Consider the following 223584-nt stretch of genomic DNA (forward strand, 5'->3'; position numbering starts at 1 on the left):
GCGGCGGCGCGGGCATGCGCAGCGGCGCGGCGCCGGCTCTGACACCGCCCTGCGCGGCATCGGCCCCACCGCGCCGGGGGTCGAAGCCGGCCCCCAAATGCTCGCGCGCCTGCGCCGAGATGCTGGCCTTGTCGGCCGGCATGGGCAGCGGGCTGGTGGGCGACGGAGGCGAGCCCGCGGTCGGAGGCGGCGCAGCCGGATCGGCCCCAGCCGGCGCATGCACGGCAGGTGCTTTGTCCAGGCCCAGCAGCGAGGTCTGCCGCTGCAGCGCCGCTTCGGCCAGGAACTGGGCCACGGGCGGGAGCGCGCTGCGGGAGGGGTCGATGGGAAGGGCCATGCCAAGGATGCGGGGGGATGGTGGATTCTGTAGCGATTCCTGCAGCCTGACCAGGGTGGGCGGCGATCCACGGCTGCCGCTCCACCCGCCACCACCGCATCCGATCGGCCAGCGTTCACGCTCTCAAGGCATACAGCTATTGGATTTATAGCAATTGGCGCTCAACCAGAGCGCAGTGCGGCACGTTCTTGCTTCAGAATCCGCTGTGCCTGCTCCGCACCACACGGTGTCGGTGACAGCCCTCCCATCCAACGGCCATGTCTTCACACCCCACCGCGCCACACACCCCTCAAGCCTTCAGCCCCGCGCCCCACCCGTGGGTTGCGCCAGCGCTGCTGGGCACGGTGCTGGCATTCCTGCTGCTCAGCGCCTGGGTCTTTGCGCCCGGCTGGGAGCGCGCCTTCCGCTCCGACAACTCTCCCGCATCGTGGCTGTCGAGCGCATTGCTGCTCACGCTGTGCATCACCGCACTGCGCCTGACCGCCGAACGCTGCCTGCCGTGGCGGCTGGGCGTGTGGCTCACGTTGGCCTTCGGCGCGCTGGCGCTGGACGAGCAGTTCATGCTGCACGAGCTGTGGAAGTTTCGCTGCCATGAATGGACCGACGCCTGCCGGTGGGCCGCAGTGCGCGAGGCGCCGATGCTCGCGGTGGCCTGGGTGGGCCTGGCCACGCTGGCGTGGCTGCACGGGGCGTTGTCGCACCGTAGTACCCGTGGCTGGCTGTGGACCGGCTTTGCGGCGGGGCTACTGGCGATTGCGGTGGACCAGTGGCCGAATGTGCAGCCGCAGGGGGCGTGGCTGCCGGAGTTGCCGGAGTTGATGGCTACTTTGGAAGAGCCACTGGAGGTCGTGGCGGAGGCGCTGGTACTGGCAGCTTTGTTGCGGCAGCCGCGGTTGCGGTGAGACGAAGTCCTGTGATACCCCAATCGCCAATGGCTTTGGACCCTGAGCTGTCAGCCCCCAGAATGACGCTAAGCAGTCTTTTAACCCGAAGGCAAGTTCAGTCCCCGGGCTTACTGGAGCAGCTAAACGCAATGGACATGTTGGAGGAAGAATGAGCTCCTCTTTGAAAGCCGCTCTTGCGATATACCCGATCCTGCTCCTCGGGGCATTGATGGCTTTCGGAAACGATCAAATACCCTCGTTTGAGGCAAGTGGAGCGCTGGGCCACGTTCTAGCGAAATGGTGGTGGCTGGTCTTGGTCACGCCAGTGTTCATTGGATCCTTTGTGTTTTCCGTGCAGGCCTGCCGTGATAAAAAGCTGCCGATTTGGGCCAGGTTTCTTTGGCTGACAGGCTTCTGGACAGTAGGTCCATTGCTCTTTCCGATCTATTGGTGGCGAAGCAGGCAGGAAATTTAGCTTGCACCCAGGCGGAGGCTCAATCTGCGTGTCGTTTACTTGGCCTGTGAGGGCGGCTTCTTTCTAGAGTCACGGGATGCGTGCTCCTGGCCGACAGCACCACCGCTCAGGTGCACTCCTGATCCACCCAATGACCCGCCCTGAACCACTGCCCGTTGATGTTCAGGTACCACCGCCATTCAAAGACAGGCTCGTAGCTCATGCTGCCCGGCGCGGGCACGTCGATGCGCAGGATGTCGGCCACACTGTCGCGGTCCACGTCGATCTCGTGCACCGTCACGGCGGTGTTCTTGCGCTGGGGCTTGTCGCGGATGGGTGGGTCGGCGGGCATCGTCCAGCTCGTGGCGTAGCGCGTGGAGCGCACCTTCACGGCATCCGGCGGCAGCTTGCCGGGGACGACCAGGCGGGCCAGCACGTCGGCGGTGTCGGAGAGTTTGGCGTAGCCGCGCACGGGCTGGGCTTCTTCGCCGGGGTCGTTGAACGCGCGGCCGGGGTAGTGGCCGCCGCAGTAGTGGGCATCGTTGCTGATGTCCCACATGCGCTGGCGCACGGCGTGCGCGCCCACCAGGCCCTGCTGGGCGATGGCGTACACGGTGAGCGGCGGGGCGAATGCCTGGTCTGCCGTGCCCACGTCCCAGAAGCCCGTGACGTACTCGATCTCGGGTCCGCTGTGGCGGGCAAATCGGCCCACGGGTGTGCCGGTGGGGATGACGCTGATGCGCGTGCCGGCGACGGCGGCCAGCCCGTCTGCATCGGTCTCGTGCAGCAGGGCCACGCTGTCGTGGCTGCGAAAGTACGACGGGGTGATGGCGGGCAGCACCGGCCGTGTGGCCAGGGGCGCCACGGCCGGCAGGTGGTCCACCGCGCGGGTGGCGAGCTGGACATCGGCGAGCGGGTTGACGGGTGCGCCCCGGTCGATCTCCTGCTCGGGCCGCAACAGCACACCGGCGCGCATCAGCTTCTTGGCAGCTTCCCATTCGGGGCGCTGGGGGTACACCACCGGTGCGTCCAGCGCATGGGTCTTGGCCAGCGCCGCGATCTGCAGCGATGCCGGCCGGGGCAAGGCGTTGCCGTAGGCCCGCAGGCGGTTGGGCGACGGTGCCACCCAGAAGGAGCGGGCGGCGTCTTTGCCCGCCCGGGCCAGTGTGAGGGGCTGGTCGGCCAGCAGCTGGCACGACACATGGGCTTGCACCGGCGCCGCCAGCGCGGGGCCCAGGCGCGGGTCGCCGCGGTAGAGCACGGCGCACCAGCCGTCGCGCTCGGTCAGTTGCTCCAGCACGGTGTTGGCGGGCACCTGGGCCACCACGCGGGCCTGGGGCTGGGCGGCGTCGCGCAGGTTGACCCAGGAGCCTTGTACGTAGCGTGTTTGGGCGGGCGCGACGGTGGGGGTTTGCGCGCCTGCGCTGCCACCAGCGAGCATGATCGCCGCCGTGGCCCAGAGAAGGCGTTGCAGGCCGTCAGAAATCGTCTTCATGTGTCCGCGCCCTCGTGACTGACTGATCCAACCGACTGATCAACATTGCTGCACTTGAAACATCCGTTCGGGCTGAGCTTGTTGAAGCCTCGCGCGGCGCTTCGACAGGCTCAGCGTGAACGGATGGGGTGGCTCGCCCCGCGTCAGACTGCCAATGCGGGTTCGGGCGCTGCAGCTGGCGGCTGCGCCTCGACCACCCGGGCCAGCAGCGCGCCTGCGTAGCGGGCGGGCAGCGGTATCCACACGCGCACCGGGTTGCCCTGCGCCACGGCGATGCTCTGGCCGTCCACGTTGCGCATCTGCGCGAGCCGCAGCGTGAGGTTGCCGCTCGGGTGCACCACTTCCAGCAGGTCACCCACGGCGAAATGGTTCTTGGTTTCGACCTGCACCCAGTCACCGCTCAGGCCCGCTGAAGCCAGGCCCTCGGCGCCCAGCACTTCGCCCACAAACTGGCTGCGCTGTGTGGTGGAGTGGCCGTTGATGTAGTTCTGGTAGTCGTTGCTGGGGCGCCGCTCCAGCAGGCCGCCGGTGTAGCCGCGGTTGGACAGGCCTTCGAGCTCGATGAGCAGCTCGGGGTTGAACGGGCGGCCGGCCACGGCGTCGTCGATGGCGCGGCGGTAGACCTGGGCGGTGCGGGCCACGTAGTACAGGCTCTTGGTGCGGCCTTCGATCTTGAGCGAATCGACGCCGATCTGCGCCAGGCGCGCCACGTGCTCCACCGCGCGCAGGTCCTTGCTGTTCATGATGTACGTGCCGTGCTCGTCTTCCATGATGGGCATCATCTGCCCGGGCCGGCCGGCTTCTTCGATCAGGTAGACCTTGTCGGCCTTGGGGTGGCGCTCGCCGCTGCCGGTGGTGGACGCAAAAGCCTGCTCTGCCTTGTGCTGCGCGGCCTCGAAGTTGAAGTCACCCTCCATCTTCCGGGCAATGGCTTCGCCGGTGGTCGGGTCGATGTCGGCGTCATGGGTGGCGTAGTTCCAGCGGCAGGCGTTGGTGCAGGTGCCCTGGTTGGGGTCGCGGTGGTTGAAGTAGCCGCTGAGCAGGCAGCGGCCCGAGTATGCGATGCACAGCGCGCCGTGCACGAAGACCTCCAGCTCCATGTCGGGGCATTCCTGGCGGATTTTCTCGATCTCGTCGAGGCTGAGTTCGCGCGAGAGGATGACGCGCTCCACGCCCATCTTCTGCCAGAACTTCACCGCCGCCCAGTTGGTGGTGTTGGCCTGCACCGAGAGGTGCACCACCTGCTCGGGCCACTTCTCCTTGACCATCATGATCAGGCCCGCGTCGGCCATGATGAGCGCGTCGGGCTGGCAGTCGATCACGGGCTCGATGTCGCGCAGGTAGGTGCGGATCTTGTCGTTGTGCGCAATGAGGTTGCTGGTGACGAAGAACTTCTTGCCGCGTGCGTGGGCCTCGCCGATGCCTTGGCGGATCTGCTCGAGCTTGAACTCGTTGTTGCGCGCGCGCAGGGAGTAGCGCGGCTGGCCGGCGTACACCGCGTCGGCGCCAAAGTCGTAGGCGGCGCGCATCTTGTCGAGCGAGCCAGCGGGCAAAAGAAGTTCGGGGGCTTTGAGCATGGTCATGGGGTGGCCCAATCTAAAAATCGTCAGGAGTCAGGTTCAACGCGGCATCAGGGGCAGGCCGCCGAGCATGCCCACGGCCTGCGCAGGAAACTCTTCGGCGTCAAAGGCCTTGTCGCCATCGGCGTCCTGCACGCCGTTGGGTACCAGGCCCTTGAAGTCAAACTGGCGCGGGTCCATGAAGTGCGAGGGCACCAGGTTGCGCAGCGCCACGGCCATGTTCTCGATGCGGCCGGGGTACAGCTGCTGCCAGTCGCGCAGCATCTGGCCGATCTGCTTGCGCTGCAGGTTCTCCTGGCTGCCGCACAGCGTGCACGGGATGATGGGGAAGGCGCGGATGTCCGCCCAGCGCGCGAGGTCGTCCTCGGCCACATAGGCCAGCGGGCGGATGATGAGGTGATCGCCCCGGTCGCTCTGCACCTTGGGCGGCATGCCCTTGAGCTTGCCGCCGAAGAACATGTTGAGGAAGAACGTCTGCAGCATGTCGTCGCGGTGGTGGCCCAGCGCGATCTTTGTGCAGCCCAGCTCGTCAGCCACGCGGTACAGGATGCCCCGGCGCAGGCGGCTGCACAGGCTGCACATGGTCTTGCCTTCGGGGATGTGCTCCTTGACGACGCTGTACGTGTCCTGCGTTTCGATGTGGAAGGGCACGCCCACCTTCGCCAGGTAGTCGGGCAGCACATGGGCCGGAAAGCCGGGCTGCTTCTGGTCGAGGTTGACGGCGATCAGCTCGAACTTGTGGCCGTTGCGCTGCTGCAGCATGCGCAGCACGTCCAGCATCGCGTAGCTGTCCTTGCCGCCGGAGACGCACACCATGACCCTGTCGCCATCCTCGATGAGGCCGAAGTCGGCGATCGCCTGGCTGACCTGGCGCACCAGGCGCTTTTCGAGCTTGAGCGCGGCGTAGGCAGCGGCTTTCTCGGCGGCTGCACTTTCTTGTGGGCTGTGGGCGTCAGCAGGCGTTTCAAGGAGGGTGGCGGGTTCGGACATGTAAAGAGCAGGCCGGGTTTTTGGGCAAAAGAAAAGCCGAAGGCGCAAGGGTGCCGCAGAGTCAGGCGCCCGGCAATGCGCCACCGCAAGGCAGTGGTTGTCAGTCGCTACTATTTTTATAGCTGCCGCCGGTGTACGGACAGGCGGTAGCCGCCGATTTCATTCGAACATCAGGCTTCGGCCGGGTAGAACATCTTGCGCGTGGGCACGGTCTCCACCGCCTTGGCAATGGCGCCGATGTGGTCCGGCGTGGTGCCGCAGCAGCCGCCCAGGATGTTGACCAGCCCCTCCGCCGCGAATTCGTGCACCAGTCGGCTCGTGATCTCGGGCGTTTCGTCGAAGCCGGTGTCGCTCATGGGGTTGGGCAGGCCGGCGTTGGGGTAGCAGCTGATGAAGGTGTCCTCGGCCACCCGGTTGAGCTCCTGGATGTACGGGCGCATCAGCGTGGCGCCCAGGGCGCAGTTCAGGCCGATGGCCAGCGGGCGCGAGTGGCGCACGCTGTGCCAGAAGGCGGTCACGGTCTGGCCGGATAGGATGCGGCCCGAGGCGTCGGTCACCGTGCCGCTGATGATCAGCGGCAGGCGCTGGCCGCTGTTCTCGAAGTACTCGTCGATGGCGAACAGCGCGGCCTTGGCGTTGAGCGTGTCGAAAATGGTCTCGACCAGCAGCACGTCGCAGCCGCCTTCGACCAGCGCCTCGGTCTGCTCGTAGTACGCGGCGCGCAGCTGCTCGAAGTCGACATTGCGCGCGCCCGGGTCGTTCACGTCAGGGCTGATGCTGGCCGTCTTGGGCGTGGGGCCCAGGGCGCCGGCCACGAAACGGGGCTTGCCCTGCGTGCTGTATTTGTCGCAGGCGGCGCGGGCGAGCTGGGCCGAGCGCAGGTTCATCTCGCGCGCCAGCTCGGCCATGTGGTAGTCCTCCTGCGCGATGGTGGTCGCGCCGAAGGTGTTGGTCTCGATCAGGTCGGCGCCGGCGGCGAGGTACCGCTCGTGGATGTCGCTGATCACGTCGGGCCGGGTGAGCGAGAGCAGCTCGTTGTTGCCCTTCACGTCGTACGCAAAGTCCTTGAAGCGCTCGCCTGCTGCGCCCGGGCCACTGTAGCCCTCGCCCCGGTACTGCGCCTCGCCCAGCTTGAAGCGCTGGATCATGGTGCCCATGGCGCCGTCGAGGATGACGATGCGTTGGGCAAGGATGTCGGGCAGCTGCGCGGCGCGGGTGTAGTGAAGGGCTTGCATAGGCTCCTATTGTAGAAAGCCGGGGCTTGCAGGGCGGAATGCAAGGGGTTTTTTAGAACCATCAAGAATATTGATCGACTTTTAAATTCCTGTGAGATATAATTTGCCTTGCTGCAGTCACGGCTTCCGAGCCGCGCCGCCGCAGCAACGCCTGCTCAAAGACCGCTAGCAACACGTCTTTGCCGCTGCAGGTGCGTTGTGCGACATGTGTCGCCCCAGTGGGTCTGCCAGAGCTGCAGCCCGCCGAGTCCCTTGATGCTCACGCAGGCCGATGTTCCGCCTGCGATCCCGAATGAACCAGATTTCAAAGACCGCCATTTCCATGGGCAAGTACGTCGTTTCGCCCGCGACACATCCGACCGACTGCGGCCGCTTTCGCGCCTCCTTCTCGGTCCATCGTTCAGAGAGCAAGGGCAGCTATTGCCGCGTGTTCCGTTTTGACAAGGTCTTTGCATCGCGCGAAGCCGCCCGGCTGTTTGCAGTCACCCAGGGCTGGCTGCAGGCGTGCATGCCGCACCCTCCGATGTGCTGATGGTCTGCACGCTGCAGATTCCATCCGCCTCCCCCGTGGTTGCGGGCTCCTTCCGGTCCGCACACCCGCCCCAACGGTACGCCCTTCGCTGCGCGCCATCCTTTAGAAAGACTCTCCCATGAGCACCAAGATCTATGTGGGCAACCTGCCCTACTCCGTGACCGATTCGAGCCTGCAGAGCAACTTCGCCGAGTACGGCGGCGTGTCCTCCGCCCGCGTCATGATGGACCGCGAAACCGGCCGCTCCAAGGGCTTCGGCTTTGTCGAAATGGCCAACGCCGAAGTGGCCCAGGCCGCCATCACCGCGCTGCACGGCATGTCGGTCGATGGCCGCTCCATCGTCGTGAACCTGGCCCGCCCCCGCGAAGACAACCGCAGCGCGGGTGGCTACAGCGAGGCAGGCTACACCGCCGGCAAGCGCTCGGACGTAGGCTACGGTAACGGCGGCTTCGGCGGCGGCCGCTACTGAGCACGGTCACCCCGTGCCCTGAAGACCGGCTCTATGGAGCCGGTTTTTTTTCGTCCCGTCCAGGGCGCCGCGCGAGCCGCTGCGCAGCGGCCGGGGGCCACGGGGTACCTGGCAGCGCTGATCCTGGCGCCCGCCGTTGGGGCGCGCACAGTGCCCGGCGCACAATAGCCCCTTCGCCGACAGGCGCGCCTGCCGCGAAGTATTGATTCAATTGGCCTCTCACGCTTGATACAAAAGCGCTGACAGCTATCAAATTCAGAGTATCCGTTGTCGTCCACACGCCCGTCCCCCGCCCTCTGCGAATCCCCTGCGCACACCGTCCTGCAGGACGTCTTTGGCTACGAGCAATTCCGCGGCCCGCAACAGGCCATCGTCGAGCATGTGATCGGCGGCGGCGACGCGCTGGTGCTGATGCCCACCGGGGGCGGCAAGAGCCTGTGCTACCAGGTGCCGGCCATCGTGCGCCAGCAGCAGGGGCGCGGGGTGACCATCGTGATATCGCCGCTGATCGCGCTGATGCATGACCAGGTGGGCGCTCTGCACGAAGCGGGCGTGGAGGCGGCCTTCCTCAACTCCACGCTGAGCTACGACGAAGCGCAGGACGTGGAATTGCGCCTGCAGACGGGCGCGATCACATTGCTGTATGCCGCGCCCGAACGGCTGAACACGCCGCGCTTCCTGGGCCTGCTGGACGACCTGTACCAGCAGGGCGTGCTGAGCCTCTTTGCCATCGACGAGGCGCACTGCGTGAGCCAATGGGGCCACGACTTCCGCCCCGAATACCGGGCGCTCACGGTGTTGCACCAGCGCTACGCGGGCGTGCCGCGCATTGCGCTCACGGCGACGGCCGACGATCTCACGCGCGCGGACATCATCGAGCGGCTGCAACTCGAAGACGCACGGCTGTTCATCAGCAGCTTTGACCGCCCGAACATCCGCTACCACATCGAAGAGAAAAAGGACGTCACCACGCAGCTGCTGCGCTTCATCGAACGCGAGCATGCGGGCGAAGCGGGCGTGGTCTACTGCCAGTCCCGAAAGCGCGTGGAGGAGCTTGCCGCCACGCTGTGCGATGCGGGCCTCACCGCACTGCCTTACCACGCGGGCCTCGATACCAAGGTGCGACAGCACAACCAGGACCGCTTCCTGCGCGAGGAAGGCATCGTGATGGTGGCCACCATCGCCTTCGGCATGGGCATCGACAAGCCCGACGTGCGCTTCGTGGCGCACGTGGACATGCCCAAGAACATCGAGGGCTACTACCAGGAGACCGGCCGCGCGGGCCGCGACGGGCTGAACGCCGACGCGTGGATGGCCTACGGCCTGAACGACGTCGTCAACCAGCGCCGCATGATCGACGAGAGCCCCGCGGGCGAGGAGTTCAAGCAGGCGCTGCGCGGCAAGCTCGACGCGCTGCTGGCACTGGCCGAGGCCACCGACTGCCGCCGCGTGCGGCTGCTGGCGTACTTCGGAGAGCGGTCCACACCCTGCGGCAATTGCGACAACTGCATCAGCCCACCGGCCGTGTGGGACGGCACGGACGCCGCACGCAAGCTGCTGTCCACCATCTACCGGGTGCACGCGGCCAGCGGCCTGACCTTCGGCACGGGCCACATCATGGACATCGTGCGCGGCAAGGACACCGAAAAGGTGCAGCAGTTCGGCCACGACAAGCTTTCGACCTTCGGCGTGGGCAGGGACTATTCCGAGGCGCAGCTGCGCGGCGTGCTGCGCCAGCTGCTGGCCACGGGCGCCGTGGGCCTGCACAAGGTCATGCTGGAGAGCGGCCATAGTTTTGACACCCTGAGCCTCACCGAAGGCTCGCGCCCCGTGCTCAAGGGCGAGATGCCGGTGCAGCTGCGCGAATCCACCGCTTCGACAACGCCCAAGCGCACACGCACCCGCAAGAGCACCGGCAGCGCCCCCCCCGCCGCTGCGGCCAACCTGGGACCGGATGCGCAGGCGCGCTTCATCAACCTCAAGTCCTGGCGCGCCGAGGTGGCGCGCGAGCACAACCTGCCGGCCTATGTGATCTTTCACGACGCGACGCTGGCTGCCATTGCCGAGCGCAATCCGGCCACGCTCGATGACCTGCAGGGCATCAGCGGCATGGGGGCCAAGAAGCTCGACGCCTATGGGGCCGAAGTGCTGCGGGTCTGCGCGCAGTAGCGTTGCGGCCAGGCCCCCCAGATCGGCGCAGCTCTAAGTCTTCAAAGCCCTGCACCCGGGCCTGCCTTGGCACGCCGCCGGTGGGCGGCGCGGTGTGTTCCGCGGATGAAACGTGATTCGCGTGTGCTACCCGGCGTTGAAGCACTATGGTTTTGATAGCTATTCGCGCTTGACGGGCGAGCGACAGGGGCTGCTCACGCATGCAACATGCGCACCTTTGCGGCTGCCCCCGCTTGCCACGGCCCTTTCTCGCGAGGGAAGAGGGTGAAACAGCCCTGCAGTGCCGTGTGCAACAAGTGCCGCAGGCAGGCAGACGCTCTTCTTCGCAGCGTGGGCAGAACGGGTTTTCGCATGCCGCACAAGGCCGCATGAGCGGCCGTGCGACGCTGCGCCACAATGGCGCATGCTCACCCTACAAGACATCCGAGACGCGGCCACCCGCCTGCAAGGCCAGGTGCTGGAAACCCCCTGTGTCGAATCCAAGACGCTCTCGCAGATCGTGGGCGCGCAGGTGTTCCTCAAGTTCGAGAACCTGCAGTTCACAGCCTCCTTCAAGGAGCGCGGCGCGTGCAACCGGCTCACGCTGCTGTCCGAAGAGGAACGCGCTCGCGGCGTGGTCGCCATGAGCGCCGGCAACCACGCGCAGGGCGTGGCCTACCACGCGCAGCGGCTGGGACTGCGGGCTGTGATCGTCATGCCCCGCTTCACTCCCGGGGTCAAGGTGGAGCGCACGCGCGGCTTCGGGGCCGAGGTCGTCCTGCACGGCGACACGCTGGAAGAGGCTCGGGCCCACGCCTACGCACTGGCCGATGCGCAGGGACTGACCTTCGTGCACCCCTACGACGACGAAGGCGTCGCCGCCGGGCAGGGCACGCTGGGGCTGGAGATGCTGCAGGCGGTGCCCGACCTCGACACCCTGGTGATCGCCGTGGGTGGCGGAGGGCTGATCTCGGGCGTGGCCACGGCAGCCAAGGCCGTCAAGCCGGGCATCGAGATCGTGGGTGTACAGACCACGCGCTTCCCGGCCATGGTGAATGCCGTCAAAGGCACCAGCCACCCGCAGGGCACATCCACCATCGCCGAAGGCATCGCCGTCGGCACGCCCGGCAAGATCACGCAGGAGATCATCAAGCGCCTGGTGGACGACCTGGTGCTGGTGGACGAAGGCGACATCGAGCAAGCCGTGCTGATGCTGCTCGAAATCGAGAAGACCCTGGTCGAAGGCGCTGGCGCTGCCGGCCTGGCCGCGCTGCTGCGCCACCCCGAGCGATTCAAGGGCAAGCGCGTAGGCCTGGTGCTGTGCGGCGGCAATATCGACCCGCTGCTGCTGGCCGCGATCATCGAGCGCGGCATGGTGCGCTCGGGGCGCCTCGCGCGCATCAAGGTCAGCGCGCGCGACGTGCCCGGCGTGCTGGCGCGCATCACGGCCACCGTGGCCGACGCTGGCGCCAACATCGAAGAAGTGCACCACCAGCGCGCCTTCACCATGCTGGCGGCGCAGAACGTGGAGATCGAGCTGGTGCTGCAGACCCGGGGCAAGACGCACATCGACGACGTGCTGGCGCGCCTGCGCCAGGCGGGCATGGAGGCTGCGCTGATCTGAGAGCCTGCCGGCGATGGGCAGGGGTTTGTGCAAGCGTGATCCTCTGCGGCACGGCGAAGCCGGTCCCGCGGTTTGGAGTGTGCGCCGCTCGCGGCTAGAATTGCGCAAGTTTTAAGCATCTGGAGCCGCCCCATGTCCGAACACAGCACAGCACACGCACCCGCAGAACCCCCCCCCCACGACCCCGTGGAGAACGTGGTCCACGTGGCCCCGATTGTGCTGCCCGTGGTGGGCGGCGTGCTGATCTTCCTGCTGGCCTTCATCGCCGTGTACATGGCCTGAGCCACACGGAACGCCGCCAAGAGCCCCGCGCTGCGGGGTTTTTTTTTGCCCTCGGCAGGCCCGTCCCCACCCCTATCGCCACACCCCACGCCAGGAGCCCTGCCATGCGACCCGGACACGCCCTCGTTCTTTTCTCCGGTGGCCAGGACTCCACCACCTGTCTGGCCTGGGCGCTCACGCAATTCGCCCATGTGGAGACCATCGGCTTTGACTACGGTCAGCGCCACCATGTGGAGCTGCAGGCGCGCCAGACGGTGCTGGCGCAGATGCGCGAGCGTTTTCCACAGTGGCGCGAGCGGCTGGGCGAAGACCACATGCTGGACCTGGCGGTGCTGGGCCACATCAGCGACACGGCGCTGACCAGCGATGCCGAGATCCAGATGACCGCCGCCGGGCTGCCCAACACCTTCGTGCCCGGGCGCAACCTGCTGTTCTTCAACCTGGCCGCTGCGGTGGGCTACCGGCGCGGCCTGCACTCCCTGGTGGGCGGCATGTGCGAAACCGATTTTTCGGGCTACCCCGACTGCCGCGACGACACGCTCAAAGCCCTGCAGGTGGCCGTGTCGCTGGGCATGGGGCAGCGCTTCACCTTCGACACGCCGCTCATGTGGCTGGACAAGGCCGACACCTGGGAGCTGGCCCGCACCCTGGGCGGCGACGCGCTGGTGGACCTCATCATCACCGAATCGCACACCTGCTACCACGGCGTGCGCGGCACGCTGCATGCCTGGGGGCATGGCTGCGGCACCTGCCCCGCCTGCGAATTGCGCAAGGCCGGGTATGAGCGCTGGAGTGGAGAGAAGACCCCCTGAGTCGCCTGCGGCGCCTCGGTAGCGCGCGCCAGAGGCGCGGCCTCTTCGGCCTGTCCAAGCCTGCGCAGGCAGGCTTGGAGCCGCAGGCCTCAGCCCCTGAAGGGGGACGCACCCCGTGGCCTGGCAGAGCCAGTTCCACGGGTGCACTGGCCTTGGGGGCGCCAGTTTCCAAGGGTGCTGCTTCTTGCCGGGACTCCCTGACAACGGCGCATTGACAACATAACCCCATGCATCTTTTGCATAATTTTGGGGCGAGTCTGACAGACAAGTGGGCGGCAGATTCATAAAATTGACATCCCAGCCGACCCGCGGACTCCGTGGAATAGCCGCCACGCCGTGGGGCTGAACACTGCGCCCGCCCGCCGACTGAGCACGAAAGCCGTTTTTTCAAAGGCAGCGCTCAGCATCGCAACTGCGCCAGGCCTAGCCGCGTTCCACCCGGTTCGCTTCCTTTGAAAAAACTGTTTTTTCAACTTAGGAAGCTCCCCGATGAACGCACCCACCATGCAGGGCCTGAATCTCAACGCCCCCACCTATGTCAAGAACGCCCGGCTTCTCGCCTGGGTGGCCGACATGGCCGCTCTGTGCAAGCCCGAGAACATCTACTGGTGCGACGGCACCAAGGAAGAGTACGACCGCCTGTGCCAGCAGCTGGTCGACGCAGGCACCTTCAAGAAGCTCAACCCCGCCAAGCGCCCCGGCAGCTTCCTGGCCTGGTCCGACCCCTCGGACGTGGCCCGCGTGGAAGACCGCACCTACATCTGCTCGGCCGCCAAGGAAGACGCCGGCCCCACGAACAACTGGATGGCCCCCGCCGAGATGCGCGCCACGCTGCAGCCCCTGTTCGACGGCTGCATGAAGGGCCGCACCATGTACGTGGTGCCCTTCAGCATGGGCCCGCTGGGCAGCCACATCGCCCACATCGGCGTGGAGCTCACCGACAGCGCCTACGTGGCTGTGAACCAGCGCCTGATGACCCGTATGGGCAAGGCCGTGTACGACGTGCTGGGCGTGGAAGGCGAGTTCGTGCCCTGCATGCACACCGTGGGAGCCCCACTGGCTGACGGCGAAAAAGACACCACCAGCTGGCCCTGCAACCCCAAGGTCAAGTACATCGTTCACTACCCCGAAACGCGCGAGATCTGGTCGTACGGCTCGGGCTACGGCGGCAACGCGCTGCTGGGCAAGAAGTGCCTGGCCCTGCGTATCGCCTCCACCATGGGCCGCGACCAGGGCTGGCTGGCCGAGCACATGCTCATCCTGGGCGTGACCAACCCCGCCGGCAAGAAGTACCACGTGGCTGCGGCCTTCCCCAGCGCCTGCGGCAAGACCAACTTCTCGATGCTGGTGCCGCCCGAGGCTGGCTTTGCCGGCTGGAAGGTCACCACCATCGGTGACGACATCGCCTGGATCAAGCCCAACGCCGACGGCAAGATGGTCGCCATCAACCCCGAAGCTGGCTACTTTGGCGTGGCTCCCGGCACCAACATGCACACCAACCCCAACTGCATGAAGAGCCTGGACAAGGACGTGATCTTCACCAACGTGGCCCTCACGGACGACGGCGACGTGTGGTGGGAAGGCATGGAAAAGGACACCGGCAAGCTGCCCGACCACCTGATCGACTGGCAAGGCAAGGACTGGACGCCCCAGATCGCCAAGGAAACCGGCGCCAAGGCCGCGCACCCCAACTCGCGCTTTACCGTGGCTGCAGGCAACAACCCCGCGCTGGATGCGCAGTGGGACGACGCCAATGGCGTGGCGATCGACGCGTTCATCTTCGGCGGCCGCCGCTCGACCACGGTGCCGCTGGTGACCGAAGCGCGCACCTGGACGGAAGGCGTGTACATGGCCGCGACCATGGGCTCGGAGACCACCGCCGCCGCCTTCGGCGCCCAGGGCGTGGTGCGCCGCGACCCGTTCGCCATGCTGCCGTTCTGCGGCTACAACATGAGCGACTACTTCCAGCACTGGCTCAGCATGGAAGGCAAGATCGCCGCCACCGGCAAGCCGCTGCCCAAGGTCTTCTGCGTGAACTGGTTCCGCAAGGACGAGGCCGGCAAGTTCGTCTGGCCCGGCTACGGCGACAACATGCGCGTGCTCAAGTGGATGATCGACCGCATCGAAGGCACGGCCCAGGGCACGGAGACCATGTTCGGCGTGGCGCCCCAGTACGCCGAGATCAACTGGACGGGCATCGACTTCAGCGCCCAGCAGTTCCAGGCCGTGACGCACATCGACAAGGCCGCCTGGGCTGAAGAGTTCAAGCTGCACGACGCGCACTTCGAACAGCTGGCCTACCACCTGCCCAAGGCGCTGCTGGATACCAAGGCCGCCCTGGAAAAGCGCCTGGCTGTCTGACGGGCCCCGGCCCCGCGGGGCCGTTGGCACTCAGGAGAACCGCCCCGTCGTCTGGCCGGGCGGTTTTTTTGCGCCCGCCGCGCAGCCCCGGCGCAAGGAACCGGCCGGGCGCAAAAAAAGCCGTGGCGCGATGAGCGCCACGGCTTTCAAGGGGTTCGCGCGCGGCCTGGCCGCGCCATCCTTCTCAGTAGTACTTGCGGATATCGTTCACCGTGGCAATGCCCATGGCGTGATTCAGTTCCGCCATGATGCGGGGGTCCTTCATGGCGACTTGCCAGGTGCGCTGGTCTTCGGCAGCGCGGCGGCGGTTTTCGGTGAAGGTCTGGCCAGCCACACGCAGGGCAGCGCTGGCACGGCGGGCAGGCGAGGTCAACAGCGCCAGGGCAGCAAAGGCCACCAGCCACAGCACCATCCAGGCAGCCAGCAGGTGGCCTTCGGTCCAGGTGTCGATCACCTGGTGGGCGACCACCAGCAGTGCGGACACCACGGCGGCGAGCAGGAGGGTGGCAGCGCCACGGGCGCTGTCGAAGCTGGAGGCAGCGCGCTTCAGAGCAGCGGCGGCATTTTCGGCGCGTACAACGCCAAGGTGTTCGGTGGGGTAGTCAACGTGTGCGAAGGTAGTCATTTCGGTTTCCCTTTTCTAACGCTTGTGGCGAGATTGCCGGGCGATGGGGTGATATTAGGGTTTACCCTTTGCGCATTCAAGTTTATATTTTGAATCATGGATATTCACAATGGTGATGTTTTCACCTTGGAGCAGCCGTGACCCCCCTGAACTTCCGCTCGCTGGACCTGAATTTGCTGCGTGTCTTCGACGAGGTGATGGCTGAGCGCAGCCTGACGCGCGCGGCGCACAAGCTGTCCATCACCCAGCCGGCCGTGAGCAATGCCATGCGCCGCCTGCGGGATGTCGTGGGCGACGAACTGTTGGTGCGCAGCGGCCAGGGCGTGGAGCCCACAGCGCGTGCGCTGGCTCTGTGGCCGCCCGTGCGCGAGGCGCTGGCGCAACTGCAGGAATCCTTCGCTCCCGGGCGGTTCGACCCTGCCACGGCCGAATCCACCTTCGTGCTGGCCATGGCAGACGCCACGGCCGCCACGCTGGTGCCCGCCCTGGTGGAGATCATCGAGCGCGAAGCCCCCGGCATCGCCATCCGCGTGCTGCCGCTGACCACGCGCGACCCTCGGCGCCTGCTTGACGACGAAGCCGCCGACATGGCCGTCGGCTACTTCCCGGCCGTGCTGGCCGACCTCACGGCCCGGGCGCAGTCGGGCGATGCGGTCGCCTTCGAGAGCCGGCGCCTATACGACGGGGAATACGTGTGCGTGATGCGCCAGGGCCACCCGCTGGCCAACGCGCCACTCACACTCGATGCCTACTGCGAGGCCCGCCACATGCTGGTGAGTTTCTCGGGCCGGCCCTTCGGCTTCATCGACGAGGCGCTGGCATCGCTCGGGCGCGAGCGCAAGGTCGTGATCACCGTGAACCAGTTCTTCACCGCCGGGCGGGTGGTGTCGGGCTCGGACCTGCTCACGGTGCTGCCGCGCCACTTCGTACCGGTGACCGGCATCGCCGATGCGCTGGTGCAGCGCACCCTGCCGCTGGACGTTCCCCCGGTGCACGTGGACGCCTTGTGGCGCCGACGCAGCGCACAGCAGACCGCCATGACGTGGCTGCTGCAGGCACTGGCACGGTCAGCGCGGCGGACCTTTCCTGAAGCCTGAGGATCGGAGCAAAGACGTAGACTGCCGGCTCCATGAAGATTCAACTGCTGTCCGACCTGCACCTGGAAGTCCACCCGCATTTCAAGCCCGAACCCGCGCCCGGCGCCGATGTCCTGGTGCTGGCTGGCGATGTGGGCTCCTACCAGGCAGGCTCCCAGCTCGTCGACGACGACTTCGGCCTGGCACGGTTCTCGCCACTGGCGCAGTACGCACAGTGGCCGACCCCGGTGATCTTCGTGCCGGGGAACCACGAGTACGACGCCCAGGATTTCGACGAGGCCCATGACCGACTGCGGCGCACTTGCGAGCGTCTGGGCATCCACTGGCTGGAGCGCGAAACACTGCGGTTGCAGGGCGTGCGCTTTGTCGGAGCCACCCTCTGGAGCGACTTCGATGCCCTGGCAGACCACGAGGGCACGACCGACATCACACGGCGCCTGAAGCAGCGCGACAAGGCGTTCCGAGCCGCCAACTTCTATCTGCGCAAGACCGGGGGGACGCGCCAGGGCGAGCTCTTCCTTGCCGAACCCATGCGCGAAGAGGCGCTGGCCAGCCAAGCCTGGCTCACCGCAGCGCTGGCCGCGCCGTTCGACGGCCCCACTGTGGTGGTCACACACTTTGCGCCCAGCCTCCGAAGCTCAGACCCCCGCTACGGGCTGGTGCCCGGCACTGCAGGCTTTTGCAATGCGCTCGATGCGCTGCTGCCCCAGGCCACGCTATGGCTGCACGGCCACCTTCACGCGCCCAGCGACTACGTGGCCGAGGGCGTGCGCGCCGACGGCACGCCATGGCAATGCCGCGTGGTGGCCAATCCGCTTGGCTATGCCCGCAAGGGAGAACAGGCCACCTTCCGCCCGCAGTTCTGTGTCACCGTATGATGGGTGGGCGGGGCTTCGGTGCCCCCCGCCGAGCAGCGCAGAAGAAAAAGCATGACCCAGGTCAAGACAACAGGAATCCGCGCACGGTAGTCTGGACCCATCATCTTTTCGGAGAACAAACCATGAACATCCTGCTTGCTGTCGATGGCAGTGCTTACACCAAGAAAATGCTGGCCTATCTCGCCACCCATGAGGAGTTGCTGAGCGGCAACCATCAGTACACGGTGCTCACCGTGCAGGCCCCGCTGCCGGCGCGTGCACGGTCCGCGCTGGGCAAGGAGGTTGTGGACAGCTACCACGCCGAAGAGGCCGACAAGATCCTCGCGCCAGTGTGCAAATTCCTTGGCCGCCATGGCATCGACGCCAAGCGCAGCGTCAAGGTGGGGGCAGTGGGTGAGTCCATCGCCAAGGTGGCGGATACTGGCAAGTTCGATCTGCTGGTAATGGGCTCCCACGGGCACGGCGCCCTCGCCACGTTGGTCATGGGCTCGGTGACCACCCAAGTGCTTGCTCACAGCAAGGTGCCAGTGCTGCTGGTACGCTGAGCAGCCACACCCGAACACAGCCCTGCCACGGCAGGGCTTTTTTTTGCCCAAAATCTACCGATCGGTTTCAGAATAACCAATTGGTTTACTTTAAGACCAATTGGTAATACATTCGCGCCACGCCCATCTTGGCGTGTCATTTCCATCGAAACCGAGAGGAACGACCCATGAAGAAGACCTTGATCGTGATCGCCCTGGCCGCTGGCGCCACCTTCAGCGCCATGGCGCAGGACATCGTTGATACCGCCGTGAAGGCCGGCAACTTCAAGACGCTGGTCGCAGCCGTGCAGGCAGCCGGGCTGGTGGACACCCTGAAGGGCCCGGGCCCGTTCACGGTGTTCGCGCCCACTGACGAAGCATTCGCCAAGATTCCCAAGGCCACCCTGGACGGCCTGCTGGCCGACAAGGCCGCATTGACCAAGGTACTGACCTACCACGTGGTGCCCGGCAAGGTCATGGCCAAGGATGTGAAGGCCGGCAAGGTCAAGACCGTGCAGGGCCAGGAACTCACCGTGTCCACCAGCATGGGCGTGATGGTGGACCAGTCCAAGGTCACCGCGACCGACGTGCCGGCCAGCAACGGCGTGATTCATGCGATCGATACCGTGCTGATGCCCAAGTAAGTGCGCCATGCACCCGCTCTTTTCATTGATCCATCCGTTCCATCACGAGGAGACGTCGCCATGAACACAGTATTCAATCGCCGCACCGTTCTGATGGCTGCCGCCCTGGGCGCCAGCACCACCCTGCTGCAGGCCTGCGGCGGAAGCGATGATGACGCCCAGCCCAACATCGTCGAGCTGGCGCAAAACACGCCCGAGCTGAGCATCCTGGTGGAAGCCGTGGTGGCTGCGGGCCTGGCGCCCACGCTGAGCACGGGCACACTCACCGTGTTCGCGCCCACCAACGCAGCATTTGCCGCGCTGCTGACCGAGCTGGGCACCACCAAGGAAGCACTTTTGGCCAACAAGCCGCTGCTCACGGCCGTGCTGACCTATCACGTGCTGAACAGCAAGGTGGCGCGGGCCGATGTACCGCTGGGCAAGGCCATTGCGCCCGTATCGGGCGGCTTCTTCAAGATTGAGGCGTCCAACGGCCTCAAGATCACGGATGGCCGAAACCGCGTGAGCACCATCACCAGCACCGACCTGCAAGCCAGCAACGGCGTGGTGCACCTGATCGACCGTGTGCTGCTGCCTGCCGACAAGGACATCGTGGCCACTGCGTCGGCGCTGCCGGACTTCAGCATCCTGGTCGAAGCGGTAGCTGCTGCCGGGCTGGTGGGCACGCTGCAGGCGGCAGGCCCGTTCACAGTCTTCGCCCCCACCAACGCGGCCTTCGCCAGTCTGCTGACGGAGCTGGGCGTGAGCAAGGCCGATCTGCTTGCCAACAAGACCCTCTTGACCCAGGTACTCACCTACCATGTGGTCCCTGCGCGGGTGCTCAAGGCCGAAGTGCCCTTCAACACCGCCATCACCACCGTGCAGGGCCAGACCTTCACGATCAACTCCAGCCTGGTCATCACCGACCAAAACATGCGCACCAGCCGCATCGTCGCGGCCGATGTGTTCACGAGCAACGGCGTGATCCACGCAGTGGACAAAGTCATTCTGCCCAAGTGACGGACGGGGCGCGGCGCAATTGGAGGGTGCGGCCCGCTCGCTGGGCCAGCACCCACAGCAAGAAAGCCCGGCATGCCGGGCTTTCTTGCGGGCGGGCCCATGGGAATCAGGCGCTAGCGAGCCGCAAGACCCTCGAAGCAGGTGCGCACCACCAGGTCAATGATCTCGGCGTCCGAGTATTGGCCGCCTTCCTTGAGAAAGCTCACCACCGGGTCACAGGCCCGCGCATACAACGTGTAGAGCACCACCAGCGGCGGCAGGCCGGGGTTGATCAACCCTTGCGATTGGGCCACGGTGATCCATTCGCCGATCTGGTCGCTCACGGTGACCAAGCCGTCCAGATAGTCCTTGTTGGCCATCAGCACCGCGCGCAGGGTGGAGTTGCGGCTGGGCAGCAGCGGCATTTCGTTCGTCAGCAGTCGCTCCAGCGACCAGCGCACCAGAGCCTGCAGCTTCTCCACAGGCGGCATTTCCACCGGCAGGCTGGCCAGGTAGGTCCTCACCCGCCCCAGGATCTGCACCATGGCGGCGCTGCACAGCTCTTCCTTGCTGCAGAAATGCTTGTACAGGCTGGCCTTGGCAATGCCCACGGCGTTGGCCACGTCGTCCATGGTCATGGCGTCGAAGGCCTTCTCGCCAAGCAGCTGACAGGTCGATCGCAGGATGGCTTCCTCGCGCGCCTGGTGCATCTGCTCCTTGAAGGACGGTTTGGTGGGCTGCGTTTGCATGGCGTCCATTTTATACATCGTGGTAGAAAAATAAATGACCAAGTTGCAATGCAACTACATCGTTCACGGTGATTGTGCGCGGGCAAAGCACCGGTGGCCGGTGCTCTTGCACCAGGGTATGGGCTTGTCGGCATCCGCCCGCCGCCCGTCAGGGCACCAGGGAATGCGCCGCGGCGCCGGTCAGTGCGGCCGTCAATGCGTCAAGCAATTCCGATTCCAGGTTCCAGCAGTGCCAGTAGAGCTGGATCGGCAATGATCGACCGGGCGACACGTTCACCAGGCTTCCATCGGCGATGGCGGGACGCGCCAGCAGCTCGGGGATCACACCGACGGCCCACCCGGCGGCGACGGCACGCAATTGCGCCTCGGAACCCGGTACGAAGAGATGGTTGAGCGCTACCCGCTTCAGGCCATACGCCCTTGCCACGAACTCTGCAGCCATGTCGTCCTTGCGGTTGAAGGACAGGAACGACACGTCGCGAAAGTTGTGGGGCGTGAGTCCTTGGGGCAGATGCTGCTGGGCATAGCGGGCCGAGGCCACCGCCACATAGGGCATGGCGCCCAGCGGCACCATCTTGCACCCACGCAGCGCCTGCTTGAGCGTCGTGACGCAGCCCAGCACCTGGCCCGAGCGCAGCCACTCCTGCGTGAAGTCCTGGTCGTCCACGATGATTTCGAGCGGCAGGCGCTGGCAGACCAGGTCGTGCAGCGCCCCCATGGCCCAGGTGGCAATGCTGTCGGCGTTGATGGCGATGGAGATGCGCTCGTCCTCGCGCGTGCCGCCCGGCGCACTCGGAGCCAGCTCGTGCAGGTCGCGCTCCAGGTCGGCGCGCAAGAGGCGCAGCTGCTTGGTGTGCTTGAGCAGAAGCTGCCCCGCCGACGTCGGCCGCAGCGGCCGGCTGCGCACGATGAGCACCGAGCCCACCTGCGCCTCCAGCGCGCGCAGGCGCTGGGAGACGGCGGACTGCGTGACATTCAGGCGCTGGGCCGCGCGCTCGAAGCCGCCCTCTTCGACGATGGCAGCAAGGCATTCCAGGGCAGCGGGGTCGTAGGTGCTCATGATGTGACGGCGTATGAACAGGGGTGCAGCGCGGACGTTTTATTAGGTCTGCTGATGTTTTTGGAGTAAGTTTAATTTTGCTTTTAGTAGAACGCAATGTGGATCACACTGGATGCGCCTGCCTACAGGGCCAACCCACAGGACAGCCGGGCACGTCAAAGCACACAACACGTTCTCTTATGAAAACCATCATTCTGGGCGCCGGCATCATCGGCATCAGCACCGCCTGGCACCTGCTCGAACGGGGCCACGAGGTCATCGTGGTCGACCGCCAGCCCGATGCCGCGCTGGAGACCAGTTTTGCCAACGCCGCCCAGATCTCGGTGAGCTACTGCGAACCCTGGGCCAACCGCGAAGCCCCGCTCAAGGCGCTCAAGTGGATGTTCGACAACGAGGCACCGCTGCTGTTTCGCCCGCACATGGACTGGCAGCAATGGCGCTGGGGCCTGCAGTTCCTGGCGCAGTGCAACGACGCGGCGTTCGAGCGCAATGTGCAGCAGATCGTGGCCCTGGGCGCTTACAGCCACGCCGCGCTCAAGGATGTGGTGAATGCCACGGGCATCGAATACAACCGCCTGGAGCGCGGCATTGCCCACTTCTACACCGACCAGAAGTCGTTTGACGCCGCAGGCCACGCCGTGGAGCTCATGCGCCGGCACGGCGTGCAGCGCCGCCTCGTCAGCCGCGAGGAGCTGCTGCGGATCGAGCCCGCTTTCAGGGCCTACGGAGACAGGATCACCGGCGGCACCTACACCAGCACCGACGAGAGCGGCGATGCCCGCGTGTTCACGCAGGAGCTGGCCCGCCGCTGCCTGGAGCGCGGCGCACAGTTCCTGTACGGCCACGACGTGCTGCGCCTCAACAAGATCGGCGATGCTATTGATTCCGTAGCTGTCATGGCACGCCAGACAAGCGGTGGCGGCAAAAAAGACTTCCTCCTCAAGGGCGATGCGGTGGTGGTGGCCTGCGGCTCGTACAGTGCCCCGCTGCTGCGCACGGTGGGCGTGGACCTGCCCATCTACCCCGGCAAGGGCTACAGCGCCACCTTCCCCCTGCTCAGGCCCGAAGGCGCGCCCATGGTCTCGACCATCGACGACGGCAAGAAGATCGCCATGAGCCGGCTGGGCAACCACCTGCGCGTGGCGGGCACCATCGAACTCAACGGCTGGGACCTGTCGCTCGACAGCACCCTGGCGCGCGCGCGCTGCCACATGCTGTCGCGCCGCATCGAGACCATCCTGCCCGGCGTGTGCGACACCCGTACGCCCGAGGAAGGCGGCAACCCGCAGTACTGGACGGGCCTGCGCCCCGCCACACCCACCAACATCCCGTTCATCGGCCGCACCCGCGTGGGCAAGCTCTGGGTCAACGCCGGACACGGCACGCTCGGCTGGACGCACGGTGCCGGCTCGGGCAAGGCGCTGGCGGAACTCCTCAGTGGCGAACAGCCCGCGATGAACTTCGGATTCCTGGGCACCGAGGCCGTGCGCGCACCCCGCGCAGTGGTCACCGCCTGAGCCTGGCGTCCCGGCAGGCAGCAAAGGGGGGCGGCTTTCGCTACGATGCCCGCCATGTCTTCAGCACCCCACTACCTCTTTCTCACCACCTCCACCCGCGAGCCAGGCCACACCGGCAACACCGAATGGCTGGCCCGCCAGGCGGCGGCTGCGCTGCCAGAAGGCACCGCGCAAACCTGGCACCACCTGGCCCGCATGAACCTGCCGCCCTTCGTGGACCAACGCCACACCTCTGGCACCTATGCGCCGCCCGAGGGCGACATGAAGACCTTGCTGGATGCCACGCTCGCGGCCACGCACATCGTCTTCGTGGCCCCGGTGTACTGGTACAGCATCCCGTCCCCGCTCAAGACCTATCTGGACCACTGGAGCGCCTGGATGCGCGTGCCGGGCCTGGCGTTCAAGGAGCCCATGGGCGCCAAGACCCTCGCGCTCATCACCACCAGCGGCGACCGGGCCAAGGCACAGCCCATGATCGACTCCGTCGAGCTGTGTGCGAAGTTCCTCGCGATGACCTGGGGCGGCGCGCTCTGGGGCAAGGGCGGCCCCCCGGGCGCGGTGCCGTCGGACGCACAGGCCGTGGCCGCAGCCGCCACGTTCCTGGCCGCGGCCTGAGCGAGGCTTTGGTGGCTCTCACGCTGCTGATGCTCCCGCCGTCAGGGCTGGCCCTTCAGCCTGCGGCGCAGCGGGTGTTCGACGCGCTGGGCGCGCGCGGCCTCCGTTTTGTCGAACGGCACGGCGCTAACCAGAGCTACGACTTCTACTGGCAGGCGCACTGCGGCGCCGGCCTGGGGCAGGCCACGTGCCGCGTGCGTGGCGATCTGTGGGAGCCCGATCAGCCGCAGAACAGCATCCACGTCGAACTGGAGGAGCATGCAGGCGCTGCCAATGCACTCGCAACGTTGCAGCAGCAACTGCTGGCCCGGGGCTGGCGCCTCCCGTCCGCGCCCTAGAGATCGTCTGCAGAAATCATAGCGCCGTGTGCATCTGCGGACTCGGGTGGTCTGCCGCGTTGCCAATACTCGCAATAGCTGCGGCCATTGCTGCGTTTTGCGCCTTGCAGCCCCTCCCGATCCGCAGCGCACCCTGGGCAACTCGATTCGTGCAGAGGATCCCTAGGCAGAACCGGCCACCCGGCGCACCCACGCACCGCCCCGCTGGGCCAGGATGCCCAGCCATTCGTGCAGAGCCAGGCTGCTGTCCGCCAGGGCCGATGCGCGCGGCAGCACGCGCTGAAGCCGATGCGGCGACAGGTAGCTGAAGCCCATCGGCGCAGGAATCACCTCCAGCCCCTGGCGCCGGAACAGGTCGGCCGCGCGCTCCATGTGCCAGCCGTGGGTCACCAGCGCCACACGCTCGATGCCCGCCGCCTTGAGCACGGGCGCGGAATTGGCCGCATTGCCTTGCGTGTCGAGCGAATGCACCTCGGTCCAGCGCACCCGGCCGCGCAACTCATGCTCCGCCACGTCCTTCATGACCAGCGCCTCGGCCCGCGTCCCGCCGAACGACCCGCCCGTTGCGAGCAAGGGCAGCCCGGTCTGCTGCTGAAGCGCCACGGCGTAGCGCAGGCGCTCGCGCGCTCCGCGGCCGAGCACATCGCTGCCGCTGTCCGGCGCGGTGGCATCGGCACCGCCGCCCAACACCACGATGGCCTGGGCGCGCGCCAGATCCTCCAGCGCGACAGGCGGATGCCGCTCCAGGCTGCGCACCAGGGCTGCCGACACCGGCGGCCAGGACAGCACCAGCACGGACAGCAGCGACAGCACCGCGATCAACAGGCCGGCGCGGCGGTGGCGGCGTGCAATCCACAGACCCACGAACGCCAGCAGGATGCTGAGCACGGGCGGCATCAGCACGGCAGACAGGATTTTCTTGAGAAGGAACCACATAGATAGGGAGGCAGCGATCATGCCCGCGCAACCCCTTGCACGCGGCAGGGGCGGGGAGGTCAGTGGGCGCGGGTCAATGCAGCACGCGCGGGCGCACCAGGAAATCCAGCAGCGCGCCGTCGAAACCCTCCGGATCTTCGAGCTGCGGCCAATGGCCCACATGCGGCAGGCTCAGGTGCATGGCGTCGGGCAGCACATGGGCCAGCGCCTGCAATGCCTCGGGCGGGATGCAGCGGTCATTGCCACCGCCCACCAGCAAGGTGGGCAGATGCAGTTGCTTCAGCGCGGCAGCGCCCCGGTCGAACGTGGCCAGCGCCTCCAGCGCACGCCGATAGGCCCCCGGGTAGACCTGCGAAAGCGCGTGGGTGGCCAGGCGCACACCCTCTGGCACGGCACCTGTGCCGATGAACTGAGGCACCAGGGTTTGCGCCAGCTGCTCCATGCCGGCGCCCGACTCCAGGGATTTGAGTGCACGCAGGCGCGGCGCCACCCAGTCCTCCTGCGACTGAGCGTCCAGGGCGGGCCCGCCGGCGCACAGCACCAGGCGCCGCACCATCGCCGGCTTGCGCACCGCAGCCTCCAGGGCCACCATGGCGCCCATGCCGTGCCCTACGAGCGACACCGGCCCGCATTGCAGTACCTCGATGAGCGACAGGCAGCTTTCCGCCAGGCCCTTGAAGGTATAGGGCTCGATCGGCGCGCTGCGTCCATACCCGGGCATGTCCCAGGCCACGGCGCGGTAGCCGGCGGTAGCCAGCCTCTCCACCTGCGGAGCGAAGGTCAGATGGTCGCCATCGGCGTCGTGCAGCATCAGCACGGTAGGCCCTGAGCCCAGGGTGGTAAAGGTGGGGAGAACAGCCATGCGGTCGGGGTCCAGACAGGAAGAAGGCAGCAGCCAAGGGCGCCAGGAAGATGCCGCGCCGATGGCGGAGTTCCCCCGATTATCGGCACTCGGCCCCGGCAGGCCCCGCTGCCCCCTGCCTGCGCCAGCGAGGCCCTCGCGACGACACGGTTACGGGGAGCGTTTCATAATGCCTGCTCCCGCCCTCGCACCCTTGCGCGCAGCCCGCGCTCCTGCTGTTGTGAACCTGCCCTTGCCCCGCCCCGCCCTCGCCCGCCCGCCCAGCTTTTCCACCCGCGAATTCCGCGATGCGCTGGGCATGTTCGCCACGGGCGTCACCATCGTCACTGCGCGCAATGACGACGGGGCGCTGGTGGGGCTGACCGCGAGTTCGTTCAACTCCGTCTCGCTGGACCCGCCGCTGGTGCTCTGGAGCCTGTCGCGCGCCGCGGCTTCCCTGCCCGCCTTCGCCAATGGGTCGCACTACGCCATCAACGTCCTGGCCGCCGACCAGAAGGCACTGGCCGAGCGCTTTGCCGCACGCGGCGTGGACCGCTGGAGCGGCGTGGAGCACAGCCCTGGCATCAGCCACGCACCGGTGCTCGCGGGCGCCGCAGCGACCTTCGAGTGCTTCAACCGCAGCCGCTACGAAGAAGGCGACCACGTGATCTTCGTGGGCGAGGTCGAGCGCTGCAGCCACCGCGCCGGCGTGCCGCCGCTGCTCTACCACGGCGGGCGGTTCTACACGGAGCACCCGCTGTAGCGCCGCACGCTGCGGCGCACCCTCTGCCGCGGCCCATCCCGCCCCGTTTTCCCTCATATGCACATCCGCAGCATCAACATCGGCTCCGCGCGGCGCTTGCGCGTGGGCGAACGCTCGCTGCTCACCGGCATCGGCAAGGTGCACGTGAACCAAGTCGTGCCCGTGGGGCGCCTGGGCCTTCAGGGCGACGAGCAGGTGGACCTGAGCATCCACGGTGGCCTGCAGAAAGCCGTCTACGCCTACCCCGCCGCGCACTACGCCTTTTGGCAAGCCAGGCGCCGCGAACACGGCGTGAGCCTGTTCGATGAAGCGCTGCCGCCGGGTTTCGTGGGCGAGAACCTCACTGTGGACGGCCCGCTGGAGCACGAGATATTCGTGGGAGACGAACTGCATTTCCCCGACTGCGTGCTGCGCGTGACGTCACCCCGCGAGCCCTGCCACAAGTTCAATGCCGTGATGGGTTTCGCCCAGGCCGGGCGCGCCATGGCGATCGCCGGCTGCTGCGGGTACTACCTGGCGGTGGACCGGCCCGGCACGCTCGCCGCCGGCCAGGTCGCCACGCTGGTGCCCGGGCAGCGCGGACTGAGCATTGCGCAGGCGTTCGCGGCCAAGTTCGCCAAGCACCTCCGCTGAGGGGTGCTCTGGCCGGCGGGCCGCCAGCGCCCTGCGCGCGTGAGCAATCAGCCCTGCCCCAGCGGCTGCGCTTCAGGCTCGACCAGCTTGCGCGCCTGCGCCTGCAACTGCGGGAACACCTTGCCCACCAGCAGCAGTTGCGCCGCCATCAGGCTATGGGACGATGCATGTGCAAGCTGCGGCTGCGGCGCACCGCCGAACTCGCGCAGCACCTGCTGGACCGCCGGGGCGGCCACGGCCACGGCCGCGCGGCGCCGCCGCATGCCCCGCTGTTGTTGTTGCTGCTGCGCACGCTCAAGCTCCTGCGCCAGCTCCTGAAGTGACGCCAGCAGCGAACCCGCCATGGCCTGCGCGGCGTCATCCACCGGCTGCACGCCTTGCGCGCCCCGCTGGGCCCCCAGTGCCGACAGGTAGTTGAGCTGCGTGTGCGACAGGCGCAGGAAGCTGGCCATCACCTGCACATTGCCGCGCACCCCGCGCGGCTCCTTGAGCATGGCGCTGTACGAGTTGGACAGCGCTGCGTCCGCGTTGTGGGCATTGCGCCGGGCCAGGCGGTAGGCAAGGTGGTCGCGCTTGCCGCTGGCGTACTGCGCCAGGATGGCGCGCAGGTACAGCGCCTGGGTCTGCAGCACCTGTGCCGCCAATTGCGGCCACTGGCGCGACTGCCAGTGGGGCCACACCAGCCATGAGGCAGCGGCCGCGATCAGGCAGCCCACGGCCGTATCGAGCAGGCGGGCGGCAATCACGCCCTGCGCGTTGCCCATCTGCTGGAAGCTCAGCAACAGCAGCATGGTGACCGCTGCGGTGGCCAGCGTGTAACGGGTGTGGCGGGCGCCGAAGAACACGGCGCCCGCAAACACCAGCAAGGCCGCCTGGACCAGCGCGCCGGGAAAGAGCTGTATTGCGGCCCAGCCCAGCGCCAGACCCATGGCGGTGCCCTTGGCGCGCTGCAGCAGCCGGGTCTGGGTGGCCGCGTACTGCGGCTGGCTCACGAACACGATGGTCAGCAGGATCCAGTAGCCGTGCGGGTCGGCCGTGGCCTGCATCACCGCAAATCCGACGGCCAGAGACAAGCTCAGGCGCACGCTGTGCCGCAGCCACGCAGAACGGGCACTGAGCTGCGCACGCAGCCGCGACCAGGCATCACCCAGACTGCGGGGCTCGCGGTCCAACAGAGTGTGGTCCACGGCGCCGTCGTCCTGGGAAGCAGTCGGCAGTTCAAGCGCACCCGCGAACACCCCGGCCATCGCCGTGAGGTTGTGTCCGAGTGCATGCAATGAACGCAAAGGGCGAAGCATGGCGGGCGGCGCGGTATCGCGAGAGTCGCCAGCTCCATCGCAAGTGCCTGCAGCACCCGCGCCGTCCTGGTGGGCAATGGCTGCCTGCATGTCTTCGATGGCGCGGCCGGTCGCGCCCCAGTGCTGCGGCCGCGATTGCTCCTGTATCGCCACCGACAGCTTGAGCGCCTGCTCGCCCAGCAGCGTGAGCACGCGCTGGCAGCGGTACAGCACGTCGCTGTGAAAGAACGCCTGGGCCAGTAGGTCGTAGTGCTCATGCGAAGAACTCACGCGTTCGTGCACGTCCTGAGCGGCCAGATACTGGTGCATGGCGGTCTGCAGCCACGGGGGCGGCGTGCCGCGTCCCATGCGGCTCATGAGGCTCTCCTTGGCAGCGTTGAGCGCATCGACCACCCGGCCGTTGTGCAGGGCCAGCGCCATGCGGCTGCGCTCCAGGTCGACGTCGCGCACGGGCTCGAGCAGCAGCGCCTTCAGGCGCAGGTACTCGCCCAGCACCGCGTAGAGCTTGGCCATCCTGAAACGCACCGGCGCGCGGGGCATGGCCAGGCTCCAGCCCACCGACACCGCACCGTACCACGCGGCCCCGGCCAGCATCAGAGGCGTGGCGTGCTCTGCCGCCGCGCGGCTCGCATGGGCTGCCAGCGCCGCATAGATGAACAGGATGAGCGAACCGAAAGCGATGGCGCGGTAGCGTTCGCTGAGCGCCCCCAGCAGCGTGAGCGCCCAGGCCGACAGCACCATTGCGCCCAGCAGCGCCCACGGCCACGACACCGTGGCCCACACGGCCAGCGCCATCAGGCCGAAACAGCCCAGCGCCAGCAGCTGTGCGCGCAACCGCCCCCGCCAGCTGTCATCGGTTTCGGTGAGGGCGCTGGCGATCACGCCCAGCAGCACCGGCATCAGCTCGGCCTGCCAATCGGCCCACCAGCCCCAGGCCAGCACCGCCGCCAAGGCACAGAACGCGCGCGCACCGCGCGTGACACCTTCATGGTTGCGGGCGCGCTGCCAGCTGAGTTTCCAGGATTCGTCCAAGGGAATGCCTCATATCAGGGATTACCCTGATGTTAAGCAATATCCCGGCCATGGCCCTGCGGGCGAAGGCGACGCGTTCAGCCCGCCCCGTGGCAACACACGCACAGCTTGTTGCCGTCCGGGTCACGGAAATACGCCCCGTAATAGTTCGCGTGGTATTGAGGACGCAGGCCCGGCGGCCCGTCGCAGGTGCCGCCATGGCGCAGCGCCAGCGCGTGGACTGCGTCCACTGCGGCCCGGTCGGCGGCCAGCAGCGCGTTCATGGCACCGTTGCCGGGTTGGGCAGGCTGTTCGTCGAAAGGCCGGCCAATGAGGAACAACGGGCGCGCCACTCCCGGCGTCTGCCAGCCGGCCCAGGGCCGTTCAGGCTCGGCAAAACGCAGCGCCAGGCCCAGGCGCTCCAGCACCGGGCTGTAGAACGCCATGGCGCGCTCGAAATCGTTCACGCCGATGAACACATGGGACAGCATGCGTCGAGACCTTTCCGAAATTGATGGCCTCGCGCGCAATCCATGCAACCGGCGCGACCAAAGCCAGCGCCCCGCGCAAGGGCCTCCCAGCCGTGGATATGGCGTTTTCCTTGAGTGCGCTGGGGGAAGGCGCGAAGGGACCCAGGGGGTGTTTACCTCACCGTATCCGGCAGCTCGATCTTGACTTCCAGCACTTCCAGGTTGTCCTGGCGTTCCAGGTGCACCTTGAGGTCTTCGGGGTTGATCTTCACGTACTTGGAGATCACGGCCACCAGCTCGCGCTGCAGCGCGGGCAGGTAGTCCGGCTCGGAGGCATTGCGGCCGTTGCGCTCATGCGCGAGGATGATCTGCAGGCGCTCCTTGGCGACGCTGGCCGTCTTCTTCTTTTCGCCGAGCAGAAAGGACAGGAAAGAAGCCATGGCTTATTTGCTCCCGAACAGGCGTTTGAAGAAGCCGGGCTTTTCAGCCTCGATGAAGCGCAGCGGCTTGTCGGTGGCGCCCAGGAAGCGGTCAATCACGTCCTTGTAGGCCTCGGACACATCGGTGCCCTGCGCGTGGATGGCCGGCGTGCCCTGGTTGGACGACTGCAGCACCACTTCGGACTCCGGGATCACGCCGATGAGCTTGATGCGCAGGATGTCCTGGATGTCTTCCAGGCTCAGCATCTGGCCGTCTTCGACGCGGCTCGGGTTGTACCGGGTGATGAGCAGGTGCTCCTTGATGGGTTCGCCGCCGTCGATGGCACGTTGGGTCTTGCTGCCCAGCATGCCCAGGATGCGGTCGGAGTCGCGCACCGAGGACACCTCGGGGTTGGTCACCAGCAGCGCCTCGTCGGCGAAGTGCATGGCCATGAGCGCGCCGCTCTCGATGCCGGCGGGCGAATCGCAGATGATGTACTCGAAGTCCATCGCGGCCAGGTCCTTGAGCACCTTCTCGACACCATCTTGGGTCAGCGCATCCTTGTCGCGCGTCTGGCTGGCGGCCAGCACGAACAGGTTGTCGCACTGCTTGTCCTTGATGAGCGCCTGGTTCAGGTTGGCCTCGCCCTGGATCACGTTGATGAGGTCATACACCACGCGGCGCTCGCAGCCCATGATCAGGTCCAGGTTGCGCAGGCCGACGTCAAAGTCGATCACGGCGGTCTTGTGGCCGCGCAGGGCGAGGCCGGATGCAAAGCTGGCACTGGTGGTGGTCTTGCCCACACCACCCTTGCCGGAAGTCACGACGACGATTTTGGCCATGGGTTTATTGAGTCTCTCTGGGGTTGATACGTACAGGGTTTCGCAGCGGCTCGATGAGGAGCTTTTCGCCTTCCAGGCGCACCTGGGCGGGACGGCCGGCGACCTCGTCGGGCAGCGCGGTCTCTGTGGTGCGGTAGATGCCTGCGATGGACACCAGCTGCGGCTCCATGCAGGTGGAAAAGATGCGGGCTTCGGTGTTGCCCCGCGCTCCGGCGATGGCGCGGCCACGCAGCGGTGCGTAGACGTGGATGTTGCCGTCGGCAATGACCTCGGCGCCAAAGCTCACCACGGCCATCACCACCAGGTCTGCGCCGCGGGCATACACCTGCTGGCCCGAGCGCAGGGGCTTGTCGATGACCACGGTACCGGGGCCCGCCACAGGCACTTCGACCTGCACCTCGCGCACCACCTCGACCTCGCGGATCACCTCGCGCACTTCGGGGCCGGCCACCGCAGCGGGCTCGGCGCGCACCGGGGCGGCATCGGGCGCGGCGGCCAGGCCGGCGGCGCGTGCAGACTCCATCTGGGCGGCGCTGCCGCCGCGCACGGCCACGGGCAGCGTGCTGTGGCTGCGCAAGGTGGCGACAAGCGCGGCGAAATCGATGGGGTCCTCGGCGTCCTTGACGGCAGCCAGATCGATCAGCACCGGGTCATGGTCGAAGAAGCCCGGTGCGTCGGCCACGCGGTCGGCCAGGTCGGCCGCGAACTGCGCGGCGTCGGTGGTCTTGAGCACCACGGCCACCACGGGCAGCGAGGCGCTTTTGAGATCAAAGCTGGTGCGGGACTGGGCCGCCGTCGTAAGGGCCATGAATGGACGTCGTGGAAAGGGGCGCGGGAACCTGTTGGGGAAGGCGCAAAGTGTACCGTGGGGCCATGCCAGCCCTGCCGCAAGGGGTTGGCGGCACGCACTGGCCCGCTCAAGACGATCATCCTGCAGGCCACCGGCCGGCGGCCACCGCCTGCGCCACGAGGACGAAAAAAGCCGGGCAAGCCCGGCTTTGTGCAGTGGCGGACAGAGCGTGCTCAGTTGCGGTCAGCGCGTGCTGGGCGGGCAGGCGCCGGGGCCATGCCGGAGCCCGACGAACTGGCGGCGTTGCCCGAACCCATGGTCGCGCCCGAAGAGCCGCTCATGCCCGCGCCTGCAGCGCCAGTGCCACCGGTAGCGCCCTGGGTGCCCGTGCTGCCCATGGGCGTGTTCTGCGAGCTCTGCTGGCCGGCGCCCGTGGCGGGGTTGGGGCTGGCGGGGGCCGGCGGGTTGCTTTGGGCGATGGCGGTACCCACCACGGCAACGGTGGCCAAACCTGCGAGCAATGCCTTGAGCGAATTCTTGGATGTGGACATGAGGGGACTCCTTGGATCTGTGGATGATGGAAATGGCCAGCACTGTCGCCAGCTGCGTTCAGGCTAAGAGGTCCTGGTGCGCGCAGCGTCATCCCCGGTCCGCAGCCTGTGTCGGACAGGGGCCTGCACGCAGCACCCGCTGTCCATCGCCCCCGTTCACCGGCGCGCGGGCGCTGCGCTGCCCGGCACCTCGTACGCGCCAAAAAGGTCGGCAGCCGGTCGCGTCTCGGGCAGCACGTACACCACTGCGCCGGTGCTGCGCACCGCAGGGCTCAGCACCTTCTCGTAGAAAGCCACCGGCAGATTGATGCAGCCGTAGGAAATGCGGTTGTCCTTGGGCGTGCTCGACGCCAGCCGTTCGAGCCGCCGCTCGGACTTCACGTTGGCACGCACGCGGTGCATGGACACCGCCGCGTCGTAGTCCACCCACACCACGTCTTCACCGCTGACGTTGGTGCCGGGCTCGGCCACGAAACGGCCTGCCGGCGTGGTGCGCTCGGCCGGCAGCACCTGGGCGATGGGCTTGTCGCCGATGCCGGGCACCGTGTGGTCGCCGATGGCTGACCCCATGAGCGCGGGCGTCGCACCCTGCAGCTGGCCGTCAGGGCTGAAGACATAGACCTTCGCGTCTTTCTTGTCGACCACGACCACGGCAAGCTGGCGATGGTCGCCCGAATGGAACGCCCAGCGGGCGATGCGCCGTGCGTCGGCCGAGGCGGTTTCGCGGCCGAAATGCGCGAGGCTCGGCGGTGCCTGAGTCGGCTGCTGCAGCGCAAACGTGCGCGGTGCCGGGCCGGGGGGTGCAGGCGGCGCGGACGGCTGCCCTTGCGCCGGCCCCCACGCCAGCGCCAGCACGGCCCCGCCGAGCAGCAGGCCTTGTTGCAGGGTTCGAAGGGCGGTACGACAGGGTGGCATGGGCGACGCAAACATTGGGCGGTGGCAGGGCACCACCGTGGACCTTCACCATATCCACACCCGTCCTCCTCGGGGCGTGCGCCAATGCCGCAGCGCGTGTAGGACGAGCACTGCGGTCATGATGACCTGCGGCACGAGGATGCACGCTGGCACGGGCGCGTCACGGCCCTTGCGCAGCCCCTTCCATAATCGCCCGATGCCCTCCACCCGCAAAACACACATCGACTCTCTGGCCATTGCCATCCTGCTGGCCTGCTGCATGTTCTGGGGCTTTCAGCAGGTGCTGGTCAAAGCCACCGTGGCCGAGGTGGCGCCCGTGTTCCAGGCCTTTGTGCGCTTTGCGCTGGCCACCCTGGCGGTGGTGGCCTGGTGCTTGTGGCGCGGCGTGCGCCTGTCCGCGGCGGCCGAGCCCGCCGGGGCGGCGCGCGCGGGGCTGCTGGCCGGCGCGCTGTTCGCGGGGGAGTTTGCGTGCATCTACCTGGGCCTGCAGTACACCAGCGCCTCGCGGCTGACGGTGTTCCTGTACGCATCGCCCTTCTGGGTGGCGCTGCTGCTGCCGCGCTTCATTCCTGGCGAGCGCCTGCAGGGCTGGCAATGGCTGGGCCTGGCGGCGGCGTTCATCGGCGTCGGGCTGGCATTGGGCGATGGGCTGATGGGCCCCGCCAACGCGGCCTTGCCCCGCGCCTGGCTGGGCGACCTGCTGGGTTTGGCCGCGGGCCTGATGTGGGCCCTGACCACGGTGGTCATCCGCACCACGCCCCTGGCCGCCGTGCCACCTGCCAAACAGCTGCTCTACCAGGTGGGTGTGAGCACGGCGGTGCTGCCGGTGATCTCGCTGGTGCTGGGGGAGCCCTGGGTCTGGCAGTTCAGCGCCTTTGCCTGGGGGTCGCTGCTGGCGCAGGCGCTGGTGGGGGCGTTTGCCAGCTACCTGGCCTGGATGTGGATGCTGGCGCACTACCCGGCGACCAAGATCTCGGTGTTCGTGTTCCTGACACCCGTGTTCGCGCTGCTGTTCGGCGCGCTGTGGCTGGGTGAACCCGTGACGCCGGGGCTGGTGGTGGCACTGGTGCTGGTGGCCGCGGGCATCGTGCTGGTCAACCGCAAGCCCAATACCACCTGATGCTGGTCTAGCCCCGAAGACCCAGGTACAGGTGGGCTGCTAGTGAAGATACCGCGAAAGCAACACCCAGCCACAAAACAAGCCACCGGAAGGACTCGTACTCCCTCGCGTTGGCATCCTGAAGCATGTTTTGCACTGCCCTCGATGCCAAAGCGAGAACACCACAAGCCAGGGCGCCCAGCATGAGCAACAGTGGGCCACCACTCAGCACGGCCAATGTGCGGCCTCGGCCCGAAGTAATTTTCAGGCTCCCGGTGCTGGCGGCCACCACCGCCACGCACGCCAGCGCGATGGCCCACCGAACGCTGGGCGCATGGGCCTTGGGGGCCGGGCCGGCCCGTTGCACGTGTCTTTGGCGAGCAGGCCTCACGTCAGAGTTTGGGGATGCGGATGCGGCTGATCATCAGCGAGCCCGACACCGCGAAGATCAGCACCAGCGGGTGCAGCGTGAAGCCGCCGATCAGCATCTTGCCGAACCACAGGTTCTCGCGCACCGCGCCCAGCCATGCGGCCAGGGCCATCAGGGCGACCAGCACGATGGAGGTGGGGATCGGTGTGCCTTCAAAGTACTTCACCTTGCCCGTGCCTTCGGACAGCGTCTCGGCCGTGACGTTGTAGCGCGCCAGGCGCGACACGCCGCAGGCCACGAAGTACGCCAGCACGATGCGGTCGAACAAACCCTGCATGCCGCAGGCATACGCGATGATGGCGGGCGCCACGCCGAACGAGATCACGTCGGCCAGAGAATCGAGCTCGCGGCCCATGGCCGAGCTCTTCTGGCGCCAGCGTGCGATGCGGCCGTCCAGCACGTCGAAGATGAGCGCGGCCAGCACCAGCGCGGCGGCGAAGTACACGTGGACGACGTCGCCGGTCTCCAGGTACGTCATGGACGAGAACAGCGCGCCCACGCCACAGACAGCGTTGCCCAGGGTGAACCAGTCGGCCAGGTGGAATTCGCGGATCATCGAGAAACGCTTGGGATGTTGAGGTGTGTTCATGTCGAGGTCTCCGGTCGCGCCATGGCGGGCAAGAACGCGGTGCTTGCAGCGTTCTCAGGACGCCGCATTATGAGCGGCTGTGCGCGGCGTTTTCTGTAGGCACAACGCCCGCCCGGCAGAGGGCAGACCCTGCCGCAGGTGCATGGCGCGGCATGGGTCCCCCTGGGAATGCCCCGAAGGTCCCCCGGGGGACGCCCCGAGATTGTCAGGACGGCCCGCCGGCCCAACAATGCCTGATCCGTCCACCGCCGACCCCATGACCTCCACCTCCGCTGCCCCGTCCCTCGTATCCGCACCGTCCCTGAACCCGCCTTTCGCCCGGGTGGCGAGCATCCGCAGCCTGGCCGACGTCGAGCGCCTGGAAGCCCGGCCCCTGGCCGAAGCGCTGCCGGTGCAAAGCACCTACGAAATTTTCCGCAATGCGGCCCACGCGTTCGGCGACAAGACCGCGCTGACCTTTCTGCCCACCGCCAACCCGCTCGACGCGCCATTGCGCTGGTCGTTCAACGACCTTCTGGCGGGCATCCACCAGACCGCCAATCTGCTGCACTCGCTGGGCGTGGGGCCGGGCGACGCGGTGGCCGTGCTGCTGCCCGGCTGCCTGGAATACCACCTGGCCCTGTGGGGTGGCGAGGCGGCGGGCATTGTGCAGCCGCTCAACCCCATGCTCACCGACGAGAAGATCGCCGCCATGATGACCCTGGCGCGTGCCAAGGTGCTGATCGCGTGGGGCGACGAGGCCACCGAAGGCGATGCGGGCCTGTGGGCCAAGGCCCTGCGCCTGCGCGGCCAGGTGCCGACGCTGACCACCGTGCTGCGCGTGGCGCCGCATGATGAGGTACAGAACGCAGCCCCTGCGCTGCCCCAGGGCGTGGTGGACATCGCGGCCCGCACCGCGCATCCTGCAGACCACCTGGTGAGCGGGCGGCGCATTGCGGCCACCGACATCGCCGCGTACTTTCACACCGGAGGCACCACGGGTGCACCCAAGCTGGCGCGCCACAGCCACGGCGCGCAGGTGTTCACCGCCTGGGGCAGCGTGCAGATGCAGGGCATCACGCCGGGCGACGTGGGCATCAACGGCTACCCGCTGTTCCATGTGGCGGGCGTCCTGCCGGGCTCCCTGGCCGCGCTGTCGGCGGGGGTGGAGACCATCATCCCCACCACCGGCCTGTTCCGCAATCGCGAGGTCATCGCCAACTACTGGCGCCTGGCCGAGCGCTACCGCTGCACCTACCTCTCGGCCGTGCCCACGGTGCTGGCGGCGCTGGCCAACGTGCCGCTGGATGGCGCCGACATCCGCTCGCTGCGCTACTGCCGCACGGGCGCGGCCATCCTGGCGCCCGAACTGGCGGCGCGCTTCGAGCGGCTGTTCGGCCTGCATGTGCACGAAAGCCTGGGCATGACGGAGATGGCGGGCATCTCCACCATCACGCCGCCGGGCGTGGATGCCCCCGCAGGCTGCGTGGGTTGGCGGCTTCCGTACACGCAGCTGCGCATCGTGGCGCTCGATGCGCACGGCAATGCGTCGGACCAGGACATGCCGCCCGGCGAGCCCGGCATGGTGCTGTTCAAGTCGCCCAACCTGTTCTCGGGCTTTCTCGATGCGGCCGACACGGCCCGCGCCTTCACGCACGACGGCTGGCTGGCCACGGGCGACCTGGGCTTTGTGGATGGCGAAGGGCGGCTGCACCTGAGCGGCCGCTCCAAGGACCTCATCATCCGCAGCGGCCACAACATCGACCCCAAGGTGATCGAGGACGCCCTGGGCGCGCACCCCGCCGTGCAGCTGTGCGCCGCCGTGGGCGCGCCCGACGCCTATGCGGGCGAACTGCCCGTGGCCTACGCCACGCTGGTGCCGGGCGCCGAGGCGACCGAGGCCGAGCTGCTCGCCTTCACCGCCGGGCGCGTGGACGAGGCCGTGGCCCGCCCGCGCTGGGTGCAGGTGCTGGACACCATGCCGGTGACCAACGTCGGCAAGATCTTCAAGCCCGAGCTGCGCCTGCGCGCGGCCTGCCACACGGTGGCGGCCCTGGTGGATGCGGCCTGCGCGGAGCTGGGCGCCGAAGGAGCGCGCGATGTGTGGCCCGACGGGGACAACGCCGTGCGCGTGGTGGTCGCCAGCGAAGGCAGCCCCGGCGCGGCAGAGGCCCTCAAGGCACGTCTGGACGCTGTGCTCGCGCCCCTGCCTGTGCGCACCACGGTGCAGGTGGTGCAGGCCAAGGCCTGATCCGGCCGACCCGCCGGGCTTCGCCCACCCGTTCTTTCTATCTATCTTTCTTTCTTGATCTGCCTGTTTTCGCTGCGTTCTGCTTTGCTGCTTTTCCGTCCATAACCATTCCAGGAGACACCGCATGACCACACCGGCCCCGAAGACGACGACGACAACGAAGAACATCCACGCGATGAACCGCCGCGCCTGGCTGGGCGCCGCGGCGCTGGCCCTGTCCGCCGGCAGCGGCACGGCCGCGTTCGCGCAGGCCGCGCCGTACCCGAGCAAGCCCATCAAGGTGGTCGTGCCCTTTGCCGCGGGCGGCGCCACCGACGTGCTGGCGCGCGTGCTGGCCGAGAAGATGGCCGTGGGCCTGGGCCAGCCCATGGTCATCGACAACAAGCCCGGCGCGGCCGGCATCATCGGCACCGACGCGGTGGCCAAGGCCGCGCCCGACGGCTACACGCTGCTGCTGGGCCTGAGCAATTCGATGCTCACCAACCAGTTCCTGTACACCAAGCTGCCTTACAGCCCCGAGCGGGACATCGCGCCCATCTACCAGATCGCGATCGCGCCGCTGGTGCTGGTGGCCCACCCCAGCGTGCCCGTGGCCACGGGCCCCGAGCTGCTGAAATACGTGGTGGCGAACAAGGGCAAGGTGGCCTACGGCTCGTACGGCACGGGCGCCTACCCGCATCTGGCCGGCGCGTACATGAGCCAGTCGCAGAACGCCGACATGAGCCACGTGGCCTACCGCGGCGAGGCGCCCATGGTGCAGGACCTGCTGGGCGGGCAGATCCAGATCGCGTTCGCCAGCGCGCTGCAGGTCAAGCCCCACCTGGAGGCCGGAAAGCTCAAGGCCATCGGCGTGAGCGGCGAACGCCGCATGGGCACCCTGCCCAACGTGCCCACGCTGGCCGAGCAGGGCCTGAACGACGAGGCTTACCGCGTGGCGGGCTGGCTGGCGTTTGGCGCACCGGCCGGCACGCCCCCCGCCATCCTGGAGCGCATCGCCGACGAGGTGCGCAAGGCCACGCAGCTGCCCGATGTGGCCCAGCGCATCGCGGCCATGGGCTTTGATGTGCAGAACAGCTCGCCCGCGCTGTTCTCCGCCGCGATTGCCAAGGAGCGGCCGGTGTGGGAGCGGCTGATCAAGGCATCCGGCGCAAGACTTGACTGACCCCCTGAGGCGCTGCGCGCCTTCCCCCTGAAGGGGGACGCCGCCAGCGCGGCGGGGCGGCCCTTGCGCGGCGGCACTGGCATGGCGCCGCGCCAACTCTTGCACAAAAACAGGCTGTAGCGCTTGTTTTACAAACGCCAACAGCTATCATTTTTGCAGCATTCTCACGCGCTGCGCCGCAAACGCCACATACCAGTCCAAACACCCGGGGTTGGCCATCGCGTCCTTGTTGACCACCTTCTCGATCGGCTGGCCCAGCAGCAGCTTCTTGATGGGCAGCTCCTGCTTCTTGCCGCTCAGCGTGCGCGGCACCTCGGCCACGGCAAAGATGTCGTCGGGCACAAAACGCGGGCTCAGGGCCGTGCGCACGGCGCCGTTGATGCGCGCGCGCAATGCGTCGTCGAGCGCGTAGCCAGGGCGCAGCACCACAAACAGCGGCATGTAGCTCTCGCGGCCGAGGTACTCCAGGTCCACCACCAGGCTGTCGAGCACTTCGGGCAGCGATTCGACCGCGCTGTAGATCTCGCTCGTGCCCATGCGCAGGCCGTGGCGGTTGATGGTGGCATCGGAGCGGCCGTAGATGATGCAGCCGCCATTGGCGCCGATCTTGAGCCAGTCGCCGTGGCGCCAGACCGCACCCATGTTCGCGGGGCCGTCGCCACCGCCGGGCTGGCGGCCGTGGCCTGCGGGGTACATGTCGAAGTAGCTCGACAGATACCTCGACCCGTCTTTGTCGCCCCACAGGTAGAGCGGCATCGACGGAATGGGCTGCGCGCAGACAAGCTCGCCCACCGCGTCCATCACGGGACGACCTTCGGCATCCCACGACTCCACCGCCGCACCCAGCATGCGGCACTGCATCTCGCCGGGCACCTGCGGCATCTCGCGGTTGCCGCCGATGAAAGCGCCGCAAAAGTCGGTGCCCCCGGAAATATTGTTCCACCAGATGTCGTGTGTGCCCAAGGCCTCGAACTGCGCCGTGCCCCACTCCTGCACCTCGGGCGACAGCGGCGATCCGGTGGTACCCAGCGCGCGGATGCGGCTCAGGTCGCCGTAGTCCGCGAGCGTGATGCCGGCCTTCATGCAGTTGGCAAAGAACGCCGCACCGGCGCCGAAGAAGGTCACGCCCGTCTCGGCCGCGAACCGCCACAGCACGCCCCAGTCCGGGTGCTCCTTGCTGCCGCCCGGATTGCCGTCGTAGATCACGCAGGTGGTGCCCGACAGCAGGCCCGACAGCTGCGCATTCCACATCACCCAGCCGGTGGAGCTGTACCAGTGGTAGCGCTCGCCGAAGCTGTTGGCCTCATAGCTGCAGCCGATGTCGTTGTGCAGCACCTTGAGCTGCAGCGCCACCAGCACCGTGCCGCCATGGCCGTGCACGATGGGCTTGGGCAGGCCGGTGGTGCCGCTGGAATAGACGATCCACAGCGGGTGGTCAAACGGCAGCCACATCGGCTCGAAGGCCGCAGTTTCAGCATCATTTTGGGCCGTTGCGGCCGTCCAGTCTGCCCAGCCAGCTATCGAAACAGAAGCATTCAGATTGCCCACCAGCAGCGCGTGCTGCACACTGGGCAGCGCTGCCCGCAGTTCGGCCAGGACCCCAATGCGGTCGTGGTCGCGCCCGCCGTAGCTCACGCCATCCACGCCGATCAGCACCCTGGGCTCGATCTGGCGAAAACGGTCCAGCACCGCATGCGTGCCCATGTCGGGCGCGCAGATACTCCACACGCCGCCGATGCTCACCGTGGCCAGGAAGGCGATCATCGCCTCGGGCACGTTGGGCAGGTAGGCCGCCACGCGGTCGCCGGGCTGGATGCCCTGGGCCTTGAGGTGCAACGCCAGCGACGCGACCTGGCGGCGCAGATCGGGCCAGCTCAGTTCGCGGTGCTGGCCTTTTTCGTTGCGGCTGATGATGGCCGGCAGGCCTGCGGCGTGGGCCGCTTCCACGTGCCGCAGCGCCTGGCGCGCGTAATTCACCTGAGCGCCAGGAAACCACTGGGCGCCGGGCATGGTGTTTTCGCCCAGCACGGCGGTGTGGGGCGTGGGCGATTCGATCCGGAAGTAGTCCCACACGCTTTGCCAGAACGCATCAAGCTCGGTGGTGGACCAGCGCCACAGCGTGTCGTAGCTGTCGAACTGCAGTCCGCGCTGGTCGCGCAGCCAGTTCTGGTACAGGCGGATCTGGGGGATATAGGGCGGGGTATTGTGTGTTGTCTCCATGGCGACGCAGCGTACCAGCGGCACGGTGCGCAGGCCAGCCACCCTCGTCACCCGGTTGACAGCAGGGTGGAATGCACATTTCGTACATTCGTGCTAAATTTCGCCCCATGGACGCCAAAACCCAGAAAGCCGAACTCACCCGCGCCGCCATCGTCGGCGCGGCGCTGGACCTGGCTGCGGCCGAGGGGTTGGAGTCGATCACGCTGCAGGCCGTGGCCGACCGCGTGGGGCTGTCCAAGAGCGGCGTGTTTTCGCGCGCCGGTTCGCGCGAGGCGCTGCAGAAGGCGGTCATCGACGAGTTCGGCCACCGCTTCCTGGCCGACGTTTTCGTGCCTGCCATGCAGCAGCCCAAGGGCCTGCCGCGGCTGAACGACATCGTGCGCCGCTGGATTGCCCGCACACGCGATGTGGAGGCCTTCACAGGCTGCATCTACACCGCCGGCGCCTTCGAGCTGCACGACCGCGATGGCGAATTGCGCGACCAGCTGCATGGCGAGATCACGCGCTGGCGCGCCGCGCTGCGAAGAACGGTGCTGCAGGCGATCGAATCGGGCCACCTGCCGCCCGACACGCCGGCCGACCAGTTGGTGGGTGAGATCTACTCGATGATCATGGGCCTGCTGCACGACGTGCGCTTCCTGCGCGACCCGCAGGCCGCGCAACGCACCGAGGCGTCCTGGGCGCGCCTCCTCAAGAGCTACCAGCCAGCGGCTGCCTGAAAGCCGGCCGCGCCATGGAACCTCATGCCCTGTCTTGCCCAAATTTCGCACAACCGTGCGAAGAAAGGAGAATGCCATGTTGATCATCCTCGGACTGGCGGCCGTCGTGGCTGCCGCGCGCGCCCTGAAGGCGCTGCGCGAAACCCTGGCCCGGCTGCCACGCAGCAACCGCGACTGGATCTTCTACTGAACACGTTCTGACACGCCGGGCGGGCTGTCCGGCAACCGACCCGCTTGTCCCTTGTTCCCGCCAAATTCCGGAGCACCACCATGAGCCACTCCAATGCACTGCAGGCGACCACACACTTCTACGGCGCACATGCCGGCATGCGACTGCTGCGCGCGGCGCTGGGCGCCGCCGAGCGGCTGTGGCCAGCCCTGGCCGTGCGCGCGGCCTACCGCCTCTTTGGCACTCCCCTTCCGCTGCGACGGCCGGGGCGCAGCGCCGCACCCGCAGGCGCCTGGCGCACCGAACACTGGCCTTTCGAAGACGCCGAAATCACGCTCTATCTGCCCCAGGCCCAGCCGCATGGCCCCACGGTGCTGCTGCTGCACGGCTGGGGCGGCCATGCGCGCCAGATGCTGCCGCTGGCCGACGCCCTGACCGCGCGCGGCCTGCGGCCAGTGCTGGTGGACCTGCCCGCGCACGGCGGCAGCCGGGGCCGCGTGAGCAACCTGCCGCAATTCGCCCGTGCCATCGAGTACACCACCGCCCGCCTGCACGCGCAGGACGCGGCGCCCCACGCCGTGGTGGCCCATTCGCTCGCGGCCAACGCAGCGGCCCACGCAGCCAGCCGGGGCCTGGCCACCGGGCGCCTGGTGCTGCTGGCGCCTCCTGCCTCGCCGCACGAATACACGCGCCTGTTCGCCCAGGTCTTTGGCCTGACCGAGCGCACGCGCGCCGCCATGCAGCGGCGCATCGAGGCACGCGAGGGCATCCTGATGCGCCAGTTCGAGCCCCCGGCCGTAGGCCCGCGCATCGCCATTCCCACGCTGGTGGTGCACGACCGGGGCGACCGTATCAACCGTTTTGCCGACGGCGAGGCCTACCGCGACCACATCGCGGGCGCCACGCTGATGGCCACCGATGGGCTGGGCCACCGCAAGATCCTGCAGCAGGCCGAGGTGCTGGCAGCCGTGGCGCACTTCGTGGCTGTGCCTGCACCAGCGTTGGCAACAACGCCCGCCTACGCAGGCCCGGCGCCCTCACCCAGCCCACAACCCCTGGCTTGACTGCGGTATTGCCGGCGCCGTAGCGCACCCATTGCCTACACTGGCGCCCTTTTTTCGTTTGCGCAAACCCCAGTCACTGTCCACGGACGGTGCGCGCAAATGCCCTGCCTTGCCGCGCCGCTGGTTCCCACGCGCGCATCGGCTACGGGCCGGGCCATCTCTTCAACCTTGGAGCCTGTTCGGATCTCCCTGGGGATCCTCAACGGGCTCTTGCGATGCGGCGTTCCGGCAAGCCACCCTTGCGGGTGTGCGTGCCATCCGCCAGGCCCGCCCGTCTTTCCCTCCGAGATGTGCAGCAGCCGCTGCGGTCGCCACCTGTATGCATGCATGCGCTTCATTCGTGCAAGGCGCGCAGGTGCCGCAGGTGCCTTGACCGCCCGGTGCGCACAGTGGCACGCTGCTTCTGCGCCGATGCGGCATGCCGCATCCCGCACGCCGCAAGCCAGGCAAAGCCCGGCGCACGGCCCGCGCATCTCCTTGTCGATTCAGCAGAAGAAAGGTGATCCATGGAACTTCTTATCTCGGCGGGGCTGATCCTCGCCATCGTGCTCTGGGGCGTGGCGGCGCCGGACTCGCTTGGAGCCGTGTTCGACACGGCCCTGGCGGCCATCACGCGCAACTTCGGCTGGTTCTACCTGTGGGTGGTGCTGGGCCTGGTGGTGATGGCGCTCATCCTGGCGTTCAGCCGCTACGGCGACCTGAAGCTGGGCCAGGAAGACGACGAACCCGAGTTCTCCATCGGCGCCTGGTTTGCCATGCTGTTTGCTGCGGGCATGGGTATCGGCCTGGTGTTCTGGGGTGTGGCCGAGCCCATCTCGCACTACGGCACGCCGCCGCCGGGTATCGCGCCGCACACGCCCGAAGCCGCCAACGCGGCCATGCGCTACAGCTTCTTCCACTGGGGGCTGCACCCCTGGGCGGTGTACAGCATCGTGGCGCTGGCGATTGCGTTCTTTCAGTTCCGCAAGGGCGGCTCGGCGTTGGTCAGCACGGCGGTAATGGCGCTGCCCTGGGCGCCGCTGCAGCGCATCGGCCCGGCGGTCAACGTGCTTGCGGTGATCGCCACGGCGTTCGGCGTGGCGGCGTCACTGGGCATGGGGGCGCTGCAGATCAACAGCGGCCTGCACGCCACGCTGGGTCTGCCCGTCAGCGAGGCCTGGCAGGTCGGCATCATCGGGGTGACCACGGTGCTGTTCCTCGCCTCGGCCGTGTCGGGCGTGGCGCGCGGCATCAAATGGCTGTCCACCTTCAACCTCATCATTGCGGCGCTGCTGGCGCTGGCGGTGTTCACGCTGGGGCCCACGGTGGTCATCATCGACACATTCACCAACACGCTGGGCAGCTACCTGAGCGAGTTCGTGCGCATGAGCCTGCGCATGACCCCCTTCCGCGACAGCGGCTGGGTGAGCGGCTGGACGGTGTTCTATTGGGCCTGGTGGGTGAGCTGGTCGCCGTTCGTGGGCCTGTTCATCGCGCGCGTCTCGCGCGGGCGCAGCATCCGCGAGTTCATCCTGGGCACGGTGCTGGCGCCCACTCTGGCGGCGTTTGTGTGGTTCTCGGTGTTTGGCGGCACGGCGCTGCACCTGCAGATCATGCAGGGCGTGCCTATTGCCGATGCGGTCAACGCCGATGTCTCCACCGCTCTGTTCTCGCTGTTCCACGCCCTGCCCTGGGGCGCGCTGATGTCGGGGGTGGCCACGGTGCTGGTGGTGGTGTTCTTCGTCACATCGGGCGACTCGGCCGTGCTGGTGCTGGGCATGATGAGCACCCGGGGCAATGAGAACCCGTCCGCGCGCGTCAAGGTGGTCTGGGGCCTGCTCATCTCAGGCATTGCCGTGAGCCTGCTGCTGGCCGGGGGCGTGAAGGCGGTGCAGACCGCCACCATCGTGTTCGCGCTGCCCTTCACCGCCGTGATCCTGCTCATGGCGATGGCGCTGTGGCGCGGCGTGAAGGCGGACTGGGAGGCCGAGGACCGCCGCGACCGCGCACTGCGCCGCCGTCTGCGCGAAATGGCGGGCGCGGCCACGGCGCCGCCGCCGTAAACCGGCGCCGGGGTAGCGAGGGGGGACGGGTGCATGGGTCTATCATCCGCAGCCACGCCCTCCTCCTGCGTCCCTCTGTCTCCTCTCCTCGTTTCGCGGCTGATACCAATACCGACACCCATGCCCCTGCTCATGTCCGCCTGGCCCGCCGTGGTCCTTCTGCTGCCAGCCCTGGTGCTGGTGTCGGCGATTGTTTTTCTGGCCAAGGGCAACCGCCGGGCCTTTGCGCAGCTGCTGGCGCTGGCGGCGTGTTTCCTGATCGGCGCGCTGCTGATGGAGTTCTTCGTCTTCATGGCGGCTCGCATGGCCCGCTCGGGCAGCCGCGAGGCCGTGCTGGGCATGGGCACGCGCCAGTTGCTGGAAACCATGGCCAACCCGCGCTCCATCGCGGCGCAGCCTCTGTCGCTGGCGGCGGTGGCCGCCTACAGCGTGCTGGCCGCTTACGTGTGGCTGCTGGTCACCTGGGCGCTGCACCTGCGTGGCAAGCCCGCTGGCGGCGCCAAAAAGAAGAAGTCCGCCAAGGCCTCCGCCCGCAAGCCGGCACGCGCCTGAGCTGTGGCTTGCAGGCCTTGGACGGCCTGACGCCGAGGTGGCGAGCGCTGCCAGCTATCGATTGGCCGGCGCCCTGCCCTCGGCTTGACCCAGGGCAAAACAGGGCGCCGGGGGGGCCTTCACAATGTCAGGCGGTCCGCACGCCCCCTTGCCATGACATCCTCCACCTCCTCTTCCCACAGCGACGTCCTCATCGTCGGCGCGGGGCCTGCCGGCCTGTCGCTGGCCATCGCCCTGGCCCAGGCAGGCCTCACGGCCACGGTGGTCGAGCAGCAGGCGGCGGCGGTGCTGGCCGACCCGGCGCCAGACGGCCGCGAGATCGCGCTCACCCACCCCAGCCGCGCCACGCTGCAGAAGCTGGGCACCTGGGGGCTGCTGGCGCCGCATGAGACAGGCGCCATCCACGAGGCGCAGGTGCACGACGGCCCGCTCGGCCAGCGCGGAGCGCTGCAGCTTGACGCACGGCACGGCGGGTACGAGGCGCTGGGCTTCATCGCGCCCAACCACGCGCTGCGCCGCACCGCCTACGCCGTGGCTGCACGCATGCCCGGAGTGCGCATCGTCACCGGCGCCCAGGTGACGCGCGTGTCCACGCTGGCGACGCACGCGCAGCTGGAGTACCGCCAGCTCGCGGATGCCGGGGCGGACGGCCCCGCCCAGCCACCGCAGCGGCTGCAGGCGCCCCTGCTGGTGGCGGCAGACAGCCGCTTCTCGGCCACCCGGCGCCAGCTGGGCATCGGTGCGCGCATGGCGGACTTCGGCCGCACCGTCATCGTCTGCCGCATGCGCCACGCACAGCCCCATGGCGGCGTGGCGCACGAGTGTTTCGGCTACGAGCGAACGCTGGCGATACTGCCGCTGCCGGACGCTCCTGCGGATGCGTCCTGTGCCGTGGACGCGCCGGGCAACCCGCACCTGTGCTCGGTCGTCGTCACCACAGGCGCGGCAGATGCCGCCACACTGCTGGCACTGCCCAGAGACGCCTTTGCTGCCCAGGTGCAGGCGCAGTTCAAGGACCGGCTGGGCCCCATGCAGCTCGATGGAGAACGCCACGCCTACCCGCTGGTGGCTGTGTACGCCGACCGGTTTGCCGCCCACCGCTGCGCCCTGCTGGGCGATGCCGCCGTGGGCATGCACCCGGTGACTGCCCATGGATACAACCTGGGCCTGGCCGGCGCGGAGCGGCTGGCTGCCGCCGTGCAGGCCGCCCGCAGCCAGGGCCGCGACATCGGCGACAGCCGCGTGCTGGCGGCCTACGCCCGCGCGCACCACCACCACGCCTGGCCGATCTACGAAGGCACCAACGCCATCGTGCGGCTGTACACCGACGCCCGCCCCCTGCCCCGCCTGCTGCGCCAGCTGGTGCTGCAGGGCGCGCGCCACCTGCCCCCGCTGCAGGCGGCCATCGTTGGCCAACTGACCGGCAAGCCGCCCGGCTGGATGCGGGCGCTGGCCCCCGCCCACTCCACAAGTCTGCAAAAACCATAGCGGCCGGCGCAACCCTGCCTTGGTTTGCAGCAGCATTTGTGCCACAACCCAATCCAAACAAGCACCGCCAGCTATCTTTCCAATAGCGAGCAACCCTCAAAACCGGCGCGCCCCAAAGCCAGCGCCACCGTGGAGCTGGCTTTGCCAGGCCACCGGTGGCGTCCCCCCTTGGGGGGGAAGGCGCCGCAGGCGGCTCAGGGGGGCTTCAGTCCCCCACCCCCAGCGTCACCATGCCGTACAGCGGTGCACCCAGCCACGGCCACCACAGCGTCTCCAGTGCCAGCCCCGCCCAGCCATAGCACTCCGCCACGCTGTGCTCGTGCAGCAGCGCCAGTCGCGGGTGTGCGGAGGGCAAGTCGGACAGGCGCGCCACGCCCCAGCGGAATTCGGCGCCCGTGGGGCCCACGCTCGCGTGCCGGTGCGCCGTGCCCACGGCGCGGTGGGTGAGCACATCCAGCACCAGGCGCGAGCCTGCCGGCGCACATTCGGCGAACTCGGCCAGAAACGCCTGGACCTGCGCGGGCTCCAGGTACATCAGCACGCCTTCGCACAGCACCAGCACGGGCTGCTGCGGCGCCCCGCGGGTGCCTGGGCCGCGCGGCGGCTGGCCCAGACGCTGCCACCAGCCGGGCCGGGTGATGTCGACCTCCGCCAGCCGGGTGCGCGGGCAGCCGGGCGGCAGCAGCTGACGGCGCAGCGCGATGACCTCGGGCAGGTCGGCGTCGAGCCAGTGGTTGGCGCCGGTGTCCAGCCACTGGAAGTGGTGCGACAGGCCGCAGCCCAGGTTCACGCCCCGGGCCTCCGGGTGCAGCAGGAAGAAGCCCTGTGCCGTGTCGCGGATGAAGCGCGTGCGCCACAGCACGTTGAGCACCGTGGGCAGGTCGTCGAGATAGCCCTCGACGTCGGCGCCCAGGCGCTCCAGCAGGCCGGCCGCCACCGCGTCGCCGCAGGCCAGCCACGGAAAATAACGGTCGCCGCGCGCCCGCGCCGCCAGAGGGATGAGCAAGGTGCTGGGCACGGCGGGCAGCGATGCATGCAGTTGCGACGGCTGCTGCGCGCCGGGCGCGGTGGCGCGCCGGGCTGGGGCCTGGAGCGACGCGGCGCCGGCAGAGGGCGCCGGGACGCGGCTACGGTGTCGGCTTCGGGTCGGCGGCTGCAGCGGCAAGATCGTCTCCTCCTGTGGCCGGCGGGCGCCACGGTTGGCGGGATACAGGGGCACAAGCGAACGGGCGAACAGGCGAACGGGCCAGCGAAGGTGCGGGTGCTCACGCAAAGGCCCCGCTCCGATGACGGGTGCGTGGGGATGGCCCTGAGAACGTGTCTGCGATCCTGCACATTGTGGCGCCAAGCCCGGCCTGGGCCCCCATTCCGCGCCGCCACGCAGGGGTATAAGAAAACTTGGAAAAAAACGCGCGTTGGTTCACACCCGCCTGGTGAGGACATCCCACACGAGCGACACGCCCGCCGCCAGCAGGTCGCCGGTGAAGGAGTCCGCATCGCGGTCCCGCGTGCCGCTGAAGGCGCTCTTTTGCCGCTCGCGCTCGGCGCGGCTGCGGTCGCGCTCCAGCGCCACCAGGGCGTCGCCGATGTCCACCGCAGGGGCCTGCGTGTTCTGCGCCGCCTGGACGGGGCGGGCGCCGGCCCGGGCGTAGCCTTCCATGGCCCGCACCACGGCGTCAGGGTCGATGAGCGAGAACGCTGCACGGCAGTACGGGCAGGCGTGGTCCTTGCGGATGTCCACCGGCGCACCGCAGCTGGTGCAGAAGATGGCGCCCACACGCCGGGCCAGGTTGTCGATCTCCGGGCGCGTCATGTGGCGCACGAAGCCTTTCTCGACCATGAAGGACGAGAAGGTGCTGAAGCGCCCGTGCTGGCGCGCGCAGCGGTAGGTCATGTAGCGGCCGCTGCGCACCACGTCAAAACCCTTGTCCAGCGAACAGTTGCAGCGCGGGCAGGCCATGCGCGATTCGAGCGGGCGGTGTTCATCGGTGCGGTGCTCGTGCAGCAGCCGGAACAGCTCCACCACGGCCTGGGGCGAGAGCTGCAGGTTTTCGTACCGGTCCAGCCAGATGCCCTGGCAGGCGTAGCAGATGTCCAGCTCCAGCGCGTGCCCGGTGTTGCTGGTGAACGGGTGGGCCTCCATGGGCTGGCGGCACGATGGGCAGGACGGTGCGCAGGTCTGCATGGTTCTGGCTGTGCTGGTGAAGGCAGGCCCCTCTAGTCCGCCGATATCCGCATCCTAACGCCGGGCCCGCGCACGCCCGACGCCCGGGTCTTCCCCGTAGTTCATGGGCTGCAGGCGGATTCATCCACTAGCATTCGCGCCTCGAACTACAAGGAACAACACATGGGATTCATGAACTGGCAAGAAAAGAGCGCTGCCGTGCTGCAGCAAGGCGGGGTGATCGCACCTGACGAACGGCTGCCCTGGCCGCAGACCGCAGCGATGGGCGTGCAGCACGTGATCGCCATGTTCGGCGCGACGGTGCTCGCACCCATCCTCATGGGGTTCGACCCCAACGTGGCCATCCTGATGAGCGGCGTGGGCACGCTGATCTTCTTTCTGGTGACGGGCGGGCGGGTGCCCAGCTACCTGGGTTCGAGCTTCGCGTTCATCGGCGTGGTGATCGCGGCCACGGGCTATGCTGGCAAGGGGCCCAATGCCAACATCGCCGTGGCGCTGGGCGGCATCATCGCGTGCGGCCTGGTCTACACCTTGATCGGTGCGCTGGTGCAGTCCATCGGCACGGGCTGGATCGAGCGCTTCATGCCGCCCGTCGTCACGGGCTCGGTGGTGGCGGTGATCGGCCTGAACCTGGCCGGCATTCCCATCAAGAACATGGCGGCGAGCAACTTCGACAGCTGGATGCAGGTGGTGACCTTCGTGAGCGTGGGCCTGGTGGCCGTGCTCACGCGCGGCATGGTGCAGCGCCTGCTGATCCTGGTGGGGCTGATCGTGGCGAGCATCATCTACACGGTGCTCACCAACGGCATGGGCCTGGGCAAGCCCATCGACTTCTCCATCCTGGCCAACGCCGCCTGGGTGGGAATGCCCAACTTCGCGGCGCCGGTGTTCGACGGCAACGCGATGCTGCTGATCGCCCCCGTGGCCATCATCCTCGTGGCCGAGAACCTGGGCCACATCAAGGCCGTGACGGCCATGACCGGCCGCGACCTGGACCGCTACATGGGCCGCGCGTTCATCGGCGATGGCGTGGCCACCATGGTCAGCGGCGGCGTGGGCGGCACGGGCGTGACCACCTATGCCGAGAACATCGGCGTGATGGCCGCGACCAAGATCTACTCCACGGCCGTGTTCTTCCTGGCGGGCGTGTTCGCGCTGGTTCTGGGCTTTTCCCCCAAGTTCGGCGCGCTGATCCAGACCATCCCGCTGCCGGTGATGGGTGGCGTCTCCATCGTGGTGTTCGGCCTGATCGCAGTGGCCGGCGCCAAGATCTGGGTGGACAACAAGGTGGACTTCTCGCAGAACAAGAACCTGATCGTCGCGGCCATCACCCTCATCCTGGGCACGGGCGACTTCACGCTCAAGTTCGGCCAGTTCGCGCTGGGCGGCATCGGCACGGCCACCTTCGGGGCCATCCTGCTGTATGCCTTGCTCAATCGCAAAGGCTGAAGCCTGGCAAAGGCCGAGCAAACTTGTAAGGGTTAACCCTGAATCTGTAAGTTGCAACCGCTAGGATTTCGGTTTTTGACCGGGGCTGCGCCCATGTGGCGCGGCCCTTTTTTCATTTCTGCGGAGCCTGTTTTCATGTCCCTGGCCGACCGGGTGCTCTACCCCGACTTTCTTTCCCGCACCATGTCCGCCGACGAAGCGGCCGCCCTGATACCGGCGGGCGCCCACGTGGGCATGAGCGGCTTCACCGGCGCGGGCTACCCCAAGGCCGTGCCCGGCGCGCTGGCGCGCCGCATCGAGAGCCTGAACGCGCAGGGCAAGGGGTTTCGCATCGGACTGTGGACGGGCGCATCGACCGCCCCGGAACTCGACGGTGCCCTGGCCCAGGTGGACGGCATCGAGATGCGCCTGCCCTACCAGTCCGACCCCACGGTGCGCCGGCAGATCAATGCGGGCCACATGCAGTACGTGGACATCCACCTGTCGCACGTGGCGCAGTTCGTGTGGTTCGGGTTCCTGGGCAAGCTGGACGTGGCCGTGGTCGAGGTGGCCGGCGTGCTGCCGGACGGACGGCTGATCCCCTCGTCCTCCGTGGGCAACAACAAGACCTGGCTGGACCAGGCCGACAAGGTCATCCTGGAGGTCAATGCCTGGCACAACCCGCAGCTCGAGGGCATGCACGACATCTACTACGGCACCGACGTGCCGCCGCAGCGCAGGCCCATCCCGATGACGCGGCCCGACGAGCGCATCGGCGAGCCCTACCTGCGCTGCGACCCCTCCAAGGTGATCGCCGTGGTGATGACCGACCAGCCCGACCGCAACAGCGTCTACGCCGCGCCCGACGACACGTCCAACCGCATCGCGGGCCACATCATCGAATTCCTGCAGCACGAGGTGAAGAAGGGCCGGCTGCCCCGGGACCTGCTGCCGCTGCAGTCGGGCGTGGGCAACATCGCCAACGCGGTGCTCGCGGGGCTGAACAACGGCCCTTTCGAGAACCTCACGGCCTACACCGAGGTGCTGCAGGACGGCATGCTGGACATGCTGCGCTCGGGCACGCTCGCCAGCGCCTCGGCCACGGCGCTGTCGCTCAGCCCGGCAGCGATGCAGGACTTCAATGAGCGCATCGAGTTCTACAAAGAGCGCATCGTGCTGCGCCCGCAGGAGATCAGCAACCACCCCGAACTGATCCGCCGCATGGGCCTGATCGCGATGAACGGCATGATCGAAGCCGACATCTACGGCAACGTCAACTCGACCCACATCATGGGCTCGGCCATCATGAACGGCATCGGCGGCTCGGGCGACTTCGCGCGCAACGCCTACCTGTCGATCTTCATGACGCCGTCGCTGGCCAAGAACGGCGCCATCTCGTGCATCGTTCCCATGGCCTCGCACGTGGACCATACGGAGCACGACGTGCAGATCCTCGTCACCGAGCAAGGCCTGGCCGACCTGCGCGGCCACTCGCCCTCGCAACGGGCCGAGCTCATCATCGAGCGCTGCGCGCACCCGGATTTCCGCCCCGCGCTGCACGACTACGTGGCCCGCGCCCGCAAGTCCGCGCTGGGGCAGCATACGCCGCACCTGCTGAACGAGGCGCTGTCATGGCACCAGCGGTACGTGGAGACGGGCAGCATGCGGCAGAACCCGGGCGCCTGAGCACCAGCCGGGAATGGCGCGGCGAATCCCCGGACAGGGCAAGGTCAACGCCGGGCCGTCACACACCCCTGGTTACAATCAGGGTTAACCCTAGGTCATTCGACCACCCACCCCCGTGTTTTTCTTCGACACCAGCCCCGCCGGGGCTGGTTGTCTTTTGCCCGTGAGTTTTCATTCCATGCAACGTCGCCAGTTCACCCAGTCCCTCGTCGCCGCCAGTACCGGCCTGCTGTTCGCCAACCCATCGCGCGCCGTGGGCGTGCAGGATCCCATGGATGCCAAGAGTGTGGCCATCGGCTGCTCCATCGGCCTCACCGGCGCGCTGGCCAGTCTGGGCAAGGAACTCAAACAGGGCCTGGATGCGGGCATCGCCCAGGCCAATGCGCGCGGCATCCATGGACGGGAGCTCAGGCTCGTGGCGCTGGACGACGGCTACGACGCCGCCCGGTCCGAGGACAACGCGCGCAAGCTGATCGCCGACGGCTCCGTGGTGGCCCTGATCTCGTGCATGGGCACGGCCAACAACCAGCGCATCCTGCCGCTGGTGGACGAAGCGCAGATCCCCTACGTGGCCCCGCAAAGCGGCGCCACCTCGCTGCGCAAGGCCGAGTACCGCTCGGTCTTCCACGTGCGTGCCAGCTACTCCGACGAAGCCCAGCGCCTCACGCAGAAGCTGGTGGCCATGGGCATCACCGATCTGGCCATCGTGTACCAGGACACGGCCTTCGGCCGCGAATTCCTGGCCGATGTGAACAATGCCATGAAGGCTGCCAAGCAGCCCGCGCCCAAGGCCTTCAAGCTGGACGCCCAGGGCGCGCAGGTGGCCGAGGTGGTCAAGCAGGCCGTGGCGGCCAAGCCCACCACGGTGCTGCTGGGCACGGCCGGCGACGTCTCGGCGTCGTTGATCAGCGAATTCAAGAAGGTATCGCCCAGCACCCCGCTGGCCGCGACCAGCGTGGCGCTTTCGGGCGACAACCTGCGCCAGCTTGGCGGCAAGGCCGCGGGCCTGGCGATGTCGATGGTGCTGCCCGATGCGGGCCGCACCAGCGTGGCACTGGTGCGCGACTACCAGCGCGCGATGAAGGCGGCAGGCTTCCAGGAATTTTCGGCCCGCAGCTTCGAAGGCTATGTGAACGCCCGCGTGCTCACCGAAGGCCTGGAGCGTGCCGGCCGCGAGCTCACGCGCGGCAAGCTGCGCAATGCGCTGGCCGGCATCCGCAGCAACGACATGGGCGGCCTGCTGATCGACTACGCGGGTGCCGCGCCCTATGTGGGCTCGCGCTTCCTGGAGCTGGGCGTGATGGGCGCCAACGGCAAGATGGTGGGCTGATCCACGGCCCGGGCCGGATGGGCACAATGGGTGGTTTACTTCTTCTTTCTTTCCTTCCCACTCACCGCTGACCTGAAAAGCAAGCCGCCATGCCCATCTGGAAAAAGCCTGTCGACCTCGCCCGGCTCAACGCCGACCACCACAACACCGCTGCATCGCACCTGGGCATCGAGATCATCGAGCTGGGCGACGACTTCCTGCGCGGACGCGTGCCCGTGGACCAGCGCACCAAGCAGCCCTTCGGACTGCTGCACGGCGGCGTGAGCGTGGTGCTGGCCGAGTCGCTGGGCTCCGTGGGCGCGTACTACGCCAGCCCCGAAGGCCACAATGCGGTAGGCCTTGATATCAACGCCAACCACCTGCGCTCTGCCACCAGCGGCTGGGTGACGGCCACTGCGCGCCCCATCCACATCGGGCGCACCACGCACGTGTGGCACATCGACATGGTCAACGACGCGGGAGAGCTGACGTGCGTGTCGCGGCTGACGATGGCGATCCTGCCTCCTAGATAAGGGGCATCCCCTTGAGGCGCTTCGCGCCTCGGTGTTGGTCGCCAGAGGCGACAGCTCTTCGGGCCGTCCAAGCCTGCACAGGCAGGCTCGGAGCCTCGGCCCTCAGCCCCGTCTCTCGAATCGCTGCGCTATTCGGGAAGGGGGACGACACCGGTGGCCTGGCGAAGCCAGTTCCACGGTGTCTCAGGCGTGGGCGGCTCGCCAGTTTCAACGGGCCGCGCATTGTGCCGGCCTTTGGATCAATCGGCCGTCAACGGTTGCGCACAAAGCGCCGGTAGCTATCTATTCAGTAGCATTCTGACGCGCCAGGCGTTCACTTTTCCAGTACACGTCGTCGCCGCCGTCCATGCGGTTGAGCACGCGGGCGAGAACGAACATCAGGTCTGAGAGGCGGTTGAGGTACTGGCGCGGGGCGTCGTTCAGAGGCTCGGCGTGGCCCAGGGCCACCACGGCCCTTTCGGCCCGGCGGGCCACGGTGCGGCACACGTGGGCCTGGGATGCGGCGCGGGTGCCGGCGGGCAGGATGAACTCCTGCAGGCGCGGCAGCGCAGCGTTGTGGTGCGCCAGGGCTTCGTCCAGCTCGAGCACGGCGGCGGGCTTGAGCAGCTCGAAGCCGGGGATCGACAACTCTCCCCCCAGGTTGAACAACTGGTGCTGTATGTCGACGAGCAGGGCGCGCACGCCGTCGGGCAGCGGCTCGCACAGCAACAGGCCGATGTGGGAGTTGAGTTCGTCCACATCGCCCAGCGCATGGATGCGCAGGCTGTCCTTGGAAACCCGTTCGTTGTTGCCCAGGCCGGTGGTGCCAGCGTCGCCAGTGCGCGTGGCGATTTGTGTGAGTCGGTTGCCCATTCGGTGCCTTCCACGAGAAAAAAGGGGCCACGTACCTGTTTCACACAGGCACTGCCCCGCCGATACAGGCTCGATTCTGCGCTACGCGGCCGGGCGCCGGGCGCTGCACAGCCGGCAGAACACACGGCAAAAAGCCCGTGCCGCTGGCCCACCATCCAGGTGGGCCAGCGGCACGGGCTTTGCAGGCAGCGGGCCTGGGCCGGCTGCCCGCCTGCGGCCACCCTCCGTCAGTGGGTGCTGGTGGCCGGCGTGCGATTCATGCGGTCCACGTCGGCCGTGGAGACGCCCGAGCCGGTGGGCTTCATGTTGTTCCAGGCGGCCGTGTGGTACGAGTCCCACTCCTGGCGGGACACCATGCCGTCGCCATTGGTGTCCATCAGGCGAGCACCCACGCGGGCTTCGGCCTTGGCGGCAGCCTTGCCGCCGGAGGCGCTGGGATTGATCTCGGCCACAGGAGCACCACGGCCGTCGCCAGCGGCGGGGTTCGCAGGCGCGGCCGTGCTGCGGGCGGCACGGTCATCGACCTTGTTCTGCGCATTGGCGGCGGCAGCGCCGCCGGACGCTGCGGGATTCACTTCAGACGGCGGACGGGGCGCGTTCGGTGCCTGGGCCAGGGCGGCGGTACAGGCGAGGGCGGCGAGAGCGGCGAGAACGGTTTGCTTTTGCATGGATGGCTCCTTGGTCGTGAACAGACAACGGGGTTGAATGAAGCACCGCACCGTTGCGGGCTTGAAGTCCATTGTTGGAAGCCAGCCGCTGCCGCGATGTAGGACTTGCGCGGGCACGCCGGTCAGCCTGCAAGGCGCATGGGTACCGGCGCCAGGCGCACCAGTGCGTCATTGCCTGGCCCGTGCGGCAGTGGCGAAACCCTTGAAACGACCCGCCCCGATGCCGCGCACTCGGTTCACGTTTGGGTACATCCACGACGCATTCCGACATGAACCGTGGCCTGGCCGTTACACCGCGCTGGCAAATGTTGGGCAACGCAACAGCAGGCAAGAGTGCTGGCTTCGCCGCGCATGCTGCGGTGCAATGGAGCCCTGTTCAACTTCGAAGGAATCAACTTCCATGAAGGCACTGCAACGACGCACCTATTCGTTCGACACGCGCAGCGTGATGCTTTTCGCGGCTCTCTCCCTGGGAGGCGTGGGCGCATTGCACGCACAGACAGCTCCGGCAGCCCCCGCCAAGAAATCGGCGGATGTGCCCTACACCTACGGGCCGGGCACCGGCAACCCTTCCGTCGCCGCCACCACGGCTTTCAACCGCGCTGACACCGACAAGGACGGCAAGCTGTCAGAGAAGGAAGCTGAGCACCTCCCCGCCATCAGCCAACGCTTCAAGGAACTGGACACCGACAAGAACGGCAGCCTGTCCACGAAGGAATTCGAGAAGGGAATGCATTCCTGACGCCCTGACACCGGGCGCGCACGCTGGAAAGCCCCCGGGAAGCAAACGCCCACCGGCCGGGCCTCTCTATCAACAGCCCCGCAAACAACGCTTGCGACCGGCTCCGGCAGCTTCCTGCACGGGCGCCGGTCGCGCTGCATCAGTCGTGCAGCGACGACAGGAATTGCTGCAGCTCCGGCGTCTGCGGGTTGCCGAAGATCTCTGCCGGCGCGCCCGTCTCGTGCACGCGGCCCTGGTGCATGAAGATCACCCGGTCGCTCACCTTGCGGGCAAACGCCATCTCGTGCGTGACCATCATCAGCGTCATGCCTTCGAGCGCCAGCGACTCCACCACGCGCAGCACCTCGCCCACCAGCTCCGGGTCCAGCGCCGAAGTGATCTCGTCGCACAGCAGCACCTGCGGCTCCATGGCCAGCGCGCGCGCAATGGCCACGCGCTGCTGCTGGCCGCCCGAGAGCTGCTCGGGCATGGCATCGAACTTCTCGGCCAGGCCCACGCGCTCAAGCAGCTTGCGCGCCTGCGCCTCGGCCGCCTTGGCATCGCGCGCCTTCACCAGCGTGGGCGCGAGCATGATGTTGCGGCCCACCGAGAGGTGCGGAAACAGGTTGAAGCTCTGAAAGATCATGCCTACCTGCTGGCGCAGTGCGCGCATGGCGGTGGGGCTCTCGTGCATCAGCTTTTGGCCGTCCACGCTGAGCGCACCTTCCTGGAACACTTCCAGGCCATTCACGCAGCGCAGCAGCGTGCTCTTGCCCGAGCCGCTCTTGCCGATGATGGCGATCACCTCGCCCTTGCGCACCTTGAGGTCGATGCCCTTCAAGACCTCGTTCGTGTCGTACGACTTGCGCAGCGCCGTGATCTCGACGATGGGGCGGCCCACGGGCGATGCGTCTGGTGCAGCCACGGGGGATGCGCTGGTGTCAGTGGCGGTGGCCATGGAGTTTCCTTTCGAGGGACTGTGCGACCAGGCTCACCGGGAAGCACAACACAAAGTACAGCAGGGCCACGCAGGCGTAGACCAGGAAGGGCTGGTAGGTGGCGTTGGAGATCATGCTGCCCGCCTTCGTCAACTCGACGAAGCCGATCACCGACGCCAGCGCCGTGCCCTTGATCACCTGCACCAGAAAACCCACCGTGGGCGGCACCGCAATGCGCAGCGCCTGGGGCAGCACCACGTGGCGCAGCTGCTCGCCGAAGTTGAGCGCCAGGCTCTGCGCGGCCTCCCACTGGCCCTTGGGGATGGACGCCACGCAGCCGCGCCAGATCTCGGTGAGGTAGGCGCTGGTGTAGAGCGTGAGCGCAAACGCAGCGGCCGTCCACGGCGATGTCTTGATGCCAAAGAGCGCGATGCCGAAGTACGCGAGGAACAGCTGCATGAGCAGCGGCGTGCCCTGGAACACCTGCACGTAGGCGCCGATGAGCCGCTCGGTGCCGCGCACCTTGGACAGACGCAGCACCAGCAGCACCAGGCCCACCAGGCCGCCGCCGATGAAGGCGATGAGCGAGAGCGTGACCGTCCAGCGCGCAGCCATCAGCAGATTGCGCAGGATGTCCCACAACGAAAAATCAACCATGGCGATCTACCTTCCTACGAGGAAACGCGCCCCCACCCACATCAGCAGGCGGCGGGTGAGCATGGACAGCACCAGGTACACCAGCGTGGCCAGGATGAAGGCCTCGAACGCGCGGAAGGTGTTGCTCGATATCAGATTGGCGGCATAGCTCAGCTCGGGCGTGGAGATCTGGCCGCACACGGCCGAGCCCAGCATCACGATGATGATCTGGCTGACCATCGCAGGCCACACCTTGAGCAGCGCTGGCGGCAGCACCACGCGCCGGAAGGTCTGGCCGGGCGTGAGCGCCAGGCTCTGCGCCGCCTCGATCTGGCCGCGCGGCGTGGCCTCGATGCCGGCGCGGATGATCTCGGCCGAGTACGCCCCCAGGTTGATCACCATGGCCAGCACCGACGCAACCTCGGGGGAGAGCTTGACGCCCAGCGCCGGCAGCCCGAAGAACAGGAAGAACAGCTGCACGATGAAGGGCGTGTTGCGCACCAGCTCCACATACGCCGCCACGGCCCAGCGCAGCGGCGCCGCACGCGGCCCGAGGTTGCGCGCACGGGCCCAGGCGCAGGCCGTGCCCAGCAACAGCCCCAGCACGGTGCCCACGATGGTGAGCGCGATGGTCCACGCCAGGCCGCGCACGAGCAGCGGCCAGGACGAGAGCACGGCAGAGAAGTCGAGTTGGATCAGCATGGTGCTTGCGGCTTGGGTTGTGGGTGCCTGCGCACCGCAGTGCGCGTCATGGAACGCAGGGTGGCACTTTCACGGCCACCGGCCCTCACAACCGTTCGGGCTGAGCCTGTCGAAGCCAGGGCGCGCGCACAGCGCGTCGGGAGCGGCTTGCACAGGCTCATCAACCCGAGCGGTGGGAAAGAGCCACGACGCGCCGTCGATCACAAAGGCAGTTCGCCCGCAGGCCGGCCCAGCCACTTGCTCGACAGCTTGTCGATGTCGCCCGACTTCTTCGCTTCGGCAATGATCTCGTTCACGCGCAGGCGCAGCTTGTCCTCGCCCTTGGCGACGCCGATGAAGTTGGGGCTGTCTTTCAGCAGCAGTTTGTATTCTGTCTGCAGGTTGGGGTTCTTCATCATGATGGTGCCGGCCGTGGACGCGCTGGTGGCAATGGCCTGCGTCTGGCCCGATACGAAGGCCGAGATGCTGGCGGCATGGTCCTCAAAGCGCTTGACGTCCACGCCGGCGGGCGCGACCTTGCCCAGCTCCTGGTCCTCCATCGCGCCGCGCGTCACGGCGACCGACTTGCCGGCGAGGTCGGCAAAGCTCTTGATCGACAGGCTCTTGCTCGCGAACACCGCCTGGAAGAAAGGCGCATAGGCGGCTGTGAAATCGATGACCTTCTCGCGCTCCGGGTTCTTGCCCAGCGTGGAGATCACGAGGTCGGCCTTCTGCGTCTGCAGGTAGGGGATGCGGTTGGCGCTGGTCACGGGGATCAGCTCGACCTTCACACCCAGTTTGGCACCGATGTACTGGGCCATCTCCACGTCCAGGCCCTGGGGCTTGAGGTCGGTGCCGACGAAGCCGTAGGGCGGGTAGTCGGTGGGGATGGCGATCTTGACTTCCTTGGCCTTGAGGATGTTGTCCAGCGCGTTCTGTGCGTGGGCTGCGGGTGCCATCAGGACCGCTGCGAGGCCGGTGGCGGCGAGCACTCCCAGGGTCAGGCGGCGGGAGGACGAGGTGAGGGTGCGGACGTTGGTCATAGCAGGGCTCCTAGGTAGGTGGATGCGTCGGCAGACGCGTCTGGGTCAGACGCAGGGGTGGTGGAACTCGGGACGGCGCGGGGCTTGCGCGAGCGGGCAGGTGCTGTGGTCGGCGCAGGGCTCTTGCGCACGGGCGCCAGCGCGTCGCGCAACCCGGCCAGCGGATCGCTGCTGGCCTGCAGGCGCAGGGCCGACTGCACGGTGCCTATGTGCTCGGACATCAAGGCCTCGGCGCGGACGATGTCGCCTGCCTCCAGCGCTTCGACGATGCGCACATGGTCGGCACAGCTCTGCGCTGCATCGTGCGAGGACTGGTAGAGCATGGCGATCAGCGTTGTGCGCGCCGTGAAGTCGCGCAGCGTGTCGGCCAGCAGGCCGTTGCCCAGGCATTCGGCCAGGCACACGTGGAAGTCGCCGAGCAGGAAACTGCGCACGCCCACGTCGCTGCCCGCCAGGGCCGCCTTCTCGCGCTGCAGGTGGGCCTTGAGCTGGCGCACGGCGGCCTTGTCCACTGACTTGAGCTGGTGCAGCAGGCCCAGTTCGATCACGCGGCGCGCCTCGAAGGCCTCGCGGGCCTCGTCTTCCGACGGCTCGATGACATACCAGCCGCGCCGTGCGCTCACCGTGACGATGCCGCGTGTGGACAGGCGCGTGAGCGCCTCACGCACGATGGTGCGGCTGCAGTCGAACAGCATCGCCAGCTGCTGCTCGCCCAGGCGCGACCCTGGCGCAAGCTTCTGGGCCATCACGGCTTCAATGATGCGGTTGCTGATGTCGTTGGCGGTGGTCATTGCCGTCCACCGATTGCAGGTTCCGTGCCAACTGGTATACAAGCTCTGCGCACCAGTCTGGCGCACCCGGGCAGTCCATCAGCGTGCCTGTTGTGCGCCTTCGCCCCGGCATGGGGCATCACCGCTTCAGGTCAGCGCATCCCAGAGGTGAAGCAGGGCATCCTCCGGCTGGTCAGTGCAGAAAGGCGGGGAGCCGAAGCGCATCGTCCAGGACTGGGTGTCGGTGAATGCCGGCCAGCCCGGGTCGCCCGACACGGCGAACTGCGCCCACGCCCGGTGCATGGTCTCGGACAAGGCCACCGGCGGCTGCGCAACGGTGAACTCCAGCCCCTGCGGCGTGTCGAGGTTGGCAAAGACAAAGGGCAGCTCCACCGCATGTGCAGCCCCCAGTCGGCCACGCGCCTGAGGCGACGGCCATTCGAAGCTGTATCGATGGGCCCCGCCCGCCCAGCGCGCCGCCAGGCGTGCGATGCCCAAGGCCGGCACCCGGTAGTAGTGATCGGCCTGCAACGCAGCCAGCAGCGCTCCCGGTGTCGCCCGACCGCCGTCCACGCTGGTGCGGTAGGCGGCCACCAGCGCGGCGGGCAGTTCGGCATCTTGTGCAAACGCATCGACGTGCGAGGGCGTGGCGTCGTCCCACAGCCCCGTGGGCACGTGGTACAGGCGCATCTCGTCGGCATTGCTTCCCACCAGCACCCGCAGCGCGCTCGCCTGCCCGGGGTGGGCGGCCCAGCACCGGTGCATGGCCTGCAACGGCGGCACGGACAGCACCTCGCCATCCACCACGGGCCGCAGCGGAAAGAACTGGCGCCCGCCCAGGCCCAAGCGGCGGCGCAGCGCCGGGTCGATGGCCAGGCGATGCACGGCCTGCAGCACCGCGGCAAGAGGTGCGTGCGCCAGCGCGTCAAGCTGGGGCGCCACTCCCGCCAGCGCTGCGACGGCTTCGCGGGCTGCTGCGGACTCCTGCAGTGTCTGGCAGGCCACGCTGGGGCTTTGCAGGATGGCCCGCTGGAACAAACCCAGCGTTTGCGGCATGCCCAGCAGGCAGGCCAGCGCACCTGCGCCGGCAGACTGGCCCATCACCGTAACTTGGCCCGCGTCGCCACCCCAGGCAGCGATGTGCTGCTGCACCCAGCGCAGGGCCGCCACGATGTCGAGCAGGCCGCGGTTGGCCGGCGCGCCAGGCATGTGCAGGAAGCCGTCGATGCCCAGGCGGTATTGCACCGACACGAACACCACGCCCTGCCGCGCCCATGCGGCGCCGTCATAGAGCGGGTCGCTGGCCGCGCCACGAAAGAAGCCACCGCCGTGGACCCACACCATCACGGGCAGCGGACCCGCCCTGTCTGCGGGCGCCCAGATATTGAGCGCCAGGCAGTCCGGCCCGCCCACCACGGGCGTGTGCGCGTGCGCCACGCGCGGCAATTGCGGTGCGGCGGGCGCGAATGCCAGCGCGTCGCGCACGCCCTGCCACGCCGGCTGCGGCACGGGCGCCTGGAAACGCAGCGGGCCGAACGGCGCCTGGGCATACCGAATGCCCTTGAACATATGCAGCCCCGCCTGCACACAGCCCCGCAGGCACCCGCCATGGGCCAGGGTGACTTCGTGGTGCCCGGCAATCCCGGTCATTCGGTGGCCAGACCCAGCTTGTCGATCAGCGGGCGCCACACGGCGGCGTCGCGCTCGGTCCATGTGCGCACTTCGCGCGGCGTGCTGCCCGTGAGGCTCACGTTCATGGCCTCGAAGCGGCTCTTGTACTGCGCGTCTCCACGGCATTTTTCGGTGGCGGCGTTCAGGCGGCCCAGCAACTCGGGCGGCGTGCCGGCGCGCGCCACCACGGCGATCCACGAAGGCCGCGCCAGGTCGGCTGCGGCGGGCAGCGCTTCGGCGATGGTGGGCACATCCGGCAGCAGCGGCGAGCGCTGCGCGCCGAACACGGCCAACGCCGTCAGCTTGCCGGCCTTGACCTGCGCAGCCGCCGTGCCCATCACCAGGGTCATCGCCTGGATCTGTTGGCCCATGAGCGCGGTGAGCCCCGCGCCTTCGCCGACGAAGGGCACGTGCGTGCCAGGCGCGCCCATTTTGTCCAGCAGCGCGGAAGTGAGCAGGTGCGCCGGGCTGCCCTTGCCCGGCGAGCCGAAGTTGACGCCGCCCGGCGTGGCGCGCGCCAGCCTGTCCAGTTCCTGCAGCCGCGCGATGCCGCTGCCCGCCGGAACGGCCAGCACCAGCGGCGAGGTGCCGAGCACGGCCACGCCATCGAAGTCCGCCAGCGGGTCGTACGGACGCTGGCGGTACACATAAGGCGTGATCGTCATCTGCGACATGCCGATGCTCATGAGCGTGTAGCCATCGGCCGGCTGGCCCTTGAGAAAGTTGACCGCCAGGATGCCGTTGGCGCCCGGCTTGTTCTGCACCACCACGGCCTGGCCCAGCTCGCGCGCCGCGCAGTCGGCCCAGACACGCGTCATCGCGTCCGACCCGCTGCCCGGCGGCTGCTGCGCCACAAGCTGGATGGGCTTGGCCGGGTAGGCGGCCGTCTGCGCATGGGCTGCGGGCGGCAGGATTGCGCAGGCCAGCAGCGCAGCGGCCGCAGCCTTGCTGCGGGTGCGGGGAGTGCGAAAGTGCGTCATGGAATGTCTCCTGTTGGTGGTATGCGGGACCGCGCAGACAGCGCAAGGCACGCCCCGCAGCGGCGGGGCCGTGAGAACGGGTTCAGGTCCGCGGTGCGCGCCGCCGCGTGGGGCGCGCCGCAGGCAGCGCGGCGGCGTTGCAGCGGCTCGCGATCAGGCCCGCCAGGCATTGCAGCTGGGCCTGCGGCCCGGCTGCAGGCGCATCGGGGAACAACTGCAGCAGACCCATGCCGCGCAGCGTGGAAAACACCAGCCCGAGGAAAGCCTCGCGATCCGGCGCCGCAGCCAGCTCGGGGAATGCATCGAAGAAGCCATCGCGCATCTGCGCGTTGATCTGCTGGCGAAGCTGCGCAATATGGCCCAGCACCTCGGGCTGATTGCGGCAGCCCAGGTAGATGTTCCAGGCGACGATGAAGCGGGGCTGCGCATAGATCAGGTCCCACGCCGTCTGCACGAACTGCATGGCCCGCTGCGCAGCGGGCAGCTCGCGCGGTGGCCAGAGCTGGCCCGCTTCGACGCGCTGCTCCACCAGCTCGCTGAGCACACGCATCATGAGCACGGCCTTGGACTCGAAGTGGTGCTGCACCGCGCCCGAGGTCATCCCCGCCGAGCGGGCCAGCTCGTGGATGGACATCTCCTCCAGACTGCGGTGCTGGATCACGTTGATGGCCGTGGCGATGAGGTGCTGTCGCGTGGCCGCGCTGCGCTCGGCGTGACTGCGGCGCTCAGGGATGTTCCGGGTGGTCATGTAGCACAAACAATATACATTTCAAACGTAATGTAAATGGGCCATTCAGGCAGGCCATACGGGGAATACCCGGTGGCCGACCCAGCCCGAACCATCGTCCGCCGCGCAGGGCCGGCCCGCGCACCTAGAATGATTTCCAACCGCCGACACAATGGAGACACCCCCATGAACGCCCCAACCGCCGCCGCCCACCTGGAGCCCGAGATCCACCTGCGCGATGTGCCGCAAGCCTTGATCGACGCATTGCAAAGCCGCTTCGGCGCGCAGTGCTCCACGGCCCAGGCCGTGCGCGAGCAGCACGGGCGCGACGAGGGTTCGCTGCAGGCGCCGCCGCCCTCGGCCGTGGTGTTCGCCCAGAGCACGCAGGACGTGGCCGATGCCGTAAAGCTCGCCAGCCAGTACGAGGTGCCCGTGATCCCCTACGGCGCGGGCTCGTCGCTCGAAGGTCACCTGCTGGCCGTGCAGGGCGGCATCAGCATCGACGTGAGCCGCATGAACCAGGTGCTGAGCATCAACGCCGAAGACCTCACCGTGACGGTGCAGCCGGGCATTACGCGCAAGCAGCTCAACGATGCGATCAAGGACACGGGCCTGTTCTTCCCCATCGACCCCGGCGCGGACGCCAGCATCGGCGGCATGAGCGCCACGCGCGCCAGCGGCACCAACGCCGTGCGCTACGGCACGATGCGCGAGAACGTGCTGGCGCTGGAGGTGGTCACGGCCAGCGGCGACATCATCCACACCGGCACGCGCGCCAAGAAGAGCAGCGCGGGCTACGACCTCACGCGCCTGCTGGTGGGCAGCGAGGGCACGCTGGGCATCATGACGCAGATCACCGTGCGCCTGTACCCGCTGCCCGAAGCAGTGAGCGCCGCGATCTGCTCGTTCCCGAGCATCGAGGCCGCCGTGCACACCGTGATCCAGACCATCCAGCTCGGCGTTCCGATCGCGCGCGTGGAGCTCATCGACCACCACACGGTGCGCATGGTGAACGCGCACAGCAAACTCTCGCTGCGCGAGGAGCCCATGCTGCTGATGGAGTTCCACGGCTCACCTGCGGGCGTGAAGGAGCAGGCAGAAACCGTGCAGGACATCGCCAGCGAGTTCGGCGGCCAGGCCTTCGAATGGGCGAGCACGCCCGAGGAACGCACCCGCCTGTGGACCGCGCGGCACAACGCCTACTTCGCCGCCGTGCAAAGCCGCCCCGGCTGCCGCGCCATCAGCACCGACACCTGCGTGCCCATCAGCCGCCTGGCCGACTGCCTGCTCGAATCGGTGGACGAGGTGGAAGCCAGCGGCATCCCCTACTTCCTCGTCGGCCATGTGGGCGACGGCAACTTCCACTTCGGCTACCTGATCGACCCCAACGACGCCGACGAGCGCACGCGCGCCGAACAGCTCAACCACCAGCTGGTCGCCCGCGCGCTCTCCATGGGCGGCACCTGCACCGGCGAACACGGCGTGGGCATCCACAAGATGGGTTTCCTGCTGGACGAAACGGGGGCGGGCGCGGTGGACATGATGCGGTCGATCAAGCGGGCGCTGGATCCGAAGAACATCCTGAATCCGGGCAAGATTTTCTCGATGTGAGCCCCTGGGCGGCACCCCTGGCCGAGGGTGCGCTTTCGACGCCCTGCACACGCCGGACGCCGTGACGGATGTCACGCAAAACGACGTGGCGGCTGTTTGCTCGACCGCCGCGCGTTGCCGCAGGCCCTATCGTGCCAAGCCTTGCCCCTGGGCTTTTCATGGACAGGCCGGCGTGCAGCCGGCCGCAATCACCGCATGACCTCGCTGGTTCGCCCTCTTGCGCTTCTCGCCGCCTTGCTGGGCAGCCTGTTCTTCGGCGGACTGCTGCTCGTGTCGCTGTTGCAACCCACCTGGGTCGAACACACCGCACGCGAGCGGATCCGCCAGCACATCGAAGAGAAAACTGGCGAGAAGCTGCAGGCGCTGGATGCGCGCTTTCTGGCCGGGCGGGCGCAGCTTCTGTGGCAGGGCAAGCAGCAAGAGATCGAAGCGGCGCGCAAATCGCTGTCGGAAGGCCTGCCGGCACGCGTGGCCACCATCGCCGCAGAGATGGGCATTCCCGCCTGCGAGTGCCGCAAGCGCCGCGAAGAGCGGCTGCTGCTGGAGATCGGCACCGCGCAGCAGATGCAGGCCCAGCTCGACGCCCTGATACGCACCGCCTACCTGGACACCGCAGACAGGCTGCTGCGCGAACTGCGTATCTTCAGCGGTGCGAATGCACTGGCGTTTGCCTTGCTGGGCCTGGCCGCACTGCGTCGCCGTGGCGCGCAGGCGCCCGCACTGGTGCCGGCCGCGGCTACGCTGCTGGCAGCCGCGCTGATCAGCAGCATGGTTTACCTGTGGGGCCAGAACTGGCTACACACCATCGTGTTCGGCAGCTATGTGGGCTGGGGCCAGTTTGCCTACATTGCGCTCGTCTACGCGTGGCTGTGCGACCTGCTGTTCAACCAGGCCCGCGTCAGCGGGCACATGTGCCACGGTGTCGGTAGCATCAGCGTTTCACCCTGCTGAAACCAGTCACCATGCGCATCGCCCTCGTCTCCGACATCCATGGCAACCTCGCGGCCCTTGAAGCCGTGGCGGCGGACATCCGCCAGCGCGGCGCCGACAGGGTGGTCAACCTGGGCGACAACCTTTCGGGCCCGCTGCTGCCACGCGAGACGGCCCAATGGCTCATGGCCTCGGACTGGCTGTCGCTGGCGGGAAACCACGAACGCCAAGTGCTGAATCTGCGGCCCGGAAAGGGTGGCCCCTCGGACCAGTATGCGCACGCGCAACTGACCGAGACCGAATTCGCGTGGATGCGCAGCCTGGCGCACTGCATGCACCTGGACGACAACGTGCTGCTGTGCCACGGCTCGCCGCGCAGCGACCATGAGTACCTGCTGGAAACGCTGGACGGCCATGCACTGCGGCTGGCAACGCCCGCAGAGATTGGCGAGCGCGTGGGCGCCCACGGCGCGGTGCCCGTCATCGCCTGCGGCCACACCCACGTGCCACGCGCCGTGCGGCGGGGGGTGCAGCTGCTGGTCAACCCCGGCAGCGTGGGCCTGCAGGCGTACAGCGACGACCACCCCGTTGACCACGCGGTGCAAGGCGGCTCGCCGGATGCGCGCTACGCACTCATCACGCTGCGCAACGGCCACTGGCAGGCAGAGCACATTGCGGTGCCCTACGGCCATGAGGCCATGGCCCTGCTGGCAGAACAGCGGGGGCGGCCTGAGTGGGCTCACGCCTTGCGCACCGGCTACATGCCTTGACGCAGCGCGCGCGGCAAGCCACCCGCACCGACGCCACTGCACAAACTCTCAGCCATGCACCCCGCGCGAATCCGCAGGCGCCTGTGCGCGGTCATGCAGGCCGTAGTCCCGCACCACGGCGGCCACGCGCAGCCGGTAGTCGGCAAAGATGCCGGCACGGCCGGCCTGCTGGGTGGCGCGGTGGGCCTCCATCTGGCGCCAGCGGGCCACGGCGTCTTCGTCGCGCCAGAACGAGAGCGACAGCAGCTTGCCTGGCTGGCTCAGGCTTTCAAAGCGTTCGATGGAGATGAAGCCGTCCACCTGCTCCAGCACAGGCCGCAGCGCTGCAGCCGCTGCGAGATAGGCATCCCGCTGGCCGGGCGCGGGCAGCACCTCGAAGATCACGGCCATCATGCGGCGGACTCCACAGAGTGCGCGGGCAGGCCCAGCGTGCCTTCGACCCCCTGGGTGAAGGTGCGCTCCTCGCGCAGGATGAAGCGCTTTTCCTGCGCCATCGCAAAGTTGGCGCGGCCTTCGGGATCGGTGCGCAGGCGGGCGCGGTAGGCCTCGTACGCGGCCAGCGAGTCGAAGCCGATCAGGCCCCAGGCCTCGTAGTTACTGCCCTCGTGCGGCAGGAAGTAGCCCAGCAGGTGGCCGCCGCAGCGCGGGATGATCTGGCCCCAGCGGCGCGCGTATTCGGCAAACAGGTCGCGCTGGAACGGGTCGATCTCATAGCGGATGAAGCAGGTGATCATGGTGTGAGGCTCCGGGTCATGGTGCGTGTGGTGTGTGAGGGCTTCACGATAGGCGCTTGACGGCCACAGATGGTTCGCCCAACATCGAACCATGAAAGACGGCCCTCACATCGCGCGCATCGCCGCGCTCATCGGCGACAGCGCGCGCGCCGAAGTCCTCACCGCCCTGATGGCCGACCGCGCGCTCACCGCCACCGAGCTGGCCGACGTCGCCGGCGTCACCAAGCAGACCATCAGCGCCCACCTGGCCAAGCTGCTTGACGCCGGCCTGGTGTCCGTGGAGAGCCAGGGCCGCCACCGCTATTTCCGTCTGGCCAACCGCGACGTGGCGCAGTTGCTGGAGTCGCTGATGAACGTGGCGTTTCGCGCGGGCGCAGTGCGGCTGCGCGCCAGCCCGCGCGAGCCCGCCCTGCGCCGTGCCCGCGTCTGCTACGACCACCTGGCCGGAGAAGTGGGCGTGCAACTGCACGAGGCGCTGCTGCGCCAGGGCTACCTGCACGCTGCCGACGACGGCCTGGCCGTGACGCCAGCGGGCGCCGAATGGTTCGCCCACCAGGGCATCGACACGGCAGTGGTGGCACGCCAGCGGCGCATGCTGTGCCGCCCCTGCCTGGACTGGAGCGAGCGGCGCCACCACCTGGGCGGCGCCCTGGGCGCGGCGCTGCTGCAGCGCCTGATGGAACGCGGCTGGGCCCGGCGCGACAAGGACTCGCGCGTGGTGCACTTCTCGGCCGAGGGCGAGCTGGCGTTGCGCGCATGGATGGCACCCGCCGCCGGCGAAGCCGCCAGCAATGACGTGGCGCATGGCACGCGGCACACGCCGGCACGGGCGGGCGCATGAAGACGTTTGCGCTTTTCATCGCTACGGCACTGGCCGAAATCGTGGGCTGCTACCTGCCCTGGCTGTGGCTGCGGCAGGGCAAGACCGCGTGGCTGCTGGTGCCGGCCGCGCTGAGCCTGGCACTCTTTGCGTGGCTGCTCACGCTGCACGACACCGCCGGTGCAGGCCGTGTCTACGCGGCCTACGGCGGCGTCTACATCGGCGTGGCGCTGGCCTGGCTGTGGGCCGTGGACGGCATCCGGCCCACGACGTGGGATGTGGCGGGGGTGCTGGTGGCGCTGGCAGGCATGGCGATCATCATGCTGCAGCCGGTGAAGTGACCGACGGGCGGGGGTGCAAGCGAATTGATCGCGCCGGCTGCCGCAGTGTGCAGGGTGGAGTTCAGGCATGAAGGCCCTGCTGCTCACGCACCCTCTCCCCAGCCCTCTCCCGCAACGGGAGAGGGAGTTTGGGGCGACATGAGCGGCGGCTGGGTGCGGCGAGTGCGAAAACCGATTGCTATACAAAACATAGCATTCAGCGCTCATTCATGAAGCGCCAGAGGCCATTTCCAGCACAACCGTGACCATCCCCGCCTGGACCCCCTCTCCCCTTGCGGGAGATGGCCGGGGAGAGGGGGCCGTCTTCAGCGCACGACTGCGAGTCCACCCCCCAGCGCCCTTCAAACCAACCGCCCTGCCAGCCCCCGCTCAATTCACCTTGATTAGCCGCCAGTCGATGCGGTTGTCCGGCCGTTGCACCAGGTCCACGTTCTTCTTCATCGCCCAGGCCAGCATCTGGTTGTGCAGCGGGATGTTGGCCACCGTGTCGTTCTGCAGCTGCAGGCCTTCGGTGAGCAAGCGGTTGCGCACGGGCTGGTCGATCTCGGTCTTGACCCGGTCCACGATGTAGTCCATGCGTTCGTTGCTGTAGCGCCCCAGGTTGTAGTTGCCGTCGCCACCCGTGGTCTTGGAGCGCGTGAGCGATTGCAGGGTGTACAGCGCGTCGAAGGTCGGCACGCCCCAGCTCAGCAACGCAATGCTGGCCTCGTGCCGCTGGGCCATGGGATAGTAGGTGATGGAGGGCATGGTGCGCAGCTTGGCCTTGATGCCTACGCGGGCCCACATCGAGGTGATGGCCTGGCAGAGGTTCTCGTCCTGGATGATGGAGTTGTTGCTGCACGCAAGGTCCACTTCAAAGCCGTCCTTGTAGCCCGCGTCGGCCAGCAATGCCTTGGCGGCATTGGGGTCGTAGGGCAGGCGCTTGTCCACGGCCTCCGTCCAGCCGTTGACCAGCGGCGAGACGATGGCGCCCGTGGGCTTGGACATGCCGCGCATGGTCACGCGCTGCAGCGCGGCCACGTCGATGGCCTGGTACAGCGCCTTGCGCACCCGCAGGTCCTTGAGCGGGTTCTTGCCCTTGATGCTGCTGCCCGGCAGTTCGTCGCGGAACTGGTCCAGGGCCAGGTAGACGGTGCGGTTCTCGACCATCTCCATCACCTTGAGGTTGGGATGGGCCTTGAGGCGCTCCAGGTCCTGCAGGTTGGCTTCGCGCACCATGTCCACCTCGCCCGAGAGCAGGGCCGCGATGCGCGTGGCCTCGGACTTGATGGGCGTGTAGACGATCTCGGTGACATTGCCTTCGGCCTTGCCCGCGTTCCACCACTGCGGGTTGGCGCTGAACACGATCTTCTGGTCGGGCACCCATTCCTTGAGCACGAAGGGGCCTGTGCCCATGGCATTGCGGTGCGAGAAGGTCTCGTCCTTGGACTTGATGTCCTTGGGCTCGACGGAGTTGTTCTTCTCGGACCAGGCCTTGCTCATCACGCGCAACTCGGTCAGCTGGTTGAGCAGCACCGGGTTGGGGTTCTTCAAAAAGATGTCGATGGTCTCGCCATCCACCTTGGCGATGCGGTCCATGCCCTGGGTGTAGATGGCATAGGTGGACGTCTTGCTCATCGCGCGCTGCAGCGAATAGACCACGTCATCGGCCGTCATCAACGAGCCGTCGCTGAACTTCACGCCCTGGCGCAGCTTCACGCGCAGTTGCGTGGGGGTCACCTGTTGCCACGAAGTGGCCAAGAGCGGCTCGACCTTGAGCGTGCGGCTGTTGAACATCACGAGCGACTCGTACACCGCCGCATGGACGCCATTGCCCAGCGCGCTGTTCTGCGAGTGGATGTCCATGGTCTGGATGTCGGTGGACCCGGCCCACTTGAACGGTTTTGCCGATACGGCCGGTGCGGCGGCTGCCAGGGCCAGGGTGGCGGCCGCGAGCAGGGAGTGCTTGAAGTGCATGGAAGATCTCCTTTGCAAGACAGGGACGTGTGAAGGAACCGGCAATATGCAGCAGGACGCCCGCGCGCCCAAGCCCCCTTCCGGGGGGTGTGGTTCGGGCGCTCAAGTGCGCGTCAGGGCCGATTGCGCAAACGCCGCAACTGCGGTATCTGGCACGGCCTATGGGGCCAGGGGGTAGCGCACCCCCTCGCGCGAGGTGCCCACCTGCAGTTCATTGACCACGCCCATCACGTCGTCCACCAGCTCCACGGCCTTCTCCAGCGCCCGCGCCTGCTCGGCCGACCGCACGCAGCCCTTGAGCGTGACCAGGCGGCGCTCGCCCAGCACCCACACGCTGGTGTCGTCAAAGCGCCCCTCCTCGCGGATGTAGCGCTGCACGCGCGGGATGATCTCGGCGTCGTAGAGGTAGGAATTGGGAAGCCGGCAACGCCCCACGCGGTGGCAGCTGCCGCCATGCTGCGAACGCACATGCGCCAGCTCGCGCACCTCGGCCTCGGTGTACAGCGGCCCCTCGGGCACCGGGCATCCGGGCATGGCGGAGGTGACCTGCACGAAGGGGTCGTTGAAGGCGTTGGTGCGGGCCGCAGGCGGCGTCGCAGCGCCCTGGCCCTGTGACATGCTGGACAGGCCCGCCACCAAGGCCAGTGCGAAGACCGTGCGCAGCGGGCGCCATGGCCGATCGAGTTGCATGCTCGTGTCCTTTCGGTGAAGGGGAACGGGCATGTTAAGGCAGCCCGGAGGCAGCGGGGGCGTGGCGCCGCGCGGGGCCTGCGGAGTCGGCATTCAGCGCATCAAGACGCGGTTTTGGCCTGCAGACACGAGCGTGCGCGCGGCGATGATGGAGCCTTGCCACTTGTTGTCGGCGCTCCTTGATTTGTAGCTGAAAGCGCTTACCTATCAAGCCATGGAGCACATTTTTTACATTATCTCGCCCCTACTCCGCTCGTCCTCGCGCCGCCATGCCCAGCGACCTCATCGTCCATCGCCCTGAAGGCCTGTACTGCCCGACCGGCGATTTCTACATCGACCCCTGGCGGCCGGTCGGCCGGGCGGTGATCACACATGCGCACTCGGACCACGCACGCATGGGCTCGGCGCACTACCTGGCGCACCGCGACAGCGAAGGCACGCTGCGCACCCGGCTGGGGGCGGACATCGACCTGCAGACTCTGGCCTACGGCGAGGCAATCAACCACCACGGCGTGCGCCTGTCCCTGCACCCGGCCGGGCATGTGCTGGGCTCGGCCCAGGTGCGCGTCGAACACGCAGGCCAGGTATGGGTGGCTTCGGGCGACTACAAGCTGGAGGACGACGGCACCTGCCCGCCCTTCGAGCCGGTGCGCTGCCACACCTTCATCACCGAATCGACCTTCGGCCTGCCCATCTACCGCTGGCCGTCGCAGCCGGCGCTGTTCGCCGACATCAATGCCTGGTGGGCTGCGAACGCCGCAGCGGGCAAGGCCAGCATCCTCTACGCCTATGCCTTCGGCAAGGCGCAGCGGCTGCTGCACGGGGTGGACCCGACCATCGGCCCCATCGTCGTGCACGGGGCGGTGGAGCCGCTCAATGCCGTGTACCGCGCAGCGGGCGTGGCACTGCCGCGCACCCTGCGCGTGACGGACCCGGGCGTCACCAAGGCCGAGCTGCGCCGCGCACTCGTGCTGGCCCCGCCCTCGGCTGCGGGCACGCCCTGGCTCAAGCGGTTTGGCGAGCATTCCGATGCCTTTGCCAGCGGCTGGATGCTCGTGCGCGGCGCACGGCGCCGGCGCGGCGTGGACCTGGGCTTCGTGATGAGCGACCATGCCGACTGGCCGAGCCTGCAGAAGGCCATCGGAGCGACGGGGGCCGAGCGCATCATCGTCACGCACGGCAGCACCGAGGTCATGGTGCGCTGGCTGTGCGAACAGGGGCTGGATGCCCAGGTCTTCAAGACCGAATACGGCGCCGACGACAACGAGGACGATGCGGCCGCCGCGCCCCCGGCACAGGGCAATGCACCGGAACCCGGGACAGCGCCATGAAGGCCTTTGCCGCGCTGTTCCAGGCGCTCGATTCCACCACCGCGCAGTCGGCCAAGCTGGCCGCGCTGGTGGACTACCTGCGTGCGGCAGCGCCCGCCGATGCGGCCTGGGCCACTTACTTCCTGGCGGGCGGCAAGCCGCGCCAGATGGTGCCCACCAAGCGCTTGAAGGCCCTGGCGCAAGAGGCCGCCGGCCTGCCCGAGTGGCTGTTCGAGGAAAGCTACCAGGCCGTGGGCGACCTGGCCGAAACGCTGGCCCTGCTGCTGCCGCCCCCGGTGCATCCGGTGGACCTGCCACTGGCAGAGTGGATGGCGCAGCTGCTGCCCCTGCGCGCGCTGCCACCCGACGAGGCCGATGCCCGCCTGCGCGCGCATTGGGACATGCTGGCGCCGGAGCAACGCTTTGTGTATTTCAAGCTCATCACCGGCAACTTCCGCGTGGGCGTGTCGCGCCTGCAGGTGACGCAGGCGCTGGCCACGGTGAGCGCGCTGGACCCCAAGCGCATCGCGCACCGGCTCATGGGCTACACGCAGATGGGCCGCCAGCCCCGGGCCGAGGACTACGCCGCGCTCGTGGCACCGGTGGACGCGGCCGCCGAGGACGGCCATGCCGTGGACGCGAGCCTGGCCGGCCAGCCCTACCCCTTCTTCCTGGCCCACCCGTTCAGCCAGCCCGTGGACGAGATGGCTGCGCTGCTGGGCGCGCCTGAAGACTGGCTGGTGGAGTGGAAGTGGGACGGCATCCGCGCGCAGATCGTGCGCCGCGCGGGCCAGGTGTGGGTCTGGTCGCGTGGCGAGGAGCTGGTGACCGAGCGCTTCCCCGAGCTGGGCGAGGTCGCGATGGCGGCCCTGCCCGACGGCACCGTGGTCGATGGCGAGATCCTGGTGTGGCTGCCCGACGAGCCCCTGCCCCGCCCGTTTGCCGACCTGCAAAAGCGCCTGGGCCGCAAGACCCTCACCCCCAAGCTGCTGCGCGAACTGCCAGTGGTGCTGGTCGCCTACGACCTGCTCGAACACGCGGGCCAGGACTTGCGCCAGCAGCCGCAGCAGGCACGCCGCGCGCTGCTGGAGACGGTGCTGCAGCCGCCGCCCGACGCCATCGCAGAGCCCGCAGCCCCGCCCGCCTTGCGGCTGAGCGTCCTGCTGCACGGCGCCGACTGGCGAGACCTTGCGGGCCAGCGCGAGGCCGCGCGCGGCATGGGCACCGAGGGCTTCATGCTCAAGCACCGCCAGGCACGCTATGGCGTGGGCCGCACCAAGGACGTGGGCGTGTGGTGGAAGTGGAAGATCGACCCCATGAGCGTGGACGCCGTGCTGATCTACGCCCAGCGCGGCCACGGTCGGCGAGCAAGCCTGTACACCGACTACACCTTCGCTGTGTGGACAGGCCCAGCGGACGATCCGGACCGGCAGCTCGTGCCCTTCGCCAAGGCCTATTCGGGCCTGACGGATGCCGAGATCGCGCAAGTGGACGCCATCATCCGCAGGACCACGCGCGAGAGCTTCGGGCCCGTGCGCAGCGTGGATGCGACGCAGGTGTTCGAGCTGGGCTTCGAGGGCATCGCCCGCAGCCCGCGCCACAAGAGCGGCATCGCCGTGCGGTTTCCGCGCATGCTGCGCTGGCGCCAGGACAAGCCGGTGGCCGAAGCCGACACGCTGCAGACCCTGGCAGCCCTGTTGCCTGACCCCAACCCATGAACACCGCACGGCGCCCCCGCAAACAGGTCTCGACCCAGGCTGCCGGCGCGGCAGCCGCGTGGATGGCCGCACGCGGCTGGCAAGCTTTCGCCTTCCAGCACGAGGTGTGGAAAGCCCTGGGCGAAGGCCGCTCGGGACTTCTGCACGCCACCACCGGCGCGGGCAAGACGTACGCCGTATGGCTGGGCGCGCTGCAGCACCTGGCGTTGCCACCGACCGTTCGGGCTGAGCCTGTCGAAGCCGGGACTCGCACGGATGCCAACCCTTCCATGCACTCCGCAAGCGCGGCTTCGGGCACATCGCCCGTCCTGCCGTCGAACGAAGCGGCGGGCACGCGCGCCCGCCGAGCATCCGCACCGCCCCTCGCCGTGCTGTGGATCACGCCCATGCGCGCTCTGGCTGCCGACACACTGCGCGCGCTGCAGGCGCCGCTGCCAGACCTGGCGCCCGACTGGACCAGCGGCCTGCGCACGGGAGACACCGCCAGCAGCGAGCGCGCCGCGCAGGACCGCCGCCTGCCCACGCTGCTGGTGACCACGCCCGAAAGCGTCTCGCTGCTGCTGGCACGCGCCGATGCGCGCGAGCGCCTGGAAAGAGTGCGCCTGGTGGTGGTGGACGAGTGGCACGAGCTGGTGGGCAACAAGCGCGGCGTGCAGGCGCAGCTGGCGCTGGCCCGTCTGTCGGGCTGGAACCCGGCACTGCAGGTGTGGGGCATGTCGGCCACGCTGGGCAACCTGCAGGAAGCGCTGCACACCCTGCTGCCCAGTCCGGTGCCGGATGCACCCGCAGCACCGCCCGCCGCACTGGTGCAGGGCCGCATCGACAAGGCACTGCGGGTGGACGTGATGCTGCCGCCCAAGGTGGACCGCTTTGCCTGGGCCGGCCACATGGGTCTGGCGCTGTTGCCGCAGGTGGTGAACTCCATCGAGGCCTGTGCCTCCACACTCGTATTCACGAACACGAGATCCCAGGCCGAGCGCTGGTACCAGGCCCTGCTGGAGGCGCGGCCCGACTGGGCCGGCACCATCGCACTGCACCACGGCTCGCTGAGCCAGGAAGTGCGCGCGTGGGTCGAGGCCGGGCTCAAGGCCGGCCAGCTCAAGGCCGTGGTCTGCACGTCGAGCCTGGACCTGGGCGTGGACTTCCTGCCCGTGGAGCAGGTGCTGCAGATCGGCTCTGCCAAGGGCGTGGGGCGGCTGGTGCAGCGCGCGGGCCGCTCGGGCCACGCACCGGGGCGTACCTCCAGCATCACCCTGGTGCCCACGCACAGCCTGGAGCTGGTGGAGGCCGCCGCCGCGCGCCACGCGCTGGCGCAAGGCCGCATCGAAGACCGGCACACGCCGCGCGCGCCGCTCGATGTGCTGGTGCAGCACCTGGTCACCATCGCCCTGGGCGGCGGCTTCGTGCCCGATGCGCTGCTGGCCGAGGTGCGCCGCGCCCCGGCCTATGCCACGCTGGCCGACAACGACTGGCAGTGGGCCCTGCAGTTCGTGCGCCAGGGCGGCGCGTCGCTGGCCACGTACCCCGACTTCCAGCGCGCGGTGCCCGACGAAGACGGCACATGGCGCGTGCCCGATGCGCGGCTGGCGCGCCGGCACCGCAGCAACATCGGCACCATCGTGAGCGATGCGAGCATGCAGGTGCAGTTCGTGAGCGGCGGGCGCCTGGGTTCGGTCGAAGAGAGCTTCATCGCGCGGCTGCGCAAGGGCGACGTGTTCATGTTCGCCGGCCGCCTGCTGGAGCTGGTACGCACCCAACAGATGACGGCCTACGTGCGCATTGCCCCCAAGGGCAGCGCCTCGCTGCCGCGCTGGAACGGCGGGCGCATGCCGCTGTCGAACACGCTGGCCGACGCCATGCTGGAGATGCTGGAGCAGGCCGAGCGCGGTATCTACGCATCGCCCGAGATGCAGTGCGCCCGCCCGCTGCTGGCCGTGCAGCATGCGTGGTCCGCCCTGCCCACGCCGGGCCGCCTCGTGGCCGAGACCCTGCACACGCGCGAGGGCTGGCACCTGTACCTGTACCCGCTGGCGGGCCGCCTGGTGCACCTGGGCCTGGCGGGGCTGCTGGCCTGGCGCGCGTCGCGCGAGGTGGCCAACACCTTCTCCATCGCGGTGAACGACTACGGGCTGGAGCTGCTATCGGCCAAGCCCATCGACTGGTCGGCACTGTTGCCGCGCATCCTGGGCGAGGGCACGCCCACCACCCTGGGCAGCGGGCTGGAGGACGAAGTGCTGGCCAGCCTGAACGCCACCGAGATGGCGCGCCGGCGCTTTCGCGAGATCGCGCGGATCGCGGGCCTCATCTTCCAGAGCCACCCCGGCGAGCAGCGCAGCAGCCGGCAGCTGCAAGCCTCGTCCTCGCTGTACTACGACGTGTTCGCGCAGTACGACCCCGGAAACCTGCTGCTGGCCCAGGCCCGTGCCGAGCTGCTCGCCAACGAGCTGGACATGGACCGCCTGGCGCGCACGCTGCGCGGCATGCAGGCGCAGACATTGTCCATCCACGCCATCGAGCGGCCCACGCCCTTCGCTCTGCCCTTGATGGTGGAGCGCTTTCGCGAGCGCCTGAGCACCGAGACGCTGGCCGACCGGCTGGCGCGCATGGTGCAGGCGCTGGAGAAAGCCGCCGATGACACCACCGGCACCCACGAAGCCGATAATCCGGTGCAGCCGGCCGACATGGCCTGGGATGTGCCCGATGGGGCCACCGCCGCCGCCCGGCGCCCCCGACGGAGCAACGGCGAGGGTGCAGCGCGCAGGCCCCGCAGGCGCCACGGTTTCTGAGCCCCCTCCATAGCCACGCCTTGAACGTACCCTCGCTGCCCCAGATCCCGCCCCCCGGCGCCCACGCCCTCACCCTGCCCGGCGGCACCGTGCTGTGGCTGCTGCCCCAGCGCGCGGTGGCCTGGCCCGCGGCGCGCATGGCCTTCGTGGCCGACGTGCACTTCGGCAAGGCCGCCACCTTCCGCCGTGCCGGCCAGCCCGTACCGCACGGCACCACGGCCGACAACCTGGCCAGACTCGACGCGGTGCTGTGCGCCACGGGCGCGCAGCACCTGGTCTTCCTGGGCGATTTCCTGCACGCGCGCAGCGGCGCGGACGAGCCCCTGTGGGCCCAGCTGCAGCCCTGGCGCGAACGCCATGCACACATTCACATGACCCTGGTGCGCGGCAACCACGACCTGCACGCAGGCGACCCCCCTCCTTCACTGTCCATCGACCTGGCCGATGAGCCCTGGCATCCCGTGCCAGGGGCCGAGGTCCTGGCGTGCCACCACCCGCAGGCCGCTGCCGATGGCACCGTGATGGCGGGCCACCTGCACCCCACGGTGATGCTCCAAGGCCTTGCACGCGACGCCCTGCGCGTGCCTTGCTTCGCGTGGGAACCGGGGCTGCTGGTGCTGCCGGCCTTCGGGGCCTTTACCGGCACGTCGAGCCAGTCAGTCGCACCGTCGGCGCAGCCATTTGCGGTGGCAGGGGACCGCATACTGCCCCTGCGGCGAGCAGCGGCACCCGCTTGAACCGAGCCCGCCCATGGCCCTGCCCGCCATGGGGATTTGCCGCTTCTTGCGGCCGCCGTATGCCCCGCAATGGACCGCGCCTGCAAGGGGGCGCGCGAAAAAAGTGCATTTACCCGGCGGTAAATTTTGCATAGTGGAATTCAATTGCAAAAACCGGGACCGACGAAAGCTCCAAGGAAGGAGAATGCGAGAGCATTCGCGTTTGGCCTCTGCCGTACCCTGGCGGAGGGCTCCTACCTACTCGTTTCGTGAGACAAGCCATGACGACCCAGCAACCCACCATCATCTACACCCTGACCGACGAGGCTCCTCGCCTGGCCACGGCCTCCTTCCTTCCCATCATCCGCACGTTCGCGGCGCCCGCGGGCATCAACGTGGCGGAGTCCGACATCTCTGTCGCTGCCCGCGTGCTGGGCGAGTTCCCCGAGTTCCTGAAGGAAGAGCAGCGCGTTCCGAACACGCTGGCCGAGCTGGGCAAGAAGACGCTGCAGGCCGACGCCAACATCATCAAGCTGCCCAACATCAGCGCGTCGGTGTCTCAGCTCAAGGCCGCGATCGCCGAGCTGCAAGGCAAGGGCTACGCCCTGCCCGACTACCCGGACCAGCCCAAGGACGACAAAGAGAAAGAGATCAAGGCCCGCTACGGCAAGTGCATCGGCTCGGCAGTGAACCCCGTGCTGCGCGAAGGCAACTCCGACCGCCGCGCCCCCGCCGCCGTGAAGAACTACGCGCGCAAGAACCCCCATTCGATGGGTGAATGGAGCCAGGCCTCGCGCAGCCATGTCTCGCACATGCACCATGGCGACTTCTACCACGGTGAAAAGTCCATGACGCTGGACCGCGCCCGCGAGGTCAAGATGGAGCTGATCACCAAGAGCGGCAAGACCATCATCCTCAAGCCCAAGGTTTCGCTGCTGGACCGCGAGGTCATCGACAGCATGTTCATGAGCAAGAAGGCGCTGCTGGAGTTCTACGAGAAGGAGATCGAAGACGCCCGCAAGACCGGCGTGATGTTCTCGCTGCACGTGAAGGCCACGATGATGAAGGTCTCGCACCCCATCGTGTTCGGCCACTGCGTGCGCATCTTCTACAAGGACGCGTTCGCCAAGCACGCCAAGACCTTCGATGAGCTGGGCGTGAACGTGAACAACGGCATGGTGGACCTGTACACCAAGATCGAGACGCTGCCGCAAAGCCAGCGCGACGAGATCAAGCGCGACCTGCACGCCTGCCACGAAAACCGCCCCGAGCTGGCCATGGTCGATTCGGCCAAGGGCATCACCAACTTCCACTCGCCCAACGACATCATCGTGGACGCCTCCATGCCCGCCATGATCCGCAACAGCGGCAAGATGTGGGACGCCAACGGTCGCCTGAAGGACGTGAAGGCCGTGATGCCCGAGTCGACCTTCGCCCGCATCTACCAGGAGATCATCAACTTCTGCAAGTGGCACGGCGCGTTCGACCCCAAGACCATGGGCACGGTGCCCAACGTGGGCCTGATGGCCCAGCAGGCCGAAGAGTACGGCTCGCACGACAAGACCTTCGAGATCGCCGAAGACGGCGTGGCCAACATCACCGACCTGGCGACCGGCGAAGTGCTGCTGTCCCAGAACGTGGAAGCCGGCGACATCTGGCGCATGTGCCAGGTCAAGGACGCCGCGATCCGCGACTGGGTGAAGCTGGCCGTGAACCGCGCCCGCAACTCCGGCATGCCCGTGGTGTTCTGGCTCGACTCGTACCGTCCGCACGAGGCGCAGCTGATCACCAAAGTCAAGATGTACCTGCACGAGCACAACACCACGGGCCTGGACATCCAGATCATGAGCCAGGTGCGTGCGATGCGCTACACCCTGGAGCGCGTGATCCGCGGCCTGGACACCATCAGCGCCACCGGCAACATCCTGCGAGACTACCTGACCGACCTGTTCCCCATCATGGAACTGGGCACCTCGGCCAAGATGCTGTCCATCGTGCCGCTGATGGCCGGTGGCGGCATGTACGAAACGGGTGCCGGCGGCTCCGCGCCCAAGCACGTGCAGCAGCTGGTGGAAGAAAACCACCTGCGCTGGGATTCGCTGGGCGAGTTCCTGGCCCTGGCCGTGTCGTTCGAAGACCTGGGCCTGAAGACCGGCAACGACAAGGCCAAGATACTGGCCAAGACGCTGGACGCCGCCACGGGCAAGCTGCTGGACAACAACAAGAACCCATCGCCCAAGACCGGCCAGCTGGACAACCGCGGCAGCCAGTTCTACCTGGCTCTGTACTGGGCGCAGGAGCTGGCCGCGCAGACCGGCGACGCCGCCCTGGCCGCCAAGTTCGCGCCCCTTGCCAAGCAACTGGCCGACAACGAGCAGAAGATCGTGGACGAGCTCAATGCCGTGCAGGGCCAGCCCACCGACATCGGCGGCTACTACCTGCCCGATACCGCCAAGCTCGACACCGTGATGCGCCCCAGCAAGACGCTGAACGACGCGCTGAAAAGCGTCGCAGCCTGAGAGCCACGCCCCTGAGCCGCTGTGCGCTGTCCCCGAAAGGGAACGCGCCAGTTATCCAGGGGGAGGGCGGATGGTGATTTATTGATGAAATAAGTCTCTACCGCGCTCCCAATAAGCGCTAGCAGCTATATTTTTCATAGCGCATTAAAACAAAGGCCCTGCTGACCAGCAGGGCCTTTGTGCTTTGCGGAGCCTGTTGCCGTCGTGGGCTCAGGGCCGTGTGCGGTCGTACACCCGGCTGACCAGGGGCGCCGGCACGTAGTCGGGCAAAAACGCGCAGCCCTTGCCGAAGGCAGCTTCGTTGGCAGGGCACTGCTGGGCGATGCTCTCGGGCGTGGGTTTGACGCCTTCATCCGCCCAGCGCAGCAGCGCGGTCAACAGCGTGGGGTAGGTCGGGTCGCTCAGGTAGCTGTGGGTGTTGTGGCGCGTGAAGGTCTGCACCAGCCGCGCGCCGCTGCCGCCCTGCTCCATCGTGGCCTTGAACTGCGCGTCCAGCTCGACGAACGCCGTGGGGTCGTCCACGCCTTTCACCGTCAGCACCGGCACGGGGATGCGGCCCGTGGGGTCGGTATCCTCGGCAAAGCGCGCCACGGCCTGGGGGTCGGCCTTGTAGCGCTGCACACCGGCGTTGAGCGCGGCGTCGTCCGGCGAGCCCTTGTAGACCACGCCCATGTTGCCGAACGGGCTGGCGCCGCCGGTGCGGTGCTGCACGACGTCGCGGAAGTGGAACGTGGCCCAGTTCATGTGGCCCTGGATGGAGCTGGCCGGGATGCGCAGCACATCCACCAGGGTTTGAACCTTGCGCTGCTGCTCGGGCGTGCGTTCGGCCGCCGGCTTGTTCAGCGCCAGGCATTCGTTCAGCCGGGCCTGCAGGTCGCCCTGCGCCATCGCCACGTCCCGCGGCAGGCCGATGTTGAGCGGGTAGGCTGCCTCGGTGGGGCGCGGGTGGTTGTTGCACAGGTACTGGTAGACCACGCGCAGGTCGGTGCGAAAGTCGTATGACCGCGTGCCGCCCGCCAGCACGCCGCTGGTCAGCAGCACCGCGTCGTAGGGACGCTGGCCGTCTGCAGTGCGCTGGAACATCTCCGCGCCTTTCGCTGCCACGCTGGCGCCCCACGACTGGCCGTGCAGGACGGTTCGCTGCGGCTTGGCCACGTGCTTCACGAAGATCTGGCGCAGTCGCTCGGTGTCCTCCGCCGCGGCCCGCACCTCCACCCCGCCCTGGCGGAAAGTGCTACCCGCCCAGGCATAGCCCGCGCGAACCATGATGGACCAGCGCTCCAGGTCCTCCACCGCCCGTTCGGGCTTGGGCGCGCCCAGGGCCGGGCCGCCGTGTGCATGCAGCACCAGGCGCTGGTTCCATGCGGTGGGCATGGCGATCAGGTAGTAAGCCCCGGCCGAGTCCTGACCCGCAAGGCACCTGGCGATCGCGCTCAGCTCTTTGGGACAGGCCGCCGCCGTGGGCGCGACCTCCTGGGTGGCCAGGGCCGGCACCGATTGCGATGCCGGCGTTGCACGGGGCTGCACCGGGGCGCAGGCGGCCGCCAGGCCGGCCAGTGCCACCAGCGTGAGGCGTACCGGCAGGGCCGTGCGGGTGATGAGGGCTGGGGGCTGCAGTGAAGTCATGCGGTATGTCTCCGTTGGAATGGTTGTATGAGTCGGCAAGTCGCTCGCTGCGCATCGTAGGAACGCCATCTCCATACGTCAAATATGCAGATTCTCACCATGCCATACGATCGGCGTATGAACCGTACCGCCATCCGCCTCCCGCATTGACACATGGACATCCGCCAACTGCGCTATTTCCTGGCCGTGGCCGAGACCGGCCACATGACCCGCGCGGCCGAGCTGTTGGGCATGGCGCAGCCGCCGCTGAGCCAGCAGATCAAGGCGCTCGAAGGCACGGTGGGTTTGCCTCTGTTCAAGCGCCATGCGAAGGGCGTCACGCTGACCGAAGCGGGCCGCGCGCTGCAGGCCGACGCCACGCGCCTGGTGCACGACTTCGATGCGCTGCACAGCCGCATGCAGCTCTTGGCCGAGGGCAAGACAGGACGCCTGTCCATCGCCTTCACCAGCTCGGCTGCTGCGCACGAGTTCACGCCCTTCGCACTGCGCGAATGCCGCGCACGGCATCCCGATCTGGTGCTGGAGATCGGCGAGAACAACGCCGCCGAAATCACCGAGGCGGTGGCCGACGGCCGCCTGCACTGCGGCCTGCTGCGCGTGCCCGTGGCCCGGCCCGCAGGCGTTGCCTTCGACACGCTGCAGCACGAGCCCGCCATGGTGGCCCTGCCCACTGATCATCCGCTCGCCCTGCGCCAGCGGCGCTCAAGGCCGCTGCCCGTGCGCGTCGCCGACCTGCACGGCGAGCCGATGATCCTGGTGCGCCGACCTGGTGCGCCGGGCCTGTACGCCAACCTGCTCGCGCTGTGCGCGGAACACGGCGTGCAACCCCGCGTGGTGGCCGAGGTGGAACGCATGCTAACCAACCTGAACCTGGTGGCCGCAGGCACGGGCATTTCGGTCGTGCCGTCGTCGATGCTCGGCGTGCACCGCCACGCGATCGCGTACCGGCCGCTGGTGGACCACGGCCGGCTCGAAGTGCCGCTGACGCTGGTCTACCGCAGCGACGACAACGTGGGGCCCACGGCGACCTTCACCGCGCTGCTCAAGACACTGGCGGGTGCACTGCCGGCGGCAGCGCCACGCCGGACAACGCCGCGCGGGTAATCCCGACAGCGCCGATAGTGCCGCGGCGCACAGTGCCGTTGCTATAGTCGTTCGATCATTCGACAGGAGGACGATGATGGCAGGACAGGGCTGGCGGCTGAGGGCCGTGATGGTCGCTACTGCAGCCTTATGGGCTGCCGCGGCCGCGGTGCACGCAGAACCCACGGCGTGGCCGGACTACATGCCGCGCCTGTCCGCTGGCGTGTCGGAAAGTCCCATCGACGCCGCACTGCCGGCCGATGTGGCGGTGGTCGCGCCCGACAGCACCGTGCCGCCCGGCATCGCACGCTGGAGCGGCCTGTGGCAGGGCTGGGCCTGTGTCGCCCAGGTGTGCGATGTGAAGCTGGCCGTCGAGAAACTGTCACCCACCGGCGCCACCCTGGTCTACGCAGCGGCCAGCAGCGGGCAACCGGCCTTCACCGAACGCACGGACGCCCGCTTTGTCGACGGGGAGCTCGTCGCGCAGCTCAAGACCGGCACGAAGCTGGTGCTGCGCCTGCGGGCCGACGGCGACATGGACATGTCGCTGTGGCGCCCGAATGCGCAGCTGCTGTCGGCGGGCGTGCTGACGCAAAAAGCGCAGGCCCGGCCCTACCGCCGCAGCACCGAGCGCGTGCCCACGCCCTGGACGGAGAACGGCCAGGCCCAGACGCTGGAGATGGTGGTGTACCGCCCGGTGGCAACGCCCGGACCCTGGCCCACGCTGGTCTTCAACCACGGCTCCACCGGCGAGGGCAACCAGCCCGCGTGGTTCAAGTTCACCTCGGCGAGCCCCGAGGTCGGCCGCTACTTTGCCGAGCGCGGCTGGCAGGTGGTGTTTCCGCAGCGTCGCGGGCGCGGCCAGTCCGACGGGCTGTACGACGAGGGTTTCGAAGCCGACCGCTCGCGCTATGCGTGCCGGCCCGAGCGGTCCCTGCCCGGCGTGGACCGTGCCATCGCGGACCTCGACGCCACCATGGCCTACCTGCGCCAGCGGCCGGATGTCGACACCACCCGCCTGCTCATCGGCGGCGTGTCGCGCGGCGGCATCCTGTCGGTGGCGTATGCGGGCAGCCAGCCGCAGATGTTCGCGGGCGTGATCAACTTCGTGGGCGGCTGGGTGGGAGACCTGTGCCCTGCGGCAGACCAGATCAACCCGGTGGCCTTTCGCCGGGGCGCGGCCTTTCGCAAGCCGACGCTGTGGCTCTATGGGGACAAGGACCCGTACTACTCGCTGCAACACAGCCGGCAGAATTTTGCGGCGTTCGAGGCGGCCGGCGGACAGGGCCAGTTCATCGCACTGCCCGCGCCCGCGGGCGGCAACGGGCACTTCATCCACACCGAAAGGCCCCTGTGGGAGGGTGCGGTCACGGACTATCTGCAACGGGTCGTCCCGCCGCGCTGAGCATGTGTCAGTGGGCCGATGGGACGGTAGGCCGGCCACAAAAAAAGGCCGCCGCGCCCCCTCGGAGCGCGGCGGCCTTTCGCACATCAACCGATCAGTTGTTGCCCTGCGCCGTGCCCTCGCGCCGTGGGTCTGCACCACCGGCAAAAGTGCCCGCGCCCGGGTTGCGCGCGAACAGGCCGGGGGTGCCGCTGGCGCGCACGCCGTTGTAGACCGCGCCGTGCAGGCCGCTCGTGAAGGTGTCGGTCTGCGCCACGGTGTGGCCGCGGGCCTTCAGGCCGTCGCGGATGGCCACCGTGTCGATGACCGAGCCCTTTTCGATGGACGTGGTGGCGTTGGTCTGCGCGCCGAAGTTGGGCAGGTTGATCGCCTGTTGCACGTTCAATCCCCAGTCCGTCATGCCCAGGATGGCCTTGGCGGTGTACTGGATGATGGCGCTGCCGCCGGGCGAGCCGATGGCGCCTTCCAGGTCGCCCGTGGTGGCGTTGAAGACGATGGTGGGCGCCATGGAGCTGCGGGGGCGCTTGCCGGGCTGCACGCTGTTGGCGATGGGGTTGCCTGCGGCGTCGGTGGCGGTGAACGAGAAGTCGGTGAGCTGGTTGTTGAGCAGGAATCCCCGCACCATCTGCAGGCTGCCGAAGCCGTTCTCGATGGTGGTCGTCATGGACACCGCGTTGCCCGCGTTGTCGATGATGGACAGGTGGGTGGTGGATGGCAAGGCGGCCGAGTTGTCGAGGCCCTTCGCGCCGCTCACGCCAGGGGGCGTGCCTGCGGTGGGCGTGCCGATGCTCTTGGTCAGGCTGATGAGCTTGGCGCGCTCCTTGAGGTAGTCGGCGTTGACGAGGCCGGCCTGCGGCACGTTGACGAAGTCAGGGTCGGCCACGTACACCGCGCGGTCCGCGTACGCCAGGCGGTAGGCCTCGGACACCAGGTGCACCGAATCCAGCGTGTTGGGCTTCATGGCCGCCAGGTCGAAGCCTTGCAGCAGGCCCAGCGTCTGCAGCACGGCGATGCCGCCCGAGCTCGGCGCGGGCATGCCGCAGACGCGGTACTGGGTGCGGTACACGCCGCAGACGGGCTCGCGCACCTTGTGGGTGTAGCTGTTCAGGTCGTCCAGCGAGAGCTTGCCGGGGTTGGTGGGGTGGCCCGCGACCTTGGCCACGATGTCCTTGGCAATGTCGCCTTTGTAGAACGCATCGGCACCGCCGGCGGCAATGGCGCGCAGCGTGGCCGCCAGCTCGGGGTTCTTGAGCAGCGTGCCGGCCGCCTTGGCCGTGCCGTCGGTGTTGAGGAAGTAGCTGGCGCCGGGCTCGCCCTGCGACTTGATGCGCGCGGCCGACCCGGCGATGGACACGCTCATGCGCGGCGATATGGCAAAGCCGTTCTCGCTGAGGGCGATGGCCGGCTCGAACAGGTCCTTCCAGGGCAGCTTGCCGTGCACCTTGTGCGCGGCTTCGAGCATGCGCAGCACGCCGGGCGTTCCCACCGACAGGCCGCCGTCCACCGCTGCCAGGAAGGCCAGGGGCTTGCCGTCAGCGCCGATGAACAGGTTGGGCGTGGCGTTCTTGGGCGCGGTCTCGCGGCCGTCATAGGCCAGGAGCTTGTTGGCGCCCTTGTCGAAATGCAGCATGAACGCGCCGCCGCCGATGCCCGAGGACTGCGGCTCCACCAGGTTCAGCACCATCTGCACCGCGATCGCCGCGTCCAGGGCCGTACCGCCCTTGGCCAGGATGTCCACACCGGCCTTGGTAGCCAGCGGGTTGGCCGTGGACACCATGTCCTTGTTGGCATAGCTGATGGTCTTGGGCGTGTAGCCCGAAGGCGGCTCGGGAGGCACGTACTGCTCGACGGGCTCGGGCGTGGCCACCGGAATTGCTGGGCCGTCGCTGCCGCCACACGCCGCCAGCACGGCCAGCGCGGCAAGGCTCAGTGCCCAGAGGGTGGGTTTGCGTGGAAAGTCTGAAGCCGTCATGGATGAAGTCCTTGGGATGAGGGAAGACGAAACGGGCCCGCCGCACCGAGGCGCGGGGCGCTGCGGACCAGCACCCCGCACCACGATGTGAACAGCCCGGCAAAGCACGAAAGAACGAGCGCAGGTTCCGTGCCAGGAACGCCCGTCCAGTATGTGACGAATTGATGAAAATCATTTTGCTTTTATTCCCGCCTCAGCGCCAAATAGGAGAAACGATTTTTCTTATTCGCCGTGAAACAGAATCTGGATTCCATCGACCGCCAATTGCTGGCCCTGCTGCAGCACGACGCGGAGACGCCGCTGGCCGAACTTGCCGATGCGGTGAACCTGTCCAACACGCCCTGCTGGCGGCGCATTCAGTGGCTGCGCGAGAAGGGCTACATCACCCGGCACGTCGCGCTGGTGGACCCTCGCAAGGTCAATGTGGGCGTTACCGTGTTCGTGGCCATCAAGACCAACCAGCACCACCAGCACTGGTTCGAGACGCTGCGCGACGTGGTGATGGGCATCCCGGAGATCGTGGAGTTCTACCGCATGAGTGGCGACGTGGACTACCTGCTGCGCGTGGTGGTGCCCGACATCCGCGCGTACGACGCGGTGTACAAGCGGCTGACCCGCGCCGTGGCGCTGTCGGACGTGAGCTCCAGCTTCGCGATGGAGGAGATCAAGTTCACCACCGCGCTGCCGCTGGACTATGCCCAATGAACCGGGGCCCGTGGCGCGCCACAATCCATTTCCGCTGTTCGTGCACCCTGCACATTTCCTTGGATTCCATCACGCACTGGATTTTATTAACTAAATAGTGAACTATTCAGGCATGACCAAAGACACCGAAACCCCCGCCAAGGAACGCCAGCGCGATGCCGACCGTTCGCAGGGCGTGATCTTCAGCGCCGCGCGCGACGAGTTTGCCGAGCACGGGCTGGGCGGCGCGCGCATGGACCGCATCGCCGAGCGGGCGGGCCTGAACAAGCGGCTCATCTACTACTACTTCGAGGACAAGGAGAAGCTCTTCCAGGCGGTGCTGGAGCAGGCCTACCTGCACATCCGCGCCGAGGAGCAAAAGCTCAACCTGCTGGAGCTTGCGCCTGCCACAGCCGTGCGGCGGCTGGTGGAATTCACCTGGAACTACTACCTGGAGAACCCCCAGTTCCTCACCCTGCTCAACAGCGCCAACCTGCACAAGGCGCGCCACCTGCAGGAGTCCCAGCGCGCGCGCGAGATGAACTCGCCCCTGATCGCCACGCTGGGCGAGGTGCTCGAGCGCGGCCGGCGCGAGGGCAGCTTTCGCGGCGGGGTGGACCCGCTGCAGCTGTACGTGTCCATCGCCGGGCTGTCGTACTTCTACCTGTCCAACAACCACACGCTGTCGGCCATCTTCGGGCGGGATCTCATGGCACCCAAGGCGTGCAATGAGAGGCTATCGCACATGTGCGATGTGATCCTGGGGTATGTGCTGCGGGCGTGAGACTCAGGAAAGCTGCCGGTAGCGTCCGCTGCGGGCTCGGCGCAGCCCTGCGCCCCTTGCGGAAGAGAGGTTGGGGAGAAGGGGGCGAATCCAGCGCCGCGCCCAGTTCGCCCCCTCTCCCCGGCCCTCTCCCGCAATGGGAGAGGGAGTGGGGCCAGAGCTTCGCGTGCTGAGGCCGCAGGCCACGCAGATTTCCGCGAGAGGTCAACAACACGCATCGAAGGCTAGGCCCGCCGCCGCACTGCGCCATCCCTCTCCGCTCGCGGGAGAGGGGATGGGCGAGGGGGAGCTCGGCGCACAGCCTTGGTCCAACCCTCTTCTCCCACGCATTCGCCCAGAGAGGGAACGCAATCAACGCGCAACTGCTGGCCCTCAACGCGCCGCCCCAAAACCCGGGTAAACCCCTAATTTCTGTCGGCCGAACCGCGTTGACGCGCACAGCCGGTTCCTGAAAAATACCCTCTATTCACCAATCAGTGAATTAAAGAGCAAGTCCAAGCCTGCCAACGGAGACAAATCCATGCCTTTCACCCGCACTACCCGCCGCACTGCAGCCACCGCCCTGGCCGCCGCGATCACCTCCCTGTCGTTCGGCGCCTTCGCGCAAGGCGGCTACCCGACCAAGCCGATCCGCGTGATCGTGCCGTTTGCGGCGGGCAGCACCACCGACATCATTGCGCGCGCCATCGCCGACAAGATGGGCCAGAGCATGGGACAGACGCTGGTGGTGGACAACCGGGGCGGTGCCAGCGGCACCATCGGCCAGCAGGCCGTGGCCACGGCCGCGCCGGACGGCTACACGGTGATGATCCATTCGTCGTCGCACACGGTGAGCCCCTCGACGTTTGCCAAGCTGCCCTTCGACACCGTGGGCGACTTCGCGGGCGTGACGCCGATCTCCTCGCTGCCCAACGCGCTTGTGATCTCGCCCGCCAAGGGCATCAAGACGCTGCAGGACCTGGTGGCCACGGCCAAGGCCAAGCCCGGCACGGTGAACTTCGCCTCGGCCGGCCAGGGCAGCGCCACGCACCTGAACGCCGAGAAGTTCAAGCTGGCTGCGAAGATCGACGCGCAGAACATCCCCTTCAAGGGCTCGGCCGAGGCCGTGACCGAGGTGCTGTCGGGGCGTGTGGACTATTACTTCTCGCCCATCGCCCCCGTCATCGGCCAGATCAAGGATGGCCAGCTGCTCGCCCTGGCCGTGGGCTCACCCAAGCGCGCCGCCGCCCTGCCCGACGTGCCCACCACCGCCGAAGCCGGCGTGCCCGGCTCGGAGTTCAACTTCTGGATCGGGATGATGGTGCCCGCCAAGACGCCGCGCGACATCGTGAACCGCCTGCACGACGAGGTGGTGAAGGCGCTGGCCACGCCCGAGGTGAAGGAGCGCTTCCTGAAGCTCGGCGCGGATGCCTGGACGCTCAAGCCCGAGCAGTTCGACGCCTACATCAAGGACGAGATCAAGAGCAACGCCACGCTGGTCAAGGCCGCCGGACTCTCGCCCACACAGTAATTCCCTTCGCGCCGCACCGCACCGCCAGCCCCTGCCGTGGGGGTGGCCAGGCCGCGCCTTTGCCCAATTTTCTGCAACCTTGAACTGAACGAAAGCACCACCGCCATGGCAACCCAACGACTCGGACTCATCATGCACGGCGTCACCGGCCGCATGGGCATGAACCAGCACTTGATCCGCTCCATCTGCGCCATCCGCGCGCAGGGCGGTGTGGTGCTCTCCAATGGCAACCGCGTGATGCCCGACCCCATCCTCATCGGCCGCAATGCCGAGAAGATGGAGGCGCTGGCCAAAGCCCACGGCATAGCCCGCTGGGGCACGGACCTGGACGCGGCGCTCGCCAACCCCGAAGACACGGTGTTCTTCGACGCAGGCACCACGCAGATGCGCCCCACCCTGCTGGCCAAAGCCATCCGCGCGGGCAAGCACGTGTACTGCGAAAAACCCATCGCCACCAACCTGAACGAAGCGGTGGAGATCGCACGCCTGGCCTCGGGCTCGGGCCTCAAGCACGGTGCCGTGCAGGACAAGCTCTTCCTGCCCGGCCTGCGCAAGCTGGACATGCTGCGCCGCGCGGGCTTCTTCGGCCGCATGCTGAGCGTGCGCCTGGAGTTCGGCTACTGGGTCTTCGAAGGCGACCTGCAGCCCATCCAGCGCCCGAGCTGGAACTATCGCAGCGAAGACGGCGGCGGCATGATCCTGGACATGATGTGCCACTGGCGCTACGTGCTGGACAACCTGTTCGGCGAGGTGAAGTCGGTCTCGTGCATCGGCGCCACGCACATCCCCACCCGCTGGGACGAAGCCGGCCAACCGTACAAGGCCACGGCCGACGACGCGGCCTACGCCACCTGCGAGCTCAAGGGCCACAACGGCGAAGACGTGATCGCGCAACTCAACATGAGCTGGGCCACGCGCGTGCGGCGCGACGACCTGGTGACCTTCCATGTGGACGGCACCGACGGCTCGGCCGTCGCGGGCCTCTCGAGCTGCCGCGCGCAAAGCCGCGTGGCCACGCCCCGCCCGGTGTGGAACCCCGACGAGAAGCAGACCATGAACTTCTTCGACCAGTGGCAGGAGATCCCGGACTCGCAGATCTACGACAACGGCTTCAAGATCCAGTGGGAGCACTTCATCCGCCACGTGGTGGAAGACGCGCCGTACAAGTGGACCCTGCCCGAAGGCGCCAAGGGCGTGCAGCTGGTGGAAGCGGCCCTCGAAAGCTGGAAGGAACGCCGCTGGGTGGATGTGGCGCCACTCAGCCAATGAACAACCCCCTGAGCGGCTGCGCCGCTTCCCCCTTCTCTCGCGCTTTGCGCGGGAAGGGGGACACCGCCAGCGCGGCGGGGCGGCCCTTGCGCGGCGGTCGCTGGCCTGGTTCGCGCCAGTTTCGCAGCACAGCCTGACAAAGCGGAGACCGCTTGGAAACCCAGCCAACGCTATTACTTTAATAGCTTCCGGCGCTCATTGAATAAGCGCTAGCGGCACATTTCATTCAAATATTGCGAGCACACCATGGCCCTTAGCCTCCCCTTGCCCACGGCCGATGGCCGCATCAGCCCCTACACCCTGCAAGGCCGCCCGCCGGTCGTGCCGCAGCAGGGCGCGGCGTTCAGCCGCATCGCCTACTCGGCCGCCCACGTGGTGGCCAACCCGCTGGCCGCGATCGACCCGTGGCTGCAGTGCGCGGTGGACTGGGACGCGACCATTGCCTACCGCCAGCGCCTGTGGTCGCTGGGCCTGGGCGTGGCCGAGGCCATGGACACCGCGCAGCGCGGCATGGGGCTGGACTGGCCGACGTCGCTGGAGCTGATCCGCCGCTCGCTGGACGCGGCGCGCGACTTCGGGCCGGGCGCGCTCGTGGCCTCGGGCTGCGGCACGGACCACCTGGTGCTGGAGGACGTGAAGTCGGTGGACGACGTGATTCGCGGCTACGAGGAGCAGATGGAGGCCATCGAGAAGCTCGGCGGCAAGCTCATCGTGATGGCCAGCCGGGCGCTGGCCCGCGTGGCCAAAAGCCCTGCCGACTACGAACGCGTGTACGACCGCATCCTCTCGCAGGCGAAGCAGCCCGTGGTGCTGCATTGGCTGGGCGACATGTTCGACCCGGCGCTCGCAGGCTACTGGGGCTCGCGCGACGTGGATGCGGCCATGGACACGGCGCTGGCGGTGATCGCCGCCCACCCGGACAAGGTGGACGGCATCAAGATATCGCTGCTCGACAAAGACAAGGAAGTCGCCATGCGCCGCCGCCTGCCCACCACCGGCGGCACCGACGGCCAGGGCGTGCGCATGTACACCGGCGACGATTTCAACTACGCCGAGCTCATTGCGGGCGACGGCGCGGGGAGTACGCCACGCCAGGGCCAGAGCGATGCGCTGCTGGGCATCTTCGACGCCATCGCGCCGGCTGCCAGCGCGGCGCTCGCTGCATTGGCGGCGGGCGACACACCGCGCTTTCACGCCATCCTGGGCCCCACGGTGCCGCTGTCGCGCCACATCTTCGCGGCGCCCACGCGGTTCTACAAAACCGGCGTGGTCTTCATGGCCTGGCTCAACGGGCACCAGAGCCACTTCACCGTGGTGGGCGGGCAACAGAGCACCCGCTCGCTGGTGCACTTCGCCGAGCTGTTCCGGCTGGCCGACCAGGCCGACCTGCTGGAGCAGCCCGAACTGGCCGTGAAGCGCATGCAGACGCTGCTGGCGCTGCACGGGGTGGAGTGACAGGCATGCGCGACTTCTCGCAAGACCACCGCTGGCTCTCCATCAACACAGCCACCGTGCGCAAGCAGCAGGGGGCCGAGGTGCCGCTCGCGCGCATCATCGACCAGTGCGCCGAGCGCGGCATCCGCGCCATCAGCCCCTGGCGCGACCAGGTGGCCGCCGCCGGGCTCGACGCCACGGCGCGACAGCTGCGCGCCCATGGCATGGAGCTGTCGGGCTACTGCCGCGGCGGCTTCTTCCCGGCGGCGGACGCCGCAGGGCTGCGCGCCGCGCTGGACGACAACCGCCGCGCCATCGACGAGGCCAAGACACTGAACGCTGCCTGCCTGGTGCTGGTGGTGGGCGCCCTGCCCGGGGCGCTCGATGGCGCGCCGCACTACACCGACCTCGCCCGCGCACGCAGCGAGGTGGTCGACGGCATCGCCGCGTCGCTGGAATACGCGCGCCAGGTGGGCATGCCGCTGGCCATCGAGCCGCTGCACCCCATGCAGGCGGCAGACCGCGCCTGCATCAACACGCTGGAGCATGCGCTGGACATCTGCGATGCGCTGGATCCGCAAAGGACGGGGGCACTAGGCGTGGCCCTGGACGTGTACCACGTGTGGTGGGACCCCAAGCTGCAGCAGCAGATCGCGCGTGCCGGCCAGGAGCGCCTGCTGGCCTATCATGTGTGCGACTGGCGCCTGCCCACGCGCGACCTGCTCAGCGACCGGGGGATGATGGGCGACGGCGTGATCGAGCTCAAGAGGATCCGCCAATGGGTCGAGGCCGCAGGCTTTGCGGGCTATGCAGAGGTGGAGATCTTCTCGGCGCTGGACTGGTGGCAGCGCAGCGGCGACGAGACGCTGGACACGTGCATCGCGCGGCACCGCAGCGTGGTCTGAACAACACCGCCGCAGCTGGCGCAAGCCATGGTTCCGAAGGCTGCACCGCGCCAGGTGTCAATCGCGTGGGGGAACGCGCATGCCTTCGAGCACCTGGCGCGTGGACTCCTCCACCCTTTCGGCGCTTGACGGGGCCTGCGGCCCGTGCCCGATCAGGCGCTGGACAACGGCCATGAGGCTCTCCAGTTCAATGGGTTTGACCAGGAAGGCGTCGTAGTCCTTGAAGGCCCGCCGCACCACCTCCTCGCTCGTCCCGCTCATGAACACGAAAGGGATCTGCGCGAGCGTCGCATCTTTTTTGACCACCGTGCCGAACTCGCCGCCGTTCATGATCGGCATCATGAAGTCGGACAGTATCAAGGCAGGGTGCTCGCCGCTTTGCAGTATCTCCAGCGCCTGCTTGCCATTGGAGGCCACGGCCACCCGGTAGCCTTCGGCTTCGAGCAGAAGCTGCAGTATCTCGGCGTTCCCATATTCGTCCTCGACGATCAGAACGAGTTTCATCGGGACGTTCTTTCAGTTAAGCGGCTGAGGTCTGGGCAGCCTTGGGGAATGAAACAAAAACATCGACTGCCGGCTGGGTAGCACCGCCGCCCCGCACCTTGGTGATCGTGAGAATGCGCTCATCGATCTGCCTGTCCCGCGTGGCCACGGGCTCGAAGACGAACACATTGTCAAACCAGCCGGTCACACCATCGGCCAGCGGTGTGCCCGCTGCAATGGCCAGGGCGTCCGGGTCCACCGTGAAGAGCGAGGTCACGCCACGCCGCCGCAGCTCCACCAGCAGACGCCCGAGGAAGCGGTAGCCGCGCTCCGGAAAGGCCAGGGTGTCGGCCAGCCCCGCCACCCCATCCACGACCAGGCGGCGGATCTTCAGCTCATCGACCAGCCGCAGCAGTTTGTGGCCCATCTCATCCATAGACTCGTCCTCATGCCCCAGGTTCTTGATTGCCAAAGCCCCCGAACTGACTGCGGTCTCAATGTGGAGGCCGAGCTCCGAACCCATACGCCGCAGATCGCTGCCAAGCTCGGTGCAAGAAAGCACCAGACCCGGAGACTCCAGCGTAGAACAGGCCGCGAAGGCAAGCGCCAGGGTTGTCTTGCCTGAGCCAGTGTGCCCGATCACCGCGGAGGCACTGCCAGCCAAGAGGCCGCCGCCGTGTAGGACACCATCAAGCGGCCCGAGGCCAGTGGCAAGTGGGATGGCACCCAGCTTGACGTTGCCGTGGGTCAGCGGCAGGCTCTCCAGCCGTGGAAAGAACTGCAGGCCCTGTGTGGAGATGCAGAACGTGTGCTGCCCCCGGATCACCTGGCTGCCGCGGAACTTGCGCACCTGCATCCGGCGCTCCGCACGCCAGTGAAAACCGTGGTCCTCGAACGAAAAAATGCCGTCCACCATGGTCTGCTCGGCGCTCAGGGCATTGCCGTTGCCGCTGGTGAGCACCAGGCACGTACAGGACATGGCGCTGACCAGGCTTTGCAGTTCATGCACGAACTGACGCACCGAATCATTGGTCATGGTCTCCAGGCTGTTGACCACCAGGCCGTCGATGACGAGCAGCGAGGCGCGGTGGCGCATGAGCTCGGCGCGCAGCAGCTCTACGACGGACTTGAGACCGCCCTGCTCCAGCTCGCGGTAGCCGCTCACGTAGAAGACGGTGGCGCTCACCTCCTGCTGGTCGAAGAAGATCTGCTGCTCCATGTGCTGCAGCATGCGTGCATGGGATTCGGCCAGCATGGTGACGTACAGCGTGCGGATCTCGCGCCGCGCCAGCGTGTAGGCGATCTGGTTGGCCAGCGTGGTCTTGCCGACGCCCGGCGGGCCTTCGAAGATGTACACGCCGCCCTCGAACAGGCCGCCGTTGAGGATCTCGTCCAAACCTTCCACCAGGGTGGGCAATCGTTTCATTCTTCTTGTCGTGACAGGAGGTTGCACAGAGGCCTGCCGCGCTGCGCCAGGGGGACTGGGCGGCAGGCTGAAATACCTGAAAGATCGATTCTAGGGCGGCGGCGAGGCCTGATCCCCACGAATGCAGATGGTGCGGAAAGTGGGGAGGAAAATTGCATTGGCACGGCTGCGTATTCCGGACGCATCTGAACACTGAGTCCATCTGGATCCGGCCACTCCGCTCGCACCGATGACATCTCGGCAAACCGCTGTCCAGGGCTCTTGTACGGCAGAATTCGGCCACAAGCTGTCGTTCGATGGCTCAACCCCCCGTAGTGATAACGTGAGATTTCATCGATGGATCTTGAGCGTGTAGCGTACTTTCATAACCAGTACTCTCAAATGAGTGATGAGGAGTTGGCAACGCTGGTGATCACGCGCCGAGATATGCTGGGCGAAGAGGCCATTGAGGCTCTTCAGCGCGTGTTGGACCATCGAGACGTTTCAGTATTCGCAGGGGAAGTGAATGCCAAGATCGGTGACCTAAAAGCTCAGATAGAAGTGCTCGATCAAGAGCGCGAACGCCAGAGGGCCACAAACCGTCAAATCCCGCGCGCCATGCTAATTGTGGCTGTCGCAGCGATTGCCATTTTTTCAGCTGCTGTAATCGTTGGGTCAATGACCTAGACTTCAGGCATCGCAAGACTTGCTTCTGGGGCACACCGCAGCTTCCTCTATGGGCCCAACGCCGACCTTAGGACGACCCCTGCGAATAGCGTAATTCGTCGCCGACGAACACCTTGGCTTCGTGGAACGGTAAGACATGATGGCCGCAATGCTCGGTGAAAACGGCGATGGCTTTCTTAGCCTCATTTACGACGACGAGTGCGGATCTGAACTCGACTACTGACTCATCCATCAGCTCTACCCGCACAGTGTCGTGAGGGAAGTTGATCGATTCTGGGCTGCGTCGGAGGTCCTCGGGCTCGCTCCCAATTTGGGCAGCAAGCTCGTCGGCCCACTCCAGCACCACGGCGTCAGCAAGGCGGGGGACAGGGAATTTGTGCATGAGGGGATTTCCGCTTCTGGCCGGATTCTGCCCCACGGTGAGGAACACTAGTGGGCCCGAGCGGACCTTGCAGGATTCGCTTCACCGGTAGTCTGCAAAGGCGGGTTTGAAATACCAGACAACTGGGTGATTTCAGGACTTAGGCACATGACGGAAAAGTTCATTTGGTTAAGCAGCTATCTGCTGACAGTGGCTATTTGCCCCATCCCTTATTTACTGTTGGACTCGGTCTTATGGGCCGCACTCCTCACTGTTCCAACGTTTCTTGTTGCGCTGCTCGTTACGGAACACTTCTATAAATTTGTGCTGAGCAAAAGAGCGCCTTGAGAGGTCCGTACGACTGCTGCTGGCCGCTATCAGCCCTTCGATCCTGCGACTTTGAAACAACGTGGCTTGCCGTCGACCTCTCGAACAGGTGCCGTCCATGCCATGGCAGCCACAATCGGCACTGTGCGCAAAAGATTGCCATGGCGCGCAGCGGGCATTCGTAACCCCTGATGGCCCATCACCATGCCGGCATTGGGGAAAAGAGTGGAACGGCGGCATAATTACGAATCAGTCTCATCCACAATCTTTTTCGCATCTTCGCACCCATGGCCACCAGCGCAGTTTCCCGCTTGAACATCGCTTCTCGCATCGCTGCGGGCGTGCTGGGCGGGTACGCATTCACCTGGGGCTTCATCGCCCTGTCCATCGGCCTTTTGTTCGCGGCGCAGATGGAGTTTCATGATGCCGAGGCGTTGGGCTACATCGTGGGCTTCATCGTCTTCCTGGTGGCGTTCCTGTGGTCCTTCGCGGCGGCAAGCGTGCGACGGGTATGGCTGGTGCTGGCTGGCGGCGGCGCGCTGATGACGGGCGCCGCCTGGCTGGTGCAGCGCGCGATCCTGTGACCCGCGTGGCCTGACGGAAGAAGAGGTAGATCCCATGTTCCAGAATTTCCGGCTTACCATGGCCTGGCTTCACACCTGGTTCGGCCTGGTGCTGGGCTTCGTGCTGATGGTCGTTTTCTTCTTCGGCTCGCTGTCGGTGTTCGACCGAGAGATCGACCGCTGGGCCATCCCCGCGACCCGGTTCGAGCCGCAGCCGATGCCCTCGTTCGACAAGATCCTGAAGCCGGTCTTCGAGGACATGAGGCCGAGTCCCGAAAACATCGAGGCCGCCAAGAGCCGCGTCAACGGGCCCATGGCGCAGAACTTTCCCGTCATCAACACCTGGGGCGCCTACACCACCCACCGCGACCCGGTGCTCGGCCTGTTCGCAGGCTATGAGCTGCCCAACGCCAAGGACCCGCACGACAACCTGATCTGGGGCAACCGCACCATCGATCCGCGCTCGGGCGCATCGCTGCCCGACGACCACCTCAAGATCGGCAGCCAGTTCTTCTACCCGCTGCACTACAGCCTGAACTTCAAGTGGAAGGACCTGGGCACCTGGATCGTGGGCTTCGCGGCACTGATGATGCTGGTGGCCCTGGTCAGCGGGGTCGTGATGCACCGCAAGATCTTTCGCGAGCTGTTCACCTTCCGTCCCAAGAAGCACACCCAGCGCAGCGCGCTCGACCTGCACAACCTCACGGGTGTGGTGGCCCTGCCGTTTCACTTCATCTTCGCGTTCTCGGGGCTGGTGATCTTCGGCGGCATCTACTTTCCCATCACCCACACGCAGTTGCACCCGCTGCACGAGCTGCACGAAAAGCACGAGGCCGCCGAGACAGGCCTGCCGCACGAACGCGCCAACGTGGCCGGGCCCCTGGCCTCGGTCGATGCCATGGTGGCGCAGGCCCAGCGCCGCTGGGCCGAACAGGGCATGGCGGGCGATGTGGGCTTTCTGACCGTGCGGCACGTGGGCGATACCAATGCCTACGTAAGCATCTACCGCGCCGGCACCGACCGCATCGCGCTGGTGGGCAACGGCATCCACTTCAAGGCGAGCACGGGCGAGGTGCTGCGGGTGGACCCACCGCTGACCCCCGTGGCCAGCGTGAACACCTTCCTCACCGGCCTGCACCTGCAGCACTTTCGCCACTGGCTGCTGCGCTGGCTGTACGTGCTGGGCGGCCTGTCGGGTTGCGTCTGCATCGCCACCGGCTTCATCTTCTTCGTCGAAAAGCGCAAGCGGCAGCATGCCAAAGCGGGCGTGACCGGCGCGCGCTGGGTGGACGCCTTCGCTGTGTCCACCGTGACGGGCATCGTCATCGCCGCACTGACCATGCTGGCGGCCAACCGCCTGCTGCCCGCCGACCTGCCCGCGCGCGGAGACTGGGAGCAGTATGTCTTCTGGGCCGCCTGGGCTCTGGCGTTTGCGCACGGTATCTGGCGCACCGCCCCCGTCGCCAGCGCGCGCATGGCGCCCGCCTGGGCAGAGCAATGCTGGGCCATCGCCGTGCTGGGCGTGGCCGCCGTGCTGCTCAACTGGGTGACCACCGGCGACCACCTGATGCGCACCATCGGCACCGGCTACTGGCCCGTGGCTGGCGTCGATCTGGCCATCCTGGCGAGCAGCGCCATCGCCGTGCTGGCTGCCCGCAAACTCAAGCGCCGCGCCCAGGGCCAGCTCACGGCGTCCAGCGCGGACGCGGGCGCTGCAGCCACTGCACTGGAGACCGCCCGTGCCTGACGCCCTGCTGCTGGCCGCCGCCGTGGCCGTCAATGTGATCAGCCTGGGGTGGCTGGCCTTGTCGATGGGTGTGCACTGGGAACAGGTGCGCGGCACAGAGCCCCTGCCGCGCAGCACCGTGCGCTCCCTGCGCTGGCTGGGCGCCGCGGGCCTGGTGGTGTCCCTGGCCCTGTGCCTGGCCGTGGACCACGCATCCATGGCCTCGCTCGTGTGGTTCATGGCGCTCGCAGGGGCCGCCCTGACCATCGCATTCACGCTGTCGTGGCGCCCTCGCGTGCTGGGCGTGCTGATCGCCTGGGTGCGGCGCAGCAGTGCAGGCGTGATCGGATAAAGGCCACTGCGCGACAGGCCGTCGCGTGAACCTGATGCGTGCTTACCGCTGGCGTTGGCCCAGGTGACGCGATGCGCGCGCCCTGGCTTCGACAGGCTCAGCCCGAACGGGTTGTGGAATACCGGGAGGCGACGCTGCCTGAGCCCGATCCGCCACGCCCTCAACCACTGGCGCGCTCCCAGCGCCAGCGCCCCCGTGGAACCGGCTTCGCCGGGCCACCGGGGTGCGTCCCCCTCCGGGGGAAGCCGCGCAGCGGCTCAGGGGGACTTACAGCTTCCCCATGTAGTCCCGCTTGCCCAGCTCCACGCCGTTGTGGCGGGCCAGCGCGTAGGCCGTGGTCACATGGAAGAAGAACTGCGGCAGGCCGTAGTGCAGCAGGTATTGCTCGCCCACGAACTGCTTCTCCTTCGGGGTGCCGGGTTGCAGGACGATGTTGCGCGTGGCGGCATCTGCAAAGGCCTCCACCGGCAAGCCTTCGATGAAGGCCAACACGGTGTCGATGCGTTCGTTCAGTTCGGCAAAACCGGGGCGCTCGGCATCGGGGAACGACGGCACGGCCACGCCGGCCAGCCGCGCAGCCACGCCCTTGGCGAAGTCGCAGGCGATCAGCACCTGGCGCGCCAGCGGAAACATGTCGGGGAACAGCCGCGCCTGCAGCAGCGCGTCGGGCTCGATCTTGCGCGCCGTGGCGTGGGCCTCGGTCTTGGCCAGGATGTCTTTGAGCGAATTGAGCATCTGGCGAAGTACCGGGACGCTGGCGTTGTACAGGGGATAGGTCATGGCAGGGTGTCTTGTCTTGGGATGAAGCACAGGGAGGGGATGGTCAGCGCCCGGCGGCTTCGTGGATCTTGGCCTGCCGGGACCGGAGCGCATTGCAGCACATCGGCGCACTCCGTGCTGGCACACGACTTTTGCGCCCGCGCCAGACGGCATCCATCAAGCCAGTCGCTGTCGCAGCTGGATCACATTGCCTTCCGGGTCATGCCCATCGCAGGCCCGAAAGCCCCGCGCCTCCCATTCCTTGGCTGCGGGCGCAACGTGGCCGCCCAGCTCCGCAGCCCGCAGCCGCGCTATGGCCAGATCGGACACCGCGAAGAAAAGCTTGATGGGGACCTGTTCACGCACGGCCGGCGGCTGCGTGATGGTGATGGCCTTGCTGATGCGCGGCGGGATGGCGTGGACCACGATCTGCACAGCGCCGGACTCCAGCACGATGTGGTCGCCCTCGGCGTGCACCTCGGCCAGGCCGCAGAGCTGTTCGTAAAAATCGGCGAGCCGGCGGATGTCCTTCGCAAAGATGACAGCGCCGGACTGGGGCATGGTGGACACGGGGATCTCCTGCAGTGGGTGAGTGAGCGGCTGGCCTGGCGGATGAACCAACAAGTCGATCGCCACCGCCATTCTCACTGCCAAAGCAGGCCAGCCGGGCCGTGCCCGGGCCCGCTCAGGCCGCCGCGGGCACCAGCGTCCTGCGCACCCGACGCACATTGAACGCGCTGGCGATCAGCACGCCCTGCACCACCGCCAGTCCCAGCAGCACCGCTGTGAAGCGGCCCTGGTCGAGCAGCACGCCGAACAGCAGCGGCGACAGCGCCTGGCCGATATCGAGGCCCGAATATACGATGCCGTAGACGCGGCCGGTGGAGCCCTCCGGCGTGGAGCGCTTGACCAGCAGGTCGCGCGACGGCCCGGCGATGCCAGCGCAAAAGCCCATCACGCCAAACAGCACCGGCACCAGCACGCCGGGCACCTGGACCAGCGCCAGCGCCACAGCCACGCAGGCCGCCAGGCCGAAACCGATGCCCACGATGCGCTCGCAGCGGGTAGGGTCGGCCGCGAGGAAACCGCCCAGCACCATGCCACCGGCGCTGGCGACCATGTAGACCGTGAGGCACATCGCCGCCAGTGCCACGGGCACCGCGTGCAGCTGGCGCGCGGCCTCGGGGGCGAAGGCCTGCACCACGTTCAGCGCCACGGCGTAGAAGAAGAAGAAAGCGAAGCACATCCACACGGCCGGGATGCGAAGGAACGCGAAGTTGCCGCCCTGCCCGGCCGCGCCCGCGGCGGCGGACTTTGCCGCGGGGCTCGGCGCAGGCAGGGGTGGCAGCGCCAGATGGCGGCGGCTGACCAGCAGCACCAGCAGCACCGCAAACGCCAGCACGCCCGCGCACACCAGCGCCACGCGCCATGAGGTGGCGATGGCGATCGGCACCAGCATGGCGGGCGCGAGCGCCCAGCCCAGGCTGCCGGTGATGCCGTGCACGCTGTACGCATGCCCCAGGCGCGGCGCGCTCACGCGGCGGTTGAGCAGCGTGTAGTCCACCGGGTGGAACACGCCGTTGCCAATGCCCGCGAGCACCGAGAACGCCGCCAGCATGGCGTAGCTGGTGCTGGCGGCGAAGCCGAAAGCGGCCAGGCCCAGCAGCGCCAGGCCGCCAAAGAGAATGGGGCGGGGGCCGAAGCGGTCCACCACGAAACCCGAGCCGGCCTGCACCGCGCAAGAGACCACGAAGAAGATGGTCATGAGAAAGCCCAGCTCGGTGTAGCCGACCTGGAAGGCGTCCTTAAGCCACGGGAACAGCGGCGCGAGCAGCAACTGGCTGTAGTGGCTGATGAGGTGGGCAATGCCCACCAGGCCGATGACGCTGGCATCGGCGCGCAGGGGAACGGCGGCGGTGGGAAGGCTGGCGGCGTTTGCGGAGTTCATGGCGGCATCGTAGTATCGGGCCCGCGTTTCTGGAATGCGACGGAACGACAGGTTTCGGCGAATTTGCGCCAAACCGCTGATCCCGGGCCTGCCTGAATGCACCCGCTTCCTCCCAGCTCTCATCCCTGCCATGGCCCGCACCAGCCAAGCCGCTCCCCTCGGGGACACCGACCCGTTCACCCCCACCGCCGCCAGCCCGGTGCGCGTGCGGGCGCGCGACATGCCGGCCGACACGCACTTCGAGCCCCACCGCCACGCCTGGGGCCAGCTGGCGTATTGCGCCAGTGGCGTGATCCAGGTGAGCGTGCACGACCCCTCCGCGCCCACCGCATACATCGTTCCGCCCTCGCGTGCGGTATGGATCGCGCCCGGTGCGCTGCATGCCGTGGCGGTCCTGGAGGCAGCGGCCTTTCGCACCCTGTACATCGACCCGAGCGTGGTGCCTGCCGACGGCGCGAGCTGCCGCGTGATGGCCGTCACGCCCCTGCTGCGCGAGCTGGTCTCCGCGCTGGACCCGGTGGGCGGCCCCCACCCAGGCCCGGCGCGCGAAGCCGCCCTGACCGCGCTGGTGCTCGACGAAATCGGCCAAGCAGAAAGCCTCGCTCTCGGCGTGCCCCTGCCCAGCCCGCACAGCGACAAGCGGCTGCGCGCACTGTGCCAGGCCGTGCTGAACGAGCCTGGGCGCTACGCCACTCTGCAGGCCTGGGCGGCCGACAGCGGCGCCAGCGAGCGCACCCTGTCCCGCCTTTTTCGCGCCCAGTTCGGCATGGGCTTTGCGCAATGGCGCCGCCAGGCCGTGCTGGCCCACGCCCTGCCCCGTCTGGCGCGCGGCGAGGCCGTGGGCGAGGTGGCTGCGGGCAGCGGCTACGCGAGCGAAAGCGCGTTTTCGGCGATGTTCAAGGCGGCCATGGGGCAGCCGCCGAGCTGGTTCATTGGAAAAAACACGGCTTAGCGCTTATCCAGCAAGCGCAGAAAGCTACCAAATTTATAGCAAATCATGGGGGAGACCTGGCGCACGCCCTTCTGTCCTTCTGTGCATGCGCGCGATGCCGGGCCATCGCGCAGGCACCGCCCACGCGGATCAGCCCGGCGCGCCGGTTTGCTGCGCCAGCTCCATGGCGAACCGCCCATGGCCGACGGACCAGTCGGAGTAGTCGTTCTCGTGCATGAAGATGAACACATCGGCCGGGGCCACGCCCGCCATGGCTTGCAGGTTGCGGGCAATGGCGGCATACAGCGCGCGCTTCATCGCATCGCTGCGCCCGCGCCGCAGGGTGATCTCGACCACCACCACGCGGTCGGAGCGGGCAATGCCGTTGAAGGTGCGGCTGCAGGCGAAATCACCCGGCGCGTAGCCCGCCAGCAGGTTGAACAGTTCGTCCGGCGGCATGCCGATGCCGTCCACCAGTGCCTGGTGGATGCCTTGCACGATGGCCTGGCGCGTGGCGGCCGGCGTGTCTTGTGGAACGTTGGTGCGGATGAAGGGCATGGTGTGGCCTGTATGTTCTTCAGAGTCAAATAAATAATGTCGAGGTGCCCCGGGGCAGCCGGCACTTCCGGGCCGAACACTTCGGGAAGACGGTCATTCTTGCCACCTCACGCAGCCCTGGAAAGCGATGAATTCTCCGCGTGACCGCGCCATAAACTCACATATATGAGCCACCACCGACTGCCCCCGCTGAGCGCCCTGCGCGCCTTCGAAGCCGCCGCCCGCCTGGGCCGCATGACGGCAGCGGCCGACGAGCTGTCGGTCACGCCCGGCGCGGTGAGCCGCCAGGTGCGCCAGCTGGAGCAGCACCTGGGGGTGGCGCTGTTCGACGGCACCAAGGCAAGGCCCACCCTCACCCCGGCAGCGCGCGTGCTGCAGCCGGTGCTGACCACGGCATTCGCGCACATCGCCGACGCCGTGCGCGAGGTCAGCGACGGCAGCCGTGGCCCGGTGGATGTCGCCTGCTTCAGCACCCTCACCGTCAAATGGCTGATCCCGCGGCTGTTCGACTTCCAGGCGCGGCACCCCGGCATCGAGGTGCGCCTGCGCACGACCGAGGCCGGCACAGGGGCCGGCCCCACGCACAGCGACGTGGCCATCACCGCCGAAGACTCCAGAGAAGATCAAGGTGCGCCGGGCTCCGGCACCACGGCGCGCCTGTTTGGCGAACACCTCGGCCCGGTGCTGAGCCCCGTATTGGCGGAGCGCGTGGCCCTGCGCGAGCCCGCCGACATGGCCAGCCCGGCCCTGCCGCCGCTCCTGTTGCAAACCCGCACCCGGCGCAACGCCTGGGCCATGTGGGCCGCCGCCACCGGCGTCCCGCTGCCCACGGCAGCACCCACGGGCCCCGAATTCGAGCACTACTACTTCACCCTGGAGGCCGCCGTGCGCGGCCTGGGCGTGGCCGTGGCGCCCTGGCATCTGGTGATGGACGACGTGCAGGGCGGCCGGCTCGTGGCGCCACTGGGCTTCGTGGCGTCGGGCTTCGACTACGTGCTGCGGCGCCGTGCTGGCGCCCAGCCACGGCTCGACGTGTTCTGCGCGTGGCTGCAGGCGCAGGCCTCGGCCAACCCGATACCCCCAGGCCCGCAGGCGGGCTGAGTTGGTTCTACGATGGGGCTTCGTCCCTTGCATCCACCCCTGCATCCGCCCCGCGCGCCCGCCATGACCGACTCCCCCATCCACAGCTACGAACCCCGCCAGGGCCACGGCCTGCCGCACGATCCGTTCAATGCCATCGTGGGACCGCGCCCCATCGGCTGGATCTCCACGCAGAGCGCGGCGGGTGCCACCAACCTCGCGCCCTACAGCTTTTTCAACGCGTTCAACTATGTGCCGCCCATCGTGGGCTTTGCGAGCATCGGGTTCAAGGACACAGTGCGCAACGTGCAGGAGACCGGCGAGTTCGTGTGGAACCTCGCCACGCGCGACCTGGCGGAGGCCATGAACCAGAGCTGCGCCAATGTGCCGCCGGACGTCAGCGAGTTCACGCTCGCGGGCCTCACGCCCCGGCCGTCCACGCGCGTGCGCCCGCCACGCGTGGCCGAAAGCCCCGTGACCTTCGAGTGCCGCAGCACCCAGATCCTGCAACTCGAAGGTGCCGACGGCGTGCAGGTACCCACCTGGCTGGTGCTGGGCGAGGTGGTGGCCGTGCACATCGACAAGGCATTGCTCAAGGACGGGGTGTACGACACGGCCAACGCGGGCCACATCCTGCGCGCCGGAGGCCCGGCCGACTACTTCACGGTGGGGCCCCAGCAGCTGTTCAAGATGTACCGGCCGCGCTGAGCGGCGCGCGCACGGCTCTCTACGGTTGCGACAACGGCGCGCACAGCCCAGCGGCGGGCGCCCGCGCCCACTGCTCGGTCCAGGCCCAGACCTGCTGCACGCCGTCAGCGCTTGCCGCCTCTGCGGCGCTGCGCTGCAGGCCATGGTCGGCGCCGTCCAGGCGCCTGCCGCAGTACGGCACGGTGCGCACCGAGGCCATCTGGGCAAAACGCTCGTACGCGGCTTCGGGCACCAGCGCGTCGTCCGCGCCCCATACCTGCAGCAGGGGCCAGGGGCTGCGCACCAGCGGCAGCGTGAGCGGCCAGGTCCACAGGTCGCGCCAGTAGCCCATGCTGCGGCCCTGTTGCACGGCGGTGTCGGGCCGGCGGCCGGCCACTTCGCGGCCCAGGGCATCCCAGTCGTCCTGCACGCCCAGGCGCTGCGCCTGCAGCGCCCCGGCCTCCTGCGGGTCCAGGCCGCTGGCCGACAGCGCCACCAGGCCGGCCAGCTGCGGCACTTCAGGCGCCAGGGAAGGCAGCAGCTCGGCGCCCTCGGAGATGCCCACCAGCAGCTGCGGCAGGGGCGCCACGCCCTCGCGCGCGCGCTGCTGCGCATCGGCCACCAGGGCGGCGCGCGCATGGGCCAGCCAGGTGGAGAGGCGGTCCTGCTGCACGAACCCGGGCGCACAGTCGCCGGGCGCCGTGCGGGCCTGCGGGTCCACCCCCGGCTTGTGCAGCACCAGTACCTGGGCATGCAGCAGGCCGGCGAAGTAGCGCTCGGCAATCTGCCCCATGCCTGCACAGCCCGAACCGGGAATGACGATCACGCGGTAGCGCAGCGGTGGCGTGCGTTCGCCGCGCTGCAGCGCCTGCAACACGGCGCCGTCAAGGCCTGGCAGGGCGTGGGGAGCGAACGTGGGGGTCGGTATGCCCGCAGGCTCTGCGGCCTTGGAGGCCCCCGCTGTGGCCTGGCCGGGCGCCGGGTGTGCGTCTGCGGATGCGTCGGGTCCGTACACGTTGGCCAGCGACGGCGACGCGGCGGCCGCATAAAAAGTGGGGGGTGGTGCTGCGCAGCCCGCCAGCCCCAGCGCCACAGCGGTGGCCACGCAACAGGCCAGACCACGGCTGGCCGAGGGCCGCAGCGGTGCGGCGGACGAATGACGGTACGGGGCGGATGGAGAGGAGGGTTGCTTGACGTTGCGCACAACCGAAGTCTGGCACGACTGCAATGCCCACGGAATCACGCATGCCGTGGCACGCCCCCCGCACAGGCACACGCCAAGCCAGCGCCACCGTGGAACTGGCTCTGCCAGGCCACGGGCGGCATCCCCCTGGGGCTGAGGCCTGCGGCTCCAAGCCTGCCTGCGCAGGCTTGGACAGGCCGAAGAGGCCGCGCCTCTGGCGCGCGCCACCGAGGCGCGAAGCGACTCAGGGGGGCTTCACTTCAAGATGATGACCTGCTCGGGCTGCTGGGGCTGCGGCACTGGCATGGGCTGGCCACCCTGCTGGTACACCGGTGGCGGACGCACACCCCGCGCCAGGTTGGCGTCGGTGTAGCCCAGCTGCATGGCCAGCTGCTGGTACACGTCCTGCGCCAGCGACAGCGAGGTCTCGCGGATCACCTTGGCGCGGTTGGGCGGCTGGATGTCGCCACGGATGGACAGGATCTTGGTGTCGTTGCCTTCGCCCTGGGCGGAGAACGCGGCCTTGATCTCGTAGGTCTTGGTGTTGATCAGCGAGAAGTCGGCCAGCAGTTGCAGGCCGTACTGGCGCGTGGCGCTGGTGGTGCCCTGCAGCGGCGAGAGCGCGTCGGTGAAGTCGATGCTGGAGACCACGCCGAAGAGCACGTAGTCGGCGCCGTTGAACTCACCCTTCCTGATGCGGCTGATCACGTCGGCCACCTGAGGCTGGGCCTGGGGCGTGGCCATCTTGCCCCCCTGCACCTGGTTGAGCACCTGCTCGGCCTTGCTGGGCTGGGGCTTGCCCGCGTCAAAGCCCTTGCCCTGGATCAGGCGGAAGTACGTGCCCTGCAGGATGGCACCCTTGATGTCGTTGGTATAGCCGCCCAGTTCGCGCTGCTCGATGTAGCTGTAACGGCCTGCCACATAGGTGCCGCTGGCCTGCTCGGAGGCCTGCATGTGGTGGCTGCCCGAATGCGAGCCGCCACCGCCGTAGGGGCCAGCGCTGTAGCCACCGCTGTGGCTGCCACCCGCGCTCATCTGGCTGCTGCGCTGATAGGTGCCGGCCATGAAGTATTCGGACACGCGCTGGGCGTAGGCCAGGTCGGTCACGGCGATCTTGGGCGCGGCGCCCGGCTGCTGCGCCTGGGCGGTAGTGCCCCAGGCCAGCGTGGTGGCCGCAATCACGGCCAGGGCCGCGTGGAGGGTGATTCTGCGTTGCATGGTGTGCTCCTTGTGAGCTAACGGAAAGTCATGAATTCATCGAGCGATGTGGCTTCGGCACCGACATCCTTCGGAACTGGCGCGGCCCAGGCCAGCGGCCGCCGTGCAAGGGCCGCCCCGCCGCACTGGCGGCGTCCCCCTTCCCGGCGAAGCCGAGAGAAGGGGCTGAGGGCCGCGGCTCCAAGCCTGCCAGTGCAGGCTTGGACGACCCGCAAGAGCTGCCGCCTCTGGCGGCTGCACCGAGCGGTCGCGCCTCAGGGGCATGTCACCGCTTACTTGTCTTTCTGATTTCTTTCTCGTCCTGCCATTCGATCGTGCCTTCCTGCACGTCGAACAGCTTGAGCGTGAACTTGTAGTACACGTCCTTGGTGGCGTTGTTCTGCTTGACGATGCTGGTGAGCTCGCCTTCCATGGAGTACTTGGCGGCGGTCATCTGGCCGACCTTGGCGGTGGTGCCCTGCTTGTACAGGCCGCTCTGGTTCTGGCGCTGCAGCTCGTCCACGCCGGCCTGCATCTCGTTGATGGAGCGCACGAAGCGCACCTTGCCGGACTTGACCAGCGACGTCTGGATGGAGTTCATCACGTTGGTCGTGTCGATGTACTCGCTGGTCTTGTTCTTCACGGTGGAGATGGTCACCGTGGGGCGGCCCTGGAAGATGCCGGTTTCCAGCAGGCCGCCGGTCATCTTCTCGGCAATCATCTGCAGGTCGGTGGAGCCGAACTCGTTGGTCACCAGCTCGACCGCCTTCGCGTCGCCGTAGTTGACCTGGCGGTCAAAACGCACGGTGGGCGAAGACAGGTTCTGGCAGGCCGACAGGGCCAGGGTGCCGGCCGCGAGGGCCAGGACGAGCGCAGTGCGCCGGATGGTTTTCTGTGTCATGGTTTTTACTCCTCACTCAATCTCTGGATCGGGGGGTCGGCGCTCAGCGCGGCTCCACATTCATCTCAAGGCGCAGATCGACAGCCGCAGAGGTGGGCGCCACGCTCTTGACCGTCTGCTGGCCCAGGCCGAGCACGCTCATCTGCTTCCAGGATTCGCCGTCGCCCACCTGGTTGCCGACGTTGTCCAGCCACTTGAAGCGGTAGAACACGGTGCGGTCGGTGCGGCCCATGTTGGCCATGTCGGCCTGCACGACCAGGATGTCGTTCTTGCGCACGATGCGCATCTCGCGCACGGCGATGCTGTTGGCCTCGCCGCGCAAGGCGACCTTGGAGGCCACGGCCAGCGGCGTCGCCGGGTCGTGCAACTGGGCACTGGCAGCGCCCGCCAGGGTCAGGGTGAGCGCTGCGCACACAACGGCGGGTGCGGCGGCGGCAAGGACTTTACGGGTTCTCATGCGTGAGGCTCCTAGGGAATGGGGACAACAGGGTGGGTTCAGTTCTTGGCGGCCGCAGGCGCGGGCGCGGCCGAGGTGGACTTGACCGACGACTTGGGCACTTGGCGGGCGCGGGCGTTGGTGGTCGTCGTCGTGGTGGTGGTGCGGGTGGTCGCGGCAGGCTCAGCGGCGGGTTGCGGCGCCGCAGCCACCGTGGGCAGCTGGCCGAGCATGGCCACGTCGCCGGTCAGCACGCTGTTGTCGTACATGCGCAGGGGCACCAGCGCGTACTGGCCGTCGATCTTGATGGGCTGGGGCAGCTGGCGGCCGTTCACGCTCACCACGTGCTCGCCGGGCGGCAGGTAGCCACGGGCCACGTACACGCGGCCGGGCAGCATGCGCCACATGCGGTCGTCCGCCTGCTCGGTGGCCACGGAGGCTGCCGCACCGATGAGGCCGCCGACCAGGCCGCCGCGCTTTTGCAGCTCGTTCTGCAGCACGCCCTTGGCCACGGCGCGGGTCACACCGCGCAACACCATTCCGGGCATTTCGTCCTTGAGCGCACGGCGCGCCATCACGTTCACGTCCACCACCTTCTCGAGCTTGAGGTTGGTGCCGGCCGCAGAGATGGTGGTCAACAGCGCGTCCTTGGAAGGCTCGATCACGGGGTAGGAGATGCTGGCCGTGACAAGGCCCCGGCCCGTGGGCACCGGCAGCGTGAAGGCCTTGGGCTTGCGGGCAGGCGCGTCGCCGGCTTCGACGATGAAGAGCACGTCGGTCATGCGCTGGCGGCGCTTCCAGGTGAAGCCGGTGCGGGTATCCAGGCCGCGCAGGCCTTCTTCGAGCACGCCGGTTTCAGGCTTGAGTTCGATGGCCTTGCGGTAACCGGGCGCCGCCAGACCGGGCTCGTTGAGCATTTCGTAGAGAAAGCCGGCCAGGTAGTGCGAGAGCGCGTTGGAATAGCCGTTCTTCAGGGACAGCACTTCAGGGTCGTTGAGCGTCTCGACCGGATAGCCGTTGATCTCCTTGCCGCCCGACGTGGCGCCCTTGGCCTTGGCTTCTTCTTCCGCCGCCAGAGTCTCCTTGGCTCGGAACTCGGCAATGATGGCTTCGCGTTCGTGCGTGCGCTTGATGTCCACCCGGGCGTTCTCGAAATCGCCCACGGCCATGCGGTTCAGGGCCAGGCGCGTGGTCACCCACACCTTTTCATAGTCCTGGCCTTCGTAGACCTTCAGTCGTTCGCTGATCAGCGCGGCGCCCACGGTGCCCATGAGCTTGCTGGGGTTGGTCTTGGCGGTTTCTTCCCATTCCTTGACCTTGTTGTCGGCCAGCAGGAATGCGTTGGTGCTGTCGGGGTAGCGGCGGTCCATGCGCAGCAGTTCGCCGCGCTCCATGTTGTAGAGCAGCGCCGTCTTTTCGTCCTCGCTCTTGGCGGTGCTTTCCAGCTGCGCCAGGGCTGCAGGAATGCCGCCCGTGCGGCCGGCGGTCTGCATGTCGGTGGCAAGCTTGTCGTGGCTCTGCATGGTGGCGCAGCCGGTCAGGGCGGCGCTCAGTGTCAGCACCCACAGCAGGCGAGGACGGAAACGGGACGGTTGTGTGGTCATGGATGCTCCTTGCAGGACGTTCGGTTGGTCACCAGGAAAACCCGGCGCTGCCCACGCGCGAGACAGCCCTGCTCCACGATGGCCGTGCGGCTTGCGCGCGGGCCATGACGGTGCCGGGAACGGTTGTCTGCTGGATGGGAGGGCCGGCAAGGAAGTTGCTGGCTGCACGGGCGCCCCCTCTCGACGCTGTGGCGTGCTGCTTGCGGCCCCCTCGGGCTGTGAGTTTCTTGGTTGTTTTGTATGGGGTTGTAGCCCGGGACGCAATGTAGCAAAAGCTTGTATCTTTTCTGTAACCGTCACAAACGGTTCGAATCGTCGAACAACACAACATATCAAGCCTCCCCCCGGCTGAGCGGCATGCGGTAGAGCCACACCACGCGCCCGCCGGGCACGCGCAGCTGCACGCTGGGCAGTACGCCGGGAATGGCGAACTCCAGGCTCACCAGCCAGGCACCGGGCGCCAGTTCGGCCTGGGCCTTGGCGGCGGCGCGGGGCATGCTCTCGGGCCGCTGGAACAGGTACACCATGCTGTAGGGACTCCAGTCCTCGGCCCACATGTCGGCGCGGCGCACATGCGCCCACGGACAGCGCAGCGCGCACAGCAGGCGCAGCGGCCAGCTCCACTCGATGCCTTCCAGTTGCGCGGCAGGATAGGACTGGCGCAGTGCCCTGAGGCCGTCGCCCAGGCCGCTGCCGGCGTCCAGGATGCGCGCGCCCAGGGGCAGCGGCGCCTGCGATGCCAGCGACTTGAGCGCATGCAGGGGCGTGGGGAACACCGGCGCGTCGCGCCATGCATTGAGCGGGTAGACCAGCAGCAGCAGCGCCAAAGGCACCAGCCAGGCCCAGGTGGGCAGGCTGGCCACGCCCAGCAGTGCGAGTGACAGCGGAAACCCCGCCGCGATCAGCCCGCGCCGCCACCAGCTGCCGCCCATCACGCTGGCGGCCGTGCCCAGCAGGCAGGCGGCCCCCAGCGCGGCCACGGGCGGCGCCGCAGCACGCTGCAGGGCCACGAAGACCAGCCACGCGCAGGCCCACGCGATCAACGCGGGCAGGGGCCAGGGCATGCGCAGGGACAGCATCGCGGGCAGCTTGTGGTGGAGGTGGCGTGAGATGGGTTCAGCGGCCGAAGATGCCGCGCAGCAGGTTGACGGGGTTGACCACGTTGTTGCCCGCTGCGTCGGAGCCACCGTCCCCCTGGGGCTGGCCGCCCGCATTGGCGCCCATGCCGCTGGTGTAGGCGCCGGTGGAAGAAGTCCCTGCGGGAGCAGCCCCCACCCCGCCGCGCGCGCCCTGGGGCATGTCTTGGCCCAGCATGGCCATGGTGTGCGCCTTCACGCGCACACGCACAGCCCATTCGGGCTCCCACGCGGCCTTGGGGTCGGCCGGGCGTGGCGGGTGCACGATGTGGCTTTCGCCGCCATAGGCCATCATGCGCAGCATGGGGGTGGCGTCACGCCCGCCCGCGAAGATGCCTTGCGGGATGGCGCACTGCGTGGTCTCGGGCTGCAGCAGCACGCGTTCCTTGAGCCAGCGGTCGATGGTGGCTGGCGAGAGGTAGTCGAACAGGCCCATGCCGGTGTCGGGCGTTTCGGCGCTGGACCACATCACGAGGTCGTCCCCGTTCTGCGACATGGCGTGCAGGTAGTAGGCGCGCGCGTTGCGCACAGGCTGCCAGCTGGTGCCCATGCTGTCCTGCGGCTTGCCGGTGGTGCGCAGGTCGATGGCGGGCATCAGGTCCTGCGCCGCGCCCAAAGTGAATCTCATGGAGGCGGGCACGCCGTCGCCCCGCACCTGGTGGTCGCCGACGAGCGAGCTGCCCGCCGACAGGTTGACCTGGTTGCGCTCGTTGGGATACAGCGCGTAGGCAGGGCCCACGCGCGGTGCGCGGTCGGGCACGGCGCGGCCTGCAAAGGCCTGGGCGTAGTCGCTGGGCTTGGCACGCGCCAGGTCGACCACGCGGGGCTGGCCGGCACGCACGGTGGCGCCGCAGCCCCAGTAGATCAGGATGCGGCCCTTGGGCTGGTGCTGCTGGTATTCCTTGGGGATCTCGCCGGGCTCGCTCTGCGCGGGCTGCGCGCGGGGCGGCAGCAGCGGCAGCGATTCACCCATGCGCATGCCGGCGGGAATGGCCTGGCTGGCCTCCACGCCGGGGCGCAGCGTGTTGTGCAGCGCGATGTCGATGACGCGCGGCGGCATGATGCTCATGGCGCGTGCGTTGCCGTACGCCGTATTGCTGCCACCCATGCCCGGGGCGCCACTGCCGCCGCCCAGCAGACCGCCCACCATGCCGCCGCCCGTGGGCAGGCTGTCCATCTCGGGCATGCCGGCCATGGTGCCGGTGGACACGTCCATCCACAGCTGGACCTTGGGGGCCTTGGTGGTCTGGGCATGGGCAGCGAGCGAAGCCAGGCACAGGCTGGCCGCCACGCAGGCGGGGGTGAGAACGAAGCGCAAAGAGGTCATGGCAGGTCTGCTCCAGGAGATGCATTGATCACCCGGCAGAACCATCATGGGCCGCAGCACAGCGGTGTGGAATCGCTGCGCTGGCGGGCTTGCGGTCAACCCGGGTGTGTTGAACGCTGCGCAGTGTAGGCCCCGCCTCTGCGCATTTTGCCTGTGCAAGTTACGTGTGGAAACTGCTTGTGTGCGCTATTTCACGCATCGAATCACCAACCGGCCTGCCGCCGGTAAGCGCATTACTTGCGCAGGCGTTCAATCAGCCCGTTGAGCGCCTCCAGCGAGCCGAACTGGATCGCCAGCTCGCCCATGTCCTCGACACGGCCGTGGCGCTTGACGCGCTTCTTCACACGCACCTCCACTTCGGCCATGAGCAGGTCGGAGAGTTCTTCTTCCACCCGCCGCAGGTCGCGCGACTTTTCCTTCTGGGGCTTTTGCGGCACCAGGCTGAACTCGGCGCCGATCTTCTTGACCAGGGCCTCGGCCTCGCGCACCGACAGCTTCTTGGCCGCGATCTGGTTGCCGGCGGTGATCTGAGCTGCGCGGTCGAGCGCCAGCAGCGCGCGCGCATGGCCCATGTCGATGTCGCCCGCCATCAGCATGGTCTGCACCGGCTCGGCAAGGTTGAGCAGGCGCAAGAGGTTGCTGGCGGCGCTGCGCGAGCGGCCCACGGCCTGGGCGGCCAGCTCGTGCGTGAGGCCGAACTCGCGGATCAGGCGCTGCAGGCCGTGGGCCTCTTCCAGCGGGTTGAGGTCTTCGCGCTGGATGTTCTCGATGAGCGCCATGGCCGCGGCGGACTCGTTGGGCACGTCGCGCACCAGCACCGGCACGGTGTCGAGGCCCGCCAGGCGCGCCGCGCGAAAGCGCCGCTCGCCCGCGATGATTTCGTACTTGCCGGCGTTGTCTCCGTCGGCCAGGCGGCGCACCAGGATGGGCTGCATGATGCCCTGGGCCTTGATGGACTCGGCCAGCTCGTACAGCGCGCCTTCGTCCATGCGGGTGCGGGGCTGGTACATGCCGGCCACCATCTCGGTGAGGGGCAGCGTGCTGGGCAGGCCGGCCTCGGCGGCTTGCGCCTGCTCTGTTTTTTCGGCGACTTTGGGGCCCAGCAGGGCTTCGAGGCCGCGGCCGAGGCCCTTGGGTTTCTTGGTGACCATGGGTGAGTGTCCGGAAGATGAATGGAAAGAATGGGTGCCGGTCAAAGCCGCTCAGCGGTCGATGATCACCAGCGTGCCGTGGCTGCCTTCGGCCACCGCGTGCGGTACGCCGGCCGGCACGATGTAGACCTCGCCCGCGCCCACCTGCACACGCCGGCCTTGCAGGTCCAGGTTCATCTGGCCGTCCAGGACGAGCAGCGCCTCGTCGAAGTCATGGATCTCGTCGGGATAGGCCTGGGCGTCCATGCGCAGCACCTTGAGGTTGGCGCCCGCCGCCCGGCCCACGACGGTGGAGCGCCAGGCGTGGGGCAAGGTCTGGGCAGCGGAAGGAAGATGGATCTGGGACATGCGGCAAGATGGTCAGCGGGAGGATGTTCGCGAAGGAGATGCGGCGGCCAAGCAGCGCTGTGCGTGCGGCATCACGCCTTGGAGCGCCCTGCCCTGCGCCCGCGCACCCGCCCGCGCCACAGGCGCAACCAGATGCCGCAGGCAACGACGCACAGCACGGCGGCCAGCACGAACTGGCCCAGTGCCGCCACCACCACGGCGCTGCTGGGCAACAGCCAGGCCAGCACCGGCTGCAGGGCATCGCCCAGCCAGAAAGGTGCCGCCCGCCGCCGGGGGGTTGCGGGGGCGGTGGCAGCAGGCTGCGCAGCGCCCCGGCGCCCGGAGAAGAAGGGCCATCGAGTGAACTTCATGCCACCGGCTGCGCCTGCAGCAGTGATTGCAGCCAGCCATGGCCTTCATCCCAGTGGGCGAGGCCCGACTCGGCATTGATGTGGCCGCGTTCGCCATAGTCCACGAACCGTGCACCCCAGGCCTGCGCCAGGCCCTGGGCCCGCTCCAGGCTGCAGTAGGGGTCGCTGCGGCTGCCCACTAGCAGGGCCGGAAACGGCAGCGGCTCGCGCGCGATGGGCGTCCAGCCGTGGATCTGCGCGGCCAGGTCCGGCCGCTCCACATCGCCCGGTGCCACCAGCAGCGCGCCGCGCACGCGGTGGGCGTTGGTGGAATGCGCGGCCCACCAGGCGGTAAGGATGCAGCCCAGGCTGTGCGCCACCAGCACCACGGGGCCGTCGGCATCGACCACGGTCTCCTCCAGCCGGGCCGACCAGTCGCCGCGCAGCGGGCGCATCCAGTCGTGCTGCTCCACGCGGTGGTAGCCGTGGCGGCTCTCCCACAGGCTTTGCCAGTGGCCGGGGCCGGAGTTCTGCCAACCGGGCAGCAGCAGCACATTAGAGGGCTTCATTGCTATTAAATTCATAGCTTCAAGCGCTTTCCTATCAAGCGCCAGAGGCCATTTTGTCCATGCTTGCGGTGGCTGCGGACATGCTCTGCACGCGCTCGACCATCTCCTGCGCGAACTCCACGAACGCATGGCTGCCCTTGGCGGCCGGGTCGAACACCACGCCCGGCAGCCCGTAGCTGGGGGCCTCTGCGAGCCGCACATTGCGCGGGATCACGCTGTTGAACACCTTGTCGCCAAAATGCCCCTTGAGCTGGTCGCTGACCTGCTGCTGCAGCGTGATGCGCGGGTCGAACATCACGCGCAGCAGGCCGATGATCTGCAGGTCGGCGTTGAGGTTGGCGTGCACCTGCTTGATGGTGTTGACCAGATCGGTCAGGCCTTCGAGGGCGAAGTACTCGCACTGCATGGGCACGATCACGCCGTGCGCGCTGCACAGTCCGTTGAGCGTGAGCATGGAGAGCGAGGGCGGGCAATCGATGAGCACGAAGTCGAAGTCCGCATCGGCCTCGGCCAACGCGGCCTTCAGGCGCTTTTCGCGGTGCTCCAGCGTGACAAGTTCCACCTCGGCCCCGGCCAGCTCGCGGTTGGCGCCCAGCACCCAGTAGCCGCATTTGTCCGACAGCACGGCCGCTTCTTTCACCGAAGCGGATTCGAGCAGTACGTCGTAGACCGTGAGCTCCAGGCTGCGCTTGTCCACGCCCGAGCCCATGGTGGCATTGCCCTGAGGGTCCAGGTCGACCATGAGCACCCGCTGCCCGATCTTGGCCAGCCCGGCGGCAAGGTTGACGGTGGTGGTGGTCTTGCCGACCCCCCCCTTCTGGTTGGCAACGCAAAAGATCTTGGCCATGTGGGTGCAGCAGTCCGTGGGTTTTACTTGGAGATGGCCAGCTTGATGCCGAAACCGATGAGGAAGACGCCTGCGGTCTTTTCCAGCACGCGGCCGATGCGGGGATTGGCGCGCATGCGCTCGGCCAGGAAGTGCGTGAGCAGCACGGCGATCAGGCCGTAGGCGAAAGTCAGCGCGGCCACGGTGGCCGCCATCACGCCGAAGGTCAACATGCCCTGGTGGCGTGCCGGATCGACGAACAAGGGAAAGAACGCCATGTAGAACACGATGGCCTTGGGGTTGAGCAGGGTGATCAGCGCCGCCTGCTTGAAGTAGTGGCGTGGCTCGATGTTCAGCACCGGGGCATCGCCCGGCTTGGCCGTGAGCATCTTGAACCCCAGCCACGCAAGGTAAGCCGCACCCAGCCACTGCACCGCATGAAACGCTGTGGGGTAGGTGGCCAGCAGCGTGGCCACACCAGCCACTGCCGCCCACATGAGGACTTGGTCACCTGCAATCACCCCCATGGTGGCGGCAAGGCCACCGCGCACGCCGCCTTTGCTGGTGGAGGTGATCAGCGCCAGATTGCCGGGGCCGGGAATGGCCAGGAACAACACGATGGCCGCGACAAAGGCGCCGTAGTCTGCGATGCCGAACATGGATGGTTTCTCCCCCGGTGCTGGAAGGCGCGCGGTATGCACACCCAAGATGAGCAGCCGAGTTTAAGCGACCACCCCGCCCCGCCCTCGCTTTGCATCACGAAGGGCGGCCCAAAAAAGCTCAGGCAGGCTTCATCCAGACGATGCAGCGCTCGGCATCAAGGCACGGCACGGCGAGCTGTTCCACGTGAAACACCGAAACATTCGCGGGCAAGGCTGCGATTTCGTCGTCGGGATGCTTGCCCTTCATCGCCAGCCACACGCCGTGTTCCGCAGCCAGCGCACCCCTCGACCAAGTGACAAAGTCTTGCAGCGAGGCAAATGCACGACAGCTGATGATGTCGAACGGCGTGCTCAAGGTCTCCACCCGGGCGTGCACGCCGTGCAGATTGCGCAGCTTCAAGGCCACGGCAGCCTGCTGTATGAAAGCGGCCTTCTTGCCCACTGTGTCCACGCAGCTCACATCCACATCGGGGCAGCACACGGCGAACACCACGCCGGGCAGCCCCCCTCCGGACCCCACATCCAGCAACCGCACTCCTGCGGGCACCCTGCCTTGTGCCTGCAAACCGGCGGCGTGCCGGCGCAAGGGAGCGACGGCCGCCAGGCTGTCGAGCAGATGGTGCGTCATCATCTCCTGCGGGTCGCGCACGGACGTCAGGTTGTAGACCTTGTTCCACTTTTGCAGCAGCGCCAGGAAATCCATCAACTGGGTGAGCTGGGCATCGCTCAGGCCCAGCTCCAGAGCCTCGGCACCCGCCTGCAGCTGCAGGCGCAACGAATCTTGCGAACTGTTCAGAGACATCGTCATGCTGCGACTTCGCCCTGAGCCTTGGCGGGTGCGGTGTTGAAGTCCTTGAACCCACCCCTCTTCAGGTGCACCATGAGCAGCGAGATCGACGCGGGCGTGATCCCGGTAATGCGCGAGGCGTGGCCCAGGGTCTCGGGGCGGTGGCGGCTGAGCACCTGGCGGGCCTCAATACTCAGGGCCGTGACCTGCATGTAGTCCAGATCCGGCGGCAGTCGCAGCTTCTCGAAATGTGCAGCCCGCTCCACCTCGTCCTTCTGGCGGTTGATGTACCCGGCGTACTTGGCGGCGATCTCGACCTGCTCCAGCACCGCATCGGTCTGCTCTCCGATCGTTTCACGTGAAACATCGCCAGACTTGTACTTGCCGCCGTCCATGGACATGAGGTCGGAGTAGCTCACATCGGGCCGGCGCAGCAGCTCGAAGAGGTTGTACTCGTGCTCGATGCTCTTGCCCAGCACGCGCTCGGATTCTGCCGCAGGCAGATTGCGGGGATTCACCCAGGTGGCCTTGAGGCGCTCTGTTTCACGTGAAACAGCATCGCGCTTGCGGCTGAAGGACTCCCAACGTGCGTCGTCCACCAAGCCCATGCGCCGCCCTGCTTCCGTCAGGCGCATGTCCGCGTTGTCCTCCCGCAGCTGCAGGCGGAATTCGGCGCGGCTGGTGAACATGCGGTACGGCTCGGTCACGCCCTTGGTGATGAGGTCGTCCACCAACACGCCCAGGTAGGCCTCATCGCGGCCCGGCAGCCACGGCGCATCACCCCGGCATTGCAGCGCCGCGTTGATGCCCGCGAACAAGCCCTGGGCCGCCGCCTCTTCATAGCCGGTGGTGCCGTTGATCTGGCCGGCGAAGAACAGGCCCTGTATCTGCCGCGTCTCGAAGCTGCTCTTGAGCGAACGCGGGTCGAAATAGTCGTACTCGATGGCGTAGCCGGGGCGCAGAATGTGCGCGTTCTCCAGGCCGCGCATGCTGCGCACCAGGTCGTACTGAATGTCGAACGGCAGGCTGGTGCTGATGCCGTTCGGGTAGTACTCGTGTGTGGTCAGGCCTTCGGGCTCCAGGAAGATCTGGTGGCTGTCCTTGTCTGCAAAGCGGTTGATCTTGTCTTCCACACTGGGGCAGTAGCGCGGGCCCACGCCCTCGATCTTGCCGGTGAACATGGGGCTGCGGTCAAAGCCGCTGCGGATGATCTCGTGCGTGCGCTCGTTGGTGTGGGTGATCCAGCACGGCATCTGGCGGGGGTGCATCGCGGCACCGCCATGCGCATGCGCCATGAAGCTGAACACGGGCACGGTGCCCTCGTTCACGCCACCGGGCATGCCGTCGCCGGGCTGTTCCTCACACTGCGAAAAGTCGATGCTGCGCCCGTCGATGCGCGGCGGCGTGCCGGTCTTCAGGCGGCCTTGCGGCAATTTCAGTTCCTTGAGCCGGGCCGAGAGCGACACGGCGGGCGGGTCCCCTGCCCGGCCGGCCGCGTAGTTGTTCAGGCCCACATGGATCTTGCCGTCCAGGAAGGTGCCCGCAGTCAGCACCACCGTGCGCGAGCGAAACCGGATGCCCACCTGCGTGACGGCGCCCACCACGCGGTCGCCCTCGACCATCAGGTCATCCACCGCCTGCTGAAAGAGCCACAGGTTGGGCTGGTTCTCCAGCATGCGGCGGATCGCGGCCTTGTACAGGATGCGGTCGGCCTGCGCCCGGGTGGCCCGCACGGCCGGGCCCTTGGAGCTGTTGAGGATGCGGAACTGGATACCGCCTTCGTCCGTGGCCAGGGCCATGGCGCCGCCCAGCGCATCCACCTCTTTCACCAGGTGCCCCTTGCCGATGCCGCCGATGCTGGGATTGCAGCTCATCTGGCCCAGCGTCTCGATGTTGTGGCTGAGCAGCAGCGTCTTGCTGCCCATGCGGGCAGCAGCCAGCGCGGCTTCGGTGCCTGCATGGCCACCGCCGACAACGATCACATCAAATTCCTGGGGGTACAACATGGGACAACTCCGGGGCCCCGGCGGGCCCGACAATGACAAATCCGAGGGTGGTGCGGACTGGAAAGACCGGCCTACCGAACCTCGGCCCCGTGTCAGCGGCCCGGGCCCTGCGGCCCCGGCTTTTGGCGGGTAACCCACGATTTTCCCACTTTGCGCAGGCCGTGTCTGTTTCCACGCCCCTCACCCTGTTTCGGACTCAGTTGCTGGGCCCGCCACCAGCGCACCCAAGCGCAAGGGTCTTGAGGCCCGCAGGTCTCTTCGTGAGTGACCTCCCTGCCGCGCCTCATCCTCCACACTCCATCGCACCACGGATAGCGTTTCACGTGGAACATATCGAACCCGGACCGGTGCGCTCGCGAGCCCGGTCCGCCCGTGTCTTGCAGGATTCCTGTCGCCCGCCTGTGCTCCAATCGCAGGCACCATGCCTCCAACCACTCCTTCCCTTCTCGTCTTCGCCGGCAGCACCCGCCAGCAGTCGTTCAACCGCAAGCTGGCCCACGCCACCGCCGCCATCGCGCGGGACGCCGGAGCCAGCGTCACACTGCTCGAGCTGTCGGACTTCGATATCCCTCTGTACAACGCCGACCTCGAAGCCCAGGGCACACCGGCCGACGTGATCCGGCTCAAGGAGATCCTGTGGCGGCACCCCGCCTGGGTGATCTGCTCGCCCGAGTACAACGGCAGCTACACCGCCCTGCTCAAGAACACCATCGACTGGGCATCCAGCCCCGTCAAGGGCGACCCCGATTGGGAGGACGGCGGCAAGTCCTTCCGCGGCAAGGTAGTGGGCATGCTCAGCGCCTCGCCCGGCGCCCTGGGCGGCCTGCGCTCGCAAAGCCACCTGGCCCCGCTGCTCATCAACGCCGAATGCTGGCTCGCGCCCAAAGCCTTTGCCCTGGGCTCTGCCGCAAGCGCGTTCGACGAAGCCGGCGCGCTGGTCCATCCAGCCCACCGCGACCGTGTGCGCGCCGTGGTGGACCAGGTGCTGTGGGCCTCTGCCCGGCTGCACCCCGAAAGCGCCGCTGCCTGACGCCGCGCCAGGCACAAAATCAGCCCCTGCCGCGCTCTGTACAAACGCCAACAGCTATACAAACCATAGCTAATCCTATGGATTGCCGCCCCGGCTGCGGCGCTTGCTGCACCGCACCTTCCATCAGCTCCGCCATCCCGGGCATGCCGCTGGGCAAGCCCGCCGGAGTGCGGTGCGTCCAGTTGGGCGCAGACGAGCGCTGCCTCATCTTCGGTCGCCCCGAGCGCCCCGCCGTGTGCGGCGGACTCATGCCGTCCGCAGAGATGTGCGGCACCAGCACCACATCGGCCTTCATGTACCTGGAGCGCTTGGAGCGGCTGACCCAGCCACACACGGCTGCGCCCCGGCCCTGAACCGCCAACGAGCCTCCCGCCGGCACCACAGGGCCAAGAATCTGATTCAAAACAGCCTCTCCCGCTTAGCTGGCTTACGTCAGTAGCTATCAAATCAGGAGCGCAAACCATCCCAGCTGTCACACACCGGCAGTCTCCCCCGTCTGGCAGATATGGCCAGACAATGCGCAGCGGCGGTTGATCTGCTTCACCACCCACAGACCAGGCTCCAGCCCATGACCTCCGAAGCCCCTCCAGCGGCCCCCAGCGCTCGCGTCGCAGACCCCTTCACCACCTTGCGTCCGCGCCTGTTCGGCATCGCCTACCGCATGCTCGGCGTGCGCGCCGATGCCGAGGATGTGCTGCAGGACGCCTGGCTGCGCTGGAGCCGCACCGACCCGGCCACCCTGCAATCGGCAGAGGCCTGGCTGGTGACGGTGGTCACGCGCCTGTCCATCGACCGGCTGCGCGCGCTCAAGGCCGAGCGCGAGGCCTATGTGGGCTGGTGGCTGCCCGAGCCGCTGGTGGAGCCGCTTGACGAGCGCACGCCCGAATCCGCCGCCGAGCTGGCCGGCGAGCTGTCGGTGGCCTTCCTGTACGTGCTGGAGCGCCTGGGCCCCGAGGAGCGCGCCGCCTTCTTGCTGCGCCAGGTGTTCGACTACGACTATCCCGACATCGCCGCCCAACTGGGCAAGAGCGAGGCAGCCTGCCGCCAGATGGTGCACCGCGCGAGCGACCGCGTGCAGCAGGCACGCACCCGCTTCGAAGTGCCCCAGGGCGTGCACCACCAGCTGCTCACGCGCTTCATCGCCGCAGCCCACAGCGGCGAGCGCAAGGCCATCGAAGCCCTGCTGTCGCAGGACGCCATGCTCATCGGCGACGGCGGCGGCAAGGTGCAGTCGTTCCCGCACCCGCTGGTGGGCGCCTTCCGCATCGCCAACCTGTACTGGGCGCAGTGGCGGCGCATGGCAGACCAGGTGGTCTACCGCCCGGTGCTGCTCAATGGCGAGCCTGGCCTGCTGCGCTACCTGCACGGCCGGCTCGAGTCGGCCCAGGCCATCGTGACCGACGGCGAGCGCATCGTCGCCATCTACGCCATTCGCAACCCCGACAAACTGACGGGCATCCCGCTCACGCTGGACTGAGATCGTGTCCACGCTCCGACTGCGCAGAAAAATGCAGGCGGGGCTGTCACAACGCGGTGGCGCGCCGCGTCTTGAAGGGTATGGAAGGCGACGCAGGTGCCGAGCCTTCCAGACACGCATTGCCCACCAACCCTTCATCGCTCCAGGAGCTCTCCATGTCCCAGCACACCGCCCGCCTGCCCTACCACCAGCTTTCGTCCAAGGCCTTCATGGGCCTGGTCAACGTGTCCGAAACCATCAAGAAGGGCGCCCTGGGCGCGCGCCTGGCAGAGCTCGTGTTCCTGCGCGTCTCGCAGATCAACGGCTGCGCCTACTGCATGGACATGCACTGGAACTACCTTGTCAAGGACGGCATGGAGCCGCGCCATCTCAACGCCGTGGCCGGCTGGCGCGAAGCGCCTTTCTTCAGCGACCGCGAGCGCGCCGCCTTCCGCTGGGCCGAGATCATCACCGCCACGCCCCACAGCGACGCCAGCGATGAAGAATTCGCCAGACTCAAAACCTTGTTCAACGACGCCGAGATCGCGGACCTGGGTTTTGCGATTGCCATCATCAATGCGTGGAACCTGCTCAATGCAGGCATGCGCAGCCCCATTCCGGCACAAGCTGTGGGAGCCTGAGGCAGGCCTTTCGACAGGCACGGCACGCACGATATGCGGCGGTCCTGTGCCATTCACGCAGCGCGCTGCATCTGCTCCGACAAGGCCACCGCACTGCCCGCCGCGAGCGTCAGCCCCAGCGCCCCGTGCCCCACGTTGAGGTACACGTTGCTGGCGCGCCAGCGGCCCACGATGGGCACCGACGTGGGCGTGGCGGGCCGCAGCCCCGCCCAGGTGGCGGGCGCATTCAGATCGCACAGGCCCGGGTAGGTCTGCGCCACCGCATCCACCATGGTCTGCACGCGGTCCGCAGGCACATCGAGGCCAGTGGCGCCCACCTCGGCCATGGCCGCCACGCGCAGGCACGCGCCCAGCGGCGCGAACACGGCCTTGCGGCCCAAGTCGGTCACGCTCGCGCGGGGGCGCTGCACGCCATCGCGAAACGGCACGGTAATGCTGTAGCCCTTGATGGGGTAGATGGGCAGGTAGATGCCCAACTGCGCGGCCAGCGGCACCACGCGCGGGCCGGCGGCCAGCACGAAGGCATCGGCAGCGATGTCGCCCTGGTCGGTGACCACAGCGCTCACCCGGCCCGCCCGTCGCGCGAACGCCCGCGCCAACACACCGAACGACACCGTGCCGCCGCGCTGGCGCAGGCTGGCCACCAGGTCCAGGCACAGGCGGTGCGGGTCGCCGATGCACTCGTCGCGGGTCCACACGCCGCCCGCCCAGGGCCGCCCGGGCGCGGCCTGCAGCGCGGGTTCCTTCTCCAGGCATTCACGCACGCTCAGCACCTCCTGCCGGCAGCCCAGCGCGGCCTGCAGCGCCACCTGGCGCTGCTGCTGGCGCAGCGAATCCGGCGTGGGGCACAGCACCAGCTTGCCGTTCACTTCAAAGCCGAAGGACCAGGCCTCTTGAGCCATCCACCGCGCCAGCGCGTCTCGGCTGGCCCGCGCCATTTGCAGCAGCTGCGCCGTGCCCTGCAGCGACTGGCGGGCCGAACACGCGCGCAGGAACTGCAGGCCCCAGGCCCATTGCCGCCAGTCCCAGCGCGGGTGAAACCGCACCGCCGAACCGCGCGACAGCAGCATCTTGGGCAGGCCGCGCAGCGTGGCGGGCGACGCGAACGGCTCCACATAGCTGTAGCTCAGCTGCGCCCCGTTGGCGTAGCTGGTGACCAGGCCCGGTGCCTGTGCCGCGTCCAGCAGATGCACGTCGTGGCCCTGGCGCGCCAGTTCGTAGGCGGTGGCGCAGCCGATCACACCCGCGCCGATCACGCAGACCTTCATGGCAAGGCACCCTCCGCCGCAGTGTTGCACTGCAGGATGCGCGACACCGCCAAGTGCGCCACCGCCACATCGGCCAGGCCGATGCCCACGGACTTGAACACGGTGATGCCCTGCCCCTCGGCCCGCCACGGCGCATCGCCCGCGTAGAGCTGCGGCAGATCCACCAGCGGCGCGCTGTCTGTGCGGCCCTGCCACAGCACCACCTCGCCGGCTTCGGCCAGGCTTTGGGGCATCCATTCCAGGATGATGCGGCCCGCGCGGTCCATGGTGGTGTCGTCCAGCTCGCGGCCCTTGGGCGCGCTGATGCCCATGGCCGCGACGAAGGCGCCTGGCGCGAGCCAGGCACCATCGAACACGGGCGTGGCCGAGCGTGTGGCCGTCACCACCAGGTCGGCCCCGCGCACCGCCGCCTCGGGCGTGGTGAAGGCCACCGGGCAACCCGCCCTGTGCGCCAGCGTGTCGGCCCAGCCGGACTGGCCAGCAGGGTCCACCAGGGCGACCTGCTCGAAGTCGAACCACTCGCACAGCGCCTCGGCCTGCGCGCGGCCCTGCAGGCCCGCGCCAAACACGGCCAGCTTGCGCGGCCGCAGCGGTCCGGCCTTGGACGCCACCAGCGCCGTGATGGCCGCTGTGCGCAGCCGCGTGATCTCGTTGCCGTCCAGCACGGCCAGCGGCTGGTTGGTGAGCACATCGAACAGCAGGATGGAAAAGCTGAACTGCCCGCGCACCGTGGGGTACACCTTGACCCCGGCCACGCCGCGCTCGGCCCACACCGCGCCCATGGTGCTCAACCGCAGGTCGCGGCAATCGGTGCGCTGGCGAGCGTGCACGGCGGCGGCGCCGGCAGCCAGGCTGGCAAAGGCCGCGCCGAGCGCCGCGGCCACGGAGCGGAAGTCGAGCGCCTGGGCCACTTGCCGGTCGCTGATGAAGGGGATGCTGGTGTTCATGGAAATGGCTGAAACGAAGGGACGAGGAATACAGGGCACGGCCGGCAACGCCTTCGCGCTCACGGAATGCCGTACTTGTTGGGATAGCGGATGTTTTCGCGCATGTGGGCGCTCATGGGGATGCGCAGCGCATCGGTGTCGAACCACTTGCGGTACAGGGCGGCCAGCTCGCCCGAATGCATGAGCGCGAGCACCGTGCGGTCCACCACCTCTCGCAGCGGCGCATCGTCCTTGGGCAACATGAAGGCGTAGGGCTCCACCGTGAGGTGCCGGCCCGTGACGTGCAGGCTGTCCTTCTTTGGCGATGCGGCCAGCAAGGCGTAGAGCAGGACGTCGTCCTGCGCGAAGGCATCGACCTTGCCCTCCTCCACCAGGCGCACGCCCTCGGCATCGTTGGCCACCACCACAAGCTGCAGCTCCTGCTCACGCTGCACGCGGGCCATGGTCTCCTGCGCCGTGGTGCCATTGCTGACCGCAATGCGCCGCCGCCACAGGCTGGGTACGCCGTCGATCAGCACCGACTGGCGCGCGAGGAAGCGCACGCCCGTGGTGAACAGCGTGTGCGAGAAGTCCACGTCCTTCTGACGGCCCACGGTGTTGGTGTTGCCGCCGCACTCGATGTCGATGCTGCCGGCCTTGAGCAGCGGTATGCGCTGCGCCGCCTCCAGCGGGCGGAACTCCACCCGCAGCGCCGGTTGCGCCAGCACCTTGCGCAGGTTCTGCACCACGCGCTGGCACACGTCGATGGAATAGCCCACCGTCCCGCCCGCCGCGTCGCGGAACGCAAAGGTGCCGGGCGTAGGGATGTAGCCCACATGCACCACCCCGCTGCGCGCGATGCGCTCCAGCGCCGACACGCCGCCCCGCGCCGGTGTCTGTGCCAAGGCAGGTGCCGCAGCGCACAGCAGGGTGAGCGCCAGCAGGCACGCCAGGGGCGCACGTGGGGACAACGCAGGCATGGTGAAAGCTCCTTGGGGGTTGTAGAACCGGGGTGAAGTACGACGCTCAGTCCCAGCCCGGCGGCACCGCGCGATGCCAGTCGGTGGCCTGCTCGAACGCGTGGCCCACGCGCAGGACTACCGGCTCGTCCAGGGGCCGGCCGATGATCTGCAGCGACACCGGCATGCCGCCGTGCGTGAAGCCCGCCGGCACGGCCAGCGAGCACAGGTCCAGCAGGTTCACGAAGCGGCCAAAGCGAGACAGCGGCGTGGCCAGTTCGTCCACCTCGCTCACCGGGATGGCCGCTATGGCGTTGGTGGGGAAGGCGCACACATCCACGCCATCCATCGCGCGCAGCATGTCGGCCTTGGCCTGCTCGCGCAGCTTGAGCAGCTTGATGTACTGCGCCGCATCGATGTCGCGGCCCAGCAGGATGCGGCGGCGCACATGCGGATCGAACTCCAGCCCCTCCTGCTCGAACAGCGATCCCAGGTTGGCGTAGCCTTCGGCGCTCATCAGGCTGCCCGCCACGCGCATGGATTCGGCGCAGCTTTGCGGCAGGGCGCGCTCCACGCGCCGCATGCCCAGCGACACCAGCACCTGCACGGCGGCGTCGCAGGCCGCGAGCACGTCGGCATCCACATCGTGGCGCTCGGCCTCGGGCAAGGTCCACACGCGCAGGCCCTGCACGCCGCGCTCGAGCTGCGGCAGCACGGAGCGCACGGGCGCCTGCGCCGACACGGCGTCATGCGGGTCCGCACCGGCCATCACATCCAGCAGCAGCGCACCGTCGCGCACCGTGCGCGTGATCGGCCCCACCGTGTCGTGCGTGGGGCACAGCTCGATGAGCCCATGGCGGCTGATGAGGCCGCGTGTGGTCTTGAGCCCCACCACGCCGCACAGCCCCGCCGGTATGCGCACCGACCCGCCCGTGTCCGTGCCGATGGACGCACTGCACAGCCCTGCTGCCAGCGCCACGGCCGAGCCACTGCTGCTGCCACCTGGCGTGCGGTGCGTGTGCACATCCCACGGGTTCCAGGGCGTGCCCATCACCGCGTTGGTGCCCCAGCCGCCAAACGCGAACTCCACCGTGTGCGTCTTGCCGATCACGATGGCGCCGGCCGCACGCAGGCGGTCCACGGCCGTGGCATTGAAGGCAGAGATGCGTGCGGGCTGCGCGCGAGAACCCGCAGCAATCGCCTTGCCCTGCACCTCGAACAGGTCCTTCACAGCCACTGTCACGCCGTGCAGCGGCCCGACGAAGACGCCCGCTCGGGCCATCTGGTCCAGGCCACGCGCTGCGGCGCGTGCCTCGCCGGCATACACCTCGGTGTAGGCATGCAGGCGATCGCCATGCCGTGCGGTGCGAGCGAGCTGCGCCTCCACCAGCACCTCGCTCGACAAGCTGCCCGCGCGGATGGCCGCAGCCTGGTCTGCCAGCGGCGCGTAGACCATGGATGGCATCGTCAGATCAATGGTCGTCATGCGGCCCCCAGCGTGCGGCGGCCCTGCGCCAGGCGGCGCTCCATGAAGCGCGAGAGCATGGACAGCGGGAATGCGATCGCGAAATAGAACAACCCCACCAGGATGAAGATGTGCAGCGGCAGGAAATACTCACTGGAGATCGCCTTGGCGGCCAGCATGAGTTCGTTGGTGGCGATCAGCGCGCACAGGGAGCTGTCCTTGAGCAGCGCCACATAGCTGTTGAGCAGCGGCGGCAGCATCACGCGCAGCGCCTGCGGCAGCGTGACGTGCAGGAACACGCGGCGCGGCGTGAGGCCCACCGCCAGGCCCGCTTCGCGCTGCCCGCCGTGCACCGACTGCAGCCCACCGCGCAAAATTTCCGCCACATAGGCAGAGCCATGCACGCCCAGCCCGAGGACCCCCGCCCAATAGCCCGACAGCGTGATGCCGAACGAAGGCAGCACGAAGTAAATGGCCAGCAGCAAGGCCAGCAGTGGTATGGCACGCAGCAGCTCGATGAAGCCCTGCGCTGCGCGGCGCAATGCGGCCACGCCACTGCGCAGCATCCACACCAGCAAGGCGCCCAACACGATGGCCATGGCAAACCCGAGGGCTGACAGCTCGGCCGTCACACGCGCTGCTTCGAGCAGGCGCGGCCACCACTCGCCCATGTATTGGGCATAGGTTGCAAGAAATGCGTTCATCGTGCCCCCCTGGCGGTGTTGCGCTCCAGGCGCGTGAAGGCCCAGCTGACGGGCAGCACCATGGCCGCATAGAGCAGCATGGCGGTCAGGTAAATGAGCGGCGTCTCGAAAGTGGACGTGACCAGATTGCGTGCATAGAACATCACCTCGGGCGCCGCAATGGCCGAAGCGATGGAGGTGTCCTTGACGAGCTGGCTCGCGTAGTTGCCCAGCGACGGCAGCGTCACGCGCAGCATCTGCGGCAGCAGCACCGATCGCAGCGTTTGCGCGGGTGTGAGGCCCACGGCGAGGGCCGCCTCGCGCTGGCCCGCATGCAGGCAGCGCAGCCCGGCAGCGAACACGTCGCACACAATGGCCGCGCCCACCAGCCCCAGGCCGATGACCGCAGCCGTCAATGGCGACAGCCGCACGCCCACCGACGCGAGCCCGAAATACAGCACGAACAAATGCGCCAGCGCCGGCACATTGCGCATCCATTCGATGTACGCGGCGATGGCCCATTGCAGCACGCGGTGGCGCGCAAAGACCACCAGCAGGGCCAGCAGAAGCCCCAGGCCCGCGGCGATCAGCGCGGCGCCTGCGGCCACCTGCGCGGCGGTCCACGCGCCGCGCGCCAGCGTGAGCGCGATGAGGGTGAAGGTATCGAGGCTGGGCATGCTCATGCACCCTGCCGTGCGTCATGGCCCACCTGGCCAAGGAAGCTGCGCGTGCGCTCCATGCGCGGCGTGTCGATGACCTGCGCAGCCGGGCCTTCCTCGACGATGTGGCCGCCGTCCATGAAGATCACGCGATCGGCCACGTCGCGTGCAAAGCGGATCTCGTGGGTCACCAGAATCATCGAGCGGCCCTCGTCCGCCAGCTCGCGGATCACACCCAGCACCTCGCCCACCAGCTCGGGGTCCAGCGCCGAGGTGGGCTCGTCGAACAGGATGAGCTTGGGCTTTTGGGCCAGCGTGCGCGCAATGGCCACACGCTGCTGCTGCCCGCCCGACAGCTGCTCGGGGTAGGCGCCGGCCTTGTGGCGCAGGTGCACCTTCTCCAGCATGTCCTCGGCCAGCGCGTAGGCCTCGTCACGCCGCATGCCGCCGGCCTTGATGGATGCGAGCGCCACGTTGTCGCGCACCGTCAGGTGCGGCCACAGGTAGAACAGCTGGAACACCATGCCGATCTCGCGGCGCTGGGGTGCCATCTCGGTGTCGCTCATCAGCCGCCAGCCGCCGCCCCTGCGCGCGGGCAGCTGGCCGATGCGTTCGGAGTCCAGCACCACCTCGCCGTCGTTGGGCTTTTCCAGGAAGTTCAGACAGCGCAGGCAGGTGGATTTGCCAGAACCACTGGGCCCGATCAGCGACAGCGTCTCGCCCTTCTTCAGGTCGAAGGAAATACCCTTGAGTACCTCGGCCTGGCCGTAGCTTTTCTTGAGGCCGCTCACGCGCAGCAGGGGGGGATGGTGGTTGTTCACAGCGGGGTTCTCCAGACAGTTGTGTGCGGGCGCCGCGGCATGCTCCTTGCAACCACATGTCCTCGCTACCCAGTGCCTCCATGCTAGGAATGGAGCCCCTCTGTTCATTGCAGGCGGTCGCCGCTATATTGAACGTATGCGACATGCAGGGAAAACCCGATGCCCCCCACCCATCCCAAGCGCAAAGCCGTCAGCGTCGAAACCAGTGCCAACCCGCACCAGGGCAGTGCGCAGAACAGAGGCGACATTGGTGCATTGATCGGCAAGCTCGATGCGGCGTCGCGCCCCAGCGCACCCAGGCGCAAGCCATCGGCCTCCGAACTGCGCGTGGGCATCCTGCTGTGGCCGCAGTTCCCGCTGCTGTCGCTGGCTGGGCTGTGCGACGGACTGCGCCACGCGGCCGACGTGGGCGACCAGAGCCGGCAGATCCGCTGCTCGTGGACCATCCTGGGCATTCCTGGCCAGTCGGTGGCTGCCAGCTGCGGTGTGGAGGTGCCTGTGCAGGAGTCGCTGTCGTCCGAATGCGACTACGACTACATCGCCGTCATCGGCGGGCTGCTGCCCGCCATCCCCTCCGCCCATCCGCGCTACCGCGAGTTCCTGCATTTCGCCGCATCGCTGGGCAAGCCGCTCATCGGCATCTGCACGGGCTCGTTCGCGCTGGCCCATGCCGGCCTCATGGACGGGCGGCGCGCCTGCGTGCACCCCTATCACGTGGAGGACTGGCAGCGGGCCTTCCCCATGCAGGCGTATGTGACGGACGCTCACTACCTGTTCGATGGCGACCGCATTACCTGCGCGGGCGGCATCTCCATCGTGGAGCTCACGGCCGAGCTGGTGCGGCTGCACTGCGGCCCCGACCGCGCGGCCAAGGTCGTGCACCAGATGACGGTGAACCCGTCCGCCGGCCATACGCACGTGGCACGCCGCCATGCGCTGGGCTACGGCACCACCGACCACGACAAGCTGCGCCAGGCCATCGTGCTCATGGAAAAGAACATCGGCACTCCGCTGGAGATCGCGGTCATCGCGCGGCTGGTGGATTCAAGCAGCCGCCAGCTCGAGCGCGTGTTCCTCGCCGAAACACGCACCACCCCGTCGGAGTACTACCGCAACGCGCGCCTGAAATACGCCAAATGGATGCTCACCAGCACCGACCTGCCGGTGATCACGATTGCCTACGAGTGCGGATTCTCGGACGCATCCCACTTCATCCGGCACTTCCAGCAACTCTACGGCATGCCGCCGGGCCGCATGCGCAAGGCGCTTCAGGCCGGCACGGTGGACGCCTGAATCCACGCCACGCGGCGGCCAGCCACGGGCGGTGTCGGGCCGATCGCGCCACCATCAGCGCCATCGCCCTCCACCCGAAAGCGTGCCACCACCGACACCAGGCGGTCGGACTGTTCGTGCAGCGCTTCCGAGGCGCCCCGCGCCTCGTTCACCAACGCGGCATTGCGCTGCGTGAACTGATCGATGCGCGAAAGCACCTCGGTGAGCTGCTGCACGCCCACGGTCTGCTCGCAGCTTGCGGTCTGCACGGACGTCATGAGCTGAGCGAAGGATTCCACCGCAGCGATCACGCCGCTGGTCTGCGCCCGGGCGCGCTCCACCATGGCACGGCAGCTGGCGATCTGCGCGTTCGACGCTTCGATCATCTGCCGGATCTCGCGCGCCGATTGCGCGGAGTGCAGCGCCAGGCTGCGCACCTCGCTCGCCACCACCGCAAAGCCTCGGCCCTGCTCGCCCGCGCGGGCGGATTCCACGGCGGCGTTGAGCGCGAGGATATTGGTCTGGAACGCGATCCCGTCGATCACCGCCGTGGTCTCGGCAATGCGCTGCCCATGCCCGGCCACGGCCTGCATGCTCTGCATGGCACCGTCCACGATGGCCTGCCCTTCGCGCGCCACGTCGCGGGCGGACGCAGCCAGGCGATGCGCCTCCTGCACCGACTGCTGGCTGTGGCCCATGGTGGCGGCGAACTGCTCCAGCGCGGCCGCAGCCTGCTGCAGCTCGGCCGACTGCAACTCGGTGCGCTCGGCCAGCGTGCGCGCCTCGTCCACCAGGTGCAGGCTGTGGCCCGCGACATCACCCGAGGCGCGGCGCACCTCCATCACCGTGTGCCCCAGGCCGGCCACCATGCCACGCAGCGAATCGATGACCGAGCCCGCCGGTGACACCACACCGGGAAGCGGCGCCGTGAGCTCTCCCGCAGACACGCGCGCCATGGCCGCAGCCACTGCGGCTGGTTCTGCTCCCAGGCGCTGCCCGAGCGCGCGCAGCAGCGCCCAAGCCACCGCTGCCACCAGCAACAAGGCCAGCGCGAGCGACACACCCACCTGCCAGAGCATGTCTTGCACCGCCCGGGCAGACGCGTCGGCAGCGTGCCGCACCTCTTCCGCCTGGCTTTCACGCAGCCGCGCCAGCGCCTCCAGGTAGGCGGCCTGCGACTGGCGCAGTACGCCGGTCAGCATGCCGCGCGCAGGGCCACGCGCACCGCCCTGCAGATGGTCGATGAACTGCGCGCGATCGCGCTGGAACTGGGTAGCGGCCTGAGCGATCTGCTCAAGCTGTTGCCGCTGCGCGGGCTGCAACACGGCCCTGCTCAAGTCTTGCATGAGGTTGTCAATGCGCTTTTGAGCGGCCTCGATGCGCTCCACCTCTGTGGGCAGGTCTTCCTGCATCTCCACCAGCACCGCATCGCGCAAGGCCCGCGAGATGGACGACACCTCCATCGACACCGCATAGGCCGCACTCCACTGCGGCAGGCTCTGCGCCGCAATGAAACCCACACGCGCATTAGCCGCCAGCCCCGCGTGCACCGTGAGGGCCAGCACCAGCGCCAGCAGCGCACCGATGGCCGAGAAACCGAGGACCAAGGACGCGCGAATGGAAAGCCCGCGCAAGGGCTGGTGTTGCGTTGCCAGGGTGTTCATGCTCAACCGTGATGTGGGAGTCGATCAGAAAAGGCGGGACGCCACACACCAAGGCCGCATGCCCTGAGGAGAGCATGCGGCCTTGGTCGCAGCGTGAGGAGCCATGAGTTCAGCGGGTGCTGGGCGGCTTCATGTGCACGGCATCACTTGCACGACGGCAGCTTCCACTCTGCCGCACGGTCCACACCGGCCCGTGCGTTCTGGCCCACCGGGATGTACCAGACGTCCTGCACCAGGCCGTAGGTCTTGCCGATCTTGCGCAGTTCGCAGCTGCCCCACAGCTTGGCGATCTCGGCGTTCACGGCCTTCACCAGCTCGGGGTTGTCCTTGTTCATGCCAAACACCACCTGGCCCAGGCCGGTGAGCAGAGGGTAGTCGGGCGATGCATCGGTGAACGCGTTGAACTTCACCTTCCACTGCGGGTTCTGCGAGATCGCGTACTGCATCACCGGCGGGTCGCCGATCACCGCGTCGATGCGCCCGGCCAGCAGGTCGCGCACTGCTGCATCCGAGGTGTCGTACAGCGCCAGCTGCAGGCCGTTGATCTTGCGCAGCTCGGGAATGAACGAGAAGCCGGTGATGGTGCCGACCTTCTTGCCTTCCAGATCCTTGAGCTTGCTCCAGTCGGTCTTGTCCGACTGCGTGATGCCGTTCTTGAAGTAGTGGATGGGGTCGCTCAGCGCCATGATCTTCGAGCGCTGCTCCGTCCAGCCCATGGTGCCGGCCATCACGTCCACGCGCTTCGATTGCACCGAGGCGATGGTGCCAGACCACTCCATCAGCGCGGGCTTGACCTTGAGCTTGAGCGCCTCGGCAATGCGCTGCAGGATCTCGCCGTCGTAGCCCACCATCTTGCCGTCCTGATAGCCCGTGCCCGGCATGTCGCCCGAGAACGCGATGGTGAAGGCGCCCTTGTCGACGGTGTCCAGGGCGTGGGCCGAAAGTCCCAGGGTGGACAGGCAGGTGGCGGCGGCGAACGAGGCCAGCAGCCTCGCGATCTTCGATGTGGGTTTGCGCATGGTGGTGATCTCCAGAAGTCCGGTTGTTCCCTCCCACCGACTGATGGGGTGAATGAACTTTAGGGATGCACACTGCGCGGCGATTGGAAGCGCTCTCGGCGAAATGGAATGGCCGCGACATCACGGGAAATCCCCAAGGATGGCCCGTTGTGTAGCCTGGCGGACAGTCCGTGCATCGCTGGCGGCCTACAGTGGTGCCTCTCAAAACCCACAACAGCGGAGACACCCCCCCATGATCGCCATCCCCTCCCTGCAAGAAAGCGTCAGCCCCGAAGAATGGCAGCTGCGCTGCGACCTGGCCGCGTGCTACCGGCTCGTGAGCCTCTACGGCTGGAGCGACCTGGTCTTCACCCACATCAGCGCCAAGCTGCCCGAATCGGTCTCGGGCCCCGAGCATCACTTCCTCATCAACCCCTATGGCCTGATGTTCGAGGAGATCACCGCGTCGAGCCTGATCAAGGTGGACATGCAGTGCAACAAACTGCACGACTCGCCCTTCCCGGTGAACCCCGCAGGCTTCGTGATCCACAGCGCCGTGCACGAGGCGCGGCCCGAAGCCGGCTGCGTGCTGCACACCCACACCCGCGCGGGCGTGGCCGTCAGTGCACAGAAGGGCGGCGTGCTACCCATCAGCCAGCAGAGCACCTTCGTGCTGGGCTCGCTGGCGTACCACGCGTATGAGGGCGTGGCCTTTCGCGACGAGGAAAAGCCGCGCCTGCAGGCCGACCTGAGCGAGGCCAACTTCCTCATGCTGCGCAACCACGGCTTGCTCACCGTGGGCAAGACGATTGCCGATGCGTTCCTGTCGATGTACACCTTCGAGAACACCTGCCGCATCCAGATCGATGCGCAGGCGGGCGGCGAGCTTACGGCCGTGAATCCGCAGATCGTGAGCGGCGTGGCGCAGGCCATGCGCGTGCAGACAGGCGGCCTGGGCGGCGCGTTTGCCTGGCCGGCGCTGCTGCGCAAGGTGCAGCGCGAGGCACCGGGTTACGACAGCTGACGCCGCAGGGGCCGTCCCACACAACCGCGCGCATCCCAACGACAGCAGGCGTCACGCACAAGGCATAGGATGGCGGGCTTCTCCGTCACTTTTTTGGAAGGACCATTTCATCATGAAGCTGTACTACTCCCCCGGCGCCTGCTCTTTGTCCCCGCACATCGCCCTGCACGAGGCGGGCCTGGCCTTCACGCCCGTGCTCGCCAGCACCAAGAGCCACAAGCTGCAGGACGGCACCGACTACTACAGCATCAACCCGCTGGGCTATGTGCCCATGCTGGAGCTGGACGATGGCACGCGCCTGCGCGAAGGCCCCGCCATCGTGCAGTACATCGCCGACCAGGTGCCCCTGAAGATGCTGGCGCCCACCAACGGCTCGCTGCAGCGCTACCGCCTGCAGGAATGGCTGACCTTCATCGGCACCGAGATCCACAAGGGCTTCAGCCCCCTGTTCAACCCCGCCACGCCCGAGGAATACAAGACCATGGCGCGCGAGAAGCTGCTGCAGCGGCTGCAGTGGGTGGACAGCCAGCTGGCCGACAAGCAGTACCTGATGGGCGACCAGTTCACCGTGGCCGATGGCTACCTGTTCACCGTGACCAACTGGGCCAAGCCCACCAACGTGGACATCTCGGGCCTGGCCAACCTGGCGGCCTACCGCGAACGCGTGGGCGCCCGCCCCGCCGTGCAAGAGGCCATGAAGGCCGAAGGATTGCTGAAATAAGCGCCCCCTGAGGCGCTGCGCGCCTTCCCCCCTGTCTCGACTCGCTGCGCGATTCGGGAGGGAGACGCACCCGGTGGCCTGGCAGGGCCAGATCCACGGGTGCACTGGCGTGGATCGCGCCCGTATCGCAGGGCAAGGGTTGTGCAACACGTGCCCAACCCGGCGCGAAGGCTAGCGCCCCTTCCAGGGCACAAAGCGCTGCTCCAGCCAGCGCATGAACCAGTCAAACGTCCAGGCCACCAGGCCGATGACCAGGATGCCCATCACCACCACGTCGGTGCGCAAAAAGTTGGAGGCGTTGAGCACCATCTGCCCCAGCCCCACGGTGGCCGCCACCATCTCGGCGGCCACGAGCGTGGTCCAGCCGAAGCCGATGGCGATGCGCAGGCCCACCATGATCTCGGGCAGCGCAGCGGGCACGATGACGTGCCGCACCAGCTGCCAGCGGCCCGCGCCCAGCGACAGGGCGGCGTTGATCTGCTCCACGCTCGCACTGCGCACGCCGGCCTTGGCGGCCAGCGCGATGGGTGCAAAGCAGGCCAGGTAGATCAAGAGAATCTTGGACGCCTCGTCGATGCCCAGCCAGATCACGATCAGCGGCAGGTAGGCCAGCGGCGGCAGCGGGCGGTAGAACTCGATGGGCGGGTCGAACACGCCGCGCGCCACGCGGCTCACGCCCATCGCGATGCCCACCGGCACGGCCGTGGCGGCCGCCAGCGCGAAGGCGCCGAACACCCGGGTAGCGCTCCATTGCAGATGCTTCCACAGCGGCTCGCCGCCTTGGATGTTGCCTCGCCAGGCATCGCCGAAGGCACGCAGCACCGCCTCGGGCGCGGGCAGGAACAGCGGCGGCACCCAGCCGCGCTGCGTGGCCAGCCACCACAGCGCCACCAGAACAGCCACGCAGGCGGCACTGATGGCGCGGCTCGGTCCGCTACCCGGCAGCCGGAAGGGCGCCACCGCGCGCAGCGCGGACACCACCGGAGGCAGCGCGGACGCTGCGGGGGGCGTGCCCTGTGCATCGTGCACGGCAGCACCGGGCGCATCGCGGCCGATGCCCGGCACCACCAAGATCTGGCTCATGGCGTCAGGCATGGGAGGGCTCCGCATCTGCCTCCACGCCCGGCGCGATCCAGTCCAGCACGCGCTCGCGCCAGGCAATGAACTGCGCATCCGATTTCACGGCGCGCGCGGCCCGGCCGCCCAGGTATTCGGTGTTGAATGCCAGCGCATGCTGCTGCGCGATGCGGCCCGGGCGCGGCGTCATCACGATGAGGCGCGAGGCGAGGAACAGCGCCTCCTCCACGTCGTGGGTGATGAAGAAGATGGTCTTGCCCGTGCGCTTCCACAGCTGCAGCACCAGCTCCTGCAGCGACTCGCGCGTGAACGCGTCGAGCGCACCCAGCGGCTCGTCCATGAGCAGCACATCGGGGTCGCTGGCCAAAGCGCGGGCAATGCCCACGCGCTGCTGCATGCCGCCCGACAGTTGCCACACGGGCGCGTCGGCAAAGGGCTGCAGGCCCACCAGGGCCAGCTTTTCAGTGGCCAGGCGGCGTCGCTCGGCGCGCGGCACGCCGCGCAGGCGCAGGCCCAGCGCCACGTTGTCGACCACGTTGAGCCAGGGCATGAGAGCATGCTTTTGGAACACCACGCCGCGCTCCGCGCCCGGCCCGGTGACCGCATGTCCGTTCAGCGTGATGCTGCCGGACGATGCCTCGGTGAAGCCTGCGATGCAGTTGAGCAGCGTGGTCTTGCCGCAGCCCGAAGCACCCAGGGCCACCACCAGCTCGCCCCGCGCGATGTCGAGGTCCACGTTCTGCAGAGCGAGAACCGGCGATGCCTGGCGCGCGCCGGCATAGCGCACGTTCAGGCCCCGTATCCGCAGGCCTTGCTCTGCGCCGTGACCGTGGCTACCTGGCACGCCGGACCCAGGCTGGGTTCACGCCGACAGAATAGTCGGGCAGCACGTTCTGGATGGTGCCCTGCTCTTTCAGGAAAGCCGCCGTGGCCGCCAGCGATTTCGCCACGCCCGAATCCTTGCCTCCGCCCAGCCATTGGCTGGATGCCTGCTCGGCGGGCGGCACGAAGGCGTACAGCGCCAGGCTTGCAGGCACGGAGGGTGCCTCGGCCCCGCTCCACTTGGCGACGGACTTGACCTCGGTCGAATCGGCATTCCACGCGGCCTTGTGGCCGGTGTAGGCCTTGTCGGCATCGGCCAGCACCTGAACGAACTGCGCGAGGAAGCCGTCATGTTCCTTGGCAAAAGCCTTGGTCACCGCCAGCCCGTCGAACGTGGCCTTGCCCGTCTTGGCCGCGATCTGGCCCGAGGTGATGATCACCTTGCCGCTGCCCTTGGCCTTGGCCAGCACCGGGTCCCAGACGAAGGTGGCGTCGATGTCGCCGCGCTCCCAGGCCGCCAGGATCTCGGGCGGGCGCAGGTTCACGATCTGCACGCTCTTGGGGTCCACGCCCGCATCCTGCAGCGCCACCAGCGCATGGAAGTGCGTAGTCGACACGTAGGGCAGGCCGATCTTCTTGCCCTTCAAGTCGGCCAGCGTGTTCACGCCCGAGCCGTTGCGCGCCACCAGGGCCTCGGCATCATGGATGTTGTCCAGCACCCAGAACACCTCGATGGGCACGCCCTGCGAGATGGCCGAGGCGATGGGCGACGAGCCCGCCTCGCCGATATGGATGGCGCCCGAGGCGAGCGCGCGCACCACCTCGGCGCCGCTGCCCAGCTTGCGGTAGGTGACCTTGTAGCCCGTGCGCTTCTCGACCTCGCGGGTCTCCTGCGCATGGCGCCAGGGCACGACCATGTCCTGGTAGCCGATCACCACCTCGCGCGTCTGCGCCAGGGCGCTGAAGCCCAGTACCGTGCCCACCAGCAAGGCCGCGGCCTGGATGCTGGTTCTGCGTGTTGTTGTTGTCGTTGCCATCGGGAAAATGTCCTCTCGGGGTGCGTCGAAACCGGCCGGGCTGCGGCGCGGGTCCGGCCTCGGCATGAGAGAAAAATTCTAGGCAGCAGGGCCTGCCCCAGCTTGCACTGGTTTCGCGCTTGCATATGCGAAAACCGAGGAAGCGCGACCTCCCGATGTGTGCGGGGGACGAACCCGCACCGCGCATGACACCCCGGTGCACTCAGGCGCTGGCGGCTGGCGCGGACAGCGGCTTCTGGCGCGACGCCACCAGCGCCCCCGCCCACAGCGCGCAGGCCGAGAACACCAGCCCGCGCGCCAGGCCGCCCGGGCCGTCGGCGATCCAGCCGACCACCGTGGGCCCCACGATCTGCCCGGCTGCGAACACGATGGTGAATGCACTGATGCCGCTGGCCCAGAGCACCTGGGGAAGGTTGTGGCGCACCAGGGCCGTGGTCGATGCCACGACGGACAGGAATACTCCGCCGAACAGCAGGCCCGAGCCCAGCACCACCGGCCACGACGAGGTCAGCGCCGGCAGCACCGTGGCCACGCCCAGCAGGCCGCTCAGCAGCGCCAACGCCTGCCCGCCCCGGCTGCGGTCCAAAAGCCCCGCCCAGATGCGCGACGACAGCACCACGGCCAGCCCCAGCAGTGCATAGAACCAGGTCACTGCGGCGCCGCTCGCACCCTGCTCGCGCAGCAGCGCCACCACGAAGGTCATGTAGCCGATGTAGCCCACGCCAAAGAGGCCGTAGCCCAGCAGCGCAGGCGCCAGGGCCCGCCAGCGCAAGCGGGCAGGCGGGTGCTGCAGGTTGAAGGCGGTGGCTGCGGGCGCCGGAGCCGCCAGGGCCTGCAGCCGCCGCGCAGGCCACAGCAGTGCTGCGGTGGCAAGCGCGCAGGCGAGCGCGAGCGCCCACCAGGCCCAGCCCCAGGCATGCGGCGCGGGCGCGCCCGCCAGCACCGCGGGCACCAGCAGCGCCGACAGGCTGATGCCCCAGCCCGTGCCGCCGTAGTACAGCCCCAGCAGCAGGCCGCCGCGCCCCTCCACGTGCGCACCCAGGCGGGCCGCGAGCAACCCGCCCGCGATGAACACCAGCGCACTGGCCCCACCGGCCAGCAGGCGCTGCAGCAGGAGCGGCACCGCATCCACGAAGAACCCGCTGAGCCCCATGAACACCGATGCCAGCGCGGCACCGGCCACCAGCACGGTTCCGGGCGCCACGCGCCGCAGCAGCCATGGCGTGGCGAGCGCGCCCAGCAGGTAGCCCAGCGCATTCACGGTGTTCATCGCCCCGGCGAGCGTATAGCTCCAGCCCAGGTCCTCGCGCATCGGCGGCAACAGCAGCGCGTATGCGAACCGCGTGATACCGAGCGACACCGCAGCGCCCATGGAGAGCGCCACCGCAAGCCACAGCGCGGGCAACGGGGCGGATGGCCGGGGCGCGCCGGGCGGTGCGGGGTGGGAGGGCATGGCGTGCAATTTTGCCGCAGCCGCCCTTTGCGCGCTGGCCGGGCAGCTCGAGCCAATAGCACAAAACCAGAGCCCTTGTTGACGCCAGTGCGCTGCACGTTTCGCGCTGCAGCATTAACCTTCGGCCTTCGAACGATGGCCCCTGCCGACGTTTTCATCCCACGCTCTATCCGGAAGTTTCATCCCATGCCATTCCTGTCCGACCCCGTCCAAGCCGGTGACCTGCAACTGGCCAATCGCATCGCCATGGCGCCGCTCACGCGCAACCGCTCGCCCAACGCCGTGCCCACCGACCTGGTGGCCACCTACTACACGCAGCGCGCCAGCGCCGGGCTGATCATTTCCGAAGCCACCGCCATCTCGCACCAGGGCCAGGGCTACGCCGACGTCCCGGGCCTGTATGCGCCCGAGCAGATCGCGGGCTGGAAGAAGGTCACGTCGTCCGTGCACGCCGCCGGCGGCAAGATCGTGGTGCAGCTGTGGCACGTGGGCCGCGTCTCGCACACCGACCTGCAGCCGGGTAACGCCGCACCCGTGGCACCCTCGGCCATCCAGGCCAAGACCAAGACCGTGCTCATCAAGGACGGCGTGCCCACCTTCACCGAAACGTCCGTGCCCCGCGCGCTGGAGCTGTCAGAGCTGCCCGGCATCGTCGATGACTACCGCCGCGCCGCACGCGCGGCCATCGATGCAGGCTTTGACGGTGTGGAGGTGCACGCCGCCAACGGCTACCTGATCGACCAGTTCCTCAAGACGGGCGCCAACCACCGCACCGACGCCTACGGCGGCAGCATCGAGAACCGCGCCCGCCTGCTGCTCGAAGTGGTCAACGCCATCACCGCAGAGATCGGCGCCGGCCGCACCGGCATCCGCCTGTCACCCGTCACGCCCGCCAACGACGTGGTGGACGCCGACCCGCAGCCGTTGTTCGACTATGTAGTGCGCCAGCTGGGCCCGCTGGGCCTGTCGTACATCCACGTGATCGAAGGCGCCACCGGCGGCCCGCGCGACATTCCGGACCGTCCCTTCGACTATGCCGCGCTCAAGGCCGCATACCGCGCTGCGGGCGGCCAGGGCGCCTGGATGGTGAACAACGCCTACGACAAGGCCCTGGCCGAAACGGCGCTGGCCAACGGTGCCGACATCGTGGCCTTCGGCCGCCCCTTCATCGCCAACCCGGACCTGGTGCAGCGCCTGCAAAAGGACGCGCCGCTGAACGAGGTGAACCGCGCCACGCTGTACGGCGGCGGTGCCGAGGGGTACACGGACTATCCTGCGCTGGCGGCGTGACGGGAACAGCCCGGCGGGCCGCTTGACAGTCCGCACCGTTCGCTCAGTCCACGCCATCCACACCGTTGAATCGTTCTGCAGGGTGGCATCTCACCCACCGTTCGGGCTGAGCCTGTCGAAGCCCTGCGCGGCGCTTCGACATGCTCAGCGTGAACGGTGTGGGGTGATTTGGCAGCGCGGTGCGGGAGACTCCGAGTCCGTACAACCTCCGGCACTCTGACGCTGTCCTGCGCTCAACCCAGCCCGATGGGGCTCGGCGCCCGCATCACGATGCGGGTGAACAGGCGGTCATAGGCCGGGTCCCGCGCAGGGCCCTGCGCCAGCGGGTTGGCGTTGCCCGCAAAGGCAGCGTCGATGGCGGTCCAGTCGGCCTCTGCCAGACTCTTCTGCGCGGCCGGCAGCACCACGGCCTCCTCCAGCCGCATGTGCTCCAGGTAGAAGCCGACATACCTGCGCAGCGCATCCGCAAACACCTCGCGGCGCGACTCGCCCATCAGTTCCCAGCCCAGCAGCAGATGCTGCAGCTCGCGCACGGCAGCCTCCCCTCCGGCATGTTCGCGTTCGAGCTGTGCTATGGCCTCCGCGGCCTCGGGCGAGCGCTCGGCCACCTTGGGGAAAAGCCACTGCGATTCCTTGGGATGGTGCTGGCGCTCGGGAAACTCGTCGATGTAGAACAGCATCGCGCGCATCACGTCGAAAAACGCGGCAGGCTCGTCGCCAGGCCCCTGGTCGAGCAAGAGGCGCAGCGAATGCAGCACCGCTGCCAGCGACGCATGCTCTTCGCGAATGGTGCGCAGGCTGATGGACGGCATGGCAACTCTCCAGGGTGGACACAACAACAGCCCGAGGTTGTCACGCAGGCGCGCTGCGGCCCATGACGCAGGTCAAACACTGCCCAAAGAGCTTCAGGCGCAGCAATGAAAAAAGCCCTGCAAGCCAAAGCCTGCAGGGCCGTGTGCATGGCGCCTTCAGCGCCAGCTCAGCGGGTGAGCAGCGCCCGGCCGGATGCGCCGCTGCCCGCCAGTGCCTGCCGCTGTGCCGGCGCGGCTACCGCTGCGGGATGTGGAGCGTGGTGCGCCGCACCATGGCCCATCGAATCGGCCAGGCGGAACTGCTGCACCACCTGCGACAGGCGCGCGGCCTGCTCGCGCAGCGACTCCGCCGCTGCGGCCGACTGCTCCACCAGCGCAGCGTTCTGCTGCGTCATGCGGTCGATCTCGCCGACCGACTGATTGACCTGGCCGATGCCGGCGGACTGCTCGGACGCTGCCGCAGTGATCTCGCCGATGATGTCGCCCACGCGCTGCACGCTGGCCACGATCTCCTTCATGGCCGTGCCCGCGCCTTCCACATGGCGCACGCCGCCGTCCACGGCAGCCACGCTGTTGTTGATCAGGCCCTTGATGTCGCTGGCAGCCGCTGCGCTGCGCTGCGCCAGGCTGCGCACCTCGCTGGCCACGACCGCGAAGCCCCGGCCCTGCTCTCCAGCGCGCGCGGCTTCCACCGCAGCGTTGAGCGCCAGGATGTTGGTCTGGAAGGCAATGGAGTCGATCAGGCCGATGATGTCGCCGATCTTGCGGCTCGATGCCGAGATCTCCTGCATGCTGGACACCGCCTCCTGCACCACCGAGCCGCCGTGCGTGGCCGTGTTCGATGCCGATGCGGCCAGCTGATTGGCCATCTGGGAGGACGACGCCGTCTGCTGCACGGTGGACGTGAGCTGCGACAGCGAGGACACGGCTTCCTGCGCGTTGCTGGCCGTCTGCTCGGTGCGCTGCGACAGGTCCTGGTTGCCCGTGGCGATCTCCTGGCTGGCGGTGGCGATGTTGCCGCTGGCATCGCGCACCTGCGCCACCAGCGAGCCCAGGCCCTGCTGCATGTCGCGCAGCGCCCGCTGCAGGTCTGCCACTTCGTCCTTACCCTCGGCCTCGATCTTCTGCGACAGGTCGCCACCGGCAATCGCCTGCGCCATGCGGCGGGCTTCCTCAAGCGGGTTGCAGATCGAGTTCATGTTCATGAGCGTGGTGGGCACCACCACCACCACGGTGATGACCACGGCCAGCACGAAGAGCCATTTGGTCTCGCTCGACACGCGGCCTTGCTGTTCGATGGAGGTGTCCACCTGCGCACGCAGAACGGTGTCGAGCTCGCTCACCAGCTTGTCGGCCTGGTCGAACTCGGCCACGGCCTTGCCGCTCATGCGGTTGGCGATGGTGGCGGTGTCGTAGCCGCTGGCCTCCAGCTGGCGGGCCACGTGCCCGAAGAGATCGCGGTAGCTGTCCAGCTTGGCCACGATGTTGCGCACCACCACGTTGTCCGCATCCTCTTCGCCTTCCAGGAACTTCGCGGCGATCTTCTTGGCCTTTTCCTGGCTGGCCAGCCATTTCGTGTGCGCCGCCTTGACCGCCTCGGTCTTTTCGTAGCCGATGATCATGTCCTTCTCGTGCTGACGGATCGCGCCCATCTCGCCGCGCAGCTCGGCCATGTAGCCCACCTTGGCGAAGGAGTTGTCCATGAAGTTCTGGCTCATGTCATGGATGCGGAACATGCCCAGCATGCCTGCGCCTCCCAGCAGGCCGAGCAGCCCGAGCACCACCGCAATGGCCCCCAGCATGCGCATTCGGATGGTGAATTGCCGCATGAACGAAAAGAGATTCATGATGTGTCGTCCTTTTATCGGTATGGGAGGGCTGCGAACCACGCCCCCGCGCAGTCGGCTCTGCAACAAAAAGTTGCAGTTTGCCAGACATCGAAGACCGCGCTGTACGTATTTATCACATGCGCCACCGCTTCAGTAAGAGGGCATTCGCCATCACACTGACCGAGCTCAAGGCCATGGCGGCCCCTGCCACCACGGGGTTCAGATAACCCAGCGCGGCCAAGGGAATCCCAGCCACGTTGTATGCGAAAGCCCAGAACAGGTTCTGCCGGATTTTCATCACCGTACGGTGCGATATGTCGAGCGCTGCAACCACCAGTTGAGGGTCCCCGCGCATCAGGGTGATGCCCGCAGCGTGCATGGCCACATCGGTGCCGTTGCCCATGGCCATGCCCACGTCGGCGGCGGCCAGAGCAGGCGCATCATTGACGCCATCCCCCACCATTGCCACGGTCTTGCCACCCGTCTGCAACGCAACGACCTGCGCCGCCTTGTCGCCCGGCAGCACCTCGGCCATCACATCCCCTGCTGCAGGGTTGAGGCCCAGGCGCCGGGCCATGGCCTCTGCCGCGCCCCGGTTGTCGCCCGAGACCATCACGGTGCGGATGCCCCGCGCCTTCAGTGCCGCCAGCGCCTCGCGCGCGCCGGGCTTGGGCTCGTCGCCAAACGCCATCAACGAGCGCAGCACCAGCCCCTGTGCGCTGCGCTGGGCCACGGCAGACACCGTGAAACCTTCGGCTTGCAATGCCTGCGCGCGCGTTGCGAGCGGGCCGAGATCGACGCCCAGCTCCTGCATCCAGCGCAGGCTGCCCACCAGGTAGCTGCGGCCATCCACCTCGCCTTCGGTGCCACGTCCCGGCACGGCGCGCACGGCATCGGGCTGCGCCACGGGCAGGCCGCGCGCACGGGCTGCGGCCACCACGGCGCGGGCCAGCGGGTGCTCGCTGCCGCTTTGCACTGCGGCCACGGCCGCCAGGGCGGCAGCCTCGTCCTGCCCCGCCACCACCTCGAAGGCCGTGAGGCGCGGCTGCCCCACGGTGAGGGTGCCGGTCTTGTCGAAGGCCACCGTGTCCACCTTGTGCGCCAGCTCCAGGGCCTGCGCATCCTTGATGAGGATGCCGTGCTTTGCCGCCACGCCCGTGCCCGCCATGATGGCCGCAGGCGTGGCCAGGCCCAGCGCACAGGGGCAGGCGATCACCAGCACGGCCACGGCGTGGATCAGTGCCACCTCCACGCCCGCACCGGCCCACAGCCAGCCCAGCAGGGTACACAGCGCCACGCCCAGCACCACGGGCACGAAGATGGCCGAGACCTCGTCCACCAGGCGCTGAATGGGCGCCTTGGCGGCCTGCGCGTCTTCCACCAGGCGAATGATGTGGGCCAGCACCGTCTCGGAGCCCACGGCGGTGACCGCCATCACGACGCGGCCATCGCCGTTGATGGAGCCGCCCGTCAGGCCCGCGCCCACATCGCGCGCCACGGGCAGGGGTTCGCCGGTGAGCATGGATTCATCGACCTGCGTGTGGCCCTCGTGCACCGTGCCGTCCACCGGGATGCGCTCGCCGGGGCGCACCACCAGCAGGTCGCCCACCATCACCTCGGCCACGGGCACATCCACCTCGCCCGACTTGGACAGCAGGTGCACCACCTCGGGCCTGAGCGCATGCAGCGCACGGATGGCGGCCGTGGTCTGTCGCTTGGCGCGGGCCTCCAGCCACTTGCCCAGCAGCACCAGCGTGATCACCACGGCCGAGGCCTCGAAGTACAGGTGCGGCACATGGCCCGGGTGGTCCGTGGGCGCCGTGAGCCACAGCCACACCGACAGCCCCCAGCCCGCGCTGGTGCCCAGCGCCACCAGCAGGTCCATGTTGCCCGCCAGCGCCTTCATTGCATGCCAGCCGGCCTTGTAGAAACGCGCGCCCAGGATGAACTGCACCGGTGTCGCCAGCGCGAACTGCAGCCACGCGGGCAGCATCCACTGCTGGCCGAACAGGTCCCCCAGCATGGGGAGCACCAGCGGCGCAGACAGCAGCAGGCCGACGCCCACGGGCAGGAAGCCCGCCCAGGGCGACAGGTCTTCGGCCGCCTCGGCCTGCCCTGCCGCACGCGGCTCGTAGCCGGCGTTGCGCACCGCGCGGCGCAGCAGCGCCTCCATGGCCACCGCATCGGGCGCTGCATCCGGCGCCCAGGCCACGCGCGCCGACTCGGTGGCCAGGTTCACCGTGGCATCCGACACGCCGGGCACCTTGCGCAGCGCACGCTCCACGCGCGACACGCAGCTGGCACAGGTCATGCCGCCGATGCCCAGGTCCAGCGGCGCGGGGGCGGCCGCCATGGGAGACGGATCGTGAGGAGAGAGGAGGGGTCTGGAAGCAGTCATGGTCTGAAAGGTACACCTTGACATCATGGCAAGGTCAAGCGTTGCCGAGCCCCTCACGGCGTCTTGTCCGATACGAGACCGCCGCATGGCAGTGCTCGAACGCCACATGACGACCTCCACGCCCCCCGCCCACGACACCACCCCGCCACAGCCTCGCACCGGCCAGGCCCCGCCGCCGCTCAAGCGCGCCGATTTCCGCGAGCGCTTCCAGCAGGACTTTCGCGACCCACGCTTTGCCGACGAGGCCGCCGACGCGCTCGACCGCATCGAAGCCATCGCCTGGCGCAACTACGACGAAGGCCGCAAGGCGCCGCGCACCCGCAAGGCCGGCCCGGGCTATGCCGACCCCGACTACGAGCTGTCGGTGGACTGGATCGATACCAAGGAGCGTATCGATGCCGCCCGCACCCGCTGGGCCGACAAGGCAGCGCCGCCCCGTGCGCTGCCGGTGTGCGGCTCGGCCCGCAACGACGGCACCTGCCCCGGCGAGATCTCCAAGAGCTGGCGCCTGTTGAACATGGCGCGCGACACATTGGCGGGCGCGCAGATCGAGGTCGACCTGCTCGACCTGAGCCGAGTCACCTCCGACTACGGCCGCCACATCCACCCCTGCAAGGGCTGCGTCTCCACCGCGATGCCGCTGTGCCACATTCCGTGCAGCTGCTACCCCAACCACGCCACGCGCCAGACCGGCGACTGGATGAACGAGATCTACGAGCGCTTCACCGCCGCGCACGGCGTGATGATCGTCACCCCCGTGTACTGGTATCAGACACCGAGCCCGCTCAAGCTCATGATCGACAGCCTGGTGTGCGCCGACGGCGGCAATCCCGACCCCACCAGCACCCACGGCAAGAAGGCCACCGAAGCCAAGGCGCTCGAGCTTGCGGGCTGGGACTACCCCAAGCACCTGGCCGGCCGCGCCTACGCGCTGGCCGTGCACGGCGACGTGGCCGGCATCGAGATGACGCGCCGGGGCCTGTCGGACTGGCTCGACTGGATGGGCTTCATCGACGCAGGCCCCAATGCACGCCTGGACCGCGACACCGCCATGCAGCCCGAAGTGCGCGGCGCCGCCCAGGCGCTGGCCGTGGCCATCACCGAGCTGCGCGCAGGCCGGCTGGTGCAGCCCGACGCCGCAGTGCGCCGCCCCCGTCCCAAGTAGTTTTTTTGAGATAAAAATGGCCTCAATCGCTTGATGGATAAGCGCTTGTAGCTACATTTTTTATAGCGCTAACTGCCCTGTCCGCAAGCAACCGGCGCAATGACTGCAGGGTTTCGCAGGGTTTCGGCCCAGCCGCTTGACCCTGCCATCGTGTGAAGGTTTACGCTGGCGTCCTGAAACCTTTCCGATACCCGTCGGACCACCTTCCAGGACATCCAGGAGCCCACCATGACCATGAACGCATCCACCTCCCCCGCCGCCACGCAACTCTTTGACGTGCAGGGCATGACCTGCGGCCACTGCGAGCGCGCAGTCACGCAGGCCGTGCAGTCGGCCGACCCCGACGCCACCGTGCGCATCGACCGCAGCACCGGCCGCGTCGAAGTCGGCAACGCCACCGCACCTCGGGCCGCCATCGCCGCCGCCATTGCCGAAGAAGGCTACACGGTCGCGCCATGATCGCCACCCTGCCCCGCGTCCAGGGCCGGGCCAGCGGCCGGCCCCTGACCATTGGCGAAGCCGCGCGCAGCGCCGGCATCTCGGCCCGCATGGTTCGCCACTACGAGTCCCTGGGCCTGCTGGCCGCCGTGGCCCGCACCGACAGCGGCTACCGGCAGTACACCGAGGCCGACGTGCACACCCTGCACTTCATCCGCAGAAGCCGCGACCTGGGCTTCTCGATGGAAGAGATCGCCGAGCTGCTCGCCCTGTGGCACGACCGCAGCCGCGCCAGCAGCCAGGTCAAACGCATCGCCCAGGCCCACATCGACGACCTGAGCGAGCGCATAGCGTCGATGCAGGCCATGCAGCGCAGCCTGCAGACGCTGGTGTCGTGCTGCAAGGGAAACGAGCGGCCGGATTGCCCGATCCTGGATGACCTGGCGGGGGCGGCGGGCGGTTGACCTGACGACGAGCAATCGCTCAATGTCGGCTCCCGATCCCCGCCCATGCCGCGGGCGCGGCATCCAGGGCCACAACCTCGGCCATCAATCGCCGGCTGACCGCTTTCTCCTGGGAGCCGCCGCCGACACCGCCACAGGCTGCGGCACATCCACCCGCCGCAGCACCCCACCCAGCAGCGTATCGATGCACTGCGCCGCCACCTGCTCGGGCGTGTACTGCCCGCCGGGCTTGTACCAGCGGCCGATCCAGCTCAAGGCGCCCGCGATCACGAAGGCGGTCATCTTCGGGTCGCAGGGCGCGAGCGAGCCTTCTGACACGCCCTCGGCCACCAGGCGGCGGAACTCCTGGTCGATGGCGGACTTGAGGCGGCGCAGCTCCTTGCGGCTCTCGGGCGGCACCTGTTCGTCGCCCACGCGGATCAGGCACATGCCGAAGTCCTGCGTGACGATGCGTGCATAGACCTGCATGCAGGTGATGAGCTGGTCGATGGCCTTGCCGCCTGCGGCGCGCGAGGCGTCGATGCCCTCCAGCATCATGGTCAGGCCCTGGCTCACGCACTGCAGCAGGATCTCGTCCTTGTTCTTCACGTAGTAGTACAGCGTGGGCTTGGTCACGTTCAGGCGCGCTGCGATGTCGTCGAGCGAGGTGGCGTGAAAGCCGCGCTCGTTGAACAGCTGCGCCGCGGCCTGCAGCACGGCATTGCGTTTGGCCTCGCGCTGGCGCTCGCGGTGCGACACCGGAGCCCACGGCGAGGCCGCCACGGCGGGCGCGGGAGCGGCCCCTTTGCGTCGGGGTGTCGCATTCGTCGCGGCAATGGTCGTCGTCTTGGTCATGTGCGTATTAGAGCCTGTTCGTCACCATGCCCTGGGCCGCCGGGACATCGGCAGCCCTTGCCAGCGGGGGCCCCGCAAGGACGTCAGTGCCGTCTGCGCGACCGGGGGAAAGTACCGATGCCCCGCCCTGCCGCGCCACCCAGAATCTACTCGTGAGTAAACAGTCTACGTAAAAGTAGGCATCTGTCCGGTTCGCGCAAACCCGTAGAAAGACCGATGGAGACACACCCCCGCCCCGGCGCCGCAGGCGCCACTCCCGGCCCCCTGCTGCAGGTCGACGGCGTCACGCTGGCCTTTGGCGGGGTCAAGGCGCTCACCGGCGTGGGCTTTGGCGTGCAGGCCGGCTCCATCACCGCCGTGATCGGCCCCAACGGCGCGGGCAAGACCTCGCTGTTCAACACCATCTCGGGCTTCTACCGGCCCGCCAGCGGCGCCATCCGCTTCCGTGGCCAGGACATCACGCGCGTGCCCGCACCGCAGCGCGCCCGCCTGGGCCTGGGGCGCAGCTTCCAGAACATCGCGCTCTTTCGCGGCATGACGGTGCTGGACAACATCAAGCTCGGCCGCCATGCGCATTTGAAGACCAACGTGCTCGACGCGCTGCTCTACATCGGCCGTGCGCGCCGCGAAGAAGCGCAGCTCCGCGCCGACATCGAGGAGCGCATCATCGACTTCCTGGAGATCGACCACATCCGCCACGCGCCCGTCGCGGCCCTACCCTACGGCCTGCAAAAGCGCGTGGAGATGGCACGCGCCCTGGCCATGCAGCCCGAGGTGCTGATGCTTGACGAACCGGTGGCCGGCATGAACCGCGAGGAGACCGAGGACATGGCGCGCTTCATCCTCGACGTGCGCGCCGAATGGGGTGTGACGGTGCTCATGGTCGAGCACGACATGGGCATGGTGATGGACCTGTCGGACCACGTGGTGGTGCTCAACTTCGGCCAGGTCATCGCCCAGGGCACGCCGGCCGAGGTGCAGGCCAACCCCGAGGTGGTCCGTGCCTACCTGGGCGCGGGCAACGTGGGCGACCTGCGCGCCCGCTTCCGGGCGGGAGCCGCTGCACCCGTGCAGGGGGCCGTCGCATGATGTTGAATGTCGACTGGGCCTATCTGTTCGAGATCAGCCTCACCGGCATCGCCGGCGGTGGGCTCTACGCGCTGGCGGCGCTGGCCTTCGTCATGGTCTACAAGGCCACGCGCGTGGTGAACATCGCCATCGGCGAGCTGCTCATGGTCGGCGCCTACCTGTTCTTCACCTTCGCCGCCACCTTCGCACTCCCGCTGTGGCTGGCCATCCCCGCCGCGGTGCTGGGCTCGGGCCTGCTGGGCGCGGTGATCGAGCGCACCATGATCCGGCCGCTGCTGGGCGAGCCGCCGATCTCCGTCTTCATGGTCACCGTGGGCCTGGCCTCGGTGCTCGTGGGCCTGGTGGAGATGATCTGGACCGCCGACCAGCGCCGCCTGCCCGAGTTCATGCCCACCAAGCCCATCATGGTGGGCGATGCCTTCCTCGCGCCCAAGGTGTTCTGGGGCGCCATGATCGCCGTGGCCTTCATCGCTGCCGTGCTGCTGGTGTTCCGCTTCTGGCGCGGCGGCGTGGCCCTGCGCGCCACGGCCAGCGACCAGGCGGCCGCCTACTCGGTCGGCATCAATGTGCCGCGCGTGTTCTCGCTGGCGTGGGTCGCCTCGGCCATGATCGCGGCGGTTTCGGGAATCATCGTGGGCTCGATTGGCGGCATTTCGTCGAGCATGGGCGTGTTCGGCCTCTCGGTGCTGGTGGTGGTCATCGTGGGCGGCCTGGACAGCGTGCTCGGCGCCCTGCTGGGCGGCTTGCTCATCGGCCTGGTCGAGGCGCTCGCGGGCGCCTACCTGGGCGGTGAATACAAGCTCCTGGCCACCTTCATCGTGCTGGTCGCCGTGCTGCTGGTGCGGCCCTACGGCCTGTTCGGCACCCACGAAATCGAGAGACTCTAAAAACATGCGCCCCCACGTTCATCACTTCGTGTATTCACTGGCCCCCAAGGGGGCGCAGGCCTCCCTTGGGGCGGCCCGGCGGGAGGCCTGATGCGCATCGGCACCCTCAAGGAATCCTACGTCGCCGATGCGGCGCTGTTCGATTCGCGCACGCAGAAGGTCTGGCTGGCCGTGGCCGCCGCGCTGCTGCTGCTCTTCCCCTTCATGGCCAGCGACTACTGGCTCTACCTGGCCTGTCTGGTCAGCATCAACGTGGCCAGCGCCACCGGGCTCAACATCCTCACGGGCTACACGGGCCTGGTGAGCCTGGGGCAGGCCGCCTTCATGGGCCTGGGGGCCTACACCGTGGCCGTGCTGGAGACGCGCGTGGGCACGCCCTTCGTGCTCAACCTGCTGGCCGGAGGCTTCGTGGCCATGCTGGGCGGCATCGTCGTGGGCATCCCCTCGCTGCGCGTGAAGGGTCTGTACCTGGCCATCGCCACCATCGCCGCGTCCTTCATCGCGCACTTCATCTTCGCCAACTGGAAGTTCACGGGCGGCACCGGCGGCCTGAGCGTGCCGCCCGCCAAATTATTCGGCCTGGCACTCGACACCTCGTTTCGCCTGTACTGGGTGATCGTGCCGGTCACCGTGCTCATGCTGCTGGGCGCGGCCAACCTGTTTCGCACGCGCGTGGGCCGCGCCTTCATCGCCATCCGCGACCGCGACATCTCGGCCGAGGTGCTGGGCATTCCGCTGTTGCGCTACAAGCTGCTGTCGTTCGGGCTGTCGTCGTTCTATGCGGGCGTGGCCGGGGGCCTGTGGGCGTATTTCTTCCGTGTGGTCACGCCCGAGAGCTTTCCGCTGCTCATGTCCATCTTCTTCCTGGCGGCCATCATCGTCGGCGGCATGGGCTCCATCCTGGGCGGCATCCTGGGTGCGGTGTTCATGACCATGGTGCCCGAGCTGCTCAAGCTCGTGGTCGACCTGCTGCCCGGCGGCAACGAGCTCACGGTGTTCCTCTCGCCCGTGCGCACCGTGATCTTCGGCCTGCTGATCATCGGATTTCTGGTGTTCGAGCCACAGGGGCTCGCAGAAGTGTGGCGGCGCATTCGCCGCTTTTTCCATCTGTGGCCGTTCCGCAATTGAGGGGCCCCGCCGCAGCCAAAAAACCATGAAGGAGACAAGCACCATGCCCAGCACCACCCCCACCAACGCACTGGCATCGCAGCGCCGCCGCTCCCTGCTGCTCGCGGCCGGCGCCACGCTGGCCGCACCGCTCACCGCCACCGCACAGGCCAGCGGCGAGGACATCGTGATCGGCGGCTCCATCCCGCTCACCGGCGTGTTCGCGTTCGCGGGCGTGGGCATCAACGCCGGCATCGGCGACTACGTGAAGATGGTGAATGACGCGGGCGGCATCAAGGGCCGCAAGCTCAAGTACGTGCCCGAGGACACGGGCTACAAGGTCGACGTCTCGGTGGCCGCCTACAAGAAGATCACCAGCCAGAACAAGGTGAACCTCTACTACGGCGACTCCACGGGCTTTTCCAAGACCATCAACCCTGAGCTCGACCGCGCGGGCACCACGCTGATGGCGGGCGCATCGTTCGCCAGTGAACTCAACGACCCCAAGAAGTACCCCAACCAGTTCCTCGTGGGCCCGGACTACACCGAGATGTTCGGCATCCTGCTCAAGCATATCGCCAAGGAAAAGCCCGGCGCGAAGGTGGCCTTCGTGTACTCCGACTCGGAGTTCGGCCGCGACCCCATCGACAAGAGCGAGGCAGCCGCCAAGGCGCTGGGCCTGTCGGTGCCCATCAAGATCATGACGCCTGCGGGCAGCGTGGACGTCTCGGGGGAGGTCATCAAGCTGCGCCGTGCCGCGCCCGACTACACCATCTTCCACGGCTACATCCTCGCGCCCATCCCCGAGTTCATCACCCAGGGCAAGCAGCAGGGCATGACCAGCAAGTGGATGGGCACCTTCTGGACCATGGACAGCTCCACCGTGATGAAGATGGGCGAGGCCGCCGACGGCTTCATGGGCGTGATGCCCTACCGCTACTACTACGACACCGAGAAGGCGCCCATGCTGGAGAAGATCCGCGCCATGCGCCCCGAGTACCAGAGCACCGCCTACGTGCAGGGCTTCCTCGCCGCCATGCTGTTCGCCGAGTCGGCCAAGCGCTGCCTGGATGCGGGCAAGCCGCTCGACGGCAAGAACCTCAAGGCCGCGCTCAACAGCATCAAGGACTTCGACACCGGCGGCCTGATCGGCGTGCCCATCACCATCAGCGGCAACTCCATCCCCGTGGGGCGCGTGTACCGCGCGGACATGAAGGCGCAAAAAATGGTGGCGGCCTCCGACTGGATCAAGCTCTGATGTTCCTGACACCCCCCCTGAGTCGCTTCGCGCCTTCCCCCTTCAGGGGGACGCACCCCGAGGCCCGGCAAAGCCGGTTCCACGGGTGCGCTGGCAGAGCAGCGCCCACGGCATGCGCCGGGTGCGGCGCGGTTCGCAGTGCTCCTTCCCAGCCGCCGAGACCGTGATGCCGCACGCTCCTGAGTTCGTCCTCGAAGTCAACAACATCGAGGTCATCTACAACCAGGTCGTGCAGGCCCTGCGCGGCCTGTCGCTGGCCGTGCCGCGTGGCCAGATCGTGGCGCTGCTGGGCAGCAACGGCGCGGGCAAGTCCACCACGCTCAAGGCCATCTCGGGCCTGCTCGCGCTCGAAGACGGCACGGTGGAGTCGGGCAGCATCCGCTTCAACGGCCAGCCCACGGCGGGCCTGCCGCCGCAGCAGCTGGTGCGCAGCGGCCTCTCGCACGTGATGGAGGGCCGCCGCGTGTTCGAGGACCTCACGGTCGAAGAGAACCTCGTGGCCGCGACCTATGCGCTCACAGGCCGCAGCGACGCGAAACCCGACTTCGACAGCGTGTATGCCTACTTTCCGCGCCTGCACGAGCGCCGCAAGGGTCTGGCCGGCTACCTCTCGGGCGGCGAGCAGCAGATGCTGGCCATCGGCCGCGCCCTCATCGCCCAGCCCCAGCTGATCCTGCTCGACGAGCCCTCGCTGGGCCTGTCACCCAAGCTGGTGGAAGACATCTTCACCATCATCGCGCGCATCAACGCCGAGCGCGGCACCTCCATGCTGCTGGTGGAGCAGAACGCCACCGTGGCCCTGGCCGTGGCCCACCAGGGCTACATCATGGAGAACGGCAAGATCGTGATCGACGGCCCGGCCGAGCGCCTGGCCAACGACCCCGACGTGCGCGAGTTCTACCTGGGCATGGGCGGCAGCGGCGAAGCGAAGAGCTTCAAGGACATCAAGCACTACAAACGGCGCAAGAGATGGCTGTCATGACCCTCCCCGACCTCACCCTGCCCCAGATGCTGCGCGAGCGCGCCCGCACCGAGCCGGGCCGCGTGGCCATCCGGCAGAAGGACTACGGCATCTGGAAGCCCTTCACCTGGGCCCGCTACCACGAGCGTGCCTGCCACTTCGGCCTGGGCCTGCGCGCGCTGGGCCTGCCGGCGGGCGGCCATGTGGGCGTGATCTCCGAGAACCGCATCGAATGGGTGCTCGCGCAGATGGGCGCGGGCCTGGTCGGCGCCGTCACCGTGGGCGTGTACCCCACCAGCCCCACCAACGAGGTGGCCTATGTGGTCGGCCATGCCGACATCGAGGTCATGGTCTGCGAGGACCAGGAGCAGACCGACAAGCTGCTCGCGGCGCTGCCCGAGCTGCCGCACCTCAAGAAGATCATCGTCATGGAGACCAAGGGCCTGCGCAGCTTTGCGCCCGAGGTGCGCGCGCTGATCGCCACTTTCGCCGAGGTCGAGGCGCTGGGCGCCACATCGGGGTCGCAGGCGCTGGTGGACGAGGCCCTCGCGCGCCAGACGCTGGATGACCTGGGCCTGATGATCTACACCTCGGGCTCCACCGGCAAGCCCAAGGGCGCAATGATCAGCTACCGCAACATCCGTGGCGTGGTGCCCGGCATCGTCGATCGGCTGCAGCTTGACGCGTCCACCACGCACCTGTCCTACCTGCCGCTGTGCCATGTGGCCGAACAGATGCTCACCAGCTTCGTGCCGGTCTACATCGGCTCGCAAGTCAACTTCGGCGAATCCATCCGCACCGTGCAGGAAGACCTGCGCGAGGTGGCCCCCACCATGTTCCTGGGCGTGCCGCGCATCTGGGAAAAGATGCACGCCGCCATCCACATCAAGCTGCAGGAGACCGGGGGCCTGCGCCGCCGGCTGTTCGATCGCGCCTTCGCAGCCTGCCAGCCCGTGGCCGAAAAGCCGCGCAGCACCTGGACCTTCGGCGAGCGACTGGCGTCGGCCGCGAGCTACTGGCTGGTGTTCCGTGCGCTGCAGAACTTCATCGGCCTGCGCGATGCACGCGTGGCCCTCACCGGGGCCGCGCCGATCCCGCCCGACGTGGTGCGCTTCTTTCGCACGCTGGGCCTGCCGCTGATCGAGGTCTATGGCCTCACCGAATCCACCGGCATGGTCACGGGCCACCGGCTGGACCAGGTGGTGGTGGGCACCGTGGGCGTGCCCACCCTGGGGGTGGAGCACCGCATTGCCGAGAGCGGCGAGCTGCATCTGCGCGGCGACATGGTGTTCGCGGGCTACTACAAGAACGCCGAGGCCACGGCAGCCAGCATCGTGGATGGCTGGCTGCACACCGGCGACGTGGTGCGCGAGGAGCACGGCCAGATCAAGATCGTGGACCGCCTCAAGGACATCATGATCACGGCCGGCGGCAAGAACCTCACGCCCTCCGAGATCGAGAACACCATGAAGGGCAGCCCCTTCATCAAGGAATGCATCATCGTCGCCGAGGGCCGCAAGTTCGTCGGCGCGCTGGTGATGATCGATTTCGAGACCGTGGGCAAATGGGCCGAGGCGCGGCGCATCGCGTTCACGCATTTCCGCTCGCTGGTCGAGACGCCGGAGGTGCGCGAGCTCATAGACACCGAGATCCGCCGCGGCAATGAGCGCCTGGCCCAGGTCTCGCAGATCCGCCAGTTCCACCTGCTCACCAAGGAGCTGGACCACGACGACGGCGAAGTCACCGCCACCATGAAGGTGCGTCGCGCAAGCATCTACAAGACCTACGCCGCCGAGATCGAAGCGCTGTACCACTAGCCCCGCGGTTCAGAACCTCGCCCACCAAAACGCTATTAATTTTGAAGCTATTGGCGCTTGCCACGCCTGCGCTGGAAGGTCTTTTTATATGAAATCCGCCGTCGTACAGCCACCGCCACCCCTGCTGCTGGAGCGGGAAGGCGCGGTGGCCACTCTGTGCTTCAACCGCCCCGGGGCACTGAATGCGATCGACGTCCCCATGGCGCAGGCCTTCCTCGCGGCAGTGCAATCCATCGCTGCCGACCCCTCGGTGCGTGCCGTGGTGCTGCGCGGCAGCGGCAAGGGCTTCATGGCGGGTGGAGACCTGGCCACGCTGCGGGCGCAGCCCGTGCAGGGAGCCATCGACATCCTCACGCCGCTGAACCAGGCCCTGCCGCTGCTGGCGCAGATGAACGCCCCGGTCATCGCCCAGGTGCACGGCGTGGCGGCGGGAGCGGGCCTGAGCCTGATGCTCATGGCCGACTACGTCCTGGTGGCCGAAGGCACGCGCTTCAACCTGGCCTACATCAATCTGGGCACCAGCTGCGACGTGGGTGCCTCGTGGGCGCTGCCCCGCCTGGTGGGGCTGCGCAATGCGCTGGAGATCGCCCTGCTGGGCGAAGCCTTCACGGCCGATGATGCGTTGCGCCTGGGCCTGGTCAACCGCGTGGTGCCAGCGGATGGCCTCGACGCTGCCGCCCGTGCGATGGCCGAGCGCTTCGCCGCAGGACCCACCCAGGCCTACGGGGCGATGAAGCGCCTGATGCGCGATGCACTCGAGCGCAGCCTGCCAGAGCAACTGTCGGCGGAGGCCGTCGCCTTTGTGCAATGCGCAGCAACGCAAGACTTCCGCCGGGGAGTCGACGCGTTCCACGCACGCCAGAGCCCTCAGTTCAAGGGACTTTGATCGCCCCCCGCCTGCGCGGCAGCCGAACAGACGCTGCCCTGGCTGGAACCGCATGCGCCGATGCCGGCGTGTTTGCCGCCGCCCCCGCGTGCACATCGCGCCACGGTTGTGCACTTGCATCACTCACACCGTGATTTATTCCCCAAACATTGAATAACCGTTTCTCTGGATCGCGGTATTGGTGGTATGTGCGCCAGCTATGAATTTGTACCAAAGCAACAAATTATCTTTTTTACCGTGTTGACTCTAATACGGCATTTACCGAACTGCGTTACATTACGAACATTTCAGATACATATTTGTCTTGCGTCAAAAATCGGCGACAGGCCGGCATTTTGGCACCGTATGGCAACAGCCGTTTACGGCAGCCGCAAAACAAAATTACAAGAATTGTTTCGCCGAATCTTATGAAAAACCTCCTGGGCATTGGCATTGCGTTACTGGCGTGCTTCGCATTTTCAACCACCAGCCACGCGGCACCCCAAGATTCTGTATCCAGCATTATCCTGATGCCTTGGGATATCAGCCAGAACGAAAATTTACCCAAAGAAATAAAGAAAAAAGGTTTTACCCACGTAACGTTTTACCTCAACTGGTCAGACATCGAACGCCAGAAGGGAAATTTCGTCTTTTCGCACTACCACCAGGCTCTGGACTCGCTCGTTGCCAACGACCTGGGTCTCATCCTGGTCCTTGACATGGGTGGCCGCCCATATCTGGATCCAGACGGAAGACGGCTCAAGGAAGAATTCACCGTCCCCAAATGGGTTTATAAAGAAAATACCCATGCCCTGATGAAGAACTTCTCCAATGAAGTGACATGGCAGCTGGATTTTTCCGACGAGGCGGTTCGAGCACTGTCACGCAATTTCATTTCCAAAACGGTCGATCACTTCTCAAAGCGTTATCCAGGGCGGATCCTGGGTTATGCCATCGGCCTGCAGGAAGAGCATGAAATCAAATACGGCCAGACGGGATACCAGTGGAGAGACTACAACGAATCCACACAAAATGAATTCCAGAAGCTCTACGGCACCCGGCAGCCGATCATCAATTACAACAGCGACATCATCAAGGGGACTCCCCGCGCGGAGCCCCTGCTTCACGCCCACAAGGAGTTTCGCGAAAACCGCCTGAGCCAGGCCACCTGCCTGTACGCGAAGACCATTCGCGACAAGGGCGCTGCCGCCGTGGTTTATTTTGCAGAAACGTTCACCTCCCATGACGCCATCTATGCGACGGGCGCACTCGAGAAGGTGGTCGATTGCGCGGACATCGCCGTCATCGATTTCAACTTCTTCGACGGGTACGCGCTGCTCCCGGATGCCGATGTACTGCCCATCCTCTCCAACTACATGGGCTCGCTGGGCTACAAGAAAATCATCGTCGGCGCCTACGCGGAACAATGGGAGCGGCAGAAAAAGACGGACGAGCTGATTCCCGTCATCAACCAGACCATCGCCAAATCGTTTCAGCAAAACAATGTGATCGGATTTGAAATCGGAGGCTTTCAGCGGCAGGCGGCCCGCGATCAGTCGGCAACCATCGATTTCGAGAAAATCTCAGCCATTGCCACCAATATTCCCAAAAGCAAGCCTGCGGACAATCAAAAGAAAATCAGGGTCGGTATTCTCGGCTCCACCACCAATTTCTATGTCTGGCATGGGGAGCGCAGTACAGGCCGCAACGTCCACCGCGATGCATTGTTCGAAGCCTACAAGATCCTGAGCAAGCATCCTTCCATCGATGCGCGGATCATTGGCGAGAAGAATATCTTTGAAAATGATCTGCTGGCCACGGACATGGATGCCATTTTCATCCCCCACCAGGCGGCTCTTCCGCAAAATATCAAGATCAAACTGGCAGCCTATTGGAAGAGCGGTGGCGTTCTGATACAGGACATGCGTCTGGGCGAGTTCGATGAGAATGGCAAGCCGACATTCGACTGGATGCACGACATTTTTGGCATCGCCAGCATCGAATGGAAGACACGGGGCGGCATATTCATGATCAACAATGAAATACACCGCCTCAAGACTTCCCGCAAGCTGTACAAGGGCCATGCAGCCATCACGCCCCGGCCAGGCTATGAGCTGGTGGCCCCGGACATCATCAAAAGAAGCCAGGGCGTGATCGTCAAGGGCGAGCGCACGCTGGTGTTCGGTTTCATGCCCCAGCTCGTGGAAGATGACACCAGGGACTCCTGGAGAAATATCTTCACTCAGCAGGTGATCGACATCGCCCAGAAGAATCCCAGGAAGAGCACCCTGGTTGCAAAGTAGCAAGGCAAGGCACGTGGCGCGGCCGCTAGGGGCCGCAGCGTCGCGGGCGAACAGCCCTGCGTCAGACTCAGAACGGCGCTGAATCCGGGTCGGTGTCCACGGGTGCGGTTGCCGGCCCGGTGATCGAGCGGCCGGAAACGTCCTTGCCCTTGGGCGGCGCCGGCACTGCAGCCGAAACGCCCGCCCCTGCCGGCGCAGCCCCATCGCCCGCAGCGGCTGCCAGTGCGGCACTGGCCACGCCGCTTTCGGCCTCGCCCCCCAGCGCCTCGATCAAATCAGGGATGAGTTTGACCAGCTCGCCCGTGGCAATCGCCACGTCGGTGTCGAAGCCGCCATCATCGGCCTTGGTGCCCTCGAACACCGTGTCCAGAAACGCCACCTTCTTGATCTGCAGGCCTTCGGTCAGCATGAAGGACACCCGGTCATCCCAGGTCAGCGCGAGCTTGGTGGGCAGCTTGCCGGCATCGATGTGGGCCTGCACTTCCTCGATGTCCAGGGGATGGCGGGCGTAGCGCACCACGGCCTTTTCCTCGTTCGCGCTCTTGAGCTCGCACTCGCGGTCCACCGTGAAGCCCACCGGCGGCTCCTGCTCCTTGAGCCAGTGCGCCATGGCCGCCTGAGGGCTGGTCTGGGTGTTGATGAGCGACACCGACAGGCCCGGCAGCGATTCGACCAGCAGCGTGACGACCTCGTCGGCGCGGCCCTGGCTCGACGTGTCGAGCACCAGCAGGCGCGATGCGGTGTCTATCCACACCCACATCGATCCCTGCTTGGTGAAGGCCATGGGCAGCAGGTCCAGCTTGGCCTCGTCCTTGAGTTCCTTGCTTTCCTTCTTGCCGGGTTTGCGGCCGGTTTCCTGCTCGATGCGCTCGGCCTTTTCCTTGACCTTGCGGGCCAGCACGCTGCCCGGCAGCACCTTGGATTCGACCATGAAGCGCAGGATCCACTGCCCGCCCACCGACTCGGCCAGCGGGCCATGCGCCTCGCCGCGCGGCGGCACCCAGCCCAGCGACTTCTCCTGCGTGGCGCCGCACTCCGTGAAAGGCGCCTTGGCCAGCACCTCCTCGACCTGCGTGAGTTCCACCTCCCATTGCGGCGCAATGCGGTACACGATCATGTTCTTGAACACGGGAAAACCTTCTCTTTTTCTAGGTGTTGAACGAACAACACAAGCAAAACAAGCCAACGGCGAATCCGCCATTGTCGGCGGTCCGGACGCCGGGCCCATGCCGCGCCAAAGCGCCAGGTGTCGGGGTGCAAGGCTTCCTCCAGAGAAACGCTATCAATTCAATAGCTCTCTGCGCTTGCAGGAAGGGCGGCGACCCCGATTTCGACGCCGAAAACCGCACCAGATACGGAGCTTCTTGTCACAACTTTACACAGCCTCACCCAATGGGCACGGCGCCGATACACGCGGGGCAGACACTGACCCTCAATCGCTGACCTGATCCCGGGCCAGCGGGCCCAACCCCTTTGCGAAAGGACTCACACCATGGCTTTCCAACTTCCACGCCGCCTGGCGGCCACCGCTGTTCTGGCTGCCCTCGCATTGCCCGTCCTGGCGCAACAGGCACCCGCCAGCCCCTCCGCCAATCCTGCCGCCGCCAGCACTGCCGCACCCGAAGGCCGCCATGCCAGGCACGGCAGCGAGCGCGGCGACCACCACCAGCGCCACGAAGCCCACCGGGCCAAGCGCCTGGCGGCCCTGAAGGACCAACTCAAGCTGACCTCCGCCCAGGAGCCTGCCTGGAACACCTTCACGGCCGCGATGCAACCGGGCGAGCGCCCGGCCCGCCTGGACCGCAAGGACCTGGACAAGCTGACCACCCCCGAACGCATCGACCGCATGCGGGCCCTGCGCGCCCAGCATGCCGCCGAGGCCGACCGCCGGGGCGAAGCCACCAAGGCCTTCTATGCCGCGCTGACCCCTGCGCAGCAGAAGACCTTCGACGCCCATCCACCTCGCCACCACCGCGGCGCCCACGGCGATGGCGAAGGGCGCCACGGCCGGGGTGGTGAACAACGCCATCACCACGGCGACGGCGGCACCAAGCCCGCACCAGCGGCGGCACCCGCCCGTTAAACCTGCCAGAGCGGCATGGCGCCCAGGCCCGGAGTCCTGCCCAGGACGCCGGGCCTTTTTGCGTTCCAGGTGCGCCAGGGCTCCAGACCCTGGAAAAAATGGCACGGCAGCCGCCCCCTGTGGATAACCCTGGGGGAATTTTTCGCACAACCAGGCACTTATCCACACAAAAGGTCGCGCCCCGGAAGTTGTTGTCTGTAGGCCCCGGAGTTCAGGGCCTGCGTCCCACAATGTTTGGCGCAACGCAAGTGCAAGCCAGCATTGGGAAAAAAAGCCTTATCCACAAAAACGGCCTTGCTCTACTACTACTGCTATCTTTCTATAGAGCTATCAATGAATAACAAGAACCCCGAAAACCGGGAGCCTGGAACACCGCTGTGATCCCTGGGACTGGGGTGCAGTTACCGCAGACTGCAGCAGCCAGCGGCACGCCCGTTCTCGGCCGCGCTGTTTCGATCGGCGGTTGGGGCGATTGAGCCCGCAGGCCTGCCAAAACCCGGGCCAGGCTCCCCGACAGCGGGCGAACAAGGCCCGGCGAGGCCTGCTTTTCGGCATCGCCCATGCGCTGCCACTATGTTTTTAATAGCTGAAGCCCCAATACGCATGGGTGCAAAGGGCGAATTTCACGGAAATTCCGTTCCCTGGCAGCTCAGTGCGTAAGACTGGGGATAGTTTTGGCACAACCGGCCTGTTATCCACAGACGGGCGTGTTTCCCGGTTGTTGTCCCCGCAGGCGCGACAGCGGAAACAGGGTTCGGTCCACAGAGTTGGGTGGCGCGCAAGTACTTGCCAGTTCTGGGAAAAACCGGGTTGTCCACACGGCGAGCCCGTCTCTACTACTACGACTATGTATTTATAAGAACTACAAGAAGAAGACAGGGGAGAACTCCGGGGACTGGAAAGCCGGACTGCCTGGGATGCGAATGTCAACGGCGATACGGGCACGCAGGCCGTCCAACAGACGTCAGGCTTGTTCACGGGCCGCCACAAGGCCTGAAAAGCCCGGGAAGCGTCTGGCGTGGATGTCAGCACCCTCCCCCCCAGTGTCCGCCTGGAGGGCCTGCCACGGGCCTTCAGACGGCACATGCCAGCCTGCGCCAGCGGCCCGGCTGGAACAAACCATCAAAGAGCCTGTGGATCAGCCCGCAGCGGTCTTGAGGAAGCTCGCCAGCAGGTCGGCCGAGAGGGGCCGACTGAACAGATAGCCCTGGTAGTGCATGCACCCCGCTTCGGCCAGCAGTTCGCGCTGCTCGGGGGTCTCCACGCCTTCGGCGATCACTTCCAGGCCCAGGCTGCGCGACAGGCCGATGATGGTGTCCACGATGGCCGCGTCGTTGGGGTCGGTGAGCAGGTCGCGCACAAAGCTCTGGTCGATCTTGAGCTGGTCCAGCGGCATGCGCTTCAGGTAGCTCAGGCTCGAATAGCCCGTGCCGAAGTCGTCCAGCGAGAACCCCACGCCGTAGCTGCGCAGCGCGGCCATGGTGGCGATGGTGGTTTCCATGTCTTCCACCAGCAGGCTTTCGGTCAGTTCCAGCTTGAGCAGGTGGGCCGGCGCGCCGGTGATCGCCAGCACCCGGGCCACATCGTCCACGAAGCTGGCATGCCGGAACTGTCGCGAGCTCACGTTCACCGCCATGGTCAGGTGGGCCAGCGCCGGGTCGTCCTGCCAGCCCGACAGCAACTTGCAGGCGGTGTGCAGCACCCAGCGGCCCAGCGGCAGGATGAGCCCGGTCTCTTCGGCCAGCGGGATGAACTGCGCGGGCGAGACCATGCCGCGCTGCGGGTGCGCCCAGCGCACCAGCGCTTCCACGCCTTCGCAGCGGCCCGACTGGTGCATCTGCGGCTGGAAGTGCAGCAGGAATTCTTCCTGGGCCAGGGCCGCGCGCAGGTCCGTCTCCAGGCCCGCGCGCGCCGTCACCACCGCCTGCATGTCGGGGTCGAAGAAGCGCAGGGTGTTGCGCCCCGCCGTCTTGGCCTGGTACATGGCCAGGTCCGCCTGCTTGAGCAACTCGCCCACGCTCGTCTGCTCACCCGTGAAAGGCGCGACGCCGATGCTGGGCGTGCTGCGGTACTGGTAGCCCGCCAGCGCGTAGGGCACGGCCAGCATGGTCAATATCTTCTCGCCCACGCCGCGCGCATGCAGCGCCAGTTCGTGCGGCTTGGCACTCAGCTCTTCCAGCATCACCACGAACTCGTCGCCACCCAGCCGCGCCACTGTGTCCACGCTGCGCACGCAGGTGTTCAGGCGCTGCGCCACCTGCTGCAGCAGCAGGTCGCCCTGGTCGTGGCCCAGGGTGTCGTTCAGCGTCTTGAAGTTGTCCAGGTCGATGAACAGCAGCGCCCCGCCCTGGTGGCGGCGCTGCGCGTTGGCCAGTGCATGGCCGATGCGGTCCATGAGCAGCATGCGGTTGGGCAGGCCGGTGAGCGCGTCGTAGAACGCCAGGCGCTGGATCTCGCGCTCGCTGGCCTTGCGCTGCCGGATGTCGGTGTTGATCGCGAGGATGGACTGTGGCTGGCCGTCGTCCCCGCGCACCAGCGTCCAGCGGCCTTCCACCTCGATGGTGCTGCCATCGCGGTGGTACTGCACGATCTCGCCAGTCCACTCCCCCTGCTCCAGCACCGTCTGCGTCGCGTGGCGGAAGTGCGTGGGGTCGTCGTAGAGCAGCGTCTCGATGGACTGGCCCAGCGCCTGCAACTGCGACCAGCCGTACAGGCGCTCGGCGCTCTTGTTCCAGAAGATGATACGGTGCGTGAGGTCGCGCACCAGGATGGCGTCCTGCGCCTTGTCCAGCAGCGAAGCCTGGTGACGGATGCGCGCGTCGGCCAGCTGCCGGTCGATCTCCGCCGACGCGCGCGCGGCAAAGATCTGCAGCGTGGAGGTGATGAAGTCGGTCTCGGCAATGGGCTGGCGGAACAGCACGAACACGATTCCCACCACCTCGCCGTCAGCGTTGCACAGCTGCTGGCCCGCGTAGCCCTGCGCACCCACCAGGCGCAGCATGGGCGCTGCCGGGTAGAGCAGTTGCACCTTTTCGGCCACGACGTACTCGCGCTGGTTCAGCAGCATGTGGCTGGGCGTACCCTCCAGCGTGTAGGTGTCGCTCTGCAGCATCTGCCCGTCCAGCACGGCCGCCAGCGTGGCCACGCGGTCGGGCTGCCCCTCGGCGGCAGGCAGCAGCCGCACCACGCAGCCCCCCTGCGCACCGAGCGCATCGGCCATGTTGCGCACCAGCTGCACGAAGAACTCGGTGCCGGTGCTGGCCGACACGGCGGCCGCCACCTTGATCACCGAGGCCTGCAGGCGCTGCTGCGCCTTGTGCGCGCGCAGGCTTGTGATGCCGAAGGCCAGGTCGTTGGAGAGCTCCTGCAGCAGCGCTGCCTCCTGCGCACTGATCTGAAGGATGTCGGGCGCGTACAGATACAACAGGCCGAAGGTGCGGTCGTGATCGCGGTCGCGGTGCTGCAGCGGCAGGCAGATCACGCCGTGAAAGCCGTGCTCCAGCATGCGCTCCGTCCAGTCGGCGAAGTCGCCCTCGGTGCGGATGTCCTGCACGATCACCGGCTTGCCCGAACGCACGGCCATGCCTGCGGGGCCCCGGCCGTAGGGGTCGTCTTGCGACCACGACAGGTGCAGGTTCTCCAGGTAGTTCTGGTTGTAGCCCGCATGCGCCACGGGCTCGATGGACTTGCGCTCGTCGTCGCGCGCAAAGCCCACCCAGCCCATGCGGTAGCCGCCGATGTCCACCGCGATCTGGCAGATCGCTTGCAGCAGCGCGGTTTCGGACGTGGCGCGCACCAGGGTCTCGTTGCAGGCGCTCAGCAGGCGCTGGGCGCGGCCCATGCGCGCAAGCTCTCGTTCGGTGCGCAGGCGCTCGGTCACGTCGGTGGCCAGCACCTGGCGCGCAGGGCGGCCGTTGAAGCTGATGCTGCCGGCCGTGATCTCCACGTCCATCATCGAGCCATCCTTCTTGAGGTGGCGGCTGATGACGGGCCGGTTGCGCTGGTCCATCGGTATCGCATCGATGCTGGCCTTGATGGCCGCGCGGCGCTCGGCGGGCCACAGGTCGGTCATCTGCATCGCCAGCAGCTCGGCCTCGGCGTAGCCGTAGTGCGTCACCATCGACTGGTTCACCGCCTGCAGGCGCAGTGTTTCCTTGTCGTACACCCACATCGGGTGCGGGTGCTCATCGAACAGCATGCGGTACTGCTGTTCGGACGCGCGCAGCTGCGCTGCCACGTGGCGCAGCTGCACCATGGCGCCCAGGGACTCTGTCAGGATCTCCAGGTGGGCCACGTCGCGGCGAGAGAAGGCATGGGCCTGGTCGGATGTGACCTTGAGAGAGCCCACCACGCCGTCGGCTGTACGCAGCGGCACCGCCATCACCGAGCGCACGCCGTGGCGGTGCGGCAAAGAGGCCATGTCCCAGCCTTCGGCCTGCGTATCGTTGCACACCACGGTGCGGCCTTCGCGCAGCGCAGGCCACAGCAGGCTCTGGTCTACGGGCAGCAGGTGGCCCACGGGGCGCACGTGGTCGCCCGCTGCCGCCTGCGCCACGAGTTGCTGGTCGCGCAGCAGCTCCACCAGCGCGCCGCGCGCCTGCGTCTGGCGCAGCACCGTGTCGGCCACGAGCTGCAGCGCCTCGTGCAGCGGGAGAGCCATTGACGAGATGCGCTGCTGCACCTGCAGCAGCTCGGCGTGGTTCAGTGCGTCGCGCTGCGCGTCGATCTCCGCGAGCTTTTGCCGGCTGATGTCGGCCATGCCGCCCACCATGCGCACCGCGCGGCCGCCGGCGTCGCGGATCACGAAGCCGCGGTCAAGCACCCAGGCGTAGCTGCCGTCATGGCGGCGAAAGCGGTACTCACCCGACCAGTGCGTGTCCTTGCCGTCGATCACGGCGTGGATGCCGGTGGTCACAGCCTGACTGTCGTCGGGGTGCAGACGCGAGGTCCATGAGCTGCTGTCGGGCTGCAACTGGTCGGGCGGCACGCCAAACAAGGTCTGCATGCCTTCGTTCCACCAGATGTGGTCGGTGAGCAGGTTCCAGTCCCACACTGCGTCGGCGGTGGCGCGCGAGACCAGGTGAAAGCGTTCCTCGCTCTCGCGCTGGGCCTGGTGGGCGCGGTGCTGCGCGGTGACGTCCTGGAATGCGCCCTGGATGCGCAGGATCTGACCGTCCGCGCCGCGCACGGCCTGACCCGCGGTACGCACCCAGAAGTGGCGCTCGCCTGGCATCAGCACCTCGGCCTCGATGTCGAACGGGGTGCCGTGCTGCAGGCAGTCTTCCAGCACCCGCTGCATCACCGCGCGATAAGGCGGCGTGTACAGCTCGAGCACCTGCGGCAGGCCGTTTTGCCGCTGCTCCAGACCGTAGGCGACGGCGACTTCCTGCGACCAGATCCATTGCTGGCCGGGCAGCTCCACCGTCCAGCCGCCAATGCGCGCGATGCGCCCGGCCGCGCGCAATGCTTCGCCCTGGGACACCATCTCTGCATGCATCTGGTCGCGCTCTTGCACCAGCTGTGCCAGCAGGCGTTTTTGACGGCGCAGTTCCAGCTGCACCATGGCCTGGCCCGCCAGAATCCTGAGGGCATCCAGCTGCGCATCGTCCAGCGTGCGTGGTACGGTGTCCACCACCGCCAGCGTACCCAGGGTGAAGCCTTCGGGCGTGACCAGGGGAACGCACGCATACAGGCGTACATGGGGCTCGCCCGTGACCAGCGGGTTGCCGGCAAAGGCCGGATGCCTGGTGGCGTCCGGTACCACCACCGGCTCGCGGCGCCCATCCAGCGCATGCGCGCAGAAGGCGATGGCGCGCTCGGTCTGCTGGAACGCGAGGCCCACCGATGCCTTGAACCACTGGCGCTCGCTGTCCAGGAAATTGACCACGGCGATGGGGCACTGGCAGATGCTGGCCGCCAAGGTGGCCAGCTGGTCGAACCCTTCCTCGGGGGGCGTGTCCAGGATCGCGTAGGACTGCAGTGCCAAAAGCCGCGCTGCCTCTTCGGGTGCGTGGGCTGGTGGCATGGTCAGGCGGTTGCCGTGGCGTGACCCGCTGGCGCACGCCCCGCTCCCCGAGCCGGTGCGGCCTGGGTGGCGTTGCCAAGGAGCTCAAGCATCGTCAAGGGGTGTTCGCAAGTGGGATGGACGAAAAATGCCCGCGCCGCAGGCTGCAAGACCACGGCCAGGACGGCAGGAACGTGACCACGTTCAAAAAAGCGAATGCTACACCGCACCGCGCACCGCACGAGGCGCAGGCCATGGGGGTTTGCCCCAAAGGCAGTCGCCTGGGTAACCTTGGTGCAGCACGATGGTTGCTAGAGTGTGTCAAGCACTTTGATGCGGTTGCTTCAAGGTGCACAACACGCTCTGGGTTTGCCACATGCAGATTTCCGAACTTGCACAGCGCACCTCTGTGTCCGTCCACGCCCTGCGCCACTATGAGCGGCTGGGGCTGCTGCAGCCACGCCGCCGCGCCAACGGCTACCGCGACTACCCGGCCGCCATGCAGCGCGAGGTCGTGTTCATCGCCATGTCGCGGCAGCTCGGCTTCACCCTGCCGCAGATTGCACCCCGCCTGGCCGCCTACCGCGCAGGCACACTGCGCATTGCTGCCATGGTGGATGACCTGCGGCAGCGGGCCCTTGCGCTGGATCAGCAGATCGCCGGCCTCAAGGCGCAGAAACAGCGGGTGCTGGAGCACGAGGCCTGGCTGGAGACGCAGCGGCAGACCGCGGCCCGGCGCGCCACGGCGGCATCGCCAGCCAAAGCCTCCTGGCCGCGGGTGCGGCCTGTCGCCGCAGCTGCACCGGCGTCCGTATCCACGGCCACCCGATCCCGTCGTCCACCCAGGAAAGCACCATGACCATCCCCACCCTTGCCGCAGACGGCCCCGCCGCCGTCACATCCTTGCCCTTGCTGGAGTCGCTGGTGCTGGCCATGCCGATGGCCCGGACGCTGGGCCTGCGCTTCGTGCGCGCCGAGGCGGGCGCGGTGGAGGTGGAAATCCCCGTGAGCGACGCGTTCTGCTTTCGCCCCGGCCAGCTTCAGGCCACGGCCGTGTTCGCCGTGGCCGACTTCGCCGCCGTGGGGGCGGCCGGCAGCGTGCTGCCGCCGGGCTGGGTCAATGCCACGGTGGATGCCACCGTGAAGCTCGTGGCCCCGGCGCGGGGCGTGTGCCTGAGGGCGCGGGGGCGTGTGGTGGATGCGGCACGGCTGCTCACCGTCTGTGCAGCCGACGTCTTCGCCGTGGATGCGAAGGGGCAGGAAACGCTGTGCGCCACACTGCTGGCCACTGCCCGCAACATCGAAGCCGCAGCCATGCGGTAGCTGCCGACGCAGCCCGGCCCCTGTTCTCAGCTGCGTGCGCGCCGGGCGCGCACGGCCGCCGCCAGGCCTTCGAGCACCGGAATGGTCTGCGCCATGCTGATGCAGGCATCGGTCACCGACACGCCGGGCGCCAGCGGTTGCCCGGCCACGATGTCCTGGCGCCCTTCCTGCAGGTGGCTTTCGATCATCAGGCCGGTGATGCGCTGGTCGCCTGCGGCGATCTGCGCGGCCACCTCGCCGGCCACCGTGATCTGGCGCTGGTGCTGCTTGCTGCTGTTGGCATGGCTCACGTCGATCATGACCTGCCCGCGCAGGCCGGCCGCCTGGAGCATGGCGCAGGCGGCATCCACATCCGCCGCGCTGTAGTTGGGCTGCTTGCCGCCGCGCAGGATCACGTGGCAGTCCTGGTTGCCGCGCGTCTCGAAGATCGCGGCCTGGCCCATCTTGGTCATGCCCATGAAGGCGTGCGACGCCTGCGCGGCCTGGATGGCGTCGCTCGCCACTTTCACGCCGCCGTCGGTGCCGTTCTTGAAGCCCACGGGGCACGACAGGCCGCTGGCCAGCTGGCGATGGCTCTGGCTCTCCGTGGTGCGTGCGCCGATGGCCCCCCAGCTCACCAGGTCGCTGATGAACTGCGGCGATAGCAGGTCCAGGAACTCGGTGCCCACGGGCAGGCCCAGCGCCAGCACGTCCAGCAGCAGCTGGCGCGCGAGTTCCAGCCCTTCGTTGATGGCAAAGCTGCCGTCCAGGTGCGGGTCGTTGATGTAGCCCTTCCAGCCCACCGTGGTGCGCGGCTTCTCGAAGTACACGCGCATCACGATGAGCAGGTCCTGCTGCAGCGCGTCGGCCTGCACCTTGAGTTGGCGCGCATAGTCCATGGCCTGGCCGTGGTCGTGGATGGAGCACGGCCCCACCACCACCACGAGCCGGTCGTCCTGCCCATGCAGCACGCGCGAGATGGCGGTGCGGCTGGTCTCCACCAGCGTCTGGGCGGCATCGGGCGCGGGCAGCCATTCCTGCAGCAAAGCCGGCGTGATGAGAGGCCGCACGGCCTTGATGCGCGTGTCGTCGATGCGCGTCGTGTCGTGGGTGGAAAGGGGCGTGGCGGATCGGTGTGCGTGGGTCATGGTGGCCCCGATTGTCGCGCGGCGCGGCCGGCTCGTCGCGCGGCCAATGTCGCGCGCATCGTCAAAACCGGCGCGACCCAGGCCAGCGATGCCGAGCAAGGGCCGCCCCGCAGCGAGGGTGTCGTCCCCCTCAGGGGGAAGGCGCCGAAGGCGACTCAGGGGGAGCCGCTACGGCCTGCGGAACGCCGCGTTCTGCCGCGACCAGTGACGCGACTGCAGCTCGTCCAGCCGCACCGTTCCGCCGGTCGAGGGTGCGTGCACGAAGCGCCCTTCCCCCACATAGATCCCGGCATGGTTGGGCTGGCGGCCCGTGCCGAACACCACCAGGTCGCCGGCACGCAGCTCGCTGCCGTCGATGGGGTATCCCCAGCTGTTGAGCTGCGCCACCGTGCGGGGCGGCGGCGTGCCCACCTGGTTGCGGTACACGTAGCCGATGAGCCCGCTGCAATCAAAGCCGGAGTCCGGCGTGTTGCCGCCGTAGCGGTACGGCGTGCCCACCAGGCCCAGAGCGTGAATGGCGATGTCGTGCGCCTGCTCCGCCGTCAGCGGCGGGGTGGTGCGCACCGGGGCCGATGACGCCGAGGGCCGAGAAGGCGAAGAAGGCCGAGAGGTGCCGCACCCGGCCAGCACCAGCAGGGCGGCGGTGCAGGCGGCAAAAGCCAGGCTGTGAAAAACGCGCATGGGCGCAAGGTTAACGGATGGACCGGGCGCCTGCGCGGACTCCGTCCGGGACCTGGGGATATTCAACAAAAAAGCTGCCAACGCTCATGGATCAAGCGCTGGCAGCTATCTTTTTCATACCAGCCAGAGACCTACGCCACTGCGGCAGCTACCGTGGCCCCGCGCCGCTCGGCGAGCCGGTTGGCCACGCTCACGATGGCCTGTACCGACGCCGTCACGATGTTGTGGCTGGCCCCCGCGCCGAAGGTGGAGCCCGCCACGCCTTCGAGCGCCGCTTCCACGATGGCCAGCGCCTGGGCGTTGGCGCCGGTGCCGGTGGCGCGTTCTTCGTAGTGGTCCACGCGCAGTGGCAGGCCCAGCGCGTCCACCGTGGCGGCAATCGGCCCGTTGCCCTGGCCGCGCAGATGCTGGCGCGTGCCGTCGATGGTCACGTCGAGCTCGATGCCCTGCCCGTCTTCATCGATCCGGTGGCTGTGGCACACGATGGCCGCCCGGGCCGGTGCGCGCAGGTAGGTGGCCTGGAAAAGCTCCCACAGTGCCTCGCCGCTCATCTCGCCCTCGCTCGTGTCCGTCTGGCGCTGCACCACGGCGCTGAACTCCACCTGCATGCGCCGGGGCATGACCACGCCACGTTCACGTTCCAGCAAGAAGGCAATGCCGCCCTTGCCCGACTGGCTGTTCACCCGGATCACGCTGTCGTAGGTGCGGCCGAGGTCCGCCGGGTCGATGGGGAGGTACGGCACCTCCCACAAGGCATGAGGGTCCTGCGCGGCAAAGCCCTTCTTGATCGCGTCCTGGTGCGAGCCCGAGAACGCGGTGAACACCAGGTCGCCCGCGTAGGGGTGGCGCGGGTGCACCGGCAGCGAGGTGCATTCCTCGGCGATGCGCGCCACCGAGGTGATGTCCGAAAAGTCGAGGTTCGGGTGCACGCCCTGCGTGTACATGTTGAGCGCCAGCGTCACGATGTCCACGTTGCCACAGCGCTCGCCGTTGCCAAAGAGGCAGCCTTCCACCCGGTCGGCGCCGGCCATCATCGCCAGCTCCGCTGCGGCCACGCCCGTGCCACGGTCGTTATGCGGGTGCACCGAGAGCACGATGTGCTCGCGGGGGGCGAGGCGCCGGTCCATCCATTCGATCTGGTCGGCGAACACGTTGGGCGTGGCGTTCTCCACCGTGGTGGGCAGGTTGATGATGATGGGGCGGCCGGGGCCGGCGTTCCAGGCGGCGACGGCGGTGTGGCAGGCCTTGAGCGACACATCGAGCTCTGTGGCGCTGAAGGTCTCGGGCGAGTACTGCAGCGTCCACTGCGTGGCGGGCTGCGCATCGGTGAGCTGCTTCAGGTAGCCCACGTGGTGCGCAATCAGCTGCATCACCTGCGTCACGTTCATGCCGAAGACGATGCGCCGCCAGGCGGGCGCCGTGGCGTTGTACAGGTGCACGATGGCGCGGGGCGCGCCCTTCACAGCCTCCACCGTGCGCGCGATCAGGTCTTCGCGCGACTGGGTCATCACCATGATGGTCACGTCGTCGGGGATCAGGTCCTCGTCGATGAGGCGGCGCACGAAGTCGAAGTCGGTCTGCGACGCGGCGGGAAAGCCGACTTCGATCTCCTTGAAGCCGATGCGCACCAGCTCATGGAAGAGCTTCATCTTGCGCTCGCCGTTCATCGGCTCGAACAGCGCCTGGTTGCCGTCGCGCAGGTCGGTGGAGAGCCACACGGGCGCGCGGGTGATGCTGCGGGTGGGCCACTGGCGGTCGGGCAATGCGACCGGGGCGATGGGCTGGTACTTGGTGGCGGGCTTGGCAATCATGAGAGGCTCCACGAACGGTGTGCGGTGCGCGTCGTGCGCACTGCATCGGGTCAAACGAAATTAAAACGTGTGACATCCCCTGCAGCCCTTTGCAAGAGTGCAAAGGCTGGTTCGCGGGCCGGGGTCAGGGGGAGATCAGGTGTTGCGCTGAGCGGATCAGGCAACGATGGTGGCGAACGCAGGCAGACCCCGGCCAGGCACTAGGCCTAGCGATAGGGTGGATAGGAGCATGCTGCGTTGCATAGGTGGGCAAAGATAGCACAGCCTTGCTGCAGCGCGCAACAATTCAAATGAAAAATGCCGCTGCCGTGCTGAGGATCTGCGCGGGAAGCTATGAAAAATATAGCGTTTTCTGCTGCTAGCATGGCGCACGCCACGCAGGCGTGGTCCCTCCATCCGTCCGTGCCCCGATCTTCAGGAGACTTCTTCATGCCTTTCATGCTGCTCATCATGGAACCCCACGGCCAGCGGGCCGAGCGCGGCCTGGCAGGCGGGCAGGAGGCCTACGCGCGCATGCAGCGCTTCGGCGAGGGCCTGGCCGCGCGTGGCATCCTGCGCGCCAGCGAGTCGCTGGCTTCCACCGAGCAGGCCGTGCGCCTGCAGGTACACGGCGGGCAGCCGCGGCTGGTGGACGGCCCTTTCGCCGAGACGAAGGAGATGGTGGGCGGGTTCTTCCTGCTCGACTGCGCCACGCGCGACGAGGCCGTGGCCATCGCCCGTGATTGCCCGGCCGCCGAGTGGGCCACGATCGAGGTGCGCGAGGTGGCGCCCTGCTACCACGGCAGCGGTCCGGCGGACTCAGGCAGGTAGCCCCTCAGTCACCCGCGCTGCGCGCCGCGTACGCCAACCCTACACGGCGGTATAGCCGGCGCCAGACGAAGACATAGACCACGACCACCAGGGCCGTGAGTGCGAGGGCCGCACTGGCGGGGGTGGCAAAGAGGAAGCGCCAGGCCCAGTACGCGTCGGCAAACCCCATGAGCGCAAAGGTGAGCAGGCCGATCCAGGGGCCTTCTGCGCGCCACGCTGCCACCGACACGAACGCGTGGCCCACCAGGGCCGACAGGCCCAGCAGCAGATTGGCCACGAGCGCCAGCACCGCGCGCTGTTCGAACCAGCCGGCCAGGCCGCGCAGCGTGGGCGGCTCACTGGACTTGGCGGTCACGGCCGCCTGCACCATGAACGCGGCCACCATGCCCTTGTGCTGCAGCCGGCGCGCGGCTGTGTCCTGGCCCTTGAGCGCAGACTCGACCAGGCGGCGGCTGAGCCAGTGGCCGACGCCGCCGGAGCCTGGGCCGTCGCCGTCTTCATCGTCGCGCGGCAGGCGCGCGGCGGCTGCCTGGGCATCGGCGCGCAGCGTTTCGGGCACATGCTCGAGCGCGCTGTTGCTGCTGTCGCGCAGCGCATGGGCGCACACGGCCACGCTGCGCAGCGCGGGTGGCACCTGCGCCAGGCGCCAGCCGCCGTCGCGCACATGCTCGATGCAGGCTTCTTCGCTGAGCATCGCGGCGGGGATCTGGTCGAAGTCCTTCACGCCCTGGCGCAGGGCCGCGGCATACCGCGCGGGTGTCATCAGGCGCTTGGGCACGAAGCGCACCGCATCCTCGTCTGCGGCCAGTGCGGCGTCCACCATGGCGTGGGTGATGCGTTCGCGCGGTACATCGGCCAGCGTGCGCGGGTGCGAGGCAAGCTGCGCGATCAGCGTGGCGTCGTCGGCCGCTTGGGCCTGGGCTTGGGCCAGGGACTGCAGCCAGCGCGTGTCTTCATCGCTGTCCCATTGCGCGGTGTAGGGCGACTGCAGCGACAGCACGGTGGAGGCTTCGAGCGCCGCCTCCTGCGTGCGCCCCAGGGCGCGCAGGCTGCTTGCCAGGATGTAGTGCGCGTGCTCTTCGTGGCGCACGCGGTCCCGGCCCAGCCGGGCATCGGCCATCGCGCCTTCGTGGTCGCCAGCCCACAGCCGCACCCAGGCGCGCTGCACGTGCCAGTGGCTGCCATCGCGCGGCTCGCCCTCCTGGCGCGCCTGAGCCAGGTCGTCCTCGATCAGCCGCGTGGTCACTTCCTCGCGCAGTGCGGCAGGCACGGCGGGGAACATGTCCCAGCGCTCCTTCAGTGCGGCCACGCACACGTCGGGGGTGCGCAGCGGCGCAGGGATCTTGTCCAGCGACAGGCCGTTGGCGCGCGCCGACGCCAGGCACAGCGCCGGGGTCAGCAGTTCCGCAGGGATGTGCTCGATCAGGCAACCGTAGTCGTGCCGCACGGCGCGCTCGGCCAGCGCGGGCGTGATCTTGCGCGGGTCGATGTAGCTGATGTTGTAGATGTCGGCTTGCAGCGCAGCCTGCTCCACCGCATCGGTGCGCAGCCAGTGCGCCAGGTCCTTGAGCGGCGCCTGGGCGCGCACGGCCTTGAGCGCCAGCTCGGGCGTGAGCAGGCAGCCCCAGATGTCGCACAGGCTGTTGTGGTCCCAGTGGGTGGGGATGCGGCTGTTGCGCTCGTCGCGCCAGTCCCACTCGGGCTGGCCGGCATACAAACTGCGCGCCAGGGCCAGTGCCTCGGCCGTCATGCACTCGGGTGGAATGTCGGCGGCTTCGCGCAGGCCCGCGCGCACCAGGGCCGCGAGCCGCTCGGGCGTCTGCCAGGCGGGCGGGACATGTTCCAGTGCGGCGACGTTCGCAGCCAGCGCGGCGTCCACCATGGCATCGTCCAGCCAAGGGGCGGGCACGTGGGCGATGGCGTAGCGGTCACTCTGCACCGCTTGCAGCCATTCGCCGCGTGTCTGTGGCAGACGCTGGGGCGGGATGTCGTCCGGGGGCTGGCTGTGCAGCGCGGGGCCGTCGCTGTCTGTGCCATCGGGCTGGTCGGTGTCACCGGGGGCGGCGGCAACCGGCGCGGCCGTGCGGGTGCGCTGGGCCAACTGCAGCGCATCGATGCTGGGTGCGGCCATCAGCCACAGCTCCCACCACACGTCGCCATCGCCCGAGTCGGAGTGCTTGTACAGCGTGAGCCACTGCTCGCGCGATTCATGCAGCGCGCCGCTGTCGGCCGCCAGCGGCTTGGCCAGCGCCACGGGCCAGGCCTGGGTGTAGTCGCCCCGTCGGTGCCAGGGTGCGGCGTGTTCGGGGTTGGGGTCGCAGGCGCCGAAGCGCGCAGTCAGTTGCTGCACCATGGCCACGCGTGCTTCGTCCACCGTGCGGTTGAGGTCGGTGCACAAGAATTCGTACGGACCGTTGTGCGACTCGCTCAGGTAGGCGCGCATCACGCGGCGCACCACCACCGTGCGGGCCGCTTGCACCTGGCCGGGCTCCTGGTCTTCGTCGGAATCGCCATCGCCGTCCTCACCGTCCACGGGCTCGTCGGGCGCGAGTTCATCGCCCGCGGCCAGGCGGTGCAGCCGCGCTTCCGCGTCGGCCAGCAGGTCCAGCGCCAGCGGCACGATGCCGTCCAGCGTTTCCAGGTTTTCCAGGTGGTCGGTCAGCGGCGCGTTGAAGAACGGGCCCGGGGGCCAGCAGTTCTCGCGCACGCCGCTGCGCCACAGCGGTGTGCCGGCCGCGTCGAGCAGGGCCACCTGCTGCCCGTCGTAGTGGGCGCGCCAGGTGATGACGCCTTCGCCGTCGATGAAGGCCAGTTGCCCGTCGCGCGTGAGAAACGGCGCGAGCGGCGTGTCCGGTTGTTGCGCCACCAGCCACCCATCGCCGTCGGTCAGGGGCTCCAGCAGATGCTCGGGCGCGGGGACAAAGCGGCCGTCGGGGTGCAGAAGCCCCCATCGCGCCGCGTCTGCAGCGCCGCTGCGGGTGGCGGCGGTGCGCACCACGGCGTAGCAGCTTTCGGTGGAGAAATCCGCGCCGTAGCTCAGCGGCGGCGCGGGCAGCGGCGTGCCGTCTGCCATGAGAAAGCTCGTGCCGTCGTAGCTGTTGGCGGCCACGCCGCACGCCATGCGCGGCGAGAGGTGGCGCCCGCCCTTGACCACCACCTTGCCGCGTTCATTGAGGTAGCCGTGGCCGTTCTCCCAGGCGTTGGGTTCGTCGAAGAAGGCCAGGCCCTCGGCGTTGAAGGCGTCGATGCGCGGGTAGCGCGGCTGCAGCACCCAATGGCCCTTGGCGTCGATGAGTCCGTAGAGGTCTCCGTCCAGCGAGGCCGCGGTCGTGGCCGACTCGCCGAAGGGCCGTGCGTCGCGAAAGCGCGGCTCGATCACCCAGCGGCCCGTGCCGTCCACGAAGCCGTGGGTGCGCTCGTTGCGGGATTTCTTCCACAGCGTGGCGCGCGCCAGGCCGTTGGCGCCGAAAGCGCCCAGCTCATGAAAGACCTCGTCGCAGGTGGTGCGGCCGGTGCGGTTGATGATGCGCCAGGCATCCTGCCCCACCTGCACCGCGCTCAGGCCGTGGCGAAACGGCTGGGCATTGTCGAAGGCGGGCGGGATGACCACCGTGCCGGTCAGGTCGATGAAGCCCCAGCGCCCGCCCTCGCTAAAGCGCGCCAGGCCGTCTTCGGAAAAGCTGCGGGCGTTGTGCAGCGTGGGCGGTACGCGCCAGTGGCCCTCGCCGTCGATGTAGCCCCACAGCCCTTGGGCGGCCCGGGCCGCGCCGATCCATCCTCCGCGGCCGTCGGCCCAGAAACGCAGCACCTCGGCCAGGCCCTCAGGCGGCACCACCGCGCGGCCCGGGTGGACGATGAGCAGTGCCAGGGTCTGGTGGCTGGGTTCCAGCGGAATGCTGGCCAGCCACGGGGGTGTCGGTTCGGAGTCTGTGTCGGTGTCGCTGGTCATTGTTGGCAGGGGTCCCTCGCGGGGCATCCTAACGATGCATATCGCGATGACCCGTAACCATTTGCACGGCTTGGCAGATACGCCACATCAGCCCCTCGCACAGGGGCGCGCAGAGATTTTTCTACGTAGAAACCCGCAATTTGCAGACGGCGTGTCGATCTTGCGCAGGCTCGTTCGTCGTGCACATGAAGGCCAGCCATTCGCTTCGGCCCTCACCCCGAACCTTTGCCAGGAGAACCCCATGCGATTCATGATCATCGTGAAAGCCACAGCAGAATCCGAGCGTGGCGACATGCCTACCGAACCCCTGATGGCCGCCATGGCCCGCTACCACGAAGAACTGGCGCAGGCAGGCGTGCTGCTGGACGCCAGCGGCCTCAAGCCCAGCACGCAGGGCTGGCGCGTGCGCTACGGTGCTGCCGGTGCGCGGACCGTCACCGATGGCCCCTTCACCGAGACCAAGGAACTCATTGCCGGGTACAAGCTGATCCAGGTGCGCAGCCGCGACGAGGCGCTGGAATGGACCCGCCGCTTCCCCAACCCCCGCGGCGAGGGCCTGGCGGCCGAGATCGAGGTGCGCCCCCTGTACGAGATGGAGGACTTTGCCGCCGTGCAGGGCGTGGAGCACTTTCGCGAACTCGAAGCCCGCGGCTGACACCCCGCCTGCCCTGGAGCCATCGCCATGATCAAGACCATCGCCCTCGTGCTGCTCGCCGCCCTGGCGCTGCTGCTGGCCTACGCCGCCACCCGCCCCGACACCTTCCGCGTGGAACGCAGCCGCGTGATCACGGCCCCGCCCGAGCGCGTGTACGGGCTGATCCACGACCTGCGCCAGTTCAACACCTGGAACCCGTACGAACGCAAGGACCCCGCCATCCAGGGCGAGTACAGCGCCAACACGGCCGGGCCTGGCGCGCGCTACGCCTGGCAGGGCGACAAGGTGGGCACCGGCAGCATGGAGATCGTGGAGGCCACGGCGCCCCGCCGCGTGGGCATGAAGCTCGACTTCGTCAAACCCTTCGAAGCCCACAACCAGGTCGAGTTCACGCTGCAGCCCGAAGGCGCGGACGCCACCCGCGTCACCTGGACCATGCAGGGCCCTGTGCCCTACCTCGCCAAGATCGCGCACCTGCTCTTCAACATGGACCGCATGGTGGGGCAGGACTTCGAGGACGGACTGGCCAACCTGCAGGCCGTGGCGTTGGGCCAACCCGCAGCGTGAAACCCGCCACCCCTTTGCCAAAGCATTCGTTTCCCTTTACCTTCACACCCCTTCAGGAGCCTCTCATGCACAAGCAAATCTTCGTGAACCTGCCCATCGAGAACATGGCCCGCTCGCAGGCGTTCTTTCGCGCACTGGGCTACGAGTTCAACCCCGACTTCACCAACGAACAGGGTGCCTGCCTGGTGGTGGGCGAGAACCTTTTCGTGATGCTGCTGGTCAAGGATTTCTACCAGACCTTCACCACCAAGGCGATCGCCGATGCACGCACCACGTCGGAAGTGCTGGTGTGCTTTTCCTGCGACAGCCGCGAAGAAGTCGACGCCCTCGTCGCCAAGGCCGTGGCGGCCGGGGGCACTTCGCCCCGCCCCGTGCAGGACCTGGGCTTCATGTACTCGCACAGCTTCGACGACCTCGATGGCCACAGCTGGGAGTTCGTGCACATGGTGGATGCCAGCAAGGCGCTGGGCTGAGCGTTCACCGAGGCCGCCGATGCGCAACCCCCTCAGTCCCGATGGCCCCGCCGGTACCGATGCCCTGCACCGCACCATCGATGCCGTCTGGCGCATCGAGGCCGCCCGCATCATCGCCAGCGTGGCACGCATGACGCGTGACGTGTGCCGGGCCGAGGAGCTGGCGCAGGATGCGCTGGTGGCCGCGCTGGAGCACTGGCCCGCCACCGGCCTGCCTGCCAACCCGGGGGCATGGCTCATGACCACGGCCAAGCGCAGGGCCATCGACCACCTGCGCCAGCAGGCCCTGCACGCGCGCGAGCACGAGGCGCTGGGCAAGGACCTGGAGGCGCTCGAAGCCCAGTACGCGCCCGACGTGGTGGACACGCTGATGGCCGCGCAGCAGGACGACATCGGCGACGACCTGCTGCGCCTCATCTTCACCGCCTGCCACCCGGTGCTGCCCACCGAGGCGCGCGTGGCGCTCACGCTGCGGCTGCTGGGGGGCCTGACCACGGCCGAGATCGCACGGGCGTTTCTGGTGCCCGAGCCCACAGTCGCGCAGCGCATCGTGCGGGCCAAGCGCAGCCTGTCGGCCGCCCACGTGCCCTTCGAGGTGCCCGGCGAGGCCGAGCGCGCGCCGCGCCTGGCATCGGTGCTCGAAGTCATCTACCTGGTCTTCAACGAAGGCTATGCCGCCACGGCGGGCGACGACTGGATGCGCCCCGCTCTGTGCGGTGAAGCCCAGCGCCTGGTGCGCGTGCTGGCCAGCCTGGTGCCGGGCGAGCCCGAGGTCCAGGGCCTGGTGGCGCTTTTGGAGATCCAGGCCTCGCGCCTGCCCGCGCGCACCGATGGCGAGGGCAAACCCGTGCTGCTCATGGACCAGGACCGCGCACGCTGGGACCACCTCTTGGTGCGCCGGGGCCTGACCGCCCTGGACAAGGCCGAGCAGCTCGCACGCACCGGCAAGCCCTGGGGGCCGTACGCACTGCAGGGCGCCATCGCTGCCTGCCACGCACGCGCCCGGCAGGCGCAAGACACCGACTGGCCCCACATCGTGGCGCTGTACGACGCACTGCTGCAGGTGGCGCCCTCACCCGTTGTGGCGCTGAACCGCGCCGTGGCCGTGGGCATGGCCGAAGGCCCGGCGGCGGCGCTGCGCCTGGTGGACGACATCGCGGCCGACCCTTTACTGGCCCAGTACCACTGGCTGCCCAGCGTGCGCGGCGACCTGCTGGCCAAGCTGGGCCGCGTGGCCGAGGCGCGCACCGAGTTCGAGCGTGCGGCGGGACTCACGCGCAATGCGCAGGAAAAGGCCCTGCTGCTGGCGCGCGCAGGCGGCTGACAGGCGTCGCGCCGCATGCATCCATTCCACGCGGGCTCGCACGCACCTTGCAGGCGCTCAGCGGCGGTCGTGGCAGCGCGTGTGGTGGCCGCGTGATTTTGTGGCGCGTTTTCGCCAGAATGGGGCCATCCCGGGCCACCCCATCATCGCTGCGCCATGACACACCCTGACACCGCGTCGTTCCCCCTGGAAGGCGGCTGCGCCTGCCGCCATGTCCGCTACCGCATGCTCACCGCACCGCTGTTCGTGCACTGCTGCCACTGCCGCTGGTGCCAGCGCGAGAGTGGTGCCTCGTACGCGTTGAACGCGATGATCGAGACCGACCGCGTCCCCTCCCTGGCGGGCCTGCCCGACCTGGTGGATACGCCGTCCGCCAGCGGCTTCGGCCAGACGATTGCGCGTTGCCCGCACTGCCGCGTGGCGGTATGGAGCCATTACTCCGGCGCGGGCCCGCTGGTGGCCTTTGTGCGCGTGGGCACCCTGGATGCGCCAGACCTGATGCCGCCCGACATCCACATCTACACCCAGTCCAAGCAGCCCTGGGTGGTGCTGCCACCCGGCACTCCCGCCGTGCCTGAGTACTACGAGCGCGACACCCACTGGCCGCCCGACAGCCTGGCACGCCGCCAGGTGCTGCTGCCGAGGATCACGGCGTACCGGGAGGCGCTGGGGCTGGATTGAGGGTGCCTGGGGTTCCGCATACAGAACGTGTCACGCGGGACTTGTCTTCACTCTCTCTCCTTGAGGGATAGGGCCGGGGAGAGGGGCTCTTGATCGAGGCAGTGCGCCTAAAGCCCCTTCTCCCTAACCCTCTCCCGCGAGGGGAGAGGGAACAAGGCAGGGGCGCGTGCAGACGGCATGCGCCAGCCCCAGGCTCCTCACCGCCGCTTCTGTCGTTTCTTCTTCGCCCGGGTGTGATGCCCCGTAGACGGCTTGGGCGTCAACCCCAGCGCCCCACGTGCCAGCGCATCGGCCTGGCCATTGCGATGGCGTGGAATCCACTGCACGCTCACATCGCCACAGGCCAGCATCAACCCACGCACTTCATCGAACAAGCCTGCCAGCCTTGCGATGGGGGGCACCCGCGGACTACCCGCGTTGCTGGTGGTGCCCAGCTGCTCCACCAGCACGCTGTTGTCGCTGTAGGCCATCACGGCGCTGCCTGCCGCACCGCCCTGGCTTTGCAACCAGCGCAGCGCCAGGGCCAGCGCCCGCAGCTCGGCTTCGTTGTTGCAGCCGGTGAAGGTCGTAGCCTCGGATAGCTGCTGTGCCACCGTGCCATCGGGCGCGCGCACCACGGCACCCAGGCCCATGCGCCCCGGGTTGGGCACGGCACTGCCGTCGCAATGGATCACCCAGGGGGCGGCGCCGTGGTCAGGCATGGAAAACGCACGGCAGATACCTGCGCAACGCAGCCGCGCGGGGGCGTGTCACTTGTAGAAAGCTTCGACCTTGCCCTTGAGCTTGATCATCAGCGGGTGGCCCTTGCGGTCCACCGTCTTGCCCGCAGGCACCTTCACCCAGCCCTCGCTGACGCAGTATTCCTCCACATCGGTGCGGTCCTTGCCGTTGAAGCGGATGCCGATGTCATGCTGGAACACCGCAGCCACGTGGTGCGGGCTGCGCGGGTCCACGCTCAGGTGATCGGGCAGCGCGGGACGTTCGGAGGCGGCCGCTGGGGTGGCTGGGGCGGTATCGGTCATGTGATGGCGTTCTGGATGAAAAAAGCAAAAGCGCGGATTTTCCGGGATTTGGCCCGCGACACGGCCCGGGTGCCCCTGAAGCACGGCAGGAATATGAATCAAAATGCCGCCTGCCGCGCTCTGGTCAAGCGCTGCAAGCTATCAAATATGTAGCAAACGTCTTCAGGGAGCTGCATGCCGCGCCAGCAGCGCGCCCACCGCCGGCTTGGCGCAGCGCTGCACCTGCTGCAAGAGCGCATGGTTCGGCTCGGCCACGCGCCACTGCGTGCGCAGGTCGTGCTGGATACGCGCCAGCAGCGCAGCGGCCATCTCGGCATCGGCCAGCGCCCGGTGGGCCTGGCCGGTGCGCGGCAGGCCGTGGTAGTCCACCAGCGTGCCGAGCTTGTGGCTGGGTGCCTGGGGGTAAAGGCGGCGTGACAGCAGCACCGTGCAGGCGAACGGGTGCGGCGCGGCCACACCGGCCAGCGCAAGTTCTGCCTGCCAGAACTTGCTGTCGAAGGATGCGTTGTGCGCCACCATGGGCGCGTCGCCCACAAAACGCGCCGCGTCGGCCATCACGCCTGCGGCATCGGGCGCCGTGTTCACCATCGCGTTGGTGATGCCGGTGAGCTGGGTGATGAACGGCGGAATCCACACGCCCGTCCTCATGAGGCTCTGAAAGCGGTCCACCACCTGGCCTTTTTCCAGCAGCACGATGGCGACTTCGGTCGCGCGTGCGCCCTGGCCGGGCGAGACGCCGGTGGTTTCAAAGTCGATGACGGCGATGGGGGGCATGGGGGGGCGGAGGCAAAAAGAAGGATTGTGCCGCCGTCGGCCCAGCGCCATCCTGTTGAACAGGGCCCGCGCCGCTGCGGCGGCCGGCATCCGCAAACCCCGCGATGACCCCGTGCCTCAGCTTTTGGGCGTGAGCTGCTGCGCCAGAAAGAACCGCAGCATCTCACCCGTGGCATCCACCCCGCGCGGATCGGTGTGGCTGCCCTGCGCGCTGCCGCCGGCCCATGCGTGGCCGGCGCCGTGCAGCACCCAGTGCTCTGCGATCACTGCGCCCTTGTCATCCGTTCCGTCGCCGGCGGCCACGCGGCGGTACACGGTGCACGTGTAGCCCTGTCCGCCGCCAGACCGGCCTTGCTGCACGCTGGTTTCCAACGCGGGAGCACCGCCGGTCACCGCATCCAGCGCGGCTTGCACCACCTGCTCTCCGTTGCGCGCACTGACCGTGGGATCTGCATCGCCATGGAAGACGATCACCGGTGTGACCGGCTGGCCCGATGCCGCCGCCGTAGTGCCGCGGGCGGGGGTCTTGGCGCCCGTCTTCATGGCCGACAGTGCGCCCATCACGTTGTGCGCAGCACCCGCCGAGAGGCCCGAGTGCACGCCCACGGCGGCAAACACGTCGGGGTACTCGCGGCCCAGCAGGGCGGCCATGGCACCGCCGGCGGACAGACCTGCCACGTACACACGCTGCCCGTCCACCGGGTGGCGTGCCATCACGTCGCGCACCATGGCCGCGAGCAGCGCAGGCTCTCCCATGTCTCTGCGCTGGTCTTCGGGGCGAAACCAGTTCCAGCAGCCGTTGGGGTTGGCGCTGTGCGGCTGGGCGGGATACAGCACCAGTGCGTTGGCGCGCGCGGCTGCGCTGTTCATGCCCGTGCCGGTGGCGAAGTCCGTGGGGTTCTGCGTGCAGCCGTGCAGCATGAGCACCAGGGGCATGGGGGCGCCGCTGGCGGATCCTGGCGGTACGTACAGGTGATAGTGGTGCGGGTTGTGAGGCGCGCCGGGGTGGCTGAAGACCACGCGGGTAAAGCTGCCCTGTGCTTCGCAGCGCGGGGCGGGATGCACTGCAGTGCCGCTCTGCGGTGCTGCCGGGGCATCGCAAGGGGTGTCACCCTCGGTGACGTTGCGGGGACGCTCGATGACCACGGCGTCTTCCACGTCCTGCACAGAACTGGGGTCGCGCCACGGCATGCCGCTGCGGAAGGTGGCACCGGGCGAGGGCTGCGCGGGCGCAGGGCTGGCGCTGGGCGCATCCGGTGCGCCGGCGCCTTGCGCGGTGGTCGGTGCTGGAGGGTGACCGCCCAGCGTCTGTTGAATGGTCCGGGTGGCATCCGCCAGATGGCCGGTGCGCACCAGCTGGGTGGCTTCACCCATCAATTGCTTGAGTTTGTGGTTCCAGTCCATCGGGCTTCCTTGGGGGGTTGTGGGGGTGGGCGGCGCTGCCGTCAGTGGATGCGCCCGGCCAGCGCCGCCTTGACGGCGGTGCTGGCATGAAAGGCACCCAGCACCGTGACGGAGGCGATGGTGGCCTCTGCCAGCGGGGCGGGTACGTCGTTGTCGATGCTGACGAGGCCCAGCACGCGGATCTCCAGTACCTGCCCTGCCGCCTGCACGGCTTCCAGCTCGGCGCGGCCGAATCGCTGCAGACCGAGCACAAGCATCTTGCGGGCCACCACCTGCCGCACGGCGTCGCCCTGGGCGGTCAGCTGGTTGCGGATGGCCGTGCGGATGAAGTCCGTGCGGTTGGCATAGAAGCCCTCGGACACCAGCAGGTCGATGTGGCCCAGGTCCACGAACCCCAGGTTGATGGTGATTTTTTCCGAATCGGGGACTTTGCCGCGCGCGGCCACGGGTGCAGGTGGGGTGGATGCCATGGTGCTCTCAGGTGGTGGAATACCATCCATGTGGATGTTTATCGGATGGTATATGGATGTCAAATGGATGGTGTCGGCATCGTTTCAAGAGCTGGCTGCCAAATAAAAAAGAGCCCGGAGGCTCTTTTTCGTGGCGGGTCATGAAACCCGGGTTGGAGCGCGCTGCGCCGCCTCAGCCCGCGCCGCGGCTGCCGCCGCCACCGGTGCTGCCTGCGGCACCCCGGCGCGACTGCACCTGGTTGCCGCTGCCGATGTGGGCGTCGCGGTCGTGGCGGCTCTCGGGGGAGCGGCGGCCCTGGTTCAGTTGCGTGGCGGGTTTGTCGCCGGTGCTGTTGTGTGCCTGGGCGACCTTGCCGGATCCTTCGTTGTCCTGGGTGGTGCGATCGGCGTCGGTACTCATGTCGCCATCGTCACGGCGGTTTTCCTTGCTGCTCATAAAGCCTCCTGGGTGTCGGTGCTGGATGCGGGTGTGCAGAGATGGCGCGCCGGCGGTGCGGCAGCGCCTGCGGATCAGGACAGGGTCAGCTCCTTGTGCTCGCCCAGTTCGCGCGGGGGCTCGCCGGTGACGGCCGCCTTGGCCATCTTGAACAGCTGCACCATCTTGCTTTCCTTCACATCCCAATACTCGGCGTGGCGGATGCGTACGGCCAGCAGGGCCAGGTCGGCATCTGTGTAGCCGCCAGGGAACCAGGCCTTGGCCATGGGCGACCACAGCGTTTCCTTTTGTGCCAGGTCCTCAATGAAGCGGGCCTGGCCCGACAGCGAGACATAGCTGTCGTCGCCCGGGTCGGCGTAGGAGACGTTCACCTCGCCATCGGTCAGCAGGCGCTCGTAGAGCTCGCCGGACTTGGAGATGAAGAAATACAGCTCGTTGTGTTCATCGATGCTGCGGTTCTGCGTCGTGAGCGGATGTGCGTGCAGCATGCCCGACGCGGTGCGGTGGGTGAGCATCCCGAAGCGGATGTCCTTGATGAGTTTCCATAACGTTTCGTGGGCGGGGGTGTTCTGTGGCATGGGCTGCTCCGTGCAGGTGAAAAAAAGGACCGGGGAAGGGGAAAAGAATTCCTTGCTTTCACTGTAGGCACGGGGTTGGCCGGGGGGTGTCGGCCCGGGGCCCGCAGCGGGGTGGGCTTTTGTCCGACACCGCACGCCCGGCCTTCCCTTGCTCCCGCTAGCTAGTTTGCGACGCCTGGGAGGTCGTCGATGCGCTCTCAGAGCGGCGCGCGCTGCTGCAGTGCGAAGGGCGGCAGTCCCTTGAGCAGGCGCTGGCCGTAGCTCGTGCGCACGAGGCGCTTGTCGTAGCAGTACACATGGGCCTGGTCTTCCTCGGTGCGGATGGCGCGGCCCACCCATTGCGCCAGGCGGATGGCGGTGGCGGGCACCACCAGCTCGCTGAACGGGTCGCGACCCACGGCGCGCAGCCACTCGGCACGGGCCTCGCCCACGGGGTCGTCGGGCGGGGCGAACGGCAGCTTGGTGATGAAGACCGACTCGCACAGCCGCCCGGGCAAATCCAGCCCCTCGCCGAAGGACTGCATGCCGAAGATGACCGAGGGCTCGCCGTTCTCCACCCGCTCTCGGTGGCGTTTGAGCAACTGCGTGCGCGGCAGCGCGTTTTGCACCAGCACCACGCTGCGCATGGCGGTGGGCAGCGCATCCACGGCCTGGCGCATCTGCTCGCGCGAGGTGAACAGCACCAGCGCGCCGTACTCTACCCGTGCGATGTCGTGCAGCAGTGCATCGACCATCTCGGCGGTGAATTGCGCGGCGTTCTTGGGGTCGGCGCGTGTCTCTGCGGCGATCAGCGTGCCCTGCGCGGCGTAGTTGAAGGGGCTCGGGACCTCCAGCGTGGTGGTGGTCTCGTCGCCATGCAGACCCGCTTCGCGCAGGAAGAAGTCGAAATTGCCGCAGCTGTTGAGCGTGGCCGATGTGAGCACCGCGCCGCGCACCGCGTTCCACAGGTGGTTGCGCAGTGTGGTGCCGGGCAGGATGGGGCTGGCGTGGCCCTTGACCACGATGAAGTCGCCATCGACTTCCAGCGTGAACCATTTGGCTGCTGGCACCGCGCCTTCGGGTGCGTCCTGCAGCAGCAGCTGCGCGGTGGCGTGCAGCTCTTCCAGCCGCGGCGCGAGCATGCCGATCTGCGCGTACAGCGTGGACAGGCGCTTGGCCTCTTCCGGCTTGTCGCGCATCTCGGCCCGCAGGGCTTTGCTGATGGCTCGCAGGGCCTCGAGGAACCCGTCAGCGCTGGCGGCCAGCAGCCCCAGCGGGGCGATGAGCGGCTCGGGCAGCTCGCCGCGCGGAACCCGCACGCGCGCCGGCCCCCAGGTGTCCTTCTGGCTCTTGAGCGTGGGGCCGTACACGTCCATCACGATGCGCGCCAGGTCCTGCAGCGTCTGGCGCAGCTGCGCCGCATGGCGCGGGATGTCGGCAATCTCTTGGACCTCCAGCAGCGCACCGATGCGCAGGCCCCGGCTGGAAAGCCGCTCGATCCAGGTGATGCGCGACATGTCCATGCTGCAGGCGAACTGCTGCAGCGCAGTGGCGGGCAGGTGGTGGGCCTCGTCGAGCACCAGGAGGCAGTTGTCCAGTTCGGGCAGCACGCGCGCGCCGAGCGACGACAGCAGCAGGTCGTGGTTGGCCACGATCACCTGCGCGCCCACCAGCTCCTTGCGCTTGTCGTAGTAGGTGCACTGGCTGAAGGCGGGGCAGTGCTTGCCGGTGCACGAAGCGCCCTCGGCCGCCACGGGGCTCCACACCTCGGGCTCGGGCGGGGTCTCCAGGCTGTCGCGGTCGCCGTCCCATGCGCCCTTGGCCAGGGTCTGCGCCATGGCGCCGTAGAACTGGATGCGCGCCTCGGTCTCCTGCCGGGGGCGCTTGGCGCGGGCGGCGGCCTCCTCCTCGGCAAACAGATCGTCCTCATCGGTTTCTTCCGCCTCCCCCGTGCCCGCAAGGCGGTCGAGCTTGAGCTTGCACACATAGCGCCCGCGCCCCTTGGCCAGCGCAAACTTGAAGGGCTGGGGCATCAGCGCGGCCAGCGCGGGCAGGTCCTTGTTGACCAGCTGCTCCTGCAGCGCCACGGTGGCGGTGGAGATCAGTACCCGCGTGCCGCGCGACAGTGCCAGCGCGATGGCGGGGGCGCAATAGGCCAGCGACTTGCCCACGCCCGTGCCGGCCTGGATGACCGCGATGGCCCGTGTCGGCGCGGCACCTTCGCCCTCTTCGGCATCCACCTTGCCCAGCGTGGCCTTGCTGAAGGTATGCGCCACCTGCTCGGCCATGCGCCGCTGGCCGTGGCGGCTGCGAAAACCCGCAGTGGCCTGCACCACCGCATCGAACGATTCAAGGGCCTGCGCGGCCCATACCTGTTGAGACATACAGTAGTGTCGCATGCCGCAGGTCCGAGGGTCTTCGTGAAGACCGGCGATTGGGGCTGAAAACTTCTGCAGCGGCCGGTGCGCGCTCGCCCCGCGCCCTCACAGCGCCCGGGACTACAGGTCGTGGGCGCAGGCGAATCTACGATCTTCCCTGCATAGCCCCCACGCAACCCGAAGGACGTACCATGGCCCGCTCGCAAAAACCCGATGAACCGCTCGCAGCGCCTGCCACGCCAGAGCCGTCGGTGGACACCACCCAGCGCCAGCATGCGCAGCCAGGTGCGCACGCCAATGAAAGCGCACGTGCACCGGACACCACCCAACCCAAGCTCCCCCATGAGCGTGATGAGTCGGTGGATATGACCCATGGCAAGCCAGACGGCCAGATTCAGCAGGCCTACCGCGACGTGCAGCGCGGCCTGCAGGACACCGACCGGGGTCCGCCAGCGGGCAAGGCGTATCAGCGGCAGAAGTAGCAGGCATCGCCCGACCGTTGCCGCGGCGCATCGGTCTGCAATGGCATGGCAATGCCACGCGGCACGGCGTTGCCTGAATGTGCCAATCAGTAGTTGCCAGCGAATACCGTTTCCCTATACTGGCCTGAAACTGAAACGGCACCCCCGCGCGAAAGCCGGGTCCGCAAAGTCACCGGTCTAAAGGCTTCTTTGCCCACGACAGCGGGACTGCCACGTTCGCAGGGGGATCGGTGTTGCTCCGAGGATCTGGCCGTCTCAGTGGGTTTTGCGCCACCGCAACCAAGAGACAGGACGGCAATGCAACCCTGCCAACGTGGTTCCGCTCCCTCTGCGTTCACGTATTGCTTGCACACCGCGAGGGCAGCCCCTTGCGCTGAACTGTCCGCGCGCGCACAGCGCCGGGCTTGGTGTGCCTTGTCACCCGCTCATTTCTCCGCCCAGCGCTGTCCGTGCCATGCCGGCTCCCGCGACCGGGGGCTGCCATGAACGATGCCCTGGTCATCGGCACGCAAGACATATCGCACAAGGACGGCATGGTGCTGCGCGCACTGGTGCGCTTGCTGGACGGCGGTATCAACATCCACGCGCGTTTCAGCGAGCGGATCGAAGAGTGCAACGTGGTCTTTGTGCCCGGCAACTGGCCCTACCGCCTGCGCGCCCCCTGCATCACCGTGCGGGTGAAGGACCCGGCGCAGCCGGATGAATCGCCCGGCTCGGACTGCGACCTGAGTGTGGCCACGCCCCTGCGCATGACCAATGTGATCGCTGTGCTCCAGTCGGCCACGCAGCGGGTGCATGGCGTGTCGCAGTTTGACCCGGTGCGGGGACAGCAGGCGCTGTTCGATCTGCTGGGCGAAAGAACCCGCACCGCAGAGCGCCGCCGCGCCGTGGTGCCGATGAGCTCCGGGCAGCAGATCGTGTTCGATTTTGTGAAGCAACTGGTTCACACCGCCATGCCGATGGAGGTGCTGCTCTCCGGCGCATACACCCTGGGCACGCCGCACCGCGTGAGCCCTGTGGAGGAAGAGCTGATCCGCTCCGTGCCTTCGCACAGCCTGCGGCATCTGCTGTGGGAACTGGCACTGCGGCTGGCGCAGGCGGGCGCCGCGACGCCTTCGCGCGCGGGCAGCTACCGGTTGCTTCGCTGGCCAGACGCCGTCGGCCTGGCTGCGCCGGGCCACCCGCGCCTGGCCGCCTTGTGGACCAGCCGCGCGCTCAGCCTGGAGCAGATCCGCGCCGTCAGCGGCGTGCCGGACGCCTCGGCAGGCTGGTTCCTTGAGGCCTGCCTGGCGCTGGGACTCGCGGTGGACGAAAGCACCCGCACCGGCGATGACCTGGGCACCGGAGACCACCGCATGCAGGTCGCCACCACGGCGCCAGCATCACCCCAACCTCCCGCTGCAGCCGCTCCACCGGGCTGGCTCAGCCATCTGCGTGAACGGCTCAAGCTATGGTGATGTCCTCTACCGACCCCTTTGCGCATGCGCACGACCTGAAGGTGGTGTTCACCGGCCCCATGGGCGCGGGCAAGACCACCGCCATCCGCGCGATCAGCGACGGTGCCGCGCTGTCCACCGACGTGCCCATCAGCGGCATCGAGGCCATGGCTGGCAAGACCATGACCACAGTGGGCCTGGACTACGGCGAGTGCAGCATCGACGGGCAATGGGTGCTCAAGCTCTTTGGCACGCCTGGGCAGGACCGCTTTCGGTTCATGTGGGACATCCTGGGCACCGGGGCCTTCGGGCTGATCGTGCTGGTGGACAACTCGGGGCCCGACCCCATCGGCGATGCCGAGCGCTATCTCAAGTCCTTCGCGCAGCAGATCCCCGCGCGTCGCACCGTGGTCGGCGTGGGCCGCACCGAGACCCATGCGTCACCCGGCATAGACGACTACTGCAGTCACCTGGAGGCACTGGGGCTGCACATTCCGGTGCTGGCGGTGGATGTGCGCCGCGACGCCGACGTGCGTCTGCTGCTTTCGGTTCTGGTCAGCATGGCGGAGGTCGAACACCATGAATAGTATTCCCGGCACGGCTGCGGCCGGCCATGTTCCATCGTCCTTGCGCCTGGTCACCATCGCGCGGCTGGCCGACATCCTGGCCGAGCTGCAGCGCGAGACGCCCGGCGTGCTGAGCGCCACGCTGGCCAGTGCCGACGGACTCACGGTGGCCTCCACGCTGTCGAGCAGCCAGGACGCCGACAAGCTCTCCGCCATGTCGGGCTCGCTCAGCGCGCTGGCCGGCGCCATGACCCGCGAAGCCGGTCATGGCACGCCCGAGCGGCTGATCCTCGAATCCAGCCACGGACACATCGTCACCCTGAGCGTGCCTGCCGCTTCGGGCGACTTGGTGCTGACAGTGGTCACCAACCAGTCGTCGCTGCTGGGCAAGTTGCTGTGGAGCTGCCGCAGCACCGCAGACCTTGTGACCGCCGCCTGCGCCGCGCAGTAGCGGGTACTCCCCCTTTCTTCTTCACCACCACCACCACCGGAGCATCGCCATGGCCCTCACACCCAAAGAACTTCTGAATCAGCTCATGCAGACCGAAGGCGCCATGTGCGCCGCGCTCGTGGATTCCAACAGCGGCATGCTGCTGGAGTCCGTCGGCACCGGCGTGGACCTGGAGTTGGCCGCTGCGGGCAACACCGAGGTCGTGCGCGCCAAGATGAAGACCATGAAGTCGCTGGGCATGCAGGGCGCCATCGAGGACATCCTGATCTCGCTGACCCACCAGTACCACATCATCCGCCCGGTGCAAAAGCACGAAGGCCTGTTCATCTACTACGTGCTGGACCGCAACCGCTCCAACCTTGCGATGGCCCGCCGCAAGGTGCAGGAGGTCGAGGTGCAGACGGCCATCTGAAGAACCGCGTGGCTCAGCCGGGCAGCGCTGCGGCGCAGCCGAACCAGCGCGGCAGGTGCCCGTGCGCCGCTTCCAGAGAGGAGAGCACGCCGTGGCAGCCCGCCGCCACCTCGTCGCAGGGGTGCTTGAGATCGGGCACCACCACAACGGCCACCCCGGCCGCCTGCGCGGCGCGCGCACCGTTCTCGCTGTCCTCGAACGCCAGGCAGTCGGCAGGGTCCACACGCAGCCGCTCGGCGGCCAGCCGGTACAGGGCGGGGTCGGGCTTGCCGCGTTCCACCTCGTTGCCGCCTGCCAGGGCCTGGAAGTGGTGAAGCACGCCCACGCGGGCAAGGCGGTGCTCGATCTCGTCGCGTCGCGACGACGATGCCACCGCGCACGGGACGCCGGCATCGCGCAGCGCGTGCAGCAGCAAGGCAGCACCGGGCTTGATGGGAAAGATCGGCTCGGCGCCAATGTCGTCAAGGCGTGCCGCAACCTCACGCCGCACCTTGTCGAACATGGCGCTTCCGCCCAGCATAGCGGCCAGCATGGCGTCGGATTCGGGCGAGGCTCTGCCCACCACCTGCAGGTAGTCCACCTCGGCCAACGCGCAGTCGAGGGCGCGCGCGGCGTCTAGCCAGGCGCGCAGGGTCACGCGCTCGGAGTCCACCAGCAGGCCGTCCATGTCGAAGATGGCTGCACGGAAGCGCCGCACGCTCTGTCGCACATCGGAAAAGGGTAAATTGCTCTGCATTTGATAGCTGATTACGCTTTGTACGAGCGCGCTAGAGGCCAGTTTGATGGAGTATTTGACGGCCAGATCCGCCTCACCCACGCTCCCGCAGTGCCCGCTCGATCCGATCCCGCCGCACCGTCGTCTTGGGCACCTTGAACGGGAACCACATGCGCACGTCTTCCTCCAGCCCGATGCCGTGCATGTAGTTGTAGATGGCCTTCTTCAGGCCTGCGCCCAGCGTGTCGTGGTCCACGCCCGTGGGGTCGATGAAAGCCACGTCGTTCTTGGCGAAGTCACCCGGTGGCAGGGGGGCGAGCGTCACGCCGTACTCCTCGGGGTTCTTGCCCACGGGTGAATGCACGGTGCAGGCAAAGCGGTGGAAGAAGCCGCTCTGGATGCATCCGTTGGCAAACAGCTGGCGCACATATTCGAGCGCGTCCACCGTGTCCTGCACGGTCTGCGTCGGAAAGCCGTACATCAGGTACGCATGCACCAGGATGCCCGCGTCGGTAAAGGCCTTGGTCACGCGCGCCACCTGGTCCACCGACACGCCTTTTTTCATGAGGTTCAAGAGTCTGTCCGACGCCACCTCCAGCCCGCCCGAGATCGCGATGCAGCCGCTGTCGGCCATCAGCTCGGCCAGATCGGGCGTGAAGGTTTTCTCGAACCGCACGTTGCCCCACCAACTGATGCCGGCATTGCGCGCGATGAGTTCTGTGGCCAGCGCCTTCAGGGCCTTGGGCGGCGCGGCCTCGTCCACGAAGTGAAATCCGGTTTGCCCCGTCTCGCGCACGATGGCTTCGATGCGGTCGGCCAGCACGGCGGCGCTGGCGCCCTCATAGCGGCTGATGTAGTCCAGGCTCACGTCGCAGAAACTGCACTTCTTCCAGTAGCAGCCGTGCGCCACGGTGAGCTTGTTCCAGCGCCCATCGCTCCACAGCCGGTGCATGGGGTTGAGCATGTCCAGCAGCGACAGGTAGCGATCCAGCGGCAGGCCGTCCCAGGTGGGTGTGCCCACCTCGGCAAAGGCGATGTCGGCCTCCATCATGTTGATGTACTGCACCGCGCCGTTGTCGCCGCGCACGAAGGTGCGCACCAAGCGCTGGCGGCCGCGTTCGCCGCGCAGGTGTTCCAGCAGCGCCAGCAGCGGGCGCTCGCCCGCGTCCAGCGTCACGTAGTCGAAGTGGTCGAACACGCGCGGGTCGGCCAGCTCGCGCAGCTCGGTGTTCACAAAACCGCCGCCCAGAACGGTGGCGATGTGCGGGTGCCGCGCCTTGATGGCCTGGGCGATGCGGAACGCCGCATACACGGACCCGGGGAACGGCACGGACAGCAGCACCACCGTTGGCTGGTGCTTGGCAATGGCCTCGTGCGTGAGCTGCTCCAGCAGCTCGTCCACCAGTGTGGAAGGGGCAGCGAGTGCCGTGGCCAGCGGGTCGAACGTGGGCTGGCTGCCCGCCAGCGATTCGGCATAGCGCACGAACTCAAAGCGCTCGTCCACCGCGTCGCGCAGCACGTCGGCCAGGTCGTTCAGATACAGCGTGGCCAGGTGCTTGGCCTTGTCGGTCAGGCCCAAAGCGCCAAAGGCCCAGCCCAGCGGGTCGCCACCCTCGTCATCCACGTACACATCCAGCGTGGCAAACCGGGGGCCCTCGGGCAGGTAGTTGCGGCCCACGATGCGGTGTGCCAGCGTGCTGTCGCGCCCCTGCAGAAAGGCAATGGCGGGGCCGATGGTGGCGAGGTAGCGGTCTCTTTGCGCCGCAAAACTTTGCACGGCGGGGCTCTGCTTCTTGGCAGGCAGCGCGTCCACCTTGGCTGCCACGGCCTTCAGGCCCTCGGGCGAGAGCAACTGCAGCACCAGCGCCAATGCCAGGTCCTCCTGGAACGCCGTCACCCCCCGCGAGCGCAGAAAGCCCGTGAGGTAGGCGGTGGAGGGGTACGGCGTGTTCAGCTGCGTCATCGGGGGGATGACGGAGAGCACGCGCTGGGCGGGTGAGGCGGGGGCGACGGCAGACATGGTGGAAACGGGCAATGGGGCGATGCGGTGCCGCCGCAGGGGTCGTGGAAGCCTGGATTATCCCGGCCCGGCTTTACCCCTGGTGGGCAGGGGGTGCCGGGGGCACCGCAGCCGCGCCGGGTGTGCCGCTAGGGATGTCCTGCATCACCCTCGCGAGTCGGTGGTAGTGCGGATCAGGACAGGCCGCAAGGCGTCTTTTTGCAGCCAATAGCGGGCTATTGGCAAGAAAAGCAACGCAGCGGACTGCCTGAGACCGCGCTATCACAGACCGCAGGGAGTGATGCAGGTCATCCCTGGTAGTTGTTCTTCACCCGCACATAGTGCTCGGCCGAATACTTGAGGTATGCGATCTCGGCGTCGGTGAGCGCGCGCTGGCGCACCGCCGGGCGGCCGATGTAGAGGTAGCCGCTCTCCAGCACCTTGCCGGGCGAGACCAGGCTGCCCGCGCCCAGCATCACGCGGTCTTCGATGATGGCGTCGTCCATCACGATGGAGCCCATGCCGATGAGGCATTCGTTGCCGATGCGGCAACCGTGCAGGATCACCGAATGGCCCACCGTGACGTAGTCGCCGATGACCAGCGGCGAGCCTTCGGGCTTGCTGGCGTTGCGGTGCGAGACATGGCCCATGGTCAGGTCCTGCACGTTGCTGCACACGCCCACGGTGATGCGGTTCACATCGCCGCGCAGCACGGCGTTGCACCACACCGAGCTGTCGCGGCCCAGCGTGACGTCGCCGATGACCTGGGCAGAGTCGTGGAGGAAAACGCCGGTGTCCAGAACCGGGGCGGTGTCGAGGTAGGGGGCGATGGGCATCTTGGTGTCAGGCTGCGTGGACAGAACGGGCGAGCGTAGTGCAAATCGCTCCTCACGCTGGCTTGCTGGCCAGGGTGGTGGCGTTGGTCAGCGCGCCGGGGCGCGGCGAGGAGCAGGTCTCGCAGAGGTTGCAACAGGGGCTGCCACCGCCTTGCCCGTGCTTCCAGGCTTGGCTTTTTTGGCGGGGGCCTTGGCCTCCTGGGTGGGCGCGACGTAGAACCCCAGGAACATGTCCACCGCATCCCCCACCACTTGCGCTTGCTGTGCGGCGCTCAAGGGCGGCTGGCCCATGGCCAGCTGGGGCCAGAACGCGAAGGCTTTGACCATGCCCTGCAGTTGCTGCGCGGCATAGGGCACGTCCATGGCGGTGCGCAGGCGGCCGTCCTGCTGGGCGGCGCGCAGCCAGCGCGGCAGGCCCTCTTCCTTGGCCGATAGCTTGGCGGTGATGCCGCGCGCTCGCTCGGGGGCGTGCATCATGTCGGCCATGGCCACGCGGCTCAGGTCGATGAAGCTCGCGTCGTTGAGCAGGCGCATCTTTTGCGCCAGCAGCTCCAGCAACTGGTCGCGCAGCGGGCGCGTGGGGGTGTAGGCCAACTCGTCTGGCGACTGGCTGCGCTCCCACATCAGCAGCAGGATGGCTTCGAACAGCTCTTCCTTGCTCGGGAAGTGGTTGTACACCGTGCGTTTGGACACATCCGCTGCTGCGGCCACGCGGTCCATGCTGGTGCCGTTGAAGCCGTGTTCGCGGAACTCGCCGATGGCGGCCTGCACGATGGCATCGCGCTTGCGGTCGGTCAGGCGAGGGGTGGACTGGGAGGCGGTCATGCGCAAATTTTACACCGGGTAGTTTACTTTTCCAGAAAGTGAACTACACTGTGCAGTGTAATTTCTATGTCGCAGATCCGGTGTCACTCTCCATCGTCCCCCGCCGCCGTCTGCTCCCGGCACTTTGTGTCGTCTTCGTTGTACTGATCGCCATGGCCTACAGCCTCTTTTCCCGCGCCGCCCAGCCGGTCGCCGCCTATGAACAGTCGCCGCAGTTTGCGGGTGGCAAGTTTCGCAACGTGGCACCCCGCCATGCGCTGGGCGCCCTCAAGACGCTGCAGGTGATGTGGCGCTTTGCCACCGGCAAGCCCGACGACTCGGTGCCGCAACAGCCCGTGCCGGTGTATGCGGTGATGCGGTCAGACCTGCTGGCCGCGCCCGACGTGAGCCTGTGGCGCCTGGGGCACTCCACGCTGCTCTTCAAGATCAACGGCCAGTTCTGGCTGACCGACCCGGTGTTTTCCGAGCGCGCCTCGCCGTTCCAGTTCCTGGGCCCCAAGCGCTTTCACGCGCCGCCCATCACCATCGACGAGCTGCCACCCATCACCGGCGTGATCCTGTCGCACGACCACTACGACCACCTGGACTACGCCGCCATCCAGAAGCTCGCGCCCAAGGTGGAGCACTTCATCACGCCGCTGGGCGTGGGCGACCGGCTCATCGGCTGGGGCGTGCCGGCGGCCAAGGTGCAGCAGTTTGACTGGTGGCAGGGCACCACCATCGGCGGGCTGCAGCTGGTGGCCACGCCTGCGCAGCATTTTTCGGGCCGGGGCCTGTCGGACGGCAACAGCACGCTGTGGGCCTCGTGGGTGCTGATCGCGGGCCAGGGCGCCGATCAGGTCCGCGTCTTCTTCAGTGGCGACACGGGCTACTTCGACGGCTTCAAGGCCATTGGTGAGCGGTTCGGCCCGTTCGATCTGACGCTGATCGAAACGGGCGCCTACAACGCCGACTGGCCCGACATCCACATGCACCCCGAGGAGAGCCTGCAGGCCCATCTGGACGTGAAGGGGCGCCATCTGTTCCCCATCCACAACGGCACGTTCGACCTCTCGCTGCACCCGTGGGTGGAGCCGTTCGAGCGCATCACCGCGCTCGCAGCGGCAGCGCAGGTGCCGCTGGTGGCTCCCATCATGGGCGAGCGGCTGGACATCCGGGCGCCTGAGCTGTCCACACACTGGTGGCGCAAGGTGGAGCCGCAGGCTGTGGTTCAGACGGAGGGCCTGGGCACGACCCTGGCTCCGCAGCCCGGCGCGTGGTGATGCACCAGCGCCCACATCACCGCTGACGCACGAGGCCGCCCACCAAGCGAGCGGCTGCGCGGATCTCTGCATCGTCAAACCCCGCATAGCCCAGCAGCCAGCCCCGGCGTGCCGACTGCATCGCATAGCGCGACAGCGGCGCCAGCATCACGCCCGCCGCCAGCGCCTTGCGGCTCAGGGTTTCGTCGTCGGTGCCGGGTGCTACCTCGTGCAGCAGGTGCATGCCACGATCGCTGGCGGCCAGTTGCCAGGCGCCGTTGCTGGCCTCGGCCAGTGCGGTGCGCAGCGTGTGTTGCCGCTGCAGGTACAGCTCGCGCATCTGGCGCAGATGCCGTAGCAGATGGCCTTCGGCAATGAAGCGTGCCAGCACGGCCTGCGTGTCGCCCGGTGCGTGCCGGTCGGTGATGGCGCGGGCCATGGCAAACGCCTCCACCAGAGCAGGCGGCACCACCACGAAGCCCAGGCGCAGGCCGGGGTGCAGCGTCTTGCTGAAGGTGCCCACGTACAACACGCGCTCCGAGCCCGGCAGGCTGCACAGCGCGGGCACACGCTGGGCCGCGCTGCCAAACTGGAATTCGCCGTCGTAGTCGTCCTCCACCACCCAGGCATCGTGCGTGCGGGCCCAGTGCAGCAAGGCCTGGCGCCGTGCCAGGTGCATGCACACCCCGGTGGGGAACTGGTGCGTGGGCGTGACCACGGCCATGCGTGCGCCGGGCCACTGCGCGGCGCCTGCGGCTATGCGCAGGCCCTGGGCATCCAGCGCCACGGGCCGCGCCAGCACGCCGTGGCCCAGCAGGCTGGCGCGGATGCCTGGGTAGCCAGGGTCTTCCACCAGCACCTCATCGCCCACGTCCAGCAGCAGCCGCGCGATCAGGTCGATGCCCTGCTGCGAGCCCGAGCACACCACCACCTGCGCCGCATCGCAGCGGATGCCGCGCGACGCCCACAGCCACAGTGCCACGGCCTGGCGCAGTTCGGGGTCGCCCGCAGGGTCCAGGTACTGTGCGCGTGCGCTGCGCTGGCCGGGGCTGGCCTGGCGCGCCAGGCGGTCCCACAGCGCAAACGGAAACGTGTCCACCTCGGGCGCGCCAATGCGGAATGCGCGCGCTGCCACATGCGGAGGCCGCCAGCGCGCCGCCGTCTCGGCAATGAGCTGCCCGCGCTTCGACAGCCCGCGCGGCGGCGCCACCAGTCCCTGCGCCGGGGCCGTGCCCGCGGCCTCGGACACATAGGTGCCGTCGCCCACCCGCGCTTCCACGTAGCCCTCGGCCTGCAGGCGCTGCACGGCCCAGAGCACCGTGTTGCGCGACACACCCAGGCCGGCCGCATGCTCGCGCGACGGCGGCAGGCGCGTGCCCGCAGGCAACCGCCCTTGCTCGATGGCGCTGCGCAACTGCTCGTACACCTGCTGGCGCAACAGGCCTGGGCGTGGGCTGGGTGCGCCCGCGGCGGCGGTGGGCGCCTTGGGATTGGCTCTGGCAACCGGCATGAATTGGCCCCTTGGTTGTGGCAATGCAGCCATAAACTGAAGAACCATTTTAGAAACCATCCGGGCTGCCTGCGACGCCCGGTCCCACAAGAAAGATCCTATGGCCGAGCACACCGCCACCATCGCCTGGTCCCGTGGCAGCGACGACTTTCTGGACAAGCGCTACCACCGCGCACACAGCTGGCAATTCGATGGCGGCGCCGTGGTGGCCGGGTCGTCATCGCCGCATGTGGTGCCGCTGCCCTACTCCGACGCTTCGGCGGTGGACCCCGAAGAAGCCTACGTGGCTGCGCTCGCGAGCTGCCACATGCTGTGGTTCCTGGACTTCGCCTGCCGCGCCGGCTGGCGCGTGGACAGCTACACCGATGCCGCCGTGGGCACCATGGCCAAGGATGCTGAGGGCCGCCTGGTCGTCGCGCGCGTGCAGCTGCGGCCCATCACGCGCTTCGACGCCGCGCACGCGCCCGGCAGCGAGGTGCTGGCCGACCTGCACCACCAGGCGCACGCGGCGTGCTTTCTGGCCAACTCGGTCAAGACGCAGATCGACTGCGCGCCCGTGCTGGAAGTGGGAGGGGCCTGACATGACCATTGCCAACCGCCAGTTCCAGGTGACCGACGCCGCCGTCCTGTACGGCCTGGTGCAGGCCCAGCCCCTGGCCACCCTGGTCGTCTCCCAAGAGGGCTCGATGCACGTCAACCACGTGCCGCTGTACCTCGACCCCACGCGCGGCCCGCACGGTACGCTGGTCGGCCACGTAGGGCGCGGCAACGGCGTGTGGCCGCTGTTGCCGCAGCATGCGGTGGCGGTGTTCCACGGCCCGCAGGCCTACGTGTCGCCGTCGTGGTACCCGTCCAAGGCCGTCGATGGCAAGCAGGTGCCCACCTGGAACTACGCCACGGTGCACGCCCACGGCACGCTCAGCGCGGTGGACGGCGACCCCGAGCGCCTGCGCGCGATCCTGCACAGGCTGACCGAGGCTCACGAGGCGCACCGCCCGCACCCCTGGCACGTGGACGATGCGCCTGTCGACTACCTGCACAAACTGCTGGGCGCCATCGTGGGCGTGGAGCTGGCGGTGGAGCGCTGGGAAGGGGTCTGGAAGGTGAGCCAGAACCGCACGGACACGGACCGCGCCGGCGTCGTTCAGGGGCTGACGGCGGAAGGCACGGCGCAAGCGCTGGCCATGGCGGCGCTGGTGGAACGAGGGCCGGGCATCTAGCCACTGATTGCTATCATATAAATAGCACTTGGCGCTTTGTGGTAGAGCCATAGAGCCTGTTTTTACCCAAAAGCGTCAGCATCCAACCGTACCGTTCGGGCTGAGCTTGCCGAAGCCTTGCGAGGCGCTTCGACAGGCTCAGCGTGAACGGCAATGGGGGCGGGGTGGTGATGGCAGGGCATGACGTGAAGCCCGGCACCAGCCGTGGCAACCCCACGGCATCACCCCTCCAGCATCTCCACCCGCAGCGACACCACCGGCCCCGCCACCGCAGGGTGAGCGCCCAGTGCGTGCACGGCCAGGTCCACCGTGGCCTGCGCCACCGCATCGGTCAGCACCAGCACCTGGGGCGCGCCGCCGGCGGGCAGCTGCTGGGCGCATGCCAGCTGCACCCGCGCCACGGGCACGTGCTGCGCTGCCAGCCAGGCGCCCACGGCCTCGATCTGCTGGGCCTGGTGCACGGGCACGCGCAGGTAGTGGCGGGTGTGCACGGCGGCGCGGGGCAGCACGGCCAGATGGTCGTGGATGGCCGGGGCGTGAAAGCCCAGGTGCGGCACGCGCTGCGCCGCGTGGGTGCCGTCGAGCCGGGCCACATCCACCAGGTCGGCGATCACGGCCGAGGCAGTCTGCTCGGATCCCGCGCCTGCGCCGTAGTACATCGTCACGCCCGAGGCGTCGCCTTTGACCATGATGCCGTTCATCGAGCCGTCCACATGCGCCAGCAAGTGATTGGCGGGCACCAGCGCGGGCTGCACGCGCAGCTCCACGCCGTCGGCACCATCGCCGTCCTGGCGGCGCCGCGCCACGCCCAGCAACTTGATGCGAAAGCCCAGTTGCTCCGCACAGGCCACGTCCAGGCCCTGCAGCGCAGCGATGCCCTCCACCTGCGCGTCCGCAAAGCGCAGCGGCATGCCGAACGCGTTGGCCGCCAGCAGCGTGATCTTGTGCGCGGCGTCGATGCCCTCGATGTCGAAGGTCGGGTCGGCTTCGGCGTAGCCCAGCGCCTGCGCCTGGGCCAGGGCCTCGGCAAAGCCCACGCCTTCGTCGCGCATCTTGCTCAGGATGAAGTTGGTGGTGCCGTTGATGATGCCGGCCACCCATTCGATGCGGTTGGCCGTGAGGCCCTCGCGCAGCGCCTTCACGATGGGGATGCTCACCGCCACCGCGCCTTCGTACGCCACGGCCACGCCGTGCTGGCGTGCTGCGGCAAAGATCTCGTTGCCATGCTCGGCCAGCAGCGCCTTGTTGGCAGTGACCACATGTTTGCCCGCACGGATGGCGGCCAGCACCCAGTCGCGTGCGGGGCCGGTGCCGCCAGCGGCCTCCACCAGCACATCCACGTCGGGGTGGGTGGCGACCTGCATGGGGTCGTTGGTCAGGGCCACTTCCTTGCCCACCACGCTCATGGCGCGGGCGAGGCTGCGGGCGCAGACCACCACCACCTTGATGCCCCGGCCCGCGCGGCCTGCGATCAGCGCCTGGTTGCGCGCCAGCACGCGGAAGGTGCCTGCGCCCACGGTGCCAATGCCAATCATGCCCACGCGCAGGGGGCGCATGGCCGTGGCGGACGACGGCAACGACGGGGCTTCGAGGGACTGGACTGGATCGCGGTACATGGACTTCTCCGGCTGACGAACGAACAAACAAAAAAACCCAGCTGCCAGAGCTGGGTTTCATTCACATTCGTCTTGGGGGAGAAGAGAGCGATCACCAGGTGGCTGCCGAAACGGCCACCTGCGCGTGCTCAGGTGGCCGCGGGGGTAATGGTGGTAATCATTCGTGCAACCACAACGGCCCGCGTAACGAACGCGCGCTGCATCATGCCCATGCCTTGGAAGGCAGTGGCGCGTGCGGCGAAGGCGGGGGTGGTGTACGACATGAGAAGGTGCAGTGTACCTGAGGGTGCGGGGCGCGCGTCAACCCTGGTTGGTGCGGTGTGTTGCGCGCAGACGCCGCACACCGGGCGGCAAATGGACAGGATGTCCAGGTAGTTTCAGGCGATTTTGCTATCGATCTAATAGCTTCCTGCGCTGGTTGGAAGCGCGTTGGAAGCCTATTTGTCCTTGAATGGCTGCACACCCAGCTGTGCCATCAGCTCGATGGCACCCGCGGGCGCCCGCTCCTTTGCGCCGTTGATGAAGTACACGAACACATCGCGCGGCCGCTCACCGCCCGTCCACGCGCGCACGCCATCCGCCCACTGCGTGATCGCCTCGGGCGCGTAGCCCGTGGGCACCTCTGCCTGGCTGCGCATCAGCCGCAGGTAGGCGAAGTCCGCCTGTGCATCGGCAATTGCCGGGAATTTCTCGGAGTCGGTGTGCACCGGCACGCAGCCGTAGCGGCGCGCCAGTGCGACGAAGGCGGGGGTGGCAAAGCTCTCGTGGCGCACATCGAGCGCATGGCGCAGGGGCAGGCCGTCCACGGCCTGGGGGAGCAGCGCGAGAAAGGCCTCGAAGTCGCCCGGCTCGAACACCTTGCCGGGCATGAACTGCCACACGATGGGGCCGAGCTTGTCCTTGAGCTCGGTGATGCCGCTCTCCACAAACCGCGTGACCGAGTCGCCGGCTTCCGCCAGCACGCGGCGATTCGTTGCAAAGCGGTTGGCCTTGAGCGAGAACATGAAGCCGTCGGGCGTCTCACCGTGCCACTTGGCGAAGGTCGGCGGCTTGAAGGTGCTGTAGTAGGTGCCGTTGACCTCGATGGCCGTGAGCTGGCGGCTGGCGTACTGCAGCTCCTTGCTGTGCGAAAGGCCCGCAGGGTAGAAGTTGCCGCGCCAGGGCTCGAAGGTCCAGCCGCCGATGCCGATGCGGATACTGCCATTTCTGCTACGTCTGGTGAAGGTGCTGTTGCTGGTGTCGTCCACGGCATTCCCCATCATGAAACCACGTTGGGGGCACTGTAGCAGCGGCTTCGCGCTACGGCTGCGGGCCGGGCAGCTCGACCCGCGCCTGGAGCCCCGGGCCCTCCTCGCGCGGCCCCAGCACCAGCCGGCCACCCAGTGCCTGGGCCAGTTCGTTCGCAATGGCCAGGCCCAGGCCCGTGCCGCCGGTGTTGCGGCTGCGCGAGTCTTCCAGCCGCACATAAGGCTGCAGCACGGCGGCCAGGTCGTCCTGGGGAATGCCCGGGCCCCGGTCCAGCACGCGCAGCAGCCATGGGCCGTGCGCCCCGGCTTCCAGGCTCAGCTCGGCCGCGCCGGCGAACTTGAGCGCGTTGTCGACCAGGTTGCACACCAGCCGGCGCAGGGCCTGCGGGCGCGTGTCGCAGGTGCCCCCTGCGGCGTGCAGCAGCGTCACGGGCAGGCCAGCGTCGGCGTAGTCGAACGCAATGCTCTGCAGCAGCGCGCGCAGGTCCACGCGCTGCAAGGGCTCCTGCACGGCCTGGGACGAGCGCGCATAGGCAATGCCCTCTTCCACCAGCGACTGCATCTCGGCCAGGTCCGCGTGCAGCTTGCCCTGCAGCGCAGGGTCGTCGAGCAGGTCGGCGCGCAGGCGCAAGCGGGTGATGGGCGTTTGCAGGTCGTGCGAGACGGCCGCCAGGATCTGCATGCGCTCCTGCAGATGCGCCTGGATGCGCTGCTGCATGCGGTTGAAGGCCTGGGCCGCGCGCTGTACCTCGCGCGGGCCGTCTTCGGCCAGCGGCACTGCAGGGCGGTCGGCGCCCAGCGCATCGGCCGCGTCGGCCAGCGTGCGCAGCGGCCGCGTGGCCGCCCGCACGGCCCAGGCGCACAGGCCCACCAGCAGCGCCAATTGCAGCGCCAGCGCGCCCAGCACCCAGGGGGAGACCTGCAGGCGGGGCTCGTCCATGTCCACGGCCAGCGGCGTGCCGTCGGCCAGCTGCAGCTGCAGGCGCAGCTCGGTGCCGGGCACGTGGGGGTCGATCACGCGCACCGTGCGGCCCGGCGGCAGCGTAGCGCCCACGGCGCCTGCAATCAGGCGGGCCATGTCGGACGGGTCCTCGGGTGCGTCCAGCGGCGCGGTCAGCGCGAACCGGTAGTTGCGGCGCGCCAGCCGGTCCATCCATTGCGGGCGTTCTGCGGCGGGCAGGCGGTCCAGCATGGCCATGGAACTGGCCACGTCGCTCGCCAGGTACGACACCATGGCACGGCGCATGGTCATGCTGCGTTCGGTGACCGCCAGCACGAAGGTCAGCGCATGCGCCAGTGCCAGGCCCAGCGCCAGCACCAGCAGGATGCGCCCGAACAGCGAGCGGGGCCACCAGCGCAGCGTCATGCGGCGGCCTCTCCCGGCGCGGGTGCGGTCGCCTGTGCGGCCTGCACGTCGGCGCAGAACACATAGCCCTCGTTGCGCACCGTCTTGATGTAGCGCGAGCCGCGGGCACCGTCGCCCAGCCGCTGGCGCACGCGGCTGACCAGCAGGTCGATGGAGCGGTCAAACACATCGGCATCGCGCCCCTGCGTGAGCTGCAGCAGCTGGTCGCGCGTGAGGATGCGCTGCGGGTGGTCCAGCAGCACGCGCAGCAGCCGGTATTCGGCGCCCGACAGTGCCACCACCGCGCCGGTGGCATCAAGCAAGTGGCGCGCCGTGGTGTCCAGCCGCCAGTCGCCGAACGCGAGATGGCGCGCGGGCTCTGCCACGGCCAGGTTGGGCGGCAGCATGCGCGTGCGCCGCAGTACGGCGTGGATGCGCGCCAGCAGCTCGCGCGCGGCGAAGGGCTTGGTCAGGTAGTCGTCCGCGCCCAGCTCCAGGCCCAGGATGCGGTCGGCCTCGTCGCTGCGCGCGGTGAGCATGATGATGGGCAGCGGCGGCGCGCCCGGGCTTCGCAGCTCGCGGCACAGCGCGATGCCGTCGGTGCCGGGCAGCATCAGGTCCAGCACCAGCAGGTCGATGCGCTGCGTGGCCAGCACCTCGCGCATCTGCCGCCCGTCGGCCGCCACGCTGACCTGCAGGCCCTGGCGCTGCAGGTACTCGGCCGCCAGCTCGCGGATGCCCGCGTCGTCATCGACGATCAGGATGTGGTCGGGCGGGGGCGCGGTCGTCATGGGCGTTGATTGTCCAGACTTTGGCGCCGCGTGGTGATGCCCCAGTAGGCCCGCATGTATCTGAACTTGTCTGGCGCCGCTGCCGACAAGCGCGCATACCAAAAGGCCTGTGCACGACAAACGGCCGATACGTGCGCTGGCTTCAATGCAGTCTTCCTGAACTTCACGAGGACTTGCCATGAAACCCTACACCGCCATCGGTGCCGCTGCTGCCCTGGCCCTGGCGCAGGTTGCCGGCGCGCAAGAGACTGCCATGCAGTCCACCACTGCCGGGCCGCCGGCATCGGCATCAATACCCCACCCCAAGGCCCCCCTGGGCCGCTGGATCACCGAAAGCGGCAACCTGGAAGTGGACGTCGCCCCATGCAACGGCCCCACCGCCAGCGGCGGCTCGCGCACCGGCTCGACCACCCTGTGCGGCAAGGTGGTGCGTGTGCTGGCCAACCGGTCCATGAGCGCACCCGGCACCGACATGGCTGTGGCAGACGCCCGCCCCGCGCTGGGAATGACCCTGCTGTCGGCCCTGCGCGATACCGGCGGCGGGGACTATCAGGGCGAGATCTACAACCGAGAAAACGCCAAGACCTACCGCGCCACCCTCACCCCCGCCGAGCCCGACCAGTTGCTGGTGCGCGCCTACGTCGGCATCCCGCTGTTCGGCAAGACGCAGGTGTGGCGCCGCCCGGCCGCAGAACACGGGGGTGCGCCATGACCATGGCCTCCACCTCGCCCTGGCTGGCCGTGGCAGCCGGCATGCTCACCGTGGGCGCGCCCTGCGTGCTGCCCATGCTGCCGGTGGTGCTGGGCGCTTCGATGGGCGGCAGTGGGGGCAACGGCGGGAGGGTTTCGCAGCGCACGCGCCCGCTGTTCATCGCGCTGGGCTTTGCGCTGTCGTTCGCGGCCGTCGCGCTGCTGTTCAGCAGCTTCACGCAGGTGCTGGGCGTGTCGCAGGAAGGGCTGCGCCGCTTCGCGGCCGTGATGCTGCTGGTGTTCGGCGTGCTCACGGTGTGGCCCCGGCCGTTCCAGTGGCTCAGCCAGCAGGCAGGCGGCCTGCTCGGGCGTGTGGCAGGGCTGGGCATGGGTTCGTCGGGGGGCAACTGGGGCGGCCTGCTGCTGGGGCTGAGCCTGGGCGCGGTGTGGACCCCCTGCGCCGGGCCGGTGCTCGCGTCCATCCTCACCCTGATCGCCACCGAGCCGCCCGGCGTGGGCACCGCCGGGCTGCTGCTGGCGTATTCAACCGGCGCCGCGCTGCCCATGCTGGCCATCGCCTACGGCGGCCAGGCAGCGGCCAGCCACGTGCGCCGCTTGTCGCGCCACGCGCACCGTGTGCAGCAGGCCTTTGGCGTGGTGGTCATCGCCGTCGCGCTGGCCATGTTGCTGGAGGTCGATGGCCAGGTCATCGTCTGGCTGTCGCAGTTCTACCCCTCGTTTTCTGGCGGGCTGTGAGCAGCCCGCAGCAAGGAGTTTTCAGCATGACATCGCACCCTTCTTCTTCACCCATTGTTTTGCCGCGCCGCGCCTTCCTCGCGTCTGCCGCTGGCGTGGCCGCAGCCGTGGCAGCGCCCGCCATCACCCGGGCGGCGGGCCTCGCTGTCCAGGCCGCCACGCTGCCCGACTTCGGCCCCGCGCCGGAGTTCACCGGCATCGAGCGCTGGCTCAACTCCGAGCCCCTCAGCCTGGCCCAGTTGCGCGGCCGCGTGGTGCTGGTGGACTTCTGGACGTATGCCTGCATCAACTGCATACGCACCCTGCCGCACGTGAACCGCTGGGCCGAGCTGTACACGCCACAGGGCCTCACCGTGGTGGGCGTGCACACGCCGGAGTTTCCGTTCGAGCGCACCACCAGCAACGTCGAGGTGGCCATGCGCCGCCACGGCGTGAAGCACCCCGTGGCGCAGGACAACCGCTACGGCACCTGGAAGGCCTACAGCAACCAGTACTGGCCTGCTGCCTACCTCATCGATGCGCAGGGCCGCATCCGCTACAAGCACTTTGGCGAAGGCGAATACGAACGTACCGAAGCCGTGATCCGCGCGCTGCTGGCGGCGCGGGGTTAGCCCGCGCGCTTTGTTTCCCCCGGCCATTCCTCTCCCGGGCTTGCCCCCATTCACCTTTGCAGGACCTTCACCCCATGCCGTTCCCTCGTCTTCGATTCGCCTTGGTCACGCTCGCAGCCACCGCAGCCGCTGTCAGCATGGCCTCTGCCAGCCACGCCCAGGCACCGCAACTGCCGCCGCCCGACGCCACCCAGCCCGCCGCGCTGCGGCTGATGCAGGGCTTTCCGCCGCCGCCCGACAAGATCGTGCGCCTGGACAACATCCTGCAGTACCCCAACGTGCGCTGGGCCGCGCACCACCTGCGCGAACTGGGGCCCACGGCCGCAGTGTGGCGCGGCGCGGGCGCGCCCAGCGCATTGCCCGCAGCGGCCCGCACGCTGAACGACGCACTGCCCGTGCCCGACGGCAAGGGCGGCACCACCACGCTGGCCGACTGGCAAAAGGCCACCTACACCGACGGCCTGCTGGTGCTGCACCGTGGCCAGGTGGTGTACGAGCGCCACCACACCGGCATGCAGCCGCACCAGCCGCACGTGCTGTGGTCCATGAGCAAATCGCTCACCGGCCTGCTGGTCACCGAACTCATCCAGGAAGGCGCGATCGACCCGACAGCGCCGGTCCCTCGCTATCTGCCCGAGCTGGCCACCAGCGCCTGGGCCGATGCCACGGTGCAGCAGACGCTGGACATGACCACCGGCGTGCAATACGCCGAGAACTTTGCCGACCCGACGTCCGGCGTCTTCCAGTACCTGGCCGCCGCAGGCCTGCAGCCCGCGCCGCCCGGCAGCAGTGCCGCGAAAAGCATGGCCGAGTTCCTGCCCACGCTGAAGAAGGAGGGCGAGCACGGCAACGCGTTTGCGTACAAGTCTGTGGACACGGAAGTGCTGGGCTGGCTGCTGCAACGCGTGACGGGCAAGCGCTACGCCACGCTGCTGTCCGAGCGCATCTGGTCGCGACTGGGCGCGCAGGAAGATGCGTATGTGTTTGCCGACGCCAATGGCGGCCAGTCCACCAGCGTGGGTGTGAACGCCACGCTGCGCGACCTGGGCCGGCTGGGAGAAATGCTACGCGCCAACGGCCGCTACAACGGGCAGCAAATCGTCGCGCCCGCCACCATCGCAGAGCTGCGCAAGGGCGCGGACCCGGCCCGATTCAGCAAGGCGCCCGGCACCGCCATGCGCGCGGGGTACTCGTACCACAACCAGTGGTGGGTGCCGCACGATGCGGACGGCACGCTCGAGGCCAAGGGCCTGATGGGCCAGCACATCCACATCAACCCGGCGGCGGAGCTGGTGGTGGTCAAGCTGTCCACACACCCGGTGCCCAACACGGCCTTCACGCACGCGGTGGACCGGCAGGCGTTCGCCGCGCTGGCGGCGGCGGTACGGGCCCGCTAGGGCGGGGGGTGGTGTGCAGCCGGTGTCACACCACGGCCTTTACGGCCGTGCCCTATGACCTATGACCTATGACCTATTGCACCAGCTTGGCGGTCAGCGTGATCTCCGGCACCGACGCCAGCGCCTTCGACAGCGGGCAGTTGGCCTTGGCGTCGGCCGCGATCTTCTGAAAGGTCGCATCGTCGATGCCCGGCACCTTGGCAGTCAGCGTGAGCGCGATGCGGTCGATCACAAAGCCGTCGCCGTCCTTGGACAGGCGCACGCTGGCGGTGGTGTCCACGGTTTCGGTGGCAATGCCCGCCTTGTCCGCCGCAAACGAAAACGCCATGTTGAAGCAGGCAGCATGCGCCGCGCCCACGATCTCTTCGGGGTTGGTGCCTTTGCGGTCGTCGCCGAAGCGGCTGGCAAAGCCATAGGGGTACTTGTTCAGCGCGCCGGTCTCGGTGCTGATCTGTCCCTGGCCGGCTTTGCCGGCACCTTCCCAGTGAACGCTGGCTTTCTTTTCAGACATGGCGTGGCTCCTTGTGCATGGTGGATGCATGCAGTGGTGGTGGTGGGTGAACGGCCGGGCAAAAACCCGGGCTCCGAATCACACCACAGACGTGTCGCCCCGGGTGTGGGACAAGGCCGCTTCGTCCCCCGCCGCCTGGTTCAGCTGCAAGCCACCGTGCAAGCCCGGCGTCCGCACCATGCGGATCGCATCGAACGGGCAGCGCACGGCGCACTGCGCACACCCGGTACAACCCGCCGCATCGTGCAGCGCAGACCGCTTGGGCCCCCAGCCGGCATCGCCCTGCACCTGCAGCGACAGCACATGCGGTGCACACACCGCCACGCACCAGCCGCAGCCCGTGCAGCGGGCGGTGTCGATGGCAGGCAGGGCTTTGCGGGTCGTGGTCATGCGGTGGGGCCGTTCAGGGCCTGTACAGCGCGCTGCAGAGCCCTGGGTGGCGCCACAGCTTACCGCGCAGCGCTGCGGCGGTCGAGTGGCGCTACGGCCGGTGTTTGGCCCACTGGGACGGCGGGCGTACAGTGCGCCCATGCAACCCCATGGCGACCACCCTCACACCGACAGTCACATTGACACTCACATCACCCGGCACCTCATCATCCGTGGCCATGTGCAGGGTGTGGGCTACCGCTGGTCCCTGGTGCAGGCCGCCCAGCAGCGCGGCCTTCAAGGCTGGGTGCGCAACCGCCGCGACGGCAGCGTCGAAGCCCTGGCCACCGGCCCTGCAGATGCCGTGCAGTCCCTCATCGACTGGGCCCACCAGGGCCCGCCGCATGCGCGGGTGGATGCGGTGGAGGTGGCCAGCTTGCATGCCTCGCCGGAAGTTTTGTCAGGCTTTGTGCAGCGCGAGACGGTGTAGCCCAGCAGGCTTGCCGTGGGAGTCGCTGGCCTGCCTGGGCAGGCCTTGTGCTCAACCTTTGCGCTTCAAGTCCCGCGCCCCATAGGCACAGTAACCCGGCTTGGGGCTCTTCTTCTGCGGGTGCAGCCTGCACGTCTCGGGCCGCTTGTCGTACACCGTGCACCGCCGCGTCTTCGGGTCCAGAAAATTGCAGTCCCCGCTGGCCCGCCGCGCCATCGTGAACACCGCGTTCTTGTGGTTGAAGTGGTCGATCAGCCGCGCCTTCTGCAGCCGCTTGGCAATGTGCCGAAGCTCTTCATGCTCGGCCTCGAAAGGGTCCACCAGCTCCAGCCGCACCAGGTCGGGCAGCTGCACCTCCAGCGGCATCGTGCAGCAATTGGCCGCACAGGTATCGCACAGGCCCGCGCGATAGCGGGTCCAGGTGTCCAGACGGTCGACGTCAACGATGGCAATGGGGGAGCGCATGGGGTTGCGATTGTGCCTGTGCGCGCACCGGGGCGGCCAGCGCACCCAGAAAAACACCGGGGCCCACGGCAGTCAGCCGTCCCGCGCATCCCCGCTGTCGCCGCATTGGGCGCTTGACCTACGCCACAGCAGCCGGCGTCCGCGCAGCATAGTTCCACCGCCGCCGGAAGTTGCCCGCGCCACATGCACATCCAGGCACGCAGGCAACCCGGCCGCACCACCACCCAACCAGGAGCAACACCATGGCCCGAGACACCACCCCCCGCGACCTGAACCTTGATCCCATCACCCATGCACCGGGCGCACATCCCATCGGCACCGGTATCGGCGCCGCAGGCGGTGCCGTCACCGGCGCAGCCGCCGGCTCCGTGGGCGGCCCCATCGGCTCCGCCGTGGGTGCCGTGGTGGGCGCCGTCGTCGGCGGCCTGGCCGGCAAGGGCGCGGCCGAAGCCGTCAACCCCACGGCGGAAGACGCCTACTGGCGCGACGCGTATGGGCGGGAGCCGTATTACTCCGATGCCTACACCTACGACGACGACTACGCGCCTGCCTACCGCTCAGGCTACCAAAGCGTGATTGATCGCCGTGGCCGCGACTGGAACGAGGCCCGCGGCCACCTGCAGCAGCGCTGGGACACGGACCGCCAGTCGAGCCGGCTGAGCTGGCTGGAGGCAGAGCCTGCAGCGAAGGCGGCTTGGGAAAGGGCGGATCGGATTTGGAAGCAGACGAAGCAGGAGTGAGAGGGTTGAATGCAAACCCGTGTGGCGCGGTCCGAAGCCGCCGCGTTGAGCGACAGCTGATCAGCCTCAGCCGATTACATCAACGACCTTGCCGGTCGAGTCCTTGATCGTCGTCTTCTGCACCACCCACTCCACCTGCGGCAACAGCGGCAGCACATAGCTGCCCTGGCGGGGCTGCAGCGTCTGCGCCAGTTGCTGCACCGTGGCATCGGTCAGGCGCAGCACCAAGGCGTTCTCGCTCTCGCCCTGCCACTCCACCGCGTTGCTGCCATCGGCGCCAGCCGCAGCAGGCTCTAGCAGCAACTGCCACTCATGCCCCGCCACCCGCAGCGTGCGGCCAAACGGCATGCGCAGCGGGAGCAGGGTCACCAACTCATCCACTTGGCGGGCGCCCAGGGTGATCTGGGTGATGGGCTTGCGCAGCAGCCGTTTCACTTGTTTGACGCCCAGCACATCGGTAAAGAGGAACCCGTTGGCCGACCCATCGCGCCGCAGCCCTCTTCTACCTGCTGCCTCACCGCCGGGTGGGCCAGCAGCGACGCGCGGCCCAGGTCGGTCATCTGCACAAGGTACAGCAGCACATCTGCCATCTCATACGCAACGGCCTGTTTCTTATCAGCCGGCAGGTTGCGGCTTTGCTCCTCGGTCAGCCACTGAAAGTGCTCCAGCAGCTCGCCGGCTTCCTCGATCAACGCAGACGCCAGGTTCTTGGGCAAATGGAACTGGCCTCAGTTGCGCTGCTGCGCGAAGTCTTGCAGGCGCAGGGCCAGTTGCTGCAGGGTGGTGGCAGGCGCTGTGGCTGGTGTTGTGGAGGGGTCTTGAGGCATAGATAGAAGACGAGCTTGATGAAAAAACGCCCGGGTGTTGGCCGGGCGTTTTTGTTTATTAGTGCACCACTACGACGTAGCGGGCTGGCTGTAGGTTCTCACTGAACCTGCAAACCCAGGGCCTTGCAAACCAATCACATTTGCAGTTCCAATGAGAACGGCTCTAGAAATCATTCCCACAAACCTGCAAAGATCCTACACACCGCCGGTGACACCAGGGAGCGCGCCCCCTTGGACGCACTTTCCTGCCAAGTTTACCCTTTGGGATATTCCCCACGGTGTTGATGATGGGTGGTGGATTGCCCCAACGCATGACTAGGGGCTGCCTGCAAGTCGATCTCTTGGGGCAGGTCGGTGAAATGCGCTGATCGTGAAAGCTCTTGAGCCTCAGAGAAACGCGAGGCACAACTCTTCAAAGCGACTCCCAGGGTCGGTTGTTACTGCGGGGATTCGGCGGCAGTTAGGTGCCGGTGCATGAGTACCTTCTGGCGTGGTCTCAGGTGCTACCAGAGCCATGTCAGCGGCTCTCATATATGGAGCTGAAACGCGCTCACGTTTCCACGGTCGTCATCTCCACTATCTTGGCGAATTCTTCCAAGACCTCTGGGAAGTGGGTCTGCATGTACCGCAGCACGCGCGCGTTGTCTACGAGCTTGACGATGTAGCCTCGGGCGATCATCAAGTTCAGCATGTCCTCGCTGTGCGATTGCTCGGCCAGCTTGTACTGCCCCAGCAGGTTGGTCATCTCGTTTTCCATCCGAGCCACTTGCTCTTGCGACATCGCGGCGCTGCGAACCGTCTTCTTGCCGCCGACCAGCATTTCTTCTGGTGTCGCTGCGAGCATTGCACGGGCGTAGCTTGCGGTCACCGTGTTGGCGGCCACCATGAGTTCGGCGCACTCGACCTGGCGAGTGGGCTTCATACGTCGCAACATTGCAGTGACTTCTGTCGAGAATTGGTGGTCTTTCAGAATCCTGGCCACCTCATCGCAAATCCCGTCGAGCAGACTGCGCTTCTTTTGCAGCAAGCTCACATCAATACACAGACCTTTGGCTAACTTCGCTGCAGAAATGCCACGATCCATCGCGCGGCGGATCATGATGTGCTCCTGGATGGTCGAAAGGCGATTCAGCTGATTGTTGTACGTGAAAGACTCGTCGTCGGTGGAGACTAGGCAGGGAATCTCGCTGAGCTCCAGCTCTTTCATGGCCATTAAGCGCAAATGCCCGTCCAGGATGAGATGCCGTGAGGTCTTGCGGTCGACCGCTGTGACCACCAGGGGCTCAATGAGGCCGATCTCGGCGATGGATTCTTTGATCTGCCGGAACTTGTGCGTTGCCGTGATTTTTTGGTCGAGTTTGACCGACGGAAGGATTCGGTCGACCTCAATCATGAGCGGTTTGGGCAGGAATCCAAGGGTAGTGGATGTCATACAGAGCCTCCACTGCGGGACACGCGTTCCGCGAGGTACTTGGGCAAGGTGTCCAGCCCCTCCAGTCGAAGGATGTTGACCAGGTTCTCGTCGCCCAGCATCTTTCTCAGTGCTCCGTATACAAAGAAGAGTCGCTGCTGGACGAGCGACGACTTGCGGATCATGATGCGCTGGCGCTCAACCTCTGTCTTGTAGGCGCGCACCAGGCTAGACGAGGTGATGTCGACAGGCTTCCGAGGCGTCGAACGTGCGATGGAGCGTCCTAGAAACTGGCGCCGCTCCACCAGCTTCTTGGCGTACATCAGCTGCGGGCCACGGAGCTCGCCAGATTCGTAGGCTTCTTGCATTGCCATCTGTATTGCCTTGTCGTCATTGCCGGCACCGACGATGAGAATGGCCACGGTGATCGGCATCTTGCCGCGTTCGACGGCAACCAAAAGTCGCTCTTCCCCCTTGTCGACCAACTCAAGAATGTGCCGCACATAGGACTCGTGCAGGTTGGTTTTGCGCGCGATGTCTTGTACGGAATGTCCTTTGTCGCGCAGCAACGTGATGCCACGCAGCAGCTCCAGTGGCTGATGCCGTCTCCTTGCGACGTTCTCCGCAAGGCTCATGACAAACGCGTCCTCGTCGGAGACCATGACCACAAGCGCTGGAATGCGCTTCTCCCCCAGTTGCTGGAATGCCTTGAATCGCCCTTCGCCGCACACCAGTACGTAGCGCTCTGCACCGTCCTCACCGGGACGCGGTGTGACGGTGACAGGCTTCTTCAGACCAACTGCTCCGATGTTTTCCACAATCGCGCTGAATTTGCGCTGGTTACGTTCGCGGGGATTCAGGATCTCAATGCGGTCCATCGGGATCATGCGCAGCTCGGGCAGAGAAAGCGGCTCGGTCATGCCGCTCTCCGCAGTCGGGTTCGTGCTGCCATTCCATAGAAGTAGTCCAGGTTGTCGAAGCGGTAGTTCTCCAGTTCCACCGGATTGCGTTCTCCCAAACTGATGCGGGGATTACCGAAGTCCAGCCTGGGCCACAAGTAGTAGTCCAGAGCAGATTGGTTGGAGAGATCAAGACGTACCGCTACCGTGAGATCGGGCGCAAGGCCCGTGTCAAACCGCATCTTCCAGAACAATTGTCCTGACTCGCGCCGCCGACAACGAGCCAGCACGATGGAGACGCTGAACTCCTCGTTGACATACAGGAGATCGGTGAGCGGATCGCGTCTTACGCTACCGCCCAGCGCCGCCATCTTCTCCTCAGTCTGCACGACGATGGCGGGGTGCATCCGGCGCAGATGCCGATTGATTTCGACGTACTGAAAATCGCGCGACGGGACGAAGCCAACAAGTTGGTAAGCGCGTACCAAGCTGCCGAAGCGATGGGCGTAGACCGAAGAGGATGGCATGCCCTCGGTTGAATTGATGATGAGCCCAGACAGCGCCTGGCGGTGCTGATAGAGGTTGCGCAGTCGCTCAATCAATTCTTCGTCTGAATAGCGGCGCGAGCGCGCGCGGATGATGCCTTGCGCGGTGTAGAAGTCCTCTTTGGCAACGATGGCTGGGAAGGCGTCCTCCTTGCGAATCCACATGTCTGAAGGATTGACCACTCTCAGCTTGCGCAGCTTGAAGGACACCCGGTTGTAGACGTTGCTGCCGATGTACTTTTCGTTGATGAGGACCTCGTGAACAGTGGCTCTGTTCCATTCGCGCCCCAGATCGGTGCGGATGCCCGAGCAGTTCAATCGCGAGGCGATCTCCGTCTCAGACAAGCCGTCATTGACAAACCATCGGTAGATGCTTTGGACCACCTGCACCTCTTCCTGGGGGCCAGGCACCAAAACGACTCGGTCGGTCTGCAAACTTTTGTGCTCACCTCGTGCCAATTCGGCCTTGCTCGCCCCCGTCTGATCAACCAGTAGTCGGCGCAATCCAAAGCCCGCAGGCCCTCCTTGCCGATAACCTAACTCGATCAGCCGACACTGGCCTGCAAACACTTTCGTCGACAACTCCCGGCTGTACTCGCCAGCCATGGTTCGCTTCACGCCCTTGACGATGGTTGAGATGGGGGAGCCATCGTTCTCAAACTGTTCCGCGCAGTAGACCACCTGAATGCCCGCGCGCTTGCACCGATATTCGTAGTACGCGCTCTCATCCGCATCCTGGAAGCGTCCCCAACGGCTAACGTCGTAGACGAGCACCATGGAGAAGTCCGCCGCACCCGATTCCACGTCCTCAATGAGCTGTTGTAAGGCGAGCCGTCCGGCAATCCGAAGCCCGCTCTTGCCTTCGTCGGCATAGGTTTTCACCACCTCAATGCCGCGTTGCTGGGCGTACTCCCGAATGCGAGCGACTTGGTTGTGTGTGGAGTATTGCTGGTGCTCGGTCGACATCCGCACGTACTCCGCCGCGCGGAAGTTCGATTGCCCATTCTGTGACAATGGCAGCTCGCCTTTATCCATCGTGCAGCTCCTCAACAGACTCGTGGTGCTGCGCCACGAGGTCATCGGCCACCTGGAAACATCTCCCGGGTCAGCAACGGCAACACCACACTACCAGCGTCATCATCTGTTGGCGATAAAGTCCTCTCTTTGCAATCACACGTCTCCGAACAGGTTCAAGGCGCCAAGCTGATCTGGACAATCCATTCCTGCTGTCCTGCCAACGTAGCTGGGGCGATTGCAATGAGTTTGAAGATGCCCAATACGGGCAAGGCTTGTGGTGACGCGTCACTGTTTGCAATTGGGGACGCGTGCAAAGAAGCGGAGCGCCTAGCATTGCGTTGCTTCTGACGTTGCCGATTGGCAGCGGTGTATTCGGGGTGTGATTCCCGGTAGCGGCGCCAGTAATCTGGATGATCCCTGCGCCAACTAGACTGGGCCTGAGCCTGGTTCTCGTGGTAGTCATCGTCAGTCTTGCGCTTTGTCTTTTGCCACAAGCGTTTGCGTGACTGCTGACACTCTGGCTTTGCGCAGTACAACTGGTGAGGGGTTTGAGGCCGGGGTTCAAACGACTCGCCGCACGCATTGCACCAGCGCTTTTCCATGGTGAATCTCCATTCTGAACAGGAAGGGAGATTTAATTGCAGCGTGGATGCTTTGAGTGTCAATTTCCACGTAAAACTGGCAGTCAGGGGGTGAAGGCCATTTCTGAACTCAACGCTCTAGGGCATGCGGTTGATGCCTGTTCTCGACGAGCGGGCGGACACTGTATGACTGATTGAATATGGGTCGCTGGGATGCCCTGAGACATATCCAAATACAGCCGGGAATGTTTAGCTCCTGCGAATTATTTGGTTCCGGGCGTTTGACCCGAGGGGGCCATTGGACAGCAATCAGTGAACTGTTTGTACAAGTGCGTCACCTTGTCCATTCGGCGCTGTGATCCCATGAGCATGGCAAGCATTCGGTAAGCCATGTGCATGAGCCCATTGGAGATTCGAATCAGATTCATTGCCATCTCCACCGGAAATCCCTCACGCACACGGCGAAGCGGGTGAATCCCGCTGTGGACATACGAGTTCAAGGCGTGCCGTGAATACTCGTTGAACTCCGCCAGATGCGCGGTCAACCCAGCGGGTGCTGCTCCCAACACCTTTGAGAGCATCTCAGTAGCACTTGGGAGATTTTTGGCTGCAAGCTCGGCTTCCGGCGTCAGTTCTCTACCTAGCTTTTCGATCTGTGCTGGAGTTGCCGCGAAGAGGAGCCATGAGGCCCGCAGCAGAGCCTCATATTGAAGGCGAAGAACTCCGCATGCAGAGCTTGGGGCGTCAATGGCAAATGCAGTTCTTACTACCCTGGAATGCTCGATGCACAGGTGGCATGCGCTCAAGGCCAATTGGTTTTGTTCGGACTCAATGGCCAGGACCACACCTGTCGAAGGAAAGCAGTCCAATATGGCGTCCTCGAACTCGTCGGATCGATCTGCGAGCGCCAGTACAGGATCGTCGCAAAGAGAGGCTTGTAGAGGTGAAGACGGGCTAGTCAAGTTGCAGTCGCTATGCCTATTGAAGTTCTTAAAGCGGAAGCTTTATCGTGTATTGCACCATCAAACCAAGGATGGATGCACATAGCGCACCCACACGACCGCAATCGTTGCTGCTGAAATGAGAGCGTGCCACGAGCCGACTTTATATTTCGAATCGGGATCTAGCCTTTGAAAGATCGGCTGGAAATCCAATGGAACACCGGAATCTGCACGTTGCACAAAGGACTTTAGCCCTTCGGCAATCTTAAGTGCGTCTTCTTGTGCGCCCAAGATAAGTCGCATGTTCAGCACTGCAAAAATCACAAAGCCGAGTGTGAGCATCGCGTACTCGAACCAATGCTTCATTGAACCGGCGCCCCAAGCGAAAGCAGCTGTGCTTGCAGCAATCGCTTGAAAGTAGCCCCAGTATCGGTGCGAAGTGTCTGTCACCGCACGGTAGTGCGACAGGGCATCAGATAGCGATATCGTCATGACAGCTTCCTTAGGAATGTGTCCACCGCTGGCTAGGAATTAGGGTGCTCTGGTTAGCTTCGTCACTGCGATTTCGTTGGAATCGGGATGCATTCAGTGGGTGGGCCCGCATGACCGCTACTTGTTATGGGCCTGTGGATTGGCCTCAGCCCATGTTTTCTTGCCAATGCACTGTGCTGAAGGCATTGGATTCCTTCATTCCTAGTACGGCCGGACATTTCATCGTAGCGAAGGTTGACAGCAAGGTTGCGTCCGAGCTCGCGATATGCCCAAAAGCGATAAGTGCTCGAGTCAATGGTTGCGGTCACTGTTCCGTGCTGGGGAAACTGCATGTAGTCTCGTTGAGCTCCTGTCAGTGGAGTCTGAATATCTCCAGAGTAATTCTCGCCTGAAGGATATTTGTGGCTATCGATGGTGGAACCTCTATCGTGGAAGAAGTAAATAGGTAGCCAGCAGTTGACTTGGTTTGGCTTAGTGCCACACTCATCTTCGAAAGAAGTCTTCCGGTTGACCAGTGCCTGAATCTTCAGTTCGTCCCACGCAGGCTTGATTACATAAACTTTAATTCTTCGGTTTGGTTCAGCGGCCGTTGGTGGCCAAGTGATCTCTCCTTCAATGACAGGTGAGGTCCATGCGGAAACGTTGTATGCCAATTGTTTTGCTTCATTCTTTCTCAAGCGCTCGCACAGCAAATTGAAATTCTCAAGAGCGGCGAAGGTCATCGACAACTTTTCGAGCAAAAGCAGGTGTTCCAAGTTACAGAGGTCTTCCATCCGCCCTTCAGCGTCTTGCGCGCCGTCAGCGATGATCAGGTCAGAAATGCCGCGCCGAATGAGGCTAAGTGCACCAGTATTCTCGGTTGGCCCCCCATCACTGAGTCGCACAGTACCGCGAATGCCATCCGTTGGCCTCGTCACGGGGATATCCACACCCCATTGCACACCTCTAACGAAGAGGCCTGCCATTTCATACATTGCAGTGCCCACGCTGGGCGATAGATTCTGCGGATCCATAAAGCCAGCTGAGGCCCGTACGCCTTGAGTGATGGTCTTCAGGGGCGGGGGATTTTGAATGTAGCCAAGTCGCGAAGATCCATAGCTGAAGGGCGTAATCTCAAAAAGATTGTGGGCGTTCGGAATCCTGGTTTTGGTGCCTTGTGTAGTGTTAAGAATCCAAACCGGCAAAGTGGGATCTTTGTCGTAGAGGGCTCGTAGATCCTTCCACTGATTTTTCTCTGGATCTACTCTGAGACTACCGTTGGACCCCACGGCATTGGTATATGACCACAATGACACTTCCGTAAGCGATTCGGATGGGGCGCTGGCTATGAGAGCTATGTCACGACGCTTAGGGTTCAAACCCCAGGTGCGCTCCAGCCCCATCTCATAGGCTGTCACCACGGAGGGCTCTATGCCAAAAAGACCGGTTCCAATCTCTAGTACAGAATGAAATCCATAGCCGACTAGCTTACTTTTGGGCGATGTTTGAGGATTTCCCGTTGGACGAGTAATCTCGGGATTAAAAACATCAGGCCAACGGACTATGTGGGCTTGCCAGCGGAAAGGGTCGTATTCACCATTGACCGATCCAGCAGTTGCGTGGCGTGAGTTGAAGCATACCGGTTCAGGTTGCTGCCGACCTAACTCTTGGGCTTCTCGACGAGCTGAGGCGAGCGCACTGCTGCGTGCGTTGCGCAGATGCGCGTATTTTTCATCTTGAACATCTTGTTCCCGAACGAGCCACAGCGGCACGCAGTCAGAAAAAATAGAATCAAAATCAAATCGCTCTCTGCCTTCAGCGCGAGCCGCCTCCATTTTTTTTGAGAAATACCAATATGCTGCGTAGCCGCCACCGGAGGTGGTTGATATCGCATGTACATGCTTAAGCACACCACTTTGTTGAAGTCCATGCAGCACACCGTGTGCAAACATCCCCGCCTTGGTTCCCCCGCCTGAGAGGGCCAAGCCGATTCGTGGAGCCTGAGTGCCATCAGCTTTTCTGGCGACGTACCTGTTTTCCAGGGCAAATTCAGCGTCCAGCCTGGATTGCGTCATCGTCGCAAGCCTCAGTGGAGGTTCAGACTGATTTGGGTCGTCAATCGGCATGGTGCCGCACCCACTGATCGCGACCGTTGCGGTCACGAGCGAAATGTAGACGCTTCGTTGCATGAGTCCCTCCAGTTGCTTTTGGAACCGAAAACTACAGGGAAACGTAAAGTGCATCCAGCGAAAAATTGCATTCCATAGACCAAAATATGACGCTCAATCCCAAGGATTGCACCATCAAGGTTGCACACCGATCCCCAGCCATTTCCACGGAGCAAGCCATGGCCCTTGAAGACGACATCGCCACTCTCACCGTGCTCGTACAGGGCATGCTTGCTGACTCAGGAGACCAAACCGGTTTTGATGCAAGGGTGTGGCTAGACCAATGGCTTACTAGCATGGTCCCAGCCTTGGGAAGTCGAAGACCTATCGATGTGCTCAATGAGCCAGACGGCCTGCAAGTCGTGAAGAGCTTGCTCTTGCGAGCCCAATCTGGTGCGTATTCGTAAGCATAGGCAGGGAGAGGGCTGGTCGTGAATAAGGTCTGGACCTGTCGCTATCCCCGCTGACCAATTGACACCATGCAGAATGCCTACGGCTATGCCCTTTAGCCAGAACTCCCCGTATCTCCCTGCGTCTTCTCCCCACAGCGCGGACGTCGTTCTGTACCTAGACCTCGATGGTGTTGTCCACCATGAAAAAGTGCTCTGGCATCCAAGCAGGGGTATCTACATGAGCCCATATGAGGCTGCAGGACACTCTCTTTTTGAATGGATTTCTATCTTGGAATCGGTGCTTGAACCGTACCCGGCAGTCGCTCTGGTGCTGAGTAGCACCTGGTGCATCCGTCCCGGATACAGCGCAACCCTCAAACGGCTTCCGGTCTCTCTGCGTGCCCGGTTCATTGGTGGGACGTACCACAAGCGTGTCCATGGCGTGGATCCCTGGAATCTGTCTATGTTTCGCACCACGCCCCGGGGTGTGCAAGTTCAAGATGACGCTCGTCGCCGAAAGCCCCGGCAGTGGCTGGCACTTGATGACGATTTGGAGGGGTGGCCTGACTCCTGTCGGGAAAATTTGGTCGCGTGCGAAGGAACTACCGGCTTGTCCAACCCTGTAGTTCAACACGAGCTGAGGGAAAAACTGCGCGGCTGCCATGCGGGGTTGTCCGCCTAACCCCGTAGTTTCTGAAAACAGCCAACCGATGATTCGACGCCACTCCGACATCCTCGCGGTCTTGCAATCTGTCGCTGGCATCGTGAAGCGCCGCCACGCACTCCCTATCTTGGCCAATGTGCTCAGCCGTCGGACAGCCAGTACCGGCTTCACGGATTTGGATATCGGCCCGTTGGTTCTCGAAGCGCCAGTTCGCCACAGCGCCGAGGTCTTCGCCTTGCTCTCACGTCCGGTGGCCAAGCTCAAGCAGGCTGCTGCATTGAACTTGCCCCGCACTTCGTATTTCAGTAGCAAGGTTAGCGGTCGCAACGCGCCATAGGGCGCCAGTGATGAAGTCCCCATGAAAACAGCCTCGACAACATCAACCTCAACGACTCGCCTCCGCACAAACAACGGCCCAAGCGCAGTTGAACATCCGTCGCTCTACGCGTCTGCTGCTCAGACAAAGGCCTTTCTGGCTGGCAGCCTGGCCGCCCGGACGGCTCGCTTGGAAGCCAATGACATGCTCAGCACAGACATGGCAGCGGATCTGGTCGGTACCACCCCAGTGACGATCAATGCGTGGATCGCCAAAGGGCGGGCTATCGGATTGACCCAACCCCGGGGTGGATTCAAGTTGCCCAGTTGGCAGTTTGAATCTGCCCTATGGGATGCAGTGCCCAAGCTTTCAAAAGCCTTGCGAACGACTGAGGGCTGGGCACTGCTCGCCTTCTTGGAGACACCATCGGGCGCTTTGGGCGGCCGGACACCGCGTCAGGCGATAGAGCAGGGGCATCTGGCCCGTGTAATTGAAGTGGCGGGTGCTGAGGGCTATTGACCCCCTACGACCCATCAATCTCGCAGATCTTCAGAGCATCCCTTACTTCTAGCACCTCGCTCCGCAGCCTATTTTTTGGGGTTTAGCAATCAAGCGCCCCTGCGGTCACGGTGAAGATAGGGACACGGCTACTCCTGTTGCATCCATCGAATCTGCTTTCACGGCGATTTGACAATACCGGTCAGCCGGTTGCCTACCTTGCTGAACGCCCTGAAACCGTATTTACGCGGCGATCTGTCGTCGTGAAGCCTTAGGAGTTTCATCTGAGATGGTGAGTGGACGCCATTCCACAATGAAATCTCTAGCTGCAAAAAGGAGGCTCCCGGCTCTGCCGGGGAGGCAGCAGAAGTTTGACTTTTCAGGAGGTTGTCCACCGTAGAGACTTGCAATCGTGAGCCGCCAAGCAAATGAAAGGAAGAAAAACGGTGGATAAGTTTAAAAGTCTGAGTCACACGGCCTGGGATTGCAAATATCACGTGGTCCTCATCCCCAAGCGTCGAAGGCAAACGCTGTACCAGCAGCTACGCGAATATCTGGGCGAGGTGTTCAGAGAGCTGGCAGCGTAAAAGGAGTGCAGAGTTGAAGAGGGGCATTTGATGCCCGATCACGTGCACATGATGCTGTCGATCCCGCCGAAGTACTCGGTATCGCAGGTGGTCGGTTTCATCAAAGGCAAGAGCGCAATCCACCTGGCGCGGGTGTTTGGGGAGCGTAAGCGCAACTTCGTGGGGCAGCACTTTTGGGCGCGAGGGTACTTCGTGTCGACGGAGGGACGTAACGAAGCGGTAATACGGGAGTACATCCGTAACCAAGAGAAGGAAGATGCAAGGTTGGGCCAACGCGGTCTATGGAGATGAGTAGCCACAAATAGGTGGTCCCAAGAATGAGGGGCCGCGTAAGCGACCCCTTGCAGCCGCTTCGAGTGGCTCACATCCCAAATGCCCCCAGCCTTGCCGGGGGATGGTTGCCGAATTTAGTCTCGGGTTCGCTGTGTGCAGAACTGCTTGACCACAGGGCTAGGCCTCTCCTGTGATTGCTCGTACACGTCTGACTTGATCAGAGTACATGTCAAGCCAAGTGCTCCGGCCCGCATGCAACTCTACAAAGCGCTTCTTTCCTGTTAGCTCCACAGCCCCTGGATGCATTTTCTGGATCCGGCGGATTGATGCGGCGGCGTGGCCTGGTAGAACATCTGGTTTAAATATCGGCATTAGCAGAACCAGTGGCCCCAGTATGTTGATTCGGAGAATGAACGAATCGTCTCCAGGCAGAGATCCGTAGCAGATTCGGATGAGAAATGGGTTTAAAGTCTTTGCCCCATGAGCCGCCTTTCCGAACGGCTGATTGACAGCGGGCATCTCATCTAACGCGATGGGACTGGCCAGATAAGCCAGCAAAGTAACGCGGTTCCTTGACGGCGATTCCGCAGTGCCAAGGATGAAGGAAATGAAGTTTTCGAACAGGTAGCTATGAGCGCCGTCAGTTCGTGAAGAGTTGAATGACACCTTTAGCGACCAGCGAAGCAGTGGTGCGTACTCGTATTTGAGAGCAAGCGAACGTCCGAGGTAGTTGTGAACCAGAAGTCCTGCTTCATCAAGTACCTGCTTCCCGTAGGCGTCGAGTTCACTCAGAACGCCGTTGTTGCATGCAGCGCAGACGTCTTTGACCTTTGCCTCTCCGCCGACCATCTTTCCCACAACTTCATTCCAGCCGACAAACTTCTCTCCCGATGATTTTTGAAGTGCATAGAGAAAGGATGGGATGACGTGCTCGCGCGTCAGCGTACCTTCTTGTTTGCAGTAAGCGCAGGTGGGCATGTGCGAAGCTTAAGAAAATTTAGACCGAAAGATCAGGGCGATGAACTAGGCTATGTATTCTGGACACTAATTACTCCTATC

The 223584-nt window shown here is 67.2% G+C and carries 215 protein-coding genes, 2 pseudogenes and 1 riboswitch; of the genes and pseudogenes, 105 read left to right on the forward strand and 112 right to left on the reverse strand.

Going from position 1 to position 223584, the window contains the following annotated elements:
• Positions 1–337 (reverse strand): annotated as a pseudogene (locus KW835_RS15220) (hypothetical protein); the annotation flags it as partial.
• A gap of 257 nt (positions 338–594) precedes the next feature.
• Here KW835_RS15220 and KW835_RS15225 point away from each other — a divergent pair.
• Positions 595–1239, forward strand: coding sequence for a hypothetical protein (locus KW835_RS15225; RefSeq protein ID WP_218383800.1), 645 nt, complete (start codon positions 595–597; stop codon positions 1237–1239).
• 151 nt (positions 1240–1390) lie between these two features.
• The gene (locus KW835_RS15230) at positions 1391–1696 is read left to right on the forward strand and encodes a hypothetical protein (RefSeq protein ID WP_218383802.1); all 306 of its coding nucleotides are present in this window, start codon (positions 1391–1393) and stop codon (positions 1694–1696) included.
• A 106-nt stretch (positions 1697–1802) separates the two neighbouring features.
• On the opposite strand, the gene KW835_RS15235 is transcribed toward KW835_RS15230, so the two are convergent.
• From KW835_RS15235 to KW835_RS15250, 4 genes are all read right to left on the reverse strand, one after another.
• Positions 1803–3170, reverse strand: a complete 1368-nt coding sequence (locus KW835_RS15235; RefSeq protein WP_218383803.1) for an SH3 domain-containing protein — start codon at positions 3168–3170, stop codon at positions 1803–1805.
• Between the two features lie 143 nt (positions 3171–3313).
• Positions 3314–4753: a tRNA 5-hydroxyuridine modification protein YegQ gene (gene yegQ / locus KW835_RS15240; RefSeq protein WP_218383805.1), complete on the reverse strand. Its 1440-nt coding sequence runs from the start codon at positions 4751–4753 to the stop codon at positions 3314–3316.
• A gap of 36 nt (positions 4754–4789) precedes the next feature.
• Entirely contained in the window at positions 4790–5740 is a 951-nt protein-coding gene (gene ttcA / locus KW835_RS15245; RefSeq protein ID WP_218383807.1) for a tRNA 2-thiocytidine(32) synthetase TtcA, read from the reverse strand.
• 170 nt (positions 5741–5910) lie between these two features.
• The gene (locus KW835_RS15250) at positions 5911–6975 is read right to left on the reverse strand and encodes a homocysteine S-methyltransferase family protein (RefSeq protein WP_218383816.1); all 1065 of its coding nucleotides are present in this window, start codon (positions 6973–6975) and stop codon (positions 5911–5913) included.
• A 322-nt stretch (positions 6976–7297) separates the two neighbouring features.
• On the opposite strand from KW835_RS15250, the gene KW835_RS15255 reads away from it, so the two are divergent.
• The 7 genes from KW835_RS15255 to KW835_RS15285 all read left to right on the forward strand — a co-directional run bounded on the left by KW835_RS15255 (position 7298) and on the right by KW835_RS15285 (position 15203).
• Positions 7298–7507 carry a hypothetical protein gene (locus KW835_RS15255; RefSeq protein ID WP_056163424.1) on the forward strand — a complete coding sequence of 70 codons (210 nt, stop codon included), beginning with the start codon at positions 7298–7300 and terminating at the stop codon, positions 7505–7507.
• A 118-nt stretch (positions 7508–7625) separates the two neighbouring features.
• Positions 7626–7976 (forward strand): RNA-binding protein, encoded by a 351-nt coding sequence (locus KW835_RS15260; RefSeq protein ID WP_218383818.1) that lies wholly within the window; start codon positions 7626–7628, stop codon positions 7974–7976.
• Positions 7977–8243: 267 nt separating this feature from the next.
• Entirely contained in the window at positions 8244–10145 is a 1902-nt protein-coding gene (recQ, locus tag KW835_RS15265; RefSeq protein WP_218383820.1) for a DNA helicase RecQ, read from the forward strand.
• 403 nt (positions 10146–10548) lie between these two features.
• Entirely contained in the window at positions 10549–11748 is a 1200-nt protein-coding gene (locus KW835_RS15270; protein WP_218383822.1) for a threonine ammonia-lyase, read from the forward strand.
• A gap of 132 nt (positions 11749–11880) precedes the next feature.
• Positions 11881–12030 (forward strand): hypothetical protein, encoded by a 150-nt coding sequence (locus KW835_RS15275; protein ID WP_218383824.1) that lies wholly within the window; start codon positions 11881–11883, stop codon positions 12028–12030.
• A 104-nt stretch (positions 12031–12134) separates the two neighbouring features.
• Entirely contained in the window at positions 12135–12842 is a 708-nt protein-coding gene (queC, locus tag KW835_RS15280; protein ID WP_218383825.1) for a 7-cyano-7-deazaguanine synthase QueC, read from the forward strand.
• A 489-nt stretch (positions 12843–13331) separates the two neighbouring features.
• Positions 13332–15203, forward strand: coding sequence for a phosphoenolpyruvate carboxykinase (GTP) (locus KW835_RS15285; RefSeq protein ID WP_218383826.1), 1872 nt, complete (start codon positions 13332–13334; stop codon positions 15201–15203).
• 184 nt (positions 15204–15387) lie between these two features.
• Here the strand turns inward: KW835_RS15285 and KW835_RS15290 are convergent, their stop codons facing one another.
• Complete coding sequence (locus KW835_RS15290) at positions 15388–15828, reverse strand: hypothetical protein (protein ID WP_218383827.1); 441 nt, start codon at positions 15826–15828, stop codon at positions 15388–15390.
• Between the two features lie 137 nt (positions 15829–15965).
• Between KW835_RS15290 and KW835_RS15295 the strand changes: the two genes are divergently transcribed.
• From KW835_RS15295 to KW835_RS15315, 5 genes are all read left to right on the forward strand, one after another.
• On the forward strand, positions 15966–16925 hold the full coding sequence (locus KW835_RS15295) for a LysR family transcriptional regulator (protein WP_218383828.1): 960 nt from the start codon (positions 15966–15968) through the stop codon (positions 16923–16925).
• A gap of 32 nt (positions 16926–16957) precedes the next feature.
• A complete protein-coding gene (locus KW835_RS15300) occupies positions 16958–17803 on the forward strand; it encodes a metallophosphoesterase (protein ID WP_218383829.1) in 846 nt (281 codons plus the stop codon).
• Between the two features lie 122 nt (positions 17804–17925).
• Entirely contained in the window at positions 17926–18348 is a 423-nt protein-coding gene (locus tag KW835_RS15305) for a universal stress protein (RefSeq protein ID WP_218383830.1), read from the forward strand.
• Positions 18349–18515: 167 nt separating this feature from the next.
• Positions 18516–18971: a fasciclin domain-containing protein gene (locus KW835_RS15310; protein WP_218383832.1), complete on the forward strand. Its 456-nt coding sequence runs from the start codon at positions 18516–18518 to the stop codon at positions 18969–18971.
• Between the two features lie 60 nt (positions 18972–19031).
• The gene (locus KW835_RS15315) at positions 19032–19970 is read left to right on the forward strand and encodes a fasciclin domain-containing protein (RefSeq protein ID WP_218383834.1); all 939 of its coding nucleotides are present in this window, start codon (positions 19032–19034) and stop codon (positions 19968–19970) included.
• 113 nt (positions 19971–20083) lie between these two features.
• On the opposite strand, the gene KW835_RS15320 is transcribed toward KW835_RS15315, so the two are convergent.
• Together KW835_RS15320 and KW835_RS15325 are read right to left on the reverse strand one after the other, a co-directional pair.
• A complete protein-coding gene (locus KW835_RS15320; RefSeq protein ID WP_218383836.1) occupies positions 20084–20707 on the reverse strand; it encodes a TetR/AcrR family transcriptional regulator in 624 nt (207 codons plus the stop codon).
• Between the two features lie 139 nt (positions 20708–20846).
• On the reverse strand, positions 20847–21758 hold the full coding sequence (locus tag KW835_RS15325; RefSeq protein WP_218383837.1) for a LysR family transcriptional regulator ArgP: 912 nt from the start codon (positions 21756–21758) through the stop codon (positions 20847–20849).
• Between the two features lie 179 nt (positions 21759–21937).
• Between KW835_RS15325 and KW835_RS15330 the strand changes: the two genes are divergently transcribed.
• From KW835_RS15330 to KW835_RS15340, 3 genes are read left to right on the forward strand one after another with little or no spacing between them, the layout of a single operon-like run.
• On the forward strand, positions 21938–23275 hold the full coding sequence (locus tag KW835_RS15330) for a D-amino acid dehydrogenase (protein WP_218383839.1): 1338 nt from the start codon (positions 21938–21940) through the stop codon (positions 23273–23275).
• 54 nt (positions 23276–23329) lie between these two features.
• Positions 23330–23890 carry a flavodoxin family protein gene (locus KW835_RS15335; RefSeq protein WP_218383841.1) on the forward strand — a complete coding sequence of 187 codons (561 nt, stop codon included), beginning with the start codon at positions 23330–23332 and terminating at the stop codon, positions 23888–23890.
• An 11-nt stretch (positions 23891–23901) separates the two neighbouring features.
• Positions 23902–24228, forward strand: coding sequence for a hypothetical protein (locus KW835_RS15340; RefSeq protein ID WP_218383843.1), 327 nt, complete (start codon positions 23902–23904; stop codon positions 24226–24228).
• A gap of 162 nt (positions 24229–24390) precedes the next feature.
• On the opposite strand, the gene KW835_RS15345 is transcribed toward KW835_RS15340, so the two are convergent.
• Entirely contained in the window at positions 24391–25164 is a 774-nt protein-coding gene (locus KW835_RS15345; RefSeq protein WP_218383845.1) for a YdcF family protein, read from the reverse strand.
• Positions 25165–25237: 73 nt separating this feature from the next.
• Positions 25238–26026, reverse strand: coding sequence for an alpha/beta fold hydrolase (locus KW835_RS15350; RefSeq protein WP_218383847.1), 789 nt, complete (start codon positions 26024–26026; stop codon positions 25238–25240).
• Positions 26027–26246: 220 nt separating this feature from the next.
• On the opposite strand from KW835_RS15350, the gene KW835_RS15355 reads away from it, so the two are divergent.
• Positions 26247–26768: a flavin reductase family protein gene (locus tag KW835_RS15355; protein ID WP_339385568.1), complete on the forward strand. Its 522-nt coding sequence runs from the start codon at positions 26247–26249 to the stop codon at positions 26766–26768.
• Positions 26769–26825: 57 nt separating this feature from the next.
• On the forward strand, positions 26826–27401 hold the full coding sequence (locus KW835_RS15360; protein ID WP_218383850.1) for an MOSC domain-containing protein: 576 nt from the start codon (positions 26826–26828) through the stop codon (positions 27399–27401).
• Between the two features lie 47 nt (positions 27402–27448).
• Here the strand turns inward: KW835_RS15360 and yccS are convergent, their stop codons facing one another.
• The 7 genes from yccS to KW835_RS15395 form a co-directional block, all read right to left on the reverse strand.
• Positions 27449–29731: a YccS family putative transporter gene (gene yccS, locus KW835_RS15365; protein ID WP_218383852.1), complete on the reverse strand. Its 2283-nt coding sequence runs from the start codon at positions 29729–29731 to the stop codon at positions 27449–27451.
• A gap of 77 nt (positions 29732–29808) precedes the next feature.
• Positions 29809–30201 carry a VOC family protein gene (locus KW835_RS15370; protein ID WP_218383854.1) on the reverse strand — a complete coding sequence of 131 codons (393 nt, stop codon included), beginning with the start codon at positions 30199–30201 and terminating at the stop codon, positions 29809–29811.
• 152 nt (positions 30202–30353) lie between these two features.
• Positions 30354–30620 carry a cell division topological specificity factor MinE gene (minE, locus tag KW835_RS15375; RefSeq protein WP_056163087.1) on the reverse strand — a complete coding sequence of 89 codons (267 nt, stop codon included), beginning with the start codon at positions 30618–30620 and terminating at the stop codon, positions 30354–30356.
• A 3-nt stretch (positions 30621–30623) separates the two neighbouring features.
• Positions 30624–31442, reverse strand: a complete 819-nt coding sequence (gene minD, locus KW835_RS15380) for a septum site-determining protein MinD (RefSeq protein ID WP_218383855.1) — start codon at positions 31440–31442, stop codon at positions 30624–30626.
• A gap of 4 nt (positions 31443–31446) precedes the next feature.
• Positions 31447–32250, reverse strand: a complete 804-nt coding sequence (gene minC / locus KW835_RS15385; protein ID WP_218383856.1) for a septum site-determining protein MinC — start codon at positions 32248–32250, stop codon at positions 31447–31449.
• 215 nt (positions 32251–32465) lie between these two features.
• A complete protein-coding gene (locus KW835_RS15390; protein WP_218383857.1) occupies positions 32466–32783 on the reverse strand; it encodes a proteophosphoglycan ppg4 in 318 nt (105 codons plus the stop codon).
• Positions 32784–32939: 156 nt separating this feature from the next.
• Positions 32940–33698: a hypothetical protein gene (locus KW835_RS15395; protein WP_255593567.1), complete on the reverse strand. Its 759-nt coding sequence runs from the start codon at positions 33696–33698 to the stop codon at positions 32940–32942.
• Between the two features lie 196 nt (positions 33699–33894).
• On the opposite strand from KW835_RS15395, the gene KW835_RS15400 reads away from it, so the two are divergent.
• Entirely contained in the window at positions 33895–34818 is a 924-nt protein-coding gene (locus tag KW835_RS15400; protein WP_218383861.1) for a DMT family transporter, read from the forward strand.
• A 371-nt stretch (positions 34819–35189) separates the two neighbouring features.
• On the opposite strand, the gene pssA is transcribed toward KW835_RS15400, so the two are convergent.
• Complete coding sequence (pssA, locus tag KW835_RS15405; RefSeq protein ID WP_056163067.1) at positions 35190–35816, reverse strand: CDP-diacylglycerol--serine O-phosphatidyltransferase; 627 nt, start codon at positions 35814–35816, stop codon at positions 35190–35192.
• Between the two features lie 256 nt (positions 35817–36072).
• Here pssA and KW835_RS15410 point away from each other — a divergent pair, with 256 nt between their 5' ends.
• Both KW835_RS15410 and KW835_RS15415 read left to right on the forward strand, forming a co-directional pair.
• Positions 36073–38046: an acyl-CoA synthetase gene (locus tag KW835_RS15410; protein WP_255593568.1), complete on the forward strand. Its 1974-nt coding sequence runs from the start codon at positions 36073–36075 to the stop codon at positions 38044–38046.
• A gap of 124 nt (positions 38047–38170) precedes the next feature.
• Complete coding sequence (locus KW835_RS15415) at positions 38171–39208, forward strand: tripartite tricarboxylate transporter substrate binding protein (protein ID WP_218383865.1); 1038 nt, start codon at positions 38171–38173, stop codon at positions 39206–39208.
• Positions 39209–39355: 147 nt separating this feature from the next.
• Here KW835_RS15415 and KW835_RS15420 read toward each other — a convergent pair whose 3' ends face one another.
• Positions 39356–41428: an acetoacetate--CoA ligase gene (locus tag KW835_RS15420; RefSeq protein WP_218383867.1), complete on the reverse strand. Its 2073-nt coding sequence runs from the start codon at positions 41426–41428 to the stop codon at positions 39356–39358.
• Between the two features lie 107 nt (positions 41429–41535).
• Between KW835_RS15420 and KW835_RS15425 the strand changes: the two genes are divergently transcribed.
• From KW835_RS15425 to ubiM, 5 genes are all read left to right on the forward strand, one after another.
• Positions 41536–42147: a TetR/AcrR family transcriptional regulator gene (locus KW835_RS15425; RefSeq protein ID WP_218383868.1), complete on the forward strand. Its 612-nt coding sequence runs from the start codon at positions 41536–41538 to the stop codon at positions 42145–42147.
• 270 nt (positions 42148–42417) lie between these two features.
• Complete coding sequence (locus KW835_RS15430) at positions 42418–43380, forward strand: alpha/beta fold hydrolase (RefSeq protein WP_218383870.1); 963 nt, start codon at positions 42418–42420, stop codon at positions 43378–43380.
• A gap of 506 nt (positions 43381–43886) precedes the next feature.
• Positions 43887–45422, forward strand: coding sequence for a BCCT family transporter (locus KW835_RS15435; protein ID WP_218383872.1), 1536 nt, complete (start codon positions 43887–43889; stop codon positions 45420–45422).
• A gap of 120 nt (positions 45423–45542) precedes the next feature.
• Complete coding sequence (locus tag KW835_RS15440) at positions 45543–45974, forward strand: hypothetical protein (protein ID WP_218383874.1); 432 nt, start codon at positions 45543–45545, stop codon at positions 45972–45974.
• Positions 45975–46127: 153 nt separating this feature from the next.
• Positions 46128–47462 (forward strand): 5-demethoxyubiquinol-8 5-hydroxylase UbiM, encoded by a 1335-nt coding sequence (gene ubiM, locus KW835_RS15445; protein WP_218383876.1) that lies wholly within the window; start codon positions 46128–46130, stop codon positions 47460–47462.
• A gap of 205 nt (positions 47463–47667) precedes the next feature.
• Here the strand turns inward: ubiM and KW835_RS15450 are convergent, their stop codons facing one another.
• Both KW835_RS15450 and KW835_RS15455 read right to left on the reverse strand, forming a co-directional pair.
• On the reverse strand, positions 47668–48627 hold the full coding sequence (locus KW835_RS15450) for a class I SAM-dependent methyltransferase (protein ID WP_255593569.1): 960 nt from the start codon (positions 48625–48627) through the stop codon (positions 47668–47670).
• A 255-nt stretch (positions 48628–48882) separates the two neighbouring features.
• Positions 48883–49647, reverse strand: coding sequence for a zf-TFIIB domain-containing protein (locus KW835_RS15455; protein WP_218383877.1), 765 nt, complete (start codon positions 49645–49647; stop codon positions 48883–48885).
• A 162-nt stretch (positions 49648–49809) separates the two neighbouring features.
• Between KW835_RS15455 and KW835_RS15460 the strand changes: the two genes are divergently transcribed.
• The 4 genes from KW835_RS15460 to KW835_RS15475 all read left to right on the forward strand — a co-directional run bounded on the left by KW835_RS15460 (position 49810) and on the right by KW835_RS15475 (position 54603).
• Positions 49810–51096 carry a solute carrier family 23 protein gene (locus KW835_RS15460; RefSeq protein ID WP_218383878.1) on the forward strand — a complete coding sequence of 429 codons (1287 nt, stop codon included), beginning with the start codon at positions 49810–49812 and terminating at the stop codon, positions 51094–51096.
• A gap of 135 nt (positions 51097–51231) precedes the next feature.
• Positions 51232–52761, forward strand: a complete 1530-nt coding sequence (locus tag KW835_RS15465; RefSeq protein ID WP_218383879.1) for an acetyl-CoA hydrolase/transferase family protein — start codon at positions 51232–51234, stop codon at positions 52759–52761.
• A gap of 178 nt (positions 52762–52939) precedes the next feature.
• Positions 52940–54091, forward strand: coding sequence for an ABC transporter substrate-binding protein (locus KW835_RS15470; RefSeq protein ID WP_218383880.1), 1152 nt, complete (start codon positions 52940–52942; stop codon positions 54089–54091).
• Between the two features lie 89 nt (positions 54092–54180).
• Positions 54181–54603, forward strand: coding sequence for a hotdog fold thioesterase (locus tag KW835_RS15475; protein WP_218383884.1), 423 nt, complete (start codon positions 54181–54183; stop codon positions 54601–54603).
• Positions 54604–54885: 282 nt separating this feature from the next.
• On the opposite strand, the gene KW835_RS15480 is transcribed toward KW835_RS15475, so the two are convergent.
• A complete protein-coding gene (locus KW835_RS15480) occupies positions 54886–55455 on the reverse strand; it encodes a cob(I)yrinic acid a,c-diamide adenosyltransferase (RefSeq protein ID WP_218383885.1) in 570 nt (189 codons plus the stop codon).
• A 227-nt stretch (positions 55456–55682) separates the two neighbouring features.
• Positions 55683–56123 (reverse strand): hypothetical protein, encoded by a 441-nt coding sequence (locus KW835_RS15485; protein WP_218383887.1) that lies wholly within the window; start codon positions 56121–56123, stop codon positions 55683–55685.
• A gap of 400 nt (positions 56124–56523) precedes the next feature.
• Between KW835_RS15485 and KW835_RS15490 the strand changes: the two genes are divergently transcribed.
• Positions 56524–56865 carry an EF-hand domain-containing protein gene (locus tag KW835_RS15490; RefSeq protein WP_218383889.1) on the forward strand — a complete coding sequence of 114 codons (342 nt, stop codon included), beginning with the start codon at positions 56524–56526 and terminating at the stop codon, positions 56863–56865.
• A gap of 139 nt (positions 56866–57004) precedes the next feature.
• Here KW835_RS15490 and KW835_RS15495 read toward each other — a convergent pair whose 3' ends face one another.
• The 8 genes from KW835_RS15495 to KW835_RS15530 all read right to left on the reverse strand — a co-directional run bounded on the left by KW835_RS15495 (position 57005) and on the right by KW835_RS15530 (position 64311).
• Positions 57005–57802: an amino acid ABC transporter ATP-binding protein gene (locus KW835_RS15495; RefSeq protein ID WP_255593570.1), complete on the reverse strand. Its 798-nt coding sequence runs from the start codon at positions 57800–57802 to the stop codon at positions 57005–57007.
• On the reverse strand, positions 57786–58439 hold the full coding sequence (locus KW835_RS15500; protein WP_218383891.1) for an amino acid ABC transporter permease: 654 nt from the start codon (positions 58437–58439) through the stop codon (positions 57786–57788). Before KW835_RS15500 ends, KW835_RS15495 begins: the two co-directional genes overlap by 17 nt.
• Positions 58440–58445: 6 nt before the next feature.
• Positions 58446–59120, reverse strand: coding sequence for an amino acid ABC transporter permease (locus KW835_RS15505; RefSeq protein ID WP_218383892.1), 675 nt, complete (start codon positions 59118–59120; stop codon positions 58446–58448).
• 200 nt (positions 59121–59320) lie between these two features.
• Complete coding sequence (locus tag KW835_RS15510) at positions 59321–60142, reverse strand: transporter substrate-binding domain-containing protein (RefSeq protein ID WP_218383899.1); 822 nt, start codon at positions 60140–60142, stop codon at positions 59321–59323.
• Positions 60139–60933, reverse strand: a complete 795-nt coding sequence (locus KW835_RS15515; RefSeq protein ID WP_218383900.1) for a GntR family transcriptional regulator — start codon at positions 60931–60933, stop codon at positions 60139–60141. The genes KW835_RS15510 and KW835_RS15515 overlap by 4 nt, the downstream gene beginning before the upstream one ends.
• Positions 60934–61059: 126 nt before the next feature.
• On the reverse strand, positions 61060–62562 hold the full coding sequence (locus KW835_RS15520) for a carboxylesterase/lipase family protein (RefSeq protein WP_218383901.1): 1503 nt from the start codon (positions 62560–62562) through the stop codon (positions 61060–61062).
• The gene (locus KW835_RS15525; RefSeq protein ID WP_218383903.1) at positions 62559–63563 is read right to left on the reverse strand and encodes a tripartite tricarboxylate transporter substrate binding protein; all 1005 of its coding nucleotides are present in this window, start codon (positions 63561–63563) and stop codon (positions 62559–62561) included. The genes KW835_RS15520 and KW835_RS15525 overlap by 4 nt, the downstream gene beginning before the upstream one ends.
• A gap of 82 nt (positions 63564–63645) precedes the next feature.
• On the reverse strand, positions 63646–64311 hold the full coding sequence (locus KW835_RS15530) for a TetR/AcrR family transcriptional regulator (protein ID WP_218383905.1): 666 nt from the start codon (positions 64309–64311) through the stop codon (positions 63646–63648).
• A 165-nt stretch (positions 64312–64476) separates the two neighbouring features.
• On the opposite strand from KW835_RS15530, the gene KW835_RS15535 reads away from it, so the two are divergent.
• The 3 genes from KW835_RS15535 to KW835_RS15545 all read left to right on the forward strand — a co-directional run bounded on the left by KW835_RS15535 (position 64477) and on the right by KW835_RS15545 (position 67601).
• Positions 64477–65901 carry an FAD-binding oxidoreductase gene (locus KW835_RS15535; RefSeq protein WP_218383913.1) on the forward strand — a complete coding sequence of 475 codons (1425 nt, stop codon included), beginning with the start codon at positions 64477–64479 and terminating at the stop codon, positions 65899–65901.
• A gap of 195 nt (positions 65902–66096) precedes the next feature.
• Positions 66097–66852 (forward strand): hypothetical protein, encoded by a 756-nt coding sequence (locus KW835_RS15540; RefSeq protein WP_218383915.1) that lies wholly within the window; start codon positions 66097–66099, stop codon positions 66850–66852.
• Between the two features lie 11 nt (positions 66853–66863).
• Positions 66864–67601, forward strand: a complete 738-nt coding sequence (locus KW835_RS15545; RefSeq protein ID WP_218383917.1) for a metallophosphoesterase — start codon at positions 66864–66866, stop codon at positions 67599–67601.
• Between the two features lie 48 nt (positions 67602–67649).
• Here the strand turns inward: KW835_RS15545 and KW835_RS15550 are convergent, their stop codons facing one another.
• Both KW835_RS15550 and KW835_RS15555 read right to left on the reverse strand, forming a co-directional pair.
• Positions 67650–67994, reverse strand: coding sequence for an antibiotic biosynthesis monooxygenase (locus tag KW835_RS15550; RefSeq protein WP_218383919.1), 345 nt, complete (start codon positions 67992–67994; stop codon positions 67650–67652).
• Positions 67991–68335 carry an NIPSNAP family protein gene (locus KW835_RS15555; protein ID WP_218383921.1) on the reverse strand — a complete coding sequence of 115 codons (345 nt, stop codon included), beginning with the start codon at positions 68333–68335 and terminating at the stop codon, positions 67991–67993. Before KW835_RS15555 ends, KW835_RS15550 begins: the two co-directional genes overlap by 4 nt.
• Positions 68336–68426: 91 nt before the next feature.
• Between KW835_RS15555 and KW835_RS15560 the strand changes: the two genes are divergently transcribed.
• Together KW835_RS15560 and KW835_RS15565 are read left to right on the forward strand one after the other, a co-directional pair.
• Entirely contained in the window at positions 68427–69176 is a 750-nt protein-coding gene (locus KW835_RS15560) for a helix-turn-helix transcriptional regulator (protein WP_218383930.1), read from the forward strand.
• On the forward strand, positions 69173–69496 hold the full coding sequence (locus KW835_RS15565; RefSeq protein WP_218383932.1) for a YnfA family protein: 324 nt from the start codon (positions 69173–69175) through the stop codon (positions 69494–69496). The genes KW835_RS15560 and KW835_RS15565 overlap by 4 nt, the downstream gene beginning before the upstream one ends.
• 369 nt (positions 69497–69865) lie before the next feature.
• Here KW835_RS15565 and KW835_RS15570 read toward each other — a convergent pair whose 3' ends face one another.
• Together KW835_RS15570 and KW835_RS15575 are read right to left on the reverse strand one after the other, a co-directional pair.
• A complete protein-coding gene (locus KW835_RS15570) occupies positions 69866–71452 on the reverse strand; it encodes an ABC transporter substrate-binding protein (RefSeq protein ID WP_218383933.1) in 1587 nt (528 codons plus the stop codon).
• A gap of 159 nt (positions 71453–71611) precedes the next feature.
• On the reverse strand, positions 71612–72070 hold the full coding sequence (locus tag KW835_RS15575; protein WP_255593588.1) for a BON domain-containing protein: 459 nt from the start codon (positions 72068–72070) through the stop codon (positions 71612–71614).
• A 341-nt stretch (positions 72071–72411) separates the two neighbouring features.
• On the opposite strand from KW835_RS15575, the gene KW835_RS15580 reads away from it, so the two are divergent.
• The 5 genes from KW835_RS15580 to KW835_RS15600 all read left to right on the forward strand — a co-directional run bounded on the left by KW835_RS15580 (position 72412) and on the right by KW835_RS15600 (position 81191).
• Positions 72412–73473 (forward strand): ligase-associated DNA damage response exonuclease, encoded by a 1062-nt coding sequence (locus KW835_RS15580; RefSeq protein ID WP_218383935.1) that lies wholly within the window; start codon positions 72412–72414, stop codon positions 73471–73473.
• Positions 73470–75170, forward strand: coding sequence for an ATP-dependent DNA ligase (locus tag KW835_RS15585; protein WP_218383936.1), 1701 nt, complete (start codon positions 73470–73472; stop codon positions 75168–75170). Before KW835_RS15580 ends, KW835_RS15585 begins: the two co-directional genes overlap by 4 nt.
• Positions 75167–77956, forward strand: coding sequence for a ligase-associated DNA damage response DEXH box helicase (locus KW835_RS15590; protein ID WP_218383941.1), 2790 nt, complete (start codon positions 75167–75169; stop codon positions 77954–77956). The genes KW835_RS15585 and KW835_RS15590 overlap by 4 nt, the downstream gene beginning before the upstream one ends.
• Before the next feature lie 20 nt (positions 77957–77976).
• A complete protein-coding gene (pdeM, locus tag KW835_RS15595) occupies positions 77977–78693 on the forward strand; it encodes a ligase-associated DNA damage response endonuclease PdeM (protein WP_218383942.1) in 717 nt (238 codons plus the stop codon).
• A 260-nt stretch (positions 78694–78953) separates the two neighbouring features.
• Positions 78954–81191 carry an NADP-dependent isocitrate dehydrogenase gene (locus tag KW835_RS15600; RefSeq protein WP_218383943.1) on the forward strand — a complete coding sequence of 746 codons (2238 nt, stop codon included), beginning with the start codon at positions 78954–78956 and terminating at the stop codon, positions 81189–81191.
• Between the two features lie 210 nt (positions 81192–81401).
• Here KW835_RS15600 and KW835_RS15605 read toward each other — a convergent pair whose 3' ends face one another.
• Complete coding sequence (locus tag KW835_RS15605) at positions 81402–82817, reverse strand: hypothetical protein (protein WP_255593571.1); 1416 nt, start codon at positions 82815–82817, stop codon at positions 81402–81404.
• 153 nt (positions 82818–82970) lie between these two features.
• Between KW835_RS15605 and KW835_RS15610 the strand changes: the two genes are divergently transcribed.
• Positions 82971–83921 carry a LysR family transcriptional regulator gene (locus KW835_RS15610; protein ID WP_218383944.1) on the forward strand — a complete coding sequence of 317 codons (951 nt, stop codon included), beginning with the start codon at positions 82971–82973 and terminating at the stop codon, positions 83919–83921.
• Between the two features lie 76 nt (positions 83922–83997).
• A complete protein-coding gene (locus KW835_RS15615) occupies positions 83998–85305 on the forward strand; it encodes a S9 family peptidase (RefSeq protein ID WP_218383945.1) in 1308 nt (435 codons plus the stop codon).
• A gap of 94 nt (positions 85306–85399) precedes the next feature.
• Here KW835_RS15615 and ggt read toward each other — a convergent pair whose 3' ends face one another.
• Positions 85400–87277, reverse strand: coding sequence for a gamma-glutamyltransferase (gene ggt / locus KW835_RS15620; protein ID WP_218383946.1), 1878 nt, complete (start codon positions 87275–87277; stop codon positions 85400–85402).
• 243 nt (positions 87278–87520) lie between these two features.
• On the opposite strand from ggt, the gene KW835_RS15625 reads away from it, so the two are divergent.
• From KW835_RS15625 to KW835_RS15650, 6 genes are all read left to right on the forward strand, one after another.
• Positions 87521–87982 carry an Lrp/AsnC family transcriptional regulator gene (locus KW835_RS15625; RefSeq protein ID WP_218384216.1) on the forward strand — a complete coding sequence of 154 codons (462 nt, stop codon included), beginning with the start codon at positions 87521–87523 and terminating at the stop codon, positions 87980–87982.
• 112 nt (positions 87983–88094) lie between these two features.
• Complete coding sequence (locus KW835_RS15630) at positions 88095–88745, forward strand: TetR/AcrR family transcriptional regulator (protein ID WP_218383947.1); 651 nt, start codon at positions 88095–88097, stop codon at positions 88743–88745.
• A gap of 520 nt (positions 88746–89265) precedes the next feature.
• Entirely contained in the window at positions 89266–90255 is a 990-nt protein-coding gene (locus tag KW835_RS15635; RefSeq protein WP_218383948.1) for a tripartite tricarboxylate transporter substrate binding protein, read from the forward strand.
• 105 nt (positions 90256–90360) lie between these two features.
• Positions 90361–91524: a Gfo/Idh/MocA family protein gene (locus KW835_RS15640; protein WP_218383949.1), complete on the forward strand. Its 1164-nt coding sequence runs from the start codon at positions 90361–90363 to the stop codon at positions 91522–91524.
• A 246-nt stretch (positions 91525–91770) separates the two neighbouring features.
• A complete protein-coding gene (locus KW835_RS15645) occupies positions 91771–92979 on the forward strand; it encodes a dihydrodipicolinate synthase family protein (protein WP_218383958.1) in 1209 nt (402 codons plus the stop codon).
• Positions 92980–92984: 5 nt separating this feature from the next.
• The gene (locus KW835_RS15650; protein WP_218383960.1) at positions 92985–93863 is read left to right on the forward strand and encodes a sugar phosphate isomerase/epimerase; all 879 of its coding nucleotides are present in this window, start codon (positions 92985–92987) and stop codon (positions 93861–93863) included.
• A gap of 57 nt (positions 93864–93920) precedes the next feature.
• On the opposite strand, the gene KW835_RS15655 is transcribed toward KW835_RS15650, so the two are convergent.
• The gene (locus KW835_RS15655) at positions 93921–94367 is read right to left on the reverse strand and encodes a response regulator (RefSeq protein ID WP_218383962.1); all 447 of its coding nucleotides are present in this window, start codon (positions 94365–94367) and stop codon (positions 93921–93923) included.
• Positions 94368–94383: 16 nt separating this feature from the next.
• The gene (locus KW835_RS15660; protein WP_218383966.1) at positions 94384–95772 is read right to left on the reverse strand and encodes an ATPase domain-containing protein; all 1389 of its coding nucleotides are present in this window, start codon (positions 95770–95772) and stop codon (positions 94384–94386) included.
• Between the two features lie 336 nt (positions 95773–96108).
• Here KW835_RS15660 and KW835_RS15665 point away from each other — a divergent pair, with 336 nt between their 5' ends.
• Positions 96109–96438 carry a hypothetical protein gene (locus KW835_RS15665; RefSeq protein WP_218383968.1) on the forward strand — a complete coding sequence of 110 codons (330 nt, stop codon included), beginning with the start codon at positions 96109–96111 and terminating at the stop codon, positions 96436–96438.
• Positions 96439–96505: 67 nt separating this feature from the next.
• Here the strand turns inward: KW835_RS15665 and KW835_RS15670 are convergent, their stop codons facing one another.
• Complete coding sequence (locus KW835_RS15670; RefSeq protein WP_218383969.1) at positions 96506–96820, reverse strand: hypothetical protein; 315 nt, start codon at positions 96818–96820, stop codon at positions 96506–96508.
• Between the two features lie 147 nt (positions 96821–96967).
• On the opposite strand from KW835_RS15670, the gene KW835_RS15675 reads away from it, so the two are divergent.
• The 4 genes from KW835_RS15675 to KW835_RS15690 all read left to right on the forward strand — a co-directional run bounded on the left by KW835_RS15675 (position 96968) and on the right by KW835_RS15690 (position 99767).
• Positions 96968–97147, forward strand: coding sequence for a hypothetical protein (locus KW835_RS15675; RefSeq protein ID WP_218383970.1), 180 nt, complete (start codon positions 96968–96970; stop codon positions 97145–97147).
• 266 nt (positions 97148–97413) lie between these two features.
• Positions 97414–97710, forward strand: coding sequence for an iron uptake protein (locus KW835_RS15680; protein ID WP_218383972.1), 297 nt, complete (start codon positions 97414–97416; stop codon positions 97708–97710).
• Positions 97711–97744: 34 nt separating this feature from the next.
• Positions 97745–99436 carry a PepSY domain-containing protein gene (locus tag KW835_RS15685; RefSeq protein WP_218383974.1) on the forward strand — a complete coding sequence of 564 codons (1692 nt, stop codon included), beginning with the start codon at positions 97745–97747 and terminating at the stop codon, positions 99434–99436.
• Positions 99429–99767 (forward strand): DUF3325 domain-containing protein, encoded by a 339-nt coding sequence (locus KW835_RS15690; RefSeq protein ID WP_218383977.1) that lies wholly within the window; start codon positions 99429–99431, stop codon positions 99765–99767. Before KW835_RS15685 ends, KW835_RS15690 begins: the two co-directional genes overlap by 8 nt.
• Positions 99768–100034: 267 nt before the next feature.
• On the opposite strand, the gene KW835_RS15695 is transcribed toward KW835_RS15690, so the two are convergent.
• The 3 genes from KW835_RS15695 to KW835_RS15705 form a co-directional block, all read right to left on the reverse strand.
• A complete protein-coding gene (locus KW835_RS15695) occupies positions 100035–100547 on the reverse strand; it encodes a DUF1993 family protein (protein WP_218383978.1) in 513 nt (170 codons plus the stop codon).
• A 156-nt stretch (positions 100548–100703) separates the two neighbouring features.
• Positions 100704–101087: a VOC family protein gene (locus tag KW835_RS15700; protein WP_255593590.1), complete on the reverse strand. Its 384-nt coding sequence runs from the start codon at positions 101085–101087 to the stop codon at positions 100704–100706.
• 124 nt (positions 101088–101211) lie between these two features.
• The gene (locus tag KW835_RS15705; protein ID WP_218383980.1) at positions 101212–102474 is read right to left on the reverse strand and encodes an MFS transporter; all 1263 of its coding nucleotides are present in this window, start codon (positions 102472–102474) and stop codon (positions 101212–101214) included.
• 130 nt (positions 102475–102604) lie between these two features.
• Here KW835_RS15705 and KW835_RS15710 point away from each other — a divergent pair, with 130 nt between their 5' ends.
• Positions 102605–103426 carry a helix-turn-helix domain-containing protein gene (locus KW835_RS15710; protein ID WP_218383981.1) on the forward strand — a complete coding sequence of 274 codons (822 nt, stop codon included), beginning with the start codon at positions 102605–102607 and terminating at the stop codon, positions 103424–103426.
• A 129-nt stretch (positions 103427–103555) separates the two neighbouring features.
• Here KW835_RS15710 and KW835_RS15715 read toward each other — a convergent pair whose 3' ends face one another.
• Positions 103556–103963 carry a tautomerase family protein gene (locus KW835_RS15715; protein WP_218383982.1) on the reverse strand — a complete coding sequence of 136 codons (408 nt, stop codon included), beginning with the start codon at positions 103961–103963 and terminating at the stop codon, positions 103556–103558.
• Positions 103964–104128: 165 nt separating this feature from the next.
• On the opposite strand from KW835_RS15715, the gene KW835_RS15720 reads away from it, so the two are divergent.
• Together KW835_RS15720 and KW835_RS15725 are read left to right on the forward strand one after the other, a co-directional pair.
• On the forward strand, positions 104129–105064 hold the full coding sequence (locus KW835_RS15720) for a LysR substrate-binding domain-containing protein (RefSeq protein WP_218383983.1): 936 nt from the start codon (positions 104129–104131) through the stop codon (positions 105062–105064).
• A gap of 63 nt (positions 105065–105127) precedes the next feature.
• On the forward strand, positions 105128–105751 hold the full coding sequence (locus KW835_RS15725) for a flavin reductase family protein (RefSeq protein WP_218383984.1): 624 nt from the start codon (positions 105128–105130) through the stop codon (positions 105749–105751).
• 19 nt (positions 105752–105770) lie between these two features.
• Here the strand turns inward: KW835_RS15725 and KW835_RS15730 are convergent, their stop codons facing one another.
• The 15 genes from KW835_RS15730 to mnmG form a co-directional block, all read right to left on the reverse strand.
• Positions 105771–106835, reverse strand: coding sequence for an alpha/beta hydrolase (locus KW835_RS15730; RefSeq protein WP_339385564.1), 1065 nt, complete (start codon positions 106833–106835; stop codon positions 105771–105773).
• Positions 106836–107168: 333 nt separating this feature from the next.
• Positions 107169–108131 (reverse strand): hypothetical protein, encoded by a 963-nt coding sequence (locus KW835_RS15735; protein WP_218383985.1) that lies wholly within the window; start codon positions 108129–108131, stop codon positions 107169–107171.
• 265 nt (positions 108132–108396) lie between these two features.
• Positions 108397–109011 carry a penicillin-binding protein activator LpoB gene (gene lpoB, locus KW835_RS15740; RefSeq protein WP_218383986.1) on the reverse strand — a complete coding sequence of 205 codons (615 nt, stop codon included), beginning with the start codon at positions 109009–109011 and terminating at the stop codon, positions 108397–108399.
• 43 nt (positions 109012–109054) lie between these two features.
• Positions 109055–109468 (reverse strand): YcfL family protein, encoded by a 414-nt coding sequence (locus KW835_RS15745; protein ID WP_218383988.1) that lies wholly within the window; start codon positions 109466–109468, stop codon positions 109055–109057.
• Positions 109469–109506: 38 nt separating this feature from the next.
• Positions 109507–111051, reverse strand: coding sequence for a COG3014 family protein (locus KW835_RS15750; RefSeq protein WP_218383990.1), 1545 nt, complete (start codon positions 111049–111051; stop codon positions 109507–109509).
• 332 nt (positions 111052–111383) lie between these two features.
• Positions 111384–112130 carry a class I SAM-dependent methyltransferase gene (locus KW835_RS15755; RefSeq protein WP_218383991.1) on the reverse strand — a complete coding sequence of 249 codons (747 nt, stop codon included), beginning with the start codon at positions 112128–112130 and terminating at the stop codon, positions 111384–111386.
• 37 nt (positions 112131–112167) lie between these two features.
• On the reverse strand, positions 112168–113514 hold the full coding sequence (locus tag KW835_RS15760; protein ID WP_218383992.1) for a hypothetical protein: 1347 nt from the start codon (positions 113512–113514) through the stop codon (positions 112168–112170).
• A 233-nt stretch (positions 113515–113747) separates the two neighbouring features.
• Positions 113748–114665: a ParB/RepB/Spo0J family partition protein gene (locus KW835_RS15765; RefSeq protein ID WP_218383995.1), complete on the reverse strand. Its 918-nt coding sequence runs from the start codon at positions 114663–114665 to the stop codon at positions 113748–113750.
• Positions 114666–114716: 51 nt separating this feature from the next.
• A complete protein-coding gene (locus tag KW835_RS15770) occupies positions 114717–115013 on the reverse strand; it encodes a cupin domain-containing protein (RefSeq protein WP_218383997.1) in 297 nt (98 codons plus the stop codon).
• Positions 115014–115084: 71 nt separating this feature from the next.
• Complete coding sequence (locus KW835_RS15775) at positions 115085–115363, reverse strand: hypothetical protein (protein WP_218383998.1); 279 nt, start codon at positions 115361–115363, stop codon at positions 115085–115087.
• Positions 115360–115911: an alpha/beta hydrolase gene (locus tag KW835_RS15780; RefSeq protein ID WP_218383999.1), complete on the reverse strand. Its 552-nt coding sequence runs from the start codon at positions 115909–115911 to the stop codon at positions 115360–115362. Before KW835_RS15780 ends, KW835_RS15775 begins: the two co-directional genes overlap by 4 nt.
• A gap of 34 nt (positions 115912–115945) precedes the next feature.
• Positions 115946–116758 (reverse strand): ParA family protein, encoded by an 813-nt coding sequence (locus KW835_RS15785; protein ID WP_218384000.1) that lies wholly within the window; start codon positions 116756–116758, stop codon positions 115946–115948.
• A gap of 23 nt (positions 116759–116781) precedes the next feature.
• Complete coding sequence (locus KW835_RS15790) at positions 116782–117396, reverse strand: LysE family transporter (protein WP_218384002.1); 615 nt, start codon at positions 117394–117396, stop codon at positions 116782–116784.
• Positions 117397–117517: 121 nt separating this feature from the next.
• The gene (rsmG, locus tag KW835_RS15795) at positions 117518–118207 is read right to left on the reverse strand and encodes a 16S rRNA (guanine(527)-N(7))-methyltransferase RsmG (protein WP_370633633.1); all 690 of its coding nucleotides are present in this window, start codon (positions 118205–118207) and stop codon (positions 117518–117520) included.
• Positions 118204–120192 carry a tRNA uridine-5-carboxymethylaminomethyl(34) synthesis enzyme MnmG gene (mnmG, locus tag KW835_RS15800; RefSeq protein WP_218384004.1) on the reverse strand — a complete coding sequence of 663 codons (1989 nt, stop codon included), beginning with the start codon at positions 120190–120192 and terminating at the stop codon, positions 118204–118206. Before mnmG ends, rsmG begins: the two co-directional genes overlap by 4 nt.
• A 421-nt stretch (positions 120193–120613) precedes the next feature.
• Here mnmG and KW835_RS15805 point away from each other — a divergent pair, with 421 nt between their 5' ends.
• From KW835_RS15805 to KW835_RS15820, 4 genes are all read left to right on the forward strand, one after another.
• The gene (locus KW835_RS15805) at positions 120614–121222 is read left to right on the forward strand and encodes an NADPH-dependent FMN reductase (RefSeq protein ID WP_218384005.1); all 609 of its coding nucleotides are present in this window, start codon (positions 120614–120616) and stop codon (positions 121220–121222) included.
• A 77-nt stretch (positions 121223–121299) separates the two neighbouring features.
• Positions 121300–121575, forward strand: coding sequence for a YkgJ family cysteine cluster protein (locus KW835_RS15810; protein WP_218384007.1), 276 nt, complete (start codon positions 121300–121302; stop codon positions 121573–121575).
• 215 nt (positions 121576–121790) lie between these two features.
• Positions 121791–122699, forward strand: a complete 909-nt coding sequence (locus KW835_RS15815) for an RNA polymerase sigma-70 factor (protein ID WP_218384008.1) — start codon at positions 121791–121793, stop codon at positions 122697–122699.
• Between the two features lie 155 nt (positions 122700–122854).
• The gene (locus tag KW835_RS15820) at positions 122855–123319 is read left to right on the forward strand and encodes a carboxymuconolactone decarboxylase family protein (protein WP_218384009.1); all 465 of its coding nucleotides are present in this window, start codon (positions 122855–122857) and stop codon (positions 123317–123319) included.
• Between the two features lie 53 nt (positions 123320–123372).
• On the opposite strand, the gene KW835_RS15825 is transcribed toward KW835_RS15820, so the two are convergent.
• The 7 genes from KW835_RS15825 to KW835_RS15855 are packed head-to-tail and all read right to left on the reverse strand — an operon-like array spanning position 123373 to position 130208.
• On the reverse strand, positions 123373–124587 hold the full coding sequence (locus KW835_RS15825; protein ID WP_218384010.1) for an FAD-dependent oxidoreductase: 1215 nt from the start codon (positions 124585–124587) through the stop codon (positions 123373–123375).
• Entirely contained in the window at positions 124584–125534 is a 951-nt protein-coding gene (locus KW835_RS15830) for an ornithine cyclodeaminase family protein (RefSeq protein ID WP_218384011.1), read from the reverse strand. The genes KW835_RS15825 and KW835_RS15830 overlap by 4 nt, the downstream gene beginning before the upstream one ends.
• A 59-nt stretch (positions 125535–125593) precedes the next feature.
• On the reverse strand, positions 125594–126493 hold the full coding sequence (locus KW835_RS15835) for an amino acid ABC transporter substrate-binding protein (RefSeq protein ID WP_218384012.1): 900 nt from the start codon (positions 126491–126493) through the stop codon (positions 125594–125596).
• 46 nt (positions 126494–126539) lie between these two features.
• Positions 126540–127958 carry an amidase gene (locus KW835_RS15840; RefSeq protein WP_218384013.1) on the reverse strand — a complete coding sequence of 473 codons (1419 nt, stop codon included), beginning with the start codon at positions 127956–127958 and terminating at the stop codon, positions 126540–126542.
• Entirely contained in the window at positions 127955–128641 is a 687-nt protein-coding gene (locus KW835_RS15845) for an amino acid ABC transporter permease (RefSeq protein ID WP_218384014.1), read from the reverse strand. The genes KW835_RS15840 and KW835_RS15845 overlap by 4 nt, the downstream gene beginning before the upstream one ends.
• Complete coding sequence (locus KW835_RS15850) at positions 128638–129303, reverse strand: amino acid ABC transporter permease (RefSeq protein WP_255593574.1); 666 nt, start codon at positions 129301–129303, stop codon at positions 128638–128640. Before KW835_RS15850 ends, KW835_RS15845 begins: the two co-directional genes overlap by 4 nt.
• Entirely contained in the window at positions 129300–130208 is a 909-nt protein-coding gene (locus KW835_RS15855) for an amino acid ABC transporter ATP-binding protein (protein WP_304505167.1), read from the reverse strand. Before KW835_RS15855 ends, KW835_RS15850 begins: the two co-directional genes overlap by 4 nt.
• A 51-nt stretch (positions 130209–130259) precedes the next feature.
• Here KW835_RS15855 and KW835_RS15860 point away from each other — a divergent pair, with 51 nt between their 5' ends.
• Positions 130260–131393, forward strand: coding sequence for a GlxA family transcriptional regulator (locus tag KW835_RS15860; protein WP_218384015.1), 1134 nt, complete (start codon positions 130260–130262; stop codon positions 131391–131393).
• On the opposite strand, the gene KW835_RS15865 is transcribed toward KW835_RS15860, so the two are convergent.
• Positions 131369–133036: a methyl-accepting chemotaxis protein gene (locus tag KW835_RS15865; protein ID WP_218384016.1), complete on the reverse strand. Its 1668-nt coding sequence runs from the start codon at positions 133034–133036 to the stop codon at positions 131369–131371. The genes KW835_RS15860 and KW835_RS15865 overlap by 25 nt on opposite strands.
• 143 nt (positions 133037–133179) lie before the next feature.
• The gene (locus KW835_RS15870) at positions 133180–134055 is read right to left on the reverse strand and encodes an ABC transporter substrate-binding protein (RefSeq protein WP_218384018.1); all 876 of its coding nucleotides are present in this window, start codon (positions 134053–134055) and stop codon (positions 133180–133182) included.
• 232 nt (positions 134056–134287) lie between these two features.
• On the opposite strand from KW835_RS15870, the gene KW835_RS15875 reads away from it, so the two are divergent.
• Both KW835_RS15875 and gstA read left to right on the forward strand, forming a co-directional pair.
• The gene (locus tag KW835_RS15875) at positions 134288–135058 is read left to right on the forward strand and encodes a class II aldolase/adducin family protein (protein WP_218384020.1); all 771 of its coding nucleotides are present in this window, start codon (positions 134288–134290) and stop codon (positions 135056–135058) included.
• Between the two features lie 112 nt (positions 135059–135170).
• Positions 135171–135779, forward strand: a complete 609-nt coding sequence (gene gstA / locus KW835_RS15880; protein ID WP_218384022.1) for a glutathione transferase GstA — start codon at positions 135171–135173, stop codon at positions 135777–135779.
• 171 nt (positions 135780–135950) lie between these two features.
• On the opposite strand, the gene KW835_RS15885 is transcribed toward gstA, so the two are convergent.
• From KW835_RS15885 to KW835_RS15900, 4 genes are all read right to left on the reverse strand, one after another.
• Positions 135951–136862, reverse strand: a complete 912-nt coding sequence (locus KW835_RS15885; RefSeq protein ID WP_255593575.1) for an ABC transporter permease subunit — start codon at positions 136860–136862, stop codon at positions 135951–135953.
• A 4-nt stretch (positions 136863–136866) separates the two neighbouring features.
• Complete coding sequence (locus KW835_RS15890; RefSeq protein WP_339385565.1) at positions 136867–137700, reverse strand: ATP-binding cassette domain-containing protein; 834 nt, start codon at positions 137698–137700, stop codon at positions 136867–136869.
• Positions 137690–138715 carry a taurine ABC transporter substrate-binding protein gene (gene tauA, locus KW835_RS15895; protein WP_218384026.1) on the reverse strand — a complete coding sequence of 342 codons (1026 nt, stop codon included), beginning with the start codon at positions 138713–138715 and terminating at the stop codon, positions 137690–137692. Before tauA ends, KW835_RS15890 begins: the two co-directional genes overlap by 11 nt.
• A gap of 202 nt (positions 138716–138917) precedes the next feature.
• On the reverse strand, positions 138918–140168 hold the full coding sequence (locus KW835_RS15900; RefSeq protein ID WP_218384027.1) for a YbfB/YjiJ family MFS transporter: 1251 nt from the start codon (positions 140166–140168) through the stop codon (positions 138918–138920).
• A gap of 186 nt (positions 140169–140354) precedes the next feature.
• Between KW835_RS15900 and KW835_RS15905 the strand changes: the two genes are divergently transcribed.
• A complete protein-coding gene (locus KW835_RS15905; protein WP_218384029.1) occupies positions 140355–141458 on the forward strand; it encodes an alkene reductase in 1104 nt (367 codons plus the stop codon).
• 233 nt (positions 141459–141691) lie between these two features.
• Here KW835_RS15905 and KW835_RS15910 read toward each other — a convergent pair whose 3' ends face one another.
• From KW835_RS15910 to KW835_RS15920, 3 genes are all read right to left on the reverse strand, one after another.
• Positions 141692–142270, reverse strand: coding sequence for a hemerythrin domain-containing protein (locus KW835_RS15910; protein ID WP_218384031.1), 579 nt, complete (start codon positions 142268–142270; stop codon positions 141692–141694).
• A 167-nt stretch (positions 142271–142437) separates the two neighbouring features.
• Entirely contained in the window at positions 142438–144117 is a 1680-nt protein-coding gene (locus KW835_RS15915; RefSeq protein ID WP_218384033.1) for a methyl-accepting chemotaxis protein, read from the reverse strand.
• Positions 144118–144232: 115 nt separating this feature from the next.
• The gene (locus tag KW835_RS15920; protein ID WP_304505168.1) at positions 144233–146452 is read right to left on the reverse strand and encodes a cation-translocating P-type ATPase; all 2220 of its coding nucleotides are present in this window, start codon (positions 146450–146452) and stop codon (positions 144233–144235) included.
• A 151-nt stretch (positions 146453–146603) separates the two neighbouring features.
• Here KW835_RS15920 and KW835_RS15925 point away from each other — a divergent pair, with 151 nt between their 5' ends.
• The 3 genes from KW835_RS15925 (at position 146604) to cueR (ending at position 148564) form a co-directional block, all read left to right on the forward strand.
• The gene (locus tag KW835_RS15925) at positions 146604–147662 is read left to right on the forward strand and encodes a flavodoxin family protein (RefSeq protein ID WP_218384228.1); all 1059 of its coding nucleotides are present in this window, start codon (positions 146604–146606) and stop codon (positions 147660–147662) included.
• 228 nt (positions 147663–147890) lie between these two features.
• Complete coding sequence (locus KW835_RS15930; RefSeq protein WP_255593577.1) at positions 147891–148121, forward strand: heavy-metal-associated domain-containing protein; 231 nt, start codon at positions 147891–147893, stop codon at positions 148119–148121.
• Entirely contained in the window at positions 148118–148564 is a 447-nt protein-coding gene (gene cueR, locus KW835_RS15935; protein WP_218384037.1) for a Cu(I)-responsive transcriptional regulator, read from the forward strand. Before KW835_RS15930 ends, cueR begins: the two co-directional genes overlap by 4 nt.
• Positions 148565–148648: 84 nt before the next feature.
• On the opposite strand, the gene KW835_RS15940 is transcribed toward cueR, so the two are convergent.
• Complete coding sequence (locus KW835_RS15940) at positions 148649–149398, reverse strand: TetR/AcrR family transcriptional regulator (protein ID WP_218384044.1); 750 nt, start codon at positions 149396–149398, stop codon at positions 148649–148651.
• A 216-nt stretch (positions 149399–149614) separates the two neighbouring features.
• On the opposite strand from KW835_RS15940, the gene KW835_RS15945 reads away from it, so the two are divergent.
• The 8 genes from KW835_RS15945 to KW835_RS15980 all read left to right on the forward strand — a co-directional run bounded on the left by KW835_RS15945 (position 149615) and on the right by KW835_RS15980 (position 159685).
• Positions 149615–150487, forward strand: a complete 873-nt coding sequence (locus KW835_RS15945; protein ID WP_218384046.1) for an ABC transporter ATP-binding protein — start codon at positions 149615–149617, stop codon at positions 150485–150487.
• Positions 150487–151374: a branched-chain amino acid ABC transporter permease gene (locus KW835_RS15950; protein WP_218384232.1), complete on the forward strand. Its 888-nt coding sequence runs from the start codon at positions 150487–150489 to the stop codon at positions 151372–151374. Before KW835_RS15945 ends, KW835_RS15950 begins: the two co-directional genes overlap by 1 nt.
• 90 nt (positions 151375–151464) lie before the next feature.
• Positions 151465–152502, forward strand: a complete 1038-nt coding sequence (locus KW835_RS15955; RefSeq protein WP_218384047.1) for a branched-chain amino acid ABC transporter permease — start codon at positions 151465–151467, stop codon at positions 152500–152502.
• A gap of 43 nt (positions 152503–152545) precedes the next feature.
• Positions 152546–153739 carry an ABC transporter substrate-binding protein gene (locus tag KW835_RS15960; protein ID WP_218384049.1) on the forward strand — a complete coding sequence of 398 codons (1194 nt, stop codon included), beginning with the start codon at positions 152546–152548 and terminating at the stop codon, positions 153737–153739.
• A 166-nt stretch (positions 153740–153905) separates the two neighbouring features.
• Positions 153906–154721, forward strand: a complete 816-nt coding sequence (locus KW835_RS15965) for an ABC transporter ATP-binding protein (RefSeq protein ID WP_218384050.1) — start codon at positions 153906–153908, stop codon at positions 154719–154721.
• Entirely contained in the window at positions 154718–156517 is a 1800-nt protein-coding gene (locus KW835_RS15970) for a long-chain fatty acid--CoA ligase (RefSeq protein ID WP_218384052.1), read from the forward strand. The genes KW835_RS15965 and KW835_RS15970 overlap by 4 nt, the downstream gene beginning before the upstream one ends.
• Before the next feature lie 88 nt (positions 156518–156605).
• A complete protein-coding gene (locus tag KW835_RS15975; protein WP_218384054.1) occupies positions 156606–157403 on the forward strand; it encodes an enoyl-CoA hydratase/isomerase family protein in 798 nt (265 codons plus the stop codon).
• A 407-nt stretch (positions 157404–157810) separates the two neighbouring features.
• Positions 157811–159685 (forward strand): hypothetical protein, encoded by a 1875-nt coding sequence (locus KW835_RS15980; RefSeq protein ID WP_218384056.1) that lies wholly within the window; start codon positions 157811–157813, stop codon positions 159683–159685.
• Positions 159686–159752: 67 nt separating this feature from the next.
• Here KW835_RS15980 and KW835_RS15985 read toward each other — a convergent pair whose 3' ends face one another.
• Positions 159753–160814: a recombination-associated protein RdgC gene (locus KW835_RS15985; protein ID WP_218384058.1), complete on the reverse strand. Its 1062-nt coding sequence runs from the start codon at positions 160812–160814 to the stop codon at positions 159753–159755.
• Between the two features lie 363 nt (positions 160815–161177).
• Here KW835_RS15985 and KW835_RS15990 point away from each other — a divergent pair, with 363 nt between their 5' ends.
• Positions 161178–161768, forward strand: a complete 591-nt coding sequence (locus KW835_RS15990) for a Spy/CpxP family protein refolding chaperone (RefSeq protein ID WP_218384060.1) — start codon at positions 161178–161180, stop codon at positions 161766–161768.
• A gap of 1138 nt (positions 161769–162906) precedes the next feature.
• Here the strand turns inward: KW835_RS15990 and KW835_RS15995 are convergent.
• Complete coding sequence (locus KW835_RS15995) at positions 162907–167793, reverse strand: EAL domain-containing protein (protein WP_218384061.1); 4887 nt, start codon at positions 167791–167793, stop codon at positions 162907–162909.
• A gap of 355 nt (positions 167794–168148) precedes the next feature.
• Here KW835_RS15995 and KW835_RS16000 point away from each other — a divergent pair, with 355 nt between their 5' ends.
• On the forward strand, positions 168149–168631 hold the full coding sequence (locus KW835_RS16000; protein ID WP_218384063.1) for a MerR family DNA-binding transcriptional regulator: 483 nt from the start codon (positions 168149–168151) through the stop codon (positions 168629–168631).
• Complete coding sequence (locus tag KW835_RS16005; RefSeq protein WP_218384068.1) at positions 168628–169095, forward strand: PaaI family thioesterase; 468 nt, start codon at positions 168628–168630, stop codon at positions 169093–169095. The genes KW835_RS16000 and KW835_RS16005 overlap by 4 nt, the downstream gene beginning before the upstream one ends.
• A gap of 26 nt (positions 169096–169121) precedes the next feature.
• Here KW835_RS16005 and KW835_RS16010 read toward each other — a convergent pair whose 3' ends face one another.
• The 3 genes from KW835_RS16010 to leuA all read right to left on the reverse strand — a co-directional run bounded on the left by KW835_RS16010 (position 169122) and on the right by leuA (position 172714).
• Positions 169122–170222 carry a 3-deoxy-7-phosphoheptulonate synthase gene (locus KW835_RS16010; protein WP_218384070.1) on the reverse strand — a complete coding sequence of 367 codons (1101 nt, stop codon included), beginning with the start codon at positions 170220–170222 and terminating at the stop codon, positions 169122–169124.
• Positions 170223–170390: 168 nt separating this feature from the next.
• On the reverse strand, positions 170391–170903 hold the full coding sequence (locus KW835_RS16015) for a C40 family peptidase (protein WP_218384071.1): 513 nt from the start codon (positions 170901–170903) through the stop codon (positions 170391–170393).
• Positions 170904–171034: 131 nt separating this feature from the next.
• Complete coding sequence (gene leuA / locus KW835_RS16020; RefSeq protein ID WP_218384077.1) at positions 171035–172714, reverse strand: 2-isopropylmalate synthase; 1680 nt, start codon at positions 172712–172714, stop codon at positions 171035–171037.
• Positions 172715–173143: 429 nt separating this feature from the next.
• Here leuA and KW835_RS16025 point away from each other — a divergent pair, with 429 nt between their 5' ends.
• On the forward strand, positions 173144–173524 hold the full coding sequence (locus tag KW835_RS16025; RefSeq protein ID WP_218384079.1) for a YciI family protein: 381 nt from the start codon (positions 173144–173146) through the stop codon (positions 173522–173524).
• A 4-nt stretch (positions 173525–173528) separates the two neighbouring features.
• On the opposite strand, the gene KW835_RS16030 is transcribed toward KW835_RS16025, so the two are convergent.
• Positions 173529–177473, reverse strand: coding sequence for a WG repeat-containing protein (locus tag KW835_RS16030; protein ID WP_218384081.1), 3945 nt, complete (start codon positions 177471–177473; stop codon positions 173529–173531).
• 241 nt (positions 177474–177714) lie between these two features.
• Between KW835_RS16030 and KW835_RS16035 the strand changes: the two genes are divergently transcribed.
• The 5 genes from KW835_RS16035 to KW835_RS16055 all read left to right on the forward strand — a co-directional run bounded on the left by KW835_RS16035 (position 177715) and on the right by KW835_RS16055 (position 181173).
• Positions 177715–178128: a YciI family protein gene (locus KW835_RS16035; RefSeq protein ID WP_218384082.1), complete on the forward strand. Its 414-nt coding sequence runs from the start codon at positions 177715–177717 to the stop codon at positions 178126–178128.
• Between the two features lie 27 nt (positions 178129–178155).
• Positions 178156–178695: an SRPBCC family protein gene (locus KW835_RS16040; RefSeq protein ID WP_218384084.1), complete on the forward strand. Its 540-nt coding sequence runs from the start codon at positions 178156–178158 to the stop codon at positions 178693–178695.
• A gap of 65 nt (positions 178696–178760) precedes the next feature.
• Positions 178761–179168, forward strand: a complete 408-nt coding sequence (locus KW835_RS16045) for a VOC family protein (RefSeq protein ID WP_218384086.1) — start codon at positions 178761–178763, stop codon at positions 179166–179168.
• A gap of 19 nt (positions 179169–179187) precedes the next feature.
• Positions 179188–180492 carry an RNA polymerase sigma factor gene (locus KW835_RS16050; RefSeq protein WP_218384088.1) on the forward strand — a complete coding sequence of 435 codons (1305 nt, stop codon included), beginning with the start codon at positions 179188–179190 and terminating at the stop codon, positions 180490–180492.
• A gap of 156 nt (positions 180493–180648) precedes the next feature.
• Positions 180649–181173 carry a GFA family protein gene (locus KW835_RS16055; RefSeq protein ID WP_218384090.1) on the forward strand — a complete coding sequence of 175 codons (525 nt, stop codon included), beginning with the start codon at positions 180649–180651 and terminating at the stop codon, positions 181171–181173.
• Positions 181174–181370: 197 nt separating this feature from the next.
• Here the strand turns inward: KW835_RS16055 and KW835_RS16060 are convergent, their stop codons facing one another.
• From KW835_RS16060 to dinG, 8 genes are all read right to left on the reverse strand, one after another.
• Entirely contained in the window at positions 181371–181874 is a 504-nt protein-coding gene (locus tag KW835_RS16060; RefSeq protein ID WP_218384092.1) for a reverse transcriptase-like protein, read from the reverse strand.
• Between the two features lie 48 nt (positions 181875–181922).
• On the reverse strand, positions 181923–182195 hold the full coding sequence (locus KW835_RS16065) for a DUF3297 family protein (protein WP_218384100.1): 273 nt from the start codon (positions 182193–182195) through the stop codon (positions 181923–181925).
• A 162-nt stretch (positions 182196–182357) separates the two neighbouring features.
• Positions 182358–182969, reverse strand: coding sequence for a PolC-type DNA polymerase III (locus tag KW835_RS16070; protein ID WP_218384102.1), 612 nt, complete (start codon positions 182967–182969; stop codon positions 182358–182360).
• A 117-nt stretch (positions 182970–183086) separates the two neighbouring features.
• Entirely contained in the window at positions 183087–184373 is a 1287-nt protein-coding gene (locus tag KW835_RS16075) for a PHB depolymerase family esterase (protein ID WP_218384104.1), read from the reverse strand.
• Between the two features lie 41 nt (positions 184374–184414).
• Positions 184415–184843: a CopG family transcriptional regulator gene (locus tag KW835_RS16080; protein WP_218384106.1), complete on the reverse strand. Its 429-nt coding sequence runs from the start codon at positions 184841–184843 to the stop codon at positions 184415–184417.
• A gap of 172 nt (positions 184844–185015) precedes the next feature.
• Positions 185016–185279, reverse strand: coding sequence for a hypothetical protein (locus KW835_RS16085; protein WP_370633634.1), 264 nt, complete (start codon positions 185277–185279; stop codon positions 185016–185018).
• Positions 185280–185353: 74 nt separating this feature from the next.
• On the reverse strand, positions 185354–185857 hold the full coding sequence (locus KW835_RS16090) for a pyridoxamine 5'-phosphate oxidase family protein (RefSeq protein WP_218384108.1): 504 nt from the start codon (positions 185855–185857) through the stop codon (positions 185354–185356).
• Positions 185858–186054: 197 nt separating this feature from the next.
• Positions 186055–188220, reverse strand: coding sequence for an ATP-dependent DNA helicase DinG (dinG, locus tag KW835_RS16095; RefSeq protein ID WP_218384110.1), 2166 nt, complete (start codon positions 188218–188220; stop codon positions 186055–186057).
• Positions 188221–188405: 185 nt separating this feature from the next.
• On the opposite strand from dinG, the gene KW835_RS16100 reads away from it, so the two are divergent.
• The 5 genes from KW835_RS16100 to KW835_RS16120 all read left to right on the forward strand — a co-directional run bounded on the left by KW835_RS16100 (position 188406) and on the right by KW835_RS16120 (position 191561).
• A complete protein-coding gene (locus tag KW835_RS16100) occupies positions 188406–188696 on the forward strand; it encodes a hypothetical protein (RefSeq protein WP_218384112.1) in 291 nt (96 codons plus the stop codon).
• Positions 188697–188823: 127 nt separating this feature from the next.
• Positions 188824–188911: riboswitch (cyclic di-GMP riboswitch) on the forward strand.
• A gap of 267 nt (positions 188912–189178) precedes the next feature.
• Positions 189179–190153, forward strand: coding sequence for a hypothetical protein (locus KW835_RS16105; RefSeq protein ID WP_218384113.1), 975 nt, complete (start codon positions 189179–189181; stop codon positions 190151–190153).
• Complete coding sequence (locus KW835_RS16110; protein WP_218384115.1) at positions 190153–190719, forward strand: ATP/GTP-binding protein; 567 nt, start codon at positions 190153–190155, stop codon at positions 190717–190719. Before KW835_RS16105 ends, KW835_RS16110 begins: the two co-directional genes overlap by 1 nt.
• Entirely contained in the window at positions 190712–191149 is a 438-nt protein-coding gene (locus KW835_RS16115; protein WP_218384117.1) for a roadblock/LC7 domain-containing protein, read from the forward strand. The genes KW835_RS16110 and KW835_RS16115 overlap by 8 nt, the downstream gene beginning before the upstream one ends.
• 49 nt (positions 191150–191198) lie before the next feature.
• Positions 191199–191561, forward strand: coding sequence for a hypothetical protein (locus tag KW835_RS16120; RefSeq protein WP_218384118.1), 363 nt, complete (start codon positions 191199–191201; stop codon positions 191559–191561).
• Between the two features lie 13 nt (positions 191562–191574).
• Here KW835_RS16120 and KW835_RS16125 read toward each other — a convergent pair whose 3' ends face one another.
• The 4 genes from KW835_RS16125 to KW835_RS16140 form a co-directional block, all read right to left on the reverse strand.
• Complete coding sequence (locus KW835_RS16125; RefSeq protein ID WP_218384120.1) at positions 191575–192297, reverse strand: HAD family phosphatase; 723 nt, start codon at positions 192295–192297, stop codon at positions 191575–191577.
• A gap of 73 nt (positions 192298–192370) precedes the next feature.
• Positions 192371–194239, reverse strand: coding sequence for a radical SAM protein (locus KW835_RS16130; protein ID WP_218384235.1), 1869 nt, complete (start codon positions 194237–194239; stop codon positions 192371–192373).
• Between the two features lie 344 nt (positions 194240–194583).
• On the reverse strand, positions 194584–195111 hold the full coding sequence (locus KW835_RS16135) for a gamma carbonic anhydrase family protein (RefSeq protein ID WP_218384122.1): 528 nt from the start codon (positions 195109–195111) through the stop codon (positions 194584–194586).
• 87 nt (positions 195112–195198) lie between these two features.
• Positions 195199–195936: a TetR/AcrR family transcriptional regulator gene (locus tag KW835_RS16140; RefSeq protein ID WP_218384124.1), complete on the reverse strand. Its 738-nt coding sequence runs from the start codon at positions 195934–195936 to the stop codon at positions 195199–195201.
• A 152-nt stretch (positions 195937–196088) separates the two neighbouring features.
• Here KW835_RS16140 and KW835_RS16145 point away from each other — a divergent pair, with 152 nt between their 5' ends.
• Positions 196089–197198, forward strand: a complete 1110-nt coding sequence (locus tag KW835_RS16145) for an MBL fold metallo-hydrolase (RefSeq protein WP_218384127.1) — start codon at positions 196089–196091, stop codon at positions 197196–197198.
• Positions 197199–197214: 16 nt separating this feature from the next.
• On the opposite strand, the gene KW835_RS16150 is transcribed toward KW835_RS16145, so the two are convergent.
• Positions 197215–198687, reverse strand: coding sequence for a PLP-dependent aminotransferase family protein (locus KW835_RS16150; protein WP_255593578.1), 1473 nt, complete (start codon positions 198685–198687; stop codon positions 197215–197217).
• Between the two features lie 100 nt (positions 198688–198787).
• Here KW835_RS16150 and KW835_RS16155 point away from each other — a divergent pair, with 100 nt between their 5' ends.
• Positions 198788–199267, forward strand: a complete 480-nt coding sequence (locus KW835_RS16155) for an OsmC family protein (protein WP_218384129.1) — start codon at positions 198788–198790, stop codon at positions 199265–199267.
• Between the two features lies 1 nt (position 199268).
• Positions 199269–199907 carry an FMN-binding negative transcriptional regulator gene (locus KW835_RS16160; RefSeq protein WP_218384131.1) on the forward strand — a complete coding sequence of 213 codons (639 nt, stop codon included), beginning with the start codon at positions 199269–199271 and terminating at the stop codon, positions 199905–199907.
• 221 nt (positions 199908–200128) lie between these two features.
• On the opposite strand, the gene KW835_RS16165 is transcribed toward KW835_RS16160, so the two are convergent.
• The 5 genes from KW835_RS16165 to KW835_RS16180 form a co-directional block, all read right to left on the reverse strand.
• On the reverse strand, positions 200129–201523 hold the full coding sequence (locus KW835_RS16165) for a homoserine dehydrogenase (RefSeq protein WP_218384133.1): 1395 nt from the start codon (positions 201521–201523) through the stop codon (positions 200129–200131).
• Positions 201524–201651: 128 nt separating this feature from the next.
• Positions 201652–201786 carry a hypothetical protein gene (locus tag KW835_RS26870; RefSeq protein ID WP_255593580.1) on the reverse strand — a complete coding sequence of 45 codons (135 nt, stop codon included), beginning with the start codon at positions 201784–201786 and terminating at the stop codon, positions 201652–201654.
• A gap of 174 nt (positions 201787–201960) precedes the next feature.
• The gene (locus KW835_RS16170; protein WP_255593581.1) at positions 201961–202785 is read right to left on the reverse strand and encodes a DUF72 domain-containing protein; all 825 of its coding nucleotides are present in this window, start codon (positions 202783–202785) and stop codon (positions 201961–201963) included.
• Positions 202786–202822: 37 nt separating this feature from the next.
• Positions 202823–204136: an ATP-binding protein gene (locus tag KW835_RS16175; protein WP_218384134.1), complete on the reverse strand. Its 1314-nt coding sequence runs from the start codon at positions 204134–204136 to the stop codon at positions 202823–202825.
• Entirely contained in the window at positions 204133–204906 is a 774-nt protein-coding gene (locus KW835_RS16180; protein WP_218384136.1) for a response regulator, read from the reverse strand. The genes KW835_RS16175 and KW835_RS16180 overlap by 4 nt, the downstream gene beginning before the upstream one ends.
• Positions 204907–205084: 178 nt before the next feature.
• Between KW835_RS16180 and KW835_RS16185 the strand changes: the two genes are divergently transcribed.
• The 4 genes from KW835_RS16185 (at position 205085) to KW835_RS16200 (ending at position 208360) form a co-directional block, all read left to right on the forward strand.
• The gene (locus KW835_RS16185) at positions 205085–205618 is read left to right on the forward strand and encodes a DUF2147 domain-containing protein (protein WP_218384138.1); all 534 of its coding nucleotides are present in this window, start codon (positions 205085–205087) and stop codon (positions 205616–205618) included.
• A complete protein-coding gene (locus tag KW835_RS16190) occupies positions 205615–206352 on the forward strand; it encodes a cytochrome c biogenesis CcdA family protein (protein WP_370633636.1) in 738 nt (245 codons plus the stop codon). Before KW835_RS16185 ends, KW835_RS16190 begins: the two co-directional genes overlap by 4 nt.
• A gap of 26 nt (positions 206353–206378) precedes the next feature.
• Complete coding sequence (locus KW835_RS16195) at positions 206379–206963, forward strand: thioredoxin family protein (RefSeq protein ID WP_218384140.1); 585 nt, start codon at positions 206379–206381, stop codon at positions 206961–206963.
• A gap of 74 nt (positions 206964–207037) precedes the next feature.
• The gene (locus KW835_RS16200) at positions 207038–208360 is read left to right on the forward strand and encodes a serine hydrolase (protein ID WP_218384142.1); all 1323 of its coding nucleotides are present in this window, start codon (positions 207038–207040) and stop codon (positions 208358–208360) included.
• A gap of 73 nt (positions 208361–208433) precedes the next feature.
• Here KW835_RS16200 and KW835_RS16205 read toward each other — a convergent pair whose 3' ends face one another.
• Entirely contained in the window at positions 208434–208871 is a 438-nt protein-coding gene (locus KW835_RS16205; protein ID WP_218384144.1) for an OsmC family protein, read from the reverse strand.
• 78 nt (positions 208872–208949) lie between these two features.
• Positions 208950–209261, reverse strand: a complete 312-nt coding sequence (locus KW835_RS16210; RefSeq protein ID WP_218384146.1) for an ATP-binding protein — start codon at positions 209259–209261, stop codon at positions 208950–208952.
• 139 nt (positions 209262–209400) lie between these two features.
• On the opposite strand from KW835_RS16210, the gene KW835_RS16215 reads away from it, so the two are divergent.
• Positions 209401–209730, forward strand: a complete 330-nt coding sequence (locus tag KW835_RS16215; RefSeq protein ID WP_218384154.1) for an acylphosphatase — start codon at positions 209401–209403, stop codon at positions 209728–209730.
• Between the two features lie 51 nt (positions 209731–209781).
• On the opposite strand, the gene KW835_RS16220 is transcribed toward KW835_RS16215, so the two are convergent.
• Positions 209782–210195 carry a YkgJ family cysteine cluster protein gene (locus KW835_RS16220; protein ID WP_218384156.1) on the reverse strand — a complete coding sequence of 138 codons (414 nt, stop codon included), beginning with the start codon at positions 210193–210195 and terminating at the stop codon, positions 209782–209784.
• A 242-nt stretch (positions 210196–210437) separates the two neighbouring features.
• Here KW835_RS16220 and KW835_RS16225 point away from each other — a divergent pair, with 242 nt between their 5' ends.
• Positions 210438–210935, forward strand: coding sequence for a hypothetical protein (locus tag KW835_RS16225; protein ID WP_218384158.1), 498 nt, complete (start codon positions 210438–210440; stop codon positions 210933–210935).
• 66 nt (positions 210936–211001) lie between these two features.
• Here KW835_RS16225 and KW835_RS16230 read toward each other — a convergent pair whose 3' ends face one another.
• The 8 genes from KW835_RS16230 to KW835_RS16265 form a co-directional block, all read right to left on the reverse strand.
• A complete protein-coding gene (locus tag KW835_RS16230; protein ID WP_218384160.1) occupies positions 211002–211370 on the reverse strand; it encodes a hypothetical protein in 369 nt (122 codons plus the stop codon).
• On the reverse strand, positions 211367–211651 hold the full coding sequence (locus KW835_RS27140) for a MazG nucleotide pyrophosphohydrolase domain-containing protein (protein ID WP_339385566.1): 285 nt from the start codon (positions 211649–211651) through the stop codon (positions 211367–211369). Before KW835_RS27140 ends, KW835_RS16230 begins: the two co-directional genes overlap by 4 nt.
• A gap of 661 nt (positions 211652–212312) precedes the next feature.
• A complete protein-coding gene (locus KW835_RS16240; RefSeq protein ID WP_218384161.1) occupies positions 212313–213194 on the reverse strand; it encodes a plasmid partitioning protein RepB C-terminal domain-containing protein in 882 nt (293 codons plus the stop codon).
• Positions 213191–214093 carry a ParB/RepB/Spo0J family partition protein gene (locus KW835_RS16245; RefSeq protein ID WP_218384163.1) on the reverse strand — a complete coding sequence of 301 codons (903 nt, stop codon included), beginning with the start codon at positions 214091–214093 and terminating at the stop codon, positions 213191–213193. The genes KW835_RS16240 and KW835_RS16245 overlap by 4 nt, the downstream gene beginning before the upstream one ends.
• Positions 214090–215652: a recombinase family protein gene (locus tag KW835_RS16250; protein ID WP_218384165.1), complete on the reverse strand. Its 1563-nt coding sequence runs from the start codon at positions 215650–215652 to the stop codon at positions 214090–214092. Before KW835_RS16250 ends, KW835_RS16245 begins: the two co-directional genes overlap by 4 nt.
• A 155-nt stretch (positions 215653–215807) precedes the next feature.
• Positions 215808–216236, reverse strand: a complete 429-nt coding sequence (locus KW835_RS16255) for a hypothetical protein (RefSeq protein WP_218384167.1) — start codon at positions 216234–216236, stop codon at positions 215808–215810.
• Positions 216237–217237: 1001 nt separating this feature from the next.
• Complete coding sequence (locus KW835_RS16260) at positions 217238–217648, reverse strand: hypothetical protein (protein ID WP_218384169.1); 411 nt, start codon at positions 217646–217648, stop codon at positions 217238–217240.
• 62 nt (positions 217649–217710) lie between these two features.
• Complete coding sequence (locus tag KW835_RS16265; RefSeq protein ID WP_218384171.1) at positions 217711–219816, reverse strand: patatin-like phospholipase family protein; 2106 nt, start codon at positions 219814–219816, stop codon at positions 217711–217713.
• 86 nt (positions 219817–219902) lie between these two features.
• On the opposite strand from KW835_RS16265, the gene KW835_RS16270 reads away from it, so the two are divergent.
• From KW835_RS16270 to tnpA, 5 genes and pseudogenes are all read left to right on the forward strand, one after another.
• The gene (locus KW835_RS16270; RefSeq protein WP_255593583.1) at positions 219903–220202 is read left to right on the forward strand and encodes an antitoxin Xre/MbcA/ParS toxin-binding domain-containing protein; all 300 of its coding nucleotides are present in this window, start codon (positions 219903–219905) and stop codon (positions 220200–220202) included.
• Positions 220203–220293: 91 nt separating this feature from the next.
• The gene (locus tag KW835_RS16275) at positions 220294–220869 is read left to right on the forward strand and encodes an HAD domain-containing protein (RefSeq protein ID WP_218384173.1); all 576 of its coding nucleotides are present in this window, start codon (positions 220294–220296) and stop codon (positions 220867–220869) included.
• A 28-nt stretch (positions 220870–220897) separates the two neighbouring features.
• Positions 220898–221188, forward strand: a complete 291-nt coding sequence (locus KW835_RS16280) for a hypothetical protein (RefSeq protein ID WP_218384245.1) — start codon at positions 220898–220900, stop codon at positions 221186–221188.
• 21 nt (positions 221189–221209) lie between these two features.
• Positions 221210–221686, forward strand: a complete 477-nt coding sequence (locus tag KW835_RS16285) for a hypothetical protein (protein ID WP_218384175.1) — start codon at positions 221210–221212, stop codon at positions 221684–221686.
• A 425-nt stretch (positions 221687–222111) separates the two neighbouring features.
• Positions 222112–222543, forward strand: a pseudogene (gene tnpA / locus KW835_RS16290) (IS200/IS605 family transposase).
• Positions 222544–222702: 159 nt separating this feature from the next.
• Here tnpA and KW835_RS16295 read toward each other — a convergent pair.
• Positions 222703–223503, reverse strand: coding sequence for an HNH endonuclease (locus tag KW835_RS16295; RefSeq protein ID WP_218384177.1), 801 nt, complete (start codon positions 223501–223503; stop codon positions 222703–222705).
• Positions 223504–223584: the final 81 nt, after the last annotated feature.

Source organism: Acidovorax sp. sic0104 (assembly GCF_019219095.1).
Lineage (GTDB): Bacteria > Pseudomonadota > Gammaproteobacteria > Burkholderiales > Burkholderiaceae_C > Acidovorax.

Bases quoted from the DNA above. Each gene is read 5' to 3' on its own strand.
- KW835_RS15225 (WP_218383800.1), top strand. From the start codon at position 595: ATGTCTTCACACCCCACCGCGCCACACACCCCTCAAGCCTTCAGCCCC.
- KW835_RS15230 (WP_218383802.1), top strand. From the start codon at position 1,391: ATGAGCTCCTCTTTGAAAGCCGCTCTTGCGATATACCCGATCCTGCTC.
- KW835_RS15235 (WP_218383803.1), bottom strand. From the start codon at position 3,170: ATGAAGACGATTTCTGACGGCCTGCAACGCCTTCTCTGGGCCACGGCG.
- yegQ (WP_218383805.1), bottom strand. From the start codon at position 4,753: ATGACCATGCTCAAAGCCCCCGAACTTCTTTTGCCCGCTGGCTCGCTC.
- ttcA (WP_218383807.1), bottom strand. From the start codon at position 5,740: ATGTCCGAACCCGCCACCCTCCTTGAAACGCCTGCTGACGCCCACAGC.
- KW835_RS15250 (WP_218383816.1), bottom strand. From the start codon at position 6,975: ATGCAAGCCCTTCACTACACCCGCGCCGCGCAGCTGCCCGACATCCTT.
- KW835_RS15255 (WP_056163424.1), top strand. From the start codon at position 7,298: ATGGGCAAGTACGTCGTTTCGCCCGCGACACATCCGACCGACTGCGGC.
- KW835_RS15260 (WP_218383818.1), top strand. From the start codon at position 7,626: ATGAGCACCAAGATCTATGTGGGCAACCTGCCCTACTCCGTGACCGAT.
- KW835_RS15270 (WP_218383822.1), top strand. From the start codon at position 10,549: ATGCTCACCCTACAAGACATCCGAGACGCGGCCACCCGCCTGCAAGGC.
- KW835_RS15275 (WP_218383824.1), top strand. From the start codon at position 11,881: ATGTCCGAACACAGCACAGCACACGCACCCGCAGAACCCCCCCCCCAC.
- queC (WP_218383825.1), top strand. From the start codon at position 12,135: ATGCGACCCGGACACGCCCTCGTTCTTTTCTCCGGTGGCCAGGACTCC.
- KW835_RS15285 (WP_218383826.1), top strand. From the start codon at position 13,332: ATGAACGCACCCACCATGCAGGGCCTGAATCTCAACGCCCCCACCTAT.
- KW835_RS15290 (WP_218383827.1), bottom strand. From the start codon at position 15,828: ATGACTACCTTCGCACACGTTGACTACCCCACCGAACACCTTGGCGTT.
- KW835_RS15300 (WP_218383829.1), top strand. From the start codon at position 16,958: ATGAAGATTCAACTGCTGTCCGACCTGCACCTGGAAGTCCACCCGCAT.
- KW835_RS15305 (WP_218383830.1), top strand. From the start codon at position 17,926: ATGAACATCCTGCTTGCTGTCGATGGCAGTGCTTACACCAAGAAAATG.
- KW835_RS15310 (WP_218383832.1), top strand. From the start codon at position 18,516: ATGAAGAAGACCTTGATCGTGATCGCCCTGGCCGCTGGCGCCACCTTC.
- KW835_RS15315 (WP_218383834.1), top strand. From the start codon at position 19,032: ATGAACACAGTATTCAATCGCCGCACCGTTCTGATGGCTGCCGCCCTG.
- KW835_RS15320 (WP_218383836.1), bottom strand. From the start codon at position 20,707: ATGGACGCCATGCAAACGCAGCCCACCAAACCGTCCTTCAAGGAGCAG.
- KW835_RS15325 (WP_218383837.1), bottom strand. From the start codon at position 21,758: ATGAGCACCTACGACCCCGCTGCCCTGGAATGCCTTGCTGCCATCGTC.
- KW835_RS15330 (WP_218383839.1), top strand. From the start codon at position 21,938: ATGAAAACCATCATTCTGGGCGCCGGCATCATCGGCATCAGCACCGCC.
- KW835_RS15335 (WP_218383841.1), top strand. From the start codon at position 23,330: ATGTCTTCAGCACCCCACTACCTCTTTCTCACCACCTCCACCCGCGAG.
- KW835_RS15345 (WP_218383845.1), bottom strand. From the start codon at position 25,164: ATGTGGTTCCTTCTCAAGAAAATCCTGTCTGCCGTGCTGATGCCGCCC.
- KW835_RS15350 (WP_218383847.1), bottom strand. From the start codon at position 26,026: ATGGCTGTTCTCCCCACCTTTACCACCCTGGGCTCAGGGCCTACCGTG.
- KW835_RS15360 (WP_218383850.1), top strand. From the start codon at position 26,826: ATGCACATCCGCAGCATCAACATCGGCTCCGCGCGGCGCTTGCGCGTG.
- KW835_RS15370 (WP_218383854.1), bottom strand. From the start codon at position 30,201: ATGCTGTCCCATGTGTTCATCGGCGTGAACGATTTCGAGCGCGCCATG.
- minE (WP_056163087.1), bottom strand. From the start codon at position 30,620: ATGGCTTCTTTCCTGTCCTTTCTGCTCGGCGAAAAGAAGAAGACGGCC.
- minD (WP_218383855.1), bottom strand. From the start codon at position 31,442: ATGGCCAAAATCGTCGTCGTGACTTCCGGCAAGGGTGGTGTGGGCAAG.
- minC (WP_218383856.1), bottom strand. From the start codon at position 32,250: ATGGCCCTTACGACGGCGGCCCAGTCCCGCACCAGCTTTGATCTCAAA.
- KW835_RS15390 (WP_218383857.1), bottom strand. From the start codon at position 32,783: ATGTCCACATCCAAGAATTCGCTCAAGGCATTGCTCGCAGGTTTGGCC.
- KW835_RS15395 (WP_255593567.1), bottom strand. From the start codon at position 33,698: ATGCCACCCTGTCGTACCGCCCTTCGAACCCTGCAACAAGGCCTGCTG.
- KW835_RS15400 (WP_218383861.1), top strand. From the start codon at position 33,895: ATGCCCTCCACCCGCAAAACACACATCGACTCTCTGGCCATTGCCATC.
- pssA (WP_056163067.1), bottom strand. From the start codon at position 35,816: ATGAACACACCTCAACATCCCAAGCGTTTCTCGATGATCCGCGAATTC.
- KW835_RS15410 (WP_255593568.1), top strand. From the start codon at position 36,073: ATGACCTCCACCTCCGCTGCCCCGTCCCTCGTATCCGCACCGTCCCTG.
- KW835_RS15415 (WP_218383865.1), top strand. From the start codon at position 38,171: ATGACCACACCGGCCCCGAAGACGACGACGACAACGAAGAACATCCAC.
- KW835_RS15420 (WP_218383867.1), bottom strand. From the start codon at position 41,428: ATGGAGACAACACACAATACCCCGCCCTATATCCCCCAGATCCGCCTG.
- KW835_RS15425 (WP_218383868.1), top strand. From the start codon at position 41,536: ATGGACGCCAAAACCCAGAAAGCCGAACTCACCCGCGCCGCCATCGTC.
- KW835_RS15430 (WP_218383870.1), top strand. From the start codon at position 42,418: ATGAGCCACTCCAATGCACTGCAGGCGACCACACACTTCTACGGCGCA.
- KW835_RS15435 (WP_218383872.1), top strand. From the start codon at position 43,887: ATGGAACTTCTTATCTCGGCGGGGCTGATCCTCGCCATCGTGCTCTGG.
- KW835_RS15440 (WP_218383874.1), top strand. From the start codon at position 45,543: ATGCCCCTGCTCATGTCCGCCTGGCCCGCCGTGGTCCTTCTGCTGCCA.
- ubiM (WP_218383876.1), top strand. From the start codon at position 46,128: ATGACATCCTCCACCTCCTCTTCCCACAGCGACGTCCTCATCGTCGGC.
- KW835_RS15455 (WP_218383877.1), bottom strand. From the start codon at position 49,647: ATGCAGACCTGCGCACCGTCCTGCCCATCGTGCCGCCAGCCCATGGAG.
- KW835_RS15460 (WP_218383878.1), top strand. From the start codon at position 49,810: ATGGGATTCATGAACTGGCAAGAAAAGAGCGCTGCCGTGCTGCAGCAA.
- KW835_RS15465 (WP_218383879.1), top strand. From the start codon at position 51,232: ATGTCCCTGGCCGACCGGGTGCTCTACCCCGACTTTCTTTCCCGCACC.
- KW835_RS15470 (WP_218383880.1), top strand. From the start codon at position 52,940: ATGCAACGTCGCCAGTTCACCCAGTCCCTCGTCGCCGCCAGTACCGGC.
- KW835_RS15475 (WP_218383884.1), top strand. From the start codon at position 54,181: ATGCCCATCTGGAAAAAGCCTGTCGACCTCGCCCGGCTCAACGCCGAC.
- KW835_RS15480 (WP_218383885.1), bottom strand. From the start codon at position 55,455: ATGGGCAACCGACTCACACAAATCGCCACGCGCACTGGCGACGCTGGC.
- KW835_RS15485 (WP_218383887.1), bottom strand. From the start codon at position 56,123: ATGCAAAAGCAAACCGTTCTCGCCGCTCTCGCCGCCCTCGCCTGTACC.
- KW835_RS15490 (WP_218383889.1), top strand. From the start codon at position 56,524: ATGAAGGCACTGCAACGACGCACCTATTCGTTCGACACGCGCAGCGTG.
- KW835_RS15495 (WP_255593570.1), bottom strand. From the start codon at position 57,802: ATGGCCACCGCCACTGACACCAGCGCATCCCCCGTGGCTGCACCAGAC.
- KW835_RS15500 (WP_218383891.1), bottom strand. From the start codon at position 58,439: ATGGTTGATTTTTCGTTGTGGGACATCCTGCGCAATCTGCTGATGGCT.
- KW835_RS15505 (WP_218383892.1), bottom strand. From the start codon at position 59,120: ATGCTGATCCAACTCGACTTCTCTGCCGTGCTCTCGTCCTGGCCGCTG.
- KW835_RS15510 (WP_218383899.1), bottom strand. From the start codon at position 60,142: ATGACCAACGTCCGCACCCTCACCTCGTCCTCCCGCCGCCTGACCCTG.
- KW835_RS15515 (WP_218383900.1), bottom strand. From the start codon at position 60,933: ATGACCACCGCCAACGACATCAGCAACCGCATCATTGAAGCCGTGATG.
- KW835_RS15520 (WP_218383901.1), bottom strand. From the start codon at position 62,562: ATGACCGGGATTGCCGGGCACCACGAAGTCACCCTGGCCCATGGCGGG.
- KW835_RS15525 (WP_218383903.1), bottom strand. From the start codon at position 63,563: ATGACGCACTTTCGCACTCCCCGCACCCGCAGCAAGGCTGCGGCCGCT.
- KW835_RS15530 (WP_218383905.1), bottom strand. From the start codon at position 64,311: ATGACCACCCGGAACATCCCTGAGCGCCGCAGTCACGCCGAGCGCAGC.
- KW835_RS15535 (WP_218383913.1), top strand. From the start codon at position 64,477: ATGAACGCCCCAACCGCCGCCGCCCACCTGGAGCCCGAGATCCACCTG.
- KW835_RS15540 (WP_218383915.1), top strand. From the start codon at position 66,097: ATGACCTCGCTGGTTCGCCCTCTTGCGCTTCTCGCCGCCTTGCTGGGC.
- KW835_RS15545 (WP_218383917.1), top strand. From the start codon at position 66,864: ATGCGCATCGCCCTCGTCTCCGACATCCATGGCAACCTCGCGGCCCTT.
- KW835_RS15550 (WP_218383919.1), bottom strand. From the start codon at position 67,994: ATGATGGCCGTGATCTTCGAGGTGCTGCCCGCGCCCGGCCAGCGGGAT.
- KW835_RS15555 (WP_218383921.1), bottom strand. From the start codon at position 68,335: ATGATCACCTGCTTCATCCGCTATGAGATCGACCCGTTCCAGCGCGAC.
- KW835_RS15560 (WP_218383930.1), top strand. From the start codon at position 68,427: ATGAAAGACGGCCCTCACATCGCGCGCATCGCCGCGCTCATCGGCGAC.
- KW835_RS15565 (WP_218383932.1), top strand. From the start codon at position 69,173: ATGAAGACGTTTGCGCTTTTCATCGCTACGGCACTGGCCGAAATCGTG.
- KW835_RS15570 (WP_218383933.1), bottom strand. From the start codon at position 71,452: ATGCACTTCAAGCACTCCCTGCTCGCGGCCGCCACCCTGGCCCTGGCA.
- KW835_RS15575 (WP_255593588.1), bottom strand. From the start codon at position 72,070: ATGTCACAGGGCCAGGGCGCTGCGACGCCGCCTGCGGCCCGCACCAAC.
- KW835_RS15580 (WP_218383935.1), top strand. From the start codon at position 72,412: ATGCCCAGCGACCTCATCGTCCATCGCCCTGAAGGCCTGTACTGCCCG.
- KW835_RS15585 (WP_218383936.1), top strand. From the start codon at position 73,470: ATGAAGGCCTTTGCCGCGCTGTTCCAGGCGCTCGATTCCACCACCGCG.
- KW835_RS15590 (WP_218383941.1), top strand. From the start codon at position 75,167: ATGAACACCGCACGGCGCCCCCGCAAACAGGTCTCGACCCAGGCTGCC.
- KW835_RS15600 (WP_218383943.1), top strand. From the start codon at position 78,954: ATGACGACCCAGCAACCCACCATCATCTACACCCTGACCGACGAGGCT.
- KW835_RS15605 (WP_255593571.1), bottom strand. From the start codon at position 82,817: ATGACTTCACTGCAGCCCCCAGCCCTCATCACCCGCACGGCCCTGCCG.
- KW835_RS15610 (WP_218383944.1), top strand. From the start codon at position 82,971: ATGGACATCCGCCAACTGCGCTATTTCCTGGCCGTGGCCGAGACCGGC.
- KW835_RS15615 (WP_218383945.1), top strand. From the start codon at position 83,998: ATGGCAGGACAGGGCTGGCGGCTGAGGGCCGTGATGGTCGCTACTGCA.
- ggt (WP_218383946.1), bottom strand. From the start codon at position 87,277: ATGACGGCTTCAGACTTTCCACGCAAACCCACCCTCTGGGCACTGAGC.
- KW835_RS15630 (WP_218383947.1), top strand. From the start codon at position 88,095: ATGACCAAAGACACCGAAACCCCCGCCAAGGAACGCCAGCGCGATGCC.
- KW835_RS15635 (WP_218383948.1), top strand. From the start codon at position 89,266: ATGCCTTTCACCCGCACTACCCGCCGCACTGCAGCCACCGCCCTGGCC.
- KW835_RS15640 (WP_218383949.1), top strand. From the start codon at position 90,361: ATGGCAACCCAACGACTCGGACTCATCATGCACGGCGTCACCGGCCGC.
- KW835_RS15645 (WP_218383958.1), top strand. From the start codon at position 91,771: ATGGCCCTTAGCCTCCCCTTGCCCACGGCCGATGGCCGCATCAGCCCC.
- KW835_RS15650 (WP_218383960.1), top strand. From the start codon at position 92,985: ATGCGCGACTTCTCGCAAGACCACCGCTGGCTCTCCATCAACACAGCC.
- KW835_RS15655 (WP_218383962.1), bottom strand. From the start codon at position 94,367: ATGAAACTCGTTCTGATCGTCGAGGACGAATATGGGAACGCCGAGATA.
- KW835_RS15660 (WP_218383966.1), bottom strand. From the start codon at position 95,772: ATGAAACGATTGCCCACCCTGGTGGAAGGTTTGGACGAGATCCTCAAC.
- KW835_RS15665 (WP_218383968.1), top strand. From the start codon at position 96,109: ATGGATCTTGAGCGTGTAGCGTACTTTCATAACCAGTACTCTCAAATG.
- KW835_RS15670 (WP_218383969.1), bottom strand. From the start codon at position 96,820: ATGCACAAATTCCCTGTCCCCCGCCTTGCTGACGCCGTGGTGCTGGAG.
- KW835_RS15675 (WP_218383970.1), top strand. From the start codon at position 96,968: ATGACGGAAAAGTTCATTTGGTTAAGCAGCTATCTGCTGACAGTGGCT.
- KW835_RS15680 (WP_218383972.1), top strand. From the start codon at position 97,414: ATGGCCACCAGCGCAGTTTCCCGCTTGAACATCGCTTCTCGCATCGCT.
- KW835_RS15685 (WP_218383974.1), top strand. From the start codon at position 97,745: ATGTTCCAGAATTTCCGGCTTACCATGGCCTGGCTTCACACCTGGTTC.
- KW835_RS15695 (WP_218383978.1), bottom strand. From the start codon at position 100,547: ATGACCTATCCCCTGTACAACGCCAGCGTCCCGGTACTTCGCCAGATG.
- KW835_RS15700 (WP_255593590.1), bottom strand. From the start codon at position 101,087: ATGCCCCAGTCCGGCGCTGTCATCTTTGCGAAGGACATCCGCCGGCTC.
- KW835_RS15705 (WP_218383980.1), bottom strand. From the start codon at position 102,474: ATGAACTCCGCAAACGCCGCCAGCCTTCCCACCGCCGCCGTTCCCCTG.
- KW835_RS15710 (WP_218383981.1), top strand. From the start codon at position 102,605: ATGGCCCGCACCAGCCAAGCCGCTCCCCTCGGGGACACCGACCCGTTC.
- KW835_RS15715 (WP_218383982.1), bottom strand. From the start codon at position 103,963: ATGCCCTTCATCCGCACCAACGTTCCACAAGACACGCCGGCCGCCACG.
- KW835_RS15720 (WP_218383983.1), top strand. From the start codon at position 104,129: ATGAGCCACCACCGACTGCCCCCGCTGAGCGCCCTGCGCGCCTTCGAA.
- KW835_RS15725 (WP_218383984.1), top strand. From the start codon at position 105,128: ATGACCGACTCCCCCATCCACAGCTACGAACCCCGCCAGGGCCACGGC.
- KW835_RS15735 (WP_218383985.1), bottom strand. From the start codon at position 108,131: ATGCAACGCAGAATCACCCTCCACGCGGCCCTGGCCGTGATTGCGGCC.
- lpoB (WP_218383986.1), bottom strand. From the start codon at position 109,011: ATGACACAGAAAACCATCCGGCGCACTGCGCTCGTCCTGGCCCTCGCG.
- KW835_RS15745 (WP_218383988.1), bottom strand. From the start codon at position 109,468: ATGAGAACCCGTAAAGTCCTTGCCGCCGCCGCACCCGCCGTTGTGTGC.
- KW835_RS15750 (WP_218383990.1), bottom strand. From the start codon at position 111,051: ATGACCACACAACCGTCCCGTTTCCGTCCTCGCCTGCTGTGGGTGCTG.
- KW835_RS15755 (WP_218383991.1), bottom strand. From the start codon at position 112,130: ATGCTGTCCCTGCGCATGCCCTGGCCCCTGCCCGCGTTGATCGCGTGG.
- KW835_RS15760 (WP_218383992.1), bottom strand. From the start codon at position 113,514: ATGACCTCTTTGCGCTTCGTTCTCACCCCCGCCTGCGTGGCGGCCAGC.
- KW835_RS15765 (WP_218383995.1), bottom strand. From the start codon at position 114,665: ATGGTCACCAAGAAACCCAAGGGCCTCGGCCGCGGCCTCGAAGCCCTG.
- KW835_RS15770 (WP_218383997.1), bottom strand. From the start codon at position 115,013: ATGTCCCAGATCCATCTTCCTTCCGCTGCCCAGACCTTGCCCCACGCC.
- KW835_RS15775 (WP_218383998.1), bottom strand. From the start codon at position 115,363: ATGAAGTTCACTCGATGGCCCTTCTTCTCCGGGCGCCGGGGCGCTGCG.
- KW835_RS15780 (WP_218383999.1), bottom strand. From the start codon at position 115,911: ATGAAGCCCTCTAATGTGCTGCTGCTGCCCGGTTGGCAGAACTCCGGC.
- KW835_RS15785 (WP_218384000.1), bottom strand. From the start codon at position 116,758: ATGGCCAAGATCTTTTGCGTTGCCAACCAGAAGGGGGGGGTCGGCAAG.
- KW835_RS15790 (WP_218384002.1), bottom strand. From the start codon at position 117,396: ATGTTCGGCATCGCAGACTACGGCGCCTTTGTCGCGGCCATCGTGTTG.
- rsmG (WP_370633633.1), bottom strand. From the start codon at position 118,207: ATGACGATGTCTCTGAACAGTTCGCAAGATTCGTTGCGCCTGCAGCTG.
- mnmG (WP_218384004.1), bottom strand. From the start codon at position 120,192: ATGTTGTACCCCCAGGAATTTGATGTGATCGTTGTCGGCGGTGGCCAT.
- KW835_RS15805 (WP_218384005.1), top strand. From the start codon at position 120,614: ATGCCTCCAACCACTCCTTCCCTTCTCGTCTTCGCCGGCAGCACCCGC.
- KW835_RS15810 (WP_218384007.1), top strand. From the start codon at position 121,300: ATGGATTGCCGCCCCGGCTGCGGCGCTTGCTGCACCGCACCTTCCATC.
- KW835_RS15815 (WP_218384008.1), top strand. From the start codon at position 121,791: ATGACCTCCGAAGCCCCTCCAGCGGCCCCCAGCGCTCGCGTCGCAGAC.
- KW835_RS15820 (WP_218384009.1), top strand. From the start codon at position 122,855: ATGTCCCAGCACACCGCCCGCCTGCCCTACCACCAGCTTTCGTCCAAG.
- KW835_RS15825 (WP_218384010.1), bottom strand. From the start codon at position 124,587: ATGAAGGTCTGCGTGATCGGCGCGGGTGTGATCGGCTGCGCCACCGCC.
- KW835_RS15830 (WP_218384011.1), bottom strand. From the start codon at position 125,534: ATGAACACCAGCATCCCCTTCATCAGCGACCGGCAAGTGGCCCAGGCG.
- KW835_RS15835 (WP_218384012.1), bottom strand. From the start codon at position 126,493: ATGCCTGCGTTGTCCCCACGTGCGCCCCTGGCGTGCCTGCTGGCGCTC.
- KW835_RS15840 (WP_218384013.1), bottom strand. From the start codon at position 127,958: ATGACGACCATTGATCTGACGATGCCATCCATGGTCTACGCGCCGCTG.
- KW835_RS15845 (WP_218384014.1), bottom strand. From the start codon at position 128,641: ATGAACGCATTTCTTGCAACCTATGCCCAATACATGGGCGAGTGGTGG.
- KW835_RS15850 (WP_255593574.1), bottom strand. From the start codon at position 129,303: ATGAGCATGCCCAGCCTCGATACCTTCACCCTCATCGCGCTCACGCTG.
- KW835_RS15855 (WP_304505167.1), bottom strand. From the start codon at position 130,208: ATGAACAGAGGGGCTCCATTCCTAGCATGGAGGCACTGGGTAGCGAGG.
- KW835_RS15860 (WP_218384015.1), top strand. From the start codon at position 130,260: ATGCCCCCCACCCATCCCAAGCGCAAAGCCGTCAGCGTCGAAACCAGT.
- KW835_RS15865 (WP_218384016.1), bottom strand. From the start codon at position 133,036: ATGAACACCCTGGCAACGCAACACCAGCCCTTGCGCGGGCTTTCCATT.
- KW835_RS15870 (WP_218384018.1), bottom strand. From the start codon at position 134,055: ATGCGCAAACCCACATCGAAGATCGCGAGGCTGCTGGCCTCGTTCGCC.
- KW835_RS15875 (WP_218384020.1), top strand. From the start codon at position 134,288: ATGATCGCCATCCCCTCCCTGCAAGAAAGCGTCAGCCCCGAAGAATGG.
- gstA (WP_218384022.1), top strand. From the start codon at position 135,171: ATGAAGCTGTACTACTCCCCCGGCGCCTGCTCTTTGTCCCCGCACATC.
- KW835_RS15885 (WP_255593575.1), bottom strand. From the start codon at position 136,862: ATGAGCCAGATCTTGGTGGTGCCGGGCATCGGCCGCGATGCGCCCGGT.
- tauA (WP_218384026.1), bottom strand. From the start codon at position 138,715: ATGGCAACGACAACAACAACACGCAGAACCAGCATCCAGGCCGCGGCC.
- KW835_RS15900 (WP_218384027.1), bottom strand. From the start codon at position 140,168: ATGCCCTCCCACCCCGCACCGCCCGGCGCGCCCCGGCCATCCGCCCCG.
- KW835_RS15905 (WP_218384029.1), top strand. From the start codon at position 140,355: ATGCCATTCCTGTCCGACCCCGTCCAAGCCGGTGACCTGCAACTGGCC.
- KW835_RS15910 (WP_218384031.1), bottom strand. From the start codon at position 142,270: ATGCCGTCCATCAGCCTGCGCACCATTCGCGAAGAGCATGCGTCGCTG.
- KW835_RS15915 (WP_218384033.1), bottom strand. From the start codon at position 144,117: ATGAATCTCTTTTCGTTCATGCGGCAATTCACCATCCGAATGCGCATG.
- KW835_RS15920 (WP_304505168.1), bottom strand. From the start codon at position 146,452: ATGGCGGCCGCCCCCGCGCCGCTGGACCTGGGCATCGGCGGCATGACC.
- KW835_RS15925 (WP_218384228.1), top strand. From the start codon at position 146,604: ATGACGACCTCCACGCCCCCCGCCCACGACACCACCCCGCCACAGCCT.
- KW835_RS15930 (WP_255593577.1), top strand. From the start codon at position 147,891: ATGACCATGAACGCATCCACCTCCCCCGCCGCCACGCAACTCTTTGAC.
- cueR (WP_218384037.1), top strand. From the start codon at position 148,118: ATGATCGCCACCCTGCCCCGCGTCCAGGGCCGGGCCAGCGGCCGGCCC.
- KW835_RS15940 (WP_218384044.1), bottom strand. From the start codon at position 149,398: ATGACCAAGACGACGACCATTGCCGCGACGAATGCGACACCCCGACGC.
- KW835_RS15945 (WP_218384046.1), top strand. From the start codon at position 149,615: ATGGAGACACACCCCCGCCCCGGCGCCGCAGGCGCCACTCCCGGCCCC.
- KW835_RS15950 (WP_218384232.1), top strand. From the start codon at position 150,487: ATGTTGAATGTCGACTGGGCCTATCTGTTCGAGATCAGCCTCACCGGC.
- KW835_RS15955 (WP_218384047.1), top strand. From the start codon at position 151,465: ATGCGCATCGGCACCCTCAAGGAATCCTACGTCGCCGATGCGGCGCTG.
- KW835_RS15960 (WP_218384049.1), top strand. From the start codon at position 152,546: ATGCCCAGCACCACCCCCACCAACGCACTGGCATCGCAGCGCCGCCGC.
- KW835_RS15965 (WP_218384050.1), top strand. From the start codon at position 153,906: ATGCCGCACGCTCCTGAGTTCGTCCTCGAAGTCAACAACATCGAGGTC.
- KW835_RS15970 (WP_218384052.1), top strand. From the start codon at position 154,718: ATGACCCTCCCCGACCTCACCCTGCCCCAGATGCTGCGCGAGCGCGCC.
- KW835_RS15975 (WP_218384054.1), top strand. From the start codon at position 156,606: ATGAAATCCGCCGTCGTACAGCCACCGCCACCCCTGCTGCTGGAGCGG.
- KW835_RS15980 (WP_218384056.1), top strand. From the start codon at position 157,811: ATGAAAAACCTCCTGGGCATTGGCATTGCGTTACTGGCGTGCTTCGCA.
- KW835_RS15990 (WP_218384060.1), top strand. From the start codon at position 161,178: ATGGCTTTCCAACTTCCACGCCGCCTGGCGGCCACCGCTGTTCTGGCT.
- KW835_RS15995 (WP_218384061.1), bottom strand. From the start codon at position 167,793: ATGCCACCAGCCCACGCACCCGAAGAGGCAGCGCGGCTTTTGGCACTG.
- KW835_RS16000 (WP_218384063.1), top strand. From the start codon at position 168,149: ATGCAGATTTCCGAACTTGCACAGCGCACCTCTGTGTCCGTCCACGCC.
- KW835_RS16005 (WP_218384068.1), top strand. From the start codon at position 168,628: ATGACCATCCCCACCCTTGCCGCAGACGGCCCCGCCGCCGTCACATCC.
- KW835_RS16010 (WP_218384070.1), bottom strand. From the start codon at position 170,222: ATGACCCACGCACACCGATCCGCCACGCCCCTTTCCACCCACGACACG.
- KW835_RS16015 (WP_218384071.1), bottom strand. From the start codon at position 170,903: ATGCGCGTTTTTCACAGCCTGGCTTTTGCCGCCTGCACCGCCGCCCTG.
- leuA (WP_218384077.1), bottom strand. From the start codon at position 172,714: ATGATTGCCAAGCCCGCCACCAAGTACCAGCCCATCGCCCCGGTCGCA.
- KW835_RS16025 (WP_218384079.1), top strand. From the start codon at position 173,144: ATGCCTTTCATGCTGCTCATCATGGAACCCCACGGCCAGCGGGCCGAG.
- KW835_RS16030 (WP_218384081.1), bottom strand. From the start codon at position 177,473: ATGACCAGCGACACCGACACAGACTCCGAACCGACACCCCCGTGGCTG.
- KW835_RS16035 (WP_218384082.1), top strand. From the start codon at position 177,715: ATGCGATTCATGATCATCGTGAAAGCCACAGCAGAATCCGAGCGTGGC.
- KW835_RS16040 (WP_218384084.1), top strand. From the start codon at position 178,156: ATGATCAAGACCATCGCCCTCGTGCTGCTCGCCGCCCTGGCGCTGCTG.
- KW835_RS16045 (WP_218384086.1), top strand. From the start codon at position 178,761: ATGCACAAGCAAATCTTCGTGAACCTGCCCATCGAGAACATGGCCCGC.
- KW835_RS16050 (WP_218384088.1), top strand. From the start codon at position 179,188: ATGCGCAACCCCCTCAGTCCCGATGGCCCCGCCGGTACCGATGCCCTG.
- KW835_RS16055 (WP_218384090.1), top strand. From the start codon at position 180,649: ATGACACACCCTGACACCGCGTCGTTCCCCCTGGAAGGCGGCTGCGCC.
- KW835_RS16060 (WP_218384092.1), bottom strand. From the start codon at position 181,874: ATGCCTGACCACGGCGCCGCCCCCTGGGTGATCCATTGCGACGGCAGT.
- KW835_RS16065 (WP_218384100.1), bottom strand. From the start codon at position 182,195: ATGACCGATACCGCCCCAGCCACCCCAGCGGCCGCCTCCGAACGTCCC.
- KW835_RS16070 (WP_218384102.1), bottom strand. From the start codon at position 182,969: ATGCCCCCCATCGCCGTCATCGACTTTGAAACCACCGGCGTCTCGCCC.
- KW835_RS16075 (WP_218384104.1), bottom strand. From the start codon at position 184,373: ATGGACTGGAACCACAAACTCAAGCAATTGATGGGTGAAGCCACCCAG.
- KW835_RS16080 (WP_218384106.1), bottom strand. From the start codon at position 184,843: ATGGCATCCACCCCACCTGCACCCGTGGCCGCGCGCGGCAAAGTCCCC.
- KW835_RS16085 (WP_370633634.1), bottom strand. From the start codon at position 185,279: ATGAGCAGCAAGGAAAACCGCCGTGACGATGGCGACATGAGTACCGAC.
- KW835_RS16090 (WP_218384108.1), bottom strand. From the start codon at position 185,857: ATGCCACAGAACACCCCCGCCCACGAAACGTTATGGAAACTCATCAAG.
- dinG (WP_218384110.1), bottom strand. From the start codon at position 188,220: ATGTCTCAACAGGTATGGGCCGCGCAGGCCCTTGAATCGTTCGATGCG.
- KW835_RS16100 (WP_218384112.1), top strand. From the start codon at position 188,406: ATGGCCCGCTCGCAAAAACCCGATGAACCGCTCGCAGCGCCTGCCACG.
- KW835_RS16105 (WP_218384113.1), top strand. From the start codon at position 189,179: ATGAACGATGCCCTGGTCATCGGCACGCAAGACATATCGCACAAGGAC.
- KW835_RS16110 (WP_218384115.1), top strand. From the start codon at position 190,153: ATGTCCTCTACCGACCCCTTTGCGCATGCGCACGACCTGAAGGTGGTG.
- KW835_RS16115 (WP_218384117.1), top strand. From the start codon at position 190,712: ATGAATAGTATTCCCGGCACGGCTGCGGCCGGCCATGTTCCATCGTCC.
- KW835_RS16120 (WP_218384118.1), top strand. From the start codon at position 191,199: ATGGCCCTCACACCCAAAGAACTTCTGAATCAGCTCATGCAGACCGAA.
- KW835_RS16125 (WP_218384120.1), bottom strand. From the start codon at position 192,297: ATGCAGAGCAATTTACCCTTTTCCGATGTGCGACAGAGCGTGCGGCGC.
- KW835_RS16130 (WP_218384235.1), bottom strand. From the start codon at position 194,239: ATGACGCAGCTGAACACGCCGTACCCCTCCACCGCCTACCTCACGGGC.
- KW835_RS16135 (WP_218384122.1), bottom strand. From the start codon at position 195,111: ATGCCCATCGCCCCCTACCTCGACACCGCCCCGGTTCTGGACACCGGC.
- KW835_RS16140 (WP_218384124.1), bottom strand. From the start codon at position 195,936: ATGACCGCCTCCCAGTCCACCCCTCGCCTGACCGACCGCAAGCGCGAT.
- KW835_RS16145 (WP_218384127.1), top strand. From the start codon at position 196,089: ATGGCCTACAGCCTCTTTTCCCGCGCCGCCCAGCCGGTCGCCGCCTAT.
- KW835_RS16150 (WP_255593578.1), bottom strand. From the start codon at position 198,687: ATGCCGGTTGCCAGAGCCAATCCCAAGGCGCCCACCGCCGCCGCGGGC.
- KW835_RS16155 (WP_218384129.1), top strand. From the start codon at position 198,788: ATGGCCGAGCACACCGCCACCATCGCCTGGTCCCGTGGCAGCGACGAC.
- KW835_RS16160 (WP_218384131.1), top strand. From the start codon at position 199,269: ATGACCATTGCCAACCGCCAGTTCCAGGTGACCGACGCCGCCGTCCTG.
- KW835_RS16165 (WP_218384133.1), bottom strand. From the start codon at position 201,523: ATGTACCGCGATCCAGTCCAGTCCCTCGAAGCCCCGTCGTTGCCGTCG.
- KW835_RS26870 (WP_255593580.1), bottom strand. From the start codon at position 201,786: ATGTCGTACACCACCCCCGCCTTCGCCGCACGCGCCACTGCCTTCCAA.
- KW835_RS16170 (WP_255593581.1), bottom strand. From the start codon at position 202,785: ATGATGGGGAATGCCGTGGACGACACCAGCAACAGCACCTTCACCAGA.
- KW835_RS16175 (WP_218384134.1), bottom strand. From the start codon at position 204,136: ATGACGCTGCGCTGGTGGCCCCGCTCGCTGTTCGGGCGCATCCTGCTG.
- KW835_RS16180 (WP_218384136.1), bottom strand. From the start codon at position 204,906: ATGACGACCGCGCCCCCGCCCGACCACATCCTGATCGTCGATGACGAC.
- KW835_RS16185 (WP_218384138.1), top strand. From the start codon at position 205,085: ATGAAACCCTACACCGCCATCGGTGCCGCTGCTGCCCTGGCCCTGGCG.
- KW835_RS16190 (WP_370633636.1), top strand. From the start codon at position 205,615: ATGACCATGGCCTCCACCTCGCCCTGGCTGGCCGTGGCAGCCGGCATG.
- KW835_RS16195 (WP_218384140.1), top strand. From the start codon at position 206,379: ATGACATCGCACCCTTCTTCTTCACCCATTGTTTTGCCGCGCCGCGCC.
- KW835_RS16200 (WP_218384142.1), top strand. From the start codon at position 207,038: ATGCCGTTCCCTCGTCTTCGATTCGCCTTGGTCACGCTCGCAGCCACC.
- KW835_RS16205 (WP_218384144.1), bottom strand. From the start codon at position 208,871: ATGTCTGAAAAGAAAGCCAGCGTTCACTGGGAAGGTGCCGGCAAAGCC.
- KW835_RS16210 (WP_218384146.1), bottom strand. From the start codon at position 209,261: ATGACCACGACCCGCAAAGCCCTGCCTGCCATCGACACCGCCCGCTGC.
- KW835_RS16215 (WP_218384154.1), top strand. From the start codon at position 209,401: ATGCAACCCCATGGCGACCACCCTCACACCGACAGTCACATTGACACT.
- KW835_RS16220 (WP_218384156.1), bottom strand. From the start codon at position 210,195: ATGCGCTCCCCCATTGCCATCGTTGACGTCGACCGTCTGGACACCTGG.
- KW835_RS16225 (WP_218384158.1), top strand. From the start codon at position 210,438: ATGGCCCGAGACACCACCCCCCGCGACCTGAACCTTGATCCCATCACC.
- KW835_RS16240 (WP_218384161.1), bottom strand. From the start codon at position 213,194: ATGACATCCACTACCCTTGGATTCCTGCCCAAACCGCTCATGATTGAG.
- KW835_RS16245 (WP_218384163.1), bottom strand. From the start codon at position 214,093: ATGACCGAGCCGCTTTCTCTGCCCGAGCTGCGCATGATCCCGATGGAC.
- KW835_RS16250 (WP_218384165.1), bottom strand. From the start codon at position 215,652: ATGGATAAAGGCGAGCTGCCATTGTCACAGAATGGGCAATCGAACTTC.
- KW835_RS16255 (WP_218384167.1), bottom strand. From the start codon at position 216,236: ATGGAAAAGCGCTGGTGCAATGCGTGCGGCGAGTCGTTTGAACCCCGG.
- KW835_RS16260 (WP_218384169.1), bottom strand. From the start codon at position 217,648: ATGACGATATCGCTATCTGATGCCCTGTCGCACTACCGTGCGGTGACA.
- KW835_RS16265 (WP_218384171.1), bottom strand. From the start codon at position 219,816: ATGCAACGAAGCGTCTACATTTCGCTCGTGACCGCAACGGTCGCGATC.
- KW835_RS16270 (WP_255593583.1), top strand. From the start codon at position 219,903: ATGACGCTCAATCCCAAGGATTGCACCATCAAGGTTGCACACCGATCC.
- KW835_RS16275 (WP_218384173.1), top strand. From the start codon at position 220,294: ATGCCCTTTAGCCAGAACTCCCCGTATCTCCCTGCGTCTTCTCCCCAC.
- KW835_RS16280 (WP_218384245.1), top strand. From the start codon at position 220,898: ATGATTCGACGCCACTCCGACATCCTCGCGGTCTTGCAATCTGTCGCT.
- KW835_RS16285 (WP_218384175.1), top strand. From the start codon at position 221,210: ATGAAAACAGCCTCGACAACATCAACCTCAACGACTCGCCTCCGCACA.
- KW835_RS16295 (WP_218384177.1), bottom strand. From the start codon at position 223,503: ATGCCCACCTGCGCTTACTGCAAACAAGAAGGTACGCTGACGCGCGAG.